Origin of the sequence: Bacillus sp. EAC (genome assembly GCF_002156875.1) — a bacterium.
GTDB lineage: Bacteria > Bacillota > Bacilli > Bacillales > Bacillaceae_G > Gottfriedia.
The window spans coordinates 1-212,176 of sequence record NZ_NCSY01000014.1 but is presented as its reverse complement, the minus strand read 5'-3'; the positions used below and the strand labels follow the sequence as shown (position 1 = coordinate 212,176).

The following is a 212,176-nucleotide window of genomic DNA, read 5'->3' as shown; positions in this document are numbered from 1 at the left end:
AATCCTATTTCATTCATCAATCGAAGTACTACTTTATGATTAATTTGAAATCCTCTTTTACGTAATTCTAAAGTAATGCGACGGTAACCATAACGTCGCTTATGTGAATGATATACCTCTTTAATCATTACTTTTGTTTTACTATATTTGTCTGGTTGTTTCATATTTTTAACCCAGTAGTAGTAAGTCGCACGAGGAATATCAGTTACTTCGAGTAAAACTGATAAACTAAAATTAGACCTTAATTCATTTATGATTTGTGCTTTGATTTGGCTTGTGATTTTTCTTTTTCTTGAATTAAGGCGTGTAACTTTTTTAGATAAGCATTCTCCGCACGTAAACGCTCATTCTCTGCTTGTAATGCTTCTTTAGATCCTGGTAAATGTGTTTTTTTATTTTCCTTTTTCATTGGTGGACGCAAATGCACCTCCAAGGTGTTAGTTGTGTCTAACAATTGGGGTGCAGTTCAAGTTGATAATGATTACGAAAGTGAATTAATAAAAATTGATAAACGCCTTCAACAATTAATCACTAAACAAAGTATGCTATTAGATATGTATAACGATGGAGATTTTACTAAAGACGAATGGCGAGCCCAAAATGAATTAATTCGAAATGAGAATCAATCATTGAGCAATCGAAAAATTGAATTACTAGTTCTAATAAACAAAGAGAATATCAAAGATACTAACTGCCTTAACTTTGAAAAAGAAATTATTAGCTATATCAGATTAAATACTAAAAACGAAGAAATATTAAAACCTATACTTCATAAACAGATAAAAAAATAGAAGTATTTGAAGGTGGAACCATAAAAGTTCACTTTAATTTTATAAATCCTAATATAAAAAAAGGGGTACAGGACTAGTCCTACCCCTTTAAATTTAACGACGCTATACACTCAACATGAGTTGGGTGCGTCAACAAAAATATTTAGCTTACTATACATATTCTAGAATCACTCCTTTCTAGGCAAATGCATATATTGCTAATCAATATATGTAGGATAAAAAGGGGTGAAATTTAATGCATGTCGATTTAACAGCTATACACTGGCTTTATGTAACATTTATAGGAATTATCATTTTGTTCTTAATCCTAAGACGCGACACAAGCTTAGTTTGTCTTGCTGGGATATTTCTTTTGGGGCTTGTTGCGACTGAATCACTAACTAGTTCAGTCAGTATTCTATTTTCAAGTTTTATATACGCAATAACCGAATTACTTTCTACAATTCTAGTTATCTCAATCATTGTTTCAATGAGTAAGGCATTAACAGAAAGTGGAGTCCATCAAGCACTCATTAGTCCTTTTACAAAGGTGATGAAAAACGCCACACTTGCTTACTGGACGATTGGGATTGTAATGATGGTTGTTTCGTGGTTTTTCTGGCCATCTCCTGCTGTGGCATTGATTGGTGCAGTACTACTACCAGTGGCTCTTAGAGTAGGTTTACCTGCATTAGGTGTTGCAATGGCAATGAATTTATTTGGGCATGGAATCGCACTTTCAAGTGATTATGTTATCCAAGGGGCTCCAAAATTAACAGCTGATGCGGCTGGAATCCCTGTTTCGGATGTCATTCATGCAAGTATACCTCTTGTTATTGTAATGGGTGTCGTTACTACTGTTGTAGCTTTTTACTTCTTAAAACGAGACATGAAAAAAGGGATCTTAACAGTAGAAACGGTTGAAAGCGATATCAAAACTGAAGATTATTTACTCTCCTCTACTCAACAAAACTGGATGGCCGCTCTTGTTTTCATTTTATTTGCAGTAGATATTTGGGCAATGCTTCACTTCAATTTACAAGGTGGAGATGCAACTGCCTTAATCGGTGGAACTTCACTTATTATCCTCTCAATCCTATCCTTAATGGGTCATAAGTCAAAAGGTTTAGAAGAAGTAACAAATTATTTAATTCATGGATTCAAATTTGGGTTCCGTGTTTTCGGTCCAGTGATTCCAATCGCAGCTTTTTTTTATCTTGGAGATAGTGGATTTACAACAATTATAGGGGATTTCCTACCAAAGGGTTCACATGGAATTGTAAATGATTTAGGATTCGCACTCGCGCACGCTGTACCGGTAAATCCTGGAGTAGCAGGGGTAACACTTACTACTGTTGGAGCAATTACAGGATTGGATGGATCTGGATTCTCGGGAATTTCTCTTGCAGGATCAGTTGCATCACTATTTGCTACGGCGATTGGTCATGGGGTTGCAACCCTAACTGCAATGGGACAGATCGCTGCTATTTGGGTGGGTGGTGGAACGTTAATTCCATGGGCATTGATTCCTGCTGCTGCTATTTGTAATGTTAGTCCTTTTGAATTGGCTAGAAGGAATTTGTTGCCGGTGTTGATTGGATTGGTTGTTACTACTGTTGTAGCTATATTCTTAATTTAATCAAAATTAAGTAAGCCAAGGAAAATCCTTGGCTTTTTTAAATATAATATAATATAATATAATATTAAAATTTAATTTATTCACTACCGAGGTTTGACCACCTTGAAGTTTATATGGCAAATTCTTAAACCAAGTTCCTGTATACTTCACCTCTAATTTATGTCACTAAATTTCAAATAATTACCATGTAGTCTCGATATGGAAAATAACTATTTTCTATTTGCTTAATCCGTCTAAAATTCTTACATAAATAGTTCCTACATTAGGGGAAAATCCTTTACATCATACACCCCATTTCAGTTGTAGGTGCATTTTTCTCAGGAAGATCAGCAGCAACAACTTCTGTTGTTAAGATTGAATACTAACCTATTGAGAATTATCACGTATATTCATTGTCTAAAGTAATAGACTACTTCACTATGTTATGTTTACATTTTAAGTATAAAGTAGTGATGATGACCTGTAAAGTTGTTATAAAATCTAAAACTCTAAATGTATCCTATATAACAAGAAGTTAATCAATTTTAATTGTAAATTTATTTTTGAATAAACTTACATATCTTTTTCCGAATAAAAATTATTATATCTTTCAATAATTGAATCTGTTAATGGTTTTTGAGGGGTATTAAAATTAAAATTTAATTTATTAACTTCACTTTCTTTAAATTTTTCTGGTATTGGAAATTTATCTAAAAATTCCTTCCTTAAATCATCAAAAATTGAAAAATTTACATTTTGTAAAAATGAACTCTCAGTAACAAAGAAATAATCTAGTATATATTTTTGTTTTATTTCATCCATTTCCATCCATATTTTAGGTTGAAGAAACCAATGGTCAGTACCATGCATCATAAAACTTTCAATAAAGTTTAATATTAAAAAAGGATGTTGAATTATATAATCAAAATATTTCTCTAAAATATCTTTGTCAACAATATCTCCTGCAAATATAAGTACTGTACATGTCTCAAATGGAATTACATTTAATATTGATTTAATTTCTCGACGATTTTTTTCATTATCTATAATATTTGCATATCCTAATCCACTCAATGCAATAGGAATTTTCATGTCTATATTTATCACATTCATAAAGACTTTTTCATCATTCTGTTCGTTTTTTATTGATTCCAAAAACTTATCATGAATTTTGGATAAAAATTCTAATTTCTCTGTTAATTTCACTTGGGATATCTTCGAAGATTTTATGCGAAAATCATCATACTCAACTTTCACTTTCTCAATCTTTTTACTAATTTTCTTTTCCAATTCCAGTTTATATTGTCTATTTCTTTCATTTTTATATTTATAAATTAGCTTCTTCACCATTTCTAACTCAAGGTTGTTAATCACAATTTCCCTGCAAATACTTCTATATGCTTGTAATTTAGCTTGTTCAATAGAATCAATATCTTTTTGTTGTTCAAATTCAGAAAATAACATTTCATGCGTTTTACAAAAACCCGGAAATGTAGAAGCATCGCCTATCCCTATTCTATCCATTATCATGTTTAATTTATCTGCATTTCTATCTACGTGTGGATATAATAAGTGCGAATCATCAGAAATTATTTTCAATGAACCTGATTTGGGTATAGTATGAGATTTTTTTATACTTTTATTTTTACAATTCGGAGATATACAATCTTTTTTACTCTTTACAGATTTGTAAAACTCATTTATTGAACTAAACTCCAATCTTTTCATAGTATTCAAATCAATAAGGCTATTATTAAATACTTTTTCTTCTATTTCAGTAAAAATATCCATTATTAAACACCTACTTATCCTTATCTAGATTCCTAACATTATATATGTTGCTTCTTTAGTAACATAATCATTTTTAAAAACGCTTTAGAAAATACTAACAATGTTATTACTAAAACCAATCTACTATTTATTTGATAAACTCTTATTTCCGACCTCTTGTGGACAGACTTATAACTTTTTTTCACACTTCTTTTTTCTTAGTTGATTGATTCTTGTTTATTAATGTCATTATATTTATCGTATATATTAAAACAAATTTAAATATCATAAAAAAAAGAATCTAATCTAACAAAAAAAGACACTCACTATATAATGTGAGTGCAACAAGTTACTATAAGATTAAATTAGTGTATTATTAATGTCGTTGACTGAATTGTACCCAAAGTTTCACATTCAAACAAAAAACACCTATAATTCCCTAAGACCAATAAAAAACCTCTCTTCATAAAGGAGAAAGGTTGAATTATGTTATGCTATGCTTTGAATCTCATGGTAACTTGTTAGCCATTTCATTCGCTTCTTACCATTTGTAAATTCTGCTAAATAAAAATGTTGCTTTGAAAATAACTTGTTAGGATGTTATTTAAGGTGCGTAGTTATTATTTATATAAGTACATACAATTCACCCATTCATCTTTATTTTGCTTATGCCTACCATACCCCTTCAAATTATAATAATATGTACCATTTTTATTTTCGACTTTGTAAATTTGATGAAATTCTCCTGTCCACATTACAAAGTAATCATTATCTGTAACTTCTTCGGGTAACTTCCTCATAATAATTTGGTCTAAACCCGCATTAATCTGAACTCGTTCTCCACAGTTCTTACAACGCCAATTCTCTATTTCATTTTCAGACAAATCTTTCTTACAATCGCTACAATAATATTCTTCTCCTTCAAAAATGTGGATACTTTCAATACTTGTCAATCTAACTCCCCCTTTTCTAGAAATACAAACTGGAAATAAAACTAGAACCTAAATAATTTTCTTAAAAGTAAAGTTACATAACTAGCTGATACTATAAATCCCAAAAGTTGTTGAATAACAATTACTAATCTTGATAGTGCATTTAAAGGAGAAATATCTCCGTAAACGCTAGTTAACATTGTGGTACTGTTAAAATATATCGTTCCTATAAATTTTTCTAAAAATTTTTCTGTACTATTAAGACCTTTAAACTGTAACACGCTACCTTCATATGGAAAATTAATAAATAGGAAAATTACTTGAAGTGAAATATAGAAAAAAATTAATCTATATGGTTTTTCTCCATACCCTGTACAATAATCAAGTATATTTGAACCAATCCTCCGTATTTTCCCTTTAGAACGACCTTTCTTCTCTCTATGATATATATAAATCAAGTCACTCATACGCTTAAAGTCATTACTATTCCTACTAGATGAAATCGCTCCTAGTAATACACGATTATAAAACTGATAATAATTATAGTCTGTAATTCTCGGTAAGTTTCTATAATAATAATCAACAGAATTAAAGTATCGCAAGAAAACACTAGGCAGTTCTGTTTTTAGCTTTTCAAAGTCAGTTTCATATGCTTCGTATAACTCCTGTAAAAATTTTACTTCCCTTTCTGCAACTCCTAATTTTAAATCTCGGTAATAGACATTTATTTTAAAATTAAACCAATTTATTATTTTGTTAAGTACTGTCTTTAATTCTTTTGAATATAATTCTTCTTTAAAACTATTATAAACTAGTGTTGTTAGTCTATTGTCTAAATCACTTTTTAATTCTTGCTTAAAACCTGCTTCAGAGGTAAGGGCTGCTAAGGTTCCTAAGTATAATTCAAATGTAGATATATCATTGATTTTATCAAATATAAGAAATAATTCTTTCCACAATTCCATAATATCATTTGATACTTCTTTTAAATCTTCTACACAATTCCAATAATAATCAACTTTAAATTCAAAATTTTGAACCTCTTGGTCGAAATCATCAATTGTCCATGAATATGCCAAACTAGCCAGCCTGCTTTTCCCTTTAGTTTCATATTCTATAAATTCTTCTAATGTCTTATTTCTATATTCATCCGATAAAGGTAATCGTGTTTTAGATTCAAATCCAACATTTACTTTAAACTTATTTTGACTTTTCTTTGTAAAAATCAAGTTTTTTCCCTCCGCTTATTGAAAGTTAAGTCTTACAGTTTAATTATTTTTACTTTTACAAGCAGCCCTTACTTTACTGACAAGATAAAATATTAATTAAAGTTGTTCTGCTTATTAAATCTGTACCTCCGATTTTTTTAAACAGGTAAATTATACCATGGTGTATATTAACTTGGTTTTTACTAGTACTCTCTTAAAAAAAGTAAGTAGTTGAATTTTTTATACAAAAATAAAAACCCCAAAGGGGTCTTATACTTTTCTCAAAAAATATGTAAAGAAGTGAACATAACATCTTCACAAAAAAATTTTCTCTCAAGGTTACACAAATTTCTTGTTCCACCATCTTTTTCTTACATAATCATTAAAGGAATATTTTCCTAAATTCAGATTATCTACATGGTCTGTAATAATTACTTGTGGATAAAAAACCTCATCCTTAAAAATATTATCAAGCTCTTCAAGAATAGTAATATATATTTTTTGCACAGCCTCTATATCCTTAGTATTTGTCTTGTCAAAGACGTCAGGAAAATATACTTGGCTTGGCTGGTCTATAAATAATAGGGATGGAACAGGACAATTATCTTGTGAACTAAAATATTTTAATAAACTTAAGAACAATCCAATATGGCAAGCTAGCCAATTAGCCCCACTTCCCATTTCACTCAAATATATTTTTTCATTGTTCCTTTTATCATGATGATACAAATCAAAGTTTTCTAAGTTAAACTTGAGGTTTGCAGGTAAGAACTCCTCTTCAAAGTCTAATTTATTTATAATTCTATTCATATTACTACTGATTACATTAAAAGCATCCTTATAGTAACTCTCAATGTCATAACCATTAATCAGACTATTAATATTATCTATTTCAGTTTCTATATCATATATATCATTATCATCCAGATACATAATATGCTTCTCTATAAGCATACATTCTATATCTATTCTTGCTCTTGCATATTGCTTCTGAGAATCCAAAAATTTTTTCTCTTTAATTCCATTAGAAATATGTTCTATTTCATTAATTTCCTTTACCTTATCTTTAATGTTACTATTTAAAACCTTAATTTCTTTTTTTAATATATTAATTTCTTCTTCAAAATATGTAGTAAAACTAGTTAAACCACTTAATTCATCTTCGAGCCATTCTTTAGCTAAATTTATTTCTTTAGCCTTTTCATTTAGTTCTCTATGAGGCTCACCACAAATTGGACAAGTATAGCTTTCTACACTTTGTTTTGATATTTCCTTTTTATTATTTAACAATTCAAGGTTTTGTTTATAATTATTTCCAAATTTCTCCCCTTCAATTATTTCTTGAACCTTCATTTCAAGTTCATGTTTTTTACTCCTTAAGGTTTCAAGTTCTTCCTTCTTGAAATAATAATTTGCTTCTAACTCGTTACTAATGTATGCATCACTAGAATAGTCTGGTAGTTGTTTTCTTAATTCAAGCAAATCTTTTAGCTCTAAATTATGATAATTGAATTTCTCACCAATAATAAAATAATACTTTTCAAAAGTAGTGACCAAATTTTTCTTGAGACTTTCAGTTGTTTTAACTGTAGCTTCTTGACTTTTTATTAAACGTTTTTTTTCTTTTTTTAATTCATCCAGTTTATAGATTAGTGAATAATAATTTTGGTCAACCCATCCAGCAAAAACTGGAAACATTTTAACAACTCTATCCTTTTTCTTTGAATTTTCAAATCTATAAAAAAGTGCAAATTTATTTGCAATCAAATTCTGATGCTGAAATAGAAAAGAGACCATATCCCTGATACTCGGTCTACCTTGATTTGTATCTTCTACAGATTCTTTTGGATTTGTAATAGAGATTCCAAAAGCTTTACTTATTTCATTTTTTGCATTATTTATTTTTAACCTAAATTCTTCTGTAAACAATTCAAGATTAACGTTCTTTGCTTCACAAGTAGCATTCATGTACCGCATATACATGAATCTTCTACCATCTTGATTGAAATTTTCCCTTCCAAGTAGTATTAAACTATTGTTTATTTCGATTAAAATTGCATACATATATGTAAACTCTGTAATAACACCCTTTGGAATAGTAGGTTGAGTACTACCTAAACAATAATCTATAATTTCTATTAATGAACTTTTCCCACTTTTTGATTGACCGGTTATAATATTTAGTCCCTTGTTGAGATTAATATACCTTTTTTCATTTTCTTCGTTTATTAGAATAATTGACTTTATATAACTTTTCATACAGTAGTAACTCCCAACTTAATAAATACGTCTTTGTAATCATATTTTGAAAGTATGATACCTAAGTAATGAGCTGCTCTAAAATAATCCCTAATTTGTTCGCTTTTAATCTGTTTGTAATTTACTTTCTCTAAAACCGAGATTTGTTTATCAACCCAAAATTTTTTTTCATTATGTCCAACTACTAATGATTGATTAGTGTATTCTCTAAAAAATTTAATTCTTTCCTGCATTCCAACTAATGAGACTCTATTATCTTTTTTATCTTTAAAAAGAGTATAAATATCACTTCTTTTATTCGCACTTATGAGCAAATTTCTTGTGTCTTTATAATAAATAAAAGGTAAAACAAGATAGATTAGACCTATATCTATTTTTTGATTTTTATAACCACATAAGAAATGGTGTAGTATATCACTGCAAAAAAAAGGGTTTAAAGATAAATTTTCAATGTGTTTTATACTCATAACTTGTCATCCTTTATTAACCAAGTTATTTTTTTTTCATTTACAATTTCGTGAATAGTACCATGTTGAAAGAATAAACGATTAGGGTTTATACTACCAAATGGAATTGCATCTAGGTCTAAACCTTCATCATAAAAATCCTGTGATTTTACAATACACTGCCTAATATTCGAATTATCAAAACTTCTTTTTTTAGTCCGTTTTATTCTATTTAATTTAGCTTCCAACTCACTCTTATATAAATTAAAGTCTCTTAAATAAATCGGATGGTTATGAAAATAGTGTATTGCAGTTTGTTTTGTTCGCCAATAATTAATTATTGCATCTCTTACTTCTTCATCTCCATACTCGATATTATAAATCTCTTTTGTAAATGGTTCCTTATAGTAAGACACTATGTTATGCGGTTCTTTATCTGCATAAATGTCAGGCAAAGGTCTTGAATGGGTTGAGTATCGTTTAAGTACTTCAACAACGTAAGTCTTAAATTCTTCGTGTTTTATATACCATGTATGAGGGCTTGAAATAGGTCTAGTGAGTATATAACCCATAAGTTCATTGATAAAGAAAGGAATCTTTTCATTTTCTATTCCAAAAAAGAATCTATCTTTCTGTAGTCTAGAGAATCTTTCTTCGATATCTGATTGACTTGTATAAAGAGTTAATTTTTCCAATATGTTCAAGAGGATATCATCACTATAGTTGAAAATTTCATTATAGATTTTCCTAAAAGTTTCTTCCCTCTCTTTGATAGTTAAGCCAATATCTTTAATAGTTTGATATTTTTCATATTTTGATAGATTATTCCATTTAGAAAAACTTAATTTTTCATCAACTTCAGAAGTAGTGATAAGAATCAATTGTTTAAAGTCATCCATTTTTTTACTATTTTCAACCCAGTTCTTTAATGACTTCCAAAAATCGATGTTCCTTTCGCTTAGTTTATGGGTCTTATAATGATGCTTTACTTCCATGTTTATTGACTGCTTCTCCGAAAGCTTAGAGATGTCACCATACATTTCAACAGCAATGGTCTCACCTTCGCCTAATTCTAGACAGTGCTCTAAGACTATTAAAAAATGATAAATATCCCCCAATTTCGTTAAAGTATCGTCATTTTTTTGCCTTTCCAAATTTCCCCCTCCAATATTCGTTCTAAATATCTAGTATTAATACCGTTCTTTATTCTTTTTGGAAATTAATTACCTTATATTTCCTAATTATACCATTAACGTATTTATAATGTTCAAAATAATAACATAGTTGTCATATTCTCATAAACACCACCACAACATAAAAACATTTAATTATAAATCTAAAAAAATGTTCCCTAACCATAAAAAAAAGCACTCACAATTAATGTCAATGCCTACAAAGTTTTCTCATATTCACCTATGATTTTATAAAACGAGTTCTTTTTAAGCTCTAACTTTTTCATAAATTCAACCGCTGTAATTTCTTTAGTTTTCCATTCTTTATATTCTTGTTTAAGTATTTGTCGTTGATTACTTGAAAGTGTTTCAAGGCTCATTTTAGGTCTACCTAAATGCTTACCTTTTGCTTTTGCAATAGCTATCCCTTCCGCTTGTCGTTGCTTTATCTTACTCCGCTCTTCCTCTGCATTCCATGACATTACTTCAAATACAATATTGCTTATCATTTTAAACATTCCTTGCATTTGCTCATTTGAATAGTCAATATTTAGTGCAGGCATATCTAGCACTCGAATATTAATCTCATTATCTTTAAAGTACTGCCATTCATTTTTTATTTGGTCTTGATTCCTACCAAGACGGTCTAACGATTTAATTACAAGTGTATCACCTGTTTCAATAGATTTTTTCATATACTGATAACCTATTCTATCCATATCTTTTCCACTAGCTTTATCCTCATATATGTATTTATCATCAATACTTAATTGTTTCATATCTTCATATTGCCTAGCAAGATTCTGGTCTTTACTACTCACGCGTATGTAAGCTACTGTTTTAGCCATTTACAAAAAACTCCTTTAATTAGACTATATATTCCAATTATAGCTAAACAGTTTATAAATGTATACACCATTTTACAAACGTTTATATATAATAATAAATACCTTTACAGACGTATTTTTCGTTTCATTTCAATAGTTTACAATGGTATACCTAAATAAACAGCAATTTTTTGATAAAATTCATTATTATACCTGTTTTGTATTAGAACCACAAGTTATAAATATTTAACAGGGGTACGGAAGTGAAACTACTAATCCATTCAATCGGTAAACGATTATGTTATCAGATAAAAAAGTTAAAAGTACATAAAAAAACGTTTGCTAAACATAGCAAACGTCATTTTATACCTATCTAACTAAAATGTCCAAAAGCTTTTCTCTTATCAAACATTCTCTTTCTTTCATAAATTCCTCAAAATTACCTAAATCTAATGTAACATCAGGAATCATATGTTTCTCCATATAAGCTTCTCTGTCTTGGTCATTAAGACATATCACATCTAACCATTCATCAAACTTTTTATTAGACTTCTCTAAATTTGGAACACCCTCAATTAGCTGTAAGTTTCCTAAATAATCATAGTTTTCAATACTGTAATCTATTGAATCCTGAATTACCCCTTCTTTTTTAAGTTTACTTCGAGATTTTAGTAAACTCTTAGGGAAAATATGGTCTTGGTGAAAAGTGTTCTTATAGTCAATATGTGGATATAATAAAGATATAACAGAAAATGTATACCTGTTTCCATACTTTGTCCATAATAGGTCTTCAACTTCTTCTTCTGAAAATCTTAATGTCTTATTAGTAACCTTTAAATCATGTTTAAGAATCCTAAACGGAAAACTATCTAAGTTGTTCTTGATTATTTCTCTTATTGGTTTTAGTACGTTATCTGGTTGTCCACCGAATATTCTCTTTAATAAAGCTATTGTAATAAATCTTTTAATTTCTCTTCTTTCATTAATATATTTATATGATTCAACGTAATTATGTGGATTACTCTTTTTATATAAATAATATGCGATAGGAATAATTACATAATTTGCTGTAAGAGTTTTATAATTATATCCAAAACTTGATACTAATTGTACCGCTAAACGGATAGCTTGTGAAATGTTCTCCCACTCATGTTCAATTCTATCCATTGTAGAAGAATCAAAATTATCAACTTTGAAAGCAATATCATTGAAATCACATAACACTAGGCAAGTCTTTAGGATTAAGTCTTTATTAAAATCAAACCCATCACCAATATTATTTAGTTCATCAACAAATGAAGTAATAGTCTTCCTAGCATCTCGTTGCTCCCATTGAGCTGTTGCAATTGATAACAATAAATCAGAATAGCTTAAAGGAGTTCCTCCACTATTAACCCGAATAAATATGTTAAGAACCTTATCAAGTTCTTGTGACTTCTCAAGATAGTAATTTATACACAAAGTATCATGAATAGCATTATGTAATTTAAACAACGTCTTATTAGCAAATTTTGCCTTTTCTTTATCTACAAGGTTTAATTCATTCTCGTATATAAAGTCATTAATTTCATATGTTTCTTTAAAACGTAAAATGTCCCCTATCTTAAACCAAAATGAATCCTCACTTCTTTTAGAAGCTTCTGGTTCAGTAAGAAATTTAAAGTCATATGTCATATCATAATCTTCTGATTCACTTAGAAGATTTAAATATAGCTGTCTATTTGGATAAGCTAAGTCATTCTCTACTCGCATTCTAGGAAGCTTATAAGCATATGAACCCTTAAGTCCAACATATAGTGAAGTTAATCTTTGTTGTCCATCAAGAATTGCTATTATATCCTCTTCCCCACTAATATTCGCTTCAACATTATGTGTATTGTCACGCTCATGATAATCCCTTAGAAATTCATAGAACTTGAATTTATTAATATTCTCTTTATTAACAAACCAAAATAGAAATGCACCAACTGGATATCCTCTCATTAAAGAATCGAATAATGTTTCAATTTGTTCTGTATCCCACACAAATTCTCTTTGAATTGCAGGAAGTAAATATTTTTTTCGATGGATGTCATTTACTACTTCTTTTATTGTAAGTGGTCTTTCAAAAGCCATTAGAATCCTCCTATACAGTTTCAAAATAAACTTATTACTTCTCTATTTCCATAATTCTTTTTACTTTAATATAAGTTATCATCTCTTTTAATTCGATTGCTGTGAGTTCATTTCTCTCTATTTTAATTGAGAACTTATGTATGTTGTCATTACTAAAATGGTCTAGTTCGATTACTATTTTATTATCTAAACAAAGTAAATAATCAGTTGACACATTAAAGTATTCAGCAAGTCTAATTAAATGCCCAATTGTTGGTTCTTTTTTACCGTTTTCATAGCTCCAAATAACACTTTTAGTAAAATGAATTTTTTCCGCCAGTTCCTCTGGCTTCAATTTTTCTTTTTCTCTTAATTCCTTTAATCTTTGTCCAAATATCATAAGAATCCCACCGTTTGTTTATTCTTTTAAATATTATACTTCGACATTTAGTTACATTTTCCTTTGATATTCGCTTTTACTTAATAACTAGTGTAATAGACTAGTTATTTCAAGAACTCCTACTAAAGTAAGCATTATTAACCCTAAAAATCCATAAAACTAAAATACCTGATGCTTATACAAACAACAAGCTATATTTAGAGGGCATAGTTTACAGGAATACTTAATAGCATACATCCTATACCCCACCAAGTACATATACACACAAACCTTAAAGTAAAGTTACACAATACGAGTGCCACCTCTTACATCACATTTGTTATTTTGAGCGTAAAAGTGTAGTCACTCTTGTTGAAAATAGACTACTCCGTCAAAAAAGTAGAACTTATATATATCAAAGTATTCTATGAAATTGCCCCAATTCTCTAAATAGAATTGGAATCTTTTAAACTTGAGATTCTATTTACAATATAATATAGAACCACTGCCTTTTTCACATGCACTTATTCTCTTTATACAAACTTAACTTTCAAGCAAAAATCCACCCAACCCAAAATTTTACAAAAAAATAATTCAAAAAACTCTATTAATCTATTTCTAATACTAGTAAAATATTCATGCAATACTAAATATTTTGTCGAAAGGTGGAAAATGTGTGAATAGTAAGATAACTAAAAATATTAAGAGGCGATTGTTTAAAGGTTCATTAGCTGCTGCGCTAGCCCTTACAATAGCTCCTCTAAATATTGTTCCTCAATCTGTGAAAGCGGATACAAATAGCGACATTCATGTTCAATTATTAGGCATTAACGACTATCATGGTCAGCTTGATACTTGGAGATCGATTAAAGATTCAACTGGTAAAGTAGTAGATTACTCTGGAGGTATCGAGTATTTAGCAGCATATTTAAAAGAAAGAGAAGCTACTAATCCTGCGAATACTCTTATGCTTCAAGCTGGTGACCTTGTTGGAGCGAGTCCTCCAGTATCTGCATTATTACAAGATGAGCCTACTATTCGTTTTATGAATGAACTTGGCTTTGACGTAGGTACAATCGGTAACCATGAATTTGATGAAGGCGTTGCTGAAATGAAGCGTCTAATCGATGGTGGAAGCAACCCGAAAACAGAGAAATATGAAGCAAAATATGGCAAGTTTACTGGTTCAACAATGGACTATGTCGTAGCAAACGTTGTAAACGATAAAAATGAACCCATTTTACCTCCATATGTAGTAAAAGAAGTTGGTGGAGCTAAGATCGGATTTATTGGGGTTGTTACAACTGAAACTCCAACGATTGTAACGCCAAAAGGTGTTGAAGGTGTTAAATTTACGGATGAAGTAGAAGCTATTAATAAATATGCAAAAGAATTAACGGATAAAGGTGTTAATTCAATTGTCGTTCTTGCACATAATCCTGGTTCTTCTAAAGCAGACGGATCAGATGCAACTGGAAGAGTTGTCGACATAGCAAATGCAACAGACAAATCAGTTGACGTGATTTTTGGTGCACATGATCATAAACTTTTAAACGCAAAAGTAAATGGCAAACTTCTAGTACAATCATGGTCATATGGAACAGCATTCTCGGATGTTGATTTAACAATTGACCCAGTTACACAAGATATCGTAGACGCAAAGGCTGAAGTTGTTGATACTCTTCATAGCAAAATTACGCCTGATGCAAAAATTAAAGCTGAGCTTGATGGCTATCAAGCAGATATCAAACCAACTGTAAGCCAAGTAATGGGCGAAACAGCAGATGTATTGACTAACGCAGCTAATCCAAGTGGTGAGTCAGCTCTTGGTAACTTTATTGCTGACGGCATGAAAGCAACTACTAACACAGATTTTGCATTCATGAATTCTGGTGGTATTCGTAACCCACTTCCAAAAGGAACAATTACTTGGGGAGATTTATTCAAAGTTCAGCCATTCGGTAACGATTTAGTTACAATGACTATTACTGGAGAGCAAGTAAGAACTTTATTAAATCAACAATTCAATGCTCCACCAAGTTATAACAAGATCATGGCAATCGCTGGTCTTCATTATACTTGGACAGATAAAAATGATTACGGTAAGAAAATACTTGATATTTATCTTCCAGATGGTTCTAAAATCGATCCAACTAAAGAATATTCAATCACTGTAAATAACTTTATGGCAGACGGTGGCGACGGCTTTACTGTTCTGAAATCTGGTAAAAACCGTGTGACAAGTGTAGTAGATTTAGATGGATTTGTTAATTATTTCAAATCATTTAAAGGACAAGTAAGCGCAACTGTTGAAGGTAGAGTTCAACTTTCAGAAGTAACTCCGGCTACACCTATTGTTGGAGAAGTAACAAACAAATCAACAAAAGTAACAGGTACAGCTTTTGCTGATGCTCAAGTTAAGTTACAGGCAAATGGAAAAGTAATCGGTACAACTACTGCTTCTAAAGAAGGAAGCTTTACAGTAGAAATTCCAGTTCAAAAAGCTGGAACAACAATTAATGTTATTGCAAGTGACTCTAAACTTAATGTAAGCAATACACAAGTTAAGGTTAAGGATGTTGTAGCTCCAACAAAACCTGTTGTTAATCAAGTAGATGACAACGACATGAAAGTTACTGGAAAAGCAGAAGCAGGTACAAAAGTAACTGTAAAATCCGGAAAAACTGTAGTGGGTACAGCAGACGCTAACTATCGTGGAGTATTCACAGTAACATTAACTAAAACTTTAAAAGCTGGAACTGTTCTATCTGTAACATCAGTCGACAAAGGTGGCAATGTTAGCCCTTCATTAACTACAAAAGTGGTTGACAAAACTGCTCCAAATGCACCTGTATTGGTGACAAAAGTATCAAGAACTTCTACTAGTTTAGTAGGTAAGGCAGAAGTAGGTTCTTCTGTACAATTAAAGGTTGGCAAGAAAGTTTTCAAAACAATTAGCAATAAAAAAGGATTGTTTACTTTCAAGGTTACTAAACAAAAATCTGGTACAATCCTTTACTTCACTGCTAAAGATAAAGCAGGAAATGTAAGTAAAGTGACAAAAGTAGTAGTAAAATAAGAAAAATAGAAAAGACCCTGAAATTAGTTTTCAGGGTCTTTTTGTAACCTTTTTATTGGAAGGTGCCAAACTTTAACACAAATTTTAATGATTATTCTAGACTATGAATCTATTCAAGAAGTTTTTTAAAAGTATTTACCAATTAACTACTTCAAACCAAAAGCCTTAATAACCTCTTGCTTAATACTATTTCCTGCGTCATCCCAAGCACTAGCTCGAAGTGAAACAGAAGATGCCTTCTTACGATTCTCTATTTTTGCTTCCCATCCATCTCGCTCACGATCTAAGTCTACTTCTTCCCACGACTTGCCTTCGTCATATGAAACTTCAAGAGATGCACCTTTCATTTTGCCGTTTCCTGGAGCACCAGCTACTTGGATAGCATTCAAGCCTAAATCGATCCATCGGCCAGATTTTGCGTTCCCGAACATATCAGTATCCACTTTATAATCAAGAGATATCAATGGTAGTTCTGTTTTGTCTTCTTCTTGTTCCTTAGACCAGAAAGTCCACTCTGTATGTGTTTTAACGGATGTGTTCCAGCGTTCCGTGTCACGCCAAGCATCACTAACTACTCGGTATTCAGTGTTTTCAGTTGGATAATTAATAAATGAGTAGATCGCTTGCCCATTTGCTTCTTTCACAAGTTTTGATCCTTGATAAAATTTTAGCGTTTGATTTCCAGGATAATTCGTTTCTGATCCTGTGTGACCTACTCCTGAATCAGCCCATGCAGGAATGTTTAATACGAAGCTATTTCCTGTACGATAAGGCTTCCAGAAGCCATCTCCTAAACGAGGACGAGCAACTGATGCGAACCATTCTTCATCCAATTTCTGACCTGGCTTGTAAGTCGCTAAAGGTTGACGTACTTCCCAAGCGCTATCAAGCATGCTAGCTTGATGGTACCATTTTGTGCCTTCTTGAGCAGATACCCACTCTGTCCTAACGGATGGTAGATTTAATTTAAATTGGAAGCCTACTCCGTTTGAGCGGTATGATGGAATATCCCATCTGAACTCTCCACCAGGTGCTTGACGGTCTGATTTATATTGCGTATCAATTTTTGCAAGCTCTTTCGTTTTAGGTGCATAAGTTAAGTCCCTTGGAATCGCGTTATTGTGGTTATCAACAAGATCATAAATGTATTCAGTATCTGGGTTACCTTTTACATTTAGTTTCACTTTTCCAGACTTAGCCGCTTCAACAAGATTTTTCCCTTCTGTTCCGCTAATCGCAGCAACCGCAAGAGGAATATCTCCAGTTTCAGTTCCTACGTATTCACTTAATTCTGTCGGTCCATCATTTACTGTAATTAATAATTTTGCACCTGCCGCTAATGCTGCTGCAGAACGTTCCATACCAGACACTTCGTCACTACGATCAACGATAACAGCCTTGCCCTTTACATCTAAGCCATTATAATCTTCCGGAGCACCTTTACCTGCATAAACAGCTTCTAAATTGTAATTGCCTTTTAGTAACGTACTTCCCGCTTGTGGGATTTCATCTAGTTCATGACCACGGAAGTTAATTGTCAGTACAGGTTCTGTAAGACGCCAGCGAGTGTTCAATGTGAATTTGCCATTTTTAACTGCTGTTGTTGGTGCAGCATACATTTTATCCACTTTAACCGGCATGACGTAGATGTCACCAACACTATTTCCATCAATTTCACGGTAATATTCCATTTTTCTAAAACTAGCTTCAGTCTCATTCGGGACTTTTGCTGTAATTTCGTTTGCTTTACGAGCATCCAATTCAACTGTTTGCGGACCATTCATGTTAATTTCCGGATTTCCAACAAGTGCAACACCAGCATGATCAGTTTCGCTGTCAACATCCATCATTGACATAGCAGAATAAGTTCCTGGCTTTAATCGTAATTCCGTCGTACCATTAACGGCAATAAACTGTGGATCACCCTCAGGTCCAAGGAGATTGATATAAGCTAAAGTAGGAGACCCGTCACGATCGGTCGCATTTAGTGTAAGAGCATATTTTTCCTCTTCTTTAATCATAGCTAGTGAAGTATGGACCACTGTTTTACCTTCAACATTAGCAGAAATTTGTCCTTGATAACGTGCACCAAGAGCGCCAAGCTTCGGATCCAGTGTTACAGTAACTTTCGCACTACCTTTTGCTGGTACTGTTACAGTGTTTGTTGAAAGTTTGAACAAACCAGCTGGAGCATCTGAATCATTGTTACCTGTAATCTTTGCTGACAGATCCAATGTCACTGACTCATCACCGTCGTTTGTGTACGTTATTGTTTTCTCAACAGGTACATCATTATCATGCGGCCAATCGTAGAAACCAAAATCAAGTGATCCTGTCGCACGTAATTTACCTAAGGTTGCAGCTGCAACATCAAGTCGACCAGTTCCTCCCTCAAATGGTTTAATAGCATCAAGTTTCTTCGTTGTACTCATAAGTGCTTCCTTCAGCTGTGCTCCTGTCCAATCAGGATGACGTTGCGAAAGAATAGCAGCAGCACCTGCAACATGTGGAGTTGCCATTGAAGTACCGCTCATCGAAAGATAAGAACCGCTGCCTTTGTTGGCAAATTGTGAGCGCGCAGCATTAATATTTACACCAGGTGCTGTCAGATCAGGCTTTAGCCCCGAACTTCCAAAACGTGGACCTCTTGATGAGAAATAAGCAAGATTATCAGATTTATCAACCGCACCTACAGTTAACGCCGCATCTGCTGCTCCAGGTGAACCAATCCCCTCAGCCCCAGTGTTACCAGCTGCAATAACAAACAGAGAACCCGTCTCTGCACTTAGGTTATTTACCGCTTGAGCCATCGGATCCGTTCCATCACTTGACTCGCTGCTTCCTAAACTCATACTGACAATCTTAGCATTATGGGCAGCCCATTCCATTCCTTCAATAATCCAAGATTCAGCACCAAATCCTTCATTACTAAGTACTTTTCCTACAAGTAGACTAGCACCTGGAGCTACACCTTTATTTTTCCCTTCTGAAGCTGCACCTGTTCCGAGTACAGTGGAAGCAACATGCGTGCCGTGTGCATTAAAGTCGCGTACATCTTCCCCTGGAACGAAGCTTTTTGATTCCTTCAGTTGACCTGCTACATCAGGATGCGCGGCGTCGATCCCTGTATCAAGTACGGCTACCTTTACGCCCGTTCCATTGAAACCTGAATTCCAAGCAGTAGGTGCTCCGATCTGTGGAACACTCTGTTCAAGGGAGGCTTCAACACGACCATCTAACCAAACCTTTTTAATTTCTGCTGTAGGCAGTGCTTTTGTTGCTTTTGCCGTTTGTATATTTTTCTTAATGTCTTGCCAGAACGTTTTCGTATCTTTTTTCTCAGCAGAAAGGGCTACACCATTAATACTTTCAAGTTCATGTGTTTTCTTGGAAGCTTTTAATGTTGGCATTGCCGCTGATCGAGTTTTTGATTCAGAATATTGTACGATAATAGGTAATGTTTCTTGAGAGGCATCGTCATATCCATCAGCAATAAGTGCAGTTATATTAAATATATCACGATCTAATACACCTGAAGCTAAATAAGGCATTGCTTGCTCGGGAATGACATATGTATCCTTATTGGTCGTCAGTATACGTGCTCCACCACCCGCTTTATCAGCAGGTTCAACACTGATGACACTTTGTCCATCTGCAAATTCTGTCACCGTTACAACATCACCTGTAATAAGAGTAATGACATGCTTTCCATTACTTGCTTTTGCGTTAATCCCCTGAAGATTCGTTTCTTCAGACATACGATTTGCTGAATTTAAGATACTATTGCTAGAATCAGCAGCAAACGCTTGAAAAGTTGGGACGGCAATAAGTGCCATTGTCGTCATTGCTGTAACGTACTTTTTAAACCTAGGCTTTCCGTTCATCTGACATTCTCCTATTCTGATAAATTAGTAAAGCGACTGCCAATATGAATCTATTAAAAACTAATTTAAATGTTCATATTCAAACCAATTCGCTAGAAACACTTTACATTATCAAAATATAAAGAATATTCTAAGTACGGTCAATTGGGTTAATTGGTCCCTTATCTAACGTTCCTTTTGCAAAATCACCCTAAGTTTTCAGTTCTTAATCACTATGAAAATAACCCAATTTACAGCAGGTCACGAAAAAAGCACCAATCAAAATTTGATTAGTGCTTACCTGAAAAACTAATAGAATAGTCAACGAACATCCCGTTTAACACCTCTGGCCTGTAATTGAGCATTCAAGTATTTATAACATTTTTCGTGTCCAAAATTAATAGATGATACGATACCCAATTTACTTGGGCAATTCGTCCCATCCACATTGAACAGAAAGATTGTGCTCGGTACTAATTTTGTAAATACCAAGTCCTCACTCAATATTACTAACCTCCAAAACAATCTCAATCTTCCTCTTCTTCTTTTCTATCATTCTAGCTATAAATTCACCAAAATTCTCTTTCGAACTCTTTTCATTTTTAATTGAATCTCCACTATTTGCTGAAATACTATAAAGTATTTTTAATTGTTCCATATGCTCATTTAGACTCATATTTGATAAGTCTTCATATTGTTCAATGAGCCTTTTCTTAAAGATCATTTCTAAATCCTCGTTTGTCGCTGTTTCAATTGATGTATTTTTTCGTATATAGATTTTATCCGTAAATAATTTATCAGAGCCTCTTTTTGCTATAAAGGGAATAAACCGATTTTGTTCCGGAATATAAATGATAAAAAAGGTCTTCCCACTAAAATATCCATAAATTTCGTTCTCATCATATTCAATTTGTTGGAGATTATAATTTAAAATAGATGGTAAATAACCATTTAATTTCCGTTGAAAATCCGTCGGATCTTTCAACTCTTCTTTTATTAAACCAACTGGCTGATTATCATCATTTACTCCAAATATAATTGACCCCCCACCCGAATTTGCCATCGCAACGATTAGCTTTGCAATATGATCTTCTCGAATAAAAGTTTCTTTAAAATCTAATGCATTATTCTCACCAAATGATTGTTCGATAAGGCTTTTAAGTGAGGCTATATCAAAAATTTTATCTTCATTATTAAATGTATTTAGAAATTCTTGCTTATAAATTGGCCTTTTAACCATATGTGTCCACCTCTTCACCCTTGGCTTAACATTACCCTTTTATCAAATTTATTATTTCATTTATTTTATTCATATACAGTGTTAGAGGAATATAAATAAAAGGCTCTTTTTTTAAAATTATTGTTTTTTTAAAATTATTGCTTTTTAATAGGTTCTTAAAACAAACTTTAAATAAAGAATATGATTGAAACGGAAGGTGCGAGACTCCTGTGGGAGTAGCGGGACAAATGAGACCCCACAGGCTAGCCGAGGAGGCTCATTGCACGCCCCACGGAAAGCGAGCATCCTGAAGTGGAAATCGACGAATTACTTTTTTAATAGAACCTATCAAATCCAATACCAAGGGGTGATTAAAATGGTAAACTTTAAATCTTTTTATGGGACCATCACCATGATTAGTGATTTTAATATAAGTCAAAATGCTGAAGAAGAAGGATGTTATAAATTAATATCTGTAACTGACGGGGCTGGGGCAATCGTAAATTTCATTGTTTCACCAACTACTTACTTTGTTGACCATGCAGTAGTAGCAGTTGGTGATAATGTAACAGGCTACTATGACGGAAATGTGCCTGTTATTCTTATTTACCCACCTCAATATCAAGCACTAGTCATGGTAAAAGTAAACCCTAGACAAAATGTAAAAGTAGATTATTTCAATAACCAATTAGTCAGTAGTGATGGTCAATTAAAATTAAACCTCTCTCCTGCCACCCAAATTATTTTGACAAATGGGCAACCTTTTTCAAGAAACCCCTCAAACCGAAACCTTATTGTAATCTATGGACCAAGTACATTTAGTATCCCAGCCCAAACGACTCCCAATCGAATAATCGTTTTATGTTATAAATAGATTTTACTTTAGATTAAAAAAGAAAAAAGCTGATTACTAAACTTAATTAGAAATCAGCTTTTTCATATTTCTCTATCAAATTTACATTTTCCAATACTCTAAAAATCAACACTAGGTAAGCTTCTCTGCTTCAAATAATTTTCAATCGATCGATTATTAAACAAATTCCTATAATTAACTTCGATTTCCTGTTCTTCTATTTGTTTTACTTTTTCCACCAATGATTTCATATCAACTTCATTTAATTTGCCATCCTCAGATAACTTATAGATTTCATTTAATAACTCCTTCAAATGACGATCACGATTTTCTTTTTCTTGATTTTGTTGATAGATGCTCATTTTTGTATGTAGAATGGAATTTACTAATTCATCCGCTCCACCTGAAAGTCTATTTAAGATTAATAGTTGTTCATTTAATATTTTGTTATCTAAATCATAAGGATATCTTAATTGGTGGTCAATTTCGCTCCAGCCTTCTTCAAAAATCGTTCTTACTTGTATTTCTGCTAAATAATTTACTTTTGTCATTTGTGATGCGATTACATAATGCCATGAGCGATAGCCTGCATCATGAACTAAAAATTGAAAGTTTTCATCATCTATATTTTGTTCATTCGTAAGATCACCGAGACGATAATAGATGGTTGCTTTCTCATGTAAATTCCAATTCACTCGGATCGTTTTATCAATATTTGCAGCCTGGTATTTGTATAAATGTAATGCTCTTATTCCAATTAAATCTGTTATTTCTGTTTTATAATTCGAAACATTGATCTCATATGATGGATCCGATTTTTTACCTTTTATCGTTTTTCGAATGATTTTCTCTATTAAATGATCCGGATATTTAATTCTCGATTTGACTGTATGAATTTCAGGATTTTTACGAAGAATTTCCGAAATAAAAGTAGCTACCGTTTCGAGATTTGGTATTTCAGTTATGTATTCATTGTAAATTTCAATAAACTTTGACCATTCTAATCCATATTCTTCAAATTCTTGTTCATCGATTTTATATTTTTCAAAGAAATTTTTTTGATTGTCAATTAAGCCCATTTATTTTCTCCTTATTTATCTTTGCATATATCCATATCCTACCATATTTAATCATTTAACATACTAAGTATAGTAACTAATCTGACTTACTTAGGTACAAAAATGAGATTTAGGACGTAATCTACTTATCCACTTGCAAATAATTTCAAAAATAAATTCTTAGTAACTATAAAGATGCAATGGTTTATCACATATTGAATGATACTTAAATATAATTATAGTAATATACTTTTTTAAAAATTCGAAAGGAAGGGATAACATAAAATGAAAATTGATGGCATCTTTGAAGGTGGAGGTGTCAGAGGAATCGGACATGTTGGTGCCATTTGTGCGTTAGAAGAGGATGGATACGAGTGGGCTCGCCTGGCCGGAACTTCTGCTGGTGCAATTGTTGCTGCACTCCTAGCATGTGGTTATTCAGGTAAAGAAATAAAACAAATAATGGAAAATCTAGATTACAAGAAATTTATAAAGAAAACGTGGTTAAACTATATCCCTCTGATTGGAATAGGATTAAGCGTTTGGTTTCAAAATGGTTTATATAAGAATGACTATGAAGAAGAATGGTTAGAAGCTTTATTGCTAAAAAAGGGAATTCGTTATTTCGATGACTTTAAAGAGGAAGGAAAATTAAAAATCATCATTTCAGATATCAGTAATGGGAAGATGGTCGTACTACCTGATGATTTACCAGATTATGGGTTAACAACAAAGGACATTACGATTGCTCATGCAGTTAGAATGAGTGGAACGATTCCCTTTTTCTTTCAACCTATTAAATTAAAAACTCCAAATTCTGAATCCCCTTATTTTATTGTAGATGGTGGAATTCTTAGCAATTTTCCAATTTGGATTTTTGACGATCAACATGATTGGCCAACATTTGGGTTTAAATTAGTAGAAGATGAAATTATAGGGGAACCTATTGAGGATCTCGGACCTATCTCTTTATATAAAGCAATATTTAAAACAATGAGGCAAGCTCATGACCTACGACATCTTACAAAATCAGTTAATGAGCGTACAATTAAAATTCCTACAGGAGATATTTCAAGTACAGATTTCCATTTGACGCAGGAAGAAAAATCGGAACTATATTCAAATGGTTATCATGCTTCTAAAAAATTTCTACTAACTTGGGATTATGAAAAATACAAGAAAATGTATCCTTTGAATCTACCATTACAATGAACCGGATCACGTAATACCCTTCATACCATTTATATTAACCCCTCTTTTTATATATCTCGTTTCGAAAACTATTAAATTGAAGTCAAAATTAACAATAGTCTATTAAACCGTCTAATCAAAAACTATTACCATTGAATATATTTATAGTATTAATAGGAAAGGAGGAGTCATTCCTATGTCAAAAAAGAAAATTGAAGTTGAAATTAATATTGAATACCACATTCATATTGGAGACCATATTGAACAAAGAGCTGAAGGTGGAGGTCAGATTCTACGGAATGTTGGTATGAACGCCAATCAAGGTGGCCAAAATGCTAATGACCATAGTGAAACTGCAAATAATAAATCACAATTTGCAAATGGTAATGGCAGAAGTGGGATTGCTGGTAAGCAGAACGATGAATTGGGCGGTCAGCAAGGTATAAAGGTAAGAGATAGTGAAGTCAAAAAGAGCGCAATCGTAACAGCTTCGGAAACTGCCGGTGGAGCTGAAAATGCAGAATCGGAAACGACAGAATTTAGATTGCCAAAGTTAAGCAGACCTACTAGAAGAGAGATTTAACTTGTAAGTTTGAGGTATGTCTATTTACGGTTCAATATCTTATTTTTCACCTTGAATGTGGACAAGAAATGCTAGTATTTGATCATTCAAAGTATTGTCTAGTTTATCTATAAATGTTTCACTTTTATCAATTTTGTCTATTTTGAATTAGCAGGAGGATCATTACATTAATACGTTTCTTCGTATCGTGTTAATCGATTTTCTAGCAACTTAAAGAACCATATCATATATGATATGGTTCTTTTTCTTCAGTCATTTTTGCCTTTTCTCAGATACAACTTCACAAATTGAATCATACAAATGCTCTACACCTTCACGAGATGCTTCAAAGTTATAAGCATTTTCTTTCAAAATCCCAATACTTTCTGCTTCTTTAACTGCATCAATATTTGCCCCCATGAAAATGAACTCCCAATTATATTTCTCTTGTTGGTGTTTAATAAGCTCTTGTACTTTTCTATATGTAAACTCTATTATTTATATCTTCAACTTATAATTTATGTATTTCAACTCTAACCTGCTCTTTTTTGTTTAATATAACTTGTGATTGGGTTCATTTCGATGTTTATTGAGTTAGGAACTCGCTCCACTGAAGAACTCTTTTATTAATGACAAAATATCTACTGCAAAACTTAGCAAAGGTTCATACTTTAAAAAAGTATCATATGCCCCTTTAGCTTCCTTAATATTTATGCTTTGTCCACTTAATATTTTGTTTAAAAAGTTTTGCATTAATTCTTTGTCTGTTCCATTTATATATATATCTTTAGATAAATATTCTTGTATATTCATAATATTATTTATGTATTCGTTATTATTCAGTTCAATATTTATATTTCCCGAACCATATTGATTTATTGTTATATGCATATTACTATTTGTTCTTAATATATTTAATGGATTTCCCCAAAAACGTAGTTCTCTCTCAAAAAATAATCCACCTTTAGTTCTTGGAAAATCCCCTCCAAAATTTGTGATTTCATATTTATACCCCTCAAAATCTAATATAGAATTTTGAAAATACATTTTTCTAGCTAGCATTTTTTTATTTACCTGCCAAATATAATATGGGACTGAAAAATAAAAATCTCCATTTTCAAAGGTCCATTTAAAAATCGGGATTTCATTATAATTGCGCTTAATATCAATAAATATTAGGCCCATTATTACTAATATTCCTATTATTACATATATAGTTATCATTTTTCCTCCAATTAATTTAGTAATATATAACACCCTTATAATCTAACAACTCGAAATTCACTCATGTTTATTAATATGTGATTTTCCTTGATTAATCTAAATGAGGTTGTTTTATACTGTTAAAATAGATTAGTTGTCTGAATCCCTTATTTAACAGCTATATCCTTGATCTACCACACATTTAAAACTATAAAACCTATTTAATCAAACAATCTACATTATATTGAATTCGTAAGGTTCGATAGTCGGTCTAGCGATTGAAGAATTATAAAAGCTTCGAATAGCTCTTAAACAATATTCCAATTCATTAGAACTAGATTATGTTTTTTACCATACATAGCTTCACAACATTTACAAATTTTCGTGTTGTCAATGTTCCCTTGAGGTAATACATAAAAAATCCCCTGTGTATTTATTTCCTACAAAGGGGGATCTTTCTAAAGTATTTTAATAATATTTCTAGACAGACTTGTTATTCAACTCGCTGTAAGACTATCACCTATAAATGGGATATTCTTAATTTTCTTTTAAACTTAAATTATATAAATCTTTACTTAGTCTAAGTTGAGCTTCTTTAATTTCTTCTTGGGTGATAGTGCCGTTTGCTATTTTTGTTTCAATTTGTTCTAAATAGCCGCTACATGTTTCATCAATTGGCGGAACTGAGTCATCTCCGATAGCAATAATTTTTGTTGTAAAAACAGCATTTTTAAATAATTCACCGGCAGTAATAAGTGTCCCATTTTTATCCATACTTATTCCGCCATTAAAAAACCTGAAAACACTGCCACCGTAATGTTGTAATAAATTAAGTTGCCATTTGACTGTACCATCTGGTTTTAAAGCATACATTTTACCAACATCACTGCCGAAATAAATGACACCATTTTTATCAATAACAGGTTGATGCTGAGTCGAACCCGAAGTGTTATAGGACCAATTTTTTGTACCATCTTCGTTGAATGAAGTAATGTTATACCCATCATCTACTATAAGTTGATCATTAAAAAGGTTTTGAACTATAAAACGCCCCCCACTGTTTGCTGTTACAAATGATTTAACTAAATTCCCACTACGATCAATAATTTTCACAGTACCAGGGCTACCAGGATTGTAATTTGATACGGCTATCTTACCATCTTTTAATAAAATTAAGTTTGAAGCAGTGGCAGTCTGATAAGACCATTTTAATGTACCACTTTTATTATAAGCATTAATAAAAGCATCATTTCTTACATAGATCGTACCCTCGCTATCAATAACAGGACTTGTATTGCGATCCCATGCTTTGGGAGCTGCAGCTGAGATCCATTTCACACTACCGTCATTCCCATTAAATGCATAGAGTTTGTATTCTTTTGCATCTTGTACATAAAGTGTCCCATCACTTCCAATGGCCGGACTACTATAAAATGTACCAACTGTCGGTGTAGATTTCCATTTCACGGTACCATCGGGATTTAAAGCAAATATACTGAGACCTCCTGCAACGTATATTGTTCCATCATATCCAATAGCTGGTGCAACATTTTGTGAAGCAGAAGTGTCAAGTTTTACTTTCCATCTTTGTACTCCATGTTTATCAATCGACACAACTTCTTCATCACCTGTTGTATAATAGATATTTCCATCTTTATCTATAACAGTTGGAGAAAAGTAAGAAATCATATCAGTAATGTCTTTTTCCCATTTTAATACATTTGTTTCTGTCCCAGAAAAAGGCGAGTTATATGACCAGTTCCCGAAAACAGGTGCAGCGGCACTTGGATCATATCCACCATTTTCGTACATTTCACCTTGTGGAAAACCTATATTTGTAGTAACTGCTCTCGATTCTTTTGGAGCTAAAAAAATTGAATTTAAAATTAATACACCTGCAGTAATAATTCCAAGTGTTTTTTTCAATAAAATCTCCTCTTTCCTTTAGATAATTCCATTATTTAACTTTCGTAGTTGATTTTTGGCTACAATCCTTTGTGACATCTAGTTATATCCTAACAGCACTACAGCAGCTACCAGGCAAAGGCATTGTTTATTTGAATTCGATAACTATCAATTAATACAATGGTTTGAGTCTCTGTCTAGTTATATCAAGGGTCACACTGAATTTTTTTATGTCCAAAAGTTGAGTTAAAATAATTTAAAACGATATTAAAATTTTATAATATGACATTTATTTCCAGCAAGCGATAATAAACGACATTTTATTACATAATACGACATTCGTTTCAACAACTTATTCTTTTAACAACCTAAAATAATCTGTCTTTAGTCATTGCCAAAAAATATACTGTATCCCTTTAAAAGCTAATCTCTCCTATTTTAAAACAAAAAGAACAAGCTTTTTCTACTTGTCCTTCTTTAAATATTTCTATATGTTTATTAAATTTCGATCTAATTTTTTGATTCTTTAACTTAAATATTCTACACATTTCAACAGTAACCCGTTATTTTTTGACCCGTCAAGAATTTCAAAATGCTGCTTTTATATTGCCATTACTTCTTTCTTCACTTTTTCCACCCTGCTAACTTTAATGTTAATATCTTTTTTCAAATTCCTCATATTTAAGCAAAAACTTTCTTAGAAGTCTTTCCTATAGCATTTGTACTTATGCCATCAACTGCTCCGCCAATTACTCCCCCTACTAAAGGCACAGCTTTTCCCAAATTAACAATTCCCTTTTGTCCGAACTTTGTTACCAGCCTAATACCTACGGCTTTATTAATTGCCTTAATAACCTCTCCGGGTATTTTTTTTATGGCTTCTTTTGCAAGTGCCGTTCCCAATTTTATACCAGCTTGTTTTAGAATATCAGTAGCAGCTTGTCCAGTTAAACAAACAAATACAAAAGTTTTAACTTGGTCATCCTTTAAATCGTAGCCTCTTATATGAGCTATTGTAGCAATCATTCTAATTTGTACGTACATAACTGATGCAACGTTTGTTGGAATAGCTACTGGTAATGTGATAAGTCCACCTAATCCAGTTAGAAAACCGCTTGTTGCTCCTTTAGCATTTTGCCAACGTATTAAGCTATCGATAGCTTTCTCAACCGATGAATTTTTACTTAAATAACTTTCTGCTAATTCTGCTGCAGTTTCAGTTCCTGGTAGTCCATTAACGGCTTTTTCAAAAGCCCAATCTAATACTTGTGTCATTTTACTTTCAGTTAAACTATTTGTTGTCACTATATTCTCCCCCAAAATGAAGTCATAGATAGGTATTTTTCCTTAAACACGTAACCCAATTTATGTAAAATTACTTACTTTAAGGTATATCGGTTGTATATCGGTTAATTTTTCCTCACTATAAGTAATGTTTAAAAAGCCCATATTAATTTAAGTAATTTCAAAAGGAAGAATGACTCCACTACAAAGGCTATAACCTTGGCATTAGTTAATTGAATTATAAGCATTTCTTTTTTCTTGGTTCCTTTCTACTATTAATAAAATAGTCCATACCAATATACCATCTACTATTAAAAAATAAATCTAGCTTAATTAAAAAATAAAAAAGAACAAGCTATATTATGCTTGTTCTTCTTCTAATACTTTTAAATGTTTACTATATTATTTGATTCTTTAACATATTCAATTTATACATTTCAATTGTAACCTGGTCTTTTTTGTTTACCATCACTTGTGATACGATTCAATTCAATTAAATTAATCGAAGTTTTTTTGTCTTTTCTTAGACACAGCATCACAAATTGAATCATACAAACTCACTACACCTTCCCCAGTTGCTTCAAAGTTATAAGCATTTTCTTTCAAAATTCCAATACTTTCTGCTTCCTTAACTGCGTCAATATTTGCCCCCATGAAAATGAACTCCCAATTATACTTCTCTTGTTGATGTTTAATAAACTCTTGAACTTTTCTATAAGTAAATTCACTACTTGCATTTTCCATTCCATCCGTTGTTATCACAAAAATAACTTTACCTGGTCTTTGATCATCATTCGTTCTAGCCAGCCTGTAACCAACATCTAAGATCGTCTTTCCGACCGCGTCTAATAGTGCAGTTGTCCCTCTTACATAATATTCATTTTCGGTTAATTTCACATTATTTGCATGAATACCATTCCATAAAACCTCATATTTATCATCGAATAGCACTGTTGTTAGAAAAGTTTCTCCTTCAAGCTTACATTGTTTTTCAATAAACGAGTTAAATCCACCGATCGTATCACCTTCAAGTCCAGCCATTGATCCACTTCTGTCTAATAAAAAAATGATTTCTGTTACGTTACTATTCATTCTCATCATCCTCCTGTTTCTTGATGTTATAATAGTAACTAAATTGCTTCGTTAATTGGTCGCCTGTAAAGCGACATTTCTAGGAGGGCAGAAAAACTATATGCTAAACAAAAATTTTTTAATAGAATTACAGGAGTATGTAGAAAGCCACTTAAACACTATTAAAGTTTTAGAAAACAAACGATATTCACTTAAAGAAGATACATTCGACCTTCACTCTTTAGAAATAGAAGATTTTATAAAAAATAAACGTAAACCTACACTGAGCGAAGTGTTGTTTAACTTTATAGATCAAAAAAATACTAGTGATCCAGTAATCTATAAAAAAGCCGGAATCGATCGAAAACATTTTTCAAAAATCCGCTCCAATCCAAGTTACCGTCCAAAGAAAAATACCATAATAGCTCTCGCCTTAGCCCTAGAACTAAATCAAGATGAAACAGAAGAACTATTAGGCTCTGCTGGTTACTCATTATCAGACAGTGATATAAGTGATTTAGTTATTCAATTTTGTTTGGAAAAGAAGATTTATGATATCAATCTCGTGAATGAAGCGTTGGATTATTTTAGCTTAAAGCCGCTAGTCGGATTGCTTAAATAAGGACATAAATTAAGATTTTCTACCGAGAAATAAATAGACCTATCCATTTTGGATAGGTCTAAACTATTGATACACTTATATAGGGCGCACTTAATTACTTATCACAATATCATCAAAATTAATCCTCTGCCCTGTAGTACCTGATACAACAATCCGGAATCGAACAGAAGTCGCCTGAGAAAGGGTAAATGTTTTAACAGTCAATGTAGATGTACTAGTATTTGTACTGCCGACATTTGTCCATGTAGAGCCACCATTAGTAGACATTTGTAGCTGCCAATTCGCTCCACTGTCCGTACTAAAATTCGCATGAGAGATTTTAAGAGTCTTTGCGCCGTTTACATCGAAATTCATCGTAAGTGCACCATTTGAACGGACACGAGCAGACTGCACACCCGTTTTCTTATCCCCAGCTAAATTGCCAATAAGTGCATTGTCAAAATACCATGAACCACTCGGAAGCGTTACATTACCTGAAGTATAAGCTGCTTTTGTACCAGACTCAAAATTCTCATTCAATGTCGCCGGGACAACAGGTCCACCAGAGCCAGAGTTGTATGATCCGGTCTTAAATGTTGAAGGATCATACCATTTATAACCTGCATCAGGTGCTGCCCATGGTTCCGCAATTGGTTCAGTAGATGTTTGCGGATTTTCCATAGAAAGTAATGTAGTCGGCTGATCAAGCTGTAATCCGCTAACTTGTGATAATGCTGTATAGCTTTCCTGTTTTGATAGCCAATCAATTATATTAACAAGTAAAGTACCATCATTTTGTTCCTTAAAACCATCGTATGTTGTCTTCTTTGCACCGTTTTCCTCACGTAAATATTTAGGAGTCGCATCCTCTACTGGTGAAGAATCACCAATAAACGCCGCCTTACCTAATCCTAGCTTGGAAACCGCAGCAAAAGGCCCCTCTACTCTTCCTCCACCACTGTATACACCTTGATCAACAGCACTTGCCCATTTCGTAGATGTTGAAGGCAGATACACAATCCCTTTTGCTTTGTTTGAATCAGTGATAGCTAATGTTGAGCCTGCATGCATAGCAACCGTTGAGACTCCAGTAGTTATTCCGAAAGCCTGACTTGGTGCTACAATGTCATTGGCAGTAACATCACCTATCGCATTATAACGGAACCTGATTCCGAAGTTCGTTGACAACCAATCAGATCCTGTTACGCCCTGCATTGCAGTAGACGAAGCTTCCTCTGCTCCCATTCCTTTTGTTGGATTGGAATAAGCTCCTCGACGGTAACCGTTAAAAACCTCTGATGCGTCCCAGCGGTTTTTATTGCGGTCTGCATTATAGTGATCTCCAATAAAAAAGATACTCCCACCGTTTTGGACAAATTGGATCATAGCGTCCTGCTCAGAAGTTTTGTATGGTATATTTGCTTCTCCAATGATAAACACATTGTATCCTTGTAAATCTTCATATGTAATCGGAGTACTTTTTCGTAACTCTTTTGCATAATAACCTTTGTTAGCTAATGCATTCGCAAAATCCGAAAATCCTCCATCCAATACCCAATCTGCTGCTCCTGCAGTTTGACCATGGGTATTATCAAATAAAATCTTCTTGCCATTTGCAGTTCCGACTGGTTGCAACTGTGGTGCAGGGTCGAGCGCATTTTCAGCAGAAACATTAGGTACAACAAAATAAAAAGCTGGAGACAAAATCAAAATCAATAATGCTAAAATTGAAATCCTTTGACGAGTCATTCCATTCACTCCTTTTTGGTGTATTCATATCTAAACTAACATATTAATGTAAACTGAATATTAAGAACAAGTTAAACAGAAAGTTCATTCCAAAGTATGATTATTATAGAATACTATGTTCCTTCTTAATACTAAAGGGCTAAGGTTAAATGACTTGCTCTTTTTCAGATTTTAACAATACGAATGTCTCACATAAAAAGCCTAATTTCTCATCTTTTGTTACTGAGAAATTAGGCTTTTCATATTAATTTTAAACTTAAAGAGTCAACTATTTAATCGTTCAAAATCGATTCTTCCTCTTACGTAAAAACGCTGGAATATACAAAGAATCTTCTTGTTGTTTCGAATAATTGTCTAGATCTTGAACCTGAACATGTTCTTCACGATTCCTTGGCTCATATTGGTATCGATCATATTCCTGAACCTGTTCGCCTCGGCTTCTTGGGTCATTTTGATATCGATCATAATCTTGTTGAACCTGTTCATTACGGTTTCTCGGTTCATATTGGTATCGGTCATATTCTTGAACCTGTTCGTTACGATTTACTGGTTCATATTGATGACGTTCTTCCCTTTGATAACGATTGGTCATATATCGATTAGTCACTTCTTCCATTGCAGGCTGAGGAGACGTTTTTACCACTGTCTCATTTTGCTCAGTGAATCCAGTCGCAATGACTGTTACGATAATTTCGTCTTTTAAGCTTTCATCTATGACTGAACCAAATATCATATTTAATTCCTCGTGAGACGCAGATGCAACAATATCGGCTGCTTCTTGTACCTCAAATAGACTTAAATTGTGTCCACCAGTTATGTTCATGATTACACCGTGAGCTCCATTAATCGAAGTTTCTAATAATGGGCTATTTAATGCTTTCTTCGCAGCCTCAACAGCTCGTCCATCACCTTTAGCAATACCGATTCCCATTAAAGCCGTTCCTTTATGGGACATGACTGTTTTGACGTCAGCAAAATCTAGATTGATTAAACCAGGTACAGCAATTAAATCGGAAATCCCTTGAACCCCTTGGCGAAGTACATTATCCGCTTCACGGAAGGCTTCAAGCATAGGTGTCTTTTTATCGACAAGCTCCAATAATCGATCGTTTGGAATGATAATTAAAGTATCAACTGCATCCCTAAGTGCTTTAATACCCATTTCCGCGTTGACTGCACGCTTTTTACCTTCAAATTTGAATGGTCGTGTGACAACCCCAATTGTTAGTGCTCCAAGATTTCGGGCAATCTTAGCAATAGAAGGCGCTGCTCCTGTGCCTGTCCCACCGCCCATTCCGGCTGTTACGAATACCATGTCCGCGCCTGCAATTATTTCTTCAATCTGCTGTTTACTTTCTTCTACAGCTTTTTTTCCTATCTCCGGATTTGCACCCGCACCTAAACCTCTTGTCAAAGTTGCACCGATTTGCATCGTGATGCTAGCTTTTGATTGCTTAAGAGCTTGTGCATCTGTATTAAAGGCAATAAATTCTACCCCTTCAACTCCATCCTCAATCATACGGTTCACGGCATTGTTACCGCCACCGCCAACTCCGATGACCTTTATCTTTGCTAATTGTTCTATATTCGTATCAAATTCCAACATGATTATTCCTCCTCGTCAATCAAATCCCATTCATTTCACGCTTTTCAAAGAGTGACCGAAGAACCCCTCATATCATTCGAATCTTTTATCTATTTATGTATGTTTTAGCAGAGTAGTAGGAATGGAATTTTTCTCCACTCATGCATCCTATCAAAATACTTTGTTAGTATTTTACCAGCTAACTTATTTAAAAGAAACCATTGCTGTTTTCACCATATTATTTTCCCTAAGAAACAATAAAAAAATATGAGTATAATGTTACGATCAAACATTTACAATCCCCTCTTATAATCACTCCATATAAAATTATTGTATAAAAGTTTAAACAGAAATGATAATTAAAAATGAATACAAAAAAACCTCGTTACATGTAAATTATTAACGAGGGTTTACTTATTTATCAATAATAGACATGAAAATTTAATATTCCCAAACGAATATTAATCTATTTAATTGATTTTTCATCAGCTAATTTCAGCTCTACTGAGCAATCGGTAATGCATTCACACTAACTATTTTTTGGAAAAATTGATTACCTACGACCTGGTATCCTTCTAAACTTAAGTGAATATCAGCAGCATTTGGTACATACCTTAAATAATTTTGTATATTTGCAGAAAAAACTTCAGCTGTCGGTACATAATAAACGGATGGATACATCTTTGAAGCTTGTAAAATATTGTTATTCAATTGATTAAGTAAAGCTGCAAAAGGACCTGCTAACGGAGAATTGATTAGTTGCAGACGCAAGAATGGATTGTAATATCCCATTAAATACACCTGCGTCTTTGGATTGATAAATTTAATTTCTCCAAGGATTAAAACAGTATATAAATATGCATTCCACACAGCATCATCAACAGCTTTTGGACTAGCATTTCCGCTAAGGATGCCAGGAACTTGAAGCAAATCATTTGCTCCTATATCAATCGTAACAATTGATGATTTATCAATCGCATTTCGCACATTTGTATCTTGTAATATCTGTGTATATAAGTTCTTTGTCGTGTAGCCTGGCACGCCAAATTTTTGAGTCGTTACATTATAACCTGTTTGTTTAAGTTGATCTGAGAGAAAATCAGCATAACTTTTATCAATCGTTTTATTTGGCGTTTGTCCTGCTGCCAATGAATCGCCAAGAGAGACATACTTTACGTTCGTTTTAAGTGTTGCCGCATGAGATCCTTTTGGGAATGAAAACGTAAAAATTAGTAAAAAAGTAAGCATTACAGAAATTGGTAGTCTAAATCTAGACAAAGCTTTCATCCTACTCCCCCATTTATGTATTTAGTCAATCAGCTCTCCCGGGAAGTCACCTCCGAGAAATAAATATAATGCTACAGTAAGTCTATAAATAGAATAGTACTTTTAGCATAAAATTCATCCAACAAAATAAGCAGTATTAAGATTGAAATGTCGAGTTAGCAATTCTTTTGTTAAGGTCTCTTATGTTAGTCTTCTTGCAACAGAAAAAGCAGATTGATCTATGAAATCAATCTGACTAATTCAGAATTCCTATTAAAAGGAAATTACATTTGATTAAATGGTGTAATAGATGGAAAAAGGTGAACTTTTCTATTTGGATAGATTTTCTCTATCACTGTAGACTGCTGTAATCTTTTGATTTCCTTTGCTGGTAACTCCATCGAAACACCGTTGAGGACCGTCTTATATGTACGTCTTATCGTATAAGGAACTTGGTGATCATCGAGTAAAGTTTTTAGTTCTTTTTGAAACATCTCATGACTTTCCTCAACATTTTTAGTTGCTTCTTCTAACGTTAATTGTTTTCCTTCAGCCTCAGCATCTTGAACAGCAATTTTAGCAGGTTTTATTTTAAATTCAATGATAATTGAAATGATTTTTTCACTTGAAAAATCAATGGTAGGGTCTACATAAAAAGAAGCACTCATCGTTTCTTTTACCACCTTTCCCTCATTTATAAATTGATTCTTATTAAGTGTATTTTCATTCCATTTAAATATACTTGAAAGAATTGCTACAACTAGTATGGTACCTTTATATAATCTCATCATATTCATATCTACTCCTCTAAAATAAAAAAACAACCTATCAGGATTGTGTCCCTTCGATTGTCTTTTCATTCTTAATTCACTGAAAACTCATCTCACTACTAAAAGTAACTATTACTCTAACATGTTACATCTGCTTAAACGGCTGAATCGGTGGATCAAGATGTATTTCCTTATTTAAAGTAATTCTTCCGATCACACTTGACTGCATCAATCGCTTCACTTCATTCCCAGGCAATTCCATCGAAACCCCATTCAAAGCTGTCTTATAAACATGCTTTACGGTAAATGGTACTTGATTTTGAGCTAGTAAAGTTTGTAGTTCTTTTTGGAATTGCTCATGACTTTCCTCTACTTTTTGCTTAGCCTCATCCAAACTTAATTGTTTCCCCTGCGCTTCTGCTTCAATTACTGCGATTTTCGCTGGCTTAGTTTTAAATTCAATGATAATCGATACAGTCTTATTACTAGATTGATCAATGCTAGGATCTACAAATACTGAAGTACCCATCGTTTCTTTCGCCTCCTCTACCTGACTCATTATCTTATTTCTATTAAATGTATTCTCACTACATCCTCTCAAGATTGAAAGGATTGTCACCATAAAAATGGCCCCACTAGTAAACTTCTTCATATTAACTACCACTCCTTTAAAAACTGTATTCATGTTTTAATGAAAAAAGACAATCTATCAGGATTGTCTCCCTTAGATTGTCTTTTCATTCTCAATCCATTTAATCCTAAACTCTCTCTTTAGAATTCTGTCTATTTCTATTAATATAAACTACCCTTTAAAGAAGTTAAGTAAAATCTTTTGAACTAAACAATTTTGGTCTATTTGATTATTTTTAACTTTATTGTTATTATAATTAAATTACAATGTGTGCAACCCACACAAGGAGGATTTTTTAATGGAACATGGTAAAGTAAAATGGTTTAATGCAGAAAAAGGTTTTGGATTCATCGAACGCGAAAATGGAGATGATGTATTCGTTCACTTCTCAGCAATTCAAAGTGAAGGTTTCAAATCTTTAGATGAAGGTCAAGCAGTTACATTTGAAGTAGAACAAGGACAACGTGGTGCACAAGCTACAAACGTTAAAAAAGCATAATATAACATACACAAAGACAAATTCTTATCGAATTTGTCTTTTTTTTTTCTAAAAAAATAAAAAACCCTTATTCAATAGAACGAATAAGGGATATATCTAGTAAAGAAAATGGTTTAAGTTATTATAGCCCAAATAAAAAATGTCTGCAAATGATCTACTGAATTAAATTAATATTATTAGAAATCCCTTAACTATATGTTAATTTATTCCTAACTCAGTTTTTATATCCTCAATTGCCTTACCTTTATATTTCTTAACAGGCTTAGGAGCATCAGCCACAGTCGGATTCTGCATTAAATAATTCTTCTCAAAAAACGCAAAGTCTTTTGCATCGACGTTACCATCAAAATTTATATCTGCACTACGTTTATTCGTACCCCAGTATGTTTGGATGAAAATTGCATCCTTTATATCGATCACATTATCTTTATTAACATCTCCTGGAACTGGAGCGATTAAATTGATTTCTGGATTATGGTGTGCAGTAGCTTTCCCTTCATCATTCACAAACCCTACATGAAATGGTTTATAAATCGTGAAATGCCCTGGAAGATCGATTGATTCGACCAACTCTTCAAGTGTAATAGGTAATTTTTCAACGCTAAGTTGTCCATATCGATTGAGTACACCAGGATAATTATTACCTTCTTTATCTTTCACAGATAAAACTGCTCCTATTTGAGATGGGTCGACTCTCCAAGTATTTCTACCTTCTCTTACGAATGATTCTGGTATTCCAAGTGAACCCGAAGTTGCTGATTTTAATGGTTTCGTCCAAATTGGGACAATTGCAGAGACCATTGAGAATGTTTCGTTTGATTCATTTGCATAAGAAGCGGATGATTCCTCGAAAGGATACATTATTTCATAAAGATCGTCTTTCACTTTAAGTGTTACTTCAGCAAATGGAACATCACCTGATACTTTTCCTTCTGTAAATTCCATCTTTACATTTAATTCTGTACTTGAACCAGATGGAACTGTTTCAGTTGTAAGCTTTGCGTGTCCAATTTTTTCGATCGTAGGATGTACTTTTACATCAATCACTTCTAATTGACTATTTGAAAATGAGAAACTAGTAGCTAGTTTTCTCGCATCTGTAAGATTATTAGCTGTTAAAGTAACTTTTACGTTCTCACCTAAATTCACATAATCATTTTCAGTACTTCCATATACATATGGTGTGCCTTCTGGAACAAATGTAAAGTTTTTATATCTTGTTCCAATTCCAGCTGTATTGTACCCTTGTAATTCTACATTTACGCTACTTGCAGTCGGATCAATCGGGATATCATACGAAAAGTTTCCTTCCGTATCAACATAGAATCCATTCGTATATAAATAATGATTATTTTTTTCCATTATAAAATTGCTTGATTGATCAATCGCAATTCCTTGCTTTCTATAGTCATCATTTGTTTTATCAAAAACTTTCCCTGAAATCGGATAAGATGTCGTACCAGGCTTAATTTCAATAAAGCCATCATTTAAATCTGTCGTCAATGTTGGACCTGTAATATCAATCATTGTATGGTCAATCACCCCGAATGTTTTCCCTTGTTTATTTGTTCCAATCATTTTCACTTTATAATGGGCTGGTCCATACGGTACTTTTACCGCTTTAGTTGATATCGGTTGTTTTGTGTCTCCAGTAAATGGTAAATACATTCCGGTAAATACTCCATTTACATAATAATCAGTATCATCATTAAGTTGAGAAGCGTCCATTTGTCCTAAATACCCAATCTCTTGATTGGTTTCACCATCTAACAAAACGAAATCCAGTGTTTCCATATTTGATCTAGAATTAAACAGTACGGTAGTGTCGTAATCTAATAAAGGATACCAATTCGTATAATCAGAAGTCATCATTTTATTTAGTGCTTTCATTGAGTTAAATCCTTCTTCTACATAGTGAACACCAAATGGGATTTGATATTGTTCTGTAGAATCCACACTATTTGTAAAAACGATATAGCCTTCATAAATTCCTTTTTCAGCAGTTTTCGGGATATCCAAATTAAATTGAATTGATTTTTGGCTAATTCCATTTAATTTTACAGTTGTTGGAGAAGTTAATGTCACATTATTTTTAGATGCATCTTTTGATCCTTTTAATCCAGTTTGATAGTGAACATTAATGTTAAAGGTTTTCGCCTTTTCACTTCGATTTTTAAGTGTAATATTTCGTGATGCTAATTGATTTTTGTCATTAAAGCTTAGTGATCCGAAGCTCATTGCACCCGTTAACTCATTAATTAATTTTTCCTTTCCATTAATAAGAGTACGCGTTTTATCTACGACACTTAATTCAACATTTGAGTGAATTGCTTCATACGCATCAACTCGTCCGCTTCCTACTTCAAATACACTGTATTCTTTAGATAATGGATCTGCTGTATTCATCAAAATAGATTTTATATCTGCTGGCTGTAAATCTTTATTTGATTGAAGTAATAGTGCGGATACGCCTGCAACAAAAGGGCTAGCCATAGATGTACCAGATAATCGTTCGTATGCAATTTTATAATCCCCAGGTTTTGTGCCATCTACTGTTTTATCATTTATATAAAATGGGACAGTTGAAAGTATGGCAACACCTGGCCCAGTTATTTCAGGCTTGATATCATAATTTATACGAGATGGTCCTCTTGAACTGAAACTAGCTAATTCATCTTCAGGTGTTTTTATTTTTGTAAAATCACCAAATGAGAAATCTGTTTTACCGGCTTTAATTGTCTCTGAAATTGCTAGTCCATCTTCATATGAAATAGAGAAAGTTGGAATTGCAAATATTGATTCACCTACATACGTTTGAATGTTTCCTTCTGCTTTGTTCTCTTCATTATTATAAATGATAATTCCTGCTGCACCCTTATTCTTCGCGGCTTTGATTTTATCAACAAATGCAGTTTCCCCCCGCTTTACAAGGGCAATCTTTCCATTTACATCTTTTCCATTGTAATCAACTGGATACCCAAGTCCGACTTCAACTAGATTAAATGTTTTACCTTGTAATTTAGTTAAATCATCAGAATAGTTTCTAGCTAATTCTCTTAATCTATAATCATTACTATTTTGTTTACCTGTATATTCGTACACATCAATCGCACTAGATGATGCACCAACCGTTAATGCTAATGCCGCTGCTCCTGGCGAACCAAGTGTATACATCTGATCTCCACTATTCCCCGCAGCTACAACAGTTGTCACTCCACTTAATACCGCATTATTAACGGCTACAGATGTGACAAAAAGTGGGTTATTGATCGTAGCACCTAATGACATATTAATGACGTCCATTCCATCCTTCACCGCTTGATCAATCGCTGCAATGATGTCATCACTCGTACCACTTCCATATGGTCCGAGTACTCGGTAAGAATAAAGATCTGCTTCAGGTGCTGCGCCAATCGTTTTATACTCACTGTCAGCAACTCCTCGGCCGCCGATGATTCCAGCTACATGTGTTCCATGCTCGGTATAATATGTATTCGAATTAATAATTTCTGGTTGGCCTGATTTTTTCCAATCTGCAAAAGTCGTTTCCATTGGATCGCTATCATTATCGACGAAATCGTATCCTCCTTTATAAGCATCCTTTAAATCTGGATGATTATAATCAATCCCTGTGTCCAGAATACCTATTTTAATTCCTTTCCCTGTTAAACCTTCTTCGTGAATACGGTCTAATCCATCGTAAGGTGAATAATTCGCAATGTTAAATTCATCAGCTTTAAATTGGTCAGTAATTTCTTTTTGGTCTGGAGGATCAATCTTGAATTGTTCATTACTCCAAACATTTTTTACTACTTTTGATTTTAATAGATTTTCAATTTGATTTGCAGGTAGATTCATTGATACACCATTAAAGGCAGTTTTATATGATCGATTTATCTTGAAACTTACTTTTGACTTTTTTTCATCAGTTAATACTTGGCCCACTTCAGCTTGAAACGTTTTATGATCCTGATCCACTAACCCTGAAGCTTCGGCCTCAGTAAGCTGCTTTCCTTCTACACTTGCTTCAATTTTAGCCACTTTTGCTGGCTTATTTGTAAACTCAACAATTACATTCGTTTGTTCAGTAGACTTTAAATCAATATCATGAGAAATTTGAAGACCCGTCGTAGCCTTTGCTGTTAGTTGATTTAAAGCAGCCCTTTGCATTGGCGTTAACTTAGTAAGCATGTCATCAACATTCGTCAAACTCACGGCTTTCGATACATTCGTTACATTTCCAAATGAGGCTAAAATAAAACTAGTTGATAGCGCTAAAACAGTCATGCTTTTTACAAACTTATTTTTTTGTATGCTACTTCCCATCTTCTTCCTCCCAGTTTAATCACTACGAAAATGGAATTCTATTAAAATCACATTTTCAATAGTGTTAACTTTTTTTAATAATTCTAATGAAAAACTAACGTTCACTTAATATTATTTAAAAAATTCAATTTAGGGTCAATGGGGGTTATGACTTCCAGTTTTATCAGTAATTCCAATAAAATACTTCTTTATCCGACAGATTTCCTCCGTTTTAATGGGGCAATTGGATATAACTCTTTTAATTTTCAAGCTAACTAACTGTATAATTGGTAGTAAATGGATGTTTTTATTCCAATTTAAATTGAATGACAGAATTTTGATTTATATGAAAAGGTAAATTACTATTAAAAATGAATACATTGTACAGACAACTAACCACAAGCTACATAGGAGGATTAAATGAAGCCGATTGAAATAGTCGAACTACAAAACCTGAAAGACCAATTACCTTCACTAAACAAGATCATTTCGTTAGAGGAAGTTTTTTGGATAAATCCAAAACTTGAAGCATTTCAAAAAGGAATTAAGAAATCTGCTCTTACACTTGCGGATGTTAAAGATGCTGAAGATCGATTAAATCGATTTGCACCATATATTGCAAGTGTCTTCCCTGAAACAAAGAAGACAAATGGCATCATTGAATCACCTTTAGTCAGAATTCCTTCAATGAAAAAGTCGTTAGAAGTAGCATATCAACAGCCAATCTTAGGTGAATTATTACTTAAATGTGATAGTCATCTGCCTATTTCAGGTTCAATTAAAGCTAGAGGCGGGATTTATGAAGTGCTCAAGCATGCAGAAGAACTAGCTTTTCAGCATCAACTGTTATCTAAGGATGATGATTATTCCATATTAGCTAGTGAAAAGTTCCAAAACTTCTTTTCAAACTATTCAATCGCAGTTGGATCGACTGGTAATTTAGGACTTAGTATAGGAATCATAAGTGCAAAGTTAGGTTTTAAAGTAACAGTACATATGTCGGCTGATGCAAAACAATGGAAAAAAGACTTACTTAGAAGCAAAAATGTTGAAGTAATCGAATATGAGGCAGATTATAGCAAAGCTGTAGAAGAAGGTCGAAGTCAAGCAGACGCTGACCCTACTTGTTATTTTGTTGATGATGAAAATTCACATGACCTCTTTTTAGGATACGCTGTAGCAGCAATCCGACTTAAAACACAATTAGATGAGTTAAACATATCAGTGGATGAAGCCCACCCTTTATTTGTCTACCTTCCATGTGGTGTAGGCGGTGGTCCCGGTGGAGTTGCATTTGGATTAAAATTAATGTTCCAAGACAATGTTCACTGTTTCTTTGCAGAACCAACCCACTCACCTTGCATGTTACTCGGTTTAATGACAGGTCTCCATGATAAAATTTCAGTTCAAGATGTAGGCATTGATAATATTACTGACGCCGACGGACTTGCAGTAGGGAGACCTTCTGGATTTGTCGGAAAAACGATTGAACCTTTCTTAAGTGGAAATTATACAGTTAGCGATGAACACTTGTATCTATTATTGAAAGAACTAGTCGATACAGAAGGAATAAAACTTGAGCCATCTGCGCTAGCAGGAATGATTGGACCGATTATATTAGGGAAAGAGGGAACCAATCAAGATTTAGAACAATTGAAGAAAAAAGCAACACATATTGTTTGGGGAACAGGTGGAAGTATGGTTCCTGAAGAAGAGATGAACCAGTATTATCAAAATGGATTGAAATTAGCATTAGATAAACAATGATTTTATTATAAAAGAAGCATAACCTTTTTAAAGGTTATGCTTCTTTTTGCTTTCATCTGATTTAATAAATTACTTTTTCATTATTTTAAAGGATTCATCGTAACTGAAAAAACATAGCTCTGATATTTATCAATGCCCCCGTATTTATATCGTTTACCATCCTTTGAATATGATCGACCATCTTCTTGAAAGCCTAAATCATGCAAAACATCCTTTATCGAAGCATGTTCATAGTCTTTTCCAACAGTGAATTCTTCACCCAAACTGATCACCTTATTTCGTTTTTTCATATGTTGTGTAATTAATGACCAGTTTATACAAAATAAATTAGTTTTCTAGCAAGCAAAGGAGTGTTGCAACCTTAAGTATGTAAATAATGACTTATCTTACTCTTAATCCATTTTCAATCCGTTTCCGATCAACTTCTTCTACCCAATTATAGTATTTCTCATAAATTGGAAGTATTTTGTCTGCTTCACGGGCAATAACCTCACAGCCTCGGTCGTCGTAGATGAAAAAAATAATGTCTTTTGAAATATTTACAAAAAACACATCCGGATAATCTATTGAGTAACCACCTAACTTTGGATTTAATGGAAAATCTTCATTACACGCAGCTTTAAGTAATTCTTGAACACGGAAGTCTTCTCGTTTACACAGCAAAGAAAATTGTTGCATTTCATAAGTTTCTGCTTCATCTAACTCAAATGGATACGGATAGGTTTTCACCTGTATTCTGTTCAAATCACTTTTTCGCTTAATAAAAGGTTTGTATACTTTGAGTTTTCTAATATGTTTTTCATTTGTTTTGTGCTTGTACATGTTAGTCACAATGAACAAGTCATCGTCCTTCTCAAATAACTCATTAAAGATCGTTAAAGTTTGTCCATAAACAAGTCGAAACCTATCATAATTTAATTCATCTTTTTTAATGAACTGATAGATATTCCCTCCAAGTGTAAAGTGAATGCCAATTTCCCACTGGTAATAAACACTCGGAATTAATTCGACTGCAGGAAATCTATCATTGAGATAGTCTTTTAAGTTCATTTAATTATTCTCACTTTCATATAATCCTTAAAATAAGAGTCAATGAAAAACTAGATTTCTTCAATTAACTAGCTTTGCATAAATATCACTAACTTAATCATTTAACTCTAATACTCTGTCCAACCATTCATTTACAAGTGTGTTGAATAAACCATCTTGCTCAATTTGTAGATTATGACCTGCTTTATCTAATACTGCAAAAGTAGCACGTGGAAATTTGTCCATTAGTCTAAACGCATCTTTATATCCAACAACTGAATCTTGTAATCCTAATAGAAAAACACTCGGTTGTTCAAATGTTATTTTGTCTATTTCAAATGTGAAACCATAATTATTCCTTATTTTTGATAAGAAATTCTGATCAGCAATCGAGCAACCACTTACCACTTCTTTCGTATAACGATTCCAAGTATTTTTATTTAATACAACATTGTTCAAACGAAAATCAGTTTTCTCATCTTCACTTAACTGTTCAATTAATTCCTTCTCTTCACTTAGTACAACATGCTCCGGTAATGACCTTTGCTCCATATCTGGAATGATCATTGGACAAATAAAGGCTATTCCTTCAACTTTTTCTTTTCTATTTGCAATAATTCCTCGCGATAAGTACCCACCATACGATTCACCAACTAACAAGAAAGATTGGTCAGGTATAACTGAATCAATAAAATCCAATACGAAATTCAACATATCATCTGTGCCATTTATGTAATTGCTTCCTTTTGTTTCACCCATTCCTGGTAAGTCAAAATAAATCCGTTTATAGCCTTCTCTTTTAGCGAATATCGGTTCCATACATCCCTTCATCAATCTAGAATCTGGAGTGAAACCGTGAATCATTATTACTGGTTTTCCTTTGCCGATTACATCAAAGTTAACTTCCAAATCATTAATTAAACACTTAGGCATTTTAACATTCTCCTAACATTATTTGATTTTCTTATAATTATTGAATTATCGACTGAATTTGTTGATTGTTTACTATATTATTTAAATAGAAAATTACTAATTTTGTGCAACTTCACTTTCTTACTTAAATCACTACCTATTATAATACAGAATTTAGCATTAATTTCTTTTAGAATTAGAAAAAGAGATGCCAAAATAATTAATGATTTTCAACAAGTTTTTTTACTAAGTAAAACCAAATCGGACCTACTTAAGAGTTTGTAGTCTATAAACAGTTCCTTTTAACATAAAAGTACATTAGCGCTGAATAAGATAGCTATAAGCCATATTATTGTCTGCTCATTAAAGTTTCTTAAGAACATTGTAAAGGAGGTAAGTATGTCAAGTTACATCACTCCTGAGCTATCAACTGATCAAATGATTTCAATTATCAAAAATGGACTTAAACCGACGGATATCCCAAAGAAAATCATCATTGTTGGTGCAGGTATGGCAGGACTAGTCTCCGCCTCACTGCTTAAGCAAGCAGGACACGATGTCACAATTTTAGAAGGTTCTGATAGATTGGGTGGAAGGGTCTATACGATGCGTTCCGAATTTAGGAATGGGCAGTATCTTGAGGCGGGTGCAATGCGTTTTCCAAACACTCATTTGTTGACTTTAGAATATGTAAAAAAATTCAACCTACCTACTAATACATTTATCAACACGAGCCCTAATGACATCATCTATCTTAGAGGAATCAAAACTCGATTATACGAATATGAACAGAACCCAGATATTTTGGGCTTTTTGGTAGCCCCCCATGAAAGAGGTAAATCTGCCATTCAATTGCTTCAATATGCATTAAAACCAGTCACAGATTTTATTAACCAAGACCCTATAAAAAATTGGCCAGTAATTGTAGAAAAATTTGATAAATACTCTATGGAGTCTTATTTAAAAAATAATCCATTTGGACTGAGCTTATCTCAAGGTGCCGTAGACATACTAAAAGTTATTCTTTCTTTAGAGGGATTTCCAGAGCTTGCTTTCCTTGAACTATTACGTGAGTTAGCAGTCTTTTTAACCCCCGATATACAATTCTATGAGATTACTGGTGGGAACGATCAACTTCCTAATGCATTTGCTCCTCAATTGGAAGCGGATATACATTACGGACATAAGGTAAAAAAAATTGTCCAGCATAACAACCAAGTAACCATACATTCAGAGCATAATGTCTTGGGGTCTTTTCAAACTACTGGTGATCTTGCGATTATTACGATTCCATTTTCAGTCCTACAATTTGTCGAAGTCGAACCTGTAACTTCTTTTTCTCATGAGAAATGGAAGGCGATTCGTGAGCTTCACTATGTGGGTTCTACCAAAACCGGCATCCAGTTTAAAAATAGATTTTGGGAAAGCGATGAAATGTATGGCGGAAAAACATCCTCTGATCTCCCAATTACGTATACTCAATATCCAAGCCGGGATGTGGGTTCATCTGGACCAGGTGTTATTTTGGCTAGTTATACATGGGAGGATGATGCGATTCCATGGGACAGTTTAGCAGATGAAGATCGGATGCAATATGCGTTGAATAACTTGGCAACCATTCATGGTAAAAAGGTATATAGCGAGTTTCAAACTGGGGCGACGCATAGTTGGCTTCGTGATCAGTTCTCTGGCGGCGCGTTCGCAATGTTTAAACCTTATCAGGCACTGGAACTGTCTCCATATATTTCCACACCTGAAGGAAGAGTACATTTTGCTGGCGAGCATGCTTCATCTACCCACGGCTGGATTCAAGGTGCAATCGAGTCCGCAGTACACGCTGCATGGGAAGTCAACAACTTACCAAGAACATTTTTTCAGACTTAAACAGCAATAAAAAAAGGGTCTCCGAAGAGATCCTCTTTTTATTGATCTACAATACTAAAAACCGAACAATTCAAGTATTCCAAAAATAAAAAACAAAATTCCACCTAACAACCAAGCATCAAAATCATTTGTTATTTTCTTTTTTAAAATTTTATTTTCAAGACTACTCAACAAACATATCGTTGCAAATATAAGATAAAACAAACCTTGGAAAATATGATTTTCGTTTTCAGTCCAAAAAGAATAAACCAAATAGATGAAAATGGGAAAGGTCAATATTCTTTTAGTAAGTTCTATTTGATTTATACTGATTTTAAATAATCTATTAGTAAAACTTTTTTGAATTGTTCTCAAAATAATCTCCCTAAAAATCTTCTTGTAGTTATACTACATTTTAACATATGTTTCTCTTACACTTTATCTCTAATAATTACCAATTCTAAAACTTCTTAATTTCCAGTCACTTCAATAAAAAAACGAGCCAAGGGTTAAGTGGAACCACTTTTTAGTTATTTTACCTAAAAAAAGTAGAAGACGTGCTAATAGCCTATTCCACATACACCCAAATCTACATATATTAAAAATCGAAAGCTCATAATTTCATATTACAATTACTTTAAATAAATGAAAGGAGAGTAAATATGAACTTTTATAACCAATATCCATATACTTATGATGATTATTATCGAAATCCACAGCAAGCAATATCTCCACAACAAACTCTAACATTATTAAATCCAGCTATTAGTCATGGATTACGTGAAGCCCAACACCTTGGCTATCAACATGCAATGACAGAAGCAGTTGCCATTGGATATTTAATGGGAAAAGGTTACGACTATAATACTGCTTGGAAAACTGTAGAATCTTGGTGGAGACCACCAGGTACTCCATTACCTACACCGTATTAATATGTAAATGAAGAAAATAGTAATAAGACTGATTCAAATTTAAGAATCAGTCTTTTTCTATTTCAATTTATTCATCATTGTAAATTGTAATTTAATTAGCCACAATTGTGGTTCTTGTTACTCAACTAATGTATGCATGCGTTAGTTGAATAATGAAAACTATCACCACTACCAATATTACTTAATTTTCCTTAAAAGTATAAATTAAAACTTTGTATTCCTGAATTCAAAAAAAGAATTGTTAGGATTAAAAAAACAATACCAATACCCTTCTTTTTCAAAATAAACTGTTCAATACAAAGAAGTAAGTTATGTACCGCTATTATCATATCAAATATGCCATTGCTTAAATAATTTATACTATTAGAATTCAATATTACAATAAAATTAACTATCAACGGAATCATCAATAGCAACTGAATGACCACTATTTCTTTTATTCTATTTCTAAATAAACTATTACTTAATTGCCTTAAAGTTATGTTCATAAAATACTCCTAAAAACAGATTATTAAAAAAGAGTTTAATTATCATAGATTCTATTTTCATCTGTATTATCCTGCTTATTAAACATTGCTGTCCTAGAAACTACACTGATTTCTAACTAAATCAGCATTAGTTTAATTAGAAAACTTCATTACTTGGAATAAATTATATTCATTATTTACATAGTTAAGCGATAGTTGTTAATTCCACGCTTAACAACCATTTATCGATCGCTGGCTTTGGATAATCATACTTAGATCGATTTTTATATGTGGCAGTTCACTTGTATAACTATTCTCACCATCGCGTAACTCAGTTAATTTTAGAATTTCTATTTTACTTAATCCTAAATATTTACCTAATTCTGACTGTGTAAGTAGTTGATCCTGAACAGTCGATTTTGTCACTTCCGGTTTAAGGCTTTAAATTTGGGATAATCCAACTTCCTATCACAATACATACACCTATAAGAAATATTGATAAAGCTAGTAAATATATCTTCATTTGCTCACTCCTTTTTATCTAATCCACCAAATTCAAGAATTACATCTTCTTATTTTACTATACCTCCATTTACTTTAATCATGTGGTTTGGCCTATAACAGTCGTTAAACTGTAAAATGTCTGCAAAATATTTTTATTAGTTAACTATATATGTGTAAAAAAGAGTTACTTTTGGTAACTCTTTTTTTGTTGAACTATTGTATTCATTAGTTGAACAAGAATTTTCTTTTAAACAAAATATGGATTATCTAAATCATCATTATTAATGATTACATCCGCTTTTAGTTGAGGTAAATGTTGATTTAAATACAATTTAGAAGCAGCGTGATACCTATTTAGAAACATTTCTTCAGCTTTTTCATAGCTACCAAAATTCACTTCTTCTCTTTTAGCACCTCTTTTTCTTGCTAAATCAAAGTCAGTGTTAACAAGAATTTTATAATCAAATAGATTGCTTAAATCTTTTTTGAAAAGAAACGTACCATCTATAACAAAAACCGAATCTCTTTTAGCTACTTTTGAATCTGAACTTATATATTCATCCTTTTCTAAATCTAAAGAGATCGGTTGATACTGAAGGTTCCCCCCTGGTCCTAACGGAATTAAAAGTTTCTGTTTAAACGAATTGTAGTCGTGGGCATCCTCGTAATAACCAATAGCTGATTCCTTCCCTTGTCTATATCGTACATTTCTCGGATTATGGAAATTATCAATGCTTGTCCTAACGACATCTATCTTTCTAACCCGAAGTTCTTCCATGAGTTCATTAGCAAGCGTTGTCTTGCCAGATGCTGTTATTCCGCTAACACCGACTCTAATAGGATGAGTAAGGTTTAACCTTAAGATCCTATTTGCGATTTCCGATACTAGTTCATTCCTTTTCATATAACTCCCACTTTCAATTCAAATTCTTGTTATTATGTTTCAACCAAAATTTGGAAAATCCTTCTTCAACAATCCTACTAGCTCGCACAAAAAAAAGCTGCCATTGGCAACTCTTGTTCTTCAACTTACACATGTGTTAATTGGATAATATAAAAATAATTTTATTTAATATATTGCTATTGTCACATTTTTTTATATTCAGGAGAATGCATTAGCCTTTTGAAGAATTCGTTTTTGGCCTCCCTATAATCGTCCATTTCTTTTCCTTCATATCTCTTTTTTAAATCATCATACTCAAACATAACTCAAGCTATTGAACTACCGAAAGCGTTATTTAAATAAACGATAAATAATCAAACTAACCCATATTAAAATTATGCCCCAGATCAATACGATTATTGAACCGACAATCCAGTTCTTTGGCTTACTGTTTTTCATCATTTCTTCAGCCTTCACTTCGCAATCAGTTATTACATTCTTTGGTATCATCTTTAAAGCAATCATTATTCCTAATGGAATAAGAATCACATCATCTAAATAACCCAAAATTGGTATAAAATCAGGAATTAGATCAATCGGACTAAATGCATACGCTACTACACATGCTGTAAATACTTTCGCATACCAAGGTACTCTTTCATCTTTACAAGCAAAGTAAAGAACAAATATTTGTCGTTTTAAATTCCTCGCCCAATCCTTCATTTTTTTTAACATTTCATTCTCCTCATACCAATTAAGATTTTATCTCCATTCTAACAGTTCTTATTCACCCATACTTCCATTATTTCAATAAAAAAAGCCGCTTTTTAGCAGCTCATATTCTTCAACAAACGCATTCTTTAGTTGTAAAAGAACCTAAAAGAATCTTCCGAGGTAGATCCTTTTTAAGTTAAAATCTTCTAGATATCAAAGAAGCGGCACTTTTCATACACCAATTCTTTGTTTTTACATTTTAATTATCAACAAATTTTATCCATCCATTTTCATCTTTAATAATTTTAAATTTTGCATTCTTATTAGTGAAAATTCTATTGTTAGTAAACGGAAAATCTCCTTTATCTCGTCTATTGTTTACATAAGAAACAATTTTATGATTTTTAGTATACACGATAAGATTTATACCATCATTTGATTCAATTGGTGTTTGGATTTTTTTAACATTTGTTTTTATTTTAAGCTTTTTAAAATCTGTTTCTAATTGAGCGTAAGGAGGAAAAATGATCATTTCATCCCATTGGAAATCTGTTTCTTTTGCAAAGTCGATTGAATTTCTAGAATTAACGATTGTTGCAATATTGTTTTTTAAACTGATGTTCTCTTTTAATACTTTAGTCTTTGTATTTTTAAGATAAAATAAAACAACTAAAAGGATTATAATTAATGTAATTATCTTTAAAAGTCTGTTCATATTTTGTTTTTTTCCTTTACAGTTATTTCACTTAATAGGAGTTTTGTAGTTTGTAGCAATTTTTTATATTATTATTTTTTTTTATTTCATGTACTTCTTCATGATGCTTATTAACTTTGTAAATACAATTATCAATAATTCTAATTTTATCATATCCTTATTTAACTATCTTGCCATTTAGTGGAATAAACTGACCGATTAACAGCCGATTTTGTTATGTAACTAGAACATGCGTTAGTTGCATAAGGAATTATTATCCCGTTAAACAAATTAGTATAATTTGAACTTTAATTGATATTCAGAATCTATCATTCATAATTGTTAGTAATAATCGAAGGCAATGGACTAAATTGTTTAAATACATATATTCCATTGTTAATATGGATTTTAAAAGATCGACCTTTTCCATCATAGTTGATTATTACATTCTGAAATGAATTACTATCTATAACATACGTTTTATCTGTTTCTTTTGAGTACTTCCCTTTTTCAGTTACTTCGTCTGATCCGGTAAAATTATAATAATAAAAAGCATGATCATCTTTTTCATCAAATACTAAAGTTGCAAAAGGAAGCTTTTCACATAGATAAGTTCCTTGTAAAGTTGGTTTATATGTATTTTGTACTTTTGGGGCACTTATAGCTAAAAAAATAAATACTAAAATTAAAACCAATAATAAAATAAGGTTCTTTTTAATACCCATTTTGCTTTTAACTTCAGCCATCTATGTCACTCCTTTAAGGATTAATCCTAATTTAATCATATTAATGTTAGGTTGAATAATCCCTTTATGAGTTTTATTCCTTTTCTTCTTTAAATATCTGTATCAAAAGTATGATTTAGTTCAATAAGGATTGAATTTTAACTGCTACCTCTTTAGGTCTGATATCAATTGAAGAAAGCTGTTTTATTTCCATCCAAATAGGTTGATATGTACCTCTATCCCTACTTATTTCGGTATATTCTTCACCCTCACCAGAACCAACTTCTCCTTCAATTATTTCAGATAAGAAAAAATATTGCATTCCATTAAATTCAACCTTTTCAATGCATTCTTTAACATTGATCTTAACTCCTAATTCTTCAAATGCTTCTCTTTTCGTTGTCTGTTCAGGTGTTTCTCCTTCCTCAATTCCTCCACCTGGAAATACATAATAAACACAATTATTTCTATTTCTTTTAATCAAAACAACTTTTTGATGTTCAATTATTATTGCAGATCCTCTATTTCTCAAAAAGGTTATCTCCTTTTAGCTAGCTTAAATTAAATATTGTAACGTACACTATTCAATTAATTCCTGTGTCAGGCCTATAAGTTACAACAAGTTATTTTGTTGGCAAGAATATCTTTATGTCTTTTTGAAAATTTAAGTAAATCAAAATTCCCGTTTTCTATTAATTTTTTTATTCTTTTCGCTTCATCCCAAGCCAAATTATAGAGATTTCTATCAATAACTCCAGTATTTAGGGCATCCTCAAGTTCATCTATATCTATTAAAAAAACTTCTCCAGTCGGAAGAACAATAATATCTAAATATAAATCATCCATCCAAGGTACACCGTTTTCGATGCCATTTCGATAACATATATCGATATACCACTGAACAATTTCTCCGTCAAAATTAAACATTGTAGTTAGAGAATAATGCTCATCAGAAGGGAAGTGCTGGAGCCAACTAAATCCGTCATTAACAATACATACCTCTTTTTCTTTATATTGAACAATTAATGGCTCGGAGACTTTTTCAATATTTAATCAAGTTACATATCCTTTAAACTCCTTCGTATTTAAAAACGATTGTAAATAACTTCTTTTTAAAACACGCTTCCATTTAGAACGGTCTCCAAATCTTCTTTCTAACATTCTTATCCTCCTAAAATAGTAATCTATTAATATTAAGATTACTTACCCATTATTTAATTAAATTGTCAGAATGTAAAATAGGAACTGATTGCTCAGCTCCTAGCTATTGTTAAACTAACGCATGCCTTAACTGAGTATAGGAAAGTAATCCAATAAGAGTAATTTACAATTCTGGCGGAATTTTATAAGTAACTTTTCCATCTCCATCTAAAATTTCCATACGGGGAATATCGTTTTCATCTACTACCATTCTGATTCGAGGTTTTCCTTTACTGTCTGAAAGCTGAACCGTAACTTCTCCCTTTGAATTTTTCCCCATAAACGCACGAGGCGTATTACCTTCCCAAACTTTTTCTAACTCTTTATCCATTTCCTCTTCAGTTAGATCGGAATTTTGTAGACTGTGTGTTTTTTCAATAAGTTCTGGTAAAGGTGTATTAGGTCTATCATAAACTGAAAAACCGTAATTCCTTTGACCATTCTCATCAATATAATGCATTTGTACAACTTGATCTTGTTTATACTGATCAAAAGTCAATGTTGCATACGATTCATAGTTTCCGATTTCATCTTTTTTACTTCCAAATATGAGACCTCCACACTCATCACCTTCTCCGTTATAAAACATTAATCCAGCTATCGGATCTTCCTGCCTATGACCGGGAAGAAAGTCTTTTCCATCCATAATTGCAGGTGGAATATTATCATTATTAAAAAGTTTCATCCGTACTGTTCCATCTTTATCAACAATATTTATATTTTCTACATTAATATTTTTAAAATCTGCCATTTTAATAACCTCCTATCTAGCAATATATAGGTTCGATACTTTCTATTAATATTCCTTTTCGAATTAACGTACTACATATGCTATTTGGTGTTAAATTATCTAAACTAGACAAGTTCTTAATCCAAACATTCTATTAAAAATGAAAAAAGTACAGACCGAAAGAAAATTCCAGTCTGTACTTCGCCATTCTATTTCATTCGCTTTTTATACACCTTCATCGAAATTACATAAAACAAAATTCCAATTCCTACTAACCATATAATTGCTGTTACAATCGCACCAGAGTCCGGCTGCCCAGCCAAAAGTGAACGCACACTTTCGGCAATTGGTGTCATCGGCTGATTTTCGGCAAAAGCGCGAAGTTTGCTACCCATATTGTTTGTCGGAACAAATGATGAACTTACAAACATTAGCCCCATTAGTAAATAAGAGAACACGCTCGCACCTTCGTATGATTTTGACATAAGTCCGCATGCTACTGCCATCCAAGTGAAAGAGAAAATGATGAGCAGGATCATTCCCCCTGCTAGTAGCCATTCAACAAAATCAGCGTGAGGACGGAATCCCATGAGAAATGAAATGAGAATTACCGCAACAACTGATAATAAGTTTAAAATCAATGTTGAGATGACATGCCCACCCATTATGGATGATTTGGCGATTGGCATGGAATGGAATCTGTCAAAAATTCCTTTAGTCATATCTGTATTTACTCGGACTGCTGTATAGGAAATCCCCATTCCAATACACATAAGCAATACACCGGGTACGATAAAATTCACATAATCAACTTTATCCATAGTCATGGCACTTCCGAAAATATAGACAAAAGCAAGCATAAGCATAATCGGCATGAGAATAGTTGTGATAATCGTGTCAACACTTCTGAGTGAATGTTTCATCACCCGACTACTCATTGTAAAAGTATCACTGAAAAAATGTTTTCCGTTCATTACTATTCCCCCTTCTTTGTCGTAACAGCGAGAAAAATTTCCTCAAGTGTCGGTTGTTTTTCCACGTATTCCACTTTTTTAGGTGGCAGAATTGATTTTAGTTCATCCATTGTGCCTTGCACGAGAATTTTTCCTTCATGTAAAATAGCAATGCAGTCAGCTAATTGTTCGGCTTCTTCTAAATATTGGGTAGTGAGAAAAACGGTAATACCAGCTTTGACCATATCACGAATTACATCCCATAAAGCCAAACGTGCTTCCGGGTCAAGTCCCACAGAAGGTTCATCAAGAAAAACAAGTTCCGGTGACCCAAGTACTGTCATTGCTAAATCCAAGCGCCGTTTCATACCGCCTGAATACGTAGCAAGAGCTCGATCACCAGCTTCTATTAAATCAAAGCGACGTAGGCTTTCCTCAACAGCTGTTTTTCGATCAGGCAAGTGGCGAAGTTTTGCTACTAGATCGAGATTTTCACGCCCAGTCAAAATATCATCTACCGCCACATTTTGTCCGGTTAGGCTGATTTTCTCACGTACTTGTTGCGGGTTCGTTTGAAGGTTGACACCACAAACTTCTATTTCCCCCTTATCTGCTTGCAGTAAAGTAGTTAAAATTTTAATAATTGTTGTTTTACCGGCACCATTTGAGCCTAATAAAGCGAAAACACTGCCTTTTTTCACCTCAAAATCCACACCTTTTAATACTGGGACATTTTTGTAGGATTTTTCAAGTCCTCTTACTGAAACAGCAAAGTTACTCATCTTTTTTCCCTCCCAATTCTTTTAAAATACTTTCATTTAGGTTCTTACGCCAGTTAGCAGTGTAGGTTTTTGCATTTTCCAATAATTCATCACAGAATGAAGCAACGTCTTCGCCAGTAATTTCTAAAACTTGTTTGCCATCTGCTATACCTGCTTCAAATAAATCAATTAATTCATATTGAATTTGCAGCATATCGAAACCGTTTCCTGCAGCAAAATTCCACATATATCCTTGAATTTTTTTATATACGAATTGATAATCCTCAGGAAATTTTTCCACTCTTGCCATCATTGCCTTATACTCTTTTTTATCTCCAACCATTTTTTTCAGAAAGTCTAACATTTATTTTTCCTCCTTTAATGTATTTATTTTTGATGATACAAAATCCCATTTTCCCCAAAATTGTTGTAATTCCTCATCCCCAGCTTCGTTTAATGAATAGAACTTACGAGGCGGGCCCATTTCAGAACGTTTTTTCTCTATATTTACTAATTCTTTCTTTTCCAGTCGTACCAAAATGGTGTAGACTGTACCTTCGACGACCTCTGTAAATCCCAGGTCATTAAGGCGGCGGGTAATTTCATAGCCGTAAGTATCACCTCGACTGATGATTTCCAGTACACAACCCTCCAACGAACCTTTGAGCATTTCTGTTAAATTTTCCATAGCATACACCTCCTTAATTAAATTGATTTTCGTTCTATTTAGTAAAGATAAACTGTAACTTGGAGCGGAGGGTTAAAAATATCAATAGTATCTTAATAAAACCACCTCTCGAGCTAATTAGTAATACAGATATTTAGTGTCACTTAGTACTAAAACGTAGCAATACCGAATAGCTTATGCGTTAAGGATTTTATTTGATAATTCTTCTATGAACGCTCTTTAGCTATCTAGCATTACTGATATTCTGTGTTACTTAGTAATAGTATATTGTATTACATAGTAGTTAATTTTGTTCCTCTTTTTTTAAAATATTTTTTTAACTATATAAACTATATAGTGTTACATATATTCAGTATTACTTAGTACCATTACATCGTAACACTAAGTAGCGAACTTATCAAGCAGTTACGTAAAAAAAATAAAATAATTTGTTTTTTACCAATGTAATAAAATCTATAATCCCCCACCATCTGTCCACTTAGGTGAAGACAGGAGCGATCGTTGTTCCCTAAGATATATATATAAATTCTTATATAAGCCACTCTCAATTTTTCTCTTAATTCATTGTATTCACGTTCTAGCTTCTTAATGCGGTTCAGTTAGGAAGCAACCAAGCCATCTTTGTTATACTCATTAATCTCTCGTTTGATCAACTTAGATGTAATGGCCAAGTTTGTTGCTTACGTAATCCCGTACATAATGTAAAAAAAGAGGAACTATTCCATCATATTGGACATAGTAACCTCCTCTAATTACAAAAAATTTTGGGACTCATAATAAATTGGGTGCTGTTACGTTTCTTCTTTATCAATATGACCACAAGGAGTTAAAACCAATAGCGTTAATGAATATCATTACTTCTTTTCGTAATACTCCATGGAAAGTTCAATTCTATATGATACATTTCTTTAAATGTAGTAAAATTGCTAGTTCAACTAAAACTGCCATTTCCTAAAACAAAAAGACTGCCGAAGTAGCCAGATGTTCTTCACCTATTGCATGCATTTGTTGAACATGGAACAGATTTCAGCTCAACCCCCTAAATAAGAAAAAACAGCTAGTTATTTAAACTGGCTGTCTTTGAAAGTAACATATAAATGTATTAAGAAATAAATCTAGAAGTTAGGCTTTAAATATCCAGTTTACGAGTACCAATCCATTTCACCATTTCAGGATCCCTGTGAGAAAAGAACAAGCTTTCCTTCGTATCTAATGCAGCAATTTTTTCCATATCTTCTTGGCTTAATTCAAAGTCAAAGATATTGAAGTTTTCGATAATTCTTTCCTTACGTACCGACTTTGGAATCGCAACAATTCCTTTTTGTGTCAACCATCGTAAAATAACTTGTGCAACGGATTTATTGTACTTTTCAGCAATTGAAGATAAAATTTCATCTTGAAACATGTTATTTTTACCTTCAGCAAATGGTCCCCATGACTCTATCTGAACGTTATTTTCTTTCATAACCGAATGGCTTTCAATTTGCTGACAGAATGGATGCGTTTCAACTTGGTTTACAGAAGGAACTACTTCATTATGAATAATAAAATCAGTCAGACGGTCCGGATAAAAATTACTAACTCCAATCGCCCTGATTTTACCCTCACGATACAATTCCTCCATCGCGCGCCAAGAACCAAATACATCTCCAAATGGTTGATGGATTAAATATAAATCCAAATAATCTAATTGCAATCTTTCCAGTGATTTTTCAAATGCTTTCTTTGTTCGTTCGTATCCTGTATCTTGAACCCAGAGTTTTGTCGTAATAAACATTTCTTCTCTTGGTACACCACTACGCTTTATTGCTCTGCCGACTGCTTCTTCATTTAAATAAGATGCAGCAGTATCAATCAAACGGTAACCTGCTATAATTGCATCGTAAACAGCTTGTTCACATTCATTTTCATCTTGAATTTGAAAAACACCAAAACCTAAAATAGGCATCTCTACACCATTGTTTAATTTTACTTTTTCCATAAAAATTCCTCCTGTTTTTTTAATTCTGAACATACTACTTACATTAATAATATTTATTGGTGCTAGTCTATTTGTTACCCCATGAACGAAAGGACAGCCTCTGAACCCCAAAGTTAAAGTTTAAATTTTTGTTTTCTGAAATTGTATAATGGTTAATTTTTCATCGTATTCTTATTATGCAATAAATGAAAAAGCTACCGTTATCCAATTCTTATCAAATGATTGCCCAATACTCTCAAAGCACTTATATTCCAGAGCAATCTATATTAAAATGAATACTAGAATGAAATATGAAAAAAGGAGGATTATATGTCTGATCAAATCTATAAACACCAATCAGATCTCATTAAACTCATTGAGAGTCACACAGATCAGGATGGGTCTCATGCGACTGCAATTCCTTCTTTATTTTTCTCCCGTTATTCTAATGTTACTGGACCACATTATGGAGTTTACAAGCCTTCTATGTGTATCATCGTTCAAGGTAAAAAGGAGGTAGTATTGGCAAAAGAGCATTATGTATACGGTCCAGCCGATTACCTGATTTCCTCTGTAAATTTGCCAGTTACCGGAATAGTCACAGAAGCCTCTTCTGAAAATCCATACTTGGCACTCAAACTCGAATTTACACCTAATCAAATTTTGCAGGTTTTACAGGATTCACAACTTGTTATTAACCAGAAAGAAAATGCTAAAAGAGGCATGTATGTAAGCCAAATAGAGTTATCTCTATTGGAAACGGTAAACAGATTAGTTCGTTTGCTTGATCATCCTAATGATATATCAGTACTTGCACCACTTATTATGAAGGAAATCATTTATAGAGTTTTACAAGGACAGCACGGGTTAACTCTAGGACAAATAGCTATAGAAGGCAGTTCCGCCAATCAAATAGGTGACGTTGTCGACCATATCATGATTAATTATAACCAGTCTTTTCGAATTGAAGACCTAGCGGAAATTGCAAATATGAGCGTTTCTTCGCTTCATAGGCACTTTAAAGTGGTGACAGCAATGAGTCCCATTCAATTCCAAAAACAACTAAGGCTACAGGAAGCGCGTCGGATATTATTATCTGAGTCAACAGATGCCATTGAAGCAGCATTCCGAGTAGGTTACGAGAGCCCGTCTCAATTTAGCCGTGAATATTCCCGATTATTTGGTTTACCACCAAAAGAAGATATTAACCGCTTGAAGGCAACATATTTATAATGAATGCATTAATCCGTTTATTGATTAATGCATTTTTTTTATCTTATTTTATTCAGAAGTTTTCTGGGTATATAGTTAATTTTGTGTAGAAATATACTTAAACTTTCCTGCCCTTTAGCCCAATAAAAAAGATCGACTTAATGAATAATCGACTAAAAATAAGCTGTCGATTATTTCTCGACAGCCTGATGATGTACTTTAGTATCATCCTATTTACCTTTTTATTAGGCAGGTTCAACTTTTGTTGCTATATAACCTGAGCCATTCCATTGGAGATACACACGATATTTTTGCGAGTCTTTTGCTTTTGCTGAAACAGTCCCGACTGAGCCGCCTGGGTTGCTTTTATCGCTCCCCAAATACCATACAGTCATATTACTTTGATCTATTCCAGTTGCAGAAGAAATTGTTTGCAGCATCTCCTGCCAATCTTGAGAACTTGAATCATAGCTTGTAATATGTTCCAACCCCGTTTGTGCAGGTGTTTCCGGAGCAATTGTTGAACTTGACTCCGAGCTATCAGATGAGGATGAATTACCAGCTGATGCTGTATCACTATTCGTTTGATCATTTTGAGTTTGATTTTGGGACGACGACCCTTCATTTGATTCATTGATTGTTGAACTTTTTTTCGCAACTGAGGCATGAACACTTTTTTCGGATGCAGCCTTGTTATCTCCCGACGAATAAATCGAAAACGACACAAATGCAATAAGTATTAGTACGATTACAATTGATCCGTATAAAATAATTTTAGTTTTTTTTCTTTTCGCTCTTGACGTTACACGTGAATTCCCTTGAAAATTATTCAATCTAACCACTCTCCCAAAACTGAGAATGTCAAAATTCTACCATGTGTGGTGAAAAACTTGAAGCTTTTATCACAAAATTAACCATTCCGTAATACAACTGATAAGTTCCTTTTTCATTACCAGACACACATACGTTAGTTCAATAAGAAATAGGTCTAATTTTGGACTTTCCCCTGTCAAATCAAATTGTCAACCATCCATCTCTTACTGGCTAATTCCCCCAAGTCTTTAAATCATTTTTTCTATTCATTTTCAGTTTACTTCTTATTTTCACGATATTATTTAACATTTCACTATAAATTTGATAAGAATCTTGTAGTTTTGTAAACTATCTCTCAAAAAAAACACATGATCTAGTAAATAATTCCCCCAATTTACTGATAATAAAGGCTTAAGTTAAAATAAAGTTAATACCATAAACTTGTATACTTTAATTCTTTGAGATTTAAGTAAAAAGGTGGATATAATATGCGCATACAAAAATTAGAGATACTTGTTGAAGTTGCTAAAACAGGTTCTGTTTCCACTGCTGGTAAAAATCTTCATTTAAGTCAATCAGGAGTTAGCCAGACTATTACACAAATAGAAGAAGAGCTAAAGGTCAAAATATTCAAACGTTCTCGTTTTGGGGTTACTTTAACAGAAGTTGGATCAGAAATTGTTAAAAAATCAATTGAAGTATTGCTGAAATATGAAGAATTAGTTGAGAGAGCTCGCAAAAGTGCAGATATTCATTCAAATAAACTACGAGTATCTACAATTCCAACTTTAATAACTTATTTATTAAAACCTTTAAGGGAATTTAAAAAACTACATTCGAATTCAAATTTCGAAGTTGAAGAAAATGCAACAGAGCATACCCTTGAAATTGTTCAAAAGAATTTAGCAGATATTGGAGTTATTTGCATCTATGGAGAAAATATAAAAAATTATGTGGATTTAGATATCGATGTAATCCTTGAAGGAAAAATGAAAGTCTATGTAAGTAGTGACTCACCTTTTGCCAATACGAAAACGATAACTACTAACGAAATCCTTAAACAATCGGTAGTCCTATATAACGGTGATTATACAAAGTATTTTATTAATAATTTTCAACTTACATTTGGAATATTGAATATTTTATTTTCATCAAACAACATTAGCGAACTAACAAGAATAATCTCAAGTGGTTTTAGTATAGGCTTTGCTCCAGATTTTGCTATGAAAAATAATACTTATCTATTAGAAGGCAAAATTGCTGAAGTAGATATAACTGATTATGAACCAATAAATGTTGCTCTCGGGTTAATCCGGCCAAAGAAAAAACAAACTTCTAAAATTGAGGAACATCTAATCAAATTTCTTAAAACTGAATTGCATTGTCATTTAAGTTAAACACTTGATCCGATTTATTTTATTACAATCTATATAATTGAGATTTGTGTGAACAACCTTCTATTTTATCATCTTAACCATCAGTATATTCACACTAAAGCTCGCCTGAAATTGGATAACTTTTGATAGCTTTTTGTTTAGTTAAATCAAAAAAGCCGACTTCCTTTTTTGAAATCGACTCTAAAAATCGTTATTGAACTAACGAATGCGTTTGTTACAAAATTGCCAAAGTAAGGAAAATTGTTGTATCAGGCTATATTTATTGCCCGTGCAGCTAAAACAGCTACTATTAGAAGTGAGATAGATGATTGAATCATCATAAAAATCTTAGCCCTTTTGGAAATAACCATCGTATCGGTTGGACTGAATGCTGTATTTGTATTGAAAGCAAGATATAAATAATCAAAGAATGACGGCGTCCATTTTTCCCATCCAGGGATTTCGAAGGTCATTTGAGGAAATAAAAAATCGATTGGTTCACTTTTTCCACTATGTCTCTTTAATGGACCTCCTGCGTCTATTTCCCAATACCATACTGCAAAAACCCCAATATTGATAATCCAAAGCAACCCTGCACTCCGGAATAAACTCGCTGCACTAGCAGTATGGTGGAACAATGCATAAATCAAAAATGACACACTGCTGACTAAGCCTATCGTTATTACTCCAATTATACCAATGGACAAAATACGGGTCCATCCATGATGTCCGCGAACTATACTTATTACCATTGGTACAAGTAGAATGATTACGACAGTAACTATTGTCCAACTGGGACCTAGTGTTAATTTTTCCGAAATAATACTAAGTAGCGTACCAATGATTAGTACTGTAAATAAGAATGCTCCCCGTGGAACTTTAAAATGGTGGTTATCTGAAAATTGAGATTCCCGCAATTGCAAACTCCTCTCTTTTTTAATTCGCAGAATATCATAATGAATATATTTTTATGTAAAGAAACATGTAATTTAATAATAGATAATATGTTATGTTAGCTTATGTTTTGTATTGTAAAATTATTTAATTCAAATAATCAATAATTAATTCTAGTTAACTAATTAATGGACAAATTAGTTTTCTCTTATTCAACAAACCTGCTAGTTACTTCAATAAAAAATGAACCACATCTGTGGCTCACGATCTTCAACTAACGCATGCGTTAGTTGAATAAGTTTATATTTATTCATTTTATATTTCAAGCGAATTACCTTCTTCTAAGCCATAGTATTTCGTCTCCAAGAATAGTTGTCATATTCAACTTTAGAAATAAACTAAAATATATTTCACATAGAATAACTTTATAACAGAGAATTTCTCCACGAACTCAAACCTATTAGATTAATAATCTTTTAGTTCAATCTCATTGGCAGCTTTAGCTATCATTTTCGTAATCATCTTAAACATTACGCTCATAATGATGGGGAATCTTATCATTAAATTGCGCAGTAAAATTTTGAAGTTTGATTTTTCAATCATACCTCCAGCAGTTAATAGTCCTATTTTTTGATTTTTCTCAACAAAATTTCTCATCTCTTGTTCATAGGAAACAAAAGACTTGGTGTAATCACCATAAGTAGCTTTGAGTTCACCTGCCAGTACATAAGCTCCGACAAGCGCCAGACTAGTGCCTTGACCCGAAAGGGGTGATGGACAATATGCTGCATCACCTACCAATGTCACCCGACCTTTTGACCATGTCGGCATGTGAATCTGACAAATTTCATCAAAATAAAAATCTGTAGCTTCTTTCAAATTTTTGAGTAGTCTCGAGGTTTCCCAACCAGTAATTTCTTCAAAAGTAACATTAATAAGATTCTTTTGTTCTTCCAGATTATAGCGGTCGTACTTAAGTGTTTCTGATTGGAACAAGAACATGCCCTTTGCCTCAGTGTTATCACGTGCACTATACATGCCAACAGTTTTACCTGGGATAGTATAAAGCATCTGGCAGTGGTCGAGGTTAAGGTAATTGTTAAGATTGAAAATTGAGATATAACAGCCAAGAGTACGTTTAAACTGTTCTTCGTCACCAAAAGTCAAGGTACGCACATTTGAATGGAGCCCATCCGCACCAATGATCAAATCAAAAGTCTGTGGCTTTCCATAGGTAAATTGGACTTCTACCCCTGTTTTAGTCTCATGTATTGATGTAATTGAATCTCCCCAAATGTATTCAACCCTATCTTTGGTCAAATCGTACAAAATGTTACTAAGATCCTCCCGCAAAATTTCAATGTCCAGTCCCTCTTGATTACCTAGACTTGCTTCGCTTATTTGACCTTGAATCTTACCTTTTTTGTTCACGAAGTAAACACCATTCATACGAGTATCTGCTGCACGAACTTGCTCAAGAATACCCATCCGTTTAAGCACTGAAACGGCAGCTCCACGAATATCAACACCATATCCACCTGAGCGCAATGTGGGCGCACGTTCTATTACCGTTACGTCAAAACCAAAACTTTGAAGCCAGTGGGCTAGTGCTGGACCAGCAATACTCGCACCGGAAATAAGAACACGCATCGTTTGCTTCATACTTGCTTAATCACTCCATCCAATTAAAGTTAAACAACATAACAACAGTATATTCATGGCTTTTTTACTTATGTACTTAACCTAATCCCTTCAAATTCACTCCGATACAGATCCACAGAACTAACCTGTCCGCTAGTCCAATTAAAAAAAGACTACAGAAGCAGTCTTCGATTTTCAACTAACGCATGCGTTAGTTGAACAAGGATTTGTTTAAATTACCAAACCCATTTAGTTTTCATACTAAACAACACTATAACTTCGATAAATATACGAATTTCTCCCCATTATAGTTTTTTCATTTCGAATGTTTGTGAAAAATTCCTTCTAACACATGAGAACAATTTACCAAATTAAGCAAATTTATTTAATGGTAAAATATGGATAATTCTTCTCATCTCATTAAAAGAATCTAATAGTTTTTCCCTATTGATACATTGCACAAATTAATTTAGTATAAACATCTATTCATCATTTACAACTTCGAGTTAATCAACACTTAATATTAATTCTTACTTCATTCTCGTACTTAATTACTTCAACATTTAACTAAATTTCAACCAACTAATAACCTTCTATTCTCTAAAATACTACTCGTGTATGTTTCTACATTTTTAGATTTTTTTCTTACAAACTTATGATTTTATGTTGCTTATTGTCGATAAAAATAAAACTATTCAAAATTTAAAAAATAGTTTGAAAACTATTTTTGAGCGTGTTACGATAAGTTTCGTTATCACTATTTGTTAACCTAAACTTAATATTTGGTTAACATAAAAACAGGAGGAGTTTGGATGAATAAAAAAGTTTTAGCAGTTGGTTTGTCAGTCGGTTTAGTAGCTAGTACATTGGCAGTAACATCTACATATGCTGCACCTAAGAATGTTTTATCCAATTACAAGTACAACAAGTCTGTTGGTTCACCTGAATTTGTTTCAGGTAATTTAACAAAACCATCCTCTAAAAGTGCTGAGAGCGTTGTCCATGATTATGTGAATGCAAACAAAGAGAAGTTCAAGCTGGGTTCGAAGTCATCTGAAGAATCATTTATCATTAAATCTAACAAAAAGGACAAATTAGGTTCTACTGCTCTTCGCCTTCAACAAGTATATGATGGTGTTCCTGTTTGGGGATCAACTCAAACTGCACTAGTAGCGGATGATGGAGTTTTGACTGTTTTCTCTGGTACAGTTGCCCCAAATCTTGAAACTAAAAAGGGACTTAAAGGTGTAAAGAAAGTAAATGCCAATAAATCGATTAAAATTGCAGAAGAAGATTTAGGGTATACACCTGAATATGAAAAAGATCCAACCGCTGAGCTAGTTATTTATCCAAGTGGGGATGAAGCAACTTATGCTTATCTAGTAAACTTAAACTTCCTTTCTCCAAAACCAGGAAACTATAACTATTTTATTGAGGCTTCTACAGGGAAAATTTTAAATAGCTATAATAATATTGATGAAGTACACGGACAAACTACATCTGCAACTGCAACTGCAGCTAGTAAGCCTGGTGGTACAATTGCTGGAACGAATGTTTCGGGAACTGGAAACGGGGTTCTTGGAGATTCTAAGCTGTTAAACATGACGCTTTCTGGATCAACTTATTATTTACAGGATAATACAAAAGGTGGAGGCATCTTCACATATGATGCAGCAAATCGCACTCGTCTATCTGGTTCTCTATGGGCAAGTATCGACAACTTACTAAATAGTTCATATGATGCCGCTGCAGTTGATGCCCATTATTATGCAGGTAAAACTTACGATTATTATAAAAATGTTTTTGGTCGTAATTCTTATGATGGAAATGGTGCTGTATTAAAGTCTAGTGTTCATTATAGTCGTAACTATAACAACGCATTTTGGAACGGTAGCCAAATGGTTTACGGTGATGGAGATGGATCTACATTCATTCCATTATCAGGTAGCGTAGACGTAGTTGGGCATGAGCTTACACACGCAGTAACAGATACTACTTCAAGTTTAATCTATCAAAATGAATCTGGTGCTTTAAATGAAGCTATCTCTGATATTTTTGGAACACTTGTTGAGTTTTATGATAATCACAACCCTGATTATGAAATCGGAGAAGATATTTACACACCTGGTGTTGCAAATGATGCGCTTCGTTCGATGAGCGATCCAACAAAATATGGTGATCCTGATCATTACTCAAAACGTTACACTGGAACAGCTGATAACGGTGGAGTTCATACAAATAGCGGAATTATAAATAAAGCTGCTTATCTATTAGCAAAAGGTGGAACACATTATGGTGTGACAGTTACAGGTATCGGTAACGATAAATTAGGTGCAATCTATTATCGTGCAAATACTGTTTACTTAACTGCTTCATCAACATTTAGTCAGGCTCGTGCTGCCCTTGTTCAAGCGGCCGCAGACCTTTATGGTGCAACTTCAGCTGAAGTTACTTCTGTAAAAAAATCGTTTGATGCTGTTGGAGTAAACTAAACAATTTATTTGTAACATTTATATAATTTTTATCACCATCTAGTCCATAAAGACAAAGCCGACTTCTATAATAGAAATCGGCTTTGTTTCAATCAAAATTTTACCTTTATGACTACATTTTTAAAATTTTCGTTCCTTATAAAGTTTAACAATTCATTAAATATAATTCGAGTTGCTTTCTGATCCAATTAAAGCTGTTATTAATGACCACAATTCAATTAACGTAAAATAATCGTTCCATTAATATTAATCGTAATCGAATCTTTTCTTTCACTTTCAAAAAAATTCTCTGGCTCTCGTTCTTCATAAAGTTGTATGATTGCTTTCTCTATTTGCCCACTAAACGGAAATTCTGGCACTGGATAGTTAAAGCTTACTGATGTTAATCTGTCCCTTCCTATATCCAACCCCTCAACAGAAATTAAAAAAGGTAATGTACGTGGCATAAAAATTGAACCAACAAGTTGATCGTTTATATAAAGTCTTCCCGTGCCCTTAATAATCATTTCTCGATTAAAATCAAATTGGATAGTTGAAAAACCTATAGGAACTTCGATAGAAGATTCAACTCTATAGACAGTGCCAACATAATTATATTCATATACTAAATAATTGTCTTTTATATATAATGTATATCCACTTGAATGATTGCCATGCGCTATTAATACTCCTTCATCTGAACTGTCCCATCGAAAGATTGTAATAATAATAGAGTAAGATGTAAGAGTTAGATTAGGAGCAACACTTGTAGGCAAATAAGCCATGCCGGGATAGAATACAAAAGTGGTTCTCCCCTCCTGCAAACCGTTATACCCTTTTCTAAACACATTGTCGTCTAGTGGTAGTACATCGTATTTTACAGCTTCTTGCCACCATATTTCTTGAAGCTCTCTTAATTTCCCTGGATATTTTTCTGCTAGATTATACTTTTGCGAAAAATCTTCGTTGACATTGTACAACTCCCATTGATCTTTATAAAAAGGGATGCCTGTTTTATGATACGTTACAGCAACCCATCCATCATGCCATATTGCTCGATGTCCAAGCATTTCAAAATATTGTGTTTTTCTATTGGAAGGAATATGTGGTTCGGTAAGTGAATCCATCATACTTACACCATGAATAGACATCTGTGGAATTCCTTGATAAACCTGCGGTGCATCAATGTTTAAGATGTCAAGTATAGTAGGAGTAATATCGATTGCATGGTAAAATTGGGAGCGAACTCCTCCGCGGTCTGGAATACATTGAGGGTATTGAATAATGAGCGGGACATGTGTCCCTCCATAAAAAGTATTTTGTTTATAATATTTAAATGGAGTATTACAAACTTGAGCCCACCCTTTCGGATAATTTGGCCTTAAGAGAGGTCCTCCAATTTCATCAATATATTTATACATTGTTTCAACGTTTTCTTCGATTCCATTGAAGAATGCGGAATCATTAATGGAACCATTCCAGCCACCTTCTTGACTACCTCCATTATCAGAAAGTAAAACAATCAAGGTGTTATCTAACTTATTCTTTGATTCTAGGAAATGAAGAAGTCTCCCAATTTGCTGATCGGTGTGAGTTAGAAAGCCAGCATACGTTTGTTGAAACTTGATAAACAATTCTTTTTCTTTTATTGTTAGTTCATCCCACGCCTTAATTCCGGGGTTACGTTCAACGAGCTCTGTGTTTGGTGGAATCACTCCCATTTCATTTTGTCGTTTGAACCTCTCTTCCCTTATTCGATCCCATCCTTTATCATAAACTCCTTCATATTTATCAATAAATTCCTTTGGTACTTGATGCGGTGCATGCTGTGCGCCAAAAGCTATATATTGAAAGAATGACCGGTCAGGTGTGACTGAAATATGATCAGCCAAAAATTCCAGCGTTTTATCAATTAGGTCTTCTGATAAATGATAATTAGAATAATTAGGCCTGGGTACTCGATGATTATCGTATACTAAATCTGGTGAATATTGGTCAGTCATTCCTAATAAGAATCCATAATATCGTTGAAATCCTTTTGAAAGTGGCCAATTATCAAAAGGTCCGCTTGAAGCTGCTTCATGACCAGGAACCAAATGCCACTTCCCAACCATATATGTTGCCATTCCATTCATCTTTAATATCTCAGCCAAAGTAGTAGCAGTATCTGAAATTCTTCCTCGTTTATTAGGGTATTCAGGACCCCAATCTATTTCGGTTATTATTCCTACACCCACCGCGTGGCAGTTACGACCTGTTAGAAGACTAGCCCGTGTTGGAGAGCACAATGGAGTTACATTAAAGTTATTGTAGCGTAAGCCATTTTTAGCTAATGAATCAATATAGGGCGTTTCAATTTCAGAACCAAAGCATCCTAATGCTGAGTACCCCACATCATCCAAAACAATATAAATTACATTGAGGTCAGTTTTTTTGTCTGAGCTTTTAGGTTCCTCTCTAATCTCCAAGACACTCAATCCCTTCTTACTGAATACTTAGAACTAGGTTCATAGTTAATTGGAATCCTATATTAAGTTATTTATTATTTGAGTTTTTTATTTATGAAAATTCATTTAAAAACTTTAGGCTGTTTGTGTAAACTTTGTTGCGAGGAGATAAAAAAAGAACTGTTTAAACAAAACAGTCCTTCTTAGTCTTTACCAACTACGTGTTTGGGCCAAATTGAATTTGGTTTTTTACTTTTCGAAGTTTTTCTTTCTATTTTACATCCAATGCCATTTTTAAATATTCAACTAACATAATAGATTGCTCCTTCATCTTTAGATCTTCCTTTGATAGGATTGCGTGGTCAAGTGCAAGCCCGTCAAAAAAAGAGACAATGGATCGAGCTATAATTTCACTAGTATACTTCTTGCTAAATTCTTTATTTTTTTGTCCTGCTTCAATTACTTCTGAATATAGTTTCAAACCATAACTATATCGCTTTTGTCCATATTTCCTTCTACGCTCGTCGTTTCTGCCCGTAATGAAAAACTCTAAATTACTTGAAGCTAATGGATCCATCTGATCATCTGGCTCTCGACCTTCACCAAACATTCTAAGCAATAGTAATTCCCAATACGAATCTACCTTTTCACCTAATAACTGACGTGTTTCATTTAGAACTCGGGATAATGCTTCATCTAATATTACTTCATATAATTCTTCTTTATTAGAAAAATATTGATATAATCCCCCTCTACTAACATCTGCGGCATCCATTACATGTTTCATAGTAGTCCGTTCATACCCATATTCTATAAATACTTGTTTAGCTGCCTCTACTATGTTAGTTCGACGTTGCTGTAGGTGCTCCTTGCTGACTTTCGGAGACATCTTTCTTCACCTGCTCTATTTTATTTTTTGTTAAGAACCCAATTAATGAGACAAATACTAAAAGTGATGCTGTAATGATAAACGTCGGTATGACACCTATTATTGTTGAGAGCCAACCTCCTAGTAATGGGCCAATAATCGTTGCGGTTGTCGTTACACTACTAATAACGCCAAATACTCTGCCTGTTAAATGGACTGGCGTTTCTATTTGAACGGATGCTTGAAAAGGGACAAACACAAATCCAGCAGTAAATCCCGCAATTAGCCCTAATACTGGCCCCCAAATGATTGAATAATCAAAATTAAAATGAGTTAATACAGCCATGATACCAAAGCTAAGTCCTATTCCGCAAACCCCTAAAAGCATTAGCGTATAGGCACGGTAATCTGTCTTTTTAGCTAAAAGCAGACCAGAAAAAAACATCCCTACACCTGATCCTGTAACTATATATCCAAATAAACCGGGAGATGCGTTTGGGAGCTCTCTAAGTAAAACAATGATTTGAGAGTCTGATAGCTGTAAGATTAATAGACTGAATCCTAAAAATAGCATTCCTACTAATATTTGTGTACTCGATTTAATAAAAGTAATACCTTCTAAAAATTCTTGTTTAAATGATGATTTTTTTTCTTTTTTGCTTGGCTCCGCAGCAATTTGTTCAACAGCTTTAGGTAAGAAGCAAATTAATATCGCTGACAAGATAAACGTAACAGAGTCGATATAAAAAACCGGTGTAGTACCAACTGCAGCAACCAATATTCCACTAATGATTGGACCCAATACTTTAGTAGTCGAGTCGATCATTGATGTTAAAGATATAGCACTCTTCATTTCGCTATTTGAAACTAATTCTTTTAGCTTTCCGTTTTTTGCCGGATTGAAAACAGCAGAAAACAGCCCAATCGTAAACAAACAAATATAAACTAACCATAATGTATCTGCTAAAGCAAGCAATAAAAATAGCCCAGCGCGAACAACATCAGATAAGATCATTAAAGTCTTTCTACTAAACCGATCAGCTACAGTTCCTGCGACAGGTCCTAATAACGCCATAGGCACTGCAAGACACAAGATGATAAATGATACTTCGATTGGTGTAGCATTCCATTTCAATCCGACAAGTGTAATGATGGCAACAATACTTAACCAATCGCCTATACTAGAAATTGCCTGAGCAGTCATTAATGTTAAATAACCTTTATTTTTCATTAATTCTTTCAAATGATTTTTTCCTCCTTTCAAAAACGACATTAGTGTCGTTTTATTTAAAATTATAACGACACTAACGTCGTTTTTCAATCACTTTTCATTCTATTCTGAATTTTTTTATAAAATTACTTAGAAATACAAAATAGCTTATACAACTTAATGAGGTTTTTATTAATTTAATTTCATATTTTAAAAATAATACATGCTGCCTTTATTTAAACCAAGTAACAAACATACTCTTAAGAACTATTAAAAATAACACAATAAAGCTCCACCCTCTCCTTAGTAACTATTAATCTGTTGTAAATCACTCTTCCTACTTAAGTACATAAACAAATAAAAAAGCCATATCCCCTATAACACATACGGAACATGGCTTTTAGACGCATTAAAAAGTGAAGTCGCTATTTTCCAACGACTTCACTTTTTAAATTTTAAAGATGTTATGACTTATTTTAATACTTTCCCAATGGCTCTACCAGCTTGTCTTCCTGAAAACAAGCATCCACCTAAAAATGTTCCTTCCATTGAACGATAGCCATGGACGCCACCGCCTCCGAAACCAGAAACTTCACCAGCTGCATATAAACCAGGAATTGCTTCTCCCGCAGCGTTTAATACATTTCCGTCTAAATTAGTTTGAAGGCCTCCAAGCGTTTTACGACTCACTAAATTTAGTCGAACAGCAATTAATGGACCATTTTTCGGATCTAAAATTTTATGAGGTGGTGCAACACGGATTAATTTATCACCAATATAATTACGTGCACCTCTTAAAGCTGTAACTTGTAAATCCTTCGTAAACTTATTATCTATCTCTCGATCACGTGCTTTTAATTGGCGTTCAATTTCATCCAACTTGATAAGATTTTCACCAGTCAGTTTATTCATCCCAGCAACTAATTCTTCTAAACTTTCTGCAACGATAAAGTCCTCTCCTTTATCCATAAAAGCTTTGACTGGTCCAGGAATTCCAGCAGTTGCTCTCTTCATTACTTGTTTAATACTTTTACCAGTTAAATCAGGATTTTGTTCAGATCCTGAAAGTGCAAACTCTTTTTGGATGATCTTTTTCGTTAAAATAAACCATGAATAATCATAGCCAGTTTTCTGAATTGCTTCTAAAGTTCCTAACGTATCGAAGCCAGGAAAATTTGGCGCAGAGAATCGTTTCCCCGTTGCATCAAACCAAATTGATGATGGACCTGGAAGGATTCGGATTCCGTGATGACTCCAAACAGGATTCCAATTTTTAATCCCTTCCGTATAATGCCACATGCGATCACGATTGACGATTCTACCTCCAGCTTCTTCGGTAATCCCAAGCATTCGACCATCAACATGTGCAGGTACACCTGAAATCATCTTCTTCGGTGGAGTGCCAAGTCGAGTTGGCCAATTTTGACGAATTAAATCAAAGTTTGCACCGATTCCACCACTCGAAACTAATACTGCATTCGCTTCATATGTAAACTCACTAACAACTTCCCGTGAACTATCTTCTCCACGTTCTGCATTGCTTGGCTCTAGGAGTGAACCACTAACGCCAACAACTGTCCCCTCATTTGTTAGTAATTTATCAACACGATGTCGCGGACGAAATTCAACAAGCCCATTTTTCATATGCTCTCTTACTCTTCGTTCAAAAGGAGCAACCACACCAGGTCCTGTTCCCCAAACTACGTGGAACCTGGGAACCGAATTACCATGACCATCAGCAAGATAGCCACCTCGTTCTGCCCAACCAACTACTGGAAAAAATCGAACACCCATATCATAAAGCCACTGTCTCTTCTCACCTGCTGCAAAGTCAACATATGCCTCGGCCCACTTTTTCCCCCAATAATCTTCATCATCTTCACGATCAAAGCCCGCTGTTCCTAGCCAATCTTGCCAAGCTAATTCCTTTGAATCTTTAATCCCTAATCTTCTCTGCTCAGGTGAATCAACTAAAAATAATCCTCCAAAAGACCACCAAGCCTGTCCACCTAAAGAAGCCTCTGGTTCTTGATCGATTAACAACACTTTTTTCCCTGCATCAGCAATTTCAGCAGTTGCAACAAGCCCTGCCAATCCAGCCCCAACTACAATCACCTCGAATTTCTCCATCACATATGCCCCCTAGACATTTATCTCTTAACTATATTCAGCTAGTTTAATATTGAATGAAAAATCCTTATACTTCAACTTATTTTAACGCTTAGAAGTTTAGATTTCTAAATTTTCAGTTATCAATTAAATGATACATTACATTTTGATGTTGCACAATTAGATACTTTCTATCCTTAGTCTGTTTCTATTCATAAGATACTCCCTTATATTCTTGTTTTAAATTAGTTTTACTAATACTTCAAATAAGAAAGATTCATTTTACTAATGCTAACGCCGGACATAAGATAGAGTTAACAAAACAATTACACTAAAAGGGGATAACAAAATGAGAGAAATTAGAGTTTATCATGTGGATGCATTTACATCTGAAAAATTTGGTGGGAATACAGCAGGTGTCGTTTTAGATGCGGAAAAATTAACTGAAGCTGAGATGCAAAGTATTGCGAAGGAACTAAATCTACCTGAATCTGTCTTTTTATTTCCTTCAACGAATAGTGCAGTTGATTATAAAGTAAGATATTTTACACCTACTGAAGAAATCAATTTTTGCGGGCATGCGACTGTTGGCTTAACATGGGTATTAGCAAATGAGTTCGGTCTGGCTGAACAAAAAGACGGTATTGTATTAGAAACAAATGTCGGAAATATTCCTATCATTTGGCATAAGGAAAATGGAAAAGTAACTAAAGTTGAAATGACGCAAGTTGCTCCAAGTACAAAGGATTTTGAAATCGACCTTCAAGTTCTAAGTGAGTTGATTGGAGTAAACAAAGAAAGTATCGATTCTACCTATCCGATTAAACTTGCAAGTACAGGTAATTGGCATTTACTAGTTCCAATTAAAACTGTCTCGGCAATTAATGAAGCATCTCCTGACTTCAAAGCTTTAGGTAAACAGAATAAAGAACATCAACTTGCAACGACTCATCTTTATACATTTAATACGGAAAATGATTATGATCTCTATACAAGAGATTTCGCTCCAGGAATCGGTATCGATGAAGACCCTGTCACTGGTGCTGCAAATGGTGCCTTAGCAGGATTTCTCTACTTAGAAGGAATACTATCTAAGAAGGACACGACTAACCTTAAAATAGCACAAGGTGATGCAATCGGAAGACCAGGAACATTATATGTAACTGTCGTTCCTGTTGGTGATAAAGCAGTTATTAAAGTAGCTGGTGAGGCAACAATTACAATTCGAGGAATCCTTTCAATCTAACAAAAAAAGCTTGAATTGGTTAACCAGTTCAAGTTTTTTCTATTCGAAATCTTGCTTTCACAATTTCCATAAATTTTTTTAAAGACGGAGAAGCCTGTTTAATTGATTTAACTGCCAAACCAATTTCACGATATACTTCCTTTTCAAGTGGTATCACTTTTGCATTTGGAATGTTCTCAGGTACAACTAATTCAGGTAAAATCGAAATCCCTAAATCTTCTTGAACCATTGAAATGATTGTATTATTATCATGCACTTCAAACGCAACATCAGGTTTAATCTTATTTTGTTTAAGAAAATCTTTTATTAATACCTCACAACCTGATTTCGGCATAATAAAAGCTTCATTATTTATCGCCTCATCTTTAGCATAAATCGAATTACTTAAAGTGTGAGTTGCATTCACTAAAACTACTAATTTATCTTTTAATAATTGAATCGTTTCAAATTCATCTGCCGGAAGAGCAATAAACCCAATATCAATTGTTCCTGAAGCAATCCAGCTTTTAATGATGTCATAATCGCCTTCATAAAGTTCAATCTTAATTCCAGGATACACTCTTTTAAATTCATTCATCAAACCTGGAAGGAATTTAGCTGAAAAACTTGGGAAGCTACCAATTTTAATTCTCCCTACTTCAATTCCTTTTATAAGCGCTGCTTCTTGTTCAAGCAATCTTGCATGATGGATAATTTGACGAATATGAGGAATGACACGCTCACCGGCATCTGTTAAAGAGATTCCATTTCGATTTCGATGAAGTAATACAACACCTAATTCACCTTCAAGCGTTAATATATTATGACTGACTCCTGATTGAGTTAGACCTAACTTTTCACCAGCTTTCGTAAAACTTCCACTTTCGACAACCTCTAAAAAAACTTCATACTGGAAAGTAGCCAATAGTAGCACCTCTTCCTTACCCATTTTCAAATATCAAAATTGTTCTATTTAATTATATGTCCACATTACTTTTTATTACAAACTAAACTAGCAAAATAAGATGGTACTTTCACAATTGAATAGTTGAGCTTAAAGTTGCGATAGTATCTGGAAAAGGGACCTAAATCTAATTGTGAGCGAACTAGTAGTTGATGAATTAGAGTACTGTAAAAAACTAGATTTGCATACTATTTGCACGAAAAACTAGCTAGTTTTTAATCAAATAGTAATTAAAGAAGGAATTTCTAATCAATAAAAGAAGTAAGTAAAAATAAAGAAGTTTATCAAGTTTTGAGGTGGAATAAAATTGGAAAATAAAGTGATTTATTGGATTGGTGGTTCTGCTTGTGCTGGTAAAAGTACGTTAGCAACTATGTTGGCTGATAAGTATGAAATGGCCCTTTATTCTTGTGATGAACATTTTAATGAGCATTTGAAAAATATATCACCTATTACGAATCCCGCAATGTATAAGGTATCAACAATGAACGCGAATGAAGCTTTTTATTTAAGGGATATTGAAGAACAATTAAACGTATACAAACAATCTTTTATAGAAGACTTTCAGTTTGTAATAAATGATATTTCAAATAGTAATACATCATCAATAGTTGTAGAAGGTAATCAATTATTACCATCGTTAGTCTATCCTTATTTAAATAAAAATCAAAAAGCAATTTGGATAATTCCTACAGATGATTTTCAAAAGAAATACTATAAAAAAAGGGATTGGTTGCAAGGTGTATTAGAAAGCACAGAAGATCCAGCTGTTTCATTTGATAATTGGATGAAGAGAGATGCTCTATTTGCTAAGTTTGTTAATCAAGAAGTAAATTATTTAAAATTACAATTTTTACAGGTCGATGGGAGTAAAAATATAGAAGAAAACTTTAACTATATTGAGAGTATTTTAGGGTTGAAATAATATTCTTTATTCAACTGGCCCATTCATTAGTTGAAGATCATATAGGGTTGTTTTGGCAGTCCTTTTTATGATCACAGGCAGATTAATTGAAAAAGATATGGATTTGCTGGTATCAAATGGAATATTAATAAATTAACTAATACTTGAAAGTATAATGTAGCTATAATTTTTATGTTCTAAAAATTTGTATTCTTAATTTATAATAAATGAAGCATCGTTGTTGACGAGGAGCTAGGATATTTCAAATAGGAGAGTTTTTAAAAGGGGTTGTTCTTTAAGTGATCATTAAATCTGTAAATTTAGCTATCAGATTTCTTCTAGAACTATGTGCTCTTATATCACTAGGCTATTGGGGCTTTCATGTTGGAAGCAATGTGTATACAAAATTTTTATTTGGTATTGGATCGCCGCTACTTTTAGCGCTTTTATGGGGGACTTTCATTTCTCCTAAAGCATCGTTCAAACTGCCAGAACCATACAGGTTTATTCTTGAATTAATAATCTTCGCAGTTGCCTCATCCGCTCTTTATATTGCTGATAAAACCATCTTAGCCATTCTAATAGGAATGATATTCGTAATTAACCGCATTTTGCTAATTATTTGGAAACAATAACACAGGATTGTCGTGAAGACGAACTTTTAAAGCTAACGAAAAGGTAAACAAAAAAAGGACCTTCTAAGGAAGTTCCTTTTTCTTCTCCATTAATGAACATTCTTCTTTTTAAATCGTCCTCCACGAACCTCAGCAATATCAGCAATTGCTAAAAAAGCATTCGGATCATAGTCATCAACGATTGATTTGAGTTCTGCTTCTTCAAGTCGTGTAATAACGCAAAAGATTACTTTTGTATTTTCGCCTGTATACGCGCCTCTTCCACTTATGTATGTAACGCCTCTTCCCATTCTAAAAAGAATGGCCTCACCGATGTCTTCACTTTTGTCACTAATAATCCATGCTGATTTTGATTGTTCCATTCCTTCAACAACTATATCAATTGTTTTAAATGCGATTAAGTAAGCAATAATTGAATACATTGCACGATCCCATGAAAAAATGAATCCTGCTGCTCCTAAAATAAATAAGTTAAAAACCATTATGATTTCGCCTACTGAGAATGGAATTTTACTATTTATGATAATCGCTAGTATTTCAATCCCGTCTAATGCGCCACCAAATCGAATGGCCAATCCTACTCCGACACCTACAATCATTCCACCAAAAATGGTTGCAAGAAGTATATCCTCCGTAAAGGCCGGGATATGATGAAACATGCTTGTAAAGTATGATAGTACAATAATTCCAAATATAGTAGATATAGCGAAGGTTTTTCCGATTTGTTTATAACCTAAATAAAAGAATGGCAAGTTGAGTACAAAGATAAATACTCCTAATGGTAAACCGGTCAAATGTGAAACCATGATGGATATACCTGTAATTCCACCATCGATTACATCATTCGGCACTAGAAATATTTCTAATCCAGTAGCTACAGCTACTGCGCCAATAAGCATCGCAATTGCTCTTTGAAAGACTTTTAATTTATGTGTTTTTTTATGAGTTTCTTCTTTCAGCTCTGCCATCAATCGTTCCGCCCTGTCTAATTGATTTTTACTTAATTTAATATCTACACAAAGTCTATTTTTATACGTATTTATACTTTTTCACTATAATTCTTTCCATAGACATTTCTATTAAAATCAAATATAATTAGCTAGTCAACTAATTTAATTAGCTAACTAACTATTTTGTTTAGGAGATTAAATATGCGTAATAGACAGCCTTTCTTTTTTTCATTAAATCAAGTTACACGACAGTTTTCGAAATCATTTAATGAGAACCTTGTGCCGACCGGATTATATTTAGCACAATGGTCCGTTATTCGTTATATCAGTGAACATGGTCCGTGTACCCAACGAACGATTTGCATGAATTTAAACATTGAGCCGCCCACATTAACAAAAACATTATGTAGAATGGAAAGTCTGGAACTGATCATTCGTAAAGAAGGTTCTGACAAGAGAGAAAAAGTAATTCATCTTACTGAAAAGGCATTATGTCAAAAAGAAGAATGGCAGCAAAGAATTATGAAATTTGAGAATGAAGTCATAAAAAATATATCTGAAGAAGAACTTGATATTGCTCAGCAAGTTTTTCTTAAAATGATGAACAATATGAAAGCTTCCGAGGTAGTACAACAGGAGGAATAAAATTTGGAAAATGAACGTTTATGGACAAAGGATTTTATCAGTGTTAGCTTGAGTGGTTTTTTTGTATTTTTAGTATTTTATACTTTAATGGCTACACTTCCAATCTTTGTCATCGATAATTTAGGTCAAAAGGAAAGTAGTGTAGGCTTAGTGATTACTGCTTTTCTTATCGCATCTGTACTAATTAGACCGTTTGCGGGTATTTGGTTAGATACAATTGGGCGAAGAAAAATATTAATATTTTCATTAATTTTCTTTACAGTAACGACTTTCTTATATCCATTTGTACAAAATTTTGCACTTTTACTTATTTTACGATTTGCACAAGGAATTGTCTTTGGTTTAGGAACAACAGCTACCGGCACGATTGTTGCAGAAATCGTGCCAGCTAAACGCCGAGGCGAAGGCATGAGTTACTATGGTTCATCAATGATCCTTGCGATGGTTTTTGGTCCTTATCTTGGAATTACAATGATGAATAAATTTAGCTTTACAAGTTTGTTTTTAGTTTGTGGAATTTTTGCAGTTATCGCATTTATTTTTGCTATGAATATTGCAATTCCTAAACAGGTAATTACAGAAAAAACTCGTATAAAAGCGTCTCAATTAATTGAACGTTCGGCATTGCCTGTTTCAATTACAGCATCAATGATTGCTTTCGGTTACAGTGGTGTCATTTCATTTATTACTTTATACGCAAAAGAATTAGGCTTTGTGGAAGTCGCTAGTTTTTTCTTTATCATTTATGCTATCGCTATTTTAGCATCCAGACCATTTACAGGAAAACTCTTCGATCGTAGAGGCGCAAATACAATTGTTTATCCAGGAATCGTACTTTTTGCTATTGGCCTTTTGGTATTAAGCTTCTCAACGATCCCATCAATCTTCTTATTATCCGCTGTATTAGTTGGATTAGGTTATGGATCAATTGTCCCAAGCTTCCAAACATTGGCTATTAATAACGCTGCTCCAGTAAAAAGAGGCATGGCAACTGCAACATTCTTTATGTTTTTTGATATCGGCATGGGATTAGGTTCTTATATTTTAGGAATCGTTTCTGCAAAAACGACTTTCCATTCAATGTACGTTATTTCAGCTATTGTAGTTTTATTAACAACTGTTTTCTATTACATGTTACATGACCGTAAACAAAAATCAGTTGCTATCTATGAAAAGAAAGCAGCATAAAAATAAACCACCATTCTATTGGTGGTTTTTCTTTTTCCAAATAATCTACTATGAAGTAATTCCTTTATCTTGTAGAATAATTTCTACATTTACTTTAATTTTGGCTTGCTGATATTCCTTAAGCCAATTATCCTCTACTTTTTCCCATTCAGAATACTTAAACGAATGCGCAAAAATACCAAAACCGACAGGATCTAATTTTTCTTTCTGTAATGAAGTAACAAACTCATTTAACTGTTTTTCTAATTCCTTCTGAATCGCATTTTTAAACTCGTCTCCTGAGTTATCCTCTAATCTAATAGGTGATTCTGTAATCATAATTGGCATTTTAAGATTAACTGTAAATTCATATCGACCATCCGAATATTTCTTTATCACTTTCCTTTTAATTTCCTTCACATAAAAACTTGTAATGTCATTAATGAATACGTCCTCATCCTTTTTATATTTTTTCAATGGGATTGTTACAGATAATTGCCCTTCGAGATGATCTGTTATTATTTTTAACAATTGCGTTTCTTGTAATGTTAATGTTCGACTATACAAGTCTTGTCTATCCAATAATGTAGTTCCAGTCACCTTTAGAATACCTTTGTCTAAAGTTAATTCAGGGGCAAATGGTGTAATTCCTCTCTCATATTCATAAAGATGTAACTTTCGCAATGATGTTCTAAATGCAACATTTCTAAAATCAGCAGTTTGTAACAATTGAGGAATAAAAATAGATAATCTAGGTTTATCTTCAAGTTTCAAATCATAAATGTCCTTCAAAGGTCCGTTCACAAATACAACATCTGCATTTAATCGTACTTTTGGGTCTCGGTATAACATGTCCATTATAGAAAACCAATTTTTATGCTCGATAGCTTTTTTACCGATTAAAACTGCTTGAATTTTTCCACCTGCTGTAATTCCACTCGCCATTGAATCAAAATAATTTCTTGCTTCTTTAAGTGATAAAGTTTTTATTTGAAATTGTTCATTTTTTTCTTTTGCATCCGGACTGAATACTGGGCTTGACATATACACTTCAACTTCATTTTTCTCATTTACGTCTATCCCTAATATGAGTGACAAAGTGACATCTTCAATATTCACTTTCCCTTTGCATCCATAAACACCAATGATTAATAAAACAGTTAGAAAACATACTTGAAATACTTTCAATTTATTTTCACCTTATTTAAACTATTTTTCACTTTGCCACCAATCCATAAAAGAATAGGTACACCAATCAAAATTATCAGTCCACCGACTGTAATAATATGTAATTCTTGAGTCGTATTTGTGAATGTAGGTATGAATAAAAACGTACTAATAATAAATAATATACAAAGGATTAAAACGAATAATGTAAAACGTTTTATTTTAAATAATTCTGCTACTCCTGTCATTCCTGCCCAAATATAAGTCACCCATGTTTTAGATATAATCATTAAAAACAATGAAAATAAAATAAAATCCAATCTTTCCACGTATTGAAATTCAATCACACTTAAGATATCGATAACAGGTTCAAAAATTTTGCTTATTTCATAAGGACTATAAATAACAAAACAGATAATCGTAACAAATACATAGGTAATTGTAGTCATCGCATTCGCTATAACTACACCTTTTATTGCCTTTTCCTTTGTTTTTAAATATGGATAATAAATGAGTATTAATTCAACCCCCAAAAATGAAGTCGCTGTTGTGGGAATTGTTTTAAAAATAGGCAACCAGCCGTCTTTTATAATCGGTAAAATAAAATTAATATCTGTATCTTTTAGTGTAAACAGTAGCATGATTTGTCCAAATATAGCGAGTGGGAAAATGGCCTCAACATATTTAGCGAGTATATGCACACCACCAGTTATTAATTGATAAGTAGGCACTAAGAATAAAATGACTAATACATATTCACTTGTTTCTTGAAGTATATAAGATTGGATATATAATATCGCCCTAATTAACACAACATACCCTGCAAAAATAAAATAAATAGAAAGAAGTAATAGAACGATTGATCCAAGAAATTTCCCTAAATAAAAAGTAAAAAAAGATAGGAAGTTTGTATTGGGTGATTTTTCTCTTAATTTAATGTAAAAGATACTGATTAATGTTGAAATTAATCCTCCGAAAATAATGGATATCCAACTACTTGTCCCAGATTTTGCAGCTAATTCTCTTGGAAGAGACAACATGCCGACCCCAACTTGTATACCATAAATCATTAGGATGAATTGATAGTGTGTAATCTTTGATTTCTTTACATCCATGTATGAATCCCTTCCAACATTCTATTATTCATTATTATTATCTTGCTTTTTCCAAAGAAAGTTTAAAGGTATTCGAATAATTGTATCCTTAAACAATTCAATATTTATAGGAGAAAAAGGCTTTGTATAAGAAGTTTTAAAGCTACTTAATGTCAGACTATGAATCATTAAAACCATTGTGCTAACTATTAAACCAATTAATCCAAATAGTGAAGCCATGATCATAATTGGAAACCTAACTACTCGTAAACTTGATGCCATTTCATAATTTGGAATAATAAAAGAGGAAATAGCTGTTAGTGCTACTACTATTATCATGATATTACTTACAATCCCTGCTTGAACCGCAGCTTGACCGATTACAATCCCACCAACGACTCCTACTGTCGTACTAATAGGTGAAGGTAATCTTATCCCTGCTTCCCTTAACATTTCCAATGTAATTTCCATTAAGATTGCTTCAACTAGCGGATCAAATGGTACTTGTGCACGAGACTCACCGATTGATAAGAGTAATTTTAAAGGAACGATTTCATAATTGAACGAAATAATTGCGATATAAAACCCCGGTAGAAAGAGTGTAATGACGAATGCTAAAAGCCTAAGGATTCGATTAAATGATGCGACGATTGATCTTGCGGAATAATCATCTACACTCTTAAAAAAAGTTGTAAAGTCAACAGGCAATATGATTACATCAGAAGATCGATCTAAAATCAGTACAATTCTTCCTTTCAGTAATTCTGCCGCAGCTGCATCTGGACGTTCCGTTGTAAGAAATTGTGGAAATGGAGAAAACGGATTCCTCTCCAATATTTGCATTAATTGATTTGAATTTATAATTGAATCAACTTTAATTTTTGAAATAGCTTGTTCTACATCCGATAATAAATCTTCATCTACTAAACCCTCGATATATACTGTCGTGACCAAGCTTTTGTTATCAGTTCCAATTTCAGTTTGCTTCGTTTGAAAATTACGGCTATGAATAAATCTTCTAAGTAATGCAATATTCGCTTGATAAGTATCAACAAATGCTATTTTCGATCCTTTTAAAGAGTTATCGATCGTAGGTGGCATAAATGGTCTTTGGGGCCATTTTTCAGTCGAAAATATATAAGCTGATGGATTACCATCCATAAATAAAATACTCTTTCCATCTAATACTGACTTTTCAATTTCACTAATCAGATTAGTTTGTTCAGTATGATTACTAATAAAGAGTTCGAGTTCATCTTTATTCGTAATGAAATTATTTACGATCTGATCGATTTTTTGCTCATCTACTAAAGCAGATAGATAAATGAATAGAGCAGGTTTTTCGTTGATATTCAAATTTTTTATTTTTAAGTCAGAGGTAGGGAATACTTTTTTCATAATGGTGACATTTTCTTCAATACTTCCCTCTGTATGAATAACAGATGAACGCAAATTATATCTCTTCATTCTACTTCTCGTTCCTTCTGAACTATCCACTTAATCACCCACCTTCTAACGAAGAAGCCTAATTACATTTTCAGCTAAATAGTTTGCGCAAAAATCGATCCTTTTAAACCTATAAAAGGATTTAAAGCTCTTACTTCGATCTGATAAATGATTAAAATTTAAGTTAAAATTTATAAAATTAGAATTTAGCAATTTCAAACGATACAATAGAAAAAGGAAAGTTTTTTAAGGAGGACAGATTAATGGGAATTGTGGCCTATTCAAAATTCAACGTTTATAAGAATTTAATTTCTTCCTTAAGTACGCCAGTTGAAGAATCTTTCCTAAAAAATCATCAATTTTTACTGGATAAAGATGCGAAGAAACATCTAGAAATCTATTATGCTCCGTTTGAATATGTAAATGAAAAAGCAAAAGTGGTCATCATTGGGATCACGCCTGGATACCATCAAATGAAACAATCTTATTCAACGATCATTAATCTTAAAAATGAAAAACTAAGTGACGAAGAACTGTTACTTGAAGTTAAAAAGAATTCTAGTTTTGAAGGGCCAATGAGGAAAAATCTAATCGCTTTTTTAGATGAATTACAATTACATCGTTATTTAGAAATATCATCAACTAGTGAACTATTTAACTCAGCTAGTCATCTTGTTCAAACAACATCGGTCATACCTTATCCTGTTTTTTATAAAGGTAAAAATTATAATGGCTCAACTCCAAATATCGTAAATACAGATTTACTGAGAAAGTACATAATTGAAAACTTTGCGACTGAACTAGTTAAATTAAATAATCCACTCATTATTCCATTAGGAGTAAATGTTTCAAAAGTTTTGAATTACTTAGAAAGTAATGGTTTAATAGATTCAAATTCGATACTACATGGATTTCCTCATACTTCTGGCGGAAACGGACATCGACATAAGCAATTTGCTGAAAATAAGGAAGGTATGAAAGAAAAGTTAAAAAGATATTTTGCGAAATAAATTTCATCAATACAAAACAATAATTGGAGGAATAAAATGATATTACATATGCTAAACACAGAAGAATGGAAAAATGCAATTGAAAAAGGGCAGTATTCTCCTTCATCCTTACAATCAGAAGGGTTTATTCATTGTGCGACACCTGAACAAGTAGTTGAAATCGCAAATTTATTCTTTAAAGGGGCAACTAACTTAAAAATACTCTGTATAAACCCTGAAAAAGTGAAAGCTAAAATTGTTTTTGAGGATACAGAAAACTACGGACAAGTATTTCCTCATATATATGGCAACTTAAATTTAGACTGTGTTTTCAAGGTTGTAGATTTCACACCAAATCAGAATGGGGAATTTATCTATCCAATTGAACTTAAAGAAGCTGAATTTTAATTGTTAGGAAAGGACCTATTTAGGTCCCTTTATTTTTAATTAATCTCCTGTCAATTCGATAAAAACACTTAAATCTTAAGGTAATTGTAATATCGAATAATTTTGCAGCTTAATTTTCTCACCTTTAAGATTCTTTATTTGTATCTGCCATAGAAAACAATTGTCTTGCACATACTTTATTGCCTTTTAGTAATTGTAATATTTTACCATCACCAAATTTCGACTATTTCAGTAACAATTATAAAATCTTCACATCTATTAATATATGGTTGTACAAGCCATCTATTCTATTTGAAAGGATACTGGTATTATGTGTGGATCACTTGGATCTTGTTGTCCTCCAGCGCAAATTTTCCAAGAAAAGATTTGCGGTAACTTTAATGGACCCACCAATGGAGTAACAGATGAAACTGTATTTACAGCTCCTCTTGGTGATTATTTTGAGGGGACATTCGAGCTTTTTAATTCTGCTTCAAGCGTTACAAATGTAACAGGAACAGTCAATTCCGCTGTTGCGCCACCTTCAGTTCCAGTCGGACCCGTACCACCAGGAAATACGTTTACAAGTGCAGTAAAAAGCCCGACTTCTTTTGCTATACAAGTTCCAGCAGGTACAAATGGTACGTACTGTATTACGTTATATAAACGAATTTTGGCATAGAAAGTGAAAATAGAGTTTCCTATCTTGTATAGGAAACTTTTTTTATTTAAGAAATAGTGTTTTTATGGAAACAATTGACTGATATTCTAATAATTTATAAGGTAGTCCCTTTTGCAGAAATGAGGAATTATTCTTGAGAGAAGAAAAACATAAAAAATGTGATTGTGAATGTGAAGAAAGAACTAAGAAACTCCCCCCGCCTCCTCCAAAACCAAAACCGAAGCCACCCATTCCAATTCCCCCAGATGAGAAAGATTGCTGTCCTCCATGTAAAGAAATAGAAATTATCTGTAATAAGCTCTGTGGTAACCTATTCTTAGATCATGATATAAAAAATTTGGAAATTTGGAAAAAGCAACTGAATGAAAAGGCAATTGTTTCTGTTTCAGTATTCAACAGTGCTGCGAGTACTACTTTTCTACGAGTTACTATAAATCGATTGGGGCAAAGCCCAGTTATATTTAAAGTTCCCAGAGGAAACACACTTTCCGCAACAGTTGAAGGGGCTACTACTATTACAGTAGATCACGAAAAAGAAGGAGTTGCAGAGGGAACATACTGTTTGGAAATATGTTTTCCTTTCCGTGACAAAACTTTCTTTTTCAATTGATTCGTCTAGTTCATTCTATAAATATTAAAAGGAATTTCAATTGAAAGTCCTTTTTTTATTGCTGATACAGAGAAGATCTCTCAATAATATTTTATTATGATGTCCGATAACTTTTTTAAATGACTCATTTAACCCAATTAACTATATAATTTTCTTATATGAAGTCTCTTTTCTAAGAGATTGTTGCTTTTAAGCAAGTTTTTTGTAACTTTATAGACAGAAGTTGATTGGAACGGATATGCGAGACTCCTGTGGGACTAGCGGGAGGATGAGACCTTAGCAGGCGTCAAAAAGGTAGGCATGCTAAAACCATGACGTCCTGTCGTAACGCATGCATGACCCACATCGTGTGGGCTCAAGGAGGCTCAACTCACGCCCCACTAAAAAGGGAGCATCCTGAAGTGGAAATCAACTAGCACACTCTCAAATAGCAACAATAAATAAGAAAACAGCCTAAATGAATCAACTAAAAGGAGATAAACTTTATGGAATCTATCATCAAACAATTTTCAAACATCCCAACAACCTGTATATCAGATGTAATGAACGGACTAAATAATATGCATTCAGCAATTACGCCTTTAAAGGAAGAATATAAGTTTGCCGGAAGAGCATTAACTGTAAAGATTCCAGTCGGGGACAACCTAGCAGTATTAAAAGCTATTAGAGTAGCAAAACCCGGAGATGTAATCGTTATTGACGCAAAAGAGGATCAATATCGAGCAATTGCTGGAGACTTTGTCGTAGGTATGGCTCAAACACTTGGTGTAAGCGCAATCGTGGTAGACGGTGTAATTCGTGATATTATTGGAGTCAAAAAATTAAACTTCCCTGTTTTCTCTAGAGGAACTTCTGTAGCAGCTAGTGGGAAATTTGGAATAGGTGAAATTAATATTCCAATTTCTTGTGGTGGTACTGCAGTCAATCCTGGGGATATCATAGTGGGAGATGCTGATGGAGTAGTAGTAATTCCGGAGTCAGAGGCGCAGTCAATCTTAGAGCAATCAATAGATAAATTGAGAAAAGACGAATTGAGAGAAGAAAAAGTATCCGGGAATATTGAAGCCATAAAGGCCTACTTAGATAGTATGATTGCAAAGTAAGTGTATAAAAAAGAGTCCCGACTTTAATGATCGGGACTTCTTCCAATTTATATATTACTTTTTCATTTTAGATTAGCAGGAACTTTAACACCAAGTTTCAATAGTCCATTTCCTTCTTCAAGTCTGCTGTATCCTAGCGAAACAGTATGCTTAATTAACAATTCGAATAACTCCGGCTCAGTAATTGGTTGATTATTCTCAGTTTCATATTGTTGAATTAATAAGGCAATTGCTCCTGATACATGTGGTGTTGCCATTGATGTACCGGAAAGGACAGCATATTGATTTGTAGGATAAGTAGAAAGAATTTTTTCTCCAGGTGCTAACAAATCAATTTCATCATTTGTATTGCTAAAACTAGATAGATGTTTTCGCAGATTGACAGAGCCTACCTCTACAACTTCCTGATAAGCACCAGGATAGCTATATTCACTAGTTTCTCCGTCACCGTCTCCTTCATTTCCAGCTGCACATACAACCATAATATTTCGATCTACTGCTTTTTGAATTGCTTTATGCAAATCTGGGTCGTCTTCTGGACCTCCTAGTGACATAGATATCACTCGAACAGTTTCTCCATTACACCCTCTCCAAGTAGTAGCATATTCAATGGCCTGCCTAATTGAATCGACGGTTCCTTCCCCTGCTCCAGACAATACTTTCAGAACTAATAGTTTCGCTTTAGGGGCTACACCTACTACACCATGTCCATCTTTACTGGCAGCAATCGTACCACAGACATGTGTTCCATGACCATTATTATCTAAGAATACGTTGGGATCTCCTCCATAGTCATCTGTAAAGTTATATCCCCCAATAACTCGATCTTGTAAATCGGAGTGGTCTGTTTGACAGCCAGTGTCAATAACTGCAACAACCACATCTTCCCCTTGATACCCTTTTTCCCAGATAGATACAGCTTCAATTAAACGGACTCCAACAGGAACTTCTTTTGTACGCCCCTTAACTTCTTCCAACTTATAAGGAATTAACCTAAACTTGGACATGCTTATCCTCTCCTTTTTTGGGATTTATACGTAGGATAAATCTATGAGGTTTATGATTATATTCAACGTCTATCAAAATTTTCCTTTTTAAATTTTTTATATTAATGATTTTTAAGATTTAAATTTTGTCTGTTTTCATTCCTATGTTGCTATTTAAGGAGTTTTTTTTGATTTCCCCTCCAAGATGCTCGTCTTCTGTAGGGCTGTCGCTCAGTGACTAGCTACTCCCTTGGCAGTCTGGATATATAAATAATGCGCACAAACAAGTTCGATAATTAAAAATATTTAAAAAATTATTACAGAAAAATTAATATGCTATACTATTTTTAATTTTAAAAATACATCATGAAAAGTAGGTGAGCTAAAATGGAAAAAGAAGTAAATTTAAAGAAGAATATTGGCCTTTTCGTTTCAACATCTTTGGTTATAGGGACTGTAATTGGTTCAGGGATTTTTATGAAACCTGGAATCGTACTGTCTTCTACATCTAATTCCACGATGGCTCTATTAGCCTGGATCATTGGCGGGATTATCACACTAGCAAGTGGTTTAACAATTGCTGAAGTCAGTGTAAAAATTCCAAAAACAGGTGGATTATACGCCTATATCGAAGAAGTTTATGGCCCGATGTGGGGATTTTTATGTGGATGGGTACAAACACTTATTTACGGCCCTGCTGTTATGGGTGCCCTTGGATTGTATTTTGGTTCATTGATGGCTGATTTTTTTGGGTTTTCAGAGAGTAGTAGAATTACAATTGGAATCCTAACGATTATTTTACTTGGTACTTTGAATCTATTAGGAACACATTTCGGCGGATTCATTCAAACATTATCGACTATTGGAAAATTAATCCCTATTATTCTTATTGCAGTTTTTGGTATTTTTCAGGGGGACGTTTCAGTTTTTAATGCCGAAAGTGGTAGTACCCAAGCTTCATTAAGTATGGGAGCAGCAGTTTTAGCAACTCTATGGGCTTATGACGGCTGGATGAATGTAGGGTTTATGGCAGGGGAAATGAAAAACCCTTCAAAAACACTTCCAAGAGCTATTATCTCTGGAATTTTAATTGTTATTTTAGCTTATTTATCCGTAAATATTGCAATGCTTCATGTATTATCTGCAAAACAAATCGTTGAATTGGGTCCTAATGCCGCTTCATCAGCAGCATCTTCATTGTTTGGTGAATTCGGCGGAAAACTTTTAGCAGTTGGTATTTTAGTGTCGATCTTCGGTTGTTTAAATGGAAAGATTCTTACATTCCCAAGAATTACTTTTGCGATGGCTGAAAGAGGCTTTCTTCCAGGCTCGAAAGTTCTTTCTAGCATACATCCTAAATTTAAAACGCCAGTAGCTTCCACAATTTTTCAAATCAGTATCGCATTAGCAATGATGGTATTTTGGAACCCTGACAGACTTTCTGATATGGCAATTTTCGCAGTATTTCTATTTTATGGCTTAGCTTTTAATGCTGTATTCTTACTTCGAAAAAAAGAAACAAGTGAAAAGCTTCTGTATAAAGTTCCGTTATATCCAATAACGCCTATTATCGCAATTGTAGGTACTCTTTACATAATTGTTAGTACTTTGATGAACTCACCGTTTGATGCACTCGTTTCTATTGGAATTGCAATTATTGGTTTACCGGTATATTGGAAACTTAAATCAAACTTTAAAAGTGAACAAAAGTATAAAGCAAGCTAAGATCACAAACTCTTAATAGATTAATATTTATAAATATGATCATTTTGAAAAGCCCCTTCAAATTAAATGCTGAAGGGGTTTTTCGCTTGTTTCATGTAGGGTTGTTCACGAACTGCGAAAGAAATACTGTCACTAAGAAAACAATATCCTGTATTTTTGTTTTCTATTTAATTTGTTTTAAATTTCAATCTTCATCCTCCAACAAATCTTTCAAAAACTTCTCTCTATGCTGTAGAAAATATTTTGTGATTTGATAGTGGTCTGTATCTTCATAGTCTATTCGATTAATTTTTCCGTTATCAAAGCTTAATATATCTGCATTTGGATAACCGAGTAAAATTGGCGAATGAGTAGCAATGATAAACTGCGAATTTTCTTCCTCAGATAAATCATGAATGATTTTCAAAAAGGCTAATTGTCTAGCAGGTGAAAGTGCAGCTTCAGGCTCATCAAGTAAATAGAGTGCATTTCCATTAAATCGATTTAAAAATAAGGATAAAAAGGATTCTCCATGGGATTGTTTATGAAGTGATTGCCCACCATAGCTTTCATATTTAGCTGGATCATCGATTTCATCAATGTATGTTGCAAAATGATAAAATGATTCTGCTCGTAAGAAAAAGCCATTTGTAGTTTTAGGTAACCAAGAAAGTCTTAAATAATTACCTAACACTGATTCTGATGCATGCACATCATAAATATTATTTCGTCCCCCACCCGCTGTATTGAAATCGCATTTATCAGCAATTGCTTCCATTAATGTTGATTTACCAGACCCATTCTCCCCTACAAAAAAGGTTACCCTATTCTCCAAACTAATTTCATCTAGATGATTGAGTGAAGGAATTGAAAATGGATAGTCTGTAATAGATGGAATCTGTTCACGTAAAAGTGTTATTCTCTTTAAAAACATTTAGATCACCCAAGGAGATTATACTATATCGAAAGTTAAAGACCTAGACATAAAAAAACAACAGAATAATCTGCTGTCATCATTAAAATAAGGATATAAATGCTTCTCTATATAAAATAATTGCTCTTACTATATGAACAGCAGCTATGAGAACAATTGTTACTTCATATGAGGACACGTGAAGCAACACACTTTTTTTTCGTAAAACAAATTGACGAAATAAAGCAGGAAAGCCTTCATCTTTTTTTAAGCAAATAAAATAGAATAACAGGATGACGACATATGCAAAAAAAGCCATATCTAAATAATGCCATTCCACTTTATGAGCAAACTTGATGCAAGTAAAAATTATTACAAAATTTACTAGACAAGCTATAACCCAATTGAAGAAAGAAGATGTCGTATAAATCGTTTTCACCTAAATCACTTCTCTCCTATTTTTACAGATATACTCTGTAGTCAATTTTTACGCTAGCAGTCTCTCTTTTATGCTTGTATTTAAGCTTATTTACATTATTTTTTCAAAAGATACATATACCTATTTTTCACACAAGTGAGTCGACAATTATTAACCCTCTCATGATAAAATGAGACATATACTATCTAGAAAAGGAATGAATCCAAATCGAGTTACAAGATAAAGTACAAAACTTGCCACAGACTCCTGGTGTTTATTTAATGAAAGATTCTAAAGGTCATATTCTTTATGTAGGAAAAGCAAAAAGTTTGAAGAAACGAGTTCAATCTTACTTCCGAGATTCTAGTAATCATTCTCCAAAAGTAAAGAAGCTAGTTACTCATTTAAAAGATTTTGATACCATTCTAACGGATACCGAATTTGATGCTTTTATGCTTGAATGTCATTTGATTAAAGAAATCAAACCACATTATAATCGCATGATGAAAAGCCCAATGTCGTTTGTTTACTTAGTTATTAACATGGATAAGAAAATACGTTCCTTTGAGATCAGCTATCAACCTTCTGAAAATGAACACAATTTAATTTTTGGTCCTTTTACAAGTAGAGGAATAGTTGAAAGAGCAATTAATGGAATGAAAGATTGTTTTAAAATTAATTGTGCTCACTCAACTGTAAAGAATAGTGCTTGTTTAAATTACTCTTTAGGATTGTGTAATGGGTTATGTTTAGGTGGACCAGCTGTCGATGAATACAATGCCATTATTGATAAAATGAATCGATTCTTACATCGGACTGACACGAGCCTTTTAGAAGAAATGGAAAAAATGATGTATTCAGCTTCAGAGGAATTTGATTTTGAAGCTGCAGCTAAATATCGTGATTGGATTGAGGCAGTGAAATCACTACTAAATAAAGAGAAAGTCATTGAATTTACTGAAGAAAATCATAATATCCTTATCGTTGAGAAATTAGATGATGAAGGCATGATTAAGCTATTTTTAATCAACCGAACTCAAGTACTTTTTACTGGAAAATATCATTTTCAAAATCAATCGATTGAACAATTATGTGAAGTGTTTAAATCCATTATCTTATCTAATTTTAGTAAAATAATAATGAATTCGACATACGATGTAAGCCAAGATGAAATAGATGAAGCTCAAATCATTTATAGTTATTTAAATAGTACAAATTGCAACTCCCTGCTTATACCATCTGATTGGCTGAACGCATCTGGCACTAAAAAACTAGATAGGGAATTGTTTAATTTTCTGAACTCCTTAAACTAATTAATTTACAAAGTGAAAAAGGACCTTCATTAGGTCCTTTCAGTGTGTTGAAAAAGTCAAAAACAACAGATGCAGACTGATTGAAAATGCTTGTCTTTCGAGGCGCAAAGCCTGATGAGGAGCGGAGTTACCATTGTCGGAAATGAGCACCGCAAGAAGGCGAAGTAACGAAGAATGCGAGCGTTTGTCAACAGTCTGCAACGAGTTTATACATTAGAATATCATCAACATATTCATTGTCGCTAAATTTAAACCCTTTAATTTTACGACCTTCCTCAACAAATCCCATACTTTTGTATAAAGCGATTGCTTTTTGATTTGTCGAAAACACTCCTAAGGATACTTTTTCAATAAGTGGATTTAGCTCTGCCCAAGACAATAGCTCTTCTAACAATAACTTTCCGATTCCCAGATTTCTCTTCTCTTTTTTTATCATAATTCCCATCGAACCAGTATGTGATAGTCGTTTACGATCTTGTGTTGTGAAGACAATCCACCCAACAATTTTACCGTCCAATTCGGCAACAAACAATGTTTCTCTTTCATTTCCTAGTATGTTTTTAATCCATTCGCTTTGTTGTTCAAGCGTTTTCTTGAATTCTTCCGAAACTGAAATAAAAAAATCACCTTCTTCGACAACTTCACGCTGAATTTCTAATAATGCTATAGCATCTTCCATACGTACTGTTCGAATTGTAGCTTTCTGTTCTTTTTTTACAGACAAAGATTTCACCCTTCCATTATCGCTAGTTAATAAAAATTCTTCACTTTCTTACGATAATCCTCTTTATCAGCACTCAAGGCAATCACTTCAGTTTATGTACCTTTACAAAAAAAAAGAAGCCTATCTTTTTGATAGGACTACTTTTTGGATTTAAACTTTTAATTGCTCATACTGTTTCCAGTTCACTGCTTTTTCTAATAAAATTGAAATAATGACTCCCATAATTAAACCATTCGTTAAAAATGGTTGTAAAAACATTGGAAGATTTCCAAATGTACCAGGTGAAATATTCATTAAACTTACACCTAACAACACTGGTGCTGCTAGTCTAAATATCGTATCTGATGTAAATACTTGCCCCTTTGTACTATTAAAAGCTGTTCCAAATAATTGAAGATACGCAACGAATAAAACTGCATTTCCAACTGTAATTGGCATATTTGCCAAGAACGCAATAAATGGTGGAAGTAATCCAATAACAGTTAATAAAGCACCTCCATATATAAACGGTTTACGTTCATAAATCTGGGTACTTTGAAGAAATCCCAGTGATGAAGTAAACGGTGTATAAGGAACAATACCGAATAAAGAAGCAATGATTGTGAAACTACCTGTTATAAATAATGAATAGCGATACTGTTTTGGTTGATCTACTTCTTTTAACAAATCAGATGCAGCTTTTATTGAAGCAAAAGTATTACTTAAGTTCATGATTCCAGCGAAAAACGAGATCGCGATAATACCAATTTCTAAATTGGGTGCTCCTAATGGGAAGAACGAAAAATTAGCAGCCGCTGAGCCTACCTCTTTCATATCTCCACCAAATAATAACGAATAAAAAAACCATCCTACGACAATTCCAATTAAAATCGAAAAATTGCTAATAATACGAGTTCCTTTAAGCTTCAATATACTCACAAACAAAACAATACATAGTGAAAGTATACTAATTGGTATACTTATTTCACCCTTTTCAGTAATCCCCAGCATACCTTTAAAAAAGACAAAAATCAGCTGAAATGACAGTAAAAACAAATAGACTGTCATTACCATTGGAGTAAAGATTTTCTGAAGAAACGAAATCAAATTAAATGCTGACAATAAGATCGTTACAATCCCAGCTGCAATAAATCCTGTTGCCATTCCTCCTCCAATTTCAGCAAAGCTTAGACCAAAAGAGGACGCTGATAAACCTAAGTTCAACATAACCCCCCAAAGTAAACCAGAGTGTCCCTCCATTACAGGGTATTTGTGTCCAATCCAACCTTGTAACACAGATGCTATTCCAGTGAAGATTAGTGAACTTCTAATCGTCATTTCAACCACATCTGACGGAAGATTAAAAGCCGCTCCTATTGAAATAGGTACGACAATTGTATTTGCAAAAATAAAAAATAACCATTGAACCGATGAAAATAGAGTAGTAGAAACCCTCAAGTTTTTCACAGTTTCCCCCTCCTTAGCGCTTAGTAATTCTGCGTTTCTTTTGTATAGTTTGGTTCCTCAATCACCTTTTTCCATTTTAATGAAGTTGAAAGAAAAACACCAATTATAATGAGTGCTCCTCCGATTAATTGTGAACCAGTTATATTGTTTTTCAAAATCATTAAACCTACAATCATTGCAACAAATGGCTCTAAATTAAGAAACATTGATGCTTTTGAGGCTCCAACTGCTTGAATTTGTTGATTCCAAATTAACGTACATATCCCATGCATAATGATTGCCGTTACAATTAATAGTATCCAAGGCATTACTTCTCTACTCATTTGTTTAGACGAGTCAGCTAAAAGGGTAATAGGCAGTAAACCACCAAATCCAATGAAATTTGAATAGAGGGTTATGGAAATGGAATGGTATTTTTCAGATAGCTTTTTAATCATGATAATAGAGATTGAAAATGTTAGCATTGTAAGAAATATCCAAACCAAGCCGATTGTAATATGCAGCTTTTCACCATTGGTAATAACAAAAAATACTCCGACAAAAGCGACTATTGAGCCGAATAAAAACCCTTTTGTTAGTCTTTCCTTTAAAAACATCGAAGCTAAAAGAGATGTTGTAAGAGGAGCAAGAGCTAGTATTAATGCCGAGGTAGTAGGATGGGCAGTTTCTAGAGCCGAATAAAATGACCATTGGTTAATACATGTACCAATTAAGCCTAATAAGATCATCAGTAACCAATCTCTTTTTTGAATTTTTTTCCATTTTTTCTTTCGTAAAGCATATAGCATTAGAAAGAGTAAAATGAAAAATAATCTTAATGCTGAAAGGAAAAGTGGTGAAAAGTCTTTGACTAATAAAGCGCCAAAAATAAAATTACTTCCCCAACAGATCACGCAAAATAGTAATAAAAGATAAGATCGGACCAACATAACAGCCTGCTTTCTATTTGTTTAGTTAAGCAAAAGGAAAAAGGAAATCTAGAAGTATCCAGAGATCCTTTTCGGCAGTTTTTTTATACGTTAATTGATTGATTTTGTTTACTTAATGAACCAACTACGATATTACCATTATACATAACTGCTTTCCGTTCAGCGCGTCTTGCTAATGCCTCAGCTGAACAACTCGCATCTACTAAAACTAGATTTGCAGCATCTCCTACTTTTGGCCATACTTGAATACCTTTTTTATCTAATGGTGTTTTCCCACCAGTAATATACTTAAGAGTTTGAGCTAACGAAACTTCATCAATCCATTTGAATCGCTCCGCAAGTCGACCAGCTCTTTCTAAAATATCTCCATTACCTAATGGAGACCAAACATCAAAAATGTTATCATTTCCTACAGCAACTTCTACGCCACGTTCATTTAACAAATCAACTGGTGGCATTTGTCGATTAATTGGCACACTTGTGACGATGGTTATTCCTGCATCACTTAAACTATTAGCCAGTTCATAGGATTCTTCTTTCGACACGTCACCTATTCCAAACGCATGGCTGATTGCTACTCTGCCTTCCCAGCCTGCTTGTTTCGTATATTCAACGACACGTTTCATTGTAAATGTCCCAAGATGACCAGGATCATGTAGATGTAGATCGATATCCGCGTTAGCTTCTACTGCTAAATCAAATAATTGGTTTAATGATGCTTCGATATTTTGATCTACTACAGCCGGATCCACCGAACCAACGATTCCTGCTCCATTTCGAAGTGCTTCTCTTACATAACTAGTTGCATTTGATCGCAATAATCCGTGTTGTGCAAATGCGACGACCTCAGAACTTAGTCGATTCGAATAGTTTTCTAGTGCCGTCTTGACTTGTTCTAAATTTTTCAAACCTATTTCTGGATAAATATCTACATGTGTTCTTACATGGGTAGAACCTGAAGCTAATAGTATTTCAAGTAAAGACTCAGCACGCTTCGTAGTACTTGTTGCAATTGTAGGTAAAACCGATTTTTCATTTTCAAATCGTTCAATCACGCCTGACGTTGGTGTGCACGCTCTCCAAACATCACCCATTAATGTCTTATCAAGATGCACATGCTTTTCAATAAATGAAGGAAGGACTAATAATCCGCCTGCATCTTCTACGTGTATATCATTTGAAATGGACTCTTCTTCTTTTAAAATCTTACTGATTCTACCATTCTCTATTAACAGATGAAATAGTCCAGTTAGCGTGCCTGTAACTTTTTCATATTCTTTTTGGAAGCTTGTTTCTAAACGTGCATTCTTTAGCCAATAAACCGATTTCATGACATTCTTCCCTTCTTTTAATCAACTTTCAATTTATTTCAAAGTAGGTATGGAATTAAGTCCACCGTAAACAATTTTACCTTTTTGGAATACAGCCGCACGTTCTGACCTTCTTGCAACTGCCTCTGCTGAGCACGATGCATCCACTAAGACCAAACTTGCTTCATCTCCAACTGCAGGCCATAATCGGTTTCCTTTATCATCAAGTGTTTTCACTCCACCGGTAATAAATTGTAGTGTTTGAGATAAGCTATACTCATCTTTCCAGTTATATCGTTCAGCTAAACGCCCTGCCTTTTCTAACATATCTCCAGTCCCAAATGGAGACCATGAATCATAGAAACCATCACATCCAAGAGCAACCTTTACTCCTTTTTCATGAAGCAAATCAACAGGAGGCATCACACGGTTGATCGGTACGGTTGACATGATAGAAACACCTAATTTTGCTAGTTTACTTGCCATTTCATCAGATTCCTCGAATGAAACATCCCCAAGAGCAAAAGCATGACTAATTGCTACTCTATTATGCCAACCTGCTTCTTCAATTAATGAAACTAGTTTTTTAATTGTATAAAAACCAAGATGACCAGGATCATGTATATGAATATCAATATCTGCATTAAACTCCACAGCAAGATCAATCATTTCAAACAGGGAAGCTTCGATATTTTGATCGATGCCACCTGGATCTAATCCTCCAACTATCGTTGCTCCTTCTCTCATCGCTGATTTCATTAACGGAATACTTTTTGTGCGTAAAAGGCCATGTTGAGGGAAAGCAACTATTTCATTCGTCATTTTATCTTTATAGGTAAGTAAAGCTTTTTGAATTTCATCTAAATTCTCTAAACCGATATAAGGGTCAATATTTACATGCGTTCTGACATGTGTAGCCCCACCTTTTAATAAAAGATGAAGCATTTCTTCCGCTCGAAGTTGTCCCGTTTTAGCGAGTTCAGCTAACTCAATTGCTTCCAAATTTAAACGTTCTACTAAATTTGGAGCTTGGGTACAAGCTTTCCATGGAAGACCTAAATACGTTTTATCGAGATGGTTATGCATTTCTTTAAAAGCAGGGAGTGCAAGTAAATTTCTTGCATCCTGTACAGGGAGTTGTGTTATCAATGGTAATTCCGCTAATTGTAATTTTTCAATTTTACCATCGTTAATATACAGATTAAATAAATCAGTCTCTGTATGCTCAATTCTCCCATTTTCAAACATAAATCCACTATCAAGTTTCACATTTGTAAGCCAATAAGATTGATTCATTTCATCACTCTCTTTAATAAAAGATTAGACTATTGTTGATTCAAAATTCGAGATCGAACCACTTACAATATTTCCTTTGAAAATGACTGCTTTACGTTTTGCTCGTCTAGCAACTGCTTCGGCTGAACAACTAGCTTCAACTAGAACAATACTCGCTTCATCTCCAATAGCAGGCCATACTCTTTCACCTTCGTTATTCAAAGGAGTTTTACCACCTGTAATAAATCCTAAACTGCTACCCAATGATTTTTCTTCAATCATGCGGAATCTTTCAGCTAAACGACCAACTTTTTCAAGATTATCCCCGATACCAAAAGGAGACCAATGATCTGTAAGACTATCATTTCCTAATTCTACTTTTACACCTTTTTCACGTAACAAAGGAATTGGAATCGTTCTGAAAATAGGGACTGTAGACGTGATTGAAATTCCTAATTCAGCAAATCTCTCTGCAATAGCAGTTGCTTCAACAACTGTCAAATCAGCCAATCCACTCGCATGACTTACTGTCACTCTTCCTTGCCAGCCTGCTTTTTCAGTTAATGTTGCTAGTCTTTGCATTGTAAAAAGACCAAGATGATCTGGGTCATGTAAATGAACATCTATATCAGAATTTGAATCAACTGCTATATCCATAATTGTTTCAAGTGAACGTTCTATATTTTCATCGATTGAAGCTGGATCTACTCCACCAACAAGATTCGCACCATATTTCATTGCTTCTCTTATTAGTTCAACCGAATTACTTCTTAATAAACCATGTTGAGGAAATGCAACGATTTCATGTGTTAATTTATTTTTATAACCTTCTAAAGCCTGTAATGTAGCTTCTAGATTTTTCAAACCGATAACTGGGTCAACATTACAATGTGTACGAATATGCGTTGATCCGTAGCTTACTAATAGATCAAGCATTTTCTCTGCTCTTTCTTTAGCAGTTGGCAATAATTTTGGTAATAATATTTGTTCTTCCTCTATTCGTGTTTTTACACCATTTGTTGCAGGCATACATGCTTTCCATGGTCCGCCATAGAATGTTTTATCAATATGAATGTGCATTTCTTTAAATGAAGGGACCATTAGAAGACCTTGCACGTCAAACTGTGGAGCTTGATCGGTAATTAACTCATTTTCTAATTGAATCGAGTTAATTTTTCCGTCTTCAATCTTTACATTGTATTTTCCAGTTGCAGTTCCAGTAATTGTTTCATTGTCATTATAAGTAAAACCATTCTCCAGGCGTACATTTGTTAACCAATATGAATTTGACAAAACTCTCACCCTTCCATCCCATTGTATATATGAATCTATTTCATTATAAAACTAATCGAAATAATAAGATTTTAGTATATTTACATATTTTTAAGGTTTCTTTACTAATTCTTGTACAAACCAAAGTGAAAAAATTGAGGAGAAAGAGTTGATAAATTAAATGACTTTTTATTTTGGTTGTTTTCGTACACTTTGTTGCTATTTAAGAAGTATCTAAGTTGATTTCCACTCCAAGATGCTCGATTTCCGTGGGGCGTGCGATGGGCCTCCTGGTATGCATGCGTTAGCGTTACGACAGGACGTCATGGTTTTAGCATGCCTACCTTTTTGACGCCTGCTAAGGACTCTCCTGTCCCGTTACTCCCACAGGAGTCTCGCATATCCGTTCATCATCTTCTTTATTTAAAGTTTGTTTTAAAAACATCAATCTTTTAGAAAAGAGCCTTAATGTTAGTCAAAGCTCAACCTAAATGCTGTTAAATTTATTGAGAGAGGTAAATAAAAACAGCCAATTCAATGATTAGCTGTTTTCATTAAAGTATCTATTAACATAAAAATATACTCACTTAAATCGATATTTCTTCATTTATTTCAGATTTCAATATTTGTCGGCGGTCATAAAACTTCTCAAAAATAATACCTAAAAAATAGTAAAATACTAGACCAAAACCAATATGAATTAGTGAAAACTTAACTCCAAATGAAGAAAATTCATATATTGCAGTTGGTATTTTAGCAGTTGTCCAAACTCCTAAGAAAAATACAATGTACCGTATACTAGCTCCTTTTTTCAAAAAAAGTACAGCCATTGGAAAAGCTACATAGAGTGGACCAGCTGCAATTGCTCCTAATAAAAAGGAGAACAGTGTACCATAGATGCCAGATTTTTTCCCCATATATTTAATGAGTGTTTCTTTCTCCACCCATTTATCTAGTAAACTTACGAATATTAAAACAGGAGGAAGTAGCAGCATCATATTTAAGATACTATTTCCTGATAATCGAAATGCCTTCCATCCAACTGTTTGATTAATACAAGTAAGTAGAATCATTCCAAAAAATAAAATGAAAAAGAACCGATATTTTCTTAATTCATTCATACAATTACCACCCAAATAATATATGCAAAAACAAGCGACATTACTATTCCAGCTGCATTACGAGTATAAGCAAACCTACTACCAAATAATTTTTGTTCCATAGGTAAAGTAACTATTCCTACTGACATCATCGTAGACATTAATGCAGCTACTTGTGGGAGTCCAGCACCATTTTGAACTAATGTATCGCCAAGAGGAAATACGACAAAGCTTGGAATTAGTACGGCAGATCCAATTATTGTAGAATAAACAATTCCCATTAATCCAGATTTCTCTCCGATGATTGAGGAAATTAAGGATGGCGTTAGTAATGATAGTGATAGTCCAACAAAAAGCATAACTGATAAAACATCCGGTAAAATATTACGAAACATTTTCCATGACTGCAATAGAGCATCTTTTGTTTTATTTCGATCCTTTATAAAAGAAATACTGGTAAGAATAATAGCCAGACTGTAAAGGATAGTAGCATTAATCATGATCAGACTCCTTCCATACTTCATATTTGTTTAAGAAAAAAGATAAATTCTTAAGTTTTGTTTCAATATTGATTTGAAATTCTTCTAATTTGCATTTCCCTTCTTCAGTAATTTTGTACATTTTTATCGGCTTATCTTGTTCAGATGTACCCAAATAGGACTCAACTGCCCCTTCTTTCTCTAGTTGCTTAAGTGTGCGATACAATATGGCACTATCAATTGGATTGATGGGAAGATCATCCTCACATTTCTGCAAAAGTTTGCCTCCGTAGCTATCTCCCTCTGTTAAAAACAGTAAAAGAAATGCCCCTGTATGTCTTCCTGTATGTTTCATAAATAACTAACCTCCTAAATGCAATGGAAAAATAATCGTTTTTGATATCATGGATAACTTCATCATACTGTTAATAACATAATACTGTTAATGACAGTATTATGTTATTAACAGTATATTCTAACTCTAAAAAATAAACCAATTTTTTCTCTTAGGAACTGCTAAAAATTTAATTGAAGAAAATCCAAAGTCTTTTGCACATTAAGATTAGAATGAATCAAAAAAAGCCGACTTCCGTGTTTGGAAATCGACTTAATACCTTTCATTTATCATCTTTACTTTATTGATACGTCATTAATTTCTAAATAGCCAGATGGGCTGATTGAAAATCCTTTTACATCTTTTGAGACTGCAGCCACATTTTCGATTACGCGTACTGGAATATATGGCGCATCACTCATTTCAATTTCTTGTGCTTCGGCGTAAAGCTCTTTACGCTTCTCTTCTTCCGTTTCTTTACGAGCAGCATTGATTAAATCATCGACTTTTTGATTACTATAAAAGAATGTGTTTCCAGCTGCTCCACGTGAATCTGTATGGAAAAGATTATATTGATTATAATCTGCATCTCCAGTTGCATTCCTCCAGCTAATAATGAACATTTGCGATTGTCCTTTATTTACTCGTTCAACAAAAGAACCATACTCCATGACTTGTACTTTTAAATTAATCCCTATTCCTTTTAACTGAGATTGAATCACTTCTGCTAAATTAACTCGTTCTTTACTATCCATCGTAAGAATTGTTGCATCAAATCCATTCGCATAGCCTGCTTCCTTCAATAACTTCTTTGCCTCTTTCAAATTGTAATCATATGCTTTCAATTCAGCATCATATCCAAATACTTTCGATCCCATCGCTGAATTCGCCTTTTTACCTACATTATTAAACACACCTTTTATAATTGAATCCATTTCAACAGCATGAGCAATAGCTTTACGAACGCGGACATCGTTGAATGGTTTTTTATTTACATTAAACCCAATATATTCAGTACCAAATCCTTCACTACGGTATACATCCATCGCTGTTGAAGATTCAACTTGGTCCATTACAGCAACTGGAAGGGGTTCAGCAATTTGTGCTTCTCCTGTTTCAATCATCGATATTCTTGTAGAATCCTCTGGGACAACCTTGAAGATCACTTTGTCCACTTTTGGTTTGTCACCCCAGTAATTCTTGTTTTTAACTAGAGTAATTTCTTGGCCTGGTGACCATGAATCAAATACAAAAGGGCCAGTTCCATTTGGTTCTTGGATAATGTCTTTCCCATACTTGTTAATCGTTTTCGGACTAATAATTCCACCTTCATGATTTGCTAAAATTGAAAGAAGAGGAGAAAAAGGTTCTTTTAAGATGAATTGAACTGTGTATTCATCAACTACTTTCACTTGATTTACCATTTTAAAAACGACAGCTCTAGGTGATGCAACTTTTGGATCTAATAACCGATCAAACGTCTTTTTTACTGCCTCTGCATTAAAAGGAGTACCATCATGAAACTGTACATCATGTCTAAGATTAAACTCCCATGTCGTTTCATTAATTCGGTTCCATTTTTCAGCTAGCATAGGCTGGATTTCATTATTTTTATCTCGTTGAACAAGCCCTTCATAAATTTTATGATGCGTTACACTTGCTGCATTAATTGTGGACATAAATTGCTGGTCCAAATTCTCTGCATCCGATAAACGAGCAATGACTAATGTGCTACCACCTTTCGATTCATTGCTTGAGTTATTTGATTTTGTACCGACACTTTGATTAGACGAACAACCAGTAATTGCAACAGCCGTTAAAAGTACTAGAAAAGATTTCCCTATTCCACTTTTAAATTTCATAGACTTCGACCCCCTGCTTTTTGTTTGTTTTCTAAATATTTATCTAATTATATAAAATATTCAGAATATTATTTTTGAAAATCTTTACTAGTTTTTTCAGTTTCTTTACTTGTTTTCGAAAAATCATCTAATCAATATCTACTAAATCGAATCTACAAAATGAAAAGATTGTGGAAATAACTCCTTCTTTGTATGCTGTTCGAAGTCTCTTTCCAAATATCCCTTTTTCATCTTGTTAAAATATTTTTGTCCTTTCAGCTTCAAATCTTCCAAATTGACATTGGATATTTCTTGGTTTTTCATAACGATTTTCCCATTAATGATTGATAATTTAACGTCTCTTCCGGATCCACTTACAAACATCGTTCGAATCGGATCATCTAGTACACCCATATGAAACCCATCTAAATCAATCGCGATTATATCTGCTTTTGCTCCAACGGAAATTCTTCCAAGGTCACTTCGATTAAGGAAATTTGCTGCATCAATCGTAACAGAACGAAAAAAGTCAGCAAATGTAGAACCTTTAACTTCTTTTTCAACAATTCTCGAAAGCATACTTCCAGTTCGAATATTTTGAAACATATCTGGTGGAAATGTGTCTGTACCTAGTGCAATATTAATTCCCTCACTTTTATATTTTGCATATGATTCAAGTGTAGAACCATGTCTTCCTATAATAAGTGGACAGTGTATAACTGTCGTATTTGTTTCTTTTAGTAACGAAATATCATTATCTATTTTATAATTTGCTTCACTATAACCAGACACAAAATGGGCATGCGGTATTCCCGTTTTTGGCCCAAGAAAACCTAAATTATATAAATATCTAATTGGTGTAACCCCATGTTCTTTCACGATTGTGTTAAATTCAAAACTTCCTTGTGCTGCATGCAGTTTAATTGGTACGTTTAACTTCTCACTATAATATTTTGTTTTTACTAAAACATCAGCAGTTTGTGATTCAATTCTTTCTGGCGCAAGCATTCCTCTAACTAGACCATCATAGGAACCATCGAAAGTTTCGATAAACTTAACGGCTCTCTCTAAACCAGCTTCACCTGCTTTTTCGTCCCAGTGTAATTTAATCGTGCCATCTTGTTGGACGACTCTTATACCTGATTGATAACTTGGTCCAAGATAAATTCTTAACCCAAGGCTTGCCGCATGTTTTGCAGCTTCCTCTAATTCTTCATATGTTTCAGCCCAATTTTTATAAAAAACGCTCGTAATGGGCATTGCAGTCGTAATTCCATGTAGAATAAGTTGGGAATAAGCATATAAAGACTTAAACGCTTCATCTTCCTCTGTCATCAATTCGTGATGTCCATGTTGAACATAGTCTTCTGACCAGAGAAGATTTTTCTGTCTATTAGAACTGGCTTCAAAATGTAAAATATCATGATCAATATCACCTAAAGCATTTAAATCAATGAAACCTGGACTAAGAATCGCTTTTCCAACATCTATAACCTCATCCACTTCATTTGCGTAATTTTTACCAACATATAAAATCGTATCCTTTTCAAAAACAATCTCAGAATTTTCTAAAATGACATGATCACTACCGTCAAATCCGATGACATATCTTCCTTTTAACTTTGTTTTCATCTTATTCTCCTTCCCACATAGCCACTTTATTTTCACTCTCTTCATATCTCTTTTCATCAACATAAGCACGTGCATGTCCCCAAAAATATTTCGTAGGTTGCATATATTTTTCTAAACCAGCACGCTTAATCGTCGAAAACGCTTCTTCATTTGCTTCATTTAACACTGTACTTTCATGAACTGTTCTTACATTTCGTCCTTCCATGATTAATTTCCCATCAACAATTACATGTTCTAAATCACTAGCAACTGCTTGAAAAACAAGACGGTGGACATGCATAAATTCTGGAGTCAGATGTGGCTGATGTAAATTAACAGTAATGACATCCGCTTTTTTCCCAATCTCAAGTGAACCAATTTCATCGTCCCAACCGATACATTTCGCTGCATCGATCGTAATCATTTCTAACAACTTGCCTGGGGGTAAATAATAGTAATCTCTTAATGCTGCTTGGTGAACGAACTGAGTTTTTCGCATTGCTTGAAATAGATCAAAGCTCGTTGAAGGTGAAGTCCCGTCAGTTGAGATTGCTACAGTTGCACCCATTTCGATTAACTCGGTAATTGGTGTGCGTGCAAGAACTTGCCCAAATCCTGGTGAAGCACTAATATTTGTACCTGTTTCTGCTAGAATCCTAGCCTCATCAAATGAAATTCCACGACAATGTTGGAGATGGACATCAGGACCTAATAATGCATTTTCTTTATCTTGTATTGCTAAATGAATCATTCCACCAAATGCATCAGAGTGTATCCTTGTGTTATATTTCCTTGCAATTTCTCTTATTTTTTTTGCTTGATAAAGATCATGATTTGTTAATCCATAAAGTCTGTCAGGAGAAGTAGGGTTTGAGGGATCAACGGACGTTACAATGACAAATGGTGTAATAAATGCTCTAGTTCGGTCGTCATTGGCATGATTTAAAGCTTCAATAACAGCTTCAGCACCTTTTAGTACTTCTTCATAGGAAACTTCTTTTATGATTCTTTTCCCATCAACCCATCTGCTAAAAAGATGTGGCCATGGAGGATTACATGGTCCAGTACAAACAACTTCACGGACGCCAACTTCAGCATATGCTTTCGCATGATTTATAGCGAAAATTGGATCATCTGACCGTGGCATCGAACCTAATACACTTACTCCTGTTGTCACACCCGCTTTTAATCTTTCAAGAGCAGAGAGTTTACCTTCGTAATACCAAAAATCATCTGTTACAAAATGCTTATACGTATTTGTCATAATCGGCATCCAAAAATCAATATTTTCCATAGCGATTGTCTTAAACATGGAATGACCGCCATGACCATGAACATCGATTAATCCTGGTAAGATACATTGATGCTTACAATCAATCACTTTTTTTGCTTCATATTTCATTTCCAGATTTTCGGTTAAACCTATGTCTAGTATTCTGCCATTTGAAATAGCAATGGAACCGTCATGTAGTATTCTTCGTTTTGGGTCCATTGTAATGACCGTACCATGAATTAGTAATAGATCAATCATATTTTCCCTCCTAATTTAGAAGACAGCATAACGTGTGTATGCTGTCCTCTATTTTGACCAATAATTTATTTCACTGTTACGTCATCAAGCATTAAATAACTTGCTGGATTCAACCAAAGTCCTTTAACAGTTGAACCGTATACTGCTAAGTGCTCATAGTTACGAATCGGTACATAAGGTACTTCTTCACTTTCAATTTTTTGTGCTTGTGAATACAATTCTTTTCGTTTCTCGCTGTCAGATTCTTTACGTGCAGTTTCAATTAACTTATCTACTTCAGGGTTGCTGTAGAATGAACTATTCCCTGCAGCACCTTGAGATTTGCTATCAAAAAGATTAAATTGATTGTAATCGCCATCTCCTGTAGCATTTCCCCAACCTCCTATAGAAACTTGATGCTCTCCTTTTGCAATTACACCAATATAAGCACCATATTCAAGGACTTGGATTTTCACTTTAATACCTATGCCTTTTAACTGAGATTGAATAACCTCTGCCATATTTATTCTTTCTTTACGATCACTTGTTGTTAATGTAAATTCAAATCCATCTTTAATGCCTGCTTCTTTTAGTAGTTTTTTAGATTCATTAATATCATAGTCGTAGCCTTTAATATTGGCATCATATCCAAAAACCTTAGGACTCATTGTTGAGTTTGCTCTTGTACCTACATTGTTATATACACCTTTAATAATTGAATCAACTTCAATTGCATGTGCAATTGCTTTACGAACTCGTACATCATCAAAAGGCTTTTTCTTTACATTAAAGCTTAAGTATTCGACTGCTAGTCCATCTGTACGATATAAATCCATCGTATCTGAAGCTTCTATTCGCTCAATTTCAGTAACTGGCACTTGGTCAGTTACATGAGCCTCACCTGTTTCAATCATTGCTAGTCTTGTCGCATCTTCAGGAACAACCTTAAATACAACGCCATCTATTTTAGGTTTATTGCCCCAATACTCATTATTTTTTACAATATTAATTTCTTCGCCTGACTTCCATGATTTAAAAACATAAGGTCCAGTTCCAACTGGATTTTGTCCAATTTTATCACTATTTTCTGCAATCGATTTTGGACTAATAATACTACCTTCATTACTCATTAAGATTGATAACAGTGGTGCATAAGGATATTTCAAAATAAATTGAACCGTTGAATCATCAACTACTTTGATCTCTTTAATCATTTCAAATTTACCTGCTTGTGGCGAAGCTGTTTTTGGATCTAGTATTCTCTCGAAATTTGTTTTAACAGCATCCGCATTAAAAGGTGCCCCATCATGGAATTTAACTCCATCACGAAGTTTAAACTCCCACGTAACATTATCAATCTGTTTCCATTCTGTAGCGAGTAGTGGTTGTGGTTCCATATTTTTATCAGGCACGACTAATGTTTCATATACCTTTTCATATACAACGTTCGCAGATGGAATATCTGTAATAAAATGTGGATCTAAAGTAGTCGCATCAGAAAGTCGAGCAACTACTAAAGTTCCTCCTGCTTTCGCTTTCCCTCCTGTTTCATTACTACTTGTCTGATCAGACGTACATGCTGATAAAACAGATGAGATTGTTAATAAGGATGCAAATAGAAAACCAGCCGTTCTTTTCTTCATTATTTTTTCCTCCTCTTCAAACTTGCCTTATGTTTATCCAAGTGAATTTTTTATGGGTACGTCAGGCTTATTCAAATTATAAAAAAAAATAAAATTTTATATTTTCAGAATCTTTACTCGTTTTTACACTATCTTTACTGCTTTTACACATCATATTTACTTCAATACCTATTTTGCATAAATTTAATGAAAGAAAAGGAGGAAGGAACAACTATGAAGCCAGAGATCTTAATGAATCATAATGAAACAAAATTAGAAAAAAAGAAATCTCAACAACTTAAACGGTGGAAAGTTTTTTATAAAAAGTTTAAGAAAAATAAATTAGCGCTAATCGGTGGATACATTGTACTCTTTTATATTTTAGTAGCCATCTTCGCACCACTTATTTCTCCAAAGGATCCATTTGCAATTGATTTAATTCACAAACTCCAGCCTCCGTCGGTAGATCATTGGATGGGGACAGATGATAAAGGTAGAGATATATTAAGCAGATTAATTTATGGAAGTCGCCTTTCATTATCAGTCGGATTTGTTTCTGTATTTTTCGGAGCATTTATTGGTATCATTCTTGGATTGTTAGCAGGGTTTTACGGAAAATGGATGGATACGATTATTATGAGAATTGTTGATGTACTACTCGCTTTCCCTGGTATTTTGCTAGCACTTGCGATTATTAGTGCACTAGGCCCTAGTTTAATAAATGTAATGGTAGCAGTTGGCGTGTTTTCAATTCCTATGTTTGCTCGTATCGTACGAGGTTCCACACTTTCTGTTAGAAAACTTGAGTATATTGACGCCATTCGGGCATTAGGTGCTTCTGATTCAACCATTATTTTCAAACATATTTTTCCGAATATTCTATCTCCTATTATCGTACAAGCTACTTTACGACTAGCAACTGCGATTTTATCAGCAGCTGGCTTATCATATCTAGGCTTAGGTGCTCAGCCTCCTTCTCCAGAATGGGGAGCGATGTTAAGTAGTGGACGAGATTATTTATTCAGTGCTCCACATATAGCTTTATTTCCAGGGATTGCAATCTCAACACTTGTACTTGGATTTAATATTTTTGGTGATGGTCTAAGAGATGCCCTTGATCCTAGGATGAAAAAATAAGGAGGAGAGTATATGTTTATATTTATTATTAGAAGAATTTTGCAAACAATCCCAGTTTTACTTGGAGTAAGTTTAGTCGTATTCCTTATTATGCAAATGGTCCCTGGTGATCCAGCTACGCTACTTGCTGGTGAAGGTGCAACTAAACAAACAATTGAAATGATTCGTCATCAACTTGGTCTAGATCGTTCAATATTTGTTCAATATTTTGATTATGTATTTCATGTCTTACAAGGTGATTTTGGTGAATCTCTTCGTAATAATCGACCAGTTTTAGACGAAATTATGATTCGCTTACCGATTACCCTTGAACTTGCTCTAGCGAGTATTTTTATTACAGTTGTATTAGGGATGTTAGCTGGTATTATCTCTGCAACGAAACAATATTCAATCTCAGATATTACGATTATGATCATTGCTTTATTAGGAATCTCTTTACCTAGCTTTTGGTTCGGCTTAATGCTAATCTACTTTTTTTCAGTCAATCTTCATATTTTTCCAGTTGCAGGTTGGGGGACAATTAAACATATGATTCTTCCAGCATTAACGCTTGGTGCAGGTGGAGCCGCGATTGTAGCCAGAATGACAAGATCAAGTATGCTCGAAGTTGTTCGTCAGGACTATATTCGTACTGCAAGAGCTAAAGGTCTAAAGGAATATGTCATTATTTATAAGCACGGTCTTAAAAATGCGTTGATCCCTGTCATAACAGTTGTTGGTCTTCAGTTCGGTGCTCTTCTTGGTGGCACAGTCTTAACAGAGTCAGTTTTTGCAATTAATGGACTTGGTAGATTAATAGTTGATGCGATTAGAACAAGGGATATACCAATGGTTCAAGGTGGCGTGCTAATTGCTTCTGTCATCTTCGTATTTATGAATTTAGCTGTTGATGTCCTCTATCGATACTTTAATAAACGAATTGACTTGAATTAAGGAGGCACTAAGATGAAACAATTTGATGAAACAATTCTTGAGGTAAAAAATCTACAAACCTACTTTTTTACAGATGAAGGTACGAGTAAAGCTGTTGATGGCATTAGCTTTACTTTAAATAAAGGAGAAACATTAGGAATTGTAGGAGAATCTGGAAGTGGTAAAAGTATTACATCATTATCACTTTTAAGACTTATCCCATCCCCACCAGGAAAAATTACAGGAGGCAACATTCTTTTTAAAGGAGAAGATTTATTAACTAAGACTGAAAAACAGATGCGTTCAATTCGAGGAAATGAAATCTCAATGATTTTTCAAGAGCCGATGACGTCATTAAACCCGGTTTATTCTGCAGGTGAACAGATCGCTGAAGCCATTCGACTTCATCAAAAACTTGGCAAGAAAGAAGCTTGGAAAAAAGCAGTTGAAATGCTTCGATTAGTAGGTATCCCCTCTCCTGAAAAAAGAGCAAAACAAGAGCCACATGAACTTAGCGGTGGGATGAGACAAAGAGTTATGATCGCAATGGCTCTTGCCTGTCATCCAGAAGTATTAATTGCAGATGAACCAACAACTGCACTAGATGTAACGATTCAAGCACAAATATTAGAACTAATTAAAACGTTACAAAAGGATTTCGGCACAGCCGTCATCTTAATTACTCATGATTTAGGGGTTGTCTATGAAACTTGTGATCGAGTTGCTGTTATGTACGCTGGAAAAATTGTTGAGTATACATTAGCTAAAGATCTTTTTACAAATCCTAAACATCCATACACGATCGGACTATTAAACTCTTTACCACGCCTTGATATGGATCAAGATGAATTAACGACTATTCCTGGTACTGTTCCGAGTCCCTACAATATGCCAAAAGGATGCAGCTTTGCCCCCCGCTGTGCTCATGCTAAGGATATTTGTAAACACTCTGTACCGGAACTCCAATCAATTGACCAATCAACAGAGGTTAGCTGTTGGATGTATACAACACAATGGGAGAAAGACTATACACTTCAAGAGAAAGTAGGTGTTGAATGATGGGCTTACAAGTTGATGATAAAAAGGTATTGCTTAATGTAGACCAGTTAAAACAATATTTCCCTATTAAGGGCGGTATTTTCGGTCGAACAGTCAATCATGTAAAAGCAGTGGACGATATTAGTTTTCATATATATGAAGGAGAAACATTAAGCATCGTTGGGGAGTCTGGTTGCGGAAAATCTACAACTGGACGGGCTATTCTCAGGTTAGATGAACCGACTAGTGGTAGTATCCATTTTCAAGATAAAGACCTACTAAGTTTAAGAAAGAATGAAATGAGGAAAATTAGAAAGGACTTACAGGTTATCTTTCAAGATCCATTTGCATCCCTTAATCCTAGACAAACAATTGGTCAAATACTCGGAGAAGCCTTAGCGATTCAAAATGTCGTGCCAAAAGAAGATCGAAAAGCTAGGATTGAAGAATTATTAGGACATGTAGGATTAAGACCTGAGGCAATGGATAGATACCCTCACGAATTTAGTGGCGGACAACGTCAAAGAGTCGGAATTGCAAGGGCACTCGCAGTTGATCCAAAATTAATTATATGTGATGAAGCTGTTTCTGCACTTGATGTTTCAATTCAAGCTCAAGTATTAAACTTATTAAAATCATTGCAACGAAAATTTTCATTAACATTTCTTTTTATCTCACACGATTTAGGTGTAGTTAGACATATTTCTGACCGTGTTATGGTTATGTATTTAGGAAAAATTGTAGAGATTGCTGATAAAAAATCAATCTTTGAAAATCCTCAACACCCATATACACGCGCGTTATTATCGGCAATTCCAGTACCGAATCCAGTGCATACAAGAGAAAGAATTTTATTAACCGGAGACGTTCCTTCTCCAATTGATCCGCCAAGCGGTTGCCGTTTCCATACAAGATGCCCTTTTGCTTTAGAAATCTGTAAAACGAAAGTTCCTGATTTAAAGATTTCTGAACAAAATCATCAAGTTGCTTGTCACATTGTCGTTTAAATAGTATATTTTTTGAAAGAGTGTTTTATTAATATAATATGTTCTGGTAATTTATACAGTTGATATTTAGAAGCTGATTGGAGCGTAAGGTGCTCGACTCCTGTGGGAGTTTCGGGATAGTTGAGATCCCGCAGTTGTCAAAAAGGTAGGTAGCATGCTAATACCACGACGTCCTGTCGTAACGCATGCATGACCCACATCGTGTGGGCCCAGGAGGCTTATTAAGCAGCGCGCCTCACGGAAAGCCAGCATCCTGAAGTGGAAATCAACACTCTTTTTTAACGTAGTCAAAAAATAAAAAATATAAACCTATCTGAGGTTCTTCATGCTAAGTTACGAGGGATTTACTTTATTAATCATGCTATTCATTTTAGCTCCTATTATGGGAGCTATTGCTTTATTATTTTTATTTATCTTTGAAAAGAGAATTGATCTACTTGAAAATAAGAATAGAGAAATTCGGTTAGAGCACGCGCTTCAAGAAGCCCAATATAATAAATTAAATCAACAAATTCAACCACATTTTTTGTTTAATACATTAAATGTTATATTGAGTTTGGCACGTTTAAACAGAACTAAAGAATTAATCCGAGCTCTAGAGACTTTTTCACAATTCTTGAAATTCAAATATAAACCTTCTGAGCCATTAATTCCACTAGCTCAAGAAATTCAATATACTCAATATTATTTGGACATTCAAACACTACGTTTTGGTGATCGACTTAAAGTTCAGTTAGATTGCCCTGAGGATTTATTAATTGCACTTGTCCCCCCTTTTATATTGCAAACCTTAGTTGAAAATTCATTTAAACACGGTTTAGAAAAGAAAGTTGGCGAAGCATTACTTCATATTCGATTTTATCAGGTAGCTCAAACTGTCTATTTAGATGTAACCGATAATGGTTTAATGGGCATGACTAACTCTTTTACAGGTAGCGATGGACATGGATTAGATAATATAAAAAAACGATTAAAATTATATTTCAGTAACAAAGCTCAAGTCAAAATTCAATCTAATGAAAACGGCACTAATGTGAAAATCATATGGCCACTTGTTCATGATTTAAGAGTCGAGGAGGTAGCAAAGGAATGAATATATTATTAGTTGATGACGAACCGTTGGAACTTGAACAAATGGAATATATGATTAAAAGTATATTCCCATTATGGAAGTTTCATAAAGCTGCCGATGCATGCCAAGCTCTTACAATTAACCAAAACCATAAAATTAATCTGGCATTTTTAGATATTAATCTTCCTGGACGTTCAGGTCTAGAATTCGGTGAAGAGCTAAGATCTTTAAATAATGACGTAGATATCATTATGGTAACAGCATATCAAAGTTTTGATTATGCTCAACAATCAATTAGGATTGGTGTGGTTGATTATTTAACGAAACCAGTCATAGAAAGTGAATTACAAAAGGTTTTATCTAGATATATGCAGTCTGATTCATCTAATCATTATTCAAGTTTGATTCATCAAACCCTACTGTATATTCACGAACATTTCGCTGAAAAACTTTCACTTTCTGATATAGCACGTGAAGTTCATACAAATCATTCGTATTTAAGTAGAAAATTTCATGAAGAAGTCGGCGTTTCATTTTCAGAATATTTAATTGATTACAGAATACAAGCCGCAAAACGGTTTTTAACAAATAATCCAAATTGGAATATTTCAGATGTCGCGGAAAACTCAGGCTTTAACAGTCAGCATTATTTTAGTACGTTATTTCGAAAGATCGAGGGAGTAACTCCTAAAGAGTTCCGTGAGAAAGGAAAATAAATAGTGATTGCACGTTCATTTAAAGAGTATGTACAAGGTCCTGTTCAAATTGGAATGGGTATCGGAATTATTTCTCTTCTGGCACGTTGGGTAACAGGTACTACCATTTTATCTTCTCCAGAATCGATGGTGAAATATGGCGTTTTCGGGGGAATTAGCTACGCATTCGCTGGAGCATTTGCTTTATTTATGTTTAGTTTTATAGGGAAAAAAGTTCGGCAAGATTTCTCAGATGGCTTAACGATGGGAGATTATTTAAAAACGAAACTACATCCACTCGGCTATTGGATTTTTATTATCTTATTAATTTTAACTAGTTTTCACATTTTATATATACAATCAATGGCTGCGTCTACCTTGTTTCAGTTTCTATTTGATTTCCCTTTATATATAGAGCTTTTCATTTTCACTCTTTTTTGTGTTTTGTTTGCTGGATTTGGTGGATTAAAAATGATTCACAGATTAGCAGGTTTTCAAGTCATCACAATGTTTGCAGCCGCCATTTTAATACCATTGTATTTTTTCGTGAAAGAAGGAGTACAGCCTGTATACGATGGGATTCGTTTATATCACCCATATATGCTAGTAATAGATCATTATGATTTATGGAGCTTTCTATTTTCAGGCCTGCTAGTAGGCTTTGGCCAGTTTTTCTTTGATCTAGCATCTTGGCATCGTTTATTTATGATTGAAGTAAAAAAAGTTCCATTAACCTTCTCTTTATCAGGATTAATATGGTCGATCTTTCCACTTTCATTTTCATGTCTTTTTATCATTGTCATTTTTACTGGTGGTTTTACAGATATTCATTCAATTTTAGTTGGATTAGCTAATAAAATAACGACTCCTTTCTTTTTCATACTTTTTGTTTTATGTGCTTTTAATGCCATTACTTCAACATTTGGAGCATGTCTACATTCATTAGCTAGTTTTATCGTCCAAAATGTTCTCGAACCTTTCCATAGGAAGCAGAATGATCACCAAAAAATTAGAATAGCTTATCTACTTTGTATTATTATTGCTGCCATCGTTTATTTTTTGACATTGCTCAATTCTAAATCGATTGTAGAGCTATTATTTTATTCTGGAAATGTATATTCAGCTTTGTTGATTCCAATACTGGTCATCGTTTTTAGTAAAGGAAAAGTACCAAATTATATTCCAATTAGTATTATTTTGAGTATTATACTTTCATACATCATTCAACAATATGTAAGTGAATTTCAAAGTATATGGTTTAGTGCCCTTATTTCATTAATAATAATATGTACTTGTACGGTCTATCGTTTCATTTTTTCCAAAGAGAGAACTGCATAGAAATTTTACACCAAATTAAAAGAGCTAATCAAAATGTCGATTAGCTCTTTTAATTCTTACTAATTCATTTCAAAAGAAAATCTTTATTAGTTTCCACCTTTACTTGGTGGAGGATTTTCATTTCCACCTTTAGCAGGAGGTTGTTCTGTTCCGCCTTTAGCAGGAGGTTGCTCTGTTCCGCCCTTAGCAGGAGGTTGCTCTGTTCCACCTTTACCTGGTTGCTCCACTTGGCCGCCGCCTTCACCTGTGCCACCGCCTTGACCGCCGCCTTCACCTGCACCTCCGCCTGCTCCGCCGCCTTCACCTGCGCCACCGCCTGCTCCGCCGCCTTCACCTGCGCCACCGCCTGCTCCGCCGCCTTCACCTGCGCCACCGCCTGCTCCGCCGCCTTCACCTGAACCGTCATCTCCACCAGGGGCACCTCCGCCTGCTCCTCCACCTGCTTTTACTGCTTCATATGCATGCATAATAGACGCAAAAGTGTTAGTATCTACTGCTCCAGTAACCGGTAAACCGTGTGTTTTTTGAAAATACTTTACACCTTTTATAGTTAAGTAATTATAATGCCCTGTTATTTTACCTGAGTAGCTGCCTATTGACTTCAACATGCCTTGTACGACAAACACATCCGGTCCTTCTGAGCCTTTACCAAAAGCATAACCTGAGGTTGTTGTACCTAGTAACAAAACAGATGAAAGTAAAATAGTTCTAAGACTTTTCTTACCGACACTTATGACGTTTTTTTTCATTTCATATGTAGAATCAGTCCACTCATATTTTTTCATTACCTACACCATCCTTAAATTTAATAAGCATTTTTAAAACTACAAAGTTTACTATACCCCATTAAATTTTCATTAATTCATACTAATATGAGTACTAAATAAATCAGCAGTCTAAAGTAATTGTGTAGTTTTTGAGCACGATTTTAATTTATAATTGATAATAAAAATAATTCTTTATGTAAGAATTAGTCGGAGGCATTAAGATGAAGGTTCTGCTTTTTGGAGCAACAGGGATGGTAGGAAAAAGTGTGCTACTAGAATGTTTAGAAGATCAAGATGTAAAATTAGTTCAATCAATTGGTCGTAGCTCGACAGGAATACATCATGAAAAATTAAATGAAATTTTTATTCGCAATTTTTTAGATTTAACTGACATTGAAAATAAATTGAAGGACTTTGATGCCTGTTTCTTTTGTCTTGGTGTTTCGTCATTTAGGATGTCCGAAGAAAAATATCGTAGTATCACGTACGATATAACAATGGCAGTCGCAAAAACATTATCAAAATTAAATCCTAACATGACATTTATTTATGTTACTGGATCTGGCACGGATAGTTCAGAAAAAGGCAACTCAATGTGGGCTAGAGTAAAAGGGAAAACGGAAAATGATCTGCTAAAATTACCGTTTAAGCGTGCATATATGTTCCGTCCAGGTGGTATTATTCCTCAAAAAAATGTCAGATCAAAAACAAAAGTATATCAAGTCTTTTATGATGTATTAAGACCTCTATACCCATTTTTCAAAAAAATGTTTCCTAATTCTGTTACTACATCTGAACAAATTGGACGTGCTATGATCAAAGTTGCTTTGCACGGCTATTCAAAACCGATTATTGAAAGCAGTGAAATAAATAAAATATAGTAAATAACAAAAAAGCTCAGCACATGTCATATGTACTGAGCTCTTATTCATTTTTATTTATTCTTAGTTAACAGCTACATCCTCTAATACTCGAACAAATTCACCTTTGTTCAGTGGGTATCCAGCTTGAGCAATTTTAACTTTTACTATTTTACCAATCATGTCTTCAGTTCCAGGGAAGACAACTTTCAAATAGTTATCTGTATAGCCAATTAAGTGACCTTCTAAGCCATTTTCTGTATATGTCTCTTCTGGGATAACTTCAAGAACATCCTTATCAAACATTGAAGCATATTCTTTTGCAAGTTGATTTGATAATTCGATTAGGCGGTGTACACGTTCGTTCTTAATTTCTTCATCAACTTGATCTTCCATACGTGCTGCAGGAGTTCCTGTACGCTTAGAATATGGGAATACATGTAGTTCAGAAAACTTATTATCACGAATGAAGTTATAAGTTTCCATAAATTCTTCTTCTGTTTCACCAGGGAAACCAACAATTACATCTGATGTAATTGAGCAGTTTGGTAATACTTCTCGTAGTTTTTCAATTCGTTCAGCAAATTGAGCCATTGTATATTTACGACGCATACGTTTAAGAACAGTGTCTGATCCTGATTGTAATGGTACGTGTAAGTGACGAACAACAATATTCGAATGGCGAAGTACTTCGATTACTTCATCAGTTATTTGACTTGCTTCAATTGAAGAAATACGAACACGTTTTAACCCTTCGACAGCTTCTAAATCTTTTAATAACATAGCTAATGTGTAATCTTTCATGTCTTGACCATATCCACCAGTATGAATACCTGTTAAGACGATTTCCTTGTAGCCAGACTCAACTAATTGTGTCGCTTGACGGACAACTTCTTTTGGGTCACGAGATCTCATTAAACCACGAGCCCAAGGAATAATACAGAATGTACAGAAGTTGTTACATCCTTCTTGGATTTTTAGTGAAGCACGTGTACGATCTGTAAAAGCTGGTACGTCTAACTCTTCATAAACACGAGCTTTCATAATATTTCCTACACCATTAATTGGTTGACGTTCTACACGATATTGTTCAATATAATCAAGCATTTTTGTACGGTCTTGTGTACCAACAACAATATCTACCCCAGGAATTGCCATAATTTCAGCTGGAGATGTTTGAGCGTAGCAACCTGTTACACATATTACTGCGTCTGGATTTTTACGAACTGCACGACGAATAACTTGTCGACTTTTTTTATCGCCTGTATTTGTAACTGTACAAGTATTAATAACATAAACGTCGGCTTGACTTTCATACTCCGTACGGTCATAGCCTGCTGCTTTAAACAGTTGCCAGATTGCTTCTGTTTCATAATGGTTAACTTTACAGCCTAATGTATGAAAAGCTACTTGTGGCATTTCTTCACCTCATTAATTCAAAATGAAAGGAGGCAGCAGCTAATACATAAAATGGTGCTGTTTCTGTACGTAGAATTCTTGGTCCTAATCCACATAATTTTGCACCTTTTTCAGTTAGCTGATCAACTTCTTTATCAGACAATCCGCCTTCAGGACCGAACACTACTAAAAGTCGTGCTCCATCTTTTAGAGTATGGAATGTTTGAACAAGTTGAGCTGTTTCTCCAGTTTTTGCACTTTCTTCATATGCAACAATACACGCATCATACTGCGGTATTGAGTTAAGTAATTGTTGAAAAGATATCGGTTGCTCTACAGTAGGAACAATATGTCGATAAGATTGTTCCGCAGCTTCTTTTGCAATCTTCTGCCATCTCTCAACTTTTTTACCAGCTTTTTTATCATCTAGCTTTACGATTGACCTTGCCGCGGCAAAAGGTAAAAATTCCGAAGCACCTAGTTCAGTACCTTTTTGAATAATTAACTCAAGCTTATCTCCTTTTGGAAGTCCACTTGCAATCGTAATTGATACCGGCAGTTCATTTGTATTCTCAACATATTCTACAACAGTAGCTGTTATGGTTTCACTAGAAATATTTGTAAGCACACATTTGACTGTCGAGGAGCCAGGAACTGTACAAATGATTTCTTGTTCAGGCTTCATCCTCATTACATTTGCAATATGATGTGCGTCCTCACCAGAAATTGTAACAACTTTATTTTGTAGTTGTGTTTCTTCTATAAAATATCTTTGCATATTAAATCACTTGTGCTGGTTTTTTTGCGATAATTGCAACCCAGTCCTCTAAATGTAACACTTCTTCAATCTCAAAACCTACTCGCTTAAGTTCAGTTTCAATGTCTTGTTGTTTTGAACCAATAATCCCTGAAGAAATGAATGTCCCTTCTGGAGATAATACATTGTATACATCTTCAACAAAACGAAGAATAATCTCAGCAAGTAAGTTCGCAACGACAACTTGGAAAGGACCATCAATACCGTTTAAAAGATTATTTTGGTCTACTTTTACAACATCATCAACTTGATTTAAACGAACATTCTCTTTTGCACTTTGAACTGCTACATCGTCTAAATCATATGCTTCTATATTAGTAGAGCCTAGTTTTGCTGCCGCAATACTTAATACACCTGAACCAGTTCCAACGTCTATTACTCGGTCTGTTACTTTTACAACTTTCTCAAGTGCACGAATACACATAACAGTAGTTGGATGAGTTCCAGTACCAAATGCCATACCTGGATCTAATTCGATAATTAATTCATCTGATTTTTTCGGCTCGTATTCTTCCCACGTTGGGACAATTGTGAAACGATCTGATATTGAAATTGGGTGATAATACTTTTTCCAAGCAGTCGCCCAGTCTTCTTCATTTACTTCATGAATATTAAATGTATTTTTACCTAAGTCAATATCAAATGTCATTAAATTATTAATCGCTTCTTTTATCCCGTCGACAGTATCATTTAAAAAACTATTCACAGGAAGGTATGCTTTTACGATAACACCTTCCTCTGGATAATCTTTTGGGTTTAGTTGGTAGATTTCACCGTACACCTGCGCTCGTTCCTTCGTCAAATCAAACACATCCTCAATGACAACACCACTAGCACCAGCTTCATGTAAGATGTTAGAAATCGGTTCAACCGCATCTTGTGTAGTGTGAATACTTAATTCTGACCATTTCATAAATCTACCAACTCCATTCATACTCTCTTCATTAGTCGGCAATACCCTCTAATCTAATTTAGATTTAGAGGGTGCCATTTTTAATAAACCATCTATTATTAGTGTTACCAGTTTTTACCTTCATTAACGCCGTGATTGTTTCACTTCGCTTATTTATTCATTAAAGTTCTTTACAGCGCGTTTAAGCTTTGTAAAGAATGAATCATGCTTATCGTCTTTTTGTCCTTTTCCGATATCGTAAAACTCCTCAAGCAATTCTTTTTGACGGCTTGAAAGTTTAGTCGGTGTAATTACTTTTACGATTACATGCTGATCACCTTGACCATATCCTCGAACATCTTTAATTCCTTTACCTTTTAAGCGCATTCTTGTACCAGTTTGCGTTCCTGCAGGAATTTTTGTTTTTACTTTACCATGTAAAGTTGGAACTTCTACTTCATCTCCTAATGCTGCTTGAGCAAAAGTTAATGGAAGTTCGCAGTAAATGTCATTTCCATCACGTTCAAAGAATTCATGATCACGAATATGGAATGCTATATATAAATCTCCAGCAGGTCCGCCATTTTTACCTGGTTCACCTTGACCCGAAAGACGAATTTGTTGTCCATCATCAATACCCGCTGGTACTTTAACCATAATTTTCTTACGTGTTTTCACACGGCCAGCTCCATGACAAGTATTACATTTCTCTTTAATCATTTGACCAGTTCCTTGACAGTGAGAACACGTCGTACGATTAACTATACGTCCAAAAGGAGTATTTTGCTCTACACTCATTTGACCTGAACCATGACAATGTTTACATGTTTCTTTCGATGTTCCAGGTTTTGCACCTGATCCACTACATGTATGACAAGTTTCTTCAGTTGGAATTTCTATTTCCTTTTCCATACCAAACGCAGCTTCTTCAAACTGAATTGTCATTGTATATTGTAAATCAGCTCCTGCTCTTGGTGCGTTAGGATCACGGCGACGGCCGCCGCCTCCACCGAAGAACTGGCTGAAGATATCTTCAAATCCACCGAAACCTCCGCCTCCAAAGCCGCCTCCGCCGAAGCCTTGGTTTGGATCTGTATGACCAAATTGATCATAATGAGCACGTTTTTGGTCATCCATTAAAGTTTCATATGCTTCTTGTACCTCTTTAAATTTTTCAGGTGCATCTGCATCTTTGTTAACATCAGGATGATACGTTTTTGCTAACTTACGAAACGATTTCTTTATTTCATCTGTTGAAGCACTCTTACTTACACCAAGTACTTCATAGTAATCACGTTTACTCATAGTATTTCAATCCGCTCCTTTCACATAAAGAATATTTTAACATATCCTGTTCTTTTCTTAAAGAAAATAAAGAAAACTCGTCGACTGACGAGCCTTTTAGGTTAAGTCAGAGGCATAGTTGCACTTATACTTTATTCTAAATTGGTTACTACGTCGAGTAATCATCATTGCAGCCAATTTATACTTTCTTAAAATGAGAAAAAGTCAAAGCCAAGACTCCCCTGACTTTGACTTCCCTCACGTTTTAGATATATATATTGTCTAGTTCCAGGCGTTAGCCCCTCGAGGTCATAAGCCCAAGTACTGTAAAAGTTAAAAACCAAACTTTTTCCGTTCTTGTTCTTATGCTTGTCGGGGCTGAACAAACACCTTCCACTTTTCGTTTTGTCTAGATCCAGGCGTTAGCCCCTCGAGGTCATAAGCCCAAGTACTGTAAAAGTTAAAAACCAAACTTTTTCCATTCTTGTTCTTATGCTTGTCGGGGCTGAACAAACGCCTTCCACTTTTCGTTATTACTTGTCTTCTTTAACTTCAGTAAATTCAGCATCTACTACATCGTCTTGTTTTGCTCCGCCTTCAGCACCTTGAGCTTGCCCCGCTGCAGCTGCTGCTTGCTCATAAAGCTTAGTTGTTAATGCTTGAACGATTTCAGAAAGAGCATCTTTCTTCGTACGGATATCGTCTAAGTTACCAGCTTCTAAAGCAGTTTTTAATGCATCTTTTGCTTCGTTTGCTTTAGTAACTTCAGCCTCTTCAACTTTACCTTCTAGATCTTTTAATGTTTTTTCAACTTGGAACACTAATTGATCAGCTTCGTTTTTAAGGTCTACTTCTTCTTTACGTTTAGCATCAGCTTCGGCGTTTAATTCCGCTTCTTTAACCATACGTTCAACTTCTTCATCACTTAAACCTGAAGATGATTGAATTACGATATTTTGTTCTTTTTGCGTTCCAAGGTCTTTCGCACGTACTGTAACGATACCGTTTTTGTCGATGTCGAAAGATACTTCAATTTGTGGAATTCCACGTGGTGCTGGTGGGATATCCGATAATTGGAAACGACCTAATGTTTTATTGTCATTAGCCATTGGACGCTCACCTTGTAGAACATGAATATCTACAGCAGGTTGATTGTCTGCAGCTGTTGAGAAAACTTGTGATTTGCTTGTTGGGATTGTAGTGTTACGGTCGATTAATCTTGTAAACACGCCGCCCATTGTTTCGATACCTAATGATAATGGAGTTACGTCAAGTAATACTACGTCTTTCACATCACCAGTTAATACACCACCTTGAATTGCAGCACCTAATGCTACTACTTCATCAGGGTTAACACCTTTATGTGGCTCTTTTCCTGTTTCTTTTTTAATCGCTTCTTGAACTGCAGGAATACGAGTCGATCCACCTACTAAGATTACTTTATCAATTTGGCTAGCTGATAAGCCAGAATCTTTCATCGCTTGACGAGTTGGGCCTAAAGTTCTTTCTACTAAATTGTGAGAAAGCTCTTCGAATTTAGCACGAGTTAAATTCAACTCTAAGTGTAAAGGTCCAGCAGCTCCCATGCTGATGAATGGTAATGAAATTTGAGTTGATGTAATACCAGATAAGTCTTTTTTCGCTTTTTCAGCTGCATCTTTTAAACGTTGTAAAGCCATTTTATCTTGGCTTAAATCAACACCGTTTTCTTTTTTGAATTCAGCTACTAAATAATCAATGATTACTTGGTCAAAGTCATCTCCACCAAGACGGTTGTCACCAGCAGTTGCTTTAACTTCGAAGATACCATCGCCTAATTCAAGAATTGAAACGTCAAAAGTACCGCCACCTAAGTCATAAACTAAGATAGTTTGGTCTTCATCCATTTTATCTAAACCATATGCTAATGCCGCTGCAGTTGGTTCGTTGATAATACGTTCTACTTCTAAACCAGCAATCTTACCAGCATCTTTAGTTGCTTGACGCTCAGCATCGTTAAAGTAAGCAGGTACTGTAATAACTGCTTTCGTTACAGGCTCACCTAAGTAAGCTTCAGCAGATGCTTTTAAGTTTTGTAGAATGATTGCAGAGATTTCTTGAGGAGAATAATCTTTGCCTTCGATATTTTCTTTATGATTTGTACCCATATGACGTTTGATTGACATAATTGTGTTAGGGTTTGTAATTGCTTGACGCTTTGCTACTTCCCCAACTTGACGTTCTTCATTTTTGAACGCAACAACTGACGGAGTTGTACGTCCTCCTTCTGGATTTGGAATTACTTTTGGCTCTCCGCCTTCTAATACTGCTACACAAGAGTTAGTTGTACCTAAGTCAATACCGATAATTTTACTCATTGTATGTTCCTCCTAAAATCTTTAAAAATTATATTTTAGATTTAATTAATTCATTTTTTTAAATGCTTTTGCGACCAAATAGACGCAATAAAGCAATTTTACTCGTTTACTTTAACCATTGAAGGACGGATTACTCTGTCTTTCAACTTGTATCCCTTTTGGAATTCTTGTAACACTTCATTTGATGGTTTTGAAGAATCACTTTCTTGCATTACAGCCTGATGGAAATTCGGATCAAACTGTTCTCCAATAGCTGGAATTTCTTCTACGCCTTCTTTTTTCACTGCTTCAACTAGTAGGCGGTAAACCATTTCCATACCTTGTTTAAACGATGCAGTTTGTTCATCTGAAGCTTCAACCTGTAAAGCTCGTTCAAAGTTATCTAGTACTGGTAAAAGATCAGATACTAAGCTTTGAGCGCGGTAAGTCATTAATGATTGTTGGTCTAAAAGTGCACGACGTTTGTAATTTTCAAAGTCAGCATGTAGACGCAAAAACTTGTTTTCTTTTTCATCTATCTCAGCACGAAGTTTTTGAATTTCGTCTTCGATTGAATCAACTGCTTCTGTTTTTTCTTCTTCTGTAAAGACTGAAGGTTCTTCAACAGTAGTTTCTTCATTTACTACTTCATCAGTAACAGCTTCATCTTTTACAAGATCCTCTTGACGATCTGTCATGTCACCTTCACCTCCTATTTTTTATATGTAATTCATTGTTACTAAGTACAATGAATTTATTCAACATCCTTAGATGAAAATAATAAATTTATATGCCCTGTTAATAAATGCATTAATGAAATCACACGAGAATATTCCATTCTAGTTGGACCTAATACAGCGATCGTACCAATTTGATTTTGACCTAACGAATAGGTTGCACTAATAATACTTACATTTTCTAACCCAGACTTTTCATTTTCCTTACCAATTTTGACACTTAACCCCATCTGTTCAATCGGGAGAATACTTTTTAATTCATCCTTCCGTTCAATCATGTTGAGCAATATCCTCATTGTTTCAACATCATGAAATTCAGGTTGAGCTAATATATTGGTCTTCCCACTTAAAAACAGTTTTTGTTCAATCGGTACATCAATCGAGCTACCTACCATTTTAATGACACTTTCATAATTCGATATATGTGATTTTAAAATCATTGCAACTTCTTTATAAAGTTTGTCATTTATTTGATGGATTGGTACATTTACTAAACGTTCATTTAATATATTTACCATTTTTTCAATATCACTCATTGATACACCAGGCGGAATTGTAACGGTACGATTTTTTACGATACCGGTATCTGTCACAATAATAGAGACTGCTTGATTTGGACCAATCGGTATAAGTTGTATGCTTTTCAACTTATTCTCGGAAACCTTTGGACCAAGTGCAATAGTTGTGTAATTTGTTAAATCAGATAATATATCGGCAGAGTTTTTCACTAGCTTTTCAATTTCGAAAATACGCTCAGCGAAAATACTCTTAACGGAACGCACATCATCTTCATTAATAAGCTGTGGTGATAATAAATGGTCAACATAAAAACGATACCCTTTTTCAGAAGGTATACGACCTGCAGAGCTATGAGGTTTCTCTAAATAGCCTAAATCCTCTAAATCTGCCATCTCATTTCGTATAGTTGCAGAACTAAATGAAATACCTTCTTTTTTAGATAAACTTCTTGAACCTACAGGCTGTGCCATGCGAATAAAGTCATCGATAATGATTTGAAGAATCAATAACTGTCTTTCTGTCAACATGTTTATCACCTCTATTAGCACTCTTGACTAGCGAGTGCTAAATATATTATTAACTTAACAAATCCTATTTATAATGTCAATTAAAAAAGAAATGTGGAACGAGCTTGCTCAGCTCTGAGAGGAATATCTCCGTTAATCTGAAGAAGTGGTGATTTTTCCACTTCAAGGATTAATGGAATATTACCGAAGAGCTAGCTCGTGGAACTAGACAATAAAGAAATGTGGAACGAGCTTGCTCAGCTCTATCACTTCTTATAATAGAAACTGTTGAAACACTTCATTACCTAATAACTTTCCTTTGTGAGTTAATCGAAGGAATTCATGATCAAATTCAACAAGTCCATCTTTAGTTAATTTCTCAATTACATTTGGAAATACTTCATTAATTGGAGCTCCAAATTTTGCTTGGAATTCTATTTGAGAAACACCTTTCATTTTTCGAAGTCCCAGAAACATTTCTTCTTCCATTTTCTCTTGTTTGGTTACTGTGTGTTCATGAATAATTGAAACACCTGTTTCATCAATTAATTGAAAATATTTCTTTAATGGCCCAGCATTTGAATATCTAACTCCATTAATATACCCATGAGCACCAGCACCAAATCCGAAATACTCTTCATTATTCCAATAAACAAGATTATGTTTACTTTCAAGTCCATTTTTTTCAAAGTTACTGATTTCATATTGGTGAAAGCCCTTTTCTTCTAAATACTTCATTAAGAAGTCATACATTGCAGCTTCATCTTCTTCTGGGGCAGGCTTTAATTTTCCCCTATTCATTTCTATGTAAAAAACCGTTTTCGGTTCAATAATTAATGAATAAGCTGATATATGTTGAATCGGTAGCTCCATGGCTTTATCTAATGAATCAACAAATTGGTCCATTGTTTGTCCCGGCAATGCATACATTAAATCAAGGTTAATATTTTCAATTCCAACCTCTCTTGCAGTCTGAATTGCTTCTTCAATTTCATTTGGTGAATGAGTTCGACCAATTTTCTTAAGTAAGCCTTCATCAAAAGTTTGTGCACCAAAACTAATTCGATTTACGCCACCATCTTTTAGAATCTGGAGTTTCTCTTTTGAAATCTCATTCGGATTACTTTCAAATGTCATTTCAATGCCATTCTGTCCTTTAATAATATGTCGATTAATCATATCAACTAGACGTTGTGTTTGGGGTATTGTAAGTGCGGTAGGTGTTCCTCCTCCAACAAATACAGTTTTCAAATTCATTATGGGATTTCGTTTTAAGCTCTGAACTATTTCCTTTTCAAGGTATTCTAAATATTGATCCACTGGCTGGCGATCCATCATGAATTTATTAAAGTCACAGTAATAACAAATTTGTTGGCAAAACGGTATATGAATATAAACAGAAGATACCATCTCTTCTCCTCTTTTCTTTGTAACGAAAAGCCCCTGGATCTGATACCCATAAAGGAATCGATTCAGGGACTTTTGTAATTATCTTTTAGAATTGTATATCTTCGTAATGTTTTTGTCTAACTAAACAGCTTAGGTGCTTCCTCATTTGACCGAGTCGCCTACACTTTTCGTGGTGTCTAGTTCCGGCTCCTTGCCCCTCGAGGTCATAAGCCAAAGCACTGCAAAGGTTAAAAACCAACCTTTACTGTTCTTCGTCTTATGCTTGTCGGGGCAGGGCGAGTCGCCTACACTTTTCGTGGTGTCTGGTTTCTCAAGTTAGCTCTTCGGTAATATTCCATTAATCTTTGAAGTGGAAAAACCACCACTTCTTCAGATGAACGGAGACATTCCTTTCAGAGCTGGACCAACTTGCTCCACTTTTCGATTAGTCATCCATTCGTAAAACAGCCATGAATGCTTCTTGTGGTACTTCAACAGAACCAACAGCTTTCATTCGTTTTTTACCTTCTTTTTGCTTATCTAATAGCTTACGTTTACGAGAGATATCTCCACCGTAACATTTTGCTAATACGTTTTTACCCATTGATTTGATTGTTGATCGAGCAACGATTTTTTGTCCGATTGCCGCTTGAACTGGTACTTCGAATTGTTGTCTTGGAATAAGTTCTTTAAGCTTTTCAACAATTATTTTACCGCGATCATATGCAGAATCTCTATGAACGATAAATGATAAAGCATCAACTTGTTCACCATTTAATAAAATATCCATCTTCACAAGTTTAGACGCTTTGTATCCGATTAATTCATAGTCAAATGAAGCATAGCCTTTTGTACTTGATTTTAATTGGTCAAAGAAGTCGTAAACGATTTCTGATAATGGAATTTCATAAGTTAATGAAACACGATTTGCATCTAAATATTGCATATCGATAAAGTTACCACGTTTCTTTTGACAAAGCTCCATGATCGCTCCAACATAATCGTTTGGAACCATAATTTTAGCTTTAACGTAAGGCTCTTCAACACGTTCAATCGATTGAGGATCTGGCATATGTGCTGGGTTATCGACTGTAATCAAATCACCTTTTGTTGTGTAAACACTATAAATAACGCTTGGCGCAGTTGTAATTAAGTCGATTTTAAATTCACGTTCAATACGCTCTTGGATGATTTCCATGTGTAACAAGCCTAAAAATCCACAACGGAAACCAAAACCTAACGCTTGAGAAGTTTCTGCTTCAAATTGAAGAGCTGCATCATTCAATTGAAGTTTTTCTAAAGCATCACGTAAGTCATTGTATTTAGAAGTATCAATTGGATATAAACCACAGAATACCATTGGGTTCATTTTTCGATAGCCTGCTAGAGGTTCAATTGCAGGGTTATCTGCTAGTGTAATCGTATCACCTACACGAGTATCACCAACATTTTTAATTGATGCAGTAAGGAACCCTACATCTCCAACTGTTAATTCTTCCCTTTGTGTTGTACGTGGTGTGAAAACACCAGCTTCAACAACTTCAAACTCTTTTCCGGTTGCCATCATTTTAATTTTTTGACCGACCTTAACCGTTCCTTCTACAATTCGAATATATGCTACTACTCCACGGTATGGATCGAATAACGAATCAAAAATTAGGGCTTTTAATGGTGCATCTGGGTCTCCTGTAGGAGCTGGTACTTTTGCTACAACTTGCTCAAGTATTTCTTCGATTCCGATTCCAGCTTTTGCAGAAGCTAATACTGCTTCAGAAGCATCTAACCCAATTACTTCTTCAACTTCTTGACGAACTCGTTCTGGATCAGCACTTGGTAAGTCAATTTTATTAATAACCGGTAGAATTTCCAAATCATTATCTAACGCCAAATATACGTTTGCTAATGTTTGGGCTTCGATTCCTTGTGCAGCATCGACAACTAAGATTGCACCTTCACAAGCAGCTAAGCTTCGTGAAACTTCATATGTGAAGTCGACATGACCTGGGGTATCAATTAAATGAAGAATATATTCTTCTCCATCTTTCGCTTTATATTGTAATTGCACAGCATTTAATTTTATGGTAATTCCACGTTCACGTTCTAAATCCATTGAGTCTAAAAGCTGAGATTTCATCTCACGCTGTGTTAATGCATTTGTTTTCTCAAGAATTCTATCTGCTAATGTAGATTTTCCATGGTCAATGTGCGCGATGATTGAAAAGTTTCTAATTCTCTTTTGTCTTTCTGATCTTGACTCTTTATTCATTTCATCACTCCTAAATTTCTCGACAGCATAGATAGTTTTGATTATATCAAAAATATAGGCCAATATACAATCTCTATTAGCAGTATATGTCGAATCAAGTTCAGAAGGACTATCTTAATTTATCAATAACTGAAGGAATTTTTTCAAAAATCTTAACTCCTTCCTCAGTAATATAAGTGACGATTTTCGTCAGACCTTTTCCGACAGCTGTAAAATAGTTGAATGCACCTAACTTCTCTAAATGCTCTTCACGAATAGCGATTCCTCTGTCCGTATAGTCCTTACCGAAAACCACCGCTCCAGCTTTCCCATCTTTTTTTGCTAAAGTTACAACGTCATTCACGTGATAGTAATCAGTTGAAGTTACTTTACTTATTCCGTTTTTAGCAATTTGCATACAGCTAAAAATAGTAATTGTACAAATAATTATTAAAGTAAAATACCGAAGCATATATTTCATCGGTTTCTCCTCACTACTTAATGGGTATACGACCCAATATTATCTTGGTTAATTTTGGCATGTAGTGCTGCATTCATTCCACCAGCGATAATATTTGCCATATCTTCTATAAAAGTATCTACCTCTTTTGGTGTTACCATTAAGTTATGGCCAAGGGGTGATAATACCTCGTGAATTAATTTTCGTTTTTCATCTTCCTCAAGTGTTCCTACAATACCCATAAATGCCATTCTTTCTTTTTCACCAGGTAAGTCATCCTCGGTATATTTTTTCTTTTCTCCGAAAGCCATGCCTGAAGGGATTAAAGCTTTAGCAGGTTTATCCCCTTCTTTCATTTCACGACCAAAATGTTTAAGTATAAAGTCAATCGTATCACTAGTGATTGCTACAGCATCTACAACTGTTGGAACTCCAATCGCAATAACAGGTATGCCTAATGTTTCTTTACTTAATTCTTTACGCTTATTTCCAATACCTGAACCTGGATGTATTCCGTTATCAGTTATCTGAATTGTCGTATTAACTCTTTCAATCGATCTTGCCGCAAGTGCATCAATTGCAATGACAAAATCTGGTTTTACTTTATCGATAACACCCGAAATAATATCACTTGTTTCAATGCCAGTAATTCCCATTACACCAGGAGATAAAGCACAAACTGGTCGATAGCCATCTTGAACGCTTTCAGGTTGCAATTCAAAAAGATGCTTTGTAACCACTAAATTTTCAACAACCATCGGTCCTAGTGCATCCGGAGTTACATTCCAATTTCCTAACCCTACTACTAAACATGTTTGATCTTCAGTAATTCCTAAATTCTTTAGGAAAGCAGAAAACTCATTTGCAAAAACTCTTTCAACTTTATCTTGCAGTTCAGTATCTTGTTCACGTATACCTTGTACTTGTAACGTTAAATAATTACCAGGTTTTTTACCTATTCTTTCAGATGCAGATTCTTTAATATGAACATGTGAAATACTCACACCCTCAACTTCGCGCTCTTTAACAATAATACCGGTAATTTCTTCCTTCGTTTGTTCTCGCTCTTGTAGCATCTCTTTTGCTTCTACTGCTAAATCAGTTCGAACACTATATTGACTTAAATCTAACTCACTCATCTTTCTAGCCTCCATAATACTCATCTAAATTTAACTAGTCTCTTCTTATGTAGTTTAGCTAGATGTTACCAATTCTAAACGAATTGTTTATTTTTCTTTTAAAAAGGCGAAAATAGCTTTATGAATTCTATTGCAAATTGGTACTTGTTTTGATAAAATAAGTTTTGTTCTATTTGTAATCGAGGGCCAATTTCTCGACTGCATTCGGGAGGTGAAAGGTATGCCAAATATTAAATCAGCGATTAAACGTGTAAAAACAGCTGAGGCTCATCGTGCTCACAACGCTTCTGTTAAATCAGAAATGCGTACTGCAGTGAAAACAGTTGAAGCTTTAGTTACTAATAACGAAACTGAAAAAGCGAAAGAAGCTTTATTAACTGCTTCTAAAAAATTAGATAAAGCTGTAAACAGCAATCTAATCCATAAAAACGCTGCTTCACGTCAAAAATCTCGTTTAGCTAAACAAGTTAACGCTATGAACGCGTAATGAATTAAATGGTGTCTCATTTGAGACACCATTTTTTCGTGTTTATTTATTCATTTGTAAAATTAACATTTCCAATATTAGCACTTTATCCCCTTGACCAGTCTTCATATTATAATCTGCTTTAGCGATCAAACGAATTGCTTCTTTTAACTCACTTGCTTGAAAGTGATTTGCCTGTTTTTGTCCGTAAAAGACTCTTCCTGGAGATACACCAACCGAAGAAGCTATCTGATTATTAGAATACCCGTTGCTTGATAGTTGTTTAATTTCATAAAGCAATCTAAATTGACTTGCTAATAAAGCTACAACTTTTATTGGTTCTTCCCCTATATATAGAAGCTCATGTAAAATTTTTAAAGCATCAGTTGTTTGTCTAGCAGCTGTTTTTTCTATAAGTGAAAAGACGTTCTGCTCAATCGTTTTAGCAACCATTAATTCAACTAACTCAGCAGTAACTTCGCCTTCATCCCCTACAAATAACTGTAGCTTTTCACATTCCAGCTTCAAAATAGATAAATTATTTCCAACAAGTAACTTTAATGTTTCAACTGCACCCTTTGAAATCGAAACATTTCCTGAAAATTGTTCTGTAATCCAACTATCTAAATTATTTACTTCTACCGGATGACATTCAACAATTTCGACTAGTTTTTTCAATGCTTTCGTAACTTTTTTACGTTCATCCAATTTTTCAAATGGCGCAACAAAAACAACTGTAGTAAATGGCGATGGGTTCTCTATGTAATCAAATAAAGGCTCTATGTCTTGTACAATTTTTTCTTTTTGAGCAGTTAGAAAAGCGCACGACTTAATAATAATCACTTTGTGACCACCAAAAAAAGATGGTGTTTGAGCGTCTTCAAGTGCTTCGCTTAAGTAAGCTTCTTTTAAGTCATATGTTTGAAAGTTAAAATCATCAATTTCACCTTGTAAGGCTGCTTTCACGATCGCTGTTTCTGCTTCTTGAAGTAAAAAATCTTCAGTACCAACCAGCAAGTACATCGGTGATACATCTTTTTTCAATTTTTTATGTAAATCGGTAATCATGTTTTGCTCCCCTACACTAATTTTCTTAATATAGTATAACATGTCCTACATTAGAAGGAAGAGATTAGTAAATACTAATCTCTAATTTATATTAACGTTTTAAATAAAGACCCGGTTTCTTTATTTAAAACGGTATAACTAAAACAAACATACTATGGATTTTTTAGTTATATTGATTTATACTAAAATGTGAATTAGGAGGGGTTAATGTGAATACATTTGAAAAAAACGTACAAAGCAAACGTAATGATGCAACAGATTCAGGCGTTGGTTTTGCTGTTTCATTTGGTTTCTTCGCTACTCTATTTATCATTGCAACAATTGTAGAATTCGTTGCACGATAATACATAGAATCAAATGACGGGACTGCTTATGCAGTCTTTTTTATTTACCGATTTTTTGGGTTTCTGTCTTATGTTTTACGGTATGCTGTAAACGTAAAAAAGGTACCTTGTCCATATTTAAATTCATAAGAAATCGCTCCATTTAAATCCGTTCGAAGAATAGTTACATGATTTTCATTTAATCGGTTAATTACTTCTTTTTTCGGATGGCCATACCGATTACTTTTACCGACTGAAATAATAGCAATTTTTGGTGATAACGCCCGAATGAACTCATCTGAAGTTGACGTATCACTTCCATGATGCCCAATCTTTAAAATATCTGATTTTAACTTAGGATAGTTTGAAATGAGTCTCATTTCTCCACTTATATCTAGATCTCCTGTAAATAACCAGGATTTATCATTCATTTTTGCTTTCAATACAATTGAACCGTGATTTTCTTCCCCACTATACCTTTTGACTGGAGACAAAATCTGAAAATGATTGTTGCCAATTCTCCAACTAAACCCTTCACTCACTTTTTGAATGATAGTTCCATGTTTTATAGCAATTTCAACCCGCTTCTGCTCTTCTAGAGTATATTTCTGTTTGTCACCCACATATAATTCCTCAACATTAAAAGAGGTTAACACGTCCTCCCCACCACCTATATGGTCATAATCTCCATGAGTGAAGATCAATTTATGGATCTTACTAATGCCTTCACCTTTTAAAATGGGTAATACAATATCTTTTCCTGTTGAAAATGAATTTTTTCGGATTTGCCATTTTTCTTGATTTATATTAAATCTTCCGCCTGTATCTATGAGATAATTCCCTTTATTAAAAGGAAGTTTTATAAGTGTACAATCACCTTGTCCAACATCTACAAAGATTACTTTCCCAACAGGATTAAAATATGGATAAAAATAATGACAAGTTACTAATGCAAAAAAACTAATTAGGCTTAAGTTTAGGAGCTTTTTCTCTTTTTCTTTTTCCATGAAATAAAATATCAAAAAAATAGTTATCACATACATAAAAACAACTATTAATGATGGGTGCATAAAGGTTAGTTTTACAAAAGGTAGATGCATACATAATGTCAGAAATTTATCTGACAATTTTATGAATAAAGTTAAAATATGTTCAACCCCTTCACCAGCATGAGGAAAAAAACTAAATGTGAAGCAAATTAAGCAAAGAGGCATAATTATAAATGTAATATACGGTATAAAAATTAGGTTTAATATGATGCTGTAAGGAGATATTTCATGAAAGTTAGCTAGTAAAATGGGGATCGAAACTAATTGTGTTGTACAAGAGGCAAATAATGCTTGACCATACCATGTCTTATATTGAAGTAAACGTTTGGAAGTTAAAACAAGTACAAAGCTTGTAACAAATGAAAATTGAAAGCCTATATCAGCTATAAAACTTGGTTTCGCAAAAAGCATGACTATACACGAAATAAATAACAGCGAAATAATATTAATTTTCTTTTTCATAAGTTTGTACACACATACAAGAATACCGATAATTACCGCTCTAACTACAGAAGCTGATGCGCCTGCTAAATATCCATAAGAAAAAATACACATGATTGTAATAATTAAACTACTTTCTTTAGTAAATCCTACACGTACAAATAGGTAATAAATCACCAAGCTTAGTAAGCTAATATGTGAACCGCTAATCGCTAATAAATGAACGATCCCAACTATTTGATATTGTGATTCCGTTTCAACATCCATTTTTGTACGCTCTCCAAAAAGTAGTGCATTGATATATCCTTCAGTTTGATCATTAAAGCTTTTTTCTACATAATTCGTTAATGCGGTTCTACTCAATATTAATGACTGGATTAAAGTACGCTTACCTTCAACGCAGTTAAGACTTTTGGCTTCTGCAGTATATAGCCATTGAATATTTTGGTTTAGTAAATATTCTTTGTAATTAAATATATATGGATTTGAATTCGGTTCAGGTTTTGAGCTTTCACCTTCTAATTTACAAATATCACCTATTTTCCTTTCTTGAAATTCAGTCAGTTCATTTTTTGAATGTGCATAACTAGAAACCATTATTCTTTGTTCTTGGAGTTTAAACGAAAAGGAGATTTTGTTTCCATCAATTATAGGAGATGTACTAATTTCACCGTGGATTGATTTACTTGGTTTTGCTTTTGGGGTAAGAGTAGAATCGTTTTGAATAAAACAGATGATCGATGTAAGAATAACTGTTAAGATATAGGAATAGAAGCAGATCCATTTCCTTTTTATTAGAAGAAATACTAGAAGGATTAATAAAATTAACAAAATAAATAGCTGATGATCTTCATTAAAATAGATGATTGTTAAAATTTGTCCTAAAGTTATGTAGGCTAACACGATACTCATATCATCATTATCTGATTAAAATGAAAGGTCGTATAAGCTCAAGTGATTTCTTACCAATACCATTCACTTTATCTAATTGGTCAACAGATGTAAAAGGCCCTTTCGTTTCAATGTATTCTAGTATGTTTTTCGCCTTAACAGGACCTATCCCTGGTATTTTCTCTAACTCTTCTTGCGATGCATGATTAATATCTATTCCTTCATTATTTTTCTCGCTATGAATATTCAGCAATGATACAGGTATCTCTTCTCCATTCTTTGGAACATAAATGACCATTTCATCTGTTAATTTTGCTGCTAGATTAACTTTATTTTTATCAGCATCTTCACTAAATCCTCCAGCAAGTTTAATCGCATCAAAAACTCTATTTCCGTTGATTACTTCAAATACACCTGGGTTTTTGATCGCACCTTTCACATCAATTACTATTAAATTAGAAATAACATTTTTCTCAACTTCCTTTTTTGTTTCTATATTCTGATTAATTTCATCTCCATTAGTTGATTGATTGGCAAAAACAACTTTATTTTTACGTTGTTCTTGAAAAAAATTTAAGCTAACAATCACAAGGAATATTAGGCATAACCATACTAATTTGTTTCGAAATATACTTTTCATCGATAGTCCTCCTTCTAACTTAATCATTATTTACAAACTTATTTCATATAGTGTAGGAGAGAATGTATGCAAAGGAAGGGATGTACTCATGAACGTAGGGATCATAGGTACAGGAAATATGGGAACCATTTTGCTTAACGGGTTTATTAAATCAAATGCAGTAAAACCCTCCGAATTAACAGTGACAAACCGTTCAATCTATAAAGCTTATGAGCTAAAAAATATATATCCTGAATTAAATGTAGTTGAAACTGCTAAAGATGTTATAAACGCATCAGACATCATTTTAGTTTGTGTTAAGCCTTTAGAGATTCAGCCACTTCTATCATCTTTACAAACGCAATTCACTAAAGAACACGTCTTAATATCGATTACTAGCCCTATTAATGTAGAACAGCTTGAGGCCATACTTCCATGCCAAATAGCTCGCGTTATTCCGAGTATAACTAACCAAGCATTAAGTGGAGTGACATTAGTTAATTTTGGAAAACGCTGTATAGCAAAGAACAAAGAACGTATCATTGAACTCTTTTCAAATATTTCAAAGCCAGTTATGATCACGGAGGACATCACGAGAGTGTCTTCTGATATCGCAAGCTGCGGTCCAGCATTTTTTAGTTACTTACTTCAAAAGTTCATTGATGCCGCTGTCTGTCAAACAGCTATTTCTAAGCAACAAGCTACTATTTTAGCTGAAGAAATGATCATCGGATTTGGTAAACTAATTGAACAAAAGCACTTTACATTGGAAACTCTTCAAGAAAAGGTTTGTGTTAAAGGCGGTATAACTGGAGAAGGAATAAAAGTACTCGAAGCCCGAGTCGGTGATTTATTTGAGGAGATTTTCGAAAAGACTCATGATAAATTTGATAAGGAAATTGAAAGAGTTAAAGAGCAATTTTAAATAACATACTTAATTATAGCTATTTTGTTGTAATCCATCAAACACACAAATTTGAATTTTACCCGATTAATAAATAAAAAAACCCTTTAAGAAAAGAAGTTTTCTTTAAAGGGTTTTTCATTTTTTCATTGCAATAAAAAAGATTCGCTCTGAAGTTTCTTCAACTTCCTCATGAAAGTCAGCACGTATTTCTTTCACTTCAAAACCTATTTGTTCTAAAAGCGATTGATACGTATTTATCGGAAAAGTCATTTGATTATGATATTCCTCAAATCGTTCGTAAAAGTCACTATTCTCCTCTTTCATAAAGAAGACTAAATCATGTTCAACACTTAATGGCTGGTCTCCTTGTGTACAAGACCAAACTAAGCTTAATTCTGCATCATCAATAAAGAATGTATCTTCTCCAAAAATTTCTTCAATTTTATAAGGTGAATGTACATCGAATAGAAATAAGCCGTTTTCTGATAAGCTCTCATAAACCTTTTCAAAAGTTTGTTTCACTTGATCTTTTGATTCTAAATAATTAAGTGAATCACAGAAAATTGTTACGCAATCTAAATCTTCAAAGCCTTCAAGTTCCATCATATTTTGTTGATAAAATGGAATTTGAACTCTCTCATGCTCTGCTTTAGCCATCGCAACACTTAACATTTCCTCTGATAGATCTACACCACTTATAGAGAAATTTTGCTTCGCCAATAATATAGGCAGAGTTCCTGTCCCACACCCTATATCAACGATCGTCGGATTAATCATTTCGTACTTTTCAAACACATCTTTAACGAATTGAAGCCACTTTTCATATGGGACATCATTCATTAATTGATCATACAAATACGCGAAGCGATTGTATGTCATGAAAGCAATTCTCCGTATACATCAAGAGTTGGCGCATCTCCCCAAAGCTTTTCTAAGTTATAATAATTTCTTTCGTCTCTATGGAAAATATGGACAACTACATCACCAATATCCACTAATACCCAACGTGCTTCATCAAATCCTTCTAAACGCTTTACGTTTTTCCCGTTTTGAAGCGCTTGATCCTTTACTTCTCTTGCAATAGCTTGAACTTGTTTATCAGAATTACCATGACAAATAATAAAATAATCGGCAATTGCTGAAATACCTTTCATATCTAATACAACTAAGTCTTCTGCTTTTTTATCATCAGCCGCTGTTACAGCTAACATCATTAATTCTTTTTCACTCATTTATTTTTCCCCCGATCATGTACTTGCTTTAAAATTGAATTGTATGTTTTTACCGTCAGTGGATAGACTGTTTGTTCTCTTTCAATTAGAAAGGTAATTGTATTTTTTAAAGCATATAATAAAGCTTGGTCTAAATCCTCATTTGCTAATTCCCTTGCTTTTTCAACGCCTGGAAATTGACGATTTGGTTCAATATAATCTGCTACATATATGACTTTATCTAATAAATTCATTTCTTCATGGCCACTCGTATGATAAGTAATCGCTTGAAGTACTTCCTTATCAGTTATCCCATATTCATGCTCTGAAAGAAATGCACCAACTGGAGCATGCCAAAGTTCTTTATTATATCCTAAAAGCTCTAATGAAAGATTGTTTACTTCCAAAATAGATTTCAATTCAATAATCGGCATACATTTGGCAACATCATGGAAAATTGCAGCTAATTCGGCTTTTTTAACATCAGCACCATATTTTTGTGCAAGATCAACTGCTGTTTCCATTACACCAATAGTATGTGTAAAACGTTGACCTGTTAGTTTTTCTTTTACAATTGAAAGTGCTTTTTGTTTATCCATTAATCTGCTTCTCCTCTAATTAACGGTATTGGTTCTTTAAGGTAAAACGATTGTTTTGCTTTCTTCTGATTCTCTATATAATACAATTGTATGTCCAATTACTTGAACAAGTTCAGCTCCAGTTCCTTCTACAAGTAAATCTGCAACATCATATCGATCTTCTTCACAGTTTTGCAGTATGCTTATTTTTAAAAGTTCTCTTGCCTCAAGTGCTTCTGAAATTTGTTTTACCATATTACCATTTACTCCACCTTTACCTACTTGAAAAATAGGGTTTAAGTGATGAGCTTTTGAACGTAAAAATCTTTTTTGTTTACCAGTTAACATTTTGTTCCTCCAAGTTTTGTTTCTAATATTTTATATGCATCAATCGTATTCGGAAAAATCCCTGTCCATTCTTGAAAAGCCAATGCACCTTGGTAAATAAACATTGGTAGTCCATTTTGGATAATTGCATTTCTTTTTTCAGCTTCTTTTAAAAAGGCTGTTTTAAATGGACTATAGATTAAATCAGATACAATTGTTTTTGACGATAAATTATGAAGTGATAGTGGTACTTGGTCTTCATTTGGTTTCATTCCTAGTGAAGTCGTTTGAATGATTAGCGAATAATTCTCTAAGTTCTCCTCAGCATCTGAAATCGAGATAACCTTTACATCGTTAAATAGTTTACCATCTAGCAATTCATGTGCGTTTTCCAAAGTTCGGTTTGTAATTGAAATATGTTTAACGCCTAAATGTAATAAACTATATAAAATTGCTCTTGCAGCACCGCCAGCACCAATGATTAATATATTTTCTTGTTCGATTGGATTTTTTAACACCATGGATAGTCCTCTACAATAACCTATTCCATCTGTGTTCTTTCCATATAAAAGACCGTCTTGATTAATAACGGTATTGACTGCACCAATATTCTTCGCAAGAGGATCAATCACATCTAAAAACTTCATTATTTCAACTTTTAATGGTGCTGTTACATTAAATCCTTTAACTGTCGAACGAAATTCTCCAATAACTGACTCTAAATCTGTTATCCCAACTTCTTTCGCAGAATAGTGGCCAGATAAATTATTTGATTCAAACCACTCATTGTGCATCGTTGGTGACATAGAATGACCAATCGGTTGACCGATTACATAAAATTGGTCCCTCATCTCTCCCGCCCCCAATTTATCTTTAGATAATTGAATTACGAAGGGTTACACCTACACCTTTTGGAACATAAGCAACAATTTTTGCTCCTGGATCATTAACTGTAATCCAACCTAGCCCTGAGTAAACGATATCCGTTTTCCCTTCTTTAATCGTAAATTCATGTTTTACTAATTTAGGCAGCTCTTTAATTTGTTCACCATACGGTGGTACTAATAATTCACCTGCTTGTCTTTCATATAAATCATCAGCATTTTCTTGTTTTGTACGATGAATAGTTAATTCATTTGAAAAATGACAAGTAAATGAGCGTCTTCCACCTTCTAAATAATCAAAACGTGCCAATCCTCCGAAGAATAATGTTTGACCTTCATTTAATTGATAGATCATTGGCTTAATTTCTTTTTTCGGAGTAATTATTTTCAATCCTTTTTTATCAACAAAATGAGCCATTTGGTGATGATTAATTATACCAGGCGTATCAATTAAATCACTTTCATCATCAAGTGGAATTTGAATTAAATCAAGAGTTGTTCCAGGAAAATGGGATGTAGTAATAATATTGCTGCTTTCTTCGCTATATCGTTTAATCATCGTGTTAATAAACGTTGACTTCCCAACATTTGTACATCCGACTACATAAACATCCTTACCTTCACGATGCTTTTCAATACTTTCAGCTAATTCGTCAATCCCAGTACCTTTTTCAGCACTAATTAGGTGTACTCCAACTGGATGAAGACCCCAGCGCTTCGCTGTTCCACTCATCCATTGAATAAGCTTATTTTTCTTAACTGATTTTGGAATTAAATCTGCTTTGTTACCAACTAGTAAAATTTTATTTTTCCCAACAAAACGATGCAAACCATTTAGCCAACTACCAGAAAAATCAAAAACATCAACTACTTTAATAACAAGACAGTCTGTATCCCCAATTCCATTTAAAATTCGGATAAAATCAGAATCTGTTAGTTCAACATCTTGAATTTCATTATAGTTCTTTAAACGAAAACAACGCTGACAAATAATTTCTTCTTTTTCTAATGACGATGGAGGCGCAAATCCAAGTTTGTTTTTATCCTCTGTTTGAATTTCCACTCCACAACCAATACATCTTATTTCATTATGACTCACTTTTTATCCTCCCATTGTAATAATCCTTGTTTCCTTAATGAATTTAGAATTCTACGCTCTACCATTCGATTAAATCTCGTCCATATTCCATCGGTACTTGCAACTGGAACGACTAAAATCGTATGAATTCCTTGGCGATTCCCACCAAATACATCGGTAAGTAGTTGATCTCCAATCATAACTACTTCATTAGGTTTTAATTTCATTTGTTCATATGCCTTTTTATATGAAATCGAAAGTGGTTTTTTTGCTCGATGTATAAATGGAATACCTAATGGATCACAAAATTTCCCAACACGAATCGCGTTGTTATTTGAAACAACTGTGATTTTAATACCGGCATCATCCATTCCCTTGAACCATTTTGTCAGTTCAGGTGTAGCTAATGGGCGGTCCCATTCAACTAACGTATTATCTAAGTCAGTAATAATCCCCTTAATGCCTAAGCTTTTTAAATGCTCAGGAGTTATTGCAAAAACATTATTTACTGTTTCATTCGGTAAAAATTTATTAAACATGATTACACCTCAATTATATTCATTAAATCGTTCGACAAATAACAACAAATACCTTCGCTGTGGATAAAACTATGCACATTATCCTATTGCCCTAGACCTATGTTTTCAGAAAATATAAACAAATTACTCACAACTTATCCACTGTTTCTTGTGGATAAACGAACGATTGTTCTAAAGAAAGAAATTTGATACATTAAGTTTACAAGGATTTTTAAAACTTTTATCACGCGGAGGTGAAGCCCAAACGGGCAAAAATATGTACAAATTAGATGACGATTTGTTACTTGAGTCCTATAAAAAGGCTATTGGTTTAAAACTTGATCCGGCTTTCATTTATTTAATTGAAAAAGAAATTAAAAGAAGAGGTCTGGATTACTATATCAGACGAACATCTTAATATCTTTATTATTTTCAATAAAAGCAAATAATACAAGTGAAATAAAAATACAAGTACTCTTTACAATAACAGAAAAAGAACCATCTTTCTATATGATGGCTCTGATTTCGTGAAAAAAGTGCAAACTAATATTCTTTTTTAATGTAATTTCCCTAAAAATTGCCCCACTTTTATTGGTTGGCCAGCTTGAAGTTTCTCATCTGGTATAAAACTATTTGCTTCAAACAGTAACACTACTGTTGATCCAAATGAAAAATACCCAACTTCTTCGCCTTTCTTTAATTTTTTTTCTTTAGCTGTTACTACGATTGTATTTACAAACATAGCACCAACTTTAATCATTGCAACATGTTTTTGGTTCTCAGAGCAAAGGACCTCTGAAATAACACGATAGTTTTTAGATAAAGGATCTTTTCCATAAGTTAAGCCTGCTTTATTTACAGGATAGGATTTAGCTCCTAATTCAAATTGTGATATTACTTCCCCTGCGATTGGACTATGAATTCGATGATAATGACTTGGACTTAAATACAATACCATAAAGTAACCTTCATTATATTTATCAGCCATTTCTTTTGATCCTAACATCTCAATAATACTATATGTTTTGCCTTTAACAACAAATTGGATATCTTTTTCCATTTTCCCATTCGACTCTAATACCCCATCTACTGGACAGGCTAATTCACTTTCACTTGCATGAATAGGTCTTGCGGATTCTTTCAACTCTCTTGTAAAAAGTGCATGCAATGTTGGAAATGAGGTGTTTTTACTTTCTTCCATATTTAAATCAAACGCCTTAATATACGGCTGAATTAGTATTTTACTCATTCTTGATGTTGAGAATTTCCTAAGAAATCCAGAAGTCAATTTGTTATTTGTTAATTCGATAAACACTCGATAAAAACTTTGCTTCATCTACGTACTCCTTCATAGCTAAAGATTAACTTTTTAGTTTTTTTTATTATTCTATATTAAGTTTTTCTTTACTCATATTCCTTCTATTCTAGTTCAATCTATTAATTATTGCTATTTCCATCAACATTCTTTTCACTTTTTCTACTCTATATCCTTTTCTACTTTACTCTAGATTTTCCACACTGTCACTAATCGTTCATTTGTACTTCACACTAAATTCACATTAAGCTGGTACAATACTGATGTAATTTACATTAGGAGGTAGCCTATGTTTGCAGAACAAAGCTTAGGTGAATGGACAAACACACTTTTAATATATAAGTTTGCGTTAGATGAAATAAATACGAAAATAAAAATATTAAATGAAGAATTCACTTTAAATCATGAACATAACCCAATTGAACACATAAAATCTCGAATCAAGAAACCTGAAAGTATTATTCAAAAACTTGAACGAAAAGGACTTGATCTAACCCAAGAGAATATCGAACATCATATTAATGATGTAGCTGGTGTTCGAATAAGTTGTTCTTTTATTAGTGATATATACAAAATTTATGATCTTTTAAGACAGCAAGATGATATCTATATAATAGAAGTAAAAGATTATATCAAAAATCCTAAACCGAATGGATACAAAAGTTTCCATATGATTATTGAAATTCCGATTTTCCTTGCGTCTGAAACGAAGAAAGTTAAAGTTGAAATACAAATCAGAACAGTAGCTATGGATTTCTGGGCAAGTCTTGAACACAAAATCTTTTATAAATACAACAAAAAAGTACCTAAAGAAATATTAGAAAGCTTAAACGAAGCATCTGCTACTGTTAATTCATTGGACTTTAAGATGGAGAGTATAAAAAATCAACTTGAACACTTGGCCGAAGTATAGAAAAGTGACTAAAGGGGTTCCCCTTTAGTCACTTTTTTTATTGAAACCATGAATTCGAGTTATAATAGAAATTATTTTTCATCCCTTTAAACTTACTCTATACAAGAACTATGCAATTAAAAGGAATGTTTATACTCCCCATCTTACCGTAAATAACTTATAATACCATTTATTGCGATTAACTGGTTTATTAGGGAACTATTTTTCAGGATTAAAACAGTCAATGTTATATCAAACTGTAGATAAAACATCATTATAACAGTCTTCTATATAATCTTTTTCACTAGGCTCGATTAACGCTCTACTTAAAAGAAAATACACTAGTTTTCCGTACATACTCCCAAACTAGACTAGTGTTTCTTAGTCTCTATCAAGCATTTTTTTAACAATTTCTATATCAAGATTCATATTTTTCACCCCACTCATTTTTAGATAATGCGGCCTAATTATTATTGAAGCATTTCTGGCAATTTCTATCATTGGATGGAAATTTTTTCAATTTTAATTCAATTTTTTAATCCTCTTTTTTAAATATAGTTCTTTCAACTTCATTTTTGCGATAAAATAGGATATGTTATATAAATATTAAATTTGAATTTTTACGAAAAACTGCTTTTTTAATAGATAAATTTAACAATTGGGGGAAACGAATGAACAACGAATTACATTATAATACTCTTATACCCGAGAATATTCCGAACGAACGAAAAGCTGCATTAAAAACACTAGGTTACTATTTTTTATTTTTTATAGTTGGATTGAATTTACTATTATTAATTGCTTCCATTTGGGGCATGATTTTTGTAGAAGTTGCTGGTATTAACTATACTGAAGCACAATTTGACAAAATATTAAATGACGTGTCTGTTTATGCAGATACAATTTTTGGTTTTCTAGGAATATGGTGGCTTTTTTATTATACAAAAAAGAATGGATTATTAACTTTTCGTAAATTAAGTTTTTCAGTAGTCGATATTGTAATTATTCTTTGTTCATACGCAGTAGTGATCGTTTCAGCTTATTTACTTGATGCGTCCTTTAAATATTTTGGTTTTTCAATGGCAACACCTGATAATCAAATAGCTGTTGAGGGGTTATTAAAATCAAATCCCATTTTAATGATAATATCCGCTGTTATTCTTGCTCCAATTAAAGAAGAATGGATTACAAGAAAATTAATAATAGGATCGGTATTCAAAAATCTACCAATTATCGGTTTAATCGTAAGTTCATTTGGTTTTGGGTTACTTCATATGATTGCAGGTTTTTCAATTTATGCGTTAATTCAATACTCATTGGCTGGTTTAATTTTTGGTATTGTTTATCTAATAACTAAGAGAATTGAAATTTCAATGATGGCTCATTTTTTAAATAATCTAGTTTCAATTATTGCATTTTACTTTATTACTTAACACTAGTTACACGCTTCTATGAAGCGTGTTTCTTTGAATTTAATTTTCAAGAGGTGAATAATGAATTATTTATATGTATTTATCGGGGGGGTCTTCGGATCTATCGCTCGTTATCTTGTCGGTAATACTATCCAGCCTTTTTCGAGTGGGTTTCCTATTCAAACCCTATTAATTAATTTAATCGGTTGTTTCTTCCTAGGATTCTTTTTACCATTTGCTAAAAAACGTTTAAAACCAGAATATAGTTTATTAATTGGAACAGGTTTTACAGGAGGATTTACAACATTCTCTACCTTTTCACTTGAAAATGTAAAATTAATGAATCAAAATCAAATGATTACAAGCACTGCCTATATCTTTACTAGTATCGTATTTGGAATTAGTTTATCATTTTTAGGATATAAAGTAGCAGAGAAATTCCGTCAAGTTAAAGGAGAACAAGTATCATGATTTTTGTAGGGTTAGGTGGGGGACTAGGAGCAATTACACGCTATGCACTCGGTAACTTTATTACCAATAAAACTAGTTCCATTTTTCCTTTTGGAACATTTTTTATAAATCTTACTGGTTCAATCATATTAGGACTCGTTAATTCCTTGTACCTCAAACATGCAATATCGACGAACCTATGGTTATTTATCGGAATTGGATTCTTAGGTGGATATACTACATTTTCAACCTTTGGCTATGAGATGCTTCAATTAATCATTGCAAAAAAATTCAATATTGCTTTGTATTACGTACTACTCTCTACAATTACTAGTATTTGTGGTGCTTATATTGGATATCACATTTTTTAATTCATAATGTAAAAAAGGGCTGTTTTATAAAGCTAAAAAAACCATTTAAGAGCAAAAAAAAGACTGCTGAATGAACGATCATCAGAAGTCTTTTTTACATTTCATTTAAAATTAGTGTCTTACCAACCGAAATTCAATGTTTTGCCAGTTTCAGCAAAAGTTTTCACATTACTTAAAATCATCGGCCAAGTCGATTTTGTGTTTTCATAAGATGGATGATTTTCCGGCCATTGATCGTTAATAAGCGTTAACTTTGTACAGTCTCCAACTGTTTCTAACTTCAATGTTACTCTCGTCTCAAGTTCTGCATGATTTTCACGGTATAATGGTCCTGGGTGTTCTGTATAACTCATCATTTTGTACGGTTCGAAGGCTAGTATATTACCATATACATGAACTGTCTCCGTGCCATCTTCGCAAGGACCTATATATTCATACCGTGCTCCGATTTCAAATGTTGATTCTAGAATACATCCAAAAAATATAGCCTTTGTCCCTTCTGGTTTAACAAAGATATTCCATACATCCTCAGGTTTTGCTGCGATATAAATTTCGTACGTAAGATCCATTTTATTCCCTCCGAATTATTGTTTGACTTATAAATCTAAAGGTATTCAAGTCACTTATCCATTATGTACATAAAATATGCAATAACAATCAATGATTTAAAAGAAATGTTACTTTTAAGAAGGATCTAAGTTGATTTCCACATCAAGATGATCGGTTTCTGTTGGGCGTACGATGAGTCTCTCGGCTCTCCTACGGGGTCTCACCTTTCCCGCTATTCCACAGGATGCTCGCACCTTCATTTCCAATCAACTTCTTCTTCAACTGTTTGTTTTCTTATAACAATTTTTAAAATCTGTTTTTCTTATACTTTGTTGTTATTAAGAAGCAAAAAAGCTACCGTATTAAGTAGGTAGCCTTTTTGTTTAAAATTAAAATCAGAACGCCCAGTTACCATTACGCATAATAGGTTCTACTGTGCCATCTTCTTTGATTCCATCAATATTAAGTTCAGCTGATCCAATCATGAAGTCAACGTGAGTTAAACTTTGGTTAATACCACGTTTTGCTTGCTCTTCAGATGGAAGTTTTTCGCCATCCTTCATATTGTTCGGATAAGCTTTACCAAGAGCTAAATGACAAGATGCATTTTCATCATATAAAGTGTTATAGAAAATTAATCCTGTATTTGAGATTGGTGAGTCGTGAGGAACTAATGCTACCTCTCCTAAACGACGAGCACCTTCATCTGTATCAAGTAAATGTTGTAATGTATCGTAGCCTTTTTCAGCTTTGAAATCTACAACCATACCATCTTTAAAAGTTAAAGAGAAGTTTTCGATTAAATTTCCACCATAGTTTAATGGTAGAGTACTTGTTACTGTTCCATTTACACCATGGCTATGTGGCATTGAGAATACTTCTTCTGTTGGAATGTTCGGATTAAACCATTTTCCATCTTCACTGTTTGCCCCGCCACCTTTCCATACATGATCATCAACTAGATCAAGCATTAAATCTGTGCCTGGTGCAGTATAGTGTAATGTTTTATAGCGTTTGTCATTTAATTGAACTACTTTTTCTTGTAAGAAATCATTATGATTTACCCAAGCTTCAACTGGATTTTCATTATCAACACGGCAAATTTTGAAAACTGAATCCCAAAGTAATTCCATTGCTTTATCAATCGATTCATTTGGATAAACTTTTTCTGCCCATTCTTTACATGGGATTGCAACGATTGACCAACGAATTCGGTCAGCCATCATATATTCGCGATATTTATGTAATGCAGTATTTGCTGTTTTGTTAAATGTTGCAATACGCTTTGGATCGATTCCTTTTAATAATTCAGGATTTGGTGAAATAACAGAAAGAACTGCTCCACCATTTTCAGCTAAATCTTCCATAGCTGTTACTCTCCAAGCTGGAAATTCTCCAAAAACTTCATCTGGAGCTAATTCATATTTTGTACGTGTAACTACATCGTCATTCCAATCGATGTTTACATTTTTAGCTCCCGCTTCGTATGCATATTTTACAACTTTACGAACATATTCTGCAGCAATAATTGGTGCATTTATTTGTAATGTTTGACCTGGTACGATATTAACTCCGCTTTTCACTGCAAGTTCAGCGTACTTCTCTAATAACTGATTAAATTGAGTCATTTAAGTCCCTCCATTTTAACGTTTTTAATAAAACAATCAACTAAATTATAATATAAAAAAATGAAAATTGGTACAAAAATAGACTGACTATTCATTTTTATTAAAAAAAATACTTCATCTAGTTAGATGAAGTACTTCTTTTAAGAAACTATATAGGTTTCATAACCATTTACATTTAAAAAGTTTTCAGCCTTTTCGCGGTCTCTTTCAGTTTGTAGACTAATCCTTAAAACACCAGGTAATCCTTCCCGTGATTCGATTATTCTTAAATTAGTAATACTTACTTGATGAATAGATAAAATTGTTGTAATATTTGCCAATTCTCCTACTCTATCCATTACATCAACATATAAATCAAAATAACTTGGAATTGCACCGTTTGCTTTAGTTGGCATATTATCTCGAAAATCCTTAGATTCTTTAAAATATTGATAGATTTCTTCATTATTTTGCTGATCCACAATCTGGTACATTTCTTTCATTTCATCTATCCAATTAGCGATTAGTGAAAGTAAAATTTCCTTATTCTGAATGACAATATCAGTCCACATTTTCGGACTACTTGAAGCAATTCTCGTAATATCCCTAAATCCTCCAGCAGCAAGTGCGGTTGTTAACGGTTCTTTTTTTGAATAGCTTTTAACTTGCTTCACTAGACTTGCAGCAATTAAATGTGGAAAATGACTTACGACACCTGTAATTTTATCATGTGTTGCTTCATCTATTACGACGAAATGTGAGCCTGTCCCTTTTAACCAATCTTTTAGTTCATCAATTTGATCATCTGAAGTAAGTTCACTCGGTGTCAAAATATAATATGCATTTTCAAACAAATGAACTTTTGCACTTTCGATTCCTGTCTTATGTGAACCTGCCATTGGATGTCCGCCAATAAAGCAATATCCTTTACTAGTTAGAGGTCTTGAATGCTTCATGATTTCACTTTTTGTGCTACCTACATCAGTGATAATGATCCCATCCATAAGTTTATACTCACTTATCTTATGAATATACTTTATTGACTCTTCAACTGGACAAGAAAATATGATGAGATGAGCTTTCTCGGCACACTCTTTAAGCTGTACCGAGATTTCATCAATAATTTGAATTTTTTTACCAATTTCAAGTTGCATTGCGTTTATATCAAATCCAATGATATTTACGTCGTGCACTTTTTTAATTGCTAATGCGATAGACCCTCCAATTAAACCTGTTCCGATTAAGAGGACATTCTTTTTCAAGCCCTCACCGCCTATCTTTGCTTTGTTAGTAAGATTTAAGACTGTAGTTTTGCACGGAAATCTTTTAATTCAAACATGAATTCTTCAAACTGTGGAATATTCATTTGTTGTGCTGCATCAGATAATGCAACTGCTGGATCTGGATGTACTTCAGCCATAACTGCATCGGCCCCGATTGCTAACGCTGCTTTTGCTGTTGGTAATAATAAATCTTTTCGACCAGTAGAGTGTGTAACATCTACAACAACTGGTAAATGCGTTTCTTTCTTTAAAATTGGTACCGCAGAAATATCTAATGTATTTCTAGTTGCTTTCTCATAAGTTCTAATTCCTCTTTCACAAAGAATAATTTGGTCATTTCCTTGAGAAATAATGTATTCAGCTGCATTAATAAATTCTTCAATTGTAGCTGAAAGACCACGTTTTAGTAAAACTGGTTTATTCACTTGACCTACTGTTCGAAGTAAATCGAAGTTTTGCATGTTACGAGCGCCAATTTGAATTACATCTACATATTCTAAAGATGCTTCCACATCATTTGGGTTTAATATTTCGCTAATTACCGCTAAATCAAATTCGTTAGCTACTTCTCTTAATATTTGTAATCCTTCATAGCCAAGACCTTGGAAATCATAAGGTGACGTTCTTGGCTTGAATGCTCCACCTCTCATCATTGTTAATCCTTGCTTTTTCATCGCCTCAGCGACAGCACGAACCTGTTCATAGCTTTCAACAGCACATGGTCCCATAATGAAAGATTGTGAGCCATCTCCAATTATTTCATTTTTAACTCTAACGATTGTATTTTCAGGTTTTTTCTTTCTAGATACTAAAAGCGCTTTTCTATGGTCATCCTCTTGTAGTTCAAGGCTGGCTTGAAAAATCGTCTTGAAAATATGTTGCATTGTAGACGTTTCAAATGGACCATTGTTCACATTTGCAATCATATCTAAAACTTCACGCTCACGAACTGGATCAAAACGTTTAATGCCATGTTTAATTTTTTGTTTACCGATTTCTTGAACAACTTTTCCTCGCTCGTTTAATAACTCAACAATTTTTAAATTAATCTCATCAACCTTGTCACGTAATTGCACTAATTCATTGTTTGTACTCATTTCCCTTTTCCTCCCTAGTTTTGATTAACTTTTTACTATATTGCCAATACCACTCCTGTTAAATGCGGAAGTTAGTATGTAAAAAATGAAAATAAAAAGTCCCTACTGAATAAACAGTAGGGACGAATTAATCGCGGTACCACCCTAGTTGTGAACAATAAACTGTCCACCACTTCATTTTGATAACGATCAAACAATGACCGTTTCTATCTCGTTTAATTTGAAATAGAAATTGCTCCAAGAATGTAATTCAGCATATCTTTTGTACTGACTCGCAGCGAACGTCAGCTCTCTAAAACAGTGAAGGTATGCCTACTGTGCCCTTTTCAAAGCAATATATTAAATTGTCAAAAGATTCCTTATAAAAGGTATTAATGAGGATTATAAAGCACCTTTTAATAGACTGTCAATGCATTTTTTTTCTAGAATATGTAACAATTTCGGAAAAGATACACCATAGTTGAAATGGTAGCGCTTACTATTTTCAACATTTTTTTTACTCTAGTTACAATATTTTTATGGTACAGACACATAGGCGGCTTTTGACTCATAAATATATAAATAACAACTTACCTTACCTTCCTTAGGAGTGATTATATGCCTGGTCTATTTACCGCTTTAAGTCTTTTCTTAAAAGAAGTGTTTGTGTTTGTTTCGTACGTAAAAAATAATGCTTTCCCTCAGCCACTATCACAAGCTGAAGAAACGCTCTATTTAAATCGAATGGCACAAGGTGACGGTGAAGCACGAAATTTATTAATCGAACATAACTTGCGACTTGTTGCACATATCGTCAAAAAATTTGAAAATACAGGTGAAGATGCCGAAGATTTAATCTCAATCGGAACGATTGGATTAATTAAAGCAATTGAAAGTTTTGTTCAAGGAAAAGGTACAAAATTAGCAACTTACGCAGCTCGCTGTATTGAAAATGAAATTTTAATGCATTTGAGAGCATTAAAAAAAACGAAGAAGGATGTATCGCTACATGATCCTATTGGTCAAGATAAAGAGGGGAATGAAATCTCCTTATTAGACATTTTAAAAACAGAAACAGAGGATGTCGTTGATCAAATTCAATTAAATATGGAACTCGAAAAAATCAAACAATACATTAATATTTTGGATGAACGTGAAAAAGATGTCATCATACAACGGTTTGGTATTGATATGGATAAGGAATTAACTCAACGTGAAATAGCCAAAAAATTAGGAATCTCACGAAGTTATGTTTCTCGCATTGAAAAACGAGCATTAATGAAAATGTATCACGAATTTTTAAGAGCTGAAAAAGATAAGAAAAAAGATAAAAAATAAACCACTGTTTTTACAGTGGTTTTATGCTTGTTCCTCATTTTTTAGCTTGCGGTGAAAATAATTCGATGTTAGAAATAAAGCTAATGAACTAATTAGCATTGTAATAACTATACCTTCAATTATCACAATCTTATGTTGGGTTAAGCCGTCCTTTGGAAGGAGAGTCCCAATGTAAAAAAAAGTAGCCAACGCTGTTGTTATTGCACCATAAGTTTTAAAATCATTTACTTTTGCTTGTAGCTTTTTAATATCCATGTTCTCTGCACCTTCCTCTCGTAATCTCATAATCAAATGTAACATATTTTATTCATAATTGATTCAAGTAATTTTCTCCAATAAGGGTAAATGCAGGGGTTATTGGAAATAACAAAAAAAGGTTCAACTCAATTGAGTTGAACCTTTTTATTGTAGACCTTTTTTTATAAATTCAATTGTACGTTGAGTTTCAAGTTCTTCATCCCAAATAGGCGAATCTCTAAGAACTACTGTTGAAATAACGAGACCGACTACACTTGAAATAATTAATCTTAAAATGGTTGGAACAGACATTTCACTTATTTGACCTTTATCGATAAATGATTGCAATACTACTGCAACTTTCGGATACATTTTTTCTTTAAATAATCTTTTTAGTTCTACTTGCATATCATCCTGAAATGGTATTTCTTGAAAAATAATTTTAATAACCGCAGTGTTCTTTTTAGCAAAATCCATTCGATTTTTTATTAATGCCTTTAAAAAATCATCGAATGTTTCATATTCCAAATGAAAAACTGCTTTTGAAAAACGATCCATTTCAAATGGAGCGATAGTCTTTACTAGAGTAGGTTTAATAATACTTTTTAATAAATCCTTTTTAGTTTTAAAGTATCGAAAAATTGTTCCTTCAGCTACATTCGCTTTTTTCGCAATTTCATTTGTTGATGTGCTAACAAACCCTTTTTCTGCGAAAATTTCGATTGCAGCTTCTAATATTTTGATTTCTTTCTCATTCATTTCTTGTAATTTTTCTAGTGGTAAAAAATCTTCTAATTTAATTGGTAACACTCCTTAAATAGAACGCTGTTTCTTCAAAGCAAATATATTTAAAACGATGAAAAGTAGTGAAAAACCAAGAAGTATCGCTAATTGTAACGCAACATCGATTAGGGACTGTCCTTTAATCATTATACCTCTGAGTGCTTCCGCTCCATAAGTTAATGGTAAAATCCCCCCAATGATCTTAAACCAATCAGGCAAAAATGCTGTTGAAAAAATACCAGAAAAAAGTATTTGAGGGACAGCGATTACCGGAATAAATTGTACAACTTGAAACTCATTATTGGCATATGCAGATAATAACATGCCAAGTGTTAATGCTGTTAGTGACAGTAAAATATTGACTACACAAACTTCCCACGCGTTTCCTACATTATACATATCTAATACACTGATTGAAAAGACAGTAATAATAAGTGATTGAATTAATGCAAAAAATCCAAATCCTAAAATATAACCAAATACGATTTCCCATCTTTTCACAGGAGTTACAAGTAATCGTTCAAGAGTTGTTGTTAAACGCTCTCTTACAAATGAAACACCGGCTAAAATAAATACAAACAAGAAGGAGAAGAATCCAATAAAAATTGGACCAATTGAATCAAATGATTCCATATTTTTACTACCATAAATAGGATCCAGTACTAGTTTCACATTTGAAGGAGCCATTTTTTTAGTTGCATCTTGTATCGAAGCAATTACTGCAGATGTTCTAGCTGTATCTGTACCTTCAAATTGTACAATTATTTTACCCTCTGTAAAAATCACAGCTCCATCAATTTTTTTATCCTCTAGCTGTCCTTTAATATCCGATCGATTGACGTTTACAACTTTTGCATAATCACCAATTACGTTTTCAAATACAGGAGGTGCATCCACTAATGCTAATTTTGGTTTCGTATCATCTTGCTTTAAAATATAGGAGAATAAGAACAATAAAACAACCGGAGCCACAAATATCATTGCAAGAGATCGTTTATCTTTTAAAAATTGCTTAATGATTCGTTTAGAAATTGCAAAGACTCTCATGAACTCACCTCATTTTTAAAATACAAATCTTCAATTTTTCCATTTTCAGAAATTGAAATTAAGTTCTCTGTAGTGTCAAGAGCTATTAACTCACCTTCGCGGATTAAAGCAATTCGCTCACATTTTTCGGCCTCTTCCATAATGTGAGTAGTTATAATAATCGTTGTTCCTTGTTCTTTCATTTCGGAAAACTGTTTCCAAATTTGTTTTCTTAACACTGGATCTATTCCAACAGTAGGTTCATCCAAAATCAATAAAGTTGGTTTATGAAGAATGGCAATTGCAAGTGAAAGTCGTTTTTTCATTCCCCCAGAGTATTGATTAACATGTTTATTTAATGAATCTTCCAATCCTACTATTTTTGCTACGTTTTGAATTCTAGTTTTTAGACCTTCACCTTTTAAATTATATAAAGCTCCAAAAAAACTTAAATTATCGAATCCTGTTAAATCAGTGTATAATGCATCGGATTGACCCATATAACCTATTGAGGATAATACCGAAAAATTTGGCATTTCTTTTCCATAAACTAAAACTTCGCCATTAGAACATTTATCTATTCCCGCAATTAATTTTATTAAAGTCGTTTTTCCTGAACCGGAAGGACCTAAAATCCCAAATATTTCTCCCTCACCAATTTTTATTGAAATATTTTTTAGTACTGCTTTTTTACCAAAAAGTCGATCTACTTGATGAATTTGAACAACATCGCTCATCATAATCCTCCGTTCAAATGGTATTCATGCCACATTCTAATAAATGAGTGAGTACTCACTATAATATTAGTCATTTAGTTAATTGAGGTCAACAAAAAAGTGAGTACTCACTCAATTATATTTCATAAAAAAATAAAAATGCCTTTAGATTTCGATCTAAAGGCATTCAAACTAAACTTATAGTGCTTTAATCATTTCTTCAACCATCAAAGTTGAGTTAACAGCAGCAGTATGAATAAACTGATCAAATGAAATATTTGATTCTTTTCCAGCTATATCAGATAGTGCTCGAGTTACAACAAACGGTACGTTAAATGCATAGCAAACTTGTGCAATTGCTGCAGCTTCCATTTCCACAGCATAAAGATCGCCAAATTTACCTTTTACAAATTCTACTCTTACAGGATCGCTCATAAATGAATCACCAGTAACTATTAATCCTTCCACTACTTGGATGCCATTAATTTTTTCTGCACATTTTTTTGCAATCTCTTTTAATTTCTCATCAGATGGAAATGCAGCTGGCATTCCAGGTACTTGCCCATACTCGTAGTTGAACGCAGTTACATCAACATCGTGATGACGTACTTCTGTTGAAATGACAACATCTCCAACATTTAAATCCGTATGTAGGCCACCTGCTGATCCTGTGTTGATAACAACATCAGGGAGATATTTTTCTAATAAAATTGCAGTTGCCATAGCAGCATTAACTTTTCCAATACCTGATTTTAATAAAACAACTTCTTTACCTTCGTATGTACCTACATTATATTCAGATCCTGCGATTACTTCTTTTTTTAAGTTATCTAATTTATCTCGAAGTACATGTACTTCTTCTTCCATTGCACCAATTATAGCTATTTTCATTTAAAATTCCCTACTTTCTATCAAACTTTATCCATTTTACCATACACAAACAAATCCTACATCTTGTAAGTTACACTTTTTGATGCAGGAATGTGCTATGTTTTTTATTATTTATTATTTTGTATACTTTGCTGCCAATAATCATATGTTTTTGTGGATTTCCACTTCTGAATGCTCGCTTTCCGTGGGGCAGGCGGTGTACCTACTTGGCCCACACGATGTGATTCATGCATGCGTTAAGACAGGACGTCGTGGTTTAGCATGCCTACCTTGTTCCACTGCGTAGCCTCACCTTCCCGTTACTCCCTCATCATTATCTTACATTCAGCTCCAATTATTTTCATTATCAAAAAGTATACTTTAACAAAAGCTTTTTAAAACTCTATCTTTTAGAAAAGAACCTAATATTTTAATTCTTTCACTTCTTGAACTAAAATTGGTAACCACCCTTTTTGATTAACCCAATGCAAATAAACAATATACTTATATGACAAGTCTGTGGTTGCTACAAAAACTTTAACACTTTGTTCATCATAGCCTTTACTTAAGTGCCATACTGAAAAATCTTCTTTGGTTAATAAAATAGCATTAGAAACTGCTTCTTCCATCTCATAAAAATCTTGTGAGTGAAAACTATATTGTACTGTATGTGATCCATTTTGGGATGTAATCGTCGGTTTCCATTCATTCACCGTTGATTGAATAATATTGTCATCATTATTCGAATCTTTTATGATTTTATTTACTTTCTCACGGTAGCTAGTTTGATACTTATTCGGCTCTTCTACTGCAATAGGCTCAGCTTTCACAACTGGGGTAGTTTGCTCTGCCTTTGCTAATTTAGGTTTTATTTTTTGATCATTGATATAAGGCGTCACAATTTTTACACCTAAATAAATAATTCCAATAAATAAAGGAATGAAAAATATTGTAAAAAAATAGTTTCCTCTTCGTTCTTTTCTAAATTTTCGAACCCTACGATTTGATTCTATTGAAGTCATTTACAAAATCCCCCAAAAACAACTAATTTTCCCCATTTTATCATAGAGTCTAGTAATACAAAATAGGTTATTTTGTGTGGGTTTTGTCGTAGCTATGAATAGAATTTACTAAATTTACAACTGAATCAGATGTAGAAGTTACTTCATCTTTCACATTTAAACTAACTATTGCAATCGCATATCTAGGATTCTCATATGGAAAATATCCAGCAAACCATTTATTTTGTTCAATTATTTTATCTTTTACTTTTTTTGTTTCTGCAGTACCACTTTTCCCTGCTACAGTATAAGGTAAACTATTATACCTTCTGCCAGTCCCTTTTTCACTCGTTACTACCCCTCGAAGTAATTCCCTTAACTTTTTCATTGAATCAGGAGAAAGATAATCATCAGAAAGCGGTTGATCTTCAAAGTTAAACATTTCAGTCCCATTTTTATATAAAACAGAATCAACTACTTTCACTTCTTTTGGTGTTCCCCCTCTTGCAATTGTAGCCATCATATTCGCTACTGCTAACGGTGTCACCTTTACATCCTTTTGTCCGATGGATGTATTTCTTAATCCTTCATAAGGCTTATTGCCACCAAAAATCGTTGATTTCGCTTCATTTTGAAATTGACTAAAACTTGCTTCATGATATACTGATCCAGTCCAACCAACAGGCCCATTTAACCCTAGTTTATCCGCATATGTTTCAAACATATCTTTATTTTTTAATGATAATTGTTGACCTACTTGGCCAAAAGTATAATTACAACTTACGTAAAAACTTTCTTGGAATGTTAAATTACCTTTTCTCTTCTTCTCATCATTTTCATACTCGCCTCTTAGATTATTATTACAATTATAGAGTTTATTTTGTTGAACGATTCCTTGATCAATTGCGGCCGCAGCGACAACCGTTTTAAAGACTGAACCTGGTGTGTTTGCCTGCAAAGCAAAATTGGTTGCGGTATTATCATTTTCTGTAAATAAATTTTTAAAATTCATTGCCGGTCTACTAACCATAGCTAGTAGCTTATTAGTCTTTACATCAATTAAAACTGCAGCGCCTTTTTGTAGTTTAGCCTTGTCAACTGACTGCTCCAATATTTTCTGTAAATCTTTATCAATTGTAGTAGACAATGATACTGGATAAAACGGATTACTAGGTTTAGCATATTTCACTTCATTTCCAAACATCGGCTTTCCTAGATTATCAACATGAAGCATTAGATTTGATGTACCATCTGATTTTAGAAACTCTTCAAATTGAGCTTCTAACCCGATTACACCAAATTCCTTTGGCTTAAAGTCTCGATCACTTTCATATTGTTTTTCATATTGTTCCTTATTCTCTCTAGCAATACCGATTAAATGCTCAGCTAATTGTTGATCATCTTTATCTTGTGAAAGCATAGAGATTAATCCAGAAACGTGTAAATTATTAATTTGATCAATTTTCTCAGATGTTATTTCCTTTGTAATTCCGGTTAATGTAAATGGTTCCTTTTTTCCAATAAATTGATTTTTTATTTCATATTCAGGTACCCCAGTTATTTCAGATAATTTCCCGATTGGCCAATCAATACTTTTTAAAAAGGGAAATAAAATTACTTTTGGGGTGTAAGCAGCACTGAGTAGTTTACCATTGCGATCCAATATTTTTCCTCGTCCATTATCAATTCTAAATTGAAAAGTCCTTTGAGCTACACTTCGTTCAATCAAATTGACGTGACTCGATCCAAAGTTTTTTTGATGTAACACTCCTATATCTAAACATCTTAATAAAATAACGCCAAATAATAACGAAAACAATGCCAATACGGCCTTTAGTCGCTTATGCATAAAAAAAACACCTCATCTACATTGTAGACGGGGTGTTCTTTTTTCAAACTTAAATATTCACTTTTTAATCATTAGTTAATTATTTAACAGCAATAATTCGAACCTGCATGTCTCCACCTGGAGTAGATACAGTCACTTCTTCGCCGACTTTTTTACCTAATAAGCTTCTAGCAATAGGTGAGTCGTTTGAAATTTTACCTTCAAATGGATCAGCTTCAGCGCTACCTACGATTGAGTAAGTTTCTTCGTCACCAGCTGGTAGTTCTAAAAATGTTACTGTTTTCCCTAAAGCTACTGTATCAGAAGCTTCGTTGCTTTCAGTAATAATTTCAGCATTACGAATCATATTCTCTAAAGTTGTAATACGACCTTCAACAAATGCTTGCTCGTCTTTTGCAGCATCGTATTCAGAGTTCTCCGAAAGATCACCAAAGCTACGAGCAATTTTAATACGCTCTACAACCTCAGCACGTTTTACAGTTTTTAATGTTTCTAATTCTTGTTCTAATTTTTGTTTCCCAGCTAAAGTCATTGGGAATTTTTTTTCAATAGCCATTTTGTACACTCCTTTTAGTATCCACCGTTTCTTTATGTAGAATTTCTAAATTATGCTTATACAAATTAGTTGTACAAACAGTGTATGAGATTAAATAATCATTCATTCTTATTTTGAAAACGCATTCTTTTATATAGAAAGATGAAGAAGTTATTTCTTCTCCATCTTTCTAACTTATGTTTTAAGTATTATTCTCTCATATGAAGGTATTATAATACACTTACTCTTTCAAGTATAGTCTGAATTTTTGTAGCCATTAGGTCAATTGCTACAAAGTTTTGGCCACCTTCTGGGATAATAATATCAGCAAATTTCTTTGATGGTTCACAGAATGAATTATGCATAGGTCGAACAACATTTACATATTGTTCAACTACCGAATCAACTGTTCTTCCTCGTTCTTTAATATCACGCTGAATTCTTCGAAGGATTCGTAAATCAGCGTCTGTATCTACGAAAATTTTAATGTCCATTAAATCACGTAATCGCTCATCTTCTAGAACTAAAATACCTTCTAAAATAATAACTTCTTTTGGTTCAACAGGGATTGTTTCTGAAGATCTAGTATGAATTGTATAATCATACACAGGTTTTTCAATTGCCTTATATTGTAATAAATCATTGATATGCTCTATAAATAGATCATTATCAAATGCTAATGGATGATCGTAATTTGTTTTTAATCTTTCTTCCATCGGTAAGTGAGTTTGATCTCTATAATAAGAATCTTGTTGAATCATTAAAATAGAATGACCTTTAAATTGGTCATATATTGCTTTAGTTACAGATGTTTTACCAGAGCCAGTTCCTCCAGCAATACCAATTACAATGGGCTTATTCCCCATACTTCAATCCCTCTTTCTTATCAAACTAACTTTTTTCTCATCATGTTATATGGATACACTTTTTGATCCACTTTAATCTTTACGATTTGTAAAGGATGTCTAGCAGCATCTAATTCCGTACCTTCTTCATCAACTACTACTCCAACAGTTTGTTTGAAGTTTTCAAGCTCAGGACCAAAGAATTCTATTTGATCACCAGGCTTAAAGTAGTTACGTTGTTGAATCGTAGCGATTCCCGTTTGTTCATCATAGTCTAATACAAGTCCTGCAAAATCATACGTTGTTTTTTTGCTATGATTTCCATACATTTGTTCTTTCATTCCAGGGAATCCTTCAAAGAATGAAGAAGCTGTGTCGCGATTAGCACATTTATCTAATTCTTCAACCCATTCTTCCTTAAATTCAAAGTTATCAGGATCTGCACAATATGAATCAATAATTTTACGGTAAACACTCACAACTGTAGCAACATAATGGATTGATTTCATTCGGCCTTCAATTTTTAAGCTATCTACACCAATTTCAATAAATTTAGGAATTGATCTTAATAAGTTTAAGTCTTTTGGACTCATCGCAAATGGTGCGTCTTCTTCTTCGAATAATGCATTTTCATTAGCATGTTGATTTTGAGAATCTGTTTGAACTAGATCATAATCCCATCGACATGATTGACAGCAACCGCCACGGTTTGAATCACGTGCTGTCATATGATTACTTAAAGTACAACGTCCAGAATAAGCAATACACATTGCACCATGTATAAATGTTTCAATCTCAACATCTACTTTTTCTTTTATTTCTTTAATTTCTTCGTAGCTTGTCTCACGCGCTAAAACTAATCGATGTAGACCTTCTTCTTTCCAATATTGTGCTGCACGATAATTGGAAAGTGATTGTTGAGTGCTTAAATGTACTTCTAATTTAGGAGCTGCTTGTTTACAAGTTTCGATGATATACGGGTCTGCAACGATGATTCCTGTTACACCTGCACCCTCAATTCCTTGTAAATACTCTTCAAGGCCATCCATATTCTCATTGTGAGCAAAAATATTTGTCGTTACATAAATTTTTGCATTATATTTTTTCGCGAATTCAACACCTTCAGCCATTTCTTCAATTGAGAAATTATCAGCATTCGAACGTAATCCGAACTCTCTACCGCCAATAAATACGGCATCTGCACCATATCTTACTGCAATTTTTAATTTCTCAAGATTTCCAGCCGGTGCCAATAGTTCAGGTTTCTTTACAATAATACGTTTGCCATCAACTATTTTATCTAATTGTCCAATTGCCATTTTTCTTCCTCCCTACAATTTTATATTATATGAACAAGTTCTTAATTTTTTTATAGATCCAATCAATTTAAGGTCACTTAAGATGAGGAAATGCGTGGGTTATGACAATACGTCATGGTTACCGCATGCCTTCCTAACGGGGCTGACCAAGCCGCTTCCGCTTTTCGTTTTGTCTAGCTCCAGGCCTTAGCAGTTCGAGGTCATAAGTCAATGACATGCAAAGGTTAAAATGCAACCTTTACAAGTCCTTGCCTTATGCTTGTCACTGCTGAGCAAAGGCATTCCGCTTTTCGTTTTGTCTAGCTCCACCGGCTAGCCCCTCGCGTCATAAGCTCAAGCCCAATGAAGATAAAATGCAACCTTCATTGTTCTTGTTCTTATGCTTGTCGGGGCTGACCAAGCCGCTTCCGCTTTTCGTTTTGTCTAGTTCCATCGGCTAACCCCTCGAGGTCATAAGTCAAGTACCTGTAAAGGTTAAAAAGCAACCTTTTCAGGTCCTCGCCTTATGCTTGTCGGGGCTGACCAAGCCGATTCCACTTTTCGTTTTGTCTAGTTCCACCGGCTAACCCCTCGAGGTCATAAGTCAAGTACCTGTAAAGGTTAAAAAGCAACCTTTTCAGGTCCTCGCCTTATGCTTGTCGGGGCTGACCAAGCCGATTCCGCTTTTCGTTTAATAAACAGTTTCTTTAAAGAAGAATCCTGTATCTAGTGGACGATTTATTGGTTGAATTGCTTCGATTTTTTCGAAAAGTTCGTCTTTGATTTCTTCGTATGCATCACGATCTTCTACACATAAGTCGATTGCTTTTCTGTATAGCTTTGTTACTTCCACGATATATTCAGATGATCTTAGTATGCCATCAATTTTAAATGAATCAATTCCTGCATCAATTAAGTCTTCTAATTCGTTAACAATACAAATATCATTTGGACTCATAATGTGAGTTCCATTTACGTCTTCGAAAATTGGATATTTATTATTACGCTCATGGTCAACTAAAAACATATTATCTTCATATTTTTTTTGTTGAATGATTTCTAAGTTTTTCCCTTGGTACTCAAAATAGTTACCTACTAATGAACGCTTTGATTGGAACATACAAGTCATACCGTGAACTTGCACTTCAATTTCAACTTCAGCATTTTCTTTTATTTCTGTAACTGCATCAAAACCAAGTTCTCTTGCAAGTACTGCACGTTTTGAACCGCGTTTACCCCAATAATTACAAGTAAACCAGTTTGTAGCAGTCGTTTCAGTGTTCCAATGTAATTTCATATTCGGAGCAACTTGTCTTACAGACATTAGTACAGCTGGATCTCCAAAAACAATTGCATCTACGTTTGCATCATTTAGAAAAGCAATATATTCATCTAATTCATCAAGAATTTCATTATGATAAACCCCGTTCATTGCTACATAAACTTTAACGTCTTTTTTGTGTGCAATTTCAACTGCTTCTTTGATCGCTTCACGGTTAAATTCACCTGCTAAACGCAATCCATAACGTTGTTCTCCAATAATAATAGCGTCAGCTCCTGCATCTGCTAGTTGATCAATATCATTTACGTTTGCTGGTGTAACTAATAATTCAGGCTTGAACATTGTTTACTCCCCTTTTCTTACTGATGGCAACTCCATCACCAATTGGTATTATTGTCGAGTCATACTCTGGGTGATTCATTAGCCATTCATTATAATTTTGAATCTTTTTTATTAATGCACGTTTTCGTCGATCATCAACGATTTCTGCGCTTTCAGCAACTTGTCCTTTGAATAAAACATTATCTGAAATGATAACACCTCTATCAGATAAGAATGGTGCATATAGCTCAAAGAATTTCTGGTATTGACCTTTAGCAGCATCGATAAAAATCACATCGAATTGTCTGTTGTCAGGCAATTGTTCCTTTAGCAGCAAAGCATCTCCTTCTAGAAGTAAGATTCGACTACTATAGCCACTTTTTTCAATATACTCTTTTGCTTTTCGAATCCGCTCAGCATTTCGTTCCATCGTTACGATTTTTACATTTGGAAACTCTTTTGCCATCCGAATACTTGAATATCCTATCGCACTTCCTATTTCTAATATGGAAGTTGGCTGTATTAAATAAAGTAATCCAAGCATAAATTCCATGCCTGCTTTATCCATAATTGGAACATGTTGCTCCATTGCGTAATTTTCCATTTCTTCTATAAAAGGTTCTCTATGTTTATAAAAATTCGCCAAGTATTGACGAACTAAAACTTCATTCATTGCTTATAAAGCCTCCAATAGAAATACAACCTTGTAAAAAACAAGGTGTAAGTACAAATTTCCTGTATCTGAATTTAATTAGACCCGTAATATTCTAACATAAAAAAAAGACCCTTGGCTAGTACCAAGAATAGTAACAACGTTTTCACAAATATTTATATACAAAATTCCTCAGTGTAATCCATGAAATCACTGAGGAATTTGCTATTTTTTATACAAGTATTGCCAACTTCTTATTTTATATGCTTTTCTTTTTCTGTATTATGCTCTTTTAACGATTTAGTAAAGATTACTTTACCTTCTTTATTTGCTAAGAAATATAAATAATCAGACTTAGCCGGCTGTAATGCTGCTTCAATACTTTCAATACCTGCACTAGCAATCGGGCCGACTGGCAACCCTTTTATATAATAAGTATTATATGGCGACTTCACTTCTAAATCTTTATATAGTACACGCGATTTATGTTTACCTAATGCATATAGAACAGTTGGATCTGTTTGTAAAGGCATACCTATATCAAGACGATTATAAAAAACGCTTGAAATTAGTTTTCGATCAGTTAATTTATTGGCTTCTTCTTCAATTAATGAAGCCATTGTTAACGTTTTATGAGGTGATAATTTTTTTGCATTCATCTCATCTTTATATTTAGTTAAAACACTCTCTGTTTGATTTAACATCGGTGCGATTATATCTTCTAAACTTGGTTTAAATTCACCATAAAGATATGTTGATGGATATAAATAGCCTTCTAATGGATAACGAATACCTTTTTTAAAAATCTCATTAGTTAATAAATCAGGATATTTTTTTTGTAATGATTCTATGAAAGATTTATCATTCAACTGTTTTAATACAGTTGCTTGATCTAATTTAAATTCCTTAGCAATAATACCTGCTATTTCTATAAATTGTGTCCCTTCTGGGATCATTAAATCCTTCACCGCAACCTGGTATTTCCCACCTATTTGTAGATGATTAACGATTGTTTTAATACCTTGTGATTGATTAAAATTATAGTTACCCGCTTTTAAACTAGCTTTATTATGTAATTTCACGTAGATTTTAAATACTTCAGTATTTTTTATTAGTTTTTCCTTTTTAAAAATGGTTGCAATATCTCCAACCGAACTTCCTTCAGGTATAATGATTAGTTTATTATGTTTATTCGAAGAATTGACAGGCATTAACATGTATTTGTATGTAGCAAGTCCAGCAGCAAGTAAAACAAATAAAGTAAGAATTACAAATAAAATAATTCGTTTAATACTACTCTTTTTGTTTGAATTTTTAAGTCCTTTTTTATCAAAATCATTAAAAGCCATTAACCTACCTCCTATTTCACGTATAGTATACTACAAATACTCTAAAAATCGGCAATATTCTACATAAAAAAGGCTGTTTTCATAAACATTTGTGCTATTAAAAAAGTATTTCGTGGATTTCCACTCAGAGGATGTACTCTTTTTAGTGGAGCGAGCGACGAGCCTCCTCGTCCCTCCTTCTGGTTCTCATCTGTTCCGCTACGCCAACAGGAGTCTCGCATATCCGTTCATCATCTTAATAACAGATTGTATAAAAACCTATTTAAAAACAACAAACTTTTAGAAATGAACCTAAAAAAAATGCTAAACACTTTTTAAAAGTGTTTAGCATTTTCAAAAAGGGAATTATTATTCTCCTTCTTCTTCGTCAAAGAATGTATTAAGTACCTCTTCAACCATTTCCCACTCTTCATCAGATTCGATTGGATATAATTCTCCATCTTCTCCATCTTCTGCAGGAATGAAACTTGAAGCATGGTAGACTGGGTCTCCATCTTCATCAAATTCTTGTCCAACTGGACTGTAAATTACATATGATTTACCGTAATCATCTGATTCAAAAGTTAAAATAATATTACAAAGAATCTCACTGCCTTCTTCATCGATGATTGTAATTTGTCTTTCTTCACCGTGTTCCATCTGTATCACCTCGATATCATTAATCCTTTTATGTATAAGTATAAAAGTGAATACGTGGAGCTTGTTTGACCAAGCCACCACTTTCTTTGTCCAGTTTCAGCGCCTATCACCTCAAGGTCAAAAGGCCAACATGATGTTGATCATGCATGCGTTACGACAAGACATCGTAATTTTAGCATACCTCCCTTAGAGAACAAGGCGCTTACACTTTTCTATATCACTTTATACTATCCAGGTAGTTTTGTAAAATAACTACTGCAGCCATCTTATCGATAACTTGTTTTCTTTTTTTGCGACTTACATCCGCTGAAATTAGAAAACGTTCAGCAGCCATCGTTGAAAGTCTTTCATCCCATAGTATAACCGGAAGTTTGAATTCTTCTTCAATCATTTTTGCAAAACGTTGACATGCTTCACCACGTTCTCCAATACTTCCATTCATATTTTTAGGTAGGCCGACAATAACTTTGTCTATTTCGTAGCTGATGATGATTTCATTCAGACGGTCTAGTCCAAACATTTGGCGTTCTTCGTTAATTTTAACGGTCTCAATTCCTTGAGCAGTCCAACCAAGTTCATCACTAACAGCTACACCTATTGTTTTAGTTCCTACATCTAGCCCAAGTGCTCTCATTAGTTATTCTCCACGATGTTGTTGTAAGTAAGATTTTACTAGTTCTTCAATAATTTCATCACGCTCAAGTTTTTTCATCATACTTCTTGCGTCATTGTGACGAGGAATGTATGCAGGATCACCTGATAATAAGTATCCTACAATTTGATTAATAGGATTATAGCCCTTTTCTTGTAGCGCATCATGAACCTTTAATAATACTTCATTAACTCGAATATCTTGACTTTCATCTTGTAAACTAAACTTCATCGTTTTATCAAATGAATCCATACAAGGCACCCCACTTATCCGCATATTTTTAGGTAATCCTATTGTACCATTTTATATGGTAGTTTACGAATTAACTAAATACTAACGTTTCTATCTGTTATTGTACACAAAAACTTTATTATTTAGAAATTGTTGCCATCCATTGTTCAACAAATGCAACTGCTTCATCAAGTTTTGAAGGATCTTTACCACCAGCTTGAGCCATATCTGGGCGGCCACCGCCACCTCCGCCACATATTGTAGCAGCTTCTTTTATTAGATTTCCTGCATGGTAACCTTGGCCTACTAAGTCTTTAGTTACACCTGCAATTAAGTTTACTTTTCCATCATTTGCAGATCCCAGCAGTACAACTACTGAACCAAGTTTATTTTTCAGGTCATCAACCATTGTTCGCAGGCTATTCATATCTGCACCATTCACTTTTGCAGCAACAAATTTCACTCCATTTACTTCTTTTACATTGTTACTAATATTCCCTGCTTCAATGTTACTTAATTTTGAAGAAAGTGATTCATTTTCTTTTTGTACTTGTTTTAAGTCTGATTGTAAAATTTCAATACGAGAAACAACATCTTTTGTATTTGATTTTAAAAGTGCAGCTGCATCTTTTAATTGACCAATTTGTTCTTGCATATATTCATAAGCAGCTTTTCCAGTAACAGCTTCGATACGTCTAGTACCAGCACCAATACCCGATTCAGAAATAATTTTAAATGTGCCAATTGATGATGTGTTATCAACATGACATCCACCACAAAGCTCTAGACTATAATCACCGACTTGAACGACTCTTACTACATCACCGTATTTCTCACCAAATAATGCCATCGCTCCCATAGCTTTTGCTTCAGAAATAGCTTTTTCAGAAATTTGTACTGGAATGCTATCCCAAATTTTTTCATTAACGATTTTCTCGATGATTTCAAGCTCTTCAGGTTGAACCTGACCAAAATGAGAAAAATCAAAACGAAGTCGTTCTTGGTTAACTAATGAACCTGCTTGGTTTACATGTGTTCCTAAAGTATCTTTTAAAGCTTGGTGTAGTAAATGTGTTGCTGTATGATTTTTAACAATGCTTGAGCGATTTGATTTATTGATTGTAGAAGTTACTTTTGTTCCAACAGAAAGCACACCTTCAACAACTTTAACGCGATGCAAGTTTTGACCGTTTGGTGCTTTTTGAACATCAAGAATTTCAACTTTTAATCCAGTTGCCGTTAGCGTACCACGGTCTGCAATTTGACCTCCGCTTTCAGCATAAAATGGTGTGACATCAAGAATTAGATGAGCTTCTTCACCGTTTGCTACATCGTCAACTCTTTCACCGTCTTTTACTAATACAAGAACAGTTGATTCTACTAAACCTTCACTGTAGCCAACAAAAGTTGAAACTTCTTTAATCTCACGAAGTGCTTCACTTTGTACTTGCATTGAATCAACGTCTTGACGTGCAGCACGAGCACGGTCACGTTGTTTCTCCATTTCTACTTCAAAACCTTCATGATCTACAGTTAATCCTTCTTCTTCTGCGTATTCTTCCGTCAATTCAATTGGGAAACCATACGTATCATAAAGTTTAAATACATCTTCACCTTTAATAACTGTACTTCCTTGAGCCTTCGCATCTTTCATGACAGCAGTTAATAGTGATAACCCTTCGTGTAGTGTTTCATGGAAGCGCTCTTCTTCGTTTTTAATCACCTTTTGAATAAAAGGTACTTTTTCTTTTACGTTTGGATAATAGCTTTCCATAATTTCTGCTACTACAGGAACTAGTTCAAACATAAATGGACGTTCAACACCTAATTTCTTAGCAAAACGAACAGCACGACGAATTAAACGACGTAATACATAGCCTCTACCTTCATTTGAAGGAAGAGCACCATCAGCAACCGCAAATGAAACGGTACGAATATGGTCTGCTATTACTTTAAATGCAGTATCTTTATCTAATTGACCTGCACGATATTTTTCACCAGAAATCGTTTCAACAACATTGATAATTGGCATAAATAAGTCAGTGTCAAAGTTTGTATCAACTTCTTGTAATACACTAGCCATACGCTCTAAGCCCATTCCTGTATCAATGTTTTTATTTGGAAGCTCTGGGTATTCTTTTCTATCTAATCCATCTTTTGAATTATATTGTGAAAATACGATATTCCAAATTTCTAAATAACGGTCATTTTCTAAGTCTTCTTTTAATAATTTAATTCCAATGTTTTCCGGATCATACTTTGTTCCTCTGTCGTAGAAAATTTCAGTACATGGTCCACATGGTCCTTCACCAATCTCCCAGAAATTTCCTTCTAAAAGAATAATATGTTCTGGATCTAACCCTAAACGAATCCATAAATCATAAGTTTCTTTATCTTCTGGGTAGACAGTTACATATAATTTTTCTTTCTCAAAACCAAACCATTCAGCAGAAGTTAAAAGTTCCCAACCCCAAGCAACTGCTTCTTCACGGAAGTAATCTCCAATTGAAAAGTTACCTAACATTTCAAAGAATGTATGATGACGTGCAGTTTTCCCAACATTCTCGATGTCATTTGTTCGAATCGATTTTTGAGAGTTTGTAATTCTTGGATTTTCAGGAATTACTCGACCATCAAAATATTTTTTCAATGTAGCAACACCACTATTTATCCATAATAAAGTTGGATCATCTTTTGGTACTAAAGATGCACTTGGTTCAACCGAGTGACCTTTTTGTTTAAAGAAGTCTAAATACATTTGACGAATCTGAGCAGCAGTTAGCTTTTTCATAAAAAATACCTCCAAAAGGATAAAATTTAATTTTAATTTGATGTACAAAATGCTTTAAAAAACAAAAAAATCCCGTCCCTAAAACAGGGACGAGATGTACTCGCGATACCACCCTGATTATGAATAGAAAGCAATTTTTGCTTAGGCAATTCAATTGCCTCGAAGTCTATTCATCACCTCAAGAGACCGTAACGTGGTCAGACGTCAGTGATTAGCTGCATTCAGGAGTAGCTTTTCTGTCACCCTTCATTAAAAGTTTCTTTCAGCCGTGGAAACTTCTCTCTACGCAAATGCTTTAATGGTCTGTGACATACTTTTTCCTTCAAAATTTTGCGAATTTTTATTGTATGAAAAAATAGTATCATTGTAAAAATTGAAAGTCAAGATGAGAGACGATGTTTTCTATACTTGAAATAACGAATTACGGAAATTAACACAACTAAAGCAGGAACTGCAATAATTAATCCCATAAATCCAGCAATTTCACCTCCAAGTATTAGAGTGAACATAATTATTACTGGATGAGTATGAATCGATTTCCCAATTATGAGAGGAGATAATAAGTTTCCTTCGATTAATTGTAATACGATTAAGATAATACCGACACGAATTAGTAGACTAGTTCCTTCTGAGGCCGCTAAAAACAAAGTAGGTAATGCGCCAATAATCGGTCCAAAGTATGGAATGATATCCGTTATACCAATTATTACACCTAACACTAAAGCATATTTCATTCTACCAATCCATAAAAAGATTGTCGCCATCCCAAATAATAAAAAACAAACTAAAATTTGTCCTCTAATATATTTTCCGAAAGTATCATTTAGTTCCCTTGCTAAACCTTTAGTCTCGTTTCTCCATTTTTTTGGAATCATTTTTAAAAATATATCAGATAAAAGTTTATAATCCTTTAAAAAGTAAAAAACGATAAATGGAATGATAAAAATTGATATGAAATTGTTTACTACTTGTTTCATCCATTCTCCAGAACGATTGACGAGTGATAAACCTAATAGTTCAGCTTTATTTATCATTAAATCGATCCGAGTGTGTAAAAATATAGGCATCCTTGAAGTTTTGCGTTCGATTTTATATAAGAAGCTATCGTACAGTGAAAGTACTTTAGGGAAAGATTTAAGAATATCATTATATTGTTGTTTAAATACAGGAAATAACAAATATAAGCTTAATGCGAAGCCTCCAAAGAACAATAAATAAATTAACAGAATTGCAAATACTCTTCTTAACCCTTTTTTATGGATATACTCAACTGCTGGGTGCAATAAGTATGCTATTATCAATCCAATTAAAAAAGGAACCATCGATTTTATAATACCAATTACAATATGTAAGTAAACCGGTTTTAAATAATAAAATACGATTCCTACTAATCCTATTAATAAGATTAAACTTAATCGATATATCCATTTTAATTTTAATCCGTCCATAAAAAACCTCCATACCAATAATAGTATGAAGGTTTTTGGTTTAAATTATGTAAATCATTGTTTGAATTTGTTATTGCTCTTTGTTGCATGTACTTTCCTTACTAAATTTAACTTGGTCCAAGTTATTGATTGATTTCCGCTTCAGGATGCTCGCTTTCCGTGGGACGTGAGTTGAGCCTCCTCGTCTACCGCCTGCGAGGTCTCAACTTTCCCGCTTCTCCCACAGGAGTCTCGCACCTTCCGCTCCAATCAATTTCTTTATTCACTGTTTACTTTTACAAAATTCTAATACATAAAATTTAATAACACAAAGTCTTTTTTCAAGTTACAATGTTACTTGTTTTAACACTTACTTATAAAGTTTTCAAAATCCTCTTTTTTGACCACATTTAATATGCAATTCACGCCAGTTTCCTTTTCGATAATGGCAAGTTCGTTTGGAAATTCTTTCTCAACATTGAAAGTCATATATGGTAATTTTTCTTGTGCACGTCTCGAACGAGTATTGGATATTTTTGCTCCAGCAAATACATAATCCATCTTTAGTACTTCAAATGCAATTTTCAAAATTTCAATTTTTGAAGCTTCATTATAACCACGTCCCCAATAAGGCACGCCGATCCAAGTACCAATATGACATATTCCATCGCCACGATCTATTTGTTTAAGTACAGTATGGCCGATTACTTCATTATTTTCATTCAAAATCACTCTTGAGATTACTCTACCTTCGTTATCTTCCTTAACAATAAATTTGATAAATTCAATCGTGTCCTCAACTTTTTCGATTTTTAATCCTAGAGGATCCTTTACGCCTGGATCAATCGTTAGTTCGAAAATTTGTTGTGCAAATTTCAAGTCATTTTTAACAAGTTTCACAATACCTTTCATTATCCCAACCCATTTCCATGCTTTTAAACAATATTAATGAATGGTATTGTTTTTTTCAACACATTTTTGTAAAATTTACAATTTTCATTCCTTTTTATCTAATCTCATAAAAAAAAAAACACATGTCCTCAATAGACATGTGTTAATAATAATTAAAGCATCTTTTTTAAAGACTTTCTCATACGCTTCATACTTTTAGCAGAGAGCCATTTGTTTTCGTACATAAGTTTCATTGCAAGTGCACCTGCACCTAAACCTAAACCTAATAAAGAGCTCTTTCTACCCATTCTTAACCCACTCCTACATACTAAGTCTTCGATCCTCTTCGTCAAATAAATCATCTAACGAACTTAGCGTACCATCTTCTTCGACTTGGTGAGTGTATATCATGCCTTTATTGATAGAAAGCTCAATATAACATCCCCAGCAATAGTATTGATTTACACCAATTTTCCCCAAGTCTTTACTTTGACAATTTGGACAAATCACAACGCTCGCTCCTTTGACCTTAAAAAGGCAATATTACTAAGCATTGTGACCAAATTTTCAAGAAAATATACGCTAGTACAGGAATCGTCTTGCACTATGTATTATTGGTCAATTACATGAAATCATAAGGTGAAAGATTTGGTAATTCATCTGATAGGGCAAAAGGTAGGTCATCGCTTTGCAAAATTTCGTTTTGATCTAATCCTTTTAACTTCATACAAAGAGTCGTCTGTCTTTGTCCGTCATCAGTTCGTTGAATACCTTGAATTAATGCATCTTGTTCTCCGCATAAGATCAGAAACTTTTTACTCCTAGTTACAGCAGTATAGATTAAATTTCTTCGCAACATTCGGTAATAACTTTTGACAATTGGAAGAACAATAATATCAAATTCACTTCCTTGCGACTTATGAATTGAACAACAGTAAGCTAATGTGAGTTGGGAAAAATCTGATCGGGCATATGTCACTTCATTTCCATCAAAAGATACGATAATTATATCTTGCTGTTCAACATTTTCTTTTGCGAAAAAAATGTTAATAATCTCACCCATATCTCCATTAAACACATTATTCTCTGGCACGTTTACGAGTTGTAACACTTTATCGCCAGTACGGAATGTTGTTTCACCAAACTTCATTTCACGTTGCTTCTCTTTTTTAGGATTAAACACTTCCTGTAACCCTTCATTAAGTGCATCAATGCCTGCAGGTCCTCTATACATTGGAGCAAGCACTTGAATATCTCGAACAGGGAACCCTTTTTTATTTGCATTTTCACATACTTTTTTTACGACTTCAACAACTTGTTGACTTGAACAGCCAATAAATGATCGATCTTTTCTTTGTTGAAATATATCCTCAGAAATTGTTCCATCTTTTATATAGTGAGCGAGTGTAATAATTGACGAATCTTCAGATTGACGATAAATATCCTTCAATCGTACAGTTGGAACAGTTCCTGAATTTAATAAGTCTTTTAACACCTGCCCAGGCCCTACTGACGGGAGCTGATCTTCATCACCTACAAAGATAACTTGACAGCCTTGTGGAATACTTTTCAGAAGCTGATTACCAAGCCAAACATCCACCATTGAAAACTCATCAATAATAAGTAATTTCCCTTTTAATGGATTATCTTCGTGGTGAGAAAATTCTCCTTCTCTTGTCCAACCTAGTAAACGATGGATTGTTACAGCCGGTAATCCAGTCGCTTCACTCATTCGCTTTGCAGCCCTTCCAGTAGGTGCAGCTAATAAATATGGAAAAGGATCATCTTTTGGATAAGCATGGTAATCTAATGATAAATCATGAATGATTGAGAACAGATTTACGATCCCTTTAATGACTGTCGTTTTACCTGTACCTGGTCCACCTGTTAATACCATCATTGGAGATTCCATCGCTTTTTTTATCGCTTCTGCTTGTGAAGGTGCATACTTAACATTCATTTTCGCTTCTAGATCAGTTAATTCCTTATTGAATCTTGCATCCGTCATTTCACCTAAATCAGGTGCTTCACTTAATAGTTTTTGTATGGAATTCACGATCCCTTTTTCTGCATAATAAAGTGCAGCCAAATAAATCCGCTCATCTTCTATTACTAATTTCCCATCTGCTATTAATCGATTCATTTCCCGAGAAATGTCGACAGGTTCGACAAGCTCTTTATCTTGCTTCATTAATAATTGTCGAGTCTCATCAATGAATTGATCCTGCGTTATATAGACATGCCCATCCTGCATAGATAAATGCTCTAATATGTAAATACAACCTGCTCTGATACGATCAGGATGATTGCCAGTAATTCCAATTGCTCGACCTATTTCATCTGCTCTACCGAAACCAATGCCATCTACATCCTCGATTAATTTAAACGGGTTAGTGCGAATGACATCTAAAGTAGTCTCATTATATGTTTTATAAATCTTAATCGAAAGTGCTGTACCTATCCCATAGCCGCTTAAGAAACTCATTACTTTTTCTAATCCTTGGTGCGATAATATGGTTTCATATATTTCTTTAGCCTTCCCTTTAGCCAAAGATGGAACGCCTTCAAGGCTATCAGGATTATCTAGAATTTTATTAATCGCAGCTTCACCTAGGTGATCAACTATTTTTTCAGCTGTTCTTTTTCCAATCCCTTTAAATAAATCAGATGATAAATATTGAATAACACCTTTTTTAGTAGATGGAAGCTCTTTTTCAAACGATGCAATTTGAAATTGTTTACCGTATCTAGGATGATCCTTAACTATACCTTTAAACGTATATGTTTCATCCTCATTCATCCTAGGAATATTACCTGTAATCGTAATTTCTTGTTCACAATTAGGTAAATTTGTATTTAAAACTTTTACTTTAGCCACAGTATAAAAATTTTCTGCATTATAAAAAATGACTGTTGTTACATTCCCTTTAATATAAGGAGTTTCATCGACAAACAATTCCATTTCGCTTTGCGTTTGCATAAATTCCACCTCCTAACCGTTCAATTTAACTACTTAACTCATTCTGCTTCTTTGTTTTCGATCACCTTTAAAGCGTGCATCGCAAGCATATGATCTTCTTGGCTTTCGATTGCTTTTTCGAAGTGATTTTTCGCACCCTCGGCATTATCATTAAACATTTCAATTATCCCTAAGTTATAGTGAGCATCTGCATGATTCTCATCTAGCTTTAATACATTCAGTAAACTATTTTTAGCTTCATCTAACATTTCTAATTTAGCTAAACAAAGGCCATATTGAAACATTGCATCAATATCAGTATCATCTAATTCAACAGCACGTTGAAAAAACGGGAGTGCAAAACGGTCTTCACCATTATTCACACAACATAACCCGACCATAAAATGAACGTCGCTATCATTCATTCCAAGTTTAATACAATGTTGAAAATGTTTTTTTGCTATTTCAAATTTTCCATCCTCAAAATAAACTGTACCAACTGCATAATGGGCAGCTGCTAATTCGGGATCAATTTCTAATGCTTTTTCAAAAAAACGGCAAGCTCTTTCTACATCACCCATCGAAAGTAATAATTGTCCAAAGTTCACGTACGCTAATGTATTATTTGGATTATCCTCTATTTCTTTTGTTAAGTAATTAGCAGCTTCTTCTAAGTTCCCTTCTTGTAATGCTGCTACACCTCGTTCAAAATTGTTCATACCTTGTCACCTCTATGTATAATTTCATTCAATTTTATATGAGAATTAAATACTTCATAAAAAAAGATATTATCTATTTAACACTATCATACAGCTTGATACATTTCAAAGAAACGTTTAGCAAACAAAAAATCAAATTTCGTAATGTTTTTACAACCAATAAACCTTATATTGGTCACATATAAAAACCCCCTACCATTATCGGAAAGGGGGTTTTATTATCTTAAATAAGTTAACTCTTTTCCATCAATAAATGCACGATCAATTGTACCTCCACCAAGACAATCTGACCCATCATAAAATACAACTGCCTGACCTGGAGTAATTGCACGAATTTTTTCGTGACATAAGATTCTAACTGAATGATCATCTAAAATCTGAACTGTTACTTCATTATCTTCTGAACGATAACGGAACTTTGCAGTACATGTAAATGATCCTTCTTTAACTTTATCAGATGTCCAGCTAATATCTGACGCTAATACTTCATTACTATATAAAAGCTCATTATGGAAGCCTTGTTCAACAAGCAATACATTGTTTTCAAGGTCTTTTCCTACTACGAACCATGGATCACCATTTCCACCAATACCAAGACCATGTCTTTGTCCAATTGTGTAATACATTAAGCCATCATGTTTCCCTTTAAACTCACCATTCATTGTTTTCATATCACCAGGCTGAGCAGGTAAATAGTTACTTAGAAACTCTTTAAAATTGCGTTCACCTATAAAACAAATACCTGTACTGTCTTTTTTCTTTGCAGTCGCTAAATCTGCTTCTTCTGCAATCTTACGTATTTCTGGCTTTAAGTATCCTCCTAGAGGAAACATTACTTTTGATAATTGCTCTTGACCTAGCTGGTTTAAGAAATACGTTTGGTCTTTATTACTATCTATCCCACGAAGCATTTTAAATTCTCCATCACGATACTCTACACCTGCATAGTGTCCAGTTGCTACATAGTCGGCACCTAAAGTCATCGCATGCTCAAGGAATGCTTTAAATTTAATTTCTTTATTACACATTACGTCGGGATTTGGTGTACGACCTTTTTTATACTCATCTAAAAAGTATGTGAATACTTTATCCCAATATTGTTTTTCAAAGTTCACTGCATAATACGGAATACCAATTTGATTACATACCGCAATTACATCTTCATAATCTTCTGTAGCTGTACATACTCCATTTTCATCTGTATCATCCCAATTTTTCATAAAAATTCCGATGACATCATATCCTTGTTGTTTCAATAAATATGCTGTAACAGATGAATCTACACCACCTGACATTCCTACTACTACGCGAGTGTCTTTTGGATCTTTTTTATTCATTTCGTCACCCTCGTATTTTATTTATATTTTAACCAATCGTTGTACGATCGAACTTACCCTTTTTGCAAGAGCATGAATCTGCTCTTCTGAATTACCATATCCGAAGCTAAAACGAACCGAAGATCGTATTTTAGCTGAATCAATTCCAAACATCTCAACTAAAACGTGTGAAGGATCGATACTTCCAGCAGTACAAGCTGACCCACTAGAAGCTGCAATTCCTGCCAGATCAAGATTTACTAAAAATGATTCGATTGAAATATCATCAAATGATAAGTTTAACACATGTGGTGCAAAAAACGTGTCGCTTCCATTTTTTTCAAATCGAATTCCGTTTTCTTTCAAATCTTTTGTTAATATCTCATGAAAACGCAAATAACTTTCTACGCGTTCACTACGTTCAATTTGAATGACTTCAATTGCTTTTGCCAAGCCAACAATTCCAGCTACATTTTCAGTTCCAGCTCGACGTTTACGCTCTTGTTGTCCACCGAACTGTATTTGAGAAAATATTGCATTTTCACTAACATATAAAAATCCAACGCCTTTTGGGCCATTTATCTTATGTGATGAAATTGATAAAAAGTTCACACCAAGTTCTTCAACATTAATTGGTATTAACCCGTAAGCTTGAACAGCATCTGTATGAAAGTGCGCTTGATGATTTTTGAGCAATTCACCAATTTCTTTTATTGGCTGAACAGTACCTACTTCATTATTAACCATCATGATCGTCACCAAAATTGTATCTTCACGTAATGCTGATTTAACATCATCTATATTTACACGCCCTGTTTTATCAACAGGTAAATACGTCACTTCAAATCCTTCTTTTTCAAGTGCATGGCATGTATGTAATATAGCATGATGTTCAATTGAGGAGGTAATAATGTGCTTGCCATATTTTTGATTCGCGTATGCTGCTCCTCTTACGGCAAGATTATCACTTTCAGTTCCCCCACTAGTAAATATGATTTCATTTACTTTTGCGCCAATACTATTTGCACAAACCATGCGAGCAGTGTCTACCTTTTGTCTAGCTTGACGTCCAAAAGAGTGGATACTAGATGGGTTTCCAAACGTTTCCTGCATTTCGATAACCATTTTTTCAATTACATCTGGATGCATAGGAGATGTTGCTGCATGATCTACATAAATACGTTCCATTTCCAAAATCCTTTCTTACGGTAGCGCTCGGATTAATGTTTGAGCGCTAATTCATTAAATATAAAACATATAACCATTTAAATCATCAGATTCTAATTTCGCTAAATCCTCAAGTGTTGTATGATCTAATACTTCATTAATTGCAATTTGAACTCGAGTCCATAACTCTCTTTGTGCTGGGTTTTCATCTTCAAGATTTTCGATTGGAGATAAAGACCCTTCAAGTGCAGTAATTACCTCTCCTGCTGAAATCGCATTTGGTTCCTTTGTTAAAATATACCCACCATATGCTCCTCGAATACTCTTTACTAATCCTGCATTTCGTAATAATGAAATAATTTGTTCTAGATAATGTTCAGATAGATTTTGAGCATTTGCGATACTCTTTAATGAAATAGGCTTATCACAATATCTTTTAGCTAATTCAATCATCACCGTTAATCCATATCTGCCTTTAGTTGAAATCTTCATCTATTCACTCCGTTCAATCACTTAATCATATATTTTTATCTCTATTGTAATCAGGATTACCATATCTCTAAACCATAGTATTTACAATTATTGTACACTATTTAAATATCAAATTCACATTTCAATAAAAAAAATACACTAATCCAATTGGAAAAGTGTATTATCGCTTATTTGAATTAATTTTTCAATATTCCTGACCTTATGAAATGAGCAGTTGCTGCTTTCTCATCAAACTCTTCAATATTCTTTCTTGATTCTCTAGATTGAAGAATGAATCGAATGATATCATCTTCAATACTTTTAATTTCATATTCTGAATTTGCATTCATTAAATCTTGCAGTAAATCTAAATAAATTGCTTTTTCTTCCGGTGTGAGTGCATGCTTCACTTATATGCCTCCTTCAACTCTGTTAAGGAATATGAATGGGGTGTGCTATACAATTTGTTTCGAAATATTGTGAAGCGAAGAAACTCTTTCACGTTCCATGTTGAGTGCCCTGCTTAAAAGAAAGCTCTGGGATGAGAGCCCTGCTAAAATACAATATCCGATTACCATTCTCATATCATTAATCATGTTTTCTGGAATAAATAGTGAAACAAATAATGCTGCAGCTGTTGAACCAAATAAAAAATCAGCAAGAAATCCTAAAAAGAAACCTTTCTTTCTTTTTGCTGGTAACATAATTGTGCCTTTGTTAAACAGGATGTGAAAAATAAAGCCGGTAACTCCACCAATGACAATTGCCAACACATAGAGCTTGACCATTTTCATCCTCCATTCTTATTGTTTAATACAAAACAAATCTAAACCCAACTCTAATAATCCGGGCTAGAACAATTACGATAGGTTTTCTTAGACAAAAACAAGAAATTTTATCATCAATTAAGATGCTTGTTTATATCATTATAAGAGTGCAAAATTAAATTATCAAAAGAATTTGTTAATTTTAACCAATTGTGACAAAAAATAAGGTAAGAGTCCTAATCGTCTACTATTGAACTATCTACTATACTACTAGTTATTTCACTACATGCTATCCTTCTTCATATGATATATTTGACTTATAGACAGCTAGAGGAGGTAATAAGTTGGCAGTACAAACTAAATATAAAAAAATCGTAAAAAAACTTCACAACCCAGATCTATATCAACGCGCAAAAGGAATTGACCAACTTAGACAATCTCTTCAAGACGGAGCATATGTTGACTCGTTAATCTATTTATTAGAAGAAGCAGGTGGTAGTTTTCCACAATCATCTGAGGATTGGGATGATGGAAGCTATCATTTAGTTGGGTTTTGTTCAGAATTCCCTCATTCAAATTTAGTAAAGCCGATTGAAAAAAACTTTAAACATTATAGTGAACGCGCTAAATTACAAGCACTTTATTTATTAATAAATATAAAATCTGAATATGCTAGGGATGCCTACATAAGAATTATAGAGAAATATTCAAATCAATTGGATTTAGACATTGATGTAAGTTACATTTTTGAGGAAACAGATTGGACTCCACATTTAGTAAAAAAATTTATTCCCCTGTTAAATAATGAAAAGTATACTTCTTCTATTTTTCACATGATTCTTCTTTGTCATCGAAGTGGAAAGGAACTTTCATATACTAGTGAAGAAAAAGATTTAATTCGTGAATTACTTAAGGGGCACTATGAGGAAAAAAGAGTTTCATATTTGGCATATGATAATGACTATAGCTTACAATTCGTCTACCAAGCTTGGAAGACGTCCTATATATTAATTCGCTCTGAAATGGGGATTTACCTTCAGCTAATGCAATATTTCTTTGATGGTAAAATTCATGATTATTTAATAGAGGCATTACAGTTTAAAGATACCTATTTAAGGGTAGATGCTGTTATGTCACTTCTCGAACGAGGAGAAAATGTATCAAGTGAAATCATCGATTCTTGTGCTTATAATATAGAAGCTTGTGTTTGGTTCTATACTCGATTAATAGAAAGTTCGAAAGAGCATTTCTATACTGTAAATGAAGATATCCAACACAGTTTTGTAAAAAACCGTCTATTCCATTATTTAGTTGATCATGAGGAATTCGGAATCGTACCTGATGAAATTGAAGTAATCAAACGTCATGACACAACAAACTACTATGGACAGGATATTACTTATTATTTAACTAGGTTTAGAAGTAACAGAGAAGATTGGGTAGAGCAAGGTTGGATGGCTGCTTATGTTGGTGCATATCTAACAGAAAATCTCCCAAATCCAAAATTTATCGATGGAACGATTACCAATTTTACGAACTGGGATAAATTCACTGAAGATGAACATATTAACGAACTTGATCAATTAAATAAACAAGAAAACGATAAACTGGACCAAGAAATCATCTTAGAGTCAAAACCTAAGTGGCATTTTGGCACTTTCTTTCTAGGATTTATAACAGCTATTCGAACCGGAACAGCATTTTCAAATCTAGATCCTATTTATTTTTTACTTTTATCATTACTTTGGATTTTTTTCCTATTTAAAGTTTATGCAACAATAAAACTGAGAAAAGAATCAAAGGTCATATTAAAAAGTAAACAATTAACCTATATAAAATTGAACGAAATAAATACCATCGAACTTCATAAAATTTACCGAATGAAGATGGAACTCAGAAAATGGGGCAAAAACGAAGGGAAAATGGCTTCTTATCAACGAAAAATAAAGTATATCGTCTTTTATGACAAAAATGATGAGGAAATCTTATCAATTCCTTCTAATCTTATAGATCCTGAACAATTAATTATCGAAATACAAATATTAACTGATCATTTAATTGAACCCCCTATCATTGAAGTTTACGAAAATGATTTAAGTGCTTAAAATTTAAAAAGGAGTTTAGCTGAAGGCTAAATCTCCTTTTTTTGTTCTTTTTTAAATTGCTCAAGTTTATCAAAGATTGCTCCGTACCGTTTCTCATTTCCTGCTTCTTTTGGTTTATAATACACTTGATTAACTAATCGATCAGGTAGATACTGTTGATTAACCCATCCGCCGAAACTTCCAAGTGGATGATCATGTGGATAAATATATCCAATTCCATGTCCCATATCTTTTGCTCCCGCATAATGGCTATCTTTTAGGTGAGCCGGAATATCATCATGTAATCCACTTCTAACATCACCTAATGCACGATCGATTGCCAATACACTTGAATTTGATTTGGAAGATAAACATAACTCAATGACTGCATTTGATAAAATGATTCTTGCTTCGGGAAAGCCGACTTGCTTTGCTGCCTCGCAAGCCATGACGATTTTCCAAGGATCTCCTGCTAAACCAATATCCTCATAAGCAATTACAGTTAATCTTCGGCAAATACTAGTTAAATCCCCTGCTTCAATTAATCTCGCTAAATAATATAAAGCCGCGTTAACATCGCTACCTCGAATACTTTTTTGAAATCCAGACAACGTATCATAATGAAAATCTCCGTTTTTATCATGATTAAATCCTTTTGATCGGAGAAATTCTTCTATAATCTCATCTTGAACAATGATTGTCCCATCCGATTCTTTTGGAGAACCATACACGATTGATTCTAGTATATTTAACGAAGATCTGGCATCACCATTCACACCATGAGCAATTTTCAAAATCTGTTCTTCAGATATTTGAATTTGCAAATGCCCTAATCCTCTATCTTCATCTCTTAATGCTTTATCTAATAATTTATAGATATGTATTGGAAGTAGTGGTTCTAATTTTAATATATGATTGCAACGGCTTCTGATCGCACTATTAACGTCATGATATGGATTTTCAGTTGTTGCTCCTATTAATGTGATAAATCCGCTCTCAACATAAGAAAGTAAATAATCCTGTTGTAATTTTGACCAACGATGAATTTCATCTGCAAATAAAATAATTTCACCGAACATTTTTGCCTCATGCACAATATCTTCAAGTTCTTTCTTACCAGATGTTGTTGCATTTACCGTTACAAATCTTTTATCTACCGTACCAGCGATTGCATATGCAAATGACGTCTTCCCAATTCCCGGTTCACCATGTATAAGCATTGAGGGAACTCGTCCATTCTGTATTAATCGATATAAGGCTGTATTTTTTCCAATTATAGGTTCCTGTCCAATCAAATCATCGATTGTCTTTGGTCTCATTCGATATGCAAGAGGTTCATGACTCATTTTCCGTCCTCCTAAAAAGCAAACTATAGTATCTATTGTAATGGAATTGGAAATATTTTTCACCTTACATACGAAATATTTCTCATTTAGAACGTTAGAATTGGTGAAACTATATATAGAAGATTTAAAGAGGTGCAAAAAAATGAATGAACAAACTAATAAGTGGTCTCTGGATGATGAAAATACATTAATTGAACTAGTTGAGAAATATGAATATAAAGGTAAATCAAAGCAGGAGGCGTTTGAAATGGTAGCGAATATTATTAACCGCTCAAAAGCAGCGTGCTCTTCAAGGTATCAACTATTGAAGAAAAAACAAAATAGTCAATATCAAACAAATCATTCTATTGAAGTAAACCAAGAAACAGATCAAAATAAAAGCCCAAGCTTAGAACTAATCATACAATTCTTATCGAAGGAATTTAATACTCTAATTCTAATAGAAGAAAATAACCAACTACAAAATAAATTACTAAATTTAAAAGCTGAAAATGAAAAATTAATCAAAACGATAAATCATAAAAAGGCAGATATCCAAAAAAAATATGTTTTACTAAAGCCGTTCGTTAATAAATAATTTAGATAAAGAATTCATTACATTTCTTCCTTTTAGATCCTATTGTATAATGAAGAATAGATATCCAAGCAGTAGTGAGGAGAAACATGAAATGAATTGGAAAAAAGGCGGTTTGTGGATTATTATCTTTTTTATTGTAAAAGGTACGCTTTCAACACTTTTAATTGTCACAGGTGCAAAATATTTTAATCTGAGTACTATTCAAATTTTATTAATAGTATTCATCTTTCTGTTCATCTCTTTAGTTGGTCGAAGATTTATAAAAAAACGTAAAAATAGTAATCAACAAAAAGATGTAAATATGTAAAAATAACCCCAGGGAACTCAGTTCTCTGGGGTCTTTTTTACTTCTTATTCATTTCTCTTGATTCCTTGTCATTTACAACACCATCTTTACCAACTTTACCGTTTTTTTCAACCACATTATTAATTTTTTTATACTTTACGTTTATGTTATTTGAAAGATTATCTACTTTATGTTGAGTTTTATCCTTCTGCATATCACTACTACCACACGCTGTTAATATTGTTAAAGATAGACTGAAAGTACAAAATAATTTTAAAAATTTTTTCAATTTCATCCACCTCCTTTTTGAAGGTAGTATGGCTAAATTTATAGGTCGTATTCAATTTTCATAAAATCGGTATGCTGTAAATAGAAAAAAATAATTATACACTGCACTATAATCTACTTTATTGATACTCCGACAATCGCTCCCAATCTATAAAATAAAAAAAGCTGTAGGAAAATTAAATTCCTACAGCTTTGCTTATTTTACTCTTTACCTACGCGTTGGATTTCGATATCTTTGATTAATTCTCGAACAACATGACTAGCCGCAACCAGCCCAGCAACAGAAGGTACGAAAGCATTTGATGAAGGTGGCATCTTTGCTTTACGAATTTTCGTATTTTCATCTGGCACAATTTCTTTACGAATTTCTTCACGAATGACGATCGGACTTTCATCAGAGTAGACAACAGTCACTCCTTTATTAATTCCCTCTTTACGAAGTTTTGTTCGAATTACTTTTGCAATTGGATCATGCGTAGTTTTTGATATATCCGCAATCTTAAATCGAGTAGGATCCATTTTATTTGCTGCACCCATACTCGAAATAATCGGAACACCTCGACGACGACATTCTTTTATCAAGTGGATTTTATATGTAATTGTATCAGATGCATCAATTACAAAATCTAATGGAATTTCAAAAAACTTTTCGTATGTTTCTTCAGTGTAAAACATTTTATGTGTAATCACATCACACTCTGGGTTAATCTCAAGAATGCGTTGCTTCATCATTTCTACCTTAGACTCACCTACAGTAGACAATAATGCATGGATTTGTCTATTAACATTTGTAATATCAATAACATCTTTATCCACTAAAATTAATCGGCCCACACCAGATCGAGCTAATGCTTCGGCAGAAAAAGAGCCAACTCCTCCAATTCCTAAAATCGCAACCGTACTTTTTTGTAATCGTTCTAACCCTGCTTTACCAAAAGCAAGTTCATTACGAGAAAATTGGTGTAACATTTATTCAACTCCCACTATCTTAATCAGAATACAATGATTTAAATATACATGATACAAGCAGTTTTCATCAAGCATGATTTGATGAAGACTTGTGAAAAACGATAATATTTGAATAACTAGATGAAAAAGGGAAGGATTAAGGAAACTTAACTCCTTATACCCTTCCTTTTTATTCTACTCTTCTACTGTTGTTTTTAAAGATAATTCTTCTAACTGAGATCCAGAAACTGGACTAGGCGCATTCGTTAATAAACAACTTGCTGATGCAGTTTTCGGGAATGCGATTGTATCACGTAAGTTTGAGCGACCTGCAAGTATCATTACAATTCGGTCTAGACCTAATGCAATTCCACCATGAGGAGGAGTTCCATATTCAAATGCTTCCATTAAGAAACCAAACTGAGCTTTTGCTTCCTCTTCTGAAAAGCCTAGACACTTGAACATTTTTTCTTGAATGTCTCTTTCATAAATACGTACTGAACCTCCACCAAGCTCATATCCGTTCAATACAAGGTCATAAGCTTCTGCTTTTACGCTACCAGGATCAGTATCTAATTTCGCTAAGTCTTCGCGTACAGGTGATGTAAATGGATGATGGGCAGCAAAGTAACGATTTAATTCCGCATCGTATTCTAGTAATGGCCAGTCAGTTACCCATAAGAAGTTAAATTTCGATTGATCAATTAAGTCTAAGTCTTTTCCTAACTTCAAGCGAAGTGCCCCTAAGCTATTTGCAACAACTGCTGAGTCTGAAGCAACAAATAAGATTAAATCGCCAACTTCAGCTTCTACAGCTAACTTTAATGTAGAAAATTCTTCCTCACTAAAGAATTTAGCAATTGGTCCTTTAAATCCATCTTCTTCAAGTTTTAACCATGCAAGACCTTTAGCACCATAACGGCCAGCATATTCCTGTAAACCATCAATATCTTTACGTGAATAATTTGCTGCTTGCCCTTTAACATTTAAACATTTAACTTGGCCACCATTTTCAACAGCTGATGTAAATACTTTAAATCCACTTTCTTTTGCGAAAGATGATACATCAATTAGTTCTAAACCAAAACGAGTATCAGGCTTATCTGAACCATAACGAGTCATTGCTTCTTCATAGCTCATACGAGGAAGTGGTGTTACTAATTCTACTTCCTTTGTTTCTTTCATGACTTTAACCATCATTCTTTCTGTCATTTCCATAATTTCCTCTTGTGAAAGGAAGCTAGTTTCAATGTCGATTTGAGTAAATTCTGGCTGACGGTCAGCACGTAAATCTTCATCACGGAAACAGCGTGCGATTTGGAAGTAACGTTCAAATCCTGATACCATTAATAATTGTTTAAAAATTTGTGGTGATTGCGGTAAAGCATAGAACTCACCTGGATGAACTCGACTTGGTACTAAATAGTCTCTTGCACCTTCAGGCGTACTCTTCGTTAAAATCGGTGTTTCTACTTCTAAGAAGTCTTCTCCATCTAAGAAATCACGAACCGATTTTGTTATTTTTGAACGTAATTTAAACGTGTCATACATTACTGGACGACGTAAGTCTAAGTAACGATATTTTAATCGCAAGTCTTCTGCTACTTCTGTCTTATTTTCAATTGCAAATGGAGGATTTTTTGCTTTATTTATAAGTTCAATTTGTTCTACTGAAATTTCAATCGCACCAGTTTCAAGATTAGTATTAACTGTACCTTCTCCGCGAGAAACCACTGTTCCTTGAACATGAAGGATAAATTCATTTCGTACAGTTTCCGCTAAAGTTAATGCTTCACCTGATACTTCAGGATTAAATACAATTTGTACGATTCCTGAACGGTCACGTAAATCTACGAAAATTAATCCGCCTAAATCACGTCTTTTTTGAACCCAACCTTTAAGTGTTACACTTTGACCAATATGTGATTCTCTTAATTCTCCACATAAATGCGTACGTTGTTCCATTTTAATTTCCCCCAATTGTTTATTTAGAACTTACATATTTCACAAATATATCTAATGCAACTTCCTCTTGTACACCTGTTTCCTGATCCTTTAAGTTAATTACCCCTCTAGATAACTCTTCTTCACCAAGTACAGCAATATATTTAGCTTTGTATCTCTCAGCAGCTTTAAATTGCGCTTTGATTTTTCGATCTTGGTAATCTTTTTCACATACAAGACCTGCTTTTCTTAATTGATATAATAGAGCAGTCGCAGATTTTTTCACTTCATCACCGAGTGCGATTAAAAATACATCCATTTCTTGTTGAATTGGAAGTTCGATACCTTCCGTTTCAAGCGCTAATAATAAACGCTCGATGCTTAATGCAAATCCCATTCCCGGAGTACTTGGACCACCGAAATCTTCCACCATGCCATTGTATCGACCACCACCACTTAGTGTAGAAATTGATCCAAAGCCTTTACCTTCTAACATGATCTCGAATACTGTGTGATTATAATAATCTAGCCCACGAACTAAATTAGGATCAATTTCAAATGGAATATTCATTGCTGTTAAATAAGATTGAACATCCTCAAAATATTTCACAGACTCATCATTTAAATATTCAAGAATTGAAGGCGCTGATTTCATTGAAGGGTGATTATGATCTTTTTTACAATCTAATACTCGAAGTGGATTAGACTCTAATCGATTTTGACAATCACTACACAGCTCATGAACAACTGGCTTAAAGTGATTCACAAGTGCTTCACGGTGAGCCTTACGACTTTCTAAATCACCTAAACTATTGATTACAAGTTTTATATTTTTCAACCCAAGGCCACGATATAAATCTCTTGATAATGCTAGTACTTCTGCATCAATCGAAGGATCATTACTACCCAACGCTTCGATTCCAAATTGAACGAATTGACGATATCGTCCTGCTTGTGGGCGTTCGTAACGGAACATTGGACCAATATAATACAATTTTGTTGGTTGATTACTATTTCCATGCATTTTATTTTCTACATATGAACGTACGATTGATGCTGTACCTTCAGGACGTAAAGTTAAACTGCGATCACCACGATCCGTAAAACTGTACATTTCTTTTTGTACAATATCCGTTGTATCACCTACACCTTTTTGAAATACTTCAGTATGCTCAAACATTGGTGTACGAATTTCATTGTAGTTATATCGTTTGCATAAATCCCTTGCAAACTTTTCAATATACTGCCACTTCTCAACCGTACCAGGTAAAATATCCTGTGTTCCTCTTGGAATATTAATTGACATTGCGAATCCTCCTAAAATAAACCTTTATAAATACAAAAAACTCTCGTGCCTACTGAAAAACAGTAGGGACGAGAGTTATAAGCCCGTGGTACCACCCTAATTGAAGAACTGATTTTAGTCCTTCCACTTTCATCGTTAACGCCGATTACGTTCATTCTTACTAAGTAAACTTTTCAGAACAAAGCCTCTGGAGTGTCTTTCAATTAGTTTACTTGTAGAAATGCTCTCAGCCACGACATTTCCTCTCTCTTCAAGGGAATCTAATTTACTTTTCTCCGTCTATGGAATGTTTCTATGTATCAATATGTTATTTAATATCTTACGTTCGGATACAATAATTGTCAAGAACTGTTAAAAAATATTTACGAACGTTCTAATTGTTTCTTTAGATCTCGTACTTCTCTTAAAGTTAATCCAAACTCACTTGCCATCTCTAATGAATTCGTTTCAGTACCTCTATTTTGAAATTCATGAAAATCCATATTTAGAACTCCTCTACGATTAGAGCCAAGACTATTTCGATTGTTAATTCTCATGATGCAGTCTCCTTCCAATTATCTTACTATTTAGCATGTCCAGGTTTTAAAAAACTTAAACGAAAATAGTAGAAGGAAGTACTGTAAAAAATTTTGGCTGTTTTTCTAATTTTTGTTGCTATTTAAGAGGTATCTTAGTTGATCCCACTCCAGGATGCTCGCTTTCCGTGGGGTGGGCGCTGAGCCTCCTCGGCAAAATCGCCTGCGGGGTCTCAGCTGTCCCACACCTCCCACAGGAGTCTCGCACCTTCCGCTCCAATCAACTTCTAATCAGTTCTTGGGAACTACTATGTTAAATTCAAAAGGATTATCCTAACTTATAAGACTTTACAATTTATCAGAACCAATCAAAAAAACCATGGTTTCCCATGGCTTAGAACAATAAATGTATTGTCGATCGAAAACTTTCTACTGTCCCATCTAACAAATAAATTAATCCATAATAGATAATGAGTATTAAGATTACAATTAAAGCTGCTTTAAAAAAACTTCTAAGAATCGTAAATAGTATTACACCTGCAATGAGGATTAATATGAGCGTAACAATGTCCATAAAATACCTCCGATGCAATTTTTTAAAACGATATATTGTATTTATATTCAGTATACAATGATAATATTTTTATTTAGGTAAAATGTTACTTTCATCCTAAGTGTGTTTAATAAAAAAATCTTCTCCCTAATCATTTTAGGAAGAAGATTTACATTTTTATATTAACTTTCAATCATGATTGTTACAGGACCCCAGTTTGTAAACGACACATCCATATCCGCTCCAAAAATACCTGTTTGAACCTCATAGCCTTGTTCACGTAAATAAGAATTAAACCGCTCGTATAATTCATTTGCTATATCAGGTTTTGCAGCATCTGTAAAGCTTGGACGTCTACCTTTTCTAGTGTCACCATATAACGTAAATTGAGAAACTGATAGGATTTGTCCTTCAATATCTTTTAGAGATAGATTCATTTTCCCATTTTCATCTTCAAAAATTCTAAGATTTACGGCTTTATCTGCACAATATTTCATATCTTCTATTGTATCTTCGTGAGTAATTCCAACAAGTAATAATAATCCCTTAGGTATTTGACCTACAACTTGTCCTTCAACTACGACTTTTGCTTCCTTTGTACGCTGTAATAAAACCCTCATAATTTTGCCTCCTATACTAGTGGAAAATTCGTCGTACAGAATAAATATCCGGAATTTGTTTAACTTTATCCACTACTTTTTGAAGGTGATTTATATTACGAATAGACAAACTCATTGTAATTGTAGCCATTTTATTTCGATCATTTTTACCTGTAACTGATGAAATATTTGTTTTCGTCTCATTTACGACCGAAAGAACTTCATTTAATAAGCCACGGCGATCGTAACCAAAAATCTCAATATCTACGTTGTAATCACGTTCGAAAGTTGGACTCTCTTCCCATTCTACTTCTATAAAACGATCTTCTTCACTATCATTTAGCATGTTTACACAGTCACTACGGTGTACTGACACACCTCGACCTTTTGTAATATAACCAACGATATCATCACCTGGTACAGGGTTACAGCATTTTGAGAGACGAATTAATAAGTTATCAACGCCTTTAACTGAAATACCCGCATCTTTACGACGTGATGGAGCTTTCTTTAAATCCGTAGAAAGTTCTTTTAATCGTTCTTCTAAATCAACTTCCGGTTTTTTACGGAACTTATCCGTTAAACGATGTGCAATTTGAGCTGCAGTTATACCATTATAGCCAACCGCTGCATACATATCTTCTGCATTCGAAAAATTAAATTTCTCAGCCACACGTTTTAAATTTTCAGAAGTTAGTACTTCTTTTAAATCGCAATCTAATGCTTTTATCTCTTTTTCAACTAATTCTTTCCCTTTATCAACATTCTCTTCACGTCTTTGCTTTTTAAAATATTGGCGTATTTTATTTTTTGCATGTGAAGATTGAGCTACCTTTAACCAGTCTTGGCTAGGTCCATATGAATGTTTTGATGTCATAATCTCTACGATATCACCAGTTTTAAGTTTATAATCTAGTGGAACCATTTTTCCATTTACTTTAGAACCAATTGTTTTATTACCGATTTCTGAGTGAATTCGATATGCAAAATCGATAGGAACTGAACCAAGTGGTAACTCGTATACATCACCTTTTGGAGTAAATACGAAAACCATATCTGAAAACAAGTCCATCTTTACAGATTCCATAAACTCTTCTGCATTCGTGGAGTTATCCTGCCACTCAATAATCTCCCTAAACCAACTTAACTTATTCTCTAAAGATTTCTGTGTTGGTATATTGGAACTATCTTCTTTATAAGCCCAATGTGCTGCAACCCCATACTCTGCAATTTGATGCATTTCTTTCGTACGAATTTGCACTTCAAGTGGGTCACCTTTTGGACCTATTACAGTCGTATGAAGTGATTGATAAAGATTTGCTTTTGGCATAGCAATATAATCTTTAAAACGACCTGGCATTGGCTTCCAACAAGTATGAATCACACCTAAGACAGCATAACAATCTTTAATACTATTAACGATTACACGTACGGCTAATAAATCATAAATTTCGTTAAACTGCTTATTTTGCTTGGCCATTTTATGATAAATACTATAAATATGTTTTGGTCGACCAGAAATTTCAGTTTTAATTTCAACATCTTCTAGTTGAGATGTAATTTCATTGATAACTTCTTCTAGATATTGTTCACGTTCAGCCCTTTTACGCTTCATCAAGTTAACAATTCGATAATATTGTTGAGGGTTTAAATAACGTAAAGCAGTATCTTCGAGCTCCCATTTTACTTTACTAATCCCTAATCGGTGAGCTAAAGGTGCAAATATTTCTAACGTCTCATTTGCAATTCTAATACGTTTTTCTTGCGGTAAATGCTTTAACGTTCTCATGTTATGAAGGCGATCGGCTAATTTTATTAAAATTACTCTCAAGTCTTGTGCCATCGCAACAAACATTTTGCGATGATTTTCAGCTTGCTGTTCTTCCTTCGATTTAAACTTAATTTTCCCTAGTTTAGTAACTCCATCAACTAGCATTGAAACTTCTTTTCCAAATTGATTTTCTAAATCTTCTTTTGAAACCTCTGTATCTTCTACTACATCGTGAAGAAACCCAGCACTAATGGTAGTTGCATCCATCTCTAGGCTAACAAGTATACCTGCTACTTGAACAGGATGTATTATATACGGTTCACCAGACTTACGATATTGCTCTGAATGTGCATCGCGAGCATATTCATAAGCACGTTTAATAAACGCCACATCATCTTCTTTTAAATATTGGGACGCTTGCTCTAAAACTTGTTCAGCTGTCAAAACTTGCTCAGTAGCCATTTAATCACCTTAAATCTTTATTTCTTATATTATCGTGAATATTTCGTTTTTTGTAAAGCAGGAGTCGTCAAAATTCATTTTTTTTTGCGAGTCTTTGATAGAAAAAGAGCACCCTGATTATTCAGAGTACCCCATCTTATAACATTATATAATGTTATTTATTAATATGTCATTAATGTGAAAATATCATAACCTTCTAGTTTTTTACGACCTTCTAAATAAGAAAGTTCGATCAAGAAAGCAATACCCACTACAACTCCACCAAGTTCTTCAACAAGATTGATCGTTGCTTCAATCGTTCCACCAGTAGCTAATAAGTCATCTGTAATTAATACACGCTGACCTGGCTTAATCGCATCCTTATGCATTGTTAAAGTATTTGTGCCATATTCTAAATCATAGTTATAGCTAATCACTTCACGAGGTAATTTACCTGGTTTACGGACTGGTGCAAAACCTACACCTAATGCATAAGAAATTGGACATCCAACAATAAATCCACGTGCTTCTGGTCCAACAATTAAATCAATACTTTTTTCTTGTGCATAAGCTACAATTTGATCAGTAGCTTCTTTATAAGCTTTTCCATCATTCATTAATGAAGAAATATCTTTAAACTGAACCCCTTCTTTAGGCCAGTTTGGTACGATTGTAATATAGTCTTTCAAATTCATTAAATAAGTGCCTCCCCATTTTCGGAAAAATGACTTTTCATATTTTGAAAAAATGCTGTTAATTCATCACATTTTGAGTACAGAAATAAACGTTCTAGTTCAATACTAGCTAGTTTTTTGGCATACGTATTTGATAGAGAGAGATCTTTCTTCTCAGTTTGTGGCAACAAACGAATTTTCCCATCCTCTATTGTAACAAATTCTAAATCAAAAAACACCTTTGTCATAAAATCTACTTGTTCTTTTTTCCAACCCATCTTACGACATAATGCCACTTCATACATCTTCATGTCAAATGGATTGGTATTTGATAAAATTGAATAATACTTTTTAAAACTTTCTCTACTCGGAATTGGTGAAAAGAAATGCAACTCTTCTTGATTAAAAACAAGATAAATTCGTTCAGAAATTCCATTTTTGAAAACAGTTTGTAAGTCATTTTCTGATCCAGGTAGATCTAAAAGTATTACGTAATTTTGTTGGATATTTAACTCCGAATCATTAATCGATTCATATGACACGAATGTAGAAATCGGATATTTATTTTTCAATTCGGTATAATCATTATCCGATTGATGAATAAATACAAGCTTTTCCTCATTCGATGGTAAATTTAAACGGTGTGGCTCTTGACCTCTTAAATCAAATAGTTGCCAATGATTCACGCTAATATCTTGGATCATTAATTGAGGTTTACGTTTACCATTCCACTCATTTATTGAAGCCATTCCTAAACAAGACACTTTTGATCCACTTGCAATTTCATTTACAACATGTCCAAACCCAAAGCCAACGGCATCAAGGGAAGTAACGTCGTCTTTTAATTGAAGTTTTAAATGTGAACCTTCGTTCCCTATTTGTTTTATATTTATGAAATCTACTTCTTGTATTTCCAATACAGGCTTAGGATTATGCATGCCAAAAGGTGCAAGCATGTTTAACTCATTTATAAAAGCAATTGAAATTTCATTTGCTTGGCAAAGCAAATCAACTTCCTTAAGTGGAATAAAATCATCATCTGACATAATTTGATCTGCAAATTCATTTAAGCGATGTCTCAATTGCTCCAAATCATCAATAGCTAAGGTCATACCCGCCGCAAGAGTATGTCCACCAAAATGAGGTAAAATATCTTTACATTTTGTTAAATTTTCGAATAACGAAAAACCTTCAATACTCCTTGCAGACCCTTTTGCAATCCCTTTTTCTCTATCGATACTCAGCACAATTACCGGTTTGTAAAAACGGTCCACTAGTTTCGATGCAACGATTCCAACTACACCAGCGTTCCATCCTTCTTTTGCAACAATAATTACTTTATTAGAGCAAGAACTATCTAAACTATGCACTTGTTTAATTGCTTCTTCAGTCATAGTAGATACTAATTCTTGTCGTTCTCTATTAAGTAAATCAATTTGCTCTGCTCTAGTTCTTGCCATCTCACGATCATTTTCTAAAACAAGTTCAACTGCTGGTTTTGCATCACCTAAGCGTCCTACAGCATTAATTCTTGGTCCAATTGCAAAACCGATTGTTTCTTCACTTATTGATTCATGTGATACTCCACTGATTTCAAGTAAAGCTTTAAGACCAACTCTATTCGTTTGCTTAAGCTGTCTCACTCCTAGCTTTACGATTAAACGATTTTCGTCAACTAGTGGTACTAAATCTGCAACAGTACCAATTGAAACAAGCTCCATATATTCTTCAGGCTCTCTACCTAATAATGCAGATGCAAATTTAAATACAACACCTACTCCAGCTAATTCTTTAAACGGATAGCTTGGACTAAGTTTCGGATGAATAATTGCGAATGCTTTTGGTAGTTCTTCAGGCGGTTCATGATGATCAGTTATGATGACATCAATACCAAGTTCATTTGCAAAATCAACTTCATTTGCTGCAGAAATTCCAGTATCAACTGTTATGATTAATGAGTAGCCTTGTTCATGTGCCCACTTAAAGGCATTATTATTCGGTCCATATCCTTCCGTAAATCGGTTAGGAATATAATAATCTACATTTGCTTCTAATTCTTTTAATGTCAAATACAATACAGATGTACTACTTACTCCATCTGCATCATAATCACCAAAGATTAATATTTTTTCGTTTTCTTCTATCGCTTGAAACACTCTGTCAATCGAAATGTCCATACCCTCTAATAAAAACGGGTCATGAAAACTCATTTGATCTTCATATAAAAACTGCTTTGCTGATTCAATGGTTGTTAACCCGCGAGTAACAAGTAGTTTAGCTAAAAGAGGGGATATCTGTAATTCTTTACTTAATAGTTGCTCTTCCTGTTGATTCGATGACTTCGGTTTCCAACGTGCTTTTGACTTTAACAAATCTTTTCACCCCTAACTGTACTATTATACTAAAGTAATCTTAGGGTATGAAAGTGTTATTTTTATCATTGTATGGATTAATATGGACAAAAACATTTTCAACATCATCCTGCTCCATTAGTTTGGCTTTCACACTTTTTCCAATTTTATGACCTTCCTCAACAGTGATATAAGGATCGACTGATACTTTAATATCAATAATGACATAATAACCATGCTCTCTAGCGTAAAGAGTATTTATTTCTCTTACCCCTTCTATGTTTCGAACGATGTCTTTATATGGTTCAATTTCTTCTTCATGGAGGACATGATCCATTGTTGTATGAATAGATTCAGCCCCAATGTCCCATGCCATTTTTAAAATCATAATTGCAACAATTAACCCAGCAGCTGGATCAGCATATAAAAGGACTGGCATATTGAACTTAGTACCAAGTATCGCAATCCCAATTCCAATCATTGCAGCAGCAGAAGAATATACATCAGATCGATGTTCATATGCATTTGCGATGATTGCATCACTATTTAACTTCTTCCCAAGCGCATATTTATATCTGAACATCCATTCTTTTAAAAAGATTGATATAAATGCAGCTAATAATGCGATTAATTCTGGAGAATGGATTGGTTTAAAAAAAGATGTTATGGATGATTTTCCTATTTCTATGCCAACGATAAATAAAAGAACCGCAACGATAATAGCTGCAATTGACTCAGCTTTCCCATGTCCATAAGGATGATCCTCATCCGGAGGCATTTTAGCCGCTCTAAGACCGAATAATACAGCCAATGAGCCTACTACATCAGATGCTGAATGAACTGCATCTGCCATTAATGCCTTACTATTTCCTATGTAACCAATAATTACTTTAACAATTGCTAAAAGTAAATTACCATATATTCCGATATACGCTCCTTTTCTGGCTTCCCTATACCTTTCATCTTGTTCCATGCTTTGTACCTACTTCCTTTAAATCTACACATTAAAATAGTATTTTCAATTTGTCATAATCTAAAACAAAAAAGAGTATAAGCATTAGCTTATACCCTTTTTAAAATTTATTTAGCTTCTTCTGTCTCTATTACTTGATTTTTATCAAGTTCACGACCTTTAATAAATAACCAAATTTGTGAAGCAATAAAGATTGAAGAATATGTTCCTACTACTAACCCTACTAATAAAGCGATTGAGAAGTTAAGTATTGCATGACTTCCAAATAATAGTAATGCCAGTACTGCCAACACAACAGTTAGAACTGTTTTTACTGAACGTCCTAATGTTTGACGAATCGACTCATTTACGATTTCATTTAATTCTTCTCTAGTACGAATCTTCTTCTTCAGTTTCATATTTTCACGCACACGGTCAAACGTAACAATCGAGTCATTAATTGAATAACCAACGATCGTTAATACCGCAGCAATAAATGTAATATCCACTTCTAATCTAAAAATACTGAAGACTACGATGATGAAAAATGCGTCATGTAGTAAGGCAATTACTGAAGCAATTGCATATGAGAATTGGAATCGTAATGATACATAAAGAATAATTCCAACTGAAGCGATAATTAGCGCTTTTATTGCATTAGCAGCTAATTCTTTACCTACTACTGGGTCAACTGTACTTACATTCGGTTCGATTCCAAATTTAGAAGTAAAATCTTTTTTCAATGCATTAATTTCATCTTTTGATAATACACCTTTGAAAGCAATTGAACCGGCTTTAGCACCGTTTGTTGAAATTGTAGTACTCTCAGGAGTAAGATTCATTTTCGATAATTCACTATTAACAACCTGTTTTGTAACAGCAGATTTCGATTCGAATGTAACTCGAGTTCCACTCGCAAAATCAATCCCTAAATTCAAACGGAAGACTGCAAGTATGATGACTCCGATGATTAAAGTAACGATTGAGAAATAAACAAACTTACGGCCAACCTTAACAAAATCGACTTTATCATATTTTGTAGGTGGATGTGCTAAGTTATGATTTAAACCTAGAATCTCACTTTTCTTAACACCAAACCAAGTTTTTTTATTATTTAAGTAACGACTTTGAACTAATAATGAAAGTAATAAGCGAGTTCCAAATACAGCAGTTAAAAAGCTCACTAAAATACTTACAATTAAACTTGTCGCAAATCCTTTTACTGAACTTGTACCAAAAGAAAATAGTACAACTGCAGCAAGTAATGTTGTTATATTCGCATCAAAAATTGTACCAAATGAACGTTGATTTCCTGCACGATATGCTGATGCAACTGACTTACCTAATTTAAGCTCGTCCTTCAAACGTTCAAACGTAATTATATTATTATCAACCGCGATACCAACCCCTAGTATTAATGCCGCGATACCTGGGAGAGTTAATACTGCATTCATCCAATCAAATACAAGTAAAGTCACAAAAGTATACGCCATTAACATAATGCTAGCGATTAAGCCTGGGAAACGGTAGAAATAAAGCATAAACAAGAAGATAACCGATACTCCGATAATCCCAGCAAAGATTGTTTCATGAAGTGCATCTGTACCAAATTTTGCACCGATTGAAGTTGAGTACATTTCTTCAAGATGTACAGGAAGTGCTCCTGCATTTAATAAATCCGCAAGTTCTTTTGCACTTTCAACTGTGAATGTAGAACCAACAATTGATAATGAATCATCAGTAAATACTTGATTTACACTTGCAGCTGATAAGAACTTTGGTTTTGGCTTAGCTGATTCTTTTTTAAACGAATCCTGGCCTTCTTTAAAATCTAACCAAATAACCATCATATTATTTGGAGCACCCATTTGTAGAACCTTTGTTGTTACATCTTTAACTTTATTAGCATCTTTAAACGTAATCGATACACTTGCTTTACCCATTTGATCAAATGTTTGCTTAGAAGCACCCTCTTTTAAGTCTGCCCCTGTCATTAACACCTTGTCGTTCACATCACGAATTGTTAAATTCGCTTCAGTTGAAAGAATATCACGAGCTTTAGCTTGATCTTTTACACCAGCTAATTGAACACGGATTCGATCTTTTCCTTCAACTTGAATATTCGGTTCACTAACACCTAATACGTTTACACGTTTCTCAAGTGCTTTTGCAGTACTTAATAATACATTTTTATTAATTTTGTCGTCTTCTTTGATCGGTTTAACTTTATAAAGTACTTCAAAGCCACCTTGTAAATCAAGGCCAAGCTTTATGTTTTTTGCAGTACCAAATACAGTTGTGCCTATTACTGCTGCTAATACAGCAATAATTAAGAAGAAGGCAACGATTCTGTTACGCTTCACCATGTTGTGAATTTCCTCCTCTATCATGTCCAAGTCTTAGTACAAATAATGGTATGTATTCTTTCTTTTATTATACAAAGACATTTTTTTTATTGTCAATTATTGGTTATATTGACTCACCAAACTGCCAAATTGGAGATTTAAACGATTCAATTCGAATAAAATTCATATAATCATTTACCGTTAATGAGAGTATGTCTTCTACAAGTTGAAAAAGCTTTGGTTCTTCCTCATTCTTTCGCCATAAAGTTTTCTCAAGACATTGCCACAATTCTTCTCCACTAACCGTATCGTATCCAAGCATTTTAAACTCTTCCAACTTACTTTCCAGAACTACACGTAGTTTCGGTTTAAATTCAGCAACTTGTTCATGAAATATCGACATACTCTTCCCTCCTAATTTTTCTGTATATTTAGAAAAATAATTTTAGTCCATTATTATTTCAGTCTCTTGATGTTGAACTTGTCATGCTTGGTTACTTTTCTAGCATATATATAATTGTAAATCATTCTAGGCAGTTTGAGAAGGTGGTAAACGTTATGACGAAGCAAACGTTTTTAAGAGGAACGTTTTTTTTACTCATTGCAGGGCTAATAACGAGAATATTAGGGTTTTTTAATCGCATTGTTGTTGCTCGAATAATGGGTGTAGAGGGCGTCGGATTATATATGATGGCTGTTCCTACATTATTTCTAGTAATGACTCTTACTCAATTAGGGTTACCTATCGCAATATCCAAATTAATTGCAGAAGCAATGGCACAAAATAGACAAGATCGAATTAAGAAAATTTTAGCTGTATCGATGACGATCACGGGAATCCTCAGTATTATTTTTACTACTGCAATGATTTCACTTGCGCCTTTTATTGCTAAAAATTTATTAACCGACGAACGAACAATGTATCCGTTAATCGCAATTGCACCTGTTGTTCCTATTATTGCTATTTCATCCGTATTACGTGGTTACTTCCAAGGTGTACAAAATATGCGTCCGTCATCATTTTCTCAAGTTATCGAACAAGTTGTCAGAATCGTATTAGTAGCTGTTTGTACAAAGACATTTTTACCTTATGGAGTTGAATTTGCTGCCAGTGGCGCGATCATTTCATCTGTATTCGGTGAATTAGCATCATTAATGTATATGTTGTATGTTTTCAAAAAGGAAAAGAATGCGAAATTCCTAACTGGTTTTAAGACAAATATTAAAGATGGAAGAAAAACATTAAGTGACTTATTAAGTATCGCTTTACCTACAACTGGTAGTAGATTGATTGGATCAATTTCTATGTTTTTAGAACCGATCGTTGTTTCTCAAAGTTTAGCCCTCGCTGGTTTAACAGCAGTAGCTGCTACTAAACAATATGGTTTACTCTCTGGGTATGCGTTACCTTTATTATTATTACCAGCATTTATTACTTACGCTTTATCAACATCGCTTGTTCCTGCTATCAGTGAAGCGATGGCAAAAAAAGACCGAGTTACAGTTGAAAGAAGATTACAACAGTCCCTTCGCTATTCAATGATTGCAGGTGGTTGGTCCGTTGTTATCCTTTATGTATTTGCTTCTCCAATATTAACTTTAATGTATAAAAGTGACCAAGCAACTCCATTTATCCTTTTATTAGCACCTTGCTTTATTTTTTACTACTTCCAAGGTCCACTTCAAGCAGTTCTTCAAGCACTTAACATGGCAAATTCTGCAATGATCAATAGTTTTGTCGGCTCCGTCGTTAAAATTGCATGTATATTATTACTTGCAACAAATCCAAAATTTGGAATTACTGGTGTCATTTTAGCGATGAATATTAGTATCGTAACAATTACCGTTTTGCATTATTTTACAGTATTAAAAGCCATACACTTCACTATTTACATTAAAGATTATGTCTATTGCTTAATAGTCTTAGGAGCCTGCATTTATTTAGGTTCTTTTATAAAACATTTTGTTGTGTTTTCATCTTCTTTATTAGTACAAACCTTAACGAGTATTTCTATCGTAACTCTAATGTACTTCCTATTAATTCTTTTATTTAACTTAGTAAAGAAAGATGAAATCATCCGAATCCCATTTTTCAAAAAATTAATGCCTAGATAAAAAATTAAAATGCCAATTATTCAGCAAATCAAGCGAATAATTGGCATTTTGTTACTCAACTTTGTTATCTATAAAGATCTCATCATCTAACAAACTACAGTAAGACACCTGTTCTACGCTAGTATATCCGTTACTTTTTAATTGCTGTAGTAACCACACTTTATCTTTATTATAATGCTTTAAATTGTCTTCTTGAACGATTCCATCGAGTATAAGAGGAAAAGTCAGTGAGCTACGATTTGCATTATTTGCATCCTTCTTAAAAACGGATAGTTTTCCTGTTGGTTCGAGGATCGCATAGTCAACTTCTCGTATATCCCCGATATCCTTTTCTCTTAATTGCAACAATAAATCATCAAAAGTGTATCTTTGCTTTCTCATTTCTTTATCATTTACTTTACCATTCGAAATGATTAAAACCGGATGACCATCTAATAGTTTCCTGAATTTTACGCTTTTAAGTGAAATAAATGAAAATATTATTTGAATGACTACGATTAGTAACATAGGATATGCAACTTTAAAAATTGGTTCATTATGACTTTCGATTCCAATAGCTGCTATTTCAGTCAATAAAATATAGACAACTAAATCTAATAAACTTAATTCACCAATTTCTCTTTTCCCCATTATTCGGAAGAAAAACGCTATGATTAAATAGATCGCAATCGTACGCATTGTCATCGAACCTATTTCCATGTTGAGACCTCACATTCAAACCGACTTAATTTGCTTAAATATGTATTATTAACAACTTTTTCTAAAAGTCTGTTTTACGTATACTTAGTTGCTATTAATAATGAAGTTTTGTAGATTTCCACTCCAAGATGTTCGCTTTCTGTGGGGCAAGTAGTGTGCTTCCTGTAGGTTCTCCCTAACTCGCTGCTCTCACATAAGTCACTCATCTTCACTCCAAACATCTTCTTTTACAACTACAATTAATTTAAAATCTCTTTTATTAAAGTTTTAATATTTTTTTGTAATTAGTTCTTAATTTTACTATCTGTATTTATGCTATAAGTATTCTAAAAATTCATCTTATGAATATGCTTGTATTAAAGAGTGTACAAGGGGGAATTTGAATGAAAAAAACAGCAGTAGCTGTCTCTTATGGTGTCTTAACCATTTTATTATTAGTATTGTCAATTAGCTTAATTTTATCATTAATACTGAGATTAACTTCACTTACAGAAGCAAGCGTTACCTCGACTACTTTTATTCTTTCATTCATTATCATGCTAATTGGTGGTTTTGTGACTGGAGCTAAGGGGAAAGAAAAAGGATGGCTTCTTGGATTATTAACTAGCGGTGCATATTCCGTTGTTGTATTTTTTGTCCAATTCCTTGGATATGATCGCGCATTTTCAAAAGAACAATTAATGTATCATGCCATTTTTTTTGCAATCTGTATGTTAGGATCAATATTTGGAGTGAATGCTGCAAGCAATAAACACTATAACAAATAAGGTTAAAATAATAGATAAAAAAGCTAGGTTCATGTGAACCTAGCTTTTTTGACTTTATTATGCTTTGACTTTCTTATCACGAATTGCATTACGTTCAAATACTAAGCGTGTACCGTCAGTCGTTTTTAAAGTGATTGTGTTGTTTTCTTCATCGATTCCATCAACGAAACCATGTAACCCACCAATTGTTACAACTGCATCACCTTTTGCAATTGAAGCTTGCATCGCAGCTGTAGCTTTTTGGCGTTTTTGTTGTGGACGAATTAGCAAGAAGTAAAAAATTACGAACATTAAAAGTAATGGTAAAATCTGAGTTAGTGCCATTATTCATTTCTTCCTTTCATTATGTAAAATTAGAAGTTCCTAGCATTCGGTTTATTAAAACCATATTGTTCGAAGAATTCTTCTCTGAAATCTCCTAAACGGTCCTCACGAATAGCTTGACGAACTTGTTCCATTAATTGTAACAGAAAATATAAGTTATGATAAGTAGTCAATCTCATTCCAAATGTCTCTTCACATCGAATTAAATGACGAATATATGCTCTTGTATAGTTTTTACATGTATAACAATCACAATTTGGATCAAGTGGAGTATAGTCATCTGCATATTTTGCATTTTTAATAACTAATCTTCCCTCACTAGTCATACATGTACCATTTCGTGCTATACGAGTTGGAAGTACACAATCAAACATATCTACTCCTCGAATCGCTCCGTCAATTAATGAGTCTGGTGAACCGACACCCATCAAATAGCGTGGTTTATCAGTTGGTAGTAAAGGAGTCGTAAATTCTAAAACTCTATTCATAACATCCTTAGGCTCACCTACAGATAGGCCACCGATCGCATAGCCTGGGAAATCTAATGATACTAAATCTTTCGCACTTTGTTTACGAAGTTCTTCATATTCTCCACCTTGTACAATTCCAAATAAACCTTGGTCTTCAGGGCGACCGTGTGCATTTAAACAGCGTTCTGCCCATCTACTAGTTCTTTCTACGGAACGTTTCATATAATCATATTCTGCTGGATATGGTGGACACTCATCAAACGCCATCATAATATCAGAGCCTAAAGCATTTTGAATTTCCATTGCTTTTTCAGGGGATAAGAATAATTTATCTCCATTTAAGTGATTACGGAAATGAACGCCTTCCTCTTCAATTTTACGGAATTGGCTTAAACTAAATACTTGGAAACCACCAGAATCTGTTAAAATTGGTCGGTCCCAGTTCATGAATTTATGTAAACCGCCTGCATTTTTTATGATTTCATGGCCTGGTCTTAACCATAAATGGTATGTATTGCTTAAGATAATCCCTGCTCCCATTGATTTTAGATCTTCAGGAGACATCGTTTTAACTGTTGCCAAAGTACCAACTGGCATAAATGCTGGTGTCTCAAACGAACCGTGTGGTGTATGGACAATCCCTAATCTCGCACCAGTTTGCTTACAAGTTTTTATATGTTCATAACGAATAGCTGTCATTTTTATATTCCTTTCAATTCTTAAAGTATTAACATTGCGTCGCCAAAACTAAAAAAGCGATATTTTTGCTCTACAGCTTCTTTATAAGCCAACAGAACTGCTTCTCTTCCTGCTAAAGCACTAATTAACATGATTAGAGTTGATTTTGGTAGATGGAAATTTGTAATCATTCCATTAATTCCCATAAATTTATAACCTGGGAAAATGAAGATAGACGTCCAACCACTGCAACCTATAAATTCACCTTTATTTGCAGTTGCAATTGTTTCAACAGTACGAGTAGAAGTTGTACCTACAGTAATTATTCTACCACCATTAGCTTTTGTTTCATTTAACAGTTTAGCCGTTTCATCAGACATATAATAATATTCAGCATGCATGTCGTGCTCTTCGATTGATTCAACACTTACTGGTCTAAATGTTCCAAGCCCTACATGCAATGTAATAAACGCTAATTTGACCCCTTTTTGCTGAACTTTTTCAAGAAGTTCTTTTGTAAAATGCAAGCCAGCTGTAGGTGCTGCCGCTGATCCAATTTCCTTAGCAAATACCGTTTGATATCTATCTTTATCGTCTAATTTTTCTTTAATATAAGGAGGTAATGGCATTTCACCTAGCTGGTCTAGAATTTCGTAAAAAATCCCATCATAACTGAACTTTAATTTTCTTCCGCCTTGATCACTAGAACCTACGCATTCTGCTTTTAAACGTCCATCTCCAAATACGATTACTGTTCCTAATTTTACTCTTTTTGCTGGTTTCACTAATGTTTCCCAAACATCTTTTTCTTCTTGTTGAAGTAATAATACCTCTATTTGAGCACCTGTATCCTCTTTTTCACCAAATAGTCTAGCCGGCATAACTTTCGTTTCATTTAGTACAAGACAATCCCCTTCAGTTAAATAATCTAAAACGTCAGGAAATTGTTTATGTTCAACTTTACCAGTTTCTTTATTTAACACCATTAGTCTAGAAGCCTCACGGTCCAATAGTGGTGTTTGAGCGATTAATTCCTCTGGCAAATCAAAATCAAATAAATTTACATCCATACTTTCACCTGTTTCTAATTAATACTTAAAATCTAGTTCGTTCGATAATATTTTTCAAATAGTTTGAATTTCTCTATTTTATTTTTTCTAATTAACTTTCACCTTATTTTCTCCCAAAAAAGGAGAAAATAAGTGAAAGTAAAATACTAATGATTATGCAAGTTACAATTGGGAAATAAAAAGAAACATTCCCTTTTTTAATGAAGATATCCCCAGGTAGTTTACCAACAAAGCGTATAAACAAACCAACAACTAATAAAACGATACCTAGTGTTATTAATACTTTTGATAAATCGATCATTGCTGTGGTTCCTGTATTCCAAAATGTTTGTATGTTAAATCTGTAACGATTCTACCTCTAGGTGTCCTTTGAAGAAAACCGATTTGAAGTAAATATGGTTCGTAAACGTCTTCAATCGTTTGAGATTCTTCTCCAATCGATGCAGCAATCGTATCGATGCCAACAGGACCTCCACGAAAACGTTCAATTATGGCTAAAAGTAGTTTATGATCAATATGATCAAGACCTACTTCATCTACTTGCATTTGAATTAGTGAACTTTTAGCAATATCAAAAGTAATTATCCCACTTCCTTGTACTTGTGCGAAATCTCTCACTCTTCGTAGCAAGCGATTTGCAATACGAGGAGTACCTCGTGATCTTCTTGCAATTTCTAATGTTGCGTCTTTATCGATTTCCATTCCAAATAATTCTGCAGTTCGCTTAACAATCATTGCAAGTTGTTCAACAGTATAAAATTCCAATCGATTTAAAACACCAAATCGATCTCGAAGTGGTGCAGAAAGTAATCCAGCTCTTGTTGTAGCACCGATGAGCGTAAAAGGCGGTAAATCGATTCTGACTGATCTTGCAGTTGCGTCTTTACCGATTACGATATCAAAGAAAAAATCTTCCATCGCAGGATATAGCACTTCCTCAACCGTACGTGGTAAGCGATGGATTTCATCTATAAATAATACATCACCCGGCTGTAATGAAGTTAAGATTGCTGCCAAATCTCCTGGACGCTCAATAGCAGGACCTGAAGTAGTTTTAAATCCAACCCCAAGCTCATTTGCTATAATAGCAGCTAAAGTAGTTTTACCTAATCCTGGAGGACCATATAATAAAACATGATCTAATGATTCATTACGCATTTTGGCCGCTTCTATAAAGACCTGTAGATTCTTTTTAACTTTATCTTGTCCTATGTATTCTCTTAAGACCTGAGGTCTCAGTGAAAGTTCATGATCGAATTCTTCTCCTTGACTCTCGCTTGATATGATTCGGTCTTCCATTGTCATTGTCATCACCTCTTAGCTTGCAATAATAATTGAAGAGCTTTTTTAATATATTCATCTGTTGAAAGAGTTTCGGCTTTTAGTAATGGTACAATCTTTTTAATCTCTTTTTCTGCATATCCCAACGCTTTTAGTGCTTCCATTGCATCATCCAATGAAGAAGCTGCATTTTGTTCTTGTTCAATTGCATCTAAATCTGTGAATAAATCAACTTGAACCGTACCAAATACTTTTTCAAGTTTTCCTTTCAGATCCAGAATCATCTGTCTTGCTGTTTTTTTGCCAACACCTGGGAATTTTGTTAAGAATGCTTCGTCTTCTTCCTCAATAGCTTGAACAATTTTATTTGGTTCTCCTGTAGCAACGATCGCTAAAGCACCCTTAGGACCGATTCCTGACACACTTAATAATTTCTGAAATAAAGTTCTTTCATCAAGTGTTTTAAAACCATATAACATCATAATATCTTCTCTTACGTAATGATGTGTATAAACTTTAATCAATTCTTTCGCAGGTCTAAATACAAATGGATTTGGTGTATATAATTGATATCCTAGCCCATTATGATCAATAACAATATATTCGGGTCCTACCCATTCTATATTTCCAATTATATATTCGTACATGGTACTCTCCCCTTTTTACATGTATTCCATTGTACCATATAAAGAAGAAGGAAAAAAATAGTCGACCGTCGAAAATAGTGATTTTATAACGAATATATATCTAATGCGGAGGCAATTAAATGAGCATGTTTCCAATCTTAACAACAGAGCGCCTATTTTTAAGGGAAATTAATGTAACAGATTTAAACAGGATGTATACTATTTTATCCAGAGAAGACGTCACAAGATATTACGGCCTAGACGCTGTAAAAAATAGTAGCGAAGTGATGGAACTAATCCATTATTTCAGAGAAATGTACGATACGAAAAAAGGAATACGGTGGGGAATTATAAATAAGCAAACAAACCAATTAATCGGTTCATGTGGATTTAATGCTTATCAAGAACGCAATAAAAGAGCTGAAATTGGATATGAACTACATCCAGATTCATGGGGAGTTGGATATGCTGCTGAAGCAGTAAAAGCCCTATTAATGTATGGTTTTGACACTTTGCAACTAAACAGAATTGGTGCAATCGTCTACCCTGAAAATCTTCCTTCACAAAAACTACTGGAAAAAGTAGGGTTTACAAAAGAGGGATTTTTAAGAGATTATTTAATTCAAGGTAACACATCACATTCTACATTTGTCTATTCAATTTTACGAAATGAATGGCATGGAATCTGAAATGATAACAGTTTGCCCTTTATAATAGAATCAAAAGAAAAATGGACTTGGGAAACAAGTCCATTTCAATTAATGTTCAATTACTGCGTATTGTCTTAAATAATTCAACATATAATCATAGCGTTTTTTAGTGGAGATTTTTATTCCCTTTTCAAGCTGTTTCTGTTTATTTACTTCTAGTTTACTCGTATCTATCTGAAAAAATGATTCAATTATATTATTACCACTTGGCATACCTATATATAAATTCAGCATCCCTTTCGAATTAATTCCCATATATCCTTTAGATTTTAAAGTCGGTGAAAGGTCATTTATCTTCTTCATGAGAACGATTTGATCGTCATTCTCTTCTATCACTTTCCAATCATTAAACTCTCTTTTTACTTCATCAGTTGTTTTATGCTGGTTGATATATATTTCTTCGACTACTTCTCCGTTAATATAAATTCTATGCAAAATAATCGTGATTCCTTTTTCAGATGAATCGTCATAAATACTAGTTTGTTTAAGCTCTGCTAATGTTTCAGTTTGTGTAGGAATCAATATAAAAAACAAACTTACAAATATCAAAATCAACTTACTCACAAACATCAACTCCTATAGACATATTAATGCAAGCTTTTTTAGTTTGACCATTAATTTTATCTTTATCCTACAATTTTAAACTCTTTCAAAAAACGCAATATACAGGTTTGGTACAACCTCAATCTTTTTAGTAAAAATGAAACCAGAACTTTTATATAAGTTAATTGCTGGAAGATTATCAGCTCCTGTACTTACGATTATTTTTTTCTGATCGATAATGTCATTTAAAAAGTAATTAACTAAGTTTCTAGCTATCCCTTGTTTAAAAAACATAGGATGAACTACCAACCTACAAATTTGATATTCACTTTCCGATTCTGTATATGATAAAAACGCTTTTAACTCTTTATTCTCACTATAACCAATAAAAATTTCAGTAGATGAAGTGATAGTCTCAACAGTATCCATTAATTGAGGTATACCATCAAATCCGATTATTTTGGCTTCTACTTTGTATGCTGGGATTTGTACATTTAAAATTAAATTTGCTATTCTTTCATCTTTATTATCTAATCTTTTAATCATAGATTACTCTCCCTTAAAAGTGTTTTATGTATTTTACTATTATCTCACTTTCCTTTTTCGATTGAACAGTACAATTCTCAGAGCGCTAATAGTAAAAACCCCATCAACATGTTAAATTGATGGGGTTTAATATTATCTTATGCATTGATCGTTTGATTTCCATTAAGTTCGTTACCGAATTGTTTTTTGAAATTCACTCTAAAATAAACGAATGTAATCACACTGAATAACATGATGAACCCAGCTAATATACTTAAATTTTGCCACATAAAACTGAAGTCCCCTGTTGAAATTACAGCTTTAAAAGCATTTACAGTATATGTCATTGGTAAGATCGCATTAAAATTTTGCAAGAAATCAGGTACTAATTCTAATGGGAATGTACCAGCACTAGTCGTTAATTGTAAAATTAATGCAATAATTGCTAAGAAGCGGCCAGCATCACCAAATACAGTTACTAAAAACTGAATTAAAGTTAAAAACGCAAAACTAGCAACCATACTGATTAATAAGTAGTATGATAATGATTTTACATCTAAACCTAGAAGCATGACTAATGCAACACTTGCAATGATCGATTGAATAATTCCAACACCAATTAATATTCCAGTTTTACCTGAGTACCAGCTAAATGCGCTACTTGGTCTTTTTGCTGCTTCTCTTAACGGGAATACCACAGAAAGTAATAAGCCACCAACATATAATCCCATTGATAAGAAATATGGTGTAAAGCCTGTTCCATAGTTCGGTACTGAATTAACACTTTCCTTCGATAATTTTACTGGATCAGAGTACATATCCAATTGTTTATCATTCGTTCCAATATGTTTAGTTGCTGTTTTTGCCTCACCAAGTTTAGAAGATAATTCATTTGTTCCTTCTTTAATTCTTGATAGACCATCTTCTAAATGTACTGAACCGTCTTTTAATTGGTCAACTCCTGATACAAGTTTTGGCGTATTTCCATTTAGTGTAGAAATTCCGTCTGCAATTTGACTCATTCCACCAACTAATTTTAAAGAGTTGCTATTTAATTCATTTGTACCGTTAGCAAGCTGATCGATTCCATCAACAAGCTGTGGTGTTTTTTCATTTAGCTGATTTAAACCATTCGATACTTGAGATTGACCATTTACTAATTTTAAAACACCTGACGCAAGCTCTTCGTGCGAACTATTTAATTTACCAGCTCCATCAGCTAATGATTTACCACCTTCATTTAATTTATCTGCACTAGCTGATAATTGAGACACACCATTTGAAACTGACTTACTTCCAGCAACGAGTGCTTCAATTTTTGCTTTATAAATTGCTTGCTGTTCAGCTGGCAAGGATGATAAAAGTGGCCCGATTTCTTTTTGAAGCTGCTCAATCCCATCTGCTACTTGCTTAGCTCCTGTTGATACCGAAGTGGCACCTTGCTGCCATTGGCTTAATCCTTGTGATATTGATTTTGATCCAGCTAGTAATTTTTCAGATCCCTCATGAAGTAGTGGCATTTTCCCATTTAACCGGTTTAATCCGTTACTTACTTCAATAGACCCTTCTGCTAATTGATTTATTCCAGAATGAAGAGGTCTAGCATTACTCTCTAATTGCTGTAATCCGTTATTTACTTTCTTTACTCCGTCAGTATATTGGTTCAATCCTTTTAATTCTTGTTTTGAACCATCTTCTAATTTTCCAACGCCTTCTTTTAATTCAATTGATTTACTTGAAAGCTCTTTTAAGCCATTCGCTAATTTAGTAGAGCCATCTTTAGCACTTCCTACACCTTTATCTAATTTTGAAGAACCATCACTAGCTTTTGAAATTCCGTCCGTTAACTCACCGATTTTATCATAAATTGTTTCTACGTATGTTCGGGAAATTGTATTTCCAATCTGTTCTTTAATTTTTTCAGCAGCTGTACCGCCTATTTGACCTGATAAGAAGTTAAACCCTTCATTCGGAATATATTCCATTGTTAGTTTTTTCGGTTTATCGTCTAATACTGTTGCTGCATTGCTTGAAAAGTTCCTTGGAATTCGAACAATCATATAGTAGTCTTGATTTTCTAAGCCTTTACTTGCAGTTTTATTATCAACAAAATGCCATTGAAAATTATCGTTATTCTTAAGATTTTCAATAAATTCATTACCAATTGTAATTTTCTTTCCTTCTAATTCAGTACCTTCATCAAGATTTACAACCGCTACTGGTAGTTGATCTAATTTTTCGTATGGATCCCAAAAAGCCCATAAAAACATTCCACTATATAATAATGGTACGAGTAAAACAGCAATTATAGGTATTAACAACTTTTTATTGCGAACTATATTGCTAAATTCTTTTGCGAATTGTGTGTTCAAAACTTATTCCCCCTTGTACATTTTGACCAAATTGTTCATTTGGTCATTTTTGTTTATAAATTAAATGGATATCATTTAGATAATCCATTTAGGATATAAAAATTAAATAACTCCTTCATCTTTTCTGGGCTCAGAGCTTCATGGTCTTTTTCCCATTCAATCTTTAGAGTTGTATAAAGTCGTAGCATGATAAGTGCAGTCATTTCTGGGTCACATTCGACTATTTCTTTTTTGTCTATAGCTTCTTCAATTTTCTTTTTAATGTAAGTAATTATCGAACTGTTTAATCGGTTTATTGCATCATTCACTGCTACCGTTCCAATTTCTTTTTGTTCTTGAAGTAGCTTGATCGTTAAATCATGTTCTTGATGGAATGCAATGAAGACTTCAATCCCTTTATTTGCTTTATCAATAAATGAATCTTCATCTCGTATCGATTGTTCAGCTAAATATTTCATTTCAATAATTAAATTATTAATAATTTCATCAAATAATTCTTCTTTGTTTTTAAAGAAAGTATAAATTGTTCCTTTTCCGACATTCGCTTGCTTTGCTATTTGACTCATCGTTGTCGCTTTATAACCAAATATCGTAAAAGATTTAGTAGCCGCATCAAGTATATATTGCTTTTTCATATTAAATCACCTCATAATCCATTTGAACATTTTGACCATAAACGTTTTATGGTCATTCTAAGATATTCCCACTTTAGCATATTAAGTTGCCATAATCAAACTTTTTATTTCATTTGTTTCATCCCCAAGAAAATCTGTTTTCATTTTGCAGCACTTTCCAATGACTCGTTGCAAATGTAGTAAATTCTAAAAGGAAGAAGCAATTGCTTCTTCCTTTTCAACTTAATGGTTTGGGTTTGCTATATCCTTAACACCATGTTTTACATTTCGATACATATCTTTAACATCGTTTTTTGTATTTTTTAAAATGTTCGTTGTATCATTTGGAATATTCATAATATCATTACGAATATTTCCATCGAATGTTACATGTACATTTTTCCCACTTGTATACGGTGTTAAAGTATCTTTAATTTTCGAACGAAGTGCACTTTCATCAACGTTTTTATCATTTAAATCTATAGCAATCAAAACTTGGTCTCCAACAACAACTGAACTAGCACTTTTTACATTTGCCATTTGTTCAACTCGTCTTGAAATCTGATCAGCGTATTTTCGATCCCCTTCACTCATACGTGTATTCGTACTAATATTTGTAAATGGTACAATTGGCGTATTCGTTGTATTATTCATATTGTTGTTCGTATTATAACGAACTTGATCCGTTAAAGAATAATTATTTGTATAATAATTAGCATTTCTTCCATTTTTCCCGTCACGGACTATACCATCATTTGTATATTCACTACTTAGTCCTTCATTAATGCGGTCATTCCCGAAATGAACATTTTGTCTTGCATAATTATCTCTATTATTAGGATAATTCATGTTATTTTCATAACGATCATTAACCGAATAAGGGTTAGTCGGTCTATTGTCAAAGTTTACTCTTTCGTAACCAACGTTTTTCCGATGGTTCATTGCATTATTATCAGTACCACAACCTGATAAAGCTAACGCAGTGAAAACAGTACCAGTGGCTACGATTAAACCTTTTTTATTCAATATAAAAACCTCCCTTTAATTACAGCTAATTGTAATACAACTCGTATTACACAATTAGCTTTGCCTTTTAAAGAGGTTTTTAATTTGTTAATTGATGGATGGCAATTTAATATAATGTTAAAAATAATGTAAGAAAAGACGATTCATTTTCGAATCGTCTTTTCCATTCCTATCTGTATTATTGCTCATCTTCCTCAAAATATGGAACACCATATGAAGATTGATTTTGTGCGTATGGAGTGAACAACTGTGAGTTTGGATCAAAGTAAGGATTAGATTGATCTCGATACATTGGTCCATCATATGGTGAAATATTTGGACCCATATTACCATCGAACTTAGGATAGTCCATTGGACCAGTATAAGCTGGTAATGTTTGTGGGAAATTTTCATTTGGACCATAATAAGCCGGTAATGTTTGCGGTGCATTTGGTCCATAATATGCTGGCATTGTTTGTGGGAAGTTTTCATTCGGTCCCATATATGCTGGCATTGTTTGCGGTGCATTTGGTCCGTAATATGCTGGCATTGTTTGTGGGAAATTTTCATTTGGTCCATAATATGCTGGTAATGTTTGCGGTACATTCGGACCATAATAAGCCGGTAATGTTTGTGGCGCATTTGGACCATAATA

The 212,176-nt window shown here is 33.6% G+C and carries 200 protein-coding genes, 2 pseudogenes and 2 other annotated features; of the genes and pseudogenes, 50 read left to right on the top strand and 152 right to left on the bottom strand.

All coding sequences use genetic code 11. From position 1 onward, the window contains the following. Positions 1 to 128, bottom strand: a 128-nt coding sequence (locus B7R65_RS22035; RefSeq protein ID WP_373419601.1) for an IS3 family transposase, incomplete at its 3' end; no start/stop codon positions are given. A 122-nt stretch (positions 129 to 250) separates the two neighbouring features. Then, positions 251 to 409, bottom strand: a complete 159-nt coding sequence (locus B7R65_RS19595; RefSeq protein ID WP_142288286.1) for a transposase — start codon at positions 407 to 409, stop codon at positions 251 to 253. Between the two features lie 34 nt (positions 410 to 443). On the opposite strand from B7R65_RS19595, the gene B7R65_RS19590 reads away from it, so the two are divergent. Together B7R65_RS19590 and B7R65_RS19585 are read left to right on the top strand one after the other, a co-directional pair. Continuing rightward, positions 444 to 791 (top strand): hypothetical protein, encoded by a 348-nt coding sequence (locus B7R65_RS19590; protein WP_088044515.1) that lies wholly within the window; start codon positions 444 to 446, stop codon positions 789 to 791. Positions 792 to 1,026: 235 nt separating this feature from the next. Then, the gene (locus B7R65_RS19585) at positions 1,027 to 2,409 is read left to right on the top strand and encodes a hypothetical protein (protein WP_088044514.1); all 1,383 of its coding nucleotides are present in this window, start codon (positions 1,027 to 1,029) and stop codon (positions 2,407 to 2,409) included. A 552-nt stretch (positions 2,410 to 2,961) separates the two neighbouring features. On the opposite strand, the gene B7R65_RS19580 is transcribed toward B7R65_RS19585, so the two are convergent. From B7R65_RS19580 to B7R65_RS19540, 9 genes are all read right to left on the bottom strand, one after another. Next, entirely contained in the window at positions 2,962 to 4,179 is a 1,218-nt protein-coding gene (locus tag B7R65_RS19580) for a hypothetical protein (protein WP_088044513.1), read from the bottom strand. A 599-nt stretch (positions 4,180 to 4,778) separates the two neighbouring features. Then, entirely contained in the window at positions 4,779 to 5,111 is a 333-nt protein-coding gene (locus tag B7R65_RS19575) for a hypothetical protein (protein WP_088044512.1), read from the bottom strand. Positions 5,112 to 5,152: 41 nt separating this feature from the next. Continuing rightward, positions 5,153 to 6,319, bottom strand: a complete 1,167-nt coding sequence (locus B7R65_RS19570) for a potassium channel family protein (RefSeq protein ID WP_088044511.1) — start codon at positions 6,317 to 6,319, stop codon at positions 5,153 to 5,155. A gap of 318 nt (positions 6,320 to 6,637) precedes the next feature. Then, entirely contained in the window at positions 6,638 to 8,557 is a 1,920-nt protein-coding gene (locus tag B7R65_RS19565) for a DUF3732 domain-containing protein (RefSeq protein WP_088044510.1), read from the bottom strand. Further along, positions 8,554 to 9,024, bottom strand: coding sequence for a three component ABC system middle component (locus B7R65_RS19560; RefSeq protein WP_088044509.1), 471 nt, complete (start codon positions 9,022 to 9,024; stop codon positions 8,554 to 8,556). The genes B7R65_RS19565 and B7R65_RS19560 overlap by 4 nt, the downstream gene beginning before the upstream one ends. Continuing rightward, complete coding sequence (locus B7R65_RS19555) at positions 9,021 to 10,157, bottom strand: hypothetical protein (protein ID WP_088044508.1); 1,137 nt, start codon at positions 10,155 to 10,157, stop codon at positions 9,021 to 9,023. Before B7R65_RS19555 ends, B7R65_RS19560 begins: the two co-directional genes overlap by 4 nt. 236 nt (positions 10,158 to 10,393) lie before the next feature. Beyond that, positions 10,394 to 11,023, bottom strand: coding sequence for a recombinase family protein (locus B7R65_RS19550; protein WP_088044507.1), 630 nt, complete (start codon positions 11,021 to 11,023; stop codon positions 10,394 to 10,396). A gap of 348 nt (positions 11,024 to 11,371) precedes the next feature. Beyond that, positions 11,372 to 13,117, bottom strand: coding sequence for a DUF262 domain-containing protein (locus B7R65_RS19545; protein WP_088044506.1), 1,746 nt, complete (start codon positions 13,115 to 13,117; stop codon positions 11,372 to 11,374). A gap of 34 nt (positions 13,118 to 13,151) precedes the next feature. Next, complete coding sequence (locus tag B7R65_RS19540) at positions 13,152 to 13,496, bottom strand: helix-turn-helix domain-containing protein (protein WP_088044505.1); 345 nt, start codon at positions 13,494 to 13,496, stop codon at positions 13,152 to 13,154. A gap of 691 nt (positions 13,497 to 14,187) precedes the next feature. Between B7R65_RS19540 and B7R65_RS19535 the strand changes: the two are divergent. Both B7R65_RS19535 and B7R65_RS22030 read left to right on the top strand, forming a co-directional pair. Further along, positions 14,188 to 15,810: pseudogene (locus tag B7R65_RS19535) on the top strand (bifunctional metallophosphatase/5'-nucleotidase); the annotation flags it as partial. A gap of 18 nt (positions 15,811 to 15,828) precedes the next feature. Continuing rightward, complete coding sequence (locus B7R65_RS22030) at positions 15,829 to 16,554, top strand: Ig-like domain-containing protein (RefSeq protein ID WP_373419600.1); 726 nt, start codon at positions 15,829 to 15,831, stop codon at positions 16,552 to 16,554. 146 nt (positions 16,555 to 16,700) lie between these two features. Here B7R65_RS22030 and B7R65_RS19530 read toward each other — a convergent pair whose 3' ends face one another. Continuing rightward, positions 16,701 to 20,438, bottom strand: a complete 3,738-nt coding sequence (locus B7R65_RS19530; protein ID WP_088044504.1) for a S8 family serine peptidase — start codon at positions 20,436 to 20,438, stop codon at positions 16,701 to 16,703. A 475-nt stretch (positions 20,439 to 20,913) separates the two neighbouring features. Further along, positions 20,914 to 21,657 (bottom strand): AlbA family DNA-binding domain-containing protein, encoded by a 744-nt coding sequence (locus B7R65_RS19520; RefSeq protein ID WP_088044502.1) that lies wholly within the window; start codon positions 21,655 to 21,657, stop codon positions 20,914 to 20,916. Positions 21,658 to 22,012: 355 nt separating this feature from the next. Here B7R65_RS19520 and B7R65_RS19515 point away from each other — a divergent pair, with 355 nt between their 5' ends. Then, positions 22,013 to 22,510, top strand: a complete 498-nt coding sequence (locus B7R65_RS19515) for a hypothetical protein (RefSeq protein ID WP_088044501.1) — start codon at positions 22,013 to 22,015, stop codon at positions 22,508 to 22,510. Between the two features lie 98 nt (positions 22,511 to 22,608). Here the strand turns inward: B7R65_RS19515 and B7R65_RS19510 are convergent, their stop codons facing one another. After that, positions 22,609 to 23,568, bottom strand: a complete 960-nt coding sequence (locus B7R65_RS19510) for a hypothetical protein (protein WP_088044500.1) — start codon at positions 23,566 to 23,568, stop codon at positions 22,609 to 22,611. Positions 23,569 to 23,832: 264 nt separating this feature from the next. On the opposite strand from B7R65_RS19510, the gene B7R65_RS19505 reads away from it, so the two are divergent. Then, a complete protein-coding gene (locus B7R65_RS19505; protein WP_088044499.1) occupies positions 23,833 to 24,759 on the top strand; it encodes a patatin-like phospholipase family protein in 927 nt (308 codons plus the stop codon). A 175-nt stretch (positions 24,760 to 24,934) separates the two neighbouring features. Next, positions 24,935 to 25,321, top strand: coding sequence for a hypothetical protein (locus tag B7R65_RS21435; protein ID WP_179194934.1), 387 nt, complete (start codon positions 24,935 to 24,937; stop codon positions 25,319 to 25,321). A 252-nt stretch (positions 25,322 to 25,573) separates the two neighbouring features. Here B7R65_RS21435 and B7R65_RS19495 read toward each other — a convergent pair whose 3' ends face one another. The 5 genes from B7R65_RS19495 to B7R65_RS19475 all read right to left on the bottom strand — a co-directional run bounded on the left by B7R65_RS19495 (position 25,574) and on the right by B7R65_RS19475 (position 30,784). After that, the gene (locus tag B7R65_RS19495) at positions 25,574 to 25,720 is read right to left on the bottom strand and encodes a hypothetical protein (protein ID WP_179194933.1); all 147 of its coding nucleotides are present in this window, start codon (positions 25,718 to 25,720) and stop codon (positions 25,574 to 25,576) included. Positions 25,721 to 25,894: 174 nt separating this feature from the next. Further along, the gene (locus tag B7R65_RS19490) at positions 25,895 to 26,524 is read right to left on the bottom strand and encodes a hypothetical protein (protein ID WP_088044498.1); all 630 of its coding nucleotides are present in this window, start codon (positions 26,522 to 26,524) and stop codon (positions 25,895 to 25,897) included. Between the two features lie 516 nt (positions 26,525 to 27,040). Then, on the bottom strand, positions 27,041 to 28,429 hold the full coding sequence (locus tag B7R65_RS19485) for an outer membrane protein assembly factor BamB family protein (RefSeq protein ID WP_088044497.1): 1,389 nt from the start codon (positions 28,427 to 28,429) through the stop codon (positions 27,041 to 27,043). A 660-nt stretch (positions 28,430 to 29,089) separates the two neighbouring features. Next, positions 29,090 to 29,713, bottom strand: coding sequence for an EcsC family protein (locus tag B7R65_RS19480; protein ID WP_256941421.1), 624 nt, complete (start codon positions 29,711 to 29,713; stop codon positions 29,090 to 29,092). A gap of 477 nt (positions 29,714 to 30,190) precedes the next feature. Continuing rightward, positions 30,191 to 30,784 carry a vWA domain-containing protein gene (locus B7R65_RS19475; protein WP_088044496.1) on the bottom strand — a complete coding sequence of 198 codons (594 nt, stop codon included), beginning with the start codon at positions 30,782 to 30,784 and terminating at the stop codon, positions 30,191 to 30,193. Positions 30,785 to 30,884: 100 nt separating this feature from the next. Here B7R65_RS19475 and B7R65_RS19470 point away from each other — a divergent pair, with 100 nt between their 5' ends. After that, on the top strand, positions 30,885 to 31,385 hold the full coding sequence (locus tag B7R65_RS19470; RefSeq protein ID WP_088044495.1) for a hypothetical protein: 501 nt from the start codon (positions 30,885 to 30,887) through the stop codon (positions 31,383 to 31,385). Between the two features lie 90 nt (positions 31,386 to 31,475). Here B7R65_RS19470 and B7R65_RS19465 read toward each other — a convergent pair whose 3' ends face one another. From B7R65_RS19465 to B7R65_RS19445, 5 genes are all read right to left on the bottom strand, one after another. Next, the gene (locus B7R65_RS19465; RefSeq protein ID WP_088044494.1) at positions 31,476 to 33,113 is read right to left on the bottom strand and encodes an Ig domain protein group 2 domain protein; all 1,638 of its coding nucleotides are present in this window, start codon (positions 33,111 to 33,113) and stop codon (positions 31,476 to 31,478) included. 280 nt (positions 33,114 to 33,393) lie between these two features. Then, the gene (gene ftsZ, locus B7R65_RS19460; protein WP_088044493.1) at positions 33,394 to 34,719 is read right to left on the bottom strand and encodes a cell division protein FtsZ; all 1,326 of its coding nucleotides are present in this window, start codon (positions 34,717 to 34,719) and stop codon (positions 33,394 to 33,396) included. 480 nt (positions 34,720 to 35,199) lie between these two features. Continuing rightward, on the bottom strand, positions 35,200 to 35,985 hold the full coding sequence (locus B7R65_RS19455; RefSeq protein ID WP_088044492.1) for a GDSL-type esterase/lipase family protein: 786 nt from the start codon (positions 35,983 to 35,985) through the stop codon (positions 35,200 to 35,202). Positions 35,986 to 36,248: 263 nt separating this feature from the next. Further along, a complete protein-coding gene (locus B7R65_RS19450; protein WP_256941420.1) occupies positions 36,249 to 36,761 on the bottom strand; it encodes a protease inhibitor I9 family protein in 513 nt (170 codons plus the stop codon). 118 nt (positions 36,762 to 36,879) lie between these two features. Then, on the bottom strand, positions 36,880 to 37,386 hold the full coding sequence (locus B7R65_RS19445) for a protease inhibitor I9 family protein (RefSeq protein ID WP_256941419.1): 507 nt from the start codon (positions 37,384 to 37,386) through the stop codon (positions 36,880 to 36,882). 277 nt (positions 37,387 to 37,663) lie between these two features. Here B7R65_RS19445 and B7R65_RS19440 point away from each other — a divergent pair, with 277 nt between their 5' ends. Continuing rightward, on the top strand, positions 37,664 to 37,864 hold the full coding sequence (locus B7R65_RS19440; RefSeq protein WP_088044491.1) for a cold-shock protein: 201 nt from the start codon (positions 37,664 to 37,666) through the stop codon (positions 37,862 to 37,864). A gap of 198 nt (positions 37,865 to 38,062) precedes the next feature. Here the strand turns inward: B7R65_RS19440 and B7R65_RS19435 are convergent, their stop codons facing one another. Continuing rightward, a complete protein-coding gene (locus B7R65_RS19435; protein ID WP_088044490.1) occupies positions 38,063 to 42,190 on the bottom strand; it encodes a S8 family serine peptidase in 4,128 nt (1,375 codons plus the stop codon). A 399-nt stretch (positions 42,191 to 42,589) separates the two neighbouring features. On the opposite strand from B7R65_RS19435, the gene B7R65_RS19430 reads away from it, so the two are divergent. Next, positions 42,590 to 43,936 (top strand): D-serine ammonia-lyase, encoded by a 1,347-nt coding sequence (locus tag B7R65_RS19430; protein ID WP_088044489.1) that lies wholly within the window; start codon positions 42,590 to 42,592, stop codon positions 43,934 to 43,936. An 80-nt stretch (positions 43,937 to 44,016) separates the two neighbouring features. On the opposite strand, the gene B7R65_RS19425 is transcribed toward B7R65_RS19430, so the two are convergent. The 3 genes from B7R65_RS19425 to B7R65_RS19415 all read right to left on the bottom strand — a co-directional run bounded on the left by B7R65_RS19425 (position 44,017) and on the right by B7R65_RS19415 (position 45,898). Further along, entirely contained in the window at positions 44,017 to 44,226 is a 210-nt protein-coding gene (locus B7R65_RS19425; RefSeq protein WP_218780451.1) for a hypothetical protein, read from the bottom strand. A 91-nt stretch (positions 44,227 to 44,317) separates the two neighbouring features. Continuing rightward, positions 44,318 to 44,986: a DUF3885 domain-containing protein gene (locus tag B7R65_RS19420; RefSeq protein ID WP_088044487.1), complete on the bottom strand. Its 669-nt coding sequence runs from the start codon at positions 44,984 to 44,986 to the stop codon at positions 44,318 to 44,320. A 93-nt stretch (positions 44,987 to 45,079) separates the two neighbouring features. After that, a complete protein-coding gene (locus tag B7R65_RS19415; RefSeq protein ID WP_088044486.1) occupies positions 45,080 to 45,898 on the bottom strand; it encodes an alpha/beta fold hydrolase in 819 nt (272 codons plus the stop codon). A 378-nt stretch (positions 45,899 to 46,276) separates the two neighbouring features. Here B7R65_RS19415 and B7R65_RS19410 point away from each other — a divergent pair, with 378 nt between their 5' ends. Beyond that, positions 46,277 to 47,761 (top strand): flavin monoamine oxidase family protein, encoded by a 1,485-nt coding sequence (locus B7R65_RS19410; RefSeq protein ID WP_088044485.1) that lies wholly within the window; start codon positions 46,277 to 46,279, stop codon positions 47,759 to 47,761. Between the two features lie 54 nt (positions 47,762 to 47,815). Here the strand turns inward: B7R65_RS19410 and B7R65_RS19405 are convergent, their stop codons facing one another. Further along, positions 47,816 to 48,115 carry a hypothetical protein gene (locus tag B7R65_RS19405; RefSeq protein ID WP_088044484.1) on the bottom strand — a complete coding sequence of 100 codons (300 nt, stop codon included), beginning with the start codon at positions 48,113 to 48,115 and terminating at the stop codon, positions 47,816 to 47,818. A 287-nt stretch (positions 48,116 to 48,402) separates the two neighbouring features. On the opposite strand from B7R65_RS19405, the gene B7R65_RS19400 reads away from it, so the two are divergent. After that, positions 48,403 to 48,672, top strand: coding sequence for a hypothetical protein (locus tag B7R65_RS19400; RefSeq protein ID WP_088044483.1), 270 nt, complete (start codon positions 48,403 to 48,405; stop codon positions 48,670 to 48,672). Between the two features lie 698 nt (positions 48,673 to 49,370). Here B7R65_RS19400 and B7R65_RS21855 read toward each other — a convergent pair. The 13 genes from B7R65_RS21855 to B7R65_RS19330 all read right to left on the bottom strand — a co-directional run bounded on the left by B7R65_RS21855 (position 49,371) and on the right by B7R65_RS19330 (position 58,972). Next, entirely contained in the window at positions 49,371 to 49,565 is a 195-nt protein-coding gene (locus B7R65_RS21855) for a hypothetical protein (RefSeq protein WP_256941418.1), read from the bottom strand. Positions 49,566 to 49,890: 325 nt separating this feature from the next. Beyond that, on the bottom strand, positions 49,891 to 50,547 hold the full coding sequence (locus B7R65_RS19385; RefSeq protein ID WP_088044481.1) for a nucleoside/nucleotide kinase family protein: 657 nt from the start codon (positions 50,545 to 50,547) through the stop codon (positions 49,891 to 49,893). Positions 50,548 to 50,877: 330 nt separating this feature from the next. Beyond that, positions 50,878 to 51,261: a YkvA family protein gene (locus B7R65_RS19380; RefSeq protein WP_088044480.1), complete on the bottom strand. Its 384-nt coding sequence runs from the start codon at positions 51,259 to 51,261 to the stop codon at positions 50,878 to 50,880. Positions 51,262 to 51,499: 238 nt separating this feature from the next. After that, a complete protein-coding gene (locus tag B7R65_RS19375; protein WP_088044479.1) occupies positions 51,500 to 51,955 on the bottom strand; it encodes a hypothetical protein in 456 nt (151 codons plus the stop codon). A gap of 308 nt (positions 51,956 to 52,263) precedes the next feature. Next, positions 52,264 to 52,680: a hypothetical protein gene (locus tag B7R65_RS19370; RefSeq protein ID WP_088044478.1), complete on the bottom strand. Its 417-nt coding sequence runs from the start codon at positions 52,678 to 52,680 to the stop codon at positions 52,264 to 52,266. A 115-nt stretch (positions 52,681 to 52,795) separates the two neighbouring features. Then, the gene (locus B7R65_RS19365; protein ID WP_088044477.1) at positions 52,796 to 53,191 is read right to left on the bottom strand and encodes an NUDIX hydrolase; all 396 of its coding nucleotides are present in this window, start codon (positions 53,189 to 53,191) and stop codon (positions 52,796 to 52,798) included. Between the two features lie 74 nt (positions 53,192 to 53,265). After that, positions 53,266 to 53,652, bottom strand: coding sequence for a ribonuclease FAU-1 family protein (locus B7R65_RS19360; protein WP_256941422.1), 387 nt, complete (start codon positions 53,650 to 53,652; stop codon positions 53,266 to 53,268). A gap of 331 nt (positions 53,653 to 53,983) precedes the next feature. Continuing rightward, on the bottom strand, positions 53,984 to 54,610 hold the full coding sequence (locus B7R65_RS19355; RefSeq protein ID WP_088044476.1) for a hypothetical protein: 627 nt from the start codon (positions 54,608 to 54,610) through the stop codon (positions 53,984 to 53,986). 188 nt (positions 54,611 to 54,798) lie between these two features. Further along, complete coding sequence (locus B7R65_RS19350) at positions 54,799 to 55,563, bottom strand: ABC transporter permease (RefSeq protein WP_088044475.1); 765 nt, start codon at positions 55,561 to 55,563, stop codon at positions 54,799 to 54,801. A gap of 2 nt (positions 55,564 to 55,565) precedes the next feature. Next, a complete protein-coding gene (locus tag B7R65_RS19345; protein ID WP_088044474.1) occupies positions 55,566 to 56,324 on the bottom strand; it encodes an ABC transporter ATP-binding protein in 759 nt (252 codons plus the stop codon). Beyond that, the gene (locus B7R65_RS19340) at positions 56,317 to 56,667 is read right to left on the bottom strand and encodes a DUF1048 domain-containing protein (RefSeq protein WP_088044473.1); all 351 of its coding nucleotides are present in this window, start codon (positions 56,665 to 56,667) and stop codon (positions 56,317 to 56,319) included. Before B7R65_RS19340 ends, B7R65_RS19345 begins: the two co-directional genes overlap by 8 nt. Beyond that, the gene (locus B7R65_RS19335) at positions 56,668 to 56,991 is read right to left on the bottom strand and encodes a PadR family transcriptional regulator (protein ID WP_088044472.1); all 324 of its coding nucleotides are present in this window, start codon (positions 56,989 to 56,991) and stop codon (positions 56,668 to 56,670) included. It lies immediately after the preceding gene. A gap of 1,129 nt (positions 56,992 to 58,120) precedes the next feature. Continuing rightward, positions 58,121 to 58,972, bottom strand: coding sequence for an aldo/keto reductase (locus B7R65_RS19330; RefSeq protein ID WP_088044471.1), 852 nt, complete (start codon positions 58,970 to 58,972; stop codon positions 58,121 to 58,123). Positions 58,973 to 59,281: 309 nt separating this feature from the next. Here B7R65_RS19330 and B7R65_RS19325 point away from each other — a divergent pair, with 309 nt between their 5' ends. Further along, positions 59,282 to 60,184 (top strand): AraC family transcriptional regulator, encoded by a 903-nt coding sequence (locus B7R65_RS19325; RefSeq protein WP_088044470.1) that lies wholly within the window; start codon positions 59,282 to 59,284, stop codon positions 60,182 to 60,184. Between the two features lie 224 nt (positions 60,185 to 60,408). Here B7R65_RS19325 and B7R65_RS19320 read toward each other — a convergent pair whose 3' ends face one another. Beyond that, the gene (locus B7R65_RS19320) at positions 60,409 to 60,996 is read right to left on the bottom strand and encodes a YrrS family protein (protein ID WP_179194932.1); all 588 of its coding nucleotides are present in this window, start codon (positions 60,994 to 60,996) and stop codon (positions 60,409 to 60,411) included. A gap of 468 nt (positions 60,997 to 61,464) precedes the next feature. Between B7R65_RS19320 and B7R65_RS19315 the strand changes: the two genes are divergently transcribed. Further along, positions 61,465 to 62,373: a LysR family transcriptional regulator gene (locus tag B7R65_RS19315; RefSeq protein WP_088044468.1), complete on the top strand. Its 909-nt coding sequence runs from the start codon at positions 61,465 to 61,467 to the stop codon at positions 62,371 to 62,373. Positions 62,374 to 62,621: 248 nt separating this feature from the next. Here the strand turns inward: B7R65_RS19315 and B7R65_RS19310 are convergent, their stop codons facing one another. After that, positions 62,622 to 63,269 carry a DUF1345 domain-containing protein gene (locus tag B7R65_RS19310; protein WP_256941417.1) on the bottom strand — a complete coding sequence of 216 codons (648 nt, stop codon included), beginning with the start codon at positions 63,267 to 63,269 and terminating at the stop codon, positions 62,622 to 62,624. Positions 63,270 to 63,711: 442 nt separating this feature from the next. Further along, the gene (locus B7R65_RS19305; protein WP_088044466.1) at positions 63,712 to 64,908 is read right to left on the bottom strand and encodes an FAD-dependent monooxygenase; all 1,197 of its coding nucleotides are present in this window, start codon (positions 64,906 to 64,908) and stop codon (positions 63,712 to 63,714) included. 791 nt (positions 64,909 to 65,699) lie between these two features. On the opposite strand from B7R65_RS19305, the gene B7R65_RS19300 reads away from it, so the two are divergent. Beyond that, a complete protein-coding gene (locus tag B7R65_RS19300; protein ID WP_088044465.1) occupies positions 65,700 to 67,379 on the top strand; it encodes a M4 family metallopeptidase in 1,680 nt (559 codons plus the stop codon). 218 nt (positions 67,380 to 67,597) lie between these two features. Here B7R65_RS19300 and B7R65_RS19295 read toward each other — a convergent pair whose 3' ends face one another. The 4 genes from B7R65_RS19295 to B7R65_RS19280 all read right to left on the bottom strand — a co-directional run bounded on the left by B7R65_RS19295 (position 67,598) and on the right by B7R65_RS19280 (position 74,013). Continuing rightward, positions 67,598 to 69,826 carry an arylsulfatase gene (locus B7R65_RS19295; protein ID WP_256941416.1) on the bottom strand — a complete coding sequence of 743 codons (2,229 nt, stop codon included), beginning with the start codon at positions 69,824 to 69,826 and terminating at the stop codon, positions 67,598 to 67,600. A 250-nt stretch (positions 69,827 to 70,076) separates the two neighbouring features. Then, the gene (locus B7R65_RS19290; protein WP_088044464.1) at positions 70,077 to 70,694 is read right to left on the bottom strand and encodes a TetR/AcrR family transcriptional regulator; all 618 of its coding nucleotides are present in this window, start codon (positions 70,692 to 70,694) and stop codon (positions 70,077 to 70,079) included. Beyond that, the gene (locus B7R65_RS19285) at positions 70,648 to 71,916 is read right to left on the bottom strand and encodes an MFS transporter (RefSeq protein WP_256941415.1); all 1,269 of its coding nucleotides are present in this window, start codon (positions 71,914 to 71,916) and stop codon (positions 70,648 to 70,650) included. Before B7R65_RS19285 ends, B7R65_RS19290 begins: the two co-directional genes overlap by 47 nt. A gap of 438 nt (positions 71,917 to 72,354) precedes the next feature. Beyond that, positions 72,355 to 74,013 (bottom strand): FAD-binding dehydrogenase, encoded by a 1,659-nt coding sequence (locus B7R65_RS19280; RefSeq protein ID WP_088044463.1) that lies wholly within the window; start codon positions 74,011 to 74,013, stop codon positions 72,355 to 72,357. Positions 74,014 to 74,341: 328 nt separating this feature from the next. Between B7R65_RS19280 and B7R65_RS19275 the strand changes: the two genes are divergently transcribed. Beyond that, the gene (locus B7R65_RS19275) at positions 74,342 to 75,238 is read left to right on the top strand and encodes a PhzF family phenazine biosynthesis protein (RefSeq protein WP_088044462.1); all 897 of its coding nucleotides are present in this window, start codon (positions 74,342 to 74,344) and stop codon (positions 75,236 to 75,238) included. A 28-nt stretch (positions 75,239 to 75,266) separates the two neighbouring features. On the opposite strand, the gene B7R65_RS19270 is transcribed toward B7R65_RS19275, so the two are convergent. Further along, entirely contained in the window at positions 75,267 to 76,166 is a 900-nt protein-coding gene (locus tag B7R65_RS19270; RefSeq protein WP_088044461.1) for a LysR family transcriptional regulator, read from the bottom strand. Positions 76,167 to 76,488: 322 nt separating this feature from the next. On the opposite strand from B7R65_RS19270, the gene B7R65_RS19265 reads away from it, so the two are divergent. Together B7R65_RS19265 and B7R65_RS19260 are read left to right on the top strand one after the other, a co-directional pair. Next, positions 76,489 to 77,106, top strand: a complete 618-nt coding sequence (locus tag B7R65_RS19265) for a hypothetical protein (protein ID WP_088044460.1) — start codon at positions 76,489 to 76,491, stop codon at positions 77,104 to 77,106. Between the two features lie 278 nt (positions 77,107 to 77,384). Continuing rightward, a complete protein-coding gene (locus tag B7R65_RS19260) occupies positions 77,385 to 77,720 on the top strand; it encodes a YrdB family protein (protein ID WP_088044459.1) in 336 nt (111 codons plus the stop codon). Positions 77,721 to 77,809: 89 nt separating this feature from the next. Here B7R65_RS19260 and B7R65_RS19255 read toward each other — a convergent pair whose 3' ends face one another. After that, positions 77,810 to 78,688, bottom strand: a complete 879-nt coding sequence (locus B7R65_RS19255) for a YitT family protein (protein ID WP_088044458.1) — start codon at positions 78,686 to 78,688, stop codon at positions 77,810 to 77,812. A 183-nt stretch (positions 78,689 to 78,871) separates the two neighbouring features. Here B7R65_RS19255 and B7R65_RS19250 point away from each other — a divergent pair, with 183 nt between their 5' ends. Beyond that, a complete protein-coding gene (locus B7R65_RS19250) occupies positions 78,872 to 79,315 on the top strand; it encodes a MarR family winged helix-turn-helix transcriptional regulator (protein ID WP_088044457.1) in 444 nt (147 codons plus the stop codon). A gap of 3 nt (positions 79,316 to 79,318) precedes the next feature. Next, on the top strand, positions 79,319 to 80,503 hold the full coding sequence (locus B7R65_RS19245; RefSeq protein WP_088044456.1) for an MFS transporter: 1,185 nt from the start codon (positions 79,319 to 79,321) through the stop codon (positions 80,501 to 80,503). Between the two features lie 48 nt (positions 80,504 to 80,551). On the opposite strand, the gene B7R65_RS19240 is transcribed toward B7R65_RS19245, so the two are convergent. From B7R65_RS19240 to B7R65_RS19230, 3 genes are read right to left on the bottom strand one after another with little or no spacing between them, the layout of a single operon-like run. Continuing rightward, positions 80,552 to 81,670: a Ger(x)C family spore germination protein gene (locus B7R65_RS19240; protein WP_088044455.1), complete on the bottom strand. Its 1,119-nt coding sequence runs from the start codon at positions 81,668 to 81,670 to the stop codon at positions 80,552 to 80,554. After that, a complete protein-coding gene (locus B7R65_RS19235; RefSeq protein ID WP_088044454.1) occupies positions 81,667 to 82,764 on the bottom strand; it encodes a GerAB/ArcD/ProY family transporter in 1,098 nt (365 codons plus the stop codon). The genes B7R65_RS19240 and B7R65_RS19235 overlap by 4 nt, the downstream gene beginning before the upstream one ends. 24 nt (positions 82,765 to 82,788) lie before the next feature. Then, positions 82,789 to 84,240: a spore germination protein gene (locus B7R65_RS19230; RefSeq protein ID WP_088044453.1), complete on the bottom strand. Its 1,452-nt coding sequence runs from the start codon at positions 84,238 to 84,240 to the stop codon at positions 82,789 to 82,791. 212 nt (positions 84,241 to 84,452) lie between these two features. Here B7R65_RS19230 and B7R65_RS19225 point away from each other — a divergent pair, with 212 nt between their 5' ends. From B7R65_RS19225 to B7R65_RS19205, 5 genes are all read left to right on the top strand, one after another. Beyond that, positions 84,453 to 85,199 carry a hypothetical protein gene (locus B7R65_RS19225; RefSeq protein ID WP_088044452.1) on the top strand — a complete coding sequence of 249 codons (747 nt, stop codon included), beginning with the start codon at positions 84,453 to 84,455 and terminating at the stop codon, positions 85,197 to 85,199. Positions 85,200 to 85,235: 36 nt separating this feature from the next. Then, positions 85,236 to 85,586: a DUF952 domain-containing protein gene (locus B7R65_RS19220; protein WP_088044451.1), complete on the top strand. Its 351-nt coding sequence runs from the start codon at positions 85,236 to 85,238 to the stop codon at positions 85,584 to 85,586. 310 nt (positions 85,587 to 85,896) lie between these two features. Further along, entirely contained in the window at positions 85,897 to 86,247 is a 351-nt protein-coding gene (locus B7R65_RS19215) for an S-Ena type endospore appendage (RefSeq protein WP_088044450.1), read from the top strand. Between the two features lie 133 nt (positions 86,248 to 86,380). Beyond that, complete coding sequence (locus B7R65_RS19210; protein ID WP_088044449.1) at positions 86,381 to 86,857, top strand: S-Ena type endospore appendage; 477 nt, start codon at positions 86,381 to 86,383, stop codon at positions 86,855 to 86,857. Positions 86,858 to 87,342: 485 nt separating this feature from the next. Further along, on the top strand, positions 87,343 to 87,960 hold the full coding sequence (locus tag B7R65_RS19205) for an RraA family protein (RefSeq protein ID WP_088044448.1): 618 nt from the start codon (positions 87,343 to 87,345) through the stop codon (positions 87,958 to 87,960). A 62-nt stretch (positions 87,961 to 88,022) separates the two neighbouring features. On the opposite strand, the gene B7R65_RS19200 is transcribed toward B7R65_RS19205, so the two are convergent. Further along, positions 88,023 to 88,967 carry a S8 family peptidase gene (locus tag B7R65_RS19200; protein WP_088044447.1) on the bottom strand — a complete coding sequence of 315 codons (945 nt, stop codon included), beginning with the start codon at positions 88,965 to 88,967 and terminating at the stop codon, positions 88,023 to 88,025. 366 nt (positions 88,968 to 89,333) lie between these two features. Here B7R65_RS19200 and B7R65_RS19195 point away from each other — a divergent pair, with 366 nt between their 5' ends. Then, the gene (locus B7R65_RS19195) at positions 89,334 to 90,671 is read left to right on the top strand and encodes an APC family permease (RefSeq protein ID WP_088044446.1); all 1,338 of its coding nucleotides are present in this window, start codon (positions 89,334 to 89,336) and stop codon (positions 90,669 to 90,671) included. Between the two features lie 184 nt (positions 90,672 to 90,855). Here B7R65_RS19195 and B7R65_RS19190 read toward each other — a convergent pair whose 3' ends face one another. Beyond that, positions 90,856 to 91,584 carry an AAA family ATPase gene (locus B7R65_RS19190; RefSeq protein WP_088044445.1) on the bottom strand — a complete coding sequence of 243 codons (729 nt, stop codon included), beginning with the start codon at positions 91,582 to 91,584 and terminating at the stop codon, positions 90,856 to 90,858. A gap of 82 nt (positions 91,585 to 91,666) precedes the next feature. Then, a complete protein-coding gene (locus B7R65_RS19185; RefSeq protein WP_088044444.1) occupies positions 91,667 to 92,002 on the bottom strand; it encodes a hypothetical protein in 336 nt (111 codons plus the stop codon). A 260-nt stretch (positions 92,003 to 92,262) separates the two neighbouring features. Here B7R65_RS19185 and B7R65_RS19180 point away from each other — a divergent pair, with 260 nt between their 5' ends. Then, on the top strand, positions 92,263 to 93,294 hold the full coding sequence (locus tag B7R65_RS19180; RefSeq protein ID WP_088044443.1) for a UvrB/UvrC motif-containing protein: 1,032 nt from the start codon (positions 92,263 to 92,265) through the stop codon (positions 93,292 to 93,294). A gap of 187 nt (positions 93,295 to 93,481) precedes the next feature. Here the strand turns inward: B7R65_RS19180 and B7R65_RS19175 are convergent, their stop codons facing one another. The 13 genes from B7R65_RS19175 to B7R65_RS19115 form a co-directional block, all read right to left on the bottom strand. After that, positions 93,482 to 94,018, bottom strand: coding sequence for a GNAT family N-acetyltransferase (locus B7R65_RS19175; protein WP_088044442.1), 537 nt, complete (start codon positions 94,016 to 94,018; stop codon positions 93,482 to 93,484). A gap of 150 nt (positions 94,019 to 94,168) precedes the next feature. Next, a complete protein-coding gene (locus B7R65_RS19170) occupies positions 94,169 to 95,464 on the bottom strand; it encodes a uracil/xanthine transporter (protein ID WP_088044441.1) in 1,296 nt (431 codons plus the stop codon). A gap of 20 nt (positions 95,465 to 95,484) precedes the next feature. After that, positions 95,485 to 96,390: a DMT family transporter gene (locus tag B7R65_RS19165; RefSeq protein ID WP_088044440.1), complete on the bottom strand. Its 906-nt coding sequence runs from the start codon at positions 96,388 to 96,390 to the stop codon at positions 95,485 to 95,487. 86 nt (positions 96,391 to 96,476) lie between these two features. Continuing rightward, positions 96,477 to 97,724 (bottom strand): amidohydrolase, encoded by a 1,248-nt coding sequence (locus B7R65_RS19160; protein WP_088044439.1) that lies wholly within the window; start codon positions 97,722 to 97,724, stop codon positions 96,477 to 96,479. A gap of 33 nt (positions 97,725 to 97,757) precedes the next feature. Beyond that, a complete protein-coding gene (locus B7R65_RS19155; protein ID WP_088044438.1) occupies positions 97,758 to 98,999 on the bottom strand; it encodes an amidohydrolase family protein in 1,242 nt (413 codons plus the stop codon). Between the two features lie 24 nt (positions 99,000 to 99,023). Beyond that, on the bottom strand, positions 99,024 to 100,271 hold the full coding sequence (locus B7R65_RS19150; RefSeq protein ID WP_088044437.1) for an amidohydrolase family protein: 1,248 nt from the start codon (positions 100,269 to 100,271) through the stop codon (positions 99,024 to 99,026). A gap of 566 nt (positions 100,272 to 100,837) precedes the next feature. Further along, positions 100,838 to 101,371, bottom strand: coding sequence for a permease (locus B7R65_RS19145; protein WP_088044436.1), 534 nt, complete (start codon positions 101,369 to 101,371; stop codon positions 100,838 to 100,840). Continuing rightward, positions 101,368 to 101,850 (bottom strand): hypothetical protein, encoded by a 483-nt coding sequence (locus tag B7R65_RS19140; RefSeq protein ID WP_088044435.1) that lies wholly within the window; start codon positions 101,848 to 101,850, stop codon positions 101,368 to 101,370. The genes B7R65_RS19145 and B7R65_RS19140 overlap by 4 nt, the downstream gene beginning before the upstream one ends. After that, the gene (locus B7R65_RS19135) at positions 101,843 to 102,184 is read right to left on the bottom strand and encodes a PadR family transcriptional regulator (RefSeq protein WP_088044434.1); all 342 of its coding nucleotides are present in this window, start codon (positions 102,182 to 102,184) and stop codon (positions 101,843 to 101,845) included. The genes B7R65_RS19140 and B7R65_RS19135 overlap by 8 nt, the downstream gene beginning before the upstream one ends. A gap of 275 nt (positions 102,185 to 102,459) precedes the next feature. Then, complete coding sequence (locus tag B7R65_RS19130; RefSeq protein WP_088044433.1) at positions 102,460 to 104,025, bottom strand: glutathione ABC transporter substrate-binding protein; 1,566 nt, start codon at positions 104,023 to 104,025, stop codon at positions 102,460 to 102,462. Positions 104,026 to 104,166: 141 nt separating this feature from the next. Further along, on the bottom strand, positions 104,167 to 105,636 hold the full coding sequence (locus tag B7R65_RS19125; RefSeq protein ID WP_088044432.1) for a chlorohydrolase family protein: 1,470 nt from the start codon (positions 105,634 to 105,636) through the stop codon (positions 104,167 to 104,169). A 1-nt stretch (position 105,637) separates the two neighbouring features. After that, positions 105,638 to 107,146: an amidohydrolase family protein gene (locus tag B7R65_RS19120; RefSeq protein ID WP_088044431.1), complete on the bottom strand. Its 1,509-nt coding sequence runs from the start codon at positions 107,144 to 107,146 to the stop codon at positions 105,638 to 105,640. A gap of 65 nt (positions 107,147 to 107,211) precedes the next feature. After that, positions 107,212 to 108,768 carry a glutathione ABC transporter substrate-binding protein gene (locus B7R65_RS19115; RefSeq protein ID WP_088044430.1) on the bottom strand — a complete coding sequence of 519 codons (1,557 nt, stop codon included), beginning with the start codon at positions 108,766 to 108,768 and terminating at the stop codon, positions 107,212 to 107,214. A 231-nt stretch (positions 108,769 to 108,999) separates the two neighbouring features. Here B7R65_RS19115 and nikC point away from each other — a divergent pair, with 231 nt between their 5' ends. The 7 genes from nikC (at position 109,000) to B7R65_RS19080 (ending at position 115,946) form a co-directional block, all read left to right on the top strand. Beyond that, entirely contained in the window at positions 109,000 to 109,884 is an 885-nt protein-coding gene (nikC, locus tag B7R65_RS19110; RefSeq protein ID WP_373419599.1) for a nickel transporter permease, read from the top strand. Positions 109,885 to 109,896: 12 nt separating this feature from the next. Beyond that, the gene (locus B7R65_RS19105) at positions 109,897 to 110,817 is read left to right on the top strand and encodes an ABC transporter permease (RefSeq protein ID WP_088044428.1); all 921 of its coding nucleotides are present in this window, start codon (positions 109,897 to 109,899) and stop codon (positions 110,815 to 110,817) included. A gap of 12 nt (positions 110,818 to 110,829) precedes the next feature. Then, a complete protein-coding gene (locus tag B7R65_RS19100) occupies positions 110,830 to 111,855 on the top strand; it encodes an ABC transporter ATP-binding protein (RefSeq protein WP_088044427.1) in 1,026 nt (341 codons plus the stop codon). Further along, complete coding sequence (locus B7R65_RS19095; protein ID WP_088044426.1) at positions 111,855 to 112,841, top strand: ABC transporter ATP-binding protein; 987 nt, start codon at positions 111,855 to 111,857, stop codon at positions 112,839 to 112,841. Before B7R65_RS19100 ends, B7R65_RS19095 begins: the two co-directional genes overlap by 1 nt. 325 nt (positions 112,842 to 113,166) lie before the next feature. Beyond that, complete coding sequence (locus B7R65_RS19090; protein WP_088044425.1) at positions 113,167 to 113,934, top strand: sensor histidine kinase; 768 nt, start codon at positions 113,167 to 113,169, stop codon at positions 113,932 to 113,934. Next, on the top strand, positions 113,931 to 114,629 hold the full coding sequence (locus B7R65_RS19085; protein WP_088044424.1) for a response regulator transcription factor: 699 nt from the start codon (positions 113,931 to 113,933) through the stop codon (positions 114,627 to 114,629). Before B7R65_RS19090 ends, B7R65_RS19085 begins: the two co-directional genes overlap by 4 nt. Positions 114,630 to 114,632: 3 nt before the next feature. Beyond that, positions 114,633 to 115,946, top strand: coding sequence for an SLC5/6 family protein (locus B7R65_RS19080; RefSeq protein WP_088044423.1), 1,314 nt, complete (start codon positions 114,633 to 114,635; stop codon positions 115,944 to 115,946). Positions 115,947 to 116,032: 86 nt separating this feature from the next. Here the strand turns inward: B7R65_RS19080 and B7R65_RS19075 are convergent, their stop codons facing one another. Continuing rightward, the gene (locus B7R65_RS19075; RefSeq protein ID WP_142288282.1) at positions 116,033 to 116,731 is read right to left on the bottom strand and encodes a peptidoglycan-binding protein; all 699 of its coding nucleotides are present in this window, start codon (positions 116,729 to 116,731) and stop codon (positions 116,033 to 116,035) included. A gap of 203 nt (positions 116,732 to 116,934) precedes the next feature. On the opposite strand from B7R65_RS19075, the gene B7R65_RS19070 reads away from it, so the two are divergent. Next, positions 116,935 to 117,594: a Rossmann-fold NAD(P)-binding domain-containing protein gene (locus B7R65_RS19070; RefSeq protein ID WP_088044422.1), complete on the top strand. Its 660-nt coding sequence runs from the start codon at positions 116,935 to 116,937 to the stop codon at positions 117,592 to 117,594. 63 nt (positions 117,595 to 117,657) lie between these two features. On the opposite strand, the gene mtaB is transcribed toward B7R65_RS19070, so the two are convergent. From mtaB to gpr, 11 genes are all read right to left on the bottom strand, one after another. Beyond that, positions 117,658 to 118,992, bottom strand: a complete 1,335-nt coding sequence (gene mtaB / locus B7R65_RS19065) for a tRNA (N(6)-L-threonylcarbamoyladenosine(37)-C(2))-methylthiotransferase MtaB (protein WP_088044421.1) — start codon at positions 118,990 to 118,992, stop codon at positions 117,658 to 117,660. A gap of 4 nt (positions 118,993 to 118,996) precedes the next feature. Beyond that, positions 118,997 to 119,749: a 16S rRNA (uracil(1498)-N(3))-methyltransferase gene (locus tag B7R65_RS19060; RefSeq protein ID WP_088044420.1), complete on the bottom strand. Its 753-nt coding sequence runs from the start codon at positions 119,747 to 119,749 to the stop codon at positions 118,997 to 118,999. Position 119,750: 1 nt separating this feature from the next. Further along, positions 119,751 to 120,701, bottom strand: coding sequence for a 50S ribosomal protein L11 methyltransferase (gene prmA, locus B7R65_RS19055; protein WP_088044419.1), 951 nt, complete (start codon positions 120,699 to 120,701; stop codon positions 119,751 to 119,753). A gap of 153 nt (positions 120,702 to 120,854) precedes the next feature. Beyond that, a complete protein-coding gene (gene dnaJ / locus B7R65_RS19050) occupies positions 120,855 to 121,985 on the bottom strand; it encodes a molecular chaperone DnaJ (RefSeq protein ID WP_088044418.1) in 1,131 nt (376 codons plus the stop codon). Positions 121,986 to 122,497: 512 nt separating this feature from the next. Beyond that, the gene (dnaK, locus tag B7R65_RS19045; RefSeq protein WP_088044417.1) at positions 122,498 to 124,321 is read right to left on the bottom strand and encodes a molecular chaperone DnaK; all 1,824 of its coding nucleotides are present in this window, start codon (positions 124,319 to 124,321) and stop codon (positions 122,498 to 122,500) included. Positions 124,322 to 124,419: 98 nt separating this feature from the next. After that, positions 124,420 to 124,998, bottom strand: coding sequence for a nucleotide exchange factor GrpE (gene grpE, locus B7R65_RS19040; protein ID WP_088044416.1), 579 nt, complete (start codon positions 124,996 to 124,998; stop codon positions 124,420 to 124,422). Positions 124,999 to 125,054: 56 nt separating this feature from the next. Continuing rightward, on the bottom strand, positions 125,055 to 126,083 hold the full coding sequence (gene hrcA, locus B7R65_RS19035; RefSeq protein WP_088044415.1) for a heat-inducible transcriptional repressor HrcA: 1,029 nt from the start codon (positions 126,081 to 126,083) through the stop codon (positions 125,055 to 125,057). 252 nt (positions 126,084 to 126,335) lie between these two features. After that, the gene (gene hemW, locus B7R65_RS19030; RefSeq protein ID WP_088044414.1) at positions 126,336 to 127,472 is read right to left on the bottom strand and encodes a radical SAM family heme chaperone HemW; all 1,137 of its coding nucleotides are present in this window, start codon (positions 127,470 to 127,472) and stop codon (positions 126,336 to 126,338) included. Between the two features lie 424 nt (positions 127,473 to 127,896). Continuing rightward, positions 127,897 to 129,717: a translation elongation factor 4 gene (lepA, locus tag B7R65_RS19025; RefSeq protein WP_088044413.1), complete on the bottom strand. Its 1,821-nt coding sequence runs from the start codon at positions 129,715 to 129,717 to the stop codon at positions 127,897 to 127,899. Positions 129,718 to 129,826: 109 nt separating this feature from the next. After that, positions 129,827 to 130,177, bottom strand: a complete 351-nt coding sequence (locus tag B7R65_RS19020; protein WP_088044412.1) for a DUF3679 domain-containing protein — start codon at positions 130,175 to 130,177, stop codon at positions 129,827 to 129,829. Between the two features lie 17 nt (positions 130,178 to 130,194). Then, complete coding sequence (gpr, locus tag B7R65_RS19015) at positions 130,195 to 131,295, bottom strand: GPR endopeptidase (RefSeq protein ID WP_088044411.1); 1,101 nt, start codon at positions 131,293 to 131,295, stop codon at positions 130,195 to 130,197. Positions 131,296 to 131,515: 220 nt separating this feature from the next. Here gpr and rpsT point away from each other — a divergent pair, with 220 nt between their 5' ends. After that, complete coding sequence (gene rpsT / locus B7R65_RS19010) at positions 131,516 to 131,782, top strand: 30S ribosomal protein S20 (RefSeq protein ID WP_088044410.1); 267 nt, start codon at positions 131,516 to 131,518, stop codon at positions 131,780 to 131,782. Positions 131,783 to 131,824: 42 nt separating this feature from the next. Here the strand turns inward: rpsT and holA are convergent, their stop codons facing one another. Beyond that, positions 131,825 to 132,829: a DNA polymerase III subunit delta gene (holA, locus tag B7R65_RS19005; RefSeq protein ID WP_179194931.1), complete on the bottom strand. Its 1,005-nt coding sequence runs from the start codon at positions 132,827 to 132,829 to the stop codon at positions 131,825 to 131,827. Positions 132,830 to 133,038: 209 nt separating this feature from the next. Between holA and B7R65_RS19000 the strand changes: the two genes are divergently transcribed. Then, positions 133,039 to 133,173, top strand: a complete 135-nt coding sequence (locus B7R65_RS19000; protein ID WP_088044408.1) for a YqzM family protein — start codon at positions 133,039 to 133,041, stop codon at positions 133,171 to 133,173. 68 nt (positions 133,174 to 133,241) lie between these two features. On the opposite strand, the gene B7R65_RS18995 is transcribed toward B7R65_RS19000, so the two are convergent. Further along, positions 133,242 to 135,554 (bottom strand): DNA internalization-related competence protein ComEC/Rec2, encoded by a 2,313-nt coding sequence (locus B7R65_RS18995; RefSeq protein WP_088044407.1) that lies wholly within the window; start codon positions 135,552 to 135,554, stop codon positions 133,242 to 133,244. A gap of 7 nt (positions 135,555 to 135,561) precedes the next feature. Further along, positions 135,562 to 136,173 carry a helix-hairpin-helix domain-containing protein gene (locus tag B7R65_RS18990; protein ID WP_179194930.1) on the bottom strand — a complete coding sequence of 204 codons (612 nt, stop codon included), beginning with the start codon at positions 136,171 to 136,173 and terminating at the stop codon, positions 135,562 to 135,564. 88 nt (positions 136,174 to 136,261) lie between these two features. Between B7R65_RS18990 and comER the strand changes: the two genes are divergently transcribed. Then, positions 136,262 to 137,077, top strand: a complete 816-nt coding sequence (gene comER / locus B7R65_RS18985) for a late competence protein ComER (RefSeq protein WP_088044405.1) — start codon at positions 136,262 to 136,264, stop codon at positions 137,075 to 137,077. 117 nt (positions 137,078 to 137,194) lie between these two features. Here comER and B7R65_RS18980 read toward each other — a convergent pair whose 3' ends face one another. Genes B7R65_RS18980 through B7R65_RS18950 form a run of 7 tightly spaced genes read right to left on the bottom strand, consistent with a single transcriptional unit; the run spans position 137,195 to position 141,676 of the window. Then, a complete protein-coding gene (locus B7R65_RS18980; RefSeq protein WP_088044404.1) occupies positions 137,195 to 137,938 on the bottom strand; it encodes a class I SAM-dependent DNA methyltransferase in 744 nt (247 codons plus the stop codon). After that, complete coding sequence (gene rsfS, locus B7R65_RS18975; protein WP_088044403.1) at positions 137,935 to 138,291, bottom strand: ribosome silencing factor; 357 nt, start codon at positions 138,289 to 138,291, stop codon at positions 137,935 to 137,937. Before rsfS ends, B7R65_RS18980 begins: the two co-directional genes overlap by 4 nt. Further along, on the bottom strand, positions 138,288 to 138,869 hold the full coding sequence (yqeK, locus tag B7R65_RS18970) for a bis(5'-nucleosyl)-tetraphosphatase (symmetrical) YqeK (protein WP_088044402.1): 582 nt from the start codon (positions 138,867 to 138,869) through the stop codon (positions 138,288 to 138,290). The genes rsfS and yqeK overlap by 4 nt, the downstream gene beginning before the upstream one ends. Positions 138,870 to 138,905: 36 nt before the next feature. Continuing rightward, positions 138,906 to 139,196: a ribosome assembly RNA-binding protein YhbY gene (gene yhbY, locus B7R65_RS18965; RefSeq protein ID WP_088044401.1), complete on the bottom strand. Its 291-nt coding sequence runs from the start codon at positions 139,194 to 139,196 to the stop codon at positions 138,906 to 138,908. After that, entirely contained in the window at positions 139,190 to 140,026 is an 837-nt protein-coding gene (gene aroE / locus B7R65_RS18960) for a shikimate dehydrogenase (protein WP_088044400.1), read from the bottom strand. The genes yhbY and aroE overlap by 7 nt, the downstream gene beginning before the upstream one ends. Positions 140,027 to 140,048: 22 nt before the next feature. After that, positions 140,049 to 141,158: a ribosome biogenesis GTPase YqeH gene (yqeH, locus tag B7R65_RS18955; protein WP_088044399.1), complete on the bottom strand. Its 1,110-nt coding sequence runs from the start codon at positions 141,156 to 141,158 to the stop codon at positions 140,049 to 140,051. Further along, positions 141,155 to 141,676, bottom strand: a complete 522-nt coding sequence (locus tag B7R65_RS18950) for a YqeG family HAD IIIA-type phosphatase (RefSeq protein WP_088044398.1) — start codon at positions 141,674 to 141,676, stop codon at positions 141,155 to 141,157. Before B7R65_RS18950 ends, yqeH begins: the two co-directional genes overlap by 4 nt. A gap of 256 nt (positions 141,677 to 141,932) precedes the next feature. Between B7R65_RS18950 and sda the strand changes: the two genes are divergently transcribed. Continuing rightward, positions 141,933 to 142,073 (top strand): sporulation histidine kinase inhibitor Sda, encoded by a 141-nt coding sequence (sda, locus tag B7R65_RS18945; RefSeq protein WP_088044397.1) that lies wholly within the window; start codon positions 141,933 to 141,935, stop codon positions 142,071 to 142,073. Positions 142,074 to 142,211: 138 nt separating this feature from the next. Here sda and B7R65_RS18940 read toward each other — a convergent pair whose 3' ends face one another. Continuing rightward, positions 142,212 to 142,991 (bottom strand): phosphatidylserine decarboxylase, encoded by a 780-nt coding sequence (locus B7R65_RS18940; RefSeq protein ID WP_088044396.1) that lies wholly within the window; start codon positions 142,989 to 142,991, stop codon positions 142,212 to 142,214. A gap of 268 nt (positions 142,992 to 143,259) precedes the next feature. Between B7R65_RS18940 and B7R65_RS18935 the strand changes: the two genes are divergently transcribed. The 4 genes from B7R65_RS18935 to crcB (B7R65_RS18920) all read left to right on the top strand — a co-directional run bounded on the left by B7R65_RS18935 (position 143,260) and on the right by crcB (B7R65_RS18920) (position 146,095). After that, complete coding sequence (locus tag B7R65_RS18935; RefSeq protein WP_088044395.1) at positions 143,260 to 143,883, top strand: GTP pyrophosphokinase; 624 nt, start codon at positions 143,260 to 143,262, stop codon at positions 143,881 to 143,883. A 650-nt stretch (positions 143,884 to 144,533) separates the two neighbouring features. Beyond that, on the top strand, positions 144,534 to 145,295 hold the full coding sequence (locus B7R65_RS18930; RefSeq protein ID WP_088044394.1) for a CPBP family intramembrane glutamic endopeptidase: 762 nt from the start codon (positions 144,534 to 144,536) through the stop codon (positions 145,293 to 145,295). 60 nt (positions 145,296 to 145,355) lie between these two features. Beyond that, positions 145,356 to 145,745, top strand: a complete 390-nt coding sequence (crcB, locus tag B7R65_RS18925) for a fluoride efflux transporter CrcB (protein WP_088044393.1) — start codon at positions 145,356 to 145,358, stop codon at positions 145,743 to 145,745. Next, complete coding sequence (gene crcB / locus B7R65_RS18920; protein WP_088044392.1) at positions 145,742 to 146,095, top strand: fluoride efflux transporter CrcB; 354 nt, start codon at positions 145,742 to 145,744, stop codon at positions 146,093 to 146,095. The genes crcB (B7R65_RS18925) and crcB (B7R65_RS18920) overlap by 4 nt, the downstream gene beginning before the upstream one ends. Before the next feature lie 119 nt (positions 146,096 to 146,214). Here crcB (B7R65_RS18920) and B7R65_RS18915 read toward each other — a convergent pair whose 3' ends face one another. The 4 genes from B7R65_RS18915 to B7R65_RS18900 all read right to left on the bottom strand — a co-directional run bounded on the left by B7R65_RS18915 (position 146,215) and on the right by B7R65_RS18900 (position 150,631). Continuing rightward, positions 146,215 to 146,664: an SRPBCC family protein gene (locus B7R65_RS18915; protein ID WP_088044391.1), complete on the bottom strand. Its 450-nt coding sequence runs from the start codon at positions 146,662 to 146,664 to the stop codon at positions 146,215 to 146,217. Between the two features lie 375 nt (positions 146,665 to 147,039). After that, a complete protein-coding gene (locus tag B7R65_RS18910) occupies positions 147,040 to 148,272 on the bottom strand; it encodes an aminopeptidase (RefSeq protein WP_088044390.1) in 1,233 nt (410 codons plus the stop codon). Positions 148,273 to 148,412: 140 nt separating this feature from the next. Next, positions 148,413 to 149,513: a prephenate dehydrogenase gene (locus tag B7R65_RS18905; RefSeq protein ID WP_088044389.1), complete on the bottom strand. Its 1,101-nt coding sequence runs from the start codon at positions 149,511 to 149,513 to the stop codon at positions 148,413 to 148,415. Positions 149,514 to 149,548: 35 nt separating this feature from the next. Next, positions 149,549 to 150,631 (bottom strand): bifunctional 3-deoxy-7-phosphoheptulonate synthase/chorismate mutase, encoded by a 1,083-nt coding sequence (locus B7R65_RS18900; protein ID WP_088044388.1) that lies wholly within the window; start codon positions 150,629 to 150,631, stop codon positions 149,549 to 149,551. 115 nt (positions 150,632 to 150,746) lie between these two features. Then, positions 150,747 to 150,970, bottom strand: a binding site (T-box leader). Positions 150,971 to 151,228: 258 nt separating this feature from the next. On the opposite strand from B7R65_RS18900, the gene sigK reads away from it, so the two are divergent. Then, entirely contained in the window at positions 151,229 to 151,948 is a 720-nt protein-coding gene (gene sigK / locus B7R65_RS18895; RefSeq protein ID WP_088044387.1) for an RNA polymerase sporulation sigma factor SigK, read from the top strand. A 21-nt stretch (positions 151,949 to 151,969) separates the two neighbouring features. Here the strand turns inward: sigK and B7R65_RS18890 are convergent, their stop codons facing one another. The 28 genes from B7R65_RS18890 to B7R65_RS18755 form a co-directional block, all read right to left on the bottom strand. Then, positions 151,970 to 152,248: a YrhC family protein gene (locus B7R65_RS18890; RefSeq protein ID WP_088044386.1), complete on the bottom strand. Its 279-nt coding sequence runs from the start codon at positions 152,246 to 152,248 to the stop codon at positions 151,970 to 151,972. A 102-nt stretch (positions 152,249 to 152,350) separates the two neighbouring features. After that, positions 152,351 to 152,995 carry a TetR/AcrR family transcriptional regulator gene (locus B7R65_RS18885; RefSeq protein ID WP_088044385.1) on the bottom strand — a complete coding sequence of 215 codons (645 nt, stop codon included), beginning with the start codon at positions 152,993 to 152,995 and terminating at the stop codon, positions 152,351 to 152,353. 3 nt (positions 152,996 to 152,998) lie between these two features. Then, entirely contained in the window at positions 152,999 to 154,015 is a 1,017-nt protein-coding gene (locus B7R65_RS18880) for an ABC transporter permease (protein ID WP_088044384.1), read from the bottom strand. Continuing rightward, entirely contained in the window at positions 154,012 to 154,734 is a 723-nt protein-coding gene (locus B7R65_RS18875; RefSeq protein WP_088044383.1) for an ABC transporter ATP-binding protein, read from the bottom strand. The genes B7R65_RS18880 and B7R65_RS18875 overlap by 4 nt, the downstream gene beginning before the upstream one ends. Before the next feature lie 174 nt (positions 154,735 to 154,908). Continuing rightward, the gene (gene mtnN, locus B7R65_RS18870; RefSeq protein WP_088044382.1) at positions 154,909 to 155,601 is read right to left on the bottom strand and encodes a 5'-methylthioadenosine/S-adenosylhomocysteine nucleosidase; all 693 of its coding nucleotides are present in this window, start codon (positions 155,599 to 155,601) and stop codon (positions 154,909 to 154,911) included. A 401-nt stretch (positions 155,602 to 156,002) separates the two neighbouring features. Next, positions 156,003 to 156,602: a YrrS family protein gene (locus B7R65_RS18865; RefSeq protein ID WP_088044381.1), complete on the bottom strand. Its 600-nt coding sequence runs from the start codon at positions 156,600 to 156,602 to the stop codon at positions 156,003 to 156,005. Between the two features lie 67 nt (positions 156,603 to 156,669). After that, on the bottom strand, positions 156,670 to 158,430 hold the full coding sequence (locus tag B7R65_RS18860) for a peptidoglycan D,D-transpeptidase FtsI family protein (RefSeq protein ID WP_088044380.1): 1,761 nt from the start codon (positions 158,428 to 158,430) through the stop codon (positions 156,670 to 156,672). A gap of 79 nt (positions 158,431 to 158,509) precedes the next feature. Then, on the bottom strand, positions 158,510 to 158,986 hold the full coding sequence (greA, locus tag B7R65_RS18855; protein WP_088044379.1) for a transcription elongation factor GreA: 477 nt from the start codon (positions 158,984 to 158,986) through the stop codon (positions 158,510 to 158,512). A 209-nt stretch (positions 158,987 to 159,195) separates the two neighbouring features. Continuing rightward, complete coding sequence (gene udk, locus B7R65_RS18850; protein WP_088044378.1) at positions 159,196 to 159,831, bottom strand: uridine kinase; 636 nt, start codon at positions 159,829 to 159,831, stop codon at positions 159,196 to 159,198. A gap of 20 nt (positions 159,832 to 159,851) precedes the next feature. Next, positions 159,852 to 161,129: a peptidase U32 family protein gene (locus B7R65_RS18845; protein ID WP_088044377.1), complete on the bottom strand. Its 1,278-nt coding sequence runs from the start codon at positions 161,127 to 161,129 to the stop codon at positions 159,852 to 159,854. Between the two features lie 670 nt (positions 161,130 to 161,799). Then, a complete protein-coding gene (locus B7R65_RS18840) occupies positions 161,800 to 162,732 on the bottom strand; it encodes a peptidase U32 family protein (protein ID WP_088044376.1) in 933 nt (310 codons plus the stop codon). Then, positions 162,719 to 163,384 (bottom strand): O-methyltransferase, encoded by a 666-nt coding sequence (locus B7R65_RS18835; RefSeq protein ID WP_088044375.1) that lies wholly within the window; start codon positions 163,382 to 163,384, stop codon positions 162,719 to 162,721. The genes B7R65_RS18840 and B7R65_RS18835 overlap by 14 nt, the downstream gene beginning before the upstream one ends. 233 nt (positions 163,385 to 163,617) lie before the next feature. Further along, entirely contained in the window at positions 163,618 to 164,712 is a 1,095-nt protein-coding gene (gene mltG, locus B7R65_RS18830) for an endolytic transglycosylase MltG (protein ID WP_088044374.1), read from the bottom strand. Positions 164,713 to 165,060: 348 nt separating this feature from the next. Further along, on the bottom strand, positions 165,061 to 165,351 hold the full coding sequence (locus B7R65_RS18825; protein WP_088044373.1) for a DUF1292 domain-containing protein: 291 nt from the start codon (positions 165,349 to 165,351) through the stop codon (positions 165,061 to 165,063). Positions 165,352 to 165,568: 217 nt separating this feature from the next. Then, entirely contained in the window at positions 165,569 to 165,985 is a 417-nt protein-coding gene (gene ruvX / locus B7R65_RS18820) for a Holliday junction resolvase RuvX (RefSeq protein ID WP_088044372.1), read from the bottom strand. Positions 165,986 to 165,988: 3 nt separating this feature from the next. Further along, complete coding sequence (locus B7R65_RS18815; protein WP_088044371.1) at positions 165,989 to 166,255, bottom strand: IreB family regulatory phosphoprotein; 267 nt, start codon at positions 166,253 to 166,255, stop codon at positions 165,989 to 165,991. A 118-nt stretch (positions 166,256 to 166,373) separates the two neighbouring features. Then, the gene (gene alaS, locus B7R65_RS18810) at positions 166,374 to 169,025 is read right to left on the bottom strand and encodes an alanine--tRNA ligase (RefSeq protein ID WP_088044370.1); all 2,652 of its coding nucleotides are present in this window, start codon (positions 169,023 to 169,025) and stop codon (positions 166,374 to 166,376) included. 380 nt (positions 169,026 to 169,405) lie between these two features. Then, the gene (locus B7R65_RS18805; RefSeq protein ID WP_088044369.1) at positions 169,406 to 170,473 is read right to left on the bottom strand and encodes an AI-2E family transporter; all 1,068 of its coding nucleotides are present in this window, start codon (positions 170,471 to 170,473) and stop codon (positions 169,406 to 169,408) included. A gap of 342 nt (positions 170,474 to 170,815) precedes the next feature. Continuing rightward, entirely contained in the window at positions 170,816 to 171,364 is a 549-nt protein-coding gene (locus B7R65_RS18800; protein ID WP_088044368.1) for a GNAT family N-acetyltransferase, read from the bottom strand. Between the two features lie 152 nt (positions 171,365 to 171,516). After that, positions 171,517 to 171,651 carry a DUF3918 family protein gene (locus tag B7R65_RS18795; protein WP_179194928.1) on the bottom strand — a complete coding sequence of 45 codons (135 nt, stop codon included), beginning with the start codon at positions 171,649 to 171,651 and terminating at the stop codon, positions 171,517 to 171,519. A gap of 13 nt (positions 171,652 to 171,664) precedes the next feature. Continuing rightward, entirely contained in the window at positions 171,665 to 171,853 is a 189-nt protein-coding gene (locus B7R65_RS18790) for a hypothetical protein (RefSeq protein WP_088044366.1), read from the bottom strand. Positions 171,854 to 171,965: 112 nt separating this feature from the next. Next, the gene (gene recD2, locus B7R65_RS18785; protein WP_088044365.1) at positions 171,966 to 174,323 is read right to left on the bottom strand and encodes an SF1B family DNA helicase RecD2; all 2,358 of its coding nucleotides are present in this window, start codon (positions 174,321 to 174,323) and stop codon (positions 171,966 to 171,968) included. A 38-nt stretch (positions 174,324 to 174,361) separates the two neighbouring features. After that, a complete protein-coding gene (locus tag B7R65_RS18780) occupies positions 174,362 to 175,021 on the bottom strand; it encodes a tetratricopeptide repeat protein (RefSeq protein WP_088044364.1) in 660 nt (219 codons plus the stop codon). Positions 175,022 to 175,239: 218 nt separating this feature from the next. Beyond that, entirely contained in the window at positions 175,240 to 176,358 is a 1,119-nt protein-coding gene (mnmA, locus tag B7R65_RS18775) for a tRNA 2-thiouridine(34) synthase MnmA (protein ID WP_088044363.1), read from the bottom strand. 21 nt (positions 176,359 to 176,379) lie between these two features. Continuing rightward, positions 176,380 to 177,525 carry a cysteine desulfurase family protein gene (locus B7R65_RS18770; RefSeq protein ID WP_088044362.1) on the bottom strand — a complete coding sequence of 382 codons (1,146 nt, stop codon included), beginning with the start codon at positions 177,523 to 177,525 and terminating at the stop codon, positions 176,380 to 176,382. A gap of 54 nt (positions 177,526 to 177,579) precedes the next feature. Further along, positions 177,580 to 177,996, bottom strand: a complete 417-nt coding sequence (gene cymR / locus B7R65_RS18765; RefSeq protein WP_088044361.1) for a cysteine metabolism transcriptional regulator CymR — start codon at positions 177,994 to 177,996, stop codon at positions 177,580 to 177,582. A 176-nt stretch (positions 177,997 to 178,172) separates the two neighbouring features. Next, on the bottom strand, positions 178,173 to 178,385 hold the full coding sequence (locus tag B7R65_RS18760) for a hypothetical protein (RefSeq protein WP_088044360.1): 213 nt from the start codon (positions 178,383 to 178,385) through the stop codon (positions 178,173 to 178,175). Between the two features lie 45 nt (positions 178,386 to 178,430). Further along, positions 178,431 to 178,763, bottom strand: coding sequence for a DUF4257 domain-containing protein (locus tag B7R65_RS18755; protein WP_179194927.1), 333 nt, complete (start codon positions 178,761 to 178,763; stop codon positions 178,431 to 178,433). Between the two features lie 323 nt (positions 178,764 to 179,086). Between B7R65_RS18755 and B7R65_RS18750 the strand changes: the two genes are divergently transcribed. After that, complete coding sequence (locus tag B7R65_RS18750) at positions 179,087 to 180,847, top strand: hypothetical protein (protein ID WP_088044358.1); 1,761 nt, start codon at positions 179,087 to 179,089, stop codon at positions 180,845 to 180,847. 26 nt (positions 180,848 to 180,873) lie between these two features. Here B7R65_RS18750 and B7R65_RS18745 read toward each other — a convergent pair whose 3' ends face one another. Next, positions 180,874 to 182,172 (bottom strand): replication-associated recombination protein A, encoded by a 1,299-nt coding sequence (locus B7R65_RS18745; RefSeq protein WP_088044357.1) that lies wholly within the window; start codon positions 182,170 to 182,172, stop codon positions 180,874 to 180,876. 142 nt (positions 182,173 to 182,314) lie between these two features. On the opposite strand from B7R65_RS18745, the gene B7R65_RS18740 reads away from it, so the two are divergent. Together B7R65_RS18740 and B7R65_RS18735 are read left to right on the top strand one after the other, a co-directional pair. Continuing rightward, the gene (locus B7R65_RS18740) at positions 182,315 to 182,749 is read left to right on the top strand and encodes a Myb-like DNA-binding domain-containing protein (RefSeq protein ID WP_088044356.1); all 435 of its coding nucleotides are present in this window, start codon (positions 182,315 to 182,317) and stop codon (positions 182,747 to 182,749) included. Positions 182,750 to 182,840: 91 nt separating this feature from the next. Continuing rightward, complete coding sequence (locus B7R65_RS18735) at positions 182,841 to 183,056, top strand: hypothetical protein (protein WP_088044355.1); 216 nt, start codon at positions 182,841 to 182,843, stop codon at positions 183,054 to 183,056. Positions 183,057 to 183,093: 37 nt separating this feature from the next. Here the strand turns inward: B7R65_RS18735 and B7R65_RS18730 are convergent, their stop codons facing one another. From B7R65_RS18730 to B7R65_RS18670, 13 genes are all read right to left on the bottom strand, one after another. Then, positions 183,094 to 183,324, bottom strand: coding sequence for a hypothetical protein (locus B7R65_RS18730; protein WP_142288281.1), 231 nt, complete (start codon positions 183,322 to 183,324; stop codon positions 183,094 to 183,096). 200 nt (positions 183,325 to 183,524) lie between these two features. After that, positions 183,525 to 184,292, bottom strand: a complete 768-nt coding sequence (locus B7R65_RS18725) for a tRNA threonylcarbamoyladenosine dehydratase (protein WP_088044353.1) — start codon at positions 184,290 to 184,292, stop codon at positions 183,525 to 183,527. Between the two features lie 174 nt (positions 184,293 to 184,466). Then, positions 184,467 to 186,236, bottom strand: coding sequence for an aspartate--tRNA ligase (gene aspS / locus B7R65_RS18720; RefSeq protein WP_088044352.1), 1,770 nt, complete (start codon positions 186,234 to 186,236; stop codon positions 184,467 to 184,469). Between the two features lie 19 nt (positions 186,237 to 186,255). Next, complete coding sequence (gene hisS / locus B7R65_RS18715) at positions 186,256 to 187,521, bottom strand: histidine--tRNA ligase (RefSeq protein WP_088044351.1); 1,266 nt, start codon at positions 187,519 to 187,521, stop codon at positions 186,256 to 186,258. Between the two features lie 61 nt (positions 187,522 to 187,582). Continuing rightward, positions 187,583 to 187,812, bottom strand: a binding site (T-box leader). A 71-nt stretch (positions 187,813 to 187,883) separates the two neighbouring features. Further along, positions 187,884 to 188,057: an RNA polymerase subunit sigma-70 gene (locus B7R65_RS18710; protein ID WP_088044350.1), complete on the bottom strand. Its 174-nt coding sequence runs from the start codon at positions 188,055 to 188,057 to the stop codon at positions 187,884 to 187,886. A gap of 373 nt (positions 188,058 to 188,430) precedes the next feature. Beyond that, complete coding sequence (locus tag B7R65_RS18705) at positions 188,431 to 188,610, bottom strand: hypothetical protein (protein ID WP_088044349.1); 180 nt, start codon at positions 188,608 to 188,610, stop codon at positions 188,431 to 188,433. Between the two features lie 161 nt (positions 188,611 to 188,771). Next, complete coding sequence (dtd, locus tag B7R65_RS18700; protein WP_088044348.1) at positions 188,772 to 189,209, bottom strand: D-aminoacyl-tRNA deacylase; 438 nt, start codon at positions 189,207 to 189,209, stop codon at positions 188,772 to 188,774. A 16-nt stretch (positions 189,210 to 189,225) separates the two neighbouring features. Further along, positions 189,226 to 191,421, bottom strand: coding sequence for a RelA/SpoT family protein (locus tag B7R65_RS18695; RefSeq protein ID WP_088044347.1), 2,196 nt, complete (start codon positions 191,419 to 191,421; stop codon positions 189,226 to 189,228). Between the two features lie 161 nt (positions 191,422 to 191,582). Then, positions 191,583 to 192,095 carry an adenine phosphoribosyltransferase gene (locus B7R65_RS18690; protein WP_088044346.1) on the bottom strand — a complete coding sequence of 171 codons (513 nt, stop codon included), beginning with the start codon at positions 192,093 to 192,095 and terminating at the stop codon, positions 191,583 to 191,585. Continuing rightward, a complete protein-coding gene (recJ, locus tag B7R65_RS18685; RefSeq protein ID WP_088044345.1) occupies positions 192,095 to 194,446 on the bottom strand; it encodes a single-stranded-DNA-specific exonuclease RecJ in 2,352 nt (783 codons plus the stop codon). The genes B7R65_RS18690 and recJ overlap by 1 nt, the downstream gene beginning before the upstream one ends. Positions 194,447 to 194,486: 40 nt before the next feature. Further along, positions 194,487 to 195,398, bottom strand: a complete 912-nt coding sequence (locus tag B7R65_RS18680; RefSeq protein WP_088044344.1) for a cation diffusion facilitator family transporter — start codon at positions 195,396 to 195,398, stop codon at positions 194,487 to 194,489. 107 nt (positions 195,399 to 195,505) lie between these two features. Continuing rightward, positions 195,506 to 197,743, bottom strand: a complete 2,238-nt coding sequence (gene secDF, locus B7R65_RS18675; protein ID WP_088044343.1) for a protein translocase subunit SecDF — start codon at positions 197,741 to 197,743, stop codon at positions 195,506 to 195,508. A gap of 103 nt (positions 197,744 to 197,846) precedes the next feature. Beyond that, positions 197,847 to 198,125 (bottom strand): post-transcriptional regulator, encoded by a 279-nt coding sequence (locus B7R65_RS18670; protein ID WP_088044342.1) that lies wholly within the window; start codon positions 198,123 to 198,125, stop codon positions 197,847 to 197,849. A gap of 155 nt (positions 198,126 to 198,280) precedes the next feature. Here B7R65_RS18670 and spoVB point away from each other — a divergent pair, with 155 nt between their 5' ends. Further along, positions 198,281 to 199,837: a stage V sporulation protein B gene (gene spoVB, locus B7R65_RS18665; protein ID WP_088044341.1), complete on the top strand. Its 1,557-nt coding sequence runs from the start codon at positions 198,281 to 198,283 to the stop codon at positions 199,835 to 199,837. A 51-nt stretch (positions 199,838 to 199,888) separates the two neighbouring features. Here the strand turns inward: spoVB and B7R65_RS18660 are convergent, their stop codons facing one another. Then, positions 199,889 to 200,536 carry a DUF421 domain-containing protein gene (locus tag B7R65_RS18660; protein WP_088044340.1) on the bottom strand — a complete coding sequence of 216 codons (648 nt, stop codon included), beginning with the start codon at positions 200,534 to 200,536 and terminating at the stop codon, positions 199,889 to 199,891. Positions 200,537 to 200,919: 383 nt separating this feature from the next. Between B7R65_RS18660 and B7R65_RS18655 the strand changes: the two genes are divergently transcribed. Next, positions 200,920 to 201,303 carry a TIGR04086 family membrane protein gene (locus tag B7R65_RS18655; protein ID WP_088044339.1) on the top strand — a complete coding sequence of 128 codons (384 nt, stop codon included), beginning with the start codon at positions 200,920 to 200,922 and terminating at the stop codon, positions 201,301 to 201,303. 57 nt (positions 201,304 to 201,360) lie between these two features. Here B7R65_RS18655 and yajC read toward each other — a convergent pair whose 3' ends face one another. The 6 genes from yajC to ruvA all read right to left on the bottom strand — a co-directional run bounded on the left by yajC (position 201,361) and on the right by ruvA (position 205,773). After that, positions 201,361 to 201,630, bottom strand: a complete 270-nt coding sequence (yajC, locus tag B7R65_RS18650; protein WP_373419598.1) for a preprotein translocase subunit YajC — start codon at positions 201,628 to 201,630, stop codon at positions 201,361 to 201,363. Between the two features lie 26 nt (positions 201,631 to 201,656). Continuing rightward, positions 201,657 to 202,796 carry a tRNA guanosine(34) transglycosylase Tgt gene (gene tgt / locus B7R65_RS18645; RefSeq protein WP_088044337.1) on the bottom strand — a complete coding sequence of 380 codons (1,140 nt, stop codon included), beginning with the start codon at positions 202,794 to 202,796 and terminating at the stop codon, positions 201,657 to 201,659. A gap of 20 nt (positions 202,797 to 202,816) precedes the next feature. Next, complete coding sequence (queA, locus tag B7R65_RS18640; RefSeq protein ID WP_088044336.1) at positions 202,817 to 203,845, bottom strand: tRNA preQ1(34) S-adenosylmethionine ribosyltransferase-isomerase QueA; 1,029 nt, start codon at positions 203,843 to 203,845, stop codon at positions 202,817 to 202,819. Positions 203,846 to 203,948: 103 nt separating this feature from the next. Next, positions 203,949 to 204,146, bottom strand: coding sequence for a DUF2905 domain-containing protein (locus tag B7R65_RS18635; RefSeq protein ID WP_088044335.1), 198 nt, complete (start codon positions 204,144 to 204,146; stop codon positions 203,949 to 203,951). Further along, positions 204,143 to 205,144, bottom strand: coding sequence for a Holliday junction branch migration DNA helicase RuvB (gene ruvB / locus B7R65_RS18630; RefSeq protein ID WP_088044517.1), 1,002 nt, complete (start codon positions 205,142 to 205,144; stop codon positions 204,143 to 204,145). The genes B7R65_RS18635 and ruvB overlap by 4 nt, the downstream gene beginning before the upstream one ends. An 11-nt stretch (positions 205,145 to 205,155) precedes the next feature. Next, positions 205,156 to 205,773, bottom strand: coding sequence for a Holliday junction branch migration protein RuvA (gene ruvA / locus B7R65_RS18625; RefSeq protein WP_088044334.1), 618 nt, complete (start codon positions 205,771 to 205,773; stop codon positions 205,156 to 205,158). A 119-nt stretch (positions 205,774 to 205,892) separates the two neighbouring features. On the opposite strand from ruvA, the gene B7R65_RS18620 reads away from it, so the two are divergent. Further along, positions 205,893 to 206,441, top strand: coding sequence for a GNAT family N-acetyltransferase (locus tag B7R65_RS18620; protein ID WP_306298489.1), 549 nt, complete (start codon positions 205,893 to 205,895; stop codon positions 206,439 to 206,441). 69 nt (positions 206,442 to 206,510) lie between these two features. Here B7R65_RS18620 and B7R65_RS18615 read toward each other — a convergent pair whose 3' ends face one another. The 6 genes and pseudogenes from B7R65_RS18615 to B7R65_RS21430 form a co-directional block, all read right to left on the bottom strand. After that, positions 206,511 to 207,026 carry a BofC C-terminal domain-containing protein gene (locus B7R65_RS18615; protein WP_179194926.1) on the bottom strand — a complete coding sequence of 172 codons (516 nt, stop codon included), beginning with the start codon at positions 207,024 to 207,026 and terminating at the stop codon, positions 206,511 to 206,513. Positions 207,027 to 207,101: 75 nt separating this feature from the next. Further along, complete coding sequence (locus B7R65_RS18610) at positions 207,102 to 207,551, bottom strand: GNAT family N-acetyltransferase (RefSeq protein WP_088044332.1); 450 nt, start codon at positions 207,549 to 207,551, stop codon at positions 207,102 to 207,104. A 137-nt stretch (positions 207,552 to 207,688) separates the two neighbouring features. After that, the gene (locus B7R65_RS18605; protein ID WP_256941410.1) at positions 207,689 to 209,902 is read right to left on the bottom strand and encodes a YhgE/Pip domain-containing protein; all 2,214 of its coding nucleotides are present in this window, start codon (positions 209,900 to 209,902) and stop codon (positions 207,689 to 207,691) included. Between the two features lie 71 nt (positions 209,903 to 209,973). After that, positions 209,974 to 210,537 (bottom strand): TetR/AcrR family transcriptional regulator, encoded by a 564-nt coding sequence (locus B7R65_RS18600; protein ID WP_088044331.1) that lies wholly within the window; start codon positions 210,535 to 210,537, stop codon positions 209,974 to 209,976. A 222-nt stretch (positions 210,538 to 210,759) separates the two neighbouring features. Beyond that, a complete protein-coding gene (locus B7R65_RS18595; RefSeq protein WP_088044330.1) occupies positions 210,760 to 211,542 on the bottom strand; it encodes a YhcN/YlaJ family sporulation lipoprotein in 783 nt (260 codons plus the stop codon). A gap of 178 nt (positions 211,543 to 211,720) precedes the next feature. Beyond that, positions 211,721 to 212,176: pseudogene (locus B7R65_RS21430) on the bottom strand (hypothetical protein); the annotation flags it as partial.

Bases quoted from the DNA above. Each gene is read 5' to 3' on its own strand.
- B7R65_RS18710 (WP_088044350.1), bottom strand. From the start codon at position 188,057: ATGAGAATTAACAATCGAAATAGTCTTGGCTCTAATCGTAGAGGAGTT.
- B7R65_RS18660 (WP_088044340.1), bottom strand. From the start codon at position 200,536: ATGGAAATAGGTTCGATGACAATGCGTACGATTGCGATCTATTTAATC.
- B7R65_RS18930 (WP_088044394.1), top strand. From the start codon at position 144,534: ATGAACAACGAATTACATTATAATACTCTTATACCCGAGAATATTCCG.
- crcB (WP_088044393.1), top strand. From the start codon at position 145,356: ATGAATTATTTATATGTATTTATCGGGGGGGTCTTCGGATCTATCGCT.
- rpsT (WP_088044410.1), top strand. From the start codon at position 131,516: ATGCCAAATATTAAATCAGCGATTAAACGTGTAAAAACAGCTGAGGCT.
- B7R65_RS19340 (WP_088044473.1), bottom strand. From the start codon at position 56,667: ATGTTAGACTTTCTGAAAAAAATGGTTGGAGATAAAAAAGAGTATAAG.
- B7R65_RS19445 (WP_256941419.1), bottom strand. From the start codon at position 37,386: ATGAAGAAGTTTACTAGTGGGGCCATTTTTATGGTGACAATCCTTTCA.
- lepA (WP_088044413.1), bottom strand. From the start codon at position 129,717: ATGAATAAAGAGTCAAGATCAGAAAGACAAAAGAGAATTAGAAACTTT.
- ruvA (WP_088044334.1), bottom strand. From the start codon at position 205,773: ATGTACGAATATATAATTGGAAATATAGAATGGGTAGGACCCGAATAT.
- ruvX (WP_088044372.1), bottom strand. From the start codon at position 165,985: ATGAGAGCACTTGGGCTAGATGTAGGAACTAAAACAATAGGTGTAGCT.
- nikC (WP_373419599.1), top strand. From the start codon at position 109,000: ATGAATCATAATGAAACAAAATTAGAAAAAAAGAAATCTCAACAACTT.
- B7R65_RS19420 (WP_088044487.1), bottom strand. From the start codon at position 44,986: ATGAACTTAAAAGACTATCTCAATGATAGATTTCCTGCAGTCGAATTA.
- udk (WP_088044378.1), bottom strand. From the start codon at position 159,831: ATGGGGAATAAGCCCATTGTAATTGGTATTGCTGGAGGAACTGGCTCT.
- B7R65_RS19250 (WP_088044457.1), top strand. From the start codon at position 78,872: ATGCGTAATAGACAGCCTTTCTTTTTTTCATTAAATCAAGTTACACGA.
- B7R65_RS19060 (WP_088044420.1), bottom strand. From the start codon at position 119,749: ATGCAAAGATATTTTATAGAAGAAACACAACTACAAAATAAAGTTGTT.
- B7R65_RS19530 (WP_088044504.1), bottom strand. From the start codon at position 20,438: ATGAACGGAAAGCCTAGGTTTAAAAAGTACGTTACAGCAATGACGACA.
- B7R65_RS18875 (WP_088044383.1), bottom strand. From the start codon at position 154,734: ATGATGAGCGATGTTGTTCAAATTCATCAAGTAGATCGACTTTTTGGT.
- B7R65_RS19450 (WP_256941420.1), bottom strand. From the start codon at position 36,761: ATGAATATGATGAGATTATATAAAGGTACCATACTAGTTGTAGCAATT.
- B7R65_RS19075 (WP_142288282.1), bottom strand. From the start codon at position 116,731: ATGAAAAAATATGAGTGGACTGATTCTACATATGAAATGAAAAAAAAC.
- B7R65_RS19305 (WP_088044466.1), bottom strand. From the start codon at position 64,908: ATGAAGCAAACGATGCGTGTTCTTATTTCCGGTGCGAGTATTGCTGGT.
- crcB (WP_088044392.1), top strand. From the start codon at position 145,742: ATGATTTTTGTAGGGTTAGGTGGGGGACTAGGAGCAATTACACGCTAT.
- B7R65_RS19385 (WP_088044481.1), bottom strand. From the start codon at position 50,547: ATGAAAAGGAATGAACTAGTATCGGAAATCGCAAATAGGATCTTAAGG.
- B7R65_RS18865 (WP_088044381.1), bottom strand. From the start codon at position 156,602: ATGACTTCAATAGAATCAAATCGTAGGGTTCGAAAATTTAGAAAAGAA.
- B7R65_RS18655 (WP_088044339.1), top strand. From the start codon at position 200,920: ATGAAAAAAACAGCAGTAGCTGTCTCTTATGGTGTCTTAACCATTTTA.
- B7R65_RS19515 (WP_088044501.1), top strand. From the start codon at position 22,013: ATGGTAAACTTTAAATCTTTTTATGGGACCATCACCATGATTAGTGAT.
- B7R65_RS18695 (WP_088044347.1), bottom strand. From the start codon at position 191,421: ATGGCTACTGAGCAAGTTTTGACAGCTGAACAAGTTTTAGAGCAAGCG.
- B7R65_RS19585 (WP_088044514.1), top strand. From the start codon at position 1,027: ATGCATGTCGATTTAACAGCTATACACTGGCTTTATGTAACATTTATA.
- B7R65_RS18725 (WP_088044353.1), bottom strand. From the start codon at position 184,292: ATGTTACACCAATTTTCTCGTAATGAACTTGCTTTTGGTAAAGCAGGG.
- B7R65_RS19115 (WP_088044430.1), bottom strand. From the start codon at position 108,768: ATGAAGAAAAGAACGGCTGGTTTTCTATTTGCATCCTTATTAACAATC.
- B7R65_RS18880 (WP_088044384.1), bottom strand. From the start codon at position 154,015: ATGAGAGTCTTTGCAATTTCTAAACGAATCATTAAGCAATTTTTAAAA.
- B7R65_RS19205 (WP_088044448.1), top strand. From the start codon at position 87,343: ATGGAATCTATCATCAAACAATTTTCAAACATCCCAACAACCTGTATA.
- mnmA (WP_088044363.1), bottom strand. From the start codon at position 176,358: ATGAATAAAAAAGATCCAAAAGACACTCGCGTAGTAGTAGGAATGTCA.
- B7R65_RS18670 (WP_088044342.1), bottom strand. From the start codon at position 198,125: ATGTCGATATTTCATGAACAAGTTGCTGAATTTAAACCGAAACTACGT.
- prmA (WP_088044419.1), bottom strand. From the start codon at position 120,701: ATGAAATGGTCAGAATTAAGTATTCACACTACACAAGATGCGGTTGAA.
- B7R65_RS19520 (WP_088044502.1), bottom strand. From the start codon at position 21,657: ATGGTTAAAAGGCCAATTTATAAGCAAGAATTTCTAAATACATTTAAT.
- B7R65_RS19490 (WP_088044498.1), bottom strand. From the start codon at position 26,524: ATGATAACTATATATGTAATAATAGGAATATTAGTAATAATGGGCCTA.
- dnaJ (WP_088044418.1), bottom strand. From the start codon at position 121,985: ATGAGTAAACGTGATTACTATGAAGTACTTGGTGTAAGTAAGAGTGCT.
- B7R65_RS18620 (WP_306298489.1), top strand. From the start codon at position 205,893: ATGAGCATGTTTCCAATCTTAACAACAGAGCGCCTATTTTTAAGGGAA.
- B7R65_RS19070 (WP_088044422.1), top strand. From the start codon at position 116,935: ATGAAGGTTCTGCTTTTTGGAGCAACAGGGATGGTAGGAAAAAGTGTG.
- B7R65_RS18910 (WP_088044390.1), bottom strand. From the start codon at position 148,272: ATGACTCAATTTAATCAGTTATTAGAGAAGTACGCTGAACTTGCAGTG.
- B7R65_RS18795 (WP_179194928.1), bottom strand. From the start codon at position 171,651: ATGGGTAGAAAGAGCTCTTTATTAGGTTTAGGTTTAGGTGCAGGTGCA.
- B7R65_RS19550 (WP_088044507.1), bottom strand. From the start codon at position 11,023: ATGGCTAAAACAGTAGCTTACATACGCGTGAGTAGTAAAGACCAGAAT.
- B7R65_RS19565 (WP_088044510.1), bottom strand. From the start codon at position 8,557: ATGAAAAGTTATATAAAGTCAATTATTCTAATAAACGAAGAAAATGAA.
- B7R65_RS18745 (WP_088044357.1), bottom strand. From the start codon at position 182,172: ATGAGTCATGAACCTCTTGCATATCGAATGAGACCAAAGACAATCGAT.
- B7R65_RS19400 (WP_088044483.1), top strand. From the start codon at position 48,403: ATGAACTTTTATAACCAATATCCATATACTTATGATGATTATTATCGA.
- ruvB (WP_088044517.1), bottom strand. From the start codon at position 205,144: ATGGAAGACCGAATCATATCAAGCGAGAGTCAAGGAGAAGAATTCGAT.
- comER (WP_088044405.1), top strand. From the start codon at position 136,262: ATGAACGTAGGGATCATAGGTACAGGAAATATGGGAACCATTTTGCTT.
- hisS (WP_088044351.1), bottom strand. From the start codon at position 187,521: ATGTCAATTAATATTCCAAGAGGAACACAGGATATTTTACCTGGTACG.
- B7R65_RS19330 (WP_088044471.1), bottom strand. From the start codon at position 58,972: ATGGAAAAAGTAAAATTAAACAATGGTGTAGAGATGCCTATTTTAGGT.
- B7R65_RS19255 (WP_088044458.1), bottom strand. From the start codon at position 78,688: ATGGCAGAGCTGAAAGAAGAAACTCATAAAAAAACACATAAATTAAAA.
- B7R65_RS19100 (WP_088044427.1), top strand. From the start codon at position 110,830: ATGAAACAATTTGATGAAACAATTCTTGAGGTAAAAAATCTACAAACC.
- B7R65_RS19085 (WP_088044424.1), top strand. From the start codon at position 113,931: ATGAATATATTATTAGTTGATGACGAACCGTTGGAACTTGAACAAATG.
- B7R65_RS18995 (WP_088044407.1), bottom strand. From the start codon at position 135,554: ATGAGTATCGTGTTAGCCTACATAACTTTAGGACAAATTTTAACAATC.
- B7R65_RS19315 (WP_088044468.1), top strand. From the start codon at position 61,465: ATGCGCATACAAAAATTAGAGATACTTGTTGAAGTTGCTAAAACAGGT.
- B7R65_RS19425 (WP_218780451.1), bottom strand. From the start codon at position 44,226: ATGAAAAAACGAAATAAGGTGATCAGTTTGGGTGAAGAATTCACTGTT.
- B7R65_RS18740 (WP_088044356.1), top strand. From the start codon at position 182,315: ATGAATGAACAAACTAATAAGTGGTCTCTGGATGATGAAAATACATTA.
- B7R65_RS19160 (WP_088044439.1), bottom strand. From the start codon at position 97,724: ATGAAATCGGTTTATTGGCTAAAGAATGCACGTTTAGAAACAAGCTTC.
- B7R65_RS19495 (WP_179194933.1), bottom strand. From the start codon at position 25,720: ATGGGGGCAAATATTGATGCAGTTAAAGAAGCAGAAAGTATTGGGATT.
- B7R65_RS18840 (WP_088044376.1), bottom strand. From the start codon at position 162,732: ATGTTCAAGCCTGAATTATTAGTTACACCAGCAAACGTAAATGATATT.
- B7R65_RS19220 (WP_088044451.1), top strand. From the start codon at position 85,236: ATGATATTACATATGCTAAACACAGAAGAATGGAAAAATGCAATTGAA.
- B7R65_RS19375 (WP_088044479.1), bottom strand. From the start codon at position 51,955: ATGAACAGACTTTTAAAGATAATTACATTAATTATAATCCTTTTAGTT.
- B7R65_RS19145 (WP_088044436.1), bottom strand. From the start codon at position 101,371: ATGAATGAATTAAGAAAATATCGGTTCTTTTTCATTTTATTTTTTGGA.
- B7R65_RS18770 (WP_088044362.1), bottom strand. From the start codon at position 177,525: ATGGAACGTATTTATGTAGATCATGCAGCAACATCTCCTATGCATCCA.
- B7R65_RS19225 (WP_088044452.1), top strand. From the start codon at position 84,453: ATGGGAATTGTGGCCTATTCAAAATTCAACGTTTATAAGAATTTAATT.
- B7R65_RS19510 (WP_088044500.1), bottom strand. From the start codon at position 23,568: ATGGGCTTAATTGACAATCAAAAAAATTTCTTTGAAAAATATAAAATC.
- B7R65_RS18825 (WP_088044373.1), bottom strand. From the start codon at position 165,351: ATGGAACACGGTGAAGAAAGACAAATTACAATCATCGATGAAGAAGGC.
- mtnN (WP_088044382.1), bottom strand. From the start codon at position 155,601: ATGAAAATAGCTATAATTGGTGCAATGGAAGAAGAAGTACATGTACTT.
- B7R65_RS18990 (WP_179194930.1), bottom strand. From the start codon at position 136,173: ATGAAAAGTATATTTCGAAACAAATTAGTATGGTTATGCCTAATATTC.
- B7R65_RS19355 (WP_088044476.1), bottom strand. From the start codon at position 54,610: ATGGCAGATTTTAAAAATATTAATGTAGAAAATATAAATATTGTTGAT.
- B7R65_RS19465 (WP_088044494.1), bottom strand. From the start codon at position 33,113: ATGACTCGTCAAAGGATTTCAATTTTAGCATTATTGATTTTGATTTTG.
- gpr (WP_088044411.1), bottom strand. From the start codon at position 131,295: ATGAGTGAGTTAGATTTAAGTCAATATAGTGTTCGAACTGATTTAGCA.
- B7R65_RS19275 (WP_088044462.1), top strand. From the start codon at position 74,342: ATGAGAGAAATTAGAGTTTATCATGTGGATGCATTTACATCTGAAAAA.
- B7R65_RS19235 (WP_088044454.1), bottom strand. From the start codon at position 82,764: ATGGATGTAAAGAAATCAAAGATTACACACTATCAATTCATCCTAATG.
- B7R65_RS19130 (WP_088044433.1), bottom strand. From the start codon at position 104,025: ATGAAATTTAAAAGTGGAATAGGGAAATCTTTTCTAGTACTTTTAACG.
- B7R65_RS18805 (WP_088044369.1), bottom strand. From the start codon at position 170,473: ATGGACGGATTAAAATTAAAATGGATATATCGATTAAGTTTAATCTTA.
- recD2 (WP_088044365.1), bottom strand. From the start codon at position 174,323: ATGCAAACGCAAAGCGAAATGGAATTGTTTGTCGATGAAACTCCTTAT.
- B7R65_RS19435 (WP_088044490.1), bottom strand. From the start codon at position 42,190: ATGGGAAGTAGCATACAAAAAAATAAGTTTGTAAAAAGCATGACTGTT.
- B7R65_RS18950 (WP_088044398.1), bottom strand. From the start codon at position 141,676: ATGTTTAATAAATTTTTACCGAATGAAACAGTAAATAATGTTTTTGCA.
- B7R65_RS18815 (WP_088044371.1), bottom strand. From the start codon at position 166,255: ATGGATTCATTTGATAAAACGATGAAGTTTAGTTTACAAGATGAAAGT.
- B7R65_RS19125 (WP_088044432.1), bottom strand. From the start codon at position 105,636: ATGAAAACAAAGTTAAAAGGAAGATATGTCATCGGATTTGACGGTAGT.
- B7R65_RS19215 (WP_088044450.1), top strand. From the start codon at position 85,897: ATGTGTGGATCACTTGGATCTTGTTGTCCTCCAGCGCAAATTTTCCAA.
- B7R65_RS19325 (WP_088044470.1), top strand. From the start codon at position 59,282: ATGTCTGATCAAATCTATAAACACCAATCAGATCTCATTAAACTCATT.
- B7R65_RS19180 (WP_088044443.1), top strand. From the start codon at position 92,263: ATGAAAGATTCTAAAGGTCATATTCTTTATGTAGGAAAAGCAAAAAGT.
- B7R65_RS19195 (WP_088044446.1), top strand. From the start codon at position 89,334: ATGGAAAAAGAAGTAAATTTAAAGAAGAATATTGGCCTTTTCGTTTCA.
- B7R65_RS18935 (WP_088044395.1), top strand. From the start codon at position 143,260: ATGTTTGCAGAACAAAGCTTAGGTGAATGGACAAACACACTTTTAATA.
- rsfS (WP_088044403.1), bottom strand. From the start codon at position 138,291: ATGAGTGAAAAAGAATTAATGATGTTAGCTGTAACAGCGGCTGATGAT.
- B7R65_RS19345 (WP_088044474.1), bottom strand. From the start codon at position 56,324: ATGAGTAACTTTGCTGTTTCAGTAAGAGGACTTGAAAAATCCTACAAA.
- B7R65_RS18755 (WP_179194927.1), bottom strand. From the start codon at position 178,763: ATGGTCAAGCTCTATGTGTTGGCAATTGTCATTGGTGGAGTTACCGGC.
- secDF (WP_088044343.1), bottom strand. From the start codon at position 197,743: ATGGTGAAGCGTAACAGAATCGTTGCCTTCTTCTTAATTATTGCTGTA.
- B7R65_RS19560 (WP_088044509.1), bottom strand. From the start codon at position 9,024: ATGAGTATAAAACACATTGAAAATTTATCTTTAAACCCTTTTTTTTGC.
- B7R65_RS18610 (WP_088044332.1), bottom strand. From the start codon at position 207,551: ATGATTAAAAGATTAGATAATAAAGATGAAAGAATAGCAAATTTAATT.
- B7R65_RS19430 (WP_088044489.1), top strand. From the start codon at position 42,590: ATGAAGCCGATTGAAATAGTCGAACTACAAAACCTGAAAGACCAATTA.
- B7R65_RS18915 (WP_088044391.1), bottom strand. From the start codon at position 146,664: ATGGATCTTACGTACGAAATTTATATCGCAGCAAAACCTGAGGATGTA.
- B7R65_RS19020 (WP_088044412.1), bottom strand. From the start codon at position 130,177: ATGAAATATATGCTTCGGTATTTTACTTTAATAATTATTTGTACAATT.
- B7R65_RS19270 (WP_088044461.1), bottom strand. From the start codon at position 76,166: ATGGGTAAGGAAGAGGTGCTACTATTGGCTACTTTCCAGTATGAAGTT.
- greA (WP_088044379.1), bottom strand. From the start codon at position 158,986: ATGGCTATTGAAAAAAAATTCCCAATGACTTTAGCTGGGAAACAAAAA.
- aroE (WP_088044400.1), bottom strand. From the start codon at position 140,026: ATGAGGGACCAATTTTATGTAATCGGTCAACCGATTGGTCATTCTATG.
- B7R65_RS19135 (WP_088044434.1), bottom strand. From the start codon at position 102,184: ATGAAACATACAGGAAGACATACAGGGGCATTTCTTTTACTGTTTTTA.
- dtd (WP_088044348.1), bottom strand. From the start codon at position 189,209: ATGAGGGTTTTATTACAGCGTACAAAGGAAGCAAAAGTCGTAGTTGAA.
- B7R65_RS18980 (WP_088044404.1), bottom strand. From the start codon at position 137,938: ATGACATACAATCGCTTCGCGTATTTGTATGATCAATTAATGAATGAT.
- B7R65_RS18845 (WP_088044377.1), bottom strand. From the start codon at position 161,129: ATGGCAATTGGACAATTAGATAAAATAGTTGATGGCAAACGTATTATT.
- sigK (WP_088044387.1), top strand. From the start codon at position 151,229: ATGCCTGGTCTATTTACCGCTTTAAGTCTTTTCTTAAAAGAAGTGTTT.
- mtaB (WP_088044421.1), bottom strand. From the start codon at position 118,992: ATGCCACAAGTAGCTTTTCATACATTAGGCTGTAAAGTTAACCATTAT.
- B7R65_RS18940 (WP_088044396.1), bottom strand. From the start codon at position 142,991: ATGAAGCAAAGTTTTTATCGAGTGTTTATCGAATTAACAAATAACAAA.
- B7R65_RS19190 (WP_088044445.1), bottom strand. From the start codon at position 91,584: ATGTTTTTAAAGAGAATAACACTTTTACGTGAACAGATTCCATCTATT.
- hrcA (WP_088044415.1), bottom strand. From the start codon at position 126,083: ATGTTGACAGAAAGACAGTTATTGATTCTTCAAATCATTATCGATGAC.
- B7R65_RS18800 (WP_088044368.1), bottom strand. From the start codon at position 171,364: ATGAAAGGTATTGTGAAACTTGTTAAAAATGACTTGAAATTTGCACAA.
- B7R65_RS19335 (WP_088044472.1), bottom strand. From the start codon at position 56,991: ATGGAAAATTTAACAGAAATGCTCAAAGGTTCGTTGGAGGGTTGTGTA.
- B7R65_RS18780 (WP_088044364.1), bottom strand. From the start codon at position 175,021: ATGAACAATTTTGAACGAGGTGTAGCAGCATTACAAGAAGGGAACTTA.
- B7R65_RS18680 (WP_088044344.1), bottom strand. From the start codon at position 195,398: ATGGAACAAGATGAAAGGTATAGGGAAGCCAGAAAAGGAGCGTATATC.
- B7R65_RS18890 (WP_088044386.1), bottom strand. From the start codon at position 152,248: ATGTTACATTTGATTATGAGATTACGAGAGGAAGGTGCAGAGAACATG.
- B7R65_RS19455 (WP_088044492.1), bottom strand. From the start codon at position 35,985: ATGAAAGCTTTGTCTAGATTTAGACTACCAATTTCTGTAATGCTTACT.
- mltG (WP_088044374.1), bottom strand. From the start codon at position 164,712: ATGGCTTTTAATGATTTTGATAAAAAAGGACTTAAAAATTCAAACAAA.
- B7R65_RS18835 (WP_088044375.1), bottom strand. From the start codon at position 163,384: ATGAATGAAGTTTTAGTTCGTCAATACTTGGCGAATTTTTATAAACAT.
- B7R65_RS18690 (WP_088044346.1), bottom strand. From the start codon at position 192,095: ATGAATTTGAAAGACTATATTACAATCGTACCAAACTGGCCTAAAGAA.
- B7R65_RS19300 (WP_088044465.1), top strand. From the start codon at position 65,700: ATGAATAAAAAAGTTTTAGCAGTTGGTTTGTCAGTCGGTTTAGTAGCT.
- B7R65_RS19475 (WP_088044496.1), bottom strand. From the start codon at position 30,784: ATGAATAGTAACGTAACAGAAATCATTTTTTTATTAGACAGAAGTGGA.
- B7R65_RS19105 (WP_088044428.1), top strand. From the start codon at position 109,897: ATGTTTATATTTATTATTAGAAGAATTTTGCAAACAATCCCAGTTTTA.
- B7R65_RS18735 (WP_088044355.1), top strand. From the start codon at position 182,841: ATGAATTGGAAAAAAGGCGGTTTGTGGATTATTATCTTTTTTATTGTA.
- B7R65_RS19200 (WP_088044447.1), bottom strand. From the start codon at position 88,967: ATGTCCAAGTTTAGGTTAATTCCTTATAAGTTGGAAGAAGTTAAGGGG.
- B7R65_RS19155 (WP_088044438.1), bottom strand. From the start codon at position 98,999: ATGAATCAATCTTATTGGCTTACAAATGTGAAACTTGATAGTGGATTT.
- queA (WP_088044336.1), bottom strand. From the start codon at position 203,845: ATGGATGTAAATTTATTTGATTTTGATTTGCCAGAGGAATTAATCGCT.
- B7R65_RS19440 (WP_088044491.1), top strand. From the start codon at position 37,664: ATGGAACATGGTAAAGTAAAATGGTTTAATGCAGAAAAAGGTTTTGGA.
- B7R65_RS18860 (WP_088044380.1), bottom strand. From the start codon at position 158,430: ATGCATAAGCGACTAAAGGCCGTATTGGCATTGTTTTCGTTATTATTT.
- holA (WP_179194931.1), bottom strand. From the start codon at position 132,829: ATGATTACCGATTTACATAAAAAATTGAAAAAAGATGTATCACCGATG.
- B7R65_RS19595 (WP_142288286.1), bottom strand. From the start codon at position 409: ATGAAAAAGGAAAATAAAAAAACACATTTACCAGGATCTAAAGAAGCA.
- tgt (WP_088044337.1), bottom strand. From the start codon at position 202,796: ATGACAGCTATTCGTTATGAACATATAAAAACTTGTAAGCAAACTGGT.
- B7R65_RS19350 (WP_088044475.1), bottom strand. From the start codon at position 55,563: ATGAACGGAAAACATTTTTTCAGTGATACTTTTACAATGAGTAGTCGG.
- B7R65_RS19470 (WP_088044495.1), top strand. From the start codon at position 30,885: ATGCTAAACAAAAATTTTTTAATAGAATTACAGGAGTATGTAGAAAGC.
- B7R65_RS19140 (WP_088044435.1), bottom strand. From the start codon at position 101,850: ATGATTAATGCTACTATCCTTTACAGTCTGGCTATTATTCTTACCAGT.
- B7R65_RS18705 (WP_088044349.1), bottom strand. From the start codon at position 188,610: ATGGACATTGTTACGCTCATATTAATCCTCATTGCAGGTGTAATACTA.
- dnaK (WP_088044417.1), bottom strand. From the start codon at position 124,321: ATGAGTAAAATTATCGGTATTGACTTAGGTACAACTAACTCTTGTGTA.
- B7R65_RS19540 (WP_088044505.1), bottom strand. From the start codon at position 13,496: ATGATATTTGGACAAAGATTAAAGGAATTAAGAGAAAAAGAAAAATTG.
- ftsZ (WP_088044493.1), bottom strand. From the start codon at position 34,719: ATGTTGGAATTTGATACGAATATAGAACAATTAGCAAAGATAAAGGTC.
- B7R65_RS19120 (WP_088044431.1), bottom strand. From the start codon at position 107,146: ATGATTGATCTATTACTAATTCATGGTACGGTCATTACAATGGACCCA.
- B7R65_RS18900 (WP_088044388.1), bottom strand. From the start codon at position 150,631: ATGAGTACAAACAATGAATTAGTGCAATTACGTGACAAGGTTGATGAG.
- B7R65_RS19580 (WP_088044513.1), bottom strand. From the start codon at position 4,179: ATGGATATTTTTACTGAAATAGAAGAAAAAGTATTTAATAATAGCCTT.
- B7R65_RS19280 (WP_088044463.1), bottom strand. From the start codon at position 74,013: ATGGAGAAATTCGAGGTGATTGTAGTTGGGGCTGGATTGGCAGGGCTT.
- cymR (WP_088044361.1), bottom strand. From the start codon at position 177,996: ATGAAGATTTCAACTAAAGGCAGATATGGATTAACGGTGATGATTGAA.
- sda (WP_088044397.1), top strand. From the start codon at position 141,933: ATGTACAAATTAGATGACGATTTGTTACTTGAGTCCTATAAAAAGGCT.
- B7R65_RS19095 (WP_088044426.1), top strand. From the start codon at position 111,855: ATGGGCTTACAAGTTGATGATAAAAAGGTATTGCTTAATGTAGACCAG.
- B7R65_RS19090 (WP_088044425.1), top strand. From the start codon at position 113,167: ATGCTAAGTTACGAGGGATTTACTTTATTAATCATGCTATTCATTTTA.
- B7R65_RS18600 (WP_088044331.1), bottom strand. From the start codon at position 210,537: ATGAAAAAGCAATATATACTTGATGCGGCTACTAAATCTTTTACGATA.
- hemW (WP_088044414.1), bottom strand. From the start codon at position 127,472: ATGGTATCTTCTGTTTATATTCATATACCGTTTTGCCAACAAATTTGT.
- B7R65_RS19415 (WP_088044486.1), bottom strand. From the start codon at position 45,898: ATGCCTAAGTGTTTAATTAATGATTTGGAAGTTAACTTTGATGTAATC.
- yqeK (WP_088044402.1), bottom strand. From the start codon at position 138,869: ATGGATAAACAAAAAGCACTTTCAATTGTAAAAGAAAAACTAACAGGT.
- B7R65_RS19545 (WP_088044506.1), bottom strand. From the start codon at position 13,117: ATGGCTTTTGAAAGACCACTTACAATAAAAGAAGTAGTAAATGACATC.
- B7R65_RS19370 (WP_088044478.1), bottom strand. From the start codon at position 52,680: ATGGCTGAAGTTAAAAGCAAAATGGGTATTAAAAAGAACCTTATTTTA.
- B7R65_RS21435 (WP_179194934.1), top strand. From the start codon at position 24,935: ATGTCAAAAAAGAAAATTGAAGTTGAAATTAATATTGAATACCACATT.
- B7R65_RS19410 (WP_088044485.1), top strand. From the start codon at position 46,277: ATGTCAAGTTACATCACTCCTGAGCTATCAACTGATCAAATGATTTCA.
- yhbY (WP_088044401.1), bottom strand. From the start codon at position 139,196: ATGTTAACTGGTAAACAAAAAAGATTTTTACGTTCAAAAGCTCATCAC.
- alaS (WP_088044370.1), bottom strand. From the start codon at position 169,025: ATGAAAAAGCTAACTGCTGCTCAGATTCGTCAAATGTATTTAGACTTC.
- aspS (WP_088044352.1), bottom strand. From the start codon at position 186,236: ATGGAACAACGTACGCATTTATGTGGAGAATTAAGAGAATCACATATT.
- grpE (WP_088044416.1), bottom strand. From the start codon at position 124,998: ATGACAGATCGTCAAGAGGATCTTGTAAAAGATGAAGCTGTTACTGAT.
- B7R65_RS19380 (WP_088044480.1), bottom strand. From the start codon at position 51,261: ATGTTAAAAAAAATGAAGGATTGGGCGAGGAATTTAAAACGACAAATA.
- spoVB (WP_088044341.1), top strand. From the start codon at position 198,281: ATGACGAAGCAAACGTTTTTAAGAGGAACGTTTTTTTTACTCATTGCA.
- B7R65_RS19505 (WP_088044499.1), top strand. From the start codon at position 23,833: ATGAAAATTGATGGCATCTTTGAAGGTGGAGGTGTCAGAGGAATCGGA.
- B7R65_RS19290 (WP_088044464.1), bottom strand. From the start codon at position 70,694: ATGTCTCCGAAAGTCAGCAAGGAGCACCTACAGCAACGTCGAACTAAC.
- B7R65_RS18635 (WP_088044335.1), bottom strand. From the start codon at position 204,146: ATGATCGATTTATCAAAAGTATTAATAACACTAGGTATCGTTTTATTA.